This window comes from Microbacterium sp. A94, assembly GCF_051842855.1.
Lineage (GTDB): Bacteria > Actinomycetota > Actinomycetes > Actinomycetales > Microbacteriaceae > Microbacterium.
In genome coordinates this window covers 282,018-510,339 of record NZ_JBPXMU010000001.1, presented here as the reverse complement: position 1 = coordinate 510,339, position 228,322 = coordinate 282,018, and the positions used below count along the sequence as shown (strand labels likewise).

General features: G+C 63.8%; 217 protein-coding genes, 8 tRNA genes, 1 other RNA gene and 2 pseudogenes (2 of these 228 only partly in view). 93 read left to right on the top strand and 135 right to left on the bottom strand.

From position 1 onward, the window contains the following. From carA to ACSU1L_RS02480, 21 genes and pseudogenes are all read right to left on the bottom strand, one after another. A protein-coding gene (gene carA / locus ACSU1L_RS02580) for a glutamine-hydrolyzing carbamoyl-phosphate synthase small subunit (RefSeq protein WP_439254620.1) crosses the window boundary here: on the bottom strand, nt 1-775 show its 5' portion. 368 nt of this gene lie to the left of the window's left edge; 775 of the gene's 1,143 nt are visible here — the first part of the coding sequence; its start codon is at nt 773-775; its stop codon lies beyond the left edge, outside the window. After that, entirely contained in the window at nt 772-1,281 is a 510-nt protein-coding gene (locus tag ACSU1L_RS02575) for a PH-like domain-containing protein (RefSeq protein WP_438254544.1), read from the bottom strand. The genes carA and ACSU1L_RS02575 overlap by 4 nt, the downstream gene beginning before the upstream one ends. Continuing rightward, entirely contained in the window at nt 1,278-2,582 is a 1,305-nt protein-coding gene (locus ACSU1L_RS02570; protein ID WP_438254543.1) for a dihydroorotase, read from the bottom strand. The genes ACSU1L_RS02575 and ACSU1L_RS02570 overlap by 4 nt, the downstream gene beginning before the upstream one ends. Then, entirely contained in the window at nt 2,582-3,544 is a 963-nt protein-coding gene (locus tag ACSU1L_RS02565) for an aspartate carbamoyltransferase catalytic subunit (protein ID WP_438254542.1), read from the bottom strand. The genes ACSU1L_RS02570 and ACSU1L_RS02565 overlap by 1 nt, the downstream gene beginning before the upstream one ends. After that, the gene (pyrR, locus tag ACSU1L_RS02560) at nt 3,541-4,071 is read right to left on the bottom strand and encodes a bifunctional pyr operon transcriptional regulator/uracil phosphoribosyltransferase PyrR (RefSeq protein ID WP_438254541.1); all 531 of its coding nucleotides are present in this window, start codon (nt 4,069-4,071) and stop codon (nt 3,541-3,543) included. The genes ACSU1L_RS02565 and pyrR overlap by 4 nt, the downstream gene beginning before the upstream one ends. A 236-nt stretch (nt 4,072-4,307) precedes the next feature. After that, nucleotides 4,308-5,876, bottom strand: coding sequence for a Rieske 2Fe-2S domain-containing protein (locus tag ACSU1L_RS02555; protein ID WP_439254619.1), 1,569 nt, complete (start codon nt 5,874-5,876; stop codon nt 4,308-4,310). A gap of 86 nt (nt 5,877-5,962) precedes the next feature. Next, a complete protein-coding gene (locus ACSU1L_RS02550; protein WP_439254618.1) occupies nt 5,963-9,223 on the bottom strand; it encodes a DEAD/DEAH box helicase in 3,261 nt (1,086 codons plus the stop codon). Nucleotides 9,224-9,309: 86 nt separating this feature from the next. Next, entirely contained in the window at nt 9,310-9,720 is a 411-nt protein-coding gene (gene nusB / locus ACSU1L_RS02545; protein ID WP_438254538.1) for a transcription antitermination factor NusB, read from the bottom strand. Nucleotides 9,721-9,723: 3 nt separating this feature from the next. Further along, the gene (gene efp, locus ACSU1L_RS02540) at nt 9,724-10,284 is read right to left on the bottom strand and encodes an elongation factor P (RefSeq protein ID WP_438254537.1); all 561 of its coding nucleotides are present in this window, start codon (nt 10,282-10,284) and stop codon (nt 9,724-9,726) included. A gap of 92 nt (nt 10,285-10,376) precedes the next feature. Beyond that, nucleotides 10,377-10,841, bottom strand: coding sequence for a type II 3-dehydroquinate dehydratase (locus ACSU1L_RS02535; protein ID WP_439255035.1), 465 nt, complete (start codon nt 10,839-10,841; stop codon nt 10,377-10,379). Nucleotides 10,842-10,880: 39 nt separating this feature from the next. After that, a pseudogene (locus ACSU1L_RS02530) lies at nt 10,881-11,351 on the bottom strand (GNAT family N-acetyltransferase); the annotation flags it as partial. Then, entirely contained in the window at nt 11,348-12,436 is a 1,089-nt protein-coding gene (aroB, locus tag ACSU1L_RS02525; protein ID WP_439254617.1) for a 3-dehydroquinate synthase, read from the bottom strand. The pseudogene ACSU1L_RS02530 and the gene aroB, both read right to left, overlap by 4 nt. Beyond that, entirely contained in the window at nt 12,433-12,951 is a 519-nt protein-coding gene (locus ACSU1L_RS02520) for a shikimate kinase (protein WP_438254535.1), read from the bottom strand. The genes aroB and ACSU1L_RS02520 overlap by 4 nt, the downstream gene beginning before the upstream one ends. Beyond that, a complete protein-coding gene (aroC, locus tag ACSU1L_RS02515) occupies nt 12,938-14,167 on the bottom strand; it encodes a chorismate synthase (protein ID WP_438254533.1) in 1,230 nt (409 codons plus the stop codon). Before aroC ends, ACSU1L_RS02520 begins: the two co-directional genes overlap by 14 nt. Before the next feature lie 64 nt (nt 14,168-14,231). Continuing rightward, a complete protein-coding gene (locus ACSU1L_RS02510) occupies nt 14,232-15,044 on the bottom strand; it encodes a shikimate dehydrogenase family protein (RefSeq protein ID WP_439254615.1) in 813 nt (270 codons plus the stop codon). Between the two features lie 7 nt (nt 15,045-15,051). Continuing rightward, on the bottom strand, nt 15,052-16,422 hold the full coding sequence (gene mltG / locus ACSU1L_RS02505; RefSeq protein ID WP_439254613.1) for an endolytic transglycosylase MltG: 1,371 nt from the start codon (nt 16,420-16,422) through the stop codon (nt 15,052-15,054). Nucleotides 16,423-16,424: 2 nt separating this feature from the next. Further along, complete coding sequence (ruvX, locus tag ACSU1L_RS02500) at nt 16,425-16,901, bottom strand: Holliday junction resolvase RuvX (RefSeq protein ID WP_438254530.1); 477 nt, start codon at nt 16,899-16,901, stop codon at nt 16,425-16,427. Next, nucleotides 16,898-19,558 (bottom strand): alanine--tRNA ligase, encoded by a 2,661-nt coding sequence (alaS, locus tag ACSU1L_RS02495; protein ID WP_438254529.1) that lies wholly within the window; start codon nt 19,556-19,558, stop codon nt 16,898-16,900. The genes ruvX and alaS overlap by 4 nt, the downstream gene beginning before the upstream one ends. A 67-nt stretch (nt 19,559-19,625) precedes the next feature. Further along, nucleotides 19,626-19,814 carry a hypothetical protein gene (locus ACSU1L_RS02490; protein WP_438254527.1) on the bottom strand — a complete coding sequence of 63 codons (189 nt, stop codon included), beginning with the start codon at nt 19,812-19,814 and terminating at the stop codon, nt 19,626-19,628. A gap of 118 nt (nt 19,815-19,932) precedes the next feature. Beyond that, nucleotides 19,933-20,562 carry a 30S ribosomal protein S4 gene (rpsD, locus tag ACSU1L_RS02485; RefSeq protein ID WP_438254526.1) on the bottom strand — a complete coding sequence of 210 codons (630 nt, stop codon included), beginning with the start codon at nt 20,560-20,562 and terminating at the stop codon, nt 19,933-19,935. Between the two features lie 161 nt (nt 20,563-20,723). Further along, complete coding sequence (locus tag ACSU1L_RS02480; RefSeq protein WP_438254525.1) at nt 20,724-22,052, bottom strand: replication-associated recombination protein A; 1,329 nt, start codon at nt 22,050-22,052, stop codon at nt 20,724-20,726. 97 nt (nt 22,053-22,149) lie between these two features. On the opposite strand from ACSU1L_RS02480, the gene ACSU1L_RS02475 reads away from it, so the two are divergent. The 3 genes from ACSU1L_RS02475 (at nt 22,150) to ACSU1L_RS02465 (ending at nt 24,545) form a co-directional block, all read left to right on the top strand. Further along, a complete protein-coding gene (locus ACSU1L_RS02475; protein WP_439254608.1) occupies nt 22,150-22,437 on the top strand; it encodes a hypothetical protein in 288 nt (95 codons plus the stop codon). Nucleotides 22,438-22,551: 114 nt separating this feature from the next. Beyond that, nucleotides 22,552-23,916 (top strand): DUF349 domain-containing protein, encoded by a 1,365-nt coding sequence (locus tag ACSU1L_RS02470; protein WP_439254606.1) that lies wholly within the window; start codon nt 22,552-22,554, stop codon nt 23,914-23,916. Nucleotides 23,917-23,966: 50 nt separating this feature from the next. Next, the gene (locus tag ACSU1L_RS02465; RefSeq protein ID WP_439254604.1) at nt 23,967-24,545 is read left to right on the top strand and encodes a hypothetical protein; all 579 of its coding nucleotides are present in this window, start codon (nt 23,967-23,969) and stop codon (nt 24,543-24,545) included. Here the strand turns inward: ACSU1L_RS02465 and ACSU1L_RS02460 are convergent. The 11 genes from ACSU1L_RS02460 to pdxS form a co-directional block, all read right to left on the bottom strand. Beyond that, a complete protein-coding gene (locus tag ACSU1L_RS02460) occupies nt 24,515-26,764 on the bottom strand; it encodes a RelA/SpoT family protein (protein ID WP_439254602.1) in 2,250 nt (749 codons plus the stop codon). The two genes, ACSU1L_RS02465 and ACSU1L_RS02460, sit on opposite strands and share 31 nt — an antisense overlap. Before the next feature lie 70 nt (nt 26,765-26,834). Further along, nucleotides 26,835-27,824 carry a protein translocase subunit SecF gene (gene secF, locus ACSU1L_RS02455; RefSeq protein WP_438254518.1) on the bottom strand — a complete coding sequence of 330 codons (990 nt, stop codon included), beginning with the start codon at nt 27,822-27,824 and terminating at the stop codon, nt 26,835-26,837. Further along, nucleotides 27,824-29,554, bottom strand: a complete 1,731-nt coding sequence (gene secD / locus ACSU1L_RS02450; protein WP_438254517.1) for a protein translocase subunit SecD — start codon at nt 29,552-29,554, stop codon at nt 27,824-27,826. Before secD ends, secF begins: the two co-directional genes overlap by 1 nt. Before the next feature lie 43 nt (nt 29,555-29,597). Then, on the bottom strand, nt 29,598-29,999 hold the full coding sequence (locus tag ACSU1L_RS02445; protein WP_439254599.1) for a preprotein translocase subunit YajC: 402 nt from the start codon (nt 29,997-29,999) through the stop codon (nt 29,598-29,600). A 71-nt stretch (nt 30,000-30,070) separates the two neighbouring features. Continuing rightward, nucleotides 30,071-31,114: a Holliday junction branch migration DNA helicase RuvB gene (gene ruvB, locus ACSU1L_RS02440; protein WP_438254514.1), complete on the bottom strand. Its 1,044-nt coding sequence runs from the start codon at nt 31,112-31,114 to the stop codon at nt 30,071-30,073. Next, nucleotides 31,107-31,727, bottom strand: coding sequence for a Holliday junction branch migration protein RuvA (ruvA, locus tag ACSU1L_RS02435; RefSeq protein WP_438254512.1), 621 nt, complete (start codon nt 31,725-31,727; stop codon nt 31,107-31,109). The genes ruvB and ruvA overlap by 8 nt, the downstream gene beginning before the upstream one ends. A 9-nt stretch (nt 31,728-31,736) precedes the next feature. Beyond that, the gene (gene ruvC, locus ACSU1L_RS02430) at nt 31,737-32,318 is read right to left on the bottom strand and encodes a crossover junction endodeoxyribonuclease RuvC (protein WP_438254511.1); all 582 of its coding nucleotides are present in this window, start codon (nt 32,316-32,318) and stop codon (nt 31,737-31,739) included. A 57-nt stretch (nt 32,319-32,375) separates the two neighbouring features. Next, on the bottom strand, nt 32,376-33,143 hold the full coding sequence (locus ACSU1L_RS02425; protein ID WP_438254509.1) for a YebC/PmpR family DNA-binding transcriptional regulator: 768 nt from the start codon (nt 33,141-33,143) through the stop codon (nt 32,376-32,378). Nucleotides 33,144-33,264: 121 nt separating this feature from the next. After that, nucleotides 33,265-34,140: a DUF402 domain-containing protein gene (locus ACSU1L_RS02420; protein WP_439254596.1), complete on the bottom strand. Its 876-nt coding sequence runs from the start codon at nt 34,138-34,140 to the stop codon at nt 33,265-33,267. Between the two features lie 9 nt (nt 34,141-34,149). Beyond that, a complete protein-coding gene (pdxT, locus tag ACSU1L_RS02415) occupies nt 34,150-34,767 on the bottom strand; it encodes a pyridoxal 5'-phosphate synthase glutaminase subunit PdxT (RefSeq protein WP_439254594.1) in 618 nt (205 codons plus the stop codon). Further along, complete coding sequence (gene pdxS / locus ACSU1L_RS02410) at nt 34,757-35,656, bottom strand: pyridoxal 5'-phosphate synthase lyase subunit PdxS (RefSeq protein ID WP_439254592.1); 900 nt, start codon at nt 35,654-35,656, stop codon at nt 34,757-34,759. Before pdxS ends, pdxT begins: the two co-directional genes overlap by 11 nt. A gap of 96 nt (nt 35,657-35,752) precedes the next feature. Between pdxS and ACSU1L_RS02405 the strand changes: the two genes are divergently transcribed. After that, nucleotides 35,753-37,060, top strand: a complete 1,308-nt coding sequence (locus ACSU1L_RS02405; RefSeq protein WP_438254501.1) for an aminotransferase class I/II-fold pyridoxal phosphate-dependent enzyme — start codon at nt 35,753-35,755, stop codon at nt 37,058-37,060. Between the two features lie 40 nt (nt 37,061-37,100). Continuing rightward, on the top strand, nt 37,101-37,952 hold the full coding sequence (pdxY, locus tag ACSU1L_RS02400) for a pyridoxal kinase PdxY (protein WP_439254589.1): 852 nt from the start codon (nt 37,101-37,103) through the stop codon (nt 37,950-37,952). On the opposite strand, the gene ACSU1L_RS02395 is transcribed toward pdxY, so the two are convergent. From ACSU1L_RS02395 to ACSU1L_RS02380, 4 genes are all read right to left on the bottom strand, one after another. Beyond that, nucleotides 37,940-38,494, bottom strand: a complete 555-nt coding sequence (locus ACSU1L_RS02395; RefSeq protein ID WP_438254498.1) for an HIT family protein — start codon at nt 38,492-38,494, stop codon at nt 37,940-37,942. The genes pdxY and ACSU1L_RS02395 overlap by 13 nt on opposite strands. Beyond that, nucleotides 38,491-40,428: a threonine--tRNA ligase gene (gene thrS / locus ACSU1L_RS02390; RefSeq protein ID WP_438254854.1), complete on the bottom strand. Its 1,938-nt coding sequence runs from the start codon at nt 40,426-40,428 to the stop codon at nt 38,491-38,493. Before thrS ends, ACSU1L_RS02395 begins: the two co-directional genes overlap by 4 nt. A 122-nt stretch (nt 40,429-40,550) precedes the next feature. Next, nucleotides 40,551-41,654: an FUSC family protein gene (locus ACSU1L_RS02385; protein WP_439254587.1), complete on the bottom strand. Its 1,104-nt coding sequence runs from the start codon at nt 41,652-41,654 to the stop codon at nt 40,551-40,553. A gap of 119 nt (nt 41,655-41,773) precedes the next feature. Further along, nucleotides 41,774-43,213, bottom strand: coding sequence for a cell wall-binding repeat-containing protein (locus ACSU1L_RS02380; RefSeq protein ID WP_439254585.1), 1,440 nt, complete (start codon nt 43,211-43,213; stop codon nt 41,774-41,776). Between the two features lie 458 nt (nt 43,214-43,671). On the opposite strand from ACSU1L_RS02380, the gene ACSU1L_RS02375 reads away from it, so the two are divergent. Beyond that, the gene (locus ACSU1L_RS02375) at nt 43,672-44,502 is read left to right on the top strand and encodes a TspO/MBR family protein (protein WP_439254583.1); all 831 of its coding nucleotides are present in this window, start codon (nt 43,672-43,674) and stop codon (nt 44,500-44,502) included. Nucleotides 44,503-44,567: 65 nt separating this feature from the next. Here the strand turns inward: ACSU1L_RS02375 and ACSU1L_RS02370 are convergent, their stop codons facing one another. The 9 genes from ACSU1L_RS02370 to idi are packed head-to-tail and all read right to left on the bottom strand — an operon-like array spanning nt 44,568 to nt 52,084. After that, nucleotides 44,568-45,065: a pyrimidine dimer DNA glycosylase/endonuclease V gene (locus ACSU1L_RS02370; RefSeq protein ID WP_439254581.1), complete on the bottom strand. Its 498-nt coding sequence runs from the start codon at nt 45,063-45,065 to the stop codon at nt 44,568-44,570. Continuing rightward, a complete protein-coding gene (locus ACSU1L_RS02365; RefSeq protein ID WP_439254579.1) occupies nt 45,062-46,534 on the bottom strand; it encodes an SDR family oxidoreductase in 1,473 nt (490 codons plus the stop codon). Before ACSU1L_RS02365 ends, ACSU1L_RS02370 begins: the two co-directional genes overlap by 4 nt. After that, nucleotides 46,531-47,421: a prenyltransferase gene (locus ACSU1L_RS02360; protein ID WP_439254577.1), complete on the bottom strand. Its 891-nt coding sequence runs from the start codon at nt 47,419-47,421 to the stop codon at nt 46,531-46,533. Before ACSU1L_RS02360 ends, ACSU1L_RS02365 begins: the two co-directional genes overlap by 4 nt. Next, nucleotides 47,414-47,749, bottom strand: a complete 336-nt coding sequence (locus tag ACSU1L_RS02355) for a lycopene cyclase domain-containing protein (RefSeq protein ID WP_439254575.1) — start codon at nt 47,747-47,749, stop codon at nt 47,414-47,416. The genes ACSU1L_RS02360 and ACSU1L_RS02355 overlap by 8 nt, the downstream gene beginning before the upstream one ends. Then, the gene (locus tag ACSU1L_RS02350; RefSeq protein ID WP_439254573.1) at nt 47,746-48,069 is read right to left on the bottom strand and encodes a lycopene cyclase domain-containing protein; all 324 of its coding nucleotides are present in this window, start codon (nt 48,067-48,069) and stop codon (nt 47,746-47,748) included. Before ACSU1L_RS02350 ends, ACSU1L_RS02355 begins: the two co-directional genes overlap by 4 nt. Next, nucleotides 48,066-49,625, bottom strand: a complete 1,560-nt coding sequence (gene crtI, locus ACSU1L_RS02345; protein WP_439254572.1) for a phytoene desaturase family protein — start codon at nt 49,623-49,625, stop codon at nt 48,066-48,068. The genes ACSU1L_RS02350 and crtI overlap by 4 nt, the downstream gene beginning before the upstream one ends. Beyond that, complete coding sequence (locus tag ACSU1L_RS02340; RefSeq protein ID WP_439254570.1) at nt 49,622-50,488, bottom strand: phytoene/squalene synthase family protein; 867 nt, start codon at nt 50,486-50,488, stop codon at nt 49,622-49,624. Before ACSU1L_RS02340 ends, crtI begins: the two co-directional genes overlap by 4 nt. Next, the gene (locus tag ACSU1L_RS02335; RefSeq protein WP_439254568.1) at nt 50,485-51,549 is read right to left on the bottom strand and encodes a polyprenyl synthetase family protein; all 1,065 of its coding nucleotides are present in this window, start codon (nt 51,547-51,549) and stop codon (nt 50,485-50,487) included. Before ACSU1L_RS02335 ends, ACSU1L_RS02340 begins: the two co-directional genes overlap by 4 nt. After that, on the bottom strand, nt 51,542-52,084 hold the full coding sequence (gene idi / locus ACSU1L_RS02330) for an isopentenyl-diphosphate Delta-isomerase (RefSeq protein WP_439255034.1): 543 nt from the start codon (nt 52,082-52,084) through the stop codon (nt 51,542-51,544). Before idi ends, ACSU1L_RS02335 begins: the two co-directional genes overlap by 8 nt. 72 nt (nt 52,085-52,156) lie before the next feature. On the opposite strand from idi, the gene ACSU1L_RS02325 reads away from it, so the two are divergent. After that, nucleotides 52,157-52,726, top strand: coding sequence for a MarR family winged helix-turn-helix transcriptional regulator (locus ACSU1L_RS02325; protein WP_439254566.1), 570 nt, complete (start codon nt 52,157-52,159; stop codon nt 52,724-52,726). Nucleotides 52,727-52,743: 17 nt separating this feature from the next. On the opposite strand, the gene ACSU1L_RS02320 is transcribed toward ACSU1L_RS02325, so the two are convergent. The 3 genes from ACSU1L_RS02320 to ACSU1L_RS02310 are packed head-to-tail and all read right to left on the bottom strand — an operon-like array spanning nt 52,744 to nt 54,540. Next, the gene (locus ACSU1L_RS02320) at nt 52,744-53,334 is read right to left on the bottom strand and encodes a DUF2238 domain-containing protein (protein WP_439254564.1); all 591 of its coding nucleotides are present in this window, start codon (nt 53,332-53,334) and stop codon (nt 52,744-52,746) included. Beyond that, nucleotides 53,331-54,098, bottom strand: coding sequence for a glycosyltransferase family 2 protein (locus ACSU1L_RS02315; protein ID WP_439254563.1), 768 nt, complete (start codon nt 54,096-54,098; stop codon nt 53,331-53,333). The genes ACSU1L_RS02320 and ACSU1L_RS02315 overlap by 4 nt, the downstream gene beginning before the upstream one ends. Continuing rightward, a complete protein-coding gene (locus tag ACSU1L_RS02310) occupies nt 54,085-54,540 on the bottom strand; it encodes an SRPBCC family protein (RefSeq protein ID WP_439254561.1) in 456 nt (151 codons plus the stop codon). Before ACSU1L_RS02310 ends, ACSU1L_RS02315 begins: the two co-directional genes overlap by 14 nt. A gap of 517 nt (nt 54,541-55,057) precedes the next feature. Here ACSU1L_RS02310 and ACSU1L_RS02305 point away from each other — a divergent pair. Continuing rightward, nucleotides 55,058-55,564, top strand: coding sequence for a hypothetical protein (locus tag ACSU1L_RS02305; RefSeq protein WP_439254560.1), 507 nt, complete (start codon nt 55,058-55,060; stop codon nt 55,562-55,564). Between the two features lie 63 nt (nt 55,565-55,627). Here ACSU1L_RS02305 and ACSU1L_RS02300 read toward each other — a convergent pair whose 3' ends face one another. The 4 genes from ACSU1L_RS02300 to ACSU1L_RS02285 all read right to left on the bottom strand — a co-directional run bounded on the left by ACSU1L_RS02300 (nt 55,628) and on the right by ACSU1L_RS02285 (nt 65,413). Then, nucleotides 55,628-57,595: a hypothetical protein gene (locus ACSU1L_RS02300; protein WP_439254559.1), complete on the bottom strand. Its 1,968-nt coding sequence runs from the start codon at nt 57,593-57,595 to the stop codon at nt 55,628-55,630. Continuing rightward, complete coding sequence (locus ACSU1L_RS02295) at nt 57,534-59,672, bottom strand: RCC1 domain-containing protein (RefSeq protein ID WP_439255033.1); 2,139 nt, start codon at nt 59,670-59,672, stop codon at nt 57,534-57,536. Before ACSU1L_RS02295 ends, ACSU1L_RS02300 begins: the two co-directional genes overlap by 62 nt. Nucleotides 59,673-59,783: 111 nt before the next feature. After that, a complete protein-coding gene (locus ACSU1L_RS02290) occupies nt 59,784-64,076 on the bottom strand; it encodes an RCC1 domain-containing protein (RefSeq protein WP_439254557.1) in 4,293 nt (1,430 codons plus the stop codon). A 131-nt stretch (nt 64,077-64,207) separates the two neighbouring features. Next, nucleotides 64,208-65,413: a glycosyltransferase gene (locus ACSU1L_RS02285; RefSeq protein ID WP_439254556.1), complete on the bottom strand. Its 1,206-nt coding sequence runs from the start codon at nt 65,411-65,413 to the stop codon at nt 64,208-64,210. A gap of 220 nt (nt 65,414-65,633) precedes the next feature. On the opposite strand from ACSU1L_RS02285, the gene ACSU1L_RS02280 reads away from it, so the two are divergent. Then, nucleotides 65,634-66,239 carry a TetR family transcriptional regulator gene (locus ACSU1L_RS02280; protein ID WP_439254554.1) on the top strand — a complete coding sequence of 202 codons (606 nt, stop codon included), beginning with the start codon at nt 65,634-65,636 and terminating at the stop codon, nt 66,237-66,239. Nucleotides 66,240-66,497: 258 nt separating this feature from the next. Here the strand turns inward: ACSU1L_RS02280 and ACSU1L_RS02275 are convergent. From ACSU1L_RS02275 to ACSU1L_RS02265, 3 genes are all read right to left on the bottom strand, one after another. Beyond that, nucleotides 66,498-66,569 (bottom strand) — tRNA-Val (locus ACSU1L_RS02275). A gap of 27 nt (nt 66,570-66,596) precedes the next feature. Beyond that, nucleotides 66,597-66,667, bottom strand: a tRNA-Cys gene (locus tag ACSU1L_RS02270). 50 nt (nt 66,668-66,717) lie between these two features. Continuing rightward, nucleotides 66,718-66,789 (bottom strand) — tRNA-Gly (locus ACSU1L_RS02265). A 149-nt stretch (nt 66,790-66,938) separates the two neighbouring features. On the opposite strand from ACSU1L_RS02265, the gene ACSU1L_RS02260 reads away from it, so the two are divergent. After that, nucleotides 66,939-67,014 (top strand) — tRNA-Val (locus ACSU1L_RS02260). A 133-nt stretch (nt 67,015-67,147) separates the two neighbouring features. Here ACSU1L_RS02260 and ACSU1L_RS02255 read toward each other — a convergent pair. Then, nucleotides 67,148-67,864, bottom strand: coding sequence for a DUF4386 domain-containing protein (locus tag ACSU1L_RS02255; protein WP_438254469.1), 717 nt, complete (start codon nt 67,862-67,864; stop codon nt 67,148-67,150). A gap of 75 nt (nt 67,865-67,939) precedes the next feature. Between ACSU1L_RS02255 and ACSU1L_RS02250 the strand changes: the two genes are divergently transcribed. Next, on the top strand, nt 67,940-68,620 hold the full coding sequence (locus ACSU1L_RS02250; RefSeq protein WP_439254552.1) for a TetR/AcrR family transcriptional regulator: 681 nt from the start codon (nt 67,940-67,942) through the stop codon (nt 68,618-68,620). Nucleotides 68,621-68,760: 140 nt separating this feature from the next. Then, nucleotides 68,761-69,915, top strand: coding sequence for a DUF1611 domain-containing protein (locus ACSU1L_RS02245; RefSeq protein WP_439254551.1), 1,155 nt, complete (start codon nt 68,761-68,763; stop codon nt 69,913-69,915). A gap of 16 nt (nt 69,916-69,931) precedes the next feature. Here the strand turns inward: ACSU1L_RS02245 and ACSU1L_RS02240 are convergent, their stop codons facing one another. The 3 genes from ACSU1L_RS02240 to zapE all read right to left on the bottom strand — a co-directional run bounded on the left by ACSU1L_RS02240 (nt 69,932) and on the right by zapE (nt 72,947). Further along, nucleotides 69,932-70,507, bottom strand: a complete 576-nt coding sequence (locus ACSU1L_RS02240; protein WP_439254550.1) for a type II toxin-antitoxin system PemK/MazF family toxin — start codon at nt 70,505-70,507, stop codon at nt 69,932-69,934. A gap of 30 nt (nt 70,508-70,537) precedes the next feature. Then, nucleotides 70,538-71,779 carry an ammonium transporter gene (locus ACSU1L_RS02235; protein ID WP_438254463.1) on the bottom strand — a complete coding sequence of 414 codons (1,242 nt, stop codon included), beginning with the start codon at nt 71,777-71,779 and terminating at the stop codon, nt 70,538-70,540. A gap of 115 nt (nt 71,780-71,894) precedes the next feature. After that, complete coding sequence (zapE, locus tag ACSU1L_RS02230; protein WP_439254549.1) at nt 71,895-72,947, bottom strand: cell division protein ZapE; 1,053 nt, start codon at nt 72,945-72,947, stop codon at nt 71,895-71,897. Nucleotides 72,948-73,078: 131 nt separating this feature from the next. Here zapE and ACSU1L_RS02225 point away from each other — a divergent pair, with 131 nt between their 5' ends. Both ACSU1L_RS02225 and ACSU1L_RS02220 read left to right on the top strand, forming a co-directional pair. Then, nucleotides 73,079-73,975, top strand: a complete 897-nt coding sequence (locus ACSU1L_RS02225; protein ID WP_438254459.1) for a sulfurtransferase — start codon at nt 73,079-73,081, stop codon at nt 73,973-73,975. Nucleotides 73,976-73,994: 19 nt separating this feature from the next. Beyond that, entirely contained in the window at nt 73,995-74,426 is a 432-nt protein-coding gene (locus ACSU1L_RS02220; RefSeq protein ID WP_438254457.1) for a SufE family protein, read from the top strand. Here ACSU1L_RS02220 and ACSU1L_RS02215 read toward each other — a convergent pair. Beyond that, nucleotides 74,410-75,564 carry an alpha/beta hydrolase family protein gene (locus tag ACSU1L_RS02215; RefSeq protein WP_438254456.1) on the bottom strand — a complete coding sequence of 385 codons (1,155 nt, stop codon included), beginning with the start codon at nt 75,562-75,564 and terminating at the stop codon, nt 74,410-74,412. The two genes, ACSU1L_RS02220 and ACSU1L_RS02215, sit on opposite strands and share 17 nt — an antisense overlap. Before the next feature lie 25 nt (nt 75,565-75,589). Between ACSU1L_RS02215 and ACSU1L_RS02210 the strand changes: the two genes are divergently transcribed. The 6 genes from ACSU1L_RS02210 (at nt 75,590) to ACSU1L_RS02185 (ending at nt 82,059) form a co-directional block, all read left to right on the top strand. Further along, nucleotides 75,590-76,171: a DUF3000 domain-containing protein gene (locus ACSU1L_RS02210; protein ID WP_438254455.1), complete on the top strand. Its 582-nt coding sequence runs from the start codon at nt 75,590-75,592 to the stop codon at nt 76,169-76,171. Then, nucleotides 76,164-77,357 (top strand): ribonuclease D, encoded by a 1,194-nt coding sequence (locus ACSU1L_RS02205; RefSeq protein WP_438254454.1) that lies wholly within the window; start codon nt 76,164-76,166, stop codon nt 77,355-77,357. The genes ACSU1L_RS02210 and ACSU1L_RS02205 overlap by 8 nt, the downstream gene beginning before the upstream one ends. Nucleotides 77,358-77,429: 72 nt before the next feature. Next, nucleotides 77,430-78,635, top strand: a complete 1,206-nt coding sequence (locus ACSU1L_RS02200; protein WP_439254546.1) for a thiolase family protein — start codon at nt 77,430-77,432, stop codon at nt 78,633-78,635. Nucleotides 78,636-78,643: 8 nt separating this feature from the next. Continuing rightward, nucleotides 78,644-80,785 carry a 3-hydroxyacyl-CoA dehydrogenase NAD-binding domain-containing protein gene (locus tag ACSU1L_RS02195; protein ID WP_438254851.1) on the top strand — a complete coding sequence of 714 codons (2,142 nt, stop codon included), beginning with the start codon at nt 78,644-78,646 and terminating at the stop codon, nt 80,783-80,785. A gap of 72 nt (nt 80,786-80,857) precedes the next feature. Beyond that, nucleotides 80,858-81,535, top strand: a complete 678-nt coding sequence (locus ACSU1L_RS02190) for a TetR/AcrR family transcriptional regulator (RefSeq protein WP_439254544.1) — start codon at nt 80,858-80,860, stop codon at nt 81,533-81,535. Further along, a complete protein-coding gene (locus tag ACSU1L_RS02185; RefSeq protein ID WP_438254451.1) occupies nt 81,532-82,059 on the top strand; it encodes a hypothetical protein in 528 nt (175 codons plus the stop codon). The genes ACSU1L_RS02190 and ACSU1L_RS02185 overlap by 4 nt, the downstream gene beginning before the upstream one ends. 3 nt (nt 82,060-82,062) lie before the next feature. On the opposite strand, the gene dxs is transcribed toward ACSU1L_RS02185, so the two are convergent. The 5 genes from dxs to dut all read right to left on the bottom strand — a co-directional run bounded on the left by dxs (nt 82,063) and on the right by dut (nt 88,917). Continuing rightward, nucleotides 82,063-84,003: a 1-deoxy-D-xylulose-5-phosphate synthase gene (gene dxs / locus ACSU1L_RS02180; RefSeq protein ID WP_439254542.1), complete on the bottom strand. Its 1,941-nt coding sequence runs from the start codon at nt 84,001-84,003 to the stop codon at nt 82,063-82,065. 169 nt (nt 84,004-84,172) lie between these two features. Next, nucleotides 84,173-87,004, bottom strand: coding sequence for an aconitate hydratase (locus ACSU1L_RS02175; protein WP_438254448.1), 2,832 nt, complete (start codon nt 87,002-87,004; stop codon nt 84,173-84,175). A gap of 150 nt (nt 87,005-87,154) precedes the next feature. Continuing rightward, the gene (locus ACSU1L_RS02170; RefSeq protein WP_439254541.1) at nt 87,155-87,898 is read right to left on the bottom strand and encodes a DUF3159 domain-containing protein; all 744 of its coding nucleotides are present in this window, start codon (nt 87,896-87,898) and stop codon (nt 87,155-87,157) included. Continuing rightward, nucleotides 87,895-88,485 (bottom strand): DUF3710 domain-containing protein, encoded by a 591-nt coding sequence (locus tag ACSU1L_RS02165; RefSeq protein WP_438254445.1) that lies wholly within the window; start codon nt 88,483-88,485, stop codon nt 87,895-87,897. The genes ACSU1L_RS02170 and ACSU1L_RS02165 overlap by 4 nt, the downstream gene beginning before the upstream one ends. A gap of 15 nt (nt 88,486-88,500) precedes the next feature. After that, nucleotides 88,501-88,917 (bottom strand): dUTP diphosphatase, encoded by a 417-nt coding sequence (gene dut / locus ACSU1L_RS02160; protein WP_438254850.1) that lies wholly within the window; start codon nt 88,915-88,917, stop codon nt 88,501-88,503. Nucleotides 88,918-88,980: 63 nt separating this feature from the next. Here dut and ACSU1L_RS02155 point away from each other — a divergent pair, with 63 nt between their 5' ends. Further along, nucleotides 88,981-89,448, top strand: coding sequence for a DUF3093 domain-containing protein (locus ACSU1L_RS02155; protein ID WP_438254444.1), 468 nt, complete (start codon nt 88,981-88,983; stop codon nt 89,446-89,448). A gap of 117 nt (nt 89,449-89,565) precedes the next feature. Here the strand turns inward: ACSU1L_RS02155 and ACSU1L_RS02150 are convergent, their stop codons facing one another. Next, nucleotides 89,566-89,859 (bottom strand): DUF4193 domain-containing protein, encoded by a 294-nt coding sequence (locus ACSU1L_RS02150; RefSeq protein WP_438254848.1) that lies wholly within the window; start codon nt 89,857-89,859, stop codon nt 89,566-89,568. Nucleotides 89,860-90,058: 199 nt separating this feature from the next. On the opposite strand from ACSU1L_RS02150, the gene sepH reads away from it, so the two are divergent. Then, complete coding sequence (gene sepH, locus ACSU1L_RS02145; protein WP_438254443.1) at nt 90,059-91,123, top strand: septation protein SepH; 1,065 nt, start codon at nt 90,059-90,061, stop codon at nt 91,121-91,123. 6 nt (nt 91,124-91,129) lie between these two features. On the opposite strand, the gene ACSU1L_RS02140 is transcribed toward sepH, so the two are convergent. Next, complete coding sequence (locus ACSU1L_RS02140; RefSeq protein WP_439254539.1) at nt 91,130-92,263, bottom strand: alkaline phosphatase family protein; 1,134 nt, start codon at nt 92,261-92,263, stop codon at nt 91,130-91,132. A 44-nt stretch (nt 92,264-92,307) separates the two neighbouring features. Here ACSU1L_RS02140 and ACSU1L_RS02135 point away from each other — a divergent pair, with 44 nt between their 5' ends. After that, nucleotides 92,308-94,752: a DNA gyrase/topoisomerase IV subunit A gene (locus ACSU1L_RS02135; RefSeq protein ID WP_439254538.1), complete on the top strand. Its 2,445-nt coding sequence runs from the start codon at nt 92,308-92,310 to the stop codon at nt 94,750-94,752. 2 nt (nt 94,753-94,754) lie between these two features. On the opposite strand, the gene ACSU1L_RS02130 is transcribed toward ACSU1L_RS02135, so the two are convergent. Beyond that, nucleotides 94,755-96,833, bottom strand: coding sequence for a DNA gyrase/topoisomerase IV subunit B (locus ACSU1L_RS02130; RefSeq protein ID WP_439254537.1), 2,079 nt, complete (start codon nt 96,831-96,833; stop codon nt 94,755-94,757). Nucleotides 96,834-97,012: 179 nt separating this feature from the next. Here ACSU1L_RS02130 and ACSU1L_RS02125 point away from each other — a divergent pair, with 179 nt between their 5' ends. Continuing rightward, nucleotides 97,013-97,231, top strand: a complete 219-nt coding sequence (locus ACSU1L_RS02125; protein WP_438254438.1) for a DUF7455 domain-containing protein — start codon at nt 97,013-97,015, stop codon at nt 97,229-97,231. Nucleotides 97,232-97,236: 5 nt separating this feature from the next. Here ACSU1L_RS02125 and ACSU1L_RS02120 read toward each other — a convergent pair whose 3' ends face one another. Beyond that, the gene (locus tag ACSU1L_RS02120) at nt 97,237-98,277 is read right to left on the bottom strand and encodes an alanine racemase (protein WP_439254536.1); all 1,041 of its coding nucleotides are present in this window, start codon (nt 98,275-98,277) and stop codon (nt 97,237-97,239) included. Beyond that, nucleotides 98,277-98,978: an alanine racemase gene (locus ACSU1L_RS02115; protein WP_439254535.1), complete on the bottom strand. Its 702-nt coding sequence runs from the start codon at nt 98,976-98,978 to the stop codon at nt 98,277-98,279. The genes ACSU1L_RS02120 and ACSU1L_RS02115 overlap by 1 nt, the downstream gene beginning before the upstream one ends. Before the next feature lie 78 nt (nt 98,979-99,056). Between ACSU1L_RS02115 and ACSU1L_RS02110 the strand changes: the two genes are divergently transcribed. Continuing rightward, the gene (locus ACSU1L_RS02110; RefSeq protein ID WP_439254534.1) at nt 99,057-100,073 is read left to right on the top strand and encodes a sugar-transfer associated ATP-grasp domain-containing protein; all 1,017 of its coding nucleotides are present in this window, start codon (nt 99,057-99,059) and stop codon (nt 100,071-100,073) included. A gap of 70 nt (nt 100,074-100,143) precedes the next feature. Here the strand turns inward: ACSU1L_RS02110 and ACSU1L_RS02105 are convergent, their stop codons facing one another. The 3 genes from ACSU1L_RS02105 to ACSU1L_RS02095 all read right to left on the bottom strand — a co-directional run bounded on the left by ACSU1L_RS02105 (nt 100,144) and on the right by ACSU1L_RS02095 (nt 103,240). Continuing rightward, complete coding sequence (locus ACSU1L_RS02105) at nt 100,144-100,839, bottom strand: coenzyme F420-0:L-glutamate ligase (RefSeq protein ID WP_439254532.1); 696 nt, start codon at nt 100,837-100,839, stop codon at nt 100,144-100,146. Then, nucleotides 100,836-102,137: an RNA polymerase sigma factor gene (locus ACSU1L_RS02100; protein ID WP_438254432.1), complete on the bottom strand. Its 1,302-nt coding sequence runs from the start codon at nt 102,135-102,137 to the stop codon at nt 100,836-100,838. Before ACSU1L_RS02100 ends, ACSU1L_RS02105 begins: the two co-directional genes overlap by 4 nt. A 158-nt stretch (nt 102,138-102,295) precedes the next feature. Further along, entirely contained in the window at nt 102,296-103,240 is a 945-nt protein-coding gene (locus tag ACSU1L_RS02095; protein WP_438254430.1) for a proteasome assembly chaperone family protein, read from the bottom strand. 98 nt (nt 103,241-103,338) lie between these two features. Here ACSU1L_RS02095 and ACSU1L_RS02090 point away from each other — a divergent pair, with 98 nt between their 5' ends. The 3 genes from ACSU1L_RS02090 to sucB all read left to right on the top strand — a co-directional run bounded on the left by ACSU1L_RS02090 (nt 103,339) and on the right by sucB (nt 107,974). Then, nucleotides 103,339-104,814, top strand: a complete 1,476-nt coding sequence (locus tag ACSU1L_RS02090; RefSeq protein ID WP_438254428.1) for a leucyl aminopeptidase — start codon at nt 103,339-103,341, stop codon at nt 104,812-104,814. Beyond that, complete coding sequence (lpdA, locus tag ACSU1L_RS02085) at nt 104,814-106,187, top strand: dihydrolipoyl dehydrogenase (protein WP_438254427.1); 1,374 nt, start codon at nt 104,814-104,816, stop codon at nt 106,185-106,187. The genes ACSU1L_RS02090 and lpdA overlap by 1 nt, the downstream gene beginning before the upstream one ends. A gap of 65 nt (nt 106,188-106,252) precedes the next feature. After that, on the top strand, nt 106,253-107,974 hold the full coding sequence (gene sucB, locus ACSU1L_RS02080; protein WP_439254530.1) for a 2-oxoglutarate dehydrogenase, E2 component, dihydrolipoamide succinyltransferase: 1,722 nt from the start codon (nt 106,253-106,255) through the stop codon (nt 107,972-107,974). A 13-nt stretch (nt 107,975-107,987) separates the two neighbouring features. Here the strand turns inward: sucB and ACSU1L_RS02075 are convergent, their stop codons facing one another. Beyond that, complete coding sequence (locus ACSU1L_RS02075; protein ID WP_439254529.1) at nt 107,988-109,394, bottom strand: hypothetical protein; 1,407 nt, start codon at nt 109,392-109,394, stop codon at nt 107,988-107,990. 203 nt (nt 109,395-109,597) lie between these two features. Here ACSU1L_RS02075 and ACSU1L_RS02070 point away from each other — a divergent pair, with 203 nt between their 5' ends. Further along, the gene (locus ACSU1L_RS02070; RefSeq protein WP_438254424.1) at nt 109,598-110,308 is read left to right on the top strand and encodes a DUF4191 family protein; all 711 of its coding nucleotides are present in this window, start codon (nt 109,598-109,600) and stop codon (nt 110,306-110,308) included. Between the two features lie 69 nt (nt 110,309-110,377). On the opposite strand, the gene ACSU1L_RS02065 is transcribed toward ACSU1L_RS02070, so the two are convergent. After that, a complete protein-coding gene (locus ACSU1L_RS02065) occupies nt 110,378-111,562 on the bottom strand; it encodes a RimK family alpha-L-glutamate ligase (RefSeq protein ID WP_438254422.1) in 1,185 nt (394 codons plus the stop codon). Nucleotides 111,563-111,579: 17 nt separating this feature from the next. On the opposite strand from ACSU1L_RS02065, the gene ACSU1L_RS02060 reads away from it, so the two are divergent. After that, the gene (locus tag ACSU1L_RS02060) at nt 111,580-112,068 is read left to right on the top strand and encodes an ATP-dependent zinc protease family protein (protein ID WP_438254421.1); all 489 of its coding nucleotides are present in this window, start codon (nt 111,580-111,582) and stop codon (nt 112,066-112,068) included. Nucleotide 112,069: 1 nt separating this feature from the next. Here the strand turns inward: ACSU1L_RS02060 and ACSU1L_RS02055 are convergent, their stop codons facing one another. Beyond that, complete coding sequence (locus ACSU1L_RS02055; RefSeq protein ID WP_438254420.1) at nt 112,070-112,465, bottom strand: RDD family protein; 396 nt, start codon at nt 112,463-112,465, stop codon at nt 112,070-112,072. A 123-nt stretch (nt 112,466-112,588) separates the two neighbouring features. On the opposite strand from ACSU1L_RS02055, the gene glnA (ACSU1L_RS02050) reads away from it, so the two are divergent. Beyond that, nucleotides 112,589-114,013 (top strand): type I glutamate--ammonia ligase, encoded by a 1,425-nt coding sequence (gene glnA, locus ACSU1L_RS02050; protein WP_438254419.1) that lies wholly within the window; start codon nt 112,589-112,591, stop codon nt 114,011-114,013. 45 nt (nt 114,014-114,058) lie between these two features. Here the strand turns inward: glnA (ACSU1L_RS02050) and ACSU1L_RS02045 are convergent, their stop codons facing one another. From ACSU1L_RS02045 to ACSU1L_RS02030, 4 genes are read right to left on the bottom strand one after another with little or no spacing between them, the layout of a single operon-like run. Then, nucleotides 114,059-114,991 (bottom strand): diacylglycerol/lipid kinase family protein, encoded by a 933-nt coding sequence (locus ACSU1L_RS02045; RefSeq protein WP_438254417.1) that lies wholly within the window; start codon nt 114,989-114,991, stop codon nt 114,059-114,061. 36 nt (nt 114,992-115,027) lie between these two features. Further along, nucleotides 115,028-118,003 (bottom strand): bifunctional [glutamine synthetase] adenylyltransferase/[glutamine synthetase]-adenylyl-L-tyrosine phosphorylase, encoded by a 2,976-nt coding sequence (locus ACSU1L_RS02040; protein WP_439254527.1) that lies wholly within the window; start codon nt 118,001-118,003, stop codon nt 115,028-115,030. Between the two features lie 6 nt (nt 118,004-118,009). Next, nucleotides 118,010-119,347, bottom strand: a complete 1,338-nt coding sequence (gene glnA, locus ACSU1L_RS02035) for a type I glutamate--ammonia ligase (protein WP_438254414.1) — start codon at nt 119,345-119,347, stop codon at nt 118,010-118,012. 14 nt (nt 119,348-119,361) lie between these two features. Further along, on the bottom strand, nt 119,362-119,577 hold the full coding sequence (locus ACSU1L_RS02030) for an SPOR domain-containing protein (protein ID WP_439254526.1): 216 nt from the start codon (nt 119,575-119,577) through the stop codon (nt 119,362-119,364). 93 nt (nt 119,578-119,670) lie between these two features. On the opposite strand from ACSU1L_RS02030, the gene ppgK reads away from it, so the two are divergent. Further along, nucleotides 119,671-120,417, top strand: coding sequence for a polyphosphate--glucose phosphotransferase (gene ppgK / locus ACSU1L_RS02025; RefSeq protein WP_438254411.1), 747 nt, complete (start codon nt 119,671-119,673; stop codon nt 120,415-120,417). Between the two features lie 72 nt (nt 120,418-120,489). On the opposite strand, the gene rnpB is transcribed toward ppgK, so the two are convergent. The 4 genes from rnpB to ACSU1L_RS02005 all read right to left on the bottom strand — a co-directional run bounded on the left by rnpB (nt 120,490) and on the right by ACSU1L_RS02005 (nt 123,769). Next, nucleotides 120,490-120,877: RNase P RNA component class A (gene rnpB, locus ACSU1L_RS02020), an RNA gene on the bottom strand. Between the two features lie 14 nt (nt 120,878-120,891). Continuing rightward, on the bottom strand, nt 120,892-122,613 hold the full coding sequence (locus ACSU1L_RS02015; RefSeq protein ID WP_439254525.1) for a bifunctional 3'-5' exonuclease/DNA polymerase: 1,722 nt from the start codon (nt 122,611-122,613) through the stop codon (nt 120,892-120,894). Nucleotides 122,614-122,617: 4 nt separating this feature from the next. Then, the gene (locus tag ACSU1L_RS02010; RefSeq protein WP_438254409.1) at nt 122,618-123,349 is read right to left on the bottom strand and encodes a zinc ribbon domain-containing protein; all 732 of its coding nucleotides are present in this window, start codon (nt 123,347-123,349) and stop codon (nt 122,618-122,620) included. A gap of 45 nt (nt 123,350-123,394) precedes the next feature. Then, nucleotides 123,395-123,769, bottom strand: a complete 375-nt coding sequence (locus ACSU1L_RS02005; RefSeq protein ID WP_438254407.1) for a YchJ family protein — start codon at nt 123,767-123,769, stop codon at nt 123,395-123,397. Nucleotides 123,770-123,831: 62 nt separating this feature from the next. Between ACSU1L_RS02005 and ACSU1L_RS02000 the strand changes: the two genes are divergently transcribed. Beyond that, a complete protein-coding gene (locus tag ACSU1L_RS02000; RefSeq protein WP_438254406.1) occupies nt 123,832-124,671 on the top strand; it encodes an aldo/keto reductase in 840 nt (279 codons plus the stop codon). A 68-nt stretch (nt 124,672-124,739) separates the two neighbouring features. Beyond that, on the top strand, nt 124,740-125,768 hold the full coding sequence (locus ACSU1L_RS01995; RefSeq protein WP_439255032.1) for an NADPH:quinone reductase: 1,029 nt from the start codon (nt 124,740-124,742) through the stop codon (nt 125,766-125,768). A 15-nt stretch (nt 125,769-125,783) separates the two neighbouring features. On the opposite strand, the gene ACSU1L_RS01990 is transcribed toward ACSU1L_RS01995, so the two are convergent. After that, nucleotides 125,784-126,371 carry an SRPBCC domain-containing protein gene (locus tag ACSU1L_RS01990; RefSeq protein ID WP_439254523.1) on the bottom strand — a complete coding sequence of 196 codons (588 nt, stop codon included), beginning with the start codon at nt 126,369-126,371 and terminating at the stop codon, nt 125,784-125,786. Between the two features lie 92 nt (nt 126,372-126,463). On the opposite strand from ACSU1L_RS01990, the gene ACSU1L_RS01985 reads away from it, so the two are divergent. Then, nucleotides 126,464-126,835, top strand: a complete 372-nt coding sequence (locus tag ACSU1L_RS01985) for a DUF4267 domain-containing protein (RefSeq protein WP_439254522.1) — start codon at nt 126,464-126,466, stop codon at nt 126,833-126,835. Between the two features lie 60 nt (nt 126,836-126,895). On the opposite strand, the gene ACSU1L_RS01980 is transcribed toward ACSU1L_RS01985, so the two are convergent. Then, nucleotides 126,896-127,090, bottom strand: a complete 195-nt coding sequence (locus ACSU1L_RS01980) for a hypothetical protein (protein ID WP_439254521.1) — start codon at nt 127,088-127,090, stop codon at nt 126,896-126,898. 151 nt (nt 127,091-127,241) lie between these two features. Further along, nucleotides 127,242-127,586 (bottom strand): alkyl sulfatase C-terminal domain-containing protein, encoded by a 345-nt coding sequence (locus ACSU1L_RS01975; protein WP_439254520.1) that lies wholly within the window; start codon nt 127,584-127,586, stop codon nt 127,242-127,244. On the opposite strand from ACSU1L_RS01975, the gene ACSU1L_RS01970 reads away from it, so the two are divergent. Beyond that, complete coding sequence (locus ACSU1L_RS01970; protein ID WP_439254518.1) at nt 127,579-127,926, top strand: ABC transporter permease subunit; 348 nt, start codon at nt 127,579-127,581, stop codon at nt 127,924-127,926. The two genes, ACSU1L_RS01975 and ACSU1L_RS01970, sit on opposite strands and share 8 nt — an antisense overlap. Here the strand turns inward: ACSU1L_RS01970 and ACSU1L_RS01965 are convergent. Together ACSU1L_RS01965 and ACSU1L_RS01960 are read right to left on the bottom strand one after the other, a co-directional pair. Next, nucleotides 127,917-129,464, bottom strand: coding sequence for an Ig-like domain-containing protein (locus ACSU1L_RS01965; protein ID WP_439254516.1), 1,548 nt, complete (start codon nt 129,462-129,464; stop codon nt 127,917-127,919). The two genes, ACSU1L_RS01970 and ACSU1L_RS01965, sit on opposite strands and share 10 nt — an antisense overlap. A gap of 225 nt (nt 129,465-129,689) precedes the next feature. Then, nucleotides 129,690-129,762, bottom strand: a tRNA-Val gene (locus tag ACSU1L_RS01960). 153 nt (nt 129,763-129,915) lie between these two features. Between ACSU1L_RS01960 and aceE the strand changes: the two genes are divergently transcribed. The 6 genes from aceE to ACSU1L_RS01930 all read left to right on the top strand — a co-directional run bounded on the left by aceE (nt 129,916) and on the right by ACSU1L_RS01930 (nt 137,533). Then, nucleotides 129,916-132,642, top strand: a complete 2,727-nt coding sequence (gene aceE, locus ACSU1L_RS01955) for a pyruvate dehydrogenase (acetyl-transferring), homodimeric type (RefSeq protein ID WP_439254514.1) — start codon at nt 129,916-129,918, stop codon at nt 132,640-132,642. A 31-nt stretch (nt 132,643-132,673) separates the two neighbouring features. Then, nucleotides 132,674-133,867, top strand: coding sequence for a PucR family transcriptional regulator (locus tag ACSU1L_RS01950; RefSeq protein ID WP_438254845.1), 1,194 nt, complete (start codon nt 132,674-132,676; stop codon nt 133,865-133,867). Nucleotides 133,868-133,963: 96 nt separating this feature from the next. Beyond that, complete coding sequence (locus ACSU1L_RS01945; protein WP_439254513.1) at nt 133,964-134,884, top strand: ACP S-malonyltransferase; 921 nt, start codon at nt 133,964-133,966, stop codon at nt 134,882-134,884. After that, a complete protein-coding gene (locus ACSU1L_RS01940) occupies nt 134,881-135,882 on the top strand; it encodes a beta-ketoacyl-ACP synthase III (RefSeq protein ID WP_438254386.1) in 1,002 nt (333 codons plus the stop codon). Before ACSU1L_RS01945 ends, ACSU1L_RS01940 begins: the two co-directional genes overlap by 4 nt. 68 nt (nt 135,883-135,950) lie before the next feature. Beyond that, nucleotides 135,951-136,199 (top strand): acyl carrier protein, encoded by a 249-nt coding sequence (locus tag ACSU1L_RS01935; protein WP_147038765.1) that lies wholly within the window; start codon nt 135,951-135,953, stop codon nt 136,197-136,199. Nucleotides 136,200-136,291: 92 nt separating this feature from the next. After that, the gene (locus ACSU1L_RS01930; protein ID WP_439254512.1) at nt 136,292-137,533 is read left to right on the top strand and encodes a beta-ketoacyl-[acyl-carrier-protein] synthase family protein; all 1,242 of its coding nucleotides are present in this window, start codon (nt 136,292-136,294) and stop codon (nt 137,531-137,533) included. Between the two features lie 163 nt (nt 137,534-137,696). On the opposite strand, the gene ACSU1L_RS01925 is transcribed toward ACSU1L_RS01930, so the two are convergent. After that, nucleotides 137,697-138,200, bottom strand: a complete 504-nt coding sequence (locus tag ACSU1L_RS01925; RefSeq protein ID WP_439254510.1) for a DUF3145 domain-containing protein — start codon at nt 138,198-138,200, stop codon at nt 137,697-137,699. A gap of 171 nt (nt 138,201-138,371) precedes the next feature. Then, nucleotides 138,372-139,145, bottom strand: a complete 774-nt coding sequence (locus tag ACSU1L_RS01920; RefSeq protein ID WP_438254843.1) for a hypothetical protein — start codon at nt 139,143-139,145, stop codon at nt 138,372-138,374. A gap of 174 nt (nt 139,146-139,319) precedes the next feature. Here ACSU1L_RS01920 and ACSU1L_RS01915 point away from each other — a divergent pair, with 174 nt between their 5' ends. The 4 genes from ACSU1L_RS01915 to ACSU1L_RS01900 all read left to right on the top strand — a co-directional run bounded on the left by ACSU1L_RS01915 (nt 139,320) and on the right by ACSU1L_RS01900 (nt 142,841). Then, nucleotides 139,320-141,314, top strand: a complete 1,995-nt coding sequence (locus ACSU1L_RS01915) for a DUF262 domain-containing protein (protein ID WP_439254509.1) — start codon at nt 139,320-139,322, stop codon at nt 141,312-141,314. Beyond that, complete coding sequence (locus tag ACSU1L_RS01910; protein WP_439254507.1) at nt 141,314-141,613, top strand: hypothetical protein; 300 nt, start codon at nt 141,314-141,316, stop codon at nt 141,611-141,613. Before ACSU1L_RS01915 ends, ACSU1L_RS01910 begins: the two co-directional genes overlap by 1 nt. Before the next feature lie 107 nt (nt 141,614-141,720). Continuing rightward, nucleotides 141,721-142,152 (top strand): family 1 glycosylhydrolase, encoded by a 432-nt coding sequence (locus ACSU1L_RS01905; RefSeq protein WP_439254506.1) that lies wholly within the window; start codon nt 141,721-141,723, stop codon nt 142,150-142,152. A gap of 137 nt (nt 142,153-142,289) precedes the next feature. Beyond that, nucleotides 142,290-142,841 (top strand): TetR/AcrR family transcriptional regulator, encoded by a 552-nt coding sequence (locus tag ACSU1L_RS01900; protein ID WP_439254504.1) that lies wholly within the window; start codon nt 142,290-142,292, stop codon nt 142,839-142,841. A gap of 6 nt (nt 142,842-142,847) precedes the next feature. Here ACSU1L_RS01900 and ACSU1L_RS01895 read toward each other — a convergent pair whose 3' ends face one another. Beyond that, nucleotides 142,848-144,452 carry a GMC family oxidoreductase gene (locus tag ACSU1L_RS01895; protein WP_439254503.1) on the bottom strand — a complete coding sequence of 535 codons (1,605 nt, stop codon included), beginning with the start codon at nt 144,450-144,452 and terminating at the stop codon, nt 142,848-142,850. A gap of 161 nt (nt 144,453-144,613) precedes the next feature. Here ACSU1L_RS01895 and ACSU1L_RS01890 point away from each other — a divergent pair, with 161 nt between their 5' ends. Continuing rightward, nucleotides 144,614-144,787 (top strand): SDR family NAD(P)-dependent oxidoreductase, encoded by a 174-nt coding sequence (locus ACSU1L_RS01890; protein ID WP_439254502.1) that lies wholly within the window; start codon nt 144,614-144,616, stop codon nt 144,785-144,787. A gap of 1 nt (nt 144,788) precedes the next feature. Further along, nucleotides 144,789-145,607, top strand: a pseudogene (locus tag ACSU1L_RS01885) (SDR family oxidoreductase); the annotation flags it as partial. A gap of 275 nt (nt 145,608-145,882) precedes the next feature. On the opposite strand, the gene ACSU1L_RS01880 reads toward ACSU1L_RS01885, so the two are convergent. Together ACSU1L_RS01880 and ACSU1L_RS01875 are read right to left on the bottom strand one after the other, a co-directional pair. Continuing rightward, a complete protein-coding gene (locus ACSU1L_RS01880; protein WP_439254501.1) occupies nt 145,883-146,668 on the bottom strand; it encodes an SDR family NAD(P)-dependent oxidoreductase in 786 nt (261 codons plus the stop codon). Between the two features lie 38 nt (nt 146,669-146,706). After that, on the bottom strand, nt 146,707-147,168 hold the full coding sequence (locus ACSU1L_RS01875; RefSeq protein ID WP_439254500.1) for a MarR family winged helix-turn-helix transcriptional regulator: 462 nt from the start codon (nt 147,166-147,168) through the stop codon (nt 146,707-146,709). A gap of 108 nt (nt 147,169-147,276) precedes the next feature. On the opposite strand from ACSU1L_RS01875, the gene ACSU1L_RS01870 reads away from it, so the two are divergent. Beyond that, complete coding sequence (locus ACSU1L_RS01870; protein ID WP_439254499.1) at nt 147,277-148,350, top strand: MsnO8 family LLM class oxidoreductase; 1,074 nt, start codon at nt 147,277-147,279, stop codon at nt 148,348-148,350. Then, on the top strand, nt 148,347-148,784 hold the full coding sequence (locus ACSU1L_RS01865) for a nuclear transport factor 2 family protein (RefSeq protein WP_439254498.1): 438 nt from the start codon (nt 148,347-148,349) through the stop codon (nt 148,782-148,784). The genes ACSU1L_RS01870 and ACSU1L_RS01865 overlap by 4 nt, the downstream gene beginning before the upstream one ends. A 211-nt stretch (nt 148,785-148,995) precedes the next feature. On the opposite strand, the gene ACSU1L_RS01860 is transcribed toward ACSU1L_RS01865, so the two are convergent. Further along, nucleotides 148,996-150,447, bottom strand: coding sequence for an MFS transporter (locus ACSU1L_RS01860; protein WP_439254497.1), 1,452 nt, complete (start codon nt 150,445-150,447; stop codon nt 148,996-148,998). An 82-nt stretch (nt 150,448-150,529) separates the two neighbouring features. Between ACSU1L_RS01860 and ACSU1L_RS01855 the strand changes: the two genes are divergently transcribed. Both ACSU1L_RS01855 and ACSU1L_RS01850 read left to right on the top strand, forming a co-directional pair. Further along, complete coding sequence (locus ACSU1L_RS01855) at nt 150,530-151,120, top strand: TetR family transcriptional regulator (RefSeq protein ID WP_439254496.1); 591 nt, start codon at nt 150,530-150,532, stop codon at nt 151,118-151,120. Between the two features lie 89 nt (nt 151,121-151,209). Beyond that, the gene (locus ACSU1L_RS01850; protein WP_439254495.1) at nt 151,210-151,452 is read left to right on the top strand and encodes a transposase; all 243 of its coding nucleotides are present in this window, start codon (nt 151,210-151,212) and stop codon (nt 151,450-151,452) included. 322 nt (nt 151,453-151,774) lie between these two features. On the opposite strand, the gene ACSU1L_RS01845 is transcribed toward ACSU1L_RS01850, so the two are convergent. After that, nucleotides 151,775-151,981 carry a DUF3263 domain-containing protein gene (locus tag ACSU1L_RS01845; RefSeq protein ID WP_439254493.1) on the bottom strand — a complete coding sequence of 69 codons (207 nt, stop codon included), beginning with the start codon at nt 151,979-151,981 and terminating at the stop codon, nt 151,775-151,777. Nucleotides 151,982-152,160: 179 nt separating this feature from the next. Between ACSU1L_RS01845 and ACSU1L_RS01840 the strand changes: the two genes are divergently transcribed. The 6 genes from ACSU1L_RS01840 to ACSU1L_RS01815 all read left to right on the top strand — a co-directional run bounded on the left by ACSU1L_RS01840 (nt 152,161) and on the right by ACSU1L_RS01815 (nt 156,235). Then, nucleotides 152,161-152,799, top strand: a complete 639-nt coding sequence (locus tag ACSU1L_RS01840; RefSeq protein WP_439254492.1) for a hypothetical protein — start codon at nt 152,161-152,163, stop codon at nt 152,797-152,799. Then, nucleotides 152,789-153,232, top strand: a complete 444-nt coding sequence (locus ACSU1L_RS01835) for a hypothetical protein (protein WP_439254491.1) — start codon at nt 152,789-152,791, stop codon at nt 153,230-153,232. The genes ACSU1L_RS01840 and ACSU1L_RS01835 overlap by 11 nt, the downstream gene beginning before the upstream one ends. A 371-nt stretch (nt 153,233-153,603) precedes the next feature. After that, nucleotides 153,604-153,822: a hypothetical protein gene (locus ACSU1L_RS01830; RefSeq protein ID WP_439254490.1), complete on the top strand. Its 219-nt coding sequence runs from the start codon at nt 153,604-153,606 to the stop codon at nt 153,820-153,822. 454 nt (nt 153,823-154,276) lie between these two features. After that, nucleotides 154,277-155,152 carry a DUF4190 domain-containing protein gene (locus tag ACSU1L_RS01825; protein ID WP_439254489.1) on the top strand — a complete coding sequence of 292 codons (876 nt, stop codon included), beginning with the start codon at nt 154,277-154,279 and terminating at the stop codon, nt 155,150-155,152. A 63-nt stretch (nt 155,153-155,215) separates the two neighbouring features. Then, complete coding sequence (locus ACSU1L_RS01820) at nt 155,216-155,512, top strand: HNH endonuclease (RefSeq protein ID WP_439254488.1); 297 nt, start codon at nt 155,216-155,218, stop codon at nt 155,510-155,512. Between the two features lie 330 nt (nt 155,513-155,842). Then, entirely contained in the window at nt 155,843-156,235 is a 393-nt protein-coding gene (locus tag ACSU1L_RS01815; protein WP_439254487.1) for a hypothetical protein, read from the top strand. Here the strand turns inward: ACSU1L_RS01815 and ACSU1L_RS01810 are convergent. Beyond that, the gene (locus ACSU1L_RS01810) at nt 156,224-156,799 is read right to left on the bottom strand and encodes a hypothetical protein (protein WP_439254486.1); all 576 of its coding nucleotides are present in this window, start codon (nt 156,797-156,799) and stop codon (nt 156,224-156,226) included. The genes ACSU1L_RS01815 and ACSU1L_RS01810 overlap by 12 nt on opposite strands. A gap of 27 nt (nt 156,800-156,826) precedes the next feature. Between ACSU1L_RS01810 and ACSU1L_RS01805 the strand changes: the two genes are divergently transcribed. From ACSU1L_RS01805 to ACSU1L_RS01795, 3 genes are read left to right on the top strand one after another with little or no spacing between them, the layout of a single operon-like run. After that, nucleotides 156,827-157,042, top strand: a complete 216-nt coding sequence (locus tag ACSU1L_RS01805; RefSeq protein WP_439254485.1) for a hypothetical protein — start codon at nt 156,827-156,829, stop codon at nt 157,040-157,042. Continuing rightward, complete coding sequence (locus ACSU1L_RS01800; protein WP_439254484.1) at nt 157,039-157,497, top strand: ImmA/IrrE family metallo-endopeptidase; 459 nt, start codon at nt 157,039-157,041, stop codon at nt 157,495-157,497. Before ACSU1L_RS01805 ends, ACSU1L_RS01800 begins: the two co-directional genes overlap by 4 nt. Next, on the top strand, nt 157,497-158,684 hold the full coding sequence (locus ACSU1L_RS01795) for a tyrosine-type recombinase/integrase (protein WP_439254483.1): 1,188 nt from the start codon (nt 157,497-157,499) through the stop codon (nt 158,682-158,684). The genes ACSU1L_RS01800 and ACSU1L_RS01795 overlap by 1 nt, the downstream gene beginning before the upstream one ends. A gap of 50 nt (nt 158,685-158,734) precedes the next feature. Here ACSU1L_RS01795 and ACSU1L_RS01790 read toward each other — a convergent pair. Both ACSU1L_RS01790 and ACSU1L_RS01785 read right to left on the bottom strand, forming a co-directional pair. Further along, nucleotides 158,735-158,809, bottom strand: a tRNA-Ile gene (locus ACSU1L_RS01790). Nucleotides 158,810-158,855: 46 nt separating this feature from the next. Next, a complete protein-coding gene (locus tag ACSU1L_RS01785; protein WP_438254378.1) occupies nt 158,856-159,392 on the bottom strand; it encodes a gamma carbonic anhydrase family protein in 537 nt (178 codons plus the stop codon). Between the two features lie 141 nt (nt 159,393-159,533). Here ACSU1L_RS01785 and ACSU1L_RS01780 point away from each other — a divergent pair, with 141 nt between their 5' ends. Beyond that, nucleotides 159,534-160,016 (top strand): Dps family protein, encoded by a 483-nt coding sequence (locus tag ACSU1L_RS01780; RefSeq protein ID WP_439254480.1) that lies wholly within the window; start codon nt 159,534-159,536, stop codon nt 160,014-160,016. Between the two features lie 40 nt (nt 160,017-160,056). Here ACSU1L_RS01780 and ACSU1L_RS01775 read toward each other — a convergent pair whose 3' ends face one another. The 6 genes from ACSU1L_RS01775 to ACSU1L_RS01750 all read right to left on the bottom strand — a co-directional run bounded on the left by ACSU1L_RS01775 (nt 160,057) and on the right by ACSU1L_RS01750 (nt 167,096). Continuing rightward, nucleotides 160,057-162,174, bottom strand: coding sequence for an acyltransferase family protein (locus ACSU1L_RS01775; protein ID WP_439254479.1), 2,118 nt, complete (start codon nt 162,172-162,174; stop codon nt 160,057-160,059). A 65-nt stretch (nt 162,175-162,239) separates the two neighbouring features. Next, complete coding sequence (locus tag ACSU1L_RS01770) at nt 162,240-163,709, bottom strand: amidohydrolase (RefSeq protein ID WP_439254476.1); 1,470 nt, start codon at nt 163,707-163,709, stop codon at nt 162,240-162,242. Beyond that, the gene (locus tag ACSU1L_RS01765; RefSeq protein WP_439254474.1) at nt 163,706-164,350 is read right to left on the bottom strand and encodes an FMN-binding negative transcriptional regulator; all 645 of its coding nucleotides are present in this window, start codon (nt 164,348-164,350) and stop codon (nt 163,706-163,708) included. Before ACSU1L_RS01765 ends, ACSU1L_RS01770 begins: the two co-directional genes overlap by 4 nt. A gap of 27 nt (nt 164,351-164,377) precedes the next feature. Continuing rightward, on the bottom strand, nt 164,378-165,388 hold the full coding sequence (locus tag ACSU1L_RS01760; RefSeq protein WP_439254471.1) for an Fpg/Nei family DNA glycosylase: 1,011 nt from the start codon (nt 165,386-165,388) through the stop codon (nt 164,378-164,380). Nucleotide 165,389: 1 nt separating this feature from the next. Beyond that, on the bottom strand, nt 165,390-165,875 hold the full coding sequence (locus ACSU1L_RS01755; protein WP_439254469.1) for a ribose-5-phosphate isomerase: 486 nt from the start codon (nt 165,873-165,875) through the stop codon (nt 165,390-165,392). Between the two features lie 36 nt (nt 165,876-165,911). Beyond that, a complete protein-coding gene (locus ACSU1L_RS01750; protein WP_439254467.1) occupies nt 165,912-167,096 on the bottom strand; it encodes a ferrochelatase in 1,185 nt (394 codons plus the stop codon). Nucleotides 167,097-167,219: 123 nt separating this feature from the next. Between ACSU1L_RS01750 and pepN the strand changes: the two genes are divergently transcribed. The 4 genes from pepN (at nt 167,220) to ACSU1L_RS01730 (ending at nt 173,038) form a co-directional block, all read left to right on the top strand. Continuing rightward, nucleotides 167,220-169,784: an aminopeptidase N gene (gene pepN, locus ACSU1L_RS01745; protein WP_439254465.1), complete on the top strand. Its 2,565-nt coding sequence runs from the start codon at nt 167,220-167,222 to the stop codon at nt 169,782-169,784. Nucleotides 169,785-169,860: 76 nt separating this feature from the next. Next, nucleotides 169,861-170,934 carry a mechanosensitive ion channel family protein gene (locus tag ACSU1L_RS01740; protein WP_439254462.1) on the top strand — a complete coding sequence of 358 codons (1,074 nt, stop codon included), beginning with the start codon at nt 169,861-169,863 and terminating at the stop codon, nt 170,932-170,934. Then, complete coding sequence (locus ACSU1L_RS01735) at nt 170,931-171,383, top strand: globin (RefSeq protein ID WP_438254363.1); 453 nt, start codon at nt 170,931-170,933, stop codon at nt 171,381-171,383. Before ACSU1L_RS01740 ends, ACSU1L_RS01735 begins: the two co-directional genes overlap by 4 nt. Next, nucleotides 171,380-173,038, top strand: coding sequence for an FAD-binding dehydrogenase (locus tag ACSU1L_RS01730; protein WP_439254460.1), 1,659 nt, complete (start codon nt 171,380-171,382; stop codon nt 173,036-173,038). The genes ACSU1L_RS01735 and ACSU1L_RS01730 overlap by 4 nt, the downstream gene beginning before the upstream one ends. Nucleotides 173,039-173,044: 6 nt before the next feature. Here the strand turns inward: ACSU1L_RS01730 and ACSU1L_RS01725 are convergent, their stop codons facing one another. Continuing rightward, nucleotides 173,045-173,713, bottom strand: coding sequence for a hypothetical protein (locus ACSU1L_RS01725; protein WP_439254458.1), 669 nt, complete (start codon nt 173,711-173,713; stop codon nt 173,045-173,047). A gap of 48 nt (nt 173,714-173,761) precedes the next feature. Here ACSU1L_RS01725 and ACSU1L_RS01720 point away from each other — a divergent pair, with 48 nt between their 5' ends. Further along, the gene (locus tag ACSU1L_RS01720) at nt 173,762-174,649 is read left to right on the top strand and encodes an acyl-CoA thioesterase (RefSeq protein WP_438254360.1); all 888 of its coding nucleotides are present in this window, start codon (nt 173,762-173,764) and stop codon (nt 174,647-174,649) included. A 5-nt stretch (nt 174,650-174,654) separates the two neighbouring features. On the opposite strand, the gene ACSU1L_RS01715 is transcribed toward ACSU1L_RS01720, so the two are convergent. The 4 genes from ACSU1L_RS01715 to ACSU1L_RS01700 form a co-directional block, all read right to left on the bottom strand. Next, complete coding sequence (locus ACSU1L_RS01715) at nt 174,655-175,161, bottom strand: acyl-CoA thioesterase (RefSeq protein WP_439254456.1); 507 nt, start codon at nt 175,159-175,161, stop codon at nt 174,655-174,657. Continuing rightward, nucleotides 175,154-176,833 carry an energy-dependent translational throttle protein EttA gene (ettA, locus tag ACSU1L_RS01710; RefSeq protein WP_438254357.1) on the bottom strand — a complete coding sequence of 560 codons (1,680 nt, stop codon included), beginning with the start codon at nt 176,831-176,833 and terminating at the stop codon, nt 175,154-175,156. The genes ACSU1L_RS01715 and ettA overlap by 8 nt, the downstream gene beginning before the upstream one ends. Nucleotides 176,834-176,987: 154 nt before the next feature. Continuing rightward, nucleotides 176,988-177,488, bottom strand: coding sequence for a DUF6993 domain-containing protein (locus tag ACSU1L_RS01705; protein ID WP_439254454.1), 501 nt, complete (start codon nt 177,486-177,488; stop codon nt 176,988-176,990). A 68-nt stretch (nt 177,489-177,556) separates the two neighbouring features. Then, nucleotides 177,557-178,069 carry a single-stranded DNA-binding protein gene (locus ACSU1L_RS01700; RefSeq protein ID WP_438254355.1) on the bottom strand — a complete coding sequence of 171 codons (513 nt, stop codon included), beginning with the start codon at nt 178,067-178,069 and terminating at the stop codon, nt 177,557-177,559. A gap of 192 nt (nt 178,070-178,261) precedes the next feature. Here ACSU1L_RS01700 and ACSU1L_RS01695 point away from each other — a divergent pair, with 192 nt between their 5' ends. From ACSU1L_RS01695 to ACSU1L_RS01665, 7 genes are all read left to right on the top strand, one after another. Beyond that, nucleotides 178,262-178,531, top strand: coding sequence for a hypothetical protein (locus ACSU1L_RS01695; RefSeq protein ID WP_438254354.1), 270 nt, complete (start codon nt 178,262-178,264; stop codon nt 178,529-178,531). Between the two features lie 73 nt (nt 178,532-178,604). Next, nucleotides 178,605-178,679: transfer RNA gene (locus tag ACSU1L_RS01690), tRNA-Arg, on the top strand. Nucleotides 178,680-178,716: 37 nt separating this feature from the next. Further along, nucleotides 178,717-179,343 (top strand): oligoribonuclease, encoded by a 627-nt coding sequence (gene orn / locus ACSU1L_RS01685; RefSeq protein WP_439254452.1) that lies wholly within the window; start codon nt 178,717-178,719, stop codon nt 179,341-179,343. Nucleotides 179,344-179,379: 36 nt separating this feature from the next. Next, nucleotides 179,380-179,455 (top strand) — tRNA-His (locus ACSU1L_RS01680). Between the two features lie 75 nt (nt 179,456-179,530). Next, nucleotides 179,531-179,878 carry a metallopeptidase family protein gene (locus tag ACSU1L_RS01675; RefSeq protein WP_438254351.1) on the top strand — a complete coding sequence of 116 codons (348 nt, stop codon included), beginning with the start codon at nt 179,531-179,533 and terminating at the stop codon, nt 179,876-179,878. Beyond that, the gene (clpS, locus tag ACSU1L_RS01670; RefSeq protein ID WP_438254350.1) at nt 179,875-180,171 is read left to right on the top strand and encodes an ATP-dependent Clp protease adapter ClpS; all 297 of its coding nucleotides are present in this window, start codon (nt 179,875-179,877) and stop codon (nt 180,169-180,171) included. The genes ACSU1L_RS01675 and clpS overlap by 4 nt, the downstream gene beginning before the upstream one ends. After that, nucleotides 180,168-180,677 carry a DUF2017 family protein gene (locus tag ACSU1L_RS01665; protein ID WP_439254450.1) on the top strand — a complete coding sequence of 170 codons (510 nt, stop codon included), beginning with the start codon at nt 180,168-180,170 and terminating at the stop codon, nt 180,675-180,677. Before clpS ends, ACSU1L_RS01665 begins: the two co-directional genes overlap by 4 nt. Here the strand turns inward: ACSU1L_RS01665 and ACSU1L_RS01660 are convergent. Genes ACSU1L_RS01660 through gatC form a run of 6 tightly spaced genes read right to left on the bottom strand, consistent with a single transcriptional unit; the run spans nt 180,674 to nt 186,264 of the window. Further along, the gene (locus ACSU1L_RS01660) at nt 180,674-181,255 is read right to left on the bottom strand and encodes a hypothetical protein (protein WP_439254448.1); all 582 of its coding nucleotides are present in this window, start codon (nt 181,253-181,255) and stop codon (nt 180,674-180,676) included. The genes ACSU1L_RS01665 and ACSU1L_RS01660 overlap by 4 nt on opposite strands. Further along, nucleotides 181,239-181,574, bottom strand: a complete 336-nt coding sequence (locus ACSU1L_RS01655; RefSeq protein WP_438254345.1) for a hypothetical protein — start codon at nt 181,572-181,574, stop codon at nt 181,239-181,241. The genes ACSU1L_RS01660 and ACSU1L_RS01655 overlap by 17 nt, the downstream gene beginning before the upstream one ends. 51 nt (nt 181,575-181,625) lie before the next feature. After that, nucleotides 181,626-182,882 (bottom strand): DNA polymerase IV, encoded by a 1,257-nt coding sequence (gene dinB, locus ACSU1L_RS01650; protein WP_438254344.1) that lies wholly within the window; start codon nt 182,880-182,882, stop codon nt 181,626-181,628. Between the two features lie 39 nt (nt 182,883-182,921). Then, complete coding sequence (gene gatB, locus ACSU1L_RS01645; RefSeq protein WP_439254445.1) at nt 182,922-184,451, bottom strand: Asp-tRNA(Asn)/Glu-tRNA(Gln) amidotransferase subunit GatB; 1,530 nt, start codon at nt 184,449-184,451, stop codon at nt 182,922-182,924. Further along, nucleotides 184,451-185,968, bottom strand: a complete 1,518-nt coding sequence (gene gatA / locus ACSU1L_RS01640; protein WP_439254443.1) for an Asp-tRNA(Asn)/Glu-tRNA(Gln) amidotransferase subunit GatA — start codon at nt 185,966-185,968, stop codon at nt 184,451-184,453. Before gatA ends, gatB begins: the two co-directional genes overlap by 1 nt. Beyond that, on the bottom strand, nt 185,965-186,264 hold the full coding sequence (gene gatC / locus ACSU1L_RS01635) for an Asp-tRNA(Asn)/Glu-tRNA(Gln) amidotransferase subunit GatC (protein ID WP_438254341.1): 300 nt from the start codon (nt 186,262-186,264) through the stop codon (nt 185,965-185,967). Before gatC ends, gatA begins: the two co-directional genes overlap by 4 nt. 61 nt (nt 186,265-186,325) lie before the next feature. Between gatC and ACSU1L_RS01630 the strand changes: the two genes are divergently transcribed. Together ACSU1L_RS01630 and ACSU1L_RS01625 are read left to right on the top strand one after the other, a co-directional pair. Next, nucleotides 186,326-188,026 carry a long-chain-fatty-acid--CoA ligase gene (locus tag ACSU1L_RS01630; RefSeq protein ID WP_439254440.1) on the top strand — a complete coding sequence of 567 codons (1,701 nt, stop codon included), beginning with the start codon at nt 186,326-186,328 and terminating at the stop codon, nt 188,024-188,026. A 54-nt stretch (nt 188,027-188,080) separates the two neighbouring features. Next, nucleotides 188,081-189,919 (top strand): DEAD/DEAH box helicase, encoded by a 1,839-nt coding sequence (locus ACSU1L_RS01625; RefSeq protein ID WP_439254438.1) that lies wholly within the window; start codon nt 188,081-188,083, stop codon nt 189,917-189,919. Between the two features lie 108 nt (nt 189,920-190,027). Here the strand turns inward: ACSU1L_RS01625 and ligA are convergent, their stop codons facing one another. The 3 genes from ligA to ACSU1L_RS01610 are packed head-to-tail and all read right to left on the bottom strand — an operon-like array spanning nt 190,028 to nt 194,676. After that, the gene (gene ligA, locus ACSU1L_RS01620; RefSeq protein WP_439254436.1) at nt 190,028-192,346 is read right to left on the bottom strand and encodes an NAD-dependent DNA ligase LigA; all 2,319 of its coding nucleotides are present in this window, start codon (nt 192,344-192,346) and stop codon (nt 190,028-190,030) included. Between the two features lie 47 nt (nt 192,347-192,393). Then, nucleotides 192,394-193,491, bottom strand: a complete 1,098-nt coding sequence (gene mnmA, locus ACSU1L_RS01615) for a tRNA 2-thiouridine(34) synthase MnmA (RefSeq protein WP_438254334.1) — start codon at nt 193,489-193,491, stop codon at nt 192,394-192,396. 9 nt (nt 193,492-193,500) lie between these two features. Further along, the gene (locus ACSU1L_RS01610; RefSeq protein WP_439254433.1) at nt 193,501-194,676 is read right to left on the bottom strand and encodes a cysteine desulfurase family protein; all 1,176 of its coding nucleotides are present in this window, start codon (nt 194,674-194,676) and stop codon (nt 193,501-193,503) included. A gap of 68 nt (nt 194,677-194,744) precedes the next feature. On the opposite strand from ACSU1L_RS01610, the gene glgX reads away from it, so the two are divergent. From glgX to glgB, 3 genes are all read left to right on the top strand, one after another. Continuing rightward, nucleotides 194,745-196,823: a glycogen debranching protein GlgX gene (gene glgX, locus ACSU1L_RS01605; protein ID WP_439254431.1), complete on the top strand. Its 2,079-nt coding sequence runs from the start codon at nt 194,745-194,747 to the stop codon at nt 196,821-196,823. A 169-nt stretch (nt 196,824-196,992) separates the two neighbouring features. Beyond that, nucleotides 196,993-198,951: a maltotransferase domain-containing protein gene (locus ACSU1L_RS01600; protein WP_438254841.1), complete on the top strand. Its 1,959-nt coding sequence runs from the start codon at nt 196,993-196,995 to the stop codon at nt 198,949-198,951. After that, nucleotides 198,948-201,125 carry a 1,4-alpha-glucan branching protein GlgB gene (gene glgB / locus ACSU1L_RS01595; RefSeq protein ID WP_438254330.1) on the top strand — a complete coding sequence of 726 codons (2,178 nt, stop codon included), beginning with the start codon at nt 198,948-198,950 and terminating at the stop codon, nt 201,123-201,125. Before ACSU1L_RS01600 ends, glgB begins: the two co-directional genes overlap by 4 nt. Nucleotides 201,126-201,137: 12 nt before the next feature. Here the strand turns inward: glgB and ACSU1L_RS01590 are convergent, their stop codons facing one another. Further along, on the bottom strand, nt 201,138-202,079 hold the full coding sequence (locus ACSU1L_RS01590) for a tetratricopeptide repeat protein (protein WP_439254428.1): 942 nt from the start codon (nt 202,077-202,079) through the stop codon (nt 201,138-201,140). Next, on the bottom strand, nt 202,076-203,953 hold the full coding sequence (locus tag ACSU1L_RS01585; protein ID WP_439254426.1) for a glycosyl transferase: 1,878 nt from the start codon (nt 203,951-203,953) through the stop codon (nt 202,076-202,078). Before ACSU1L_RS01585 ends, ACSU1L_RS01590 begins: the two co-directional genes overlap by 4 nt. Nucleotides 203,954-204,127: 174 nt before the next feature. Here ACSU1L_RS01585 and ACSU1L_RS01580 point away from each other — a divergent pair, with 174 nt between their 5' ends. After that, nucleotides 204,128-205,180, top strand: a complete 1,053-nt coding sequence (locus ACSU1L_RS01580; RefSeq protein ID WP_439254424.1) for an AI-2E family transporter — start codon at nt 204,128-204,130, stop codon at nt 205,178-205,180. A gap of 36 nt (nt 205,181-205,216) precedes the next feature. Here the strand turns inward: ACSU1L_RS01580 and ACSU1L_RS01575 are convergent, their stop codons facing one another. From ACSU1L_RS01575 to rpsB, 8 genes are all read right to left on the bottom strand, one after another. Further along, nucleotides 205,217-205,504, bottom strand: coding sequence for a hypothetical protein (locus tag ACSU1L_RS01575; protein WP_438254324.1), 288 nt, complete (start codon nt 205,502-205,504; stop codon nt 205,217-205,219). A gap of 9 nt (nt 205,505-205,513) precedes the next feature. After that, nucleotides 205,514-206,194 carry a transglycosylase SLT domain-containing protein gene (locus ACSU1L_RS01570; RefSeq protein WP_438254323.1) on the bottom strand — a complete coding sequence of 227 codons (681 nt, stop codon included), beginning with the start codon at nt 206,192-206,194 and terminating at the stop codon, nt 205,514-205,516. Between the two features lie 46 nt (nt 206,195-206,240). Continuing rightward, the gene (locus ACSU1L_RS01565; protein WP_438254321.1) at nt 206,241-206,807 is read right to left on the bottom strand and encodes a DivIVA domain-containing protein; all 567 of its coding nucleotides are present in this window, start codon (nt 206,805-206,807) and stop codon (nt 206,241-206,243) included. 23 nt (nt 206,808-206,830) lie between these two features. Next, nucleotides 206,831-207,868, bottom strand: coding sequence for a phosphatidate cytidylyltransferase (locus ACSU1L_RS01560; RefSeq protein WP_438254319.1), 1,038 nt, complete (start codon nt 207,866-207,868; stop codon nt 206,831-206,833). 6 nt (nt 207,869-207,874) lie between these two features. Then, nucleotides 207,875-208,429, bottom strand: coding sequence for a ribosome recycling factor (gene frr, locus ACSU1L_RS01555; RefSeq protein WP_439254421.1), 555 nt, complete (start codon nt 208,427-208,429; stop codon nt 207,875-207,877). Nucleotides 208,430-208,499: 70 nt separating this feature from the next. Further along, complete coding sequence (pyrH, locus tag ACSU1L_RS01550; protein WP_438254316.1) at nt 208,500-209,216, bottom strand: UMP kinase; 717 nt, start codon at nt 209,214-209,216, stop codon at nt 208,500-208,502. 94 nt (nt 209,217-209,310) lie between these two features. Next, the gene (gene tsf / locus ACSU1L_RS01545; RefSeq protein ID WP_438254315.1) at nt 209,311-210,138 is read right to left on the bottom strand and encodes a translation elongation factor Ts; all 828 of its coding nucleotides are present in this window, start codon (nt 210,136-210,138) and stop codon (nt 209,311-209,313) included. A gap of 41 nt (nt 210,139-210,179) precedes the next feature. Further along, a complete protein-coding gene (gene rpsB / locus ACSU1L_RS01540; protein ID WP_439254418.1) occupies nt 210,180-211,079 on the bottom strand; it encodes a 30S ribosomal protein S2 in 900 nt (299 codons plus the stop codon). 332 nt (nt 211,080-211,411) lie between these two features. Here rpsB and ACSU1L_RS01535 point away from each other — a divergent pair, with 332 nt between their 5' ends. Next, nucleotides 211,412-211,885, top strand: coding sequence for a murein hydrolase activator EnvC family protein (locus tag ACSU1L_RS01535; protein WP_439254416.1), 474 nt, complete (start codon nt 211,412-211,414; stop codon nt 211,883-211,885). Between the two features lie 7 nt (nt 211,886-211,892). Here the strand turns inward: ACSU1L_RS01535 and ACSU1L_RS01530 are convergent, their stop codons facing one another. Further along, nucleotides 211,893-212,795, bottom strand: a complete 903-nt coding sequence (locus tag ACSU1L_RS01530) for a tyrosine recombinase XerC (protein WP_439254414.1) — start codon at nt 212,793-212,795, stop codon at nt 211,893-211,895. Nucleotides 212,796-212,933: 138 nt separating this feature from the next. Here ACSU1L_RS01530 and ACSU1L_RS01525 point away from each other — a divergent pair, with 138 nt between their 5' ends. After that, nucleotides 212,934-213,458: a hypothetical protein gene (locus ACSU1L_RS01525; protein WP_439254412.1), complete on the top strand. Its 525-nt coding sequence runs from the start codon at nt 212,934-212,936 to the stop codon at nt 213,456-213,458. A gap of 77 nt (nt 213,459-213,535) precedes the next feature. Here ACSU1L_RS01525 and ACSU1L_RS01520 read toward each other — a convergent pair whose 3' ends face one another. Continuing rightward, nucleotides 213,536-214,645: a phosphotransferase gene (locus ACSU1L_RS01520; RefSeq protein WP_439254410.1), complete on the bottom strand. Its 1,110-nt coding sequence runs from the start codon at nt 214,643-214,645 to the stop codon at nt 213,536-213,538. Between the two features lie 89 nt (nt 214,646-214,734). On the opposite strand from ACSU1L_RS01520, the gene ACSU1L_RS01515 reads away from it, so the two are divergent. Further along, nucleotides 214,735-216,297, top strand: coding sequence for a sensor histidine kinase (locus ACSU1L_RS01515; protein ID WP_439254408.1), 1,563 nt, complete (start codon nt 214,735-214,737; stop codon nt 216,295-216,297). A 3-nt stretch (nt 216,298-216,300) separates the two neighbouring features. Continuing rightward, nucleotides 216,301-216,957, top strand: coding sequence for a response regulator transcription factor (locus ACSU1L_RS01510; protein WP_438254303.1), 657 nt, complete (start codon nt 216,301-216,303; stop codon nt 216,955-216,957). A gap of 13 nt (nt 216,958-216,970) precedes the next feature. On the opposite strand, the gene dprA is transcribed toward ACSU1L_RS01510, so the two are convergent. Both dprA and ACSU1L_RS01500 read right to left on the bottom strand, forming a co-directional pair. After that, nucleotides 216,971-218,122: a DNA-processing protein DprA gene (dprA, locus tag ACSU1L_RS01505; protein ID WP_439254406.1), complete on the bottom strand. Its 1,152-nt coding sequence runs from the start codon at nt 218,120-218,122 to the stop codon at nt 216,971-216,973. Beyond that, nucleotides 218,119-219,408, bottom strand: a complete 1,290-nt coding sequence (locus ACSU1L_RS01500) for a YifB family Mg chelatase-like AAA ATPase (RefSeq protein ID WP_439254404.1) — start codon at nt 219,406-219,408, stop codon at nt 218,119-218,121. Before ACSU1L_RS01500 ends, dprA begins: the two co-directional genes overlap by 4 nt. A 14-nt stretch (nt 219,409-219,422) precedes the next feature. Here ACSU1L_RS01500 and ACSU1L_RS01495 point away from each other — a divergent pair, with 14 nt between their 5' ends. The 4 genes from ACSU1L_RS01495 (at nt 219,423) to ACSU1L_RS01480 (ending at nt 223,113) form a co-directional block, all read left to right on the top strand. Then, the gene (locus tag ACSU1L_RS01495; protein ID WP_439254402.1) at nt 219,423-220,871 is read left to right on the top strand and encodes a recombinase family protein; all 1,449 of its coding nucleotides are present in this window, start codon (nt 219,423-219,425) and stop codon (nt 220,869-220,871) included. A 25-nt stretch (nt 220,872-220,896) separates the two neighbouring features. Next, entirely contained in the window at nt 220,897-221,334 is a 438-nt protein-coding gene (locus ACSU1L_RS01490; protein WP_439254400.1) for a DUF732 domain-containing protein, read from the top strand. 313 nt (nt 221,335-221,647) lie between these two features. Continuing rightward, nucleotides 221,648-221,845, top strand: coding sequence for a hypothetical protein (locus ACSU1L_RS01485; RefSeq protein ID WP_439254398.1), 198 nt, complete (start codon nt 221,648-221,650; stop codon nt 221,843-221,845). Continuing rightward, nucleotides 221,842-223,113 carry a hypothetical protein gene (locus ACSU1L_RS01480; protein ID WP_439254396.1) on the top strand — a complete coding sequence of 424 codons (1,272 nt, stop codon included), beginning with the start codon at nt 221,842-221,844 and terminating at the stop codon, nt 223,111-223,113. The genes ACSU1L_RS01485 and ACSU1L_RS01480 overlap by 4 nt, the downstream gene beginning before the upstream one ends. Nucleotides 223,114-224,098: 985 nt before the next feature. Here the strand turns inward: ACSU1L_RS01480 and ACSU1L_RS01475 are convergent. After that, on the bottom strand, nt 224,099-224,491 hold the full coding sequence (locus ACSU1L_RS01475; RefSeq protein WP_439254395.1) for a hypothetical protein: 393 nt from the start codon (nt 224,489-224,491) through the stop codon (nt 224,099-224,101). A 102-nt stretch (nt 224,492-224,593) separates the two neighbouring features. Here ACSU1L_RS01475 and ACSU1L_RS01470 point away from each other — a divergent pair, with 102 nt between their 5' ends. The 4 genes from ACSU1L_RS01470 to ACSU1L_RS01455 all read left to right on the top strand — a co-directional run bounded on the left by ACSU1L_RS01470 (nt 224,594) and on the right by ACSU1L_RS01455 (nt 226,489). Next, the gene (locus ACSU1L_RS01470; RefSeq protein WP_439254394.1) at nt 224,594-224,776 is read left to right on the top strand and encodes a hypothetical protein; all 183 of its coding nucleotides are present in this window, start codon (nt 224,594-224,596) and stop codon (nt 224,774-224,776) included. Nucleotides 224,777-225,086: 310 nt separating this feature from the next. Further along, nucleotides 225,087-225,560: a hypothetical protein gene (locus ACSU1L_RS01465; protein ID WP_439254392.1), complete on the top strand. Its 474-nt coding sequence runs from the start codon at nt 225,087-225,089 to the stop codon at nt 225,558-225,560. Nucleotides 225,561-225,864: 304 nt separating this feature from the next. Next, nucleotides 225,865-226,137 (top strand): HNH endonuclease, encoded by a 273-nt coding sequence (locus tag ACSU1L_RS01460; RefSeq protein WP_439254390.1) that lies wholly within the window; start codon nt 225,865-225,867, stop codon nt 226,135-226,137. A gap of 94 nt (nt 226,138-226,231) precedes the next feature. Then, nucleotides 226,232-226,489 carry a hypothetical protein gene (locus ACSU1L_RS01455; RefSeq protein ID WP_439254389.1) on the top strand — a complete coding sequence of 86 codons (258 nt, stop codon included), beginning with the start codon at nt 226,232-226,234 and terminating at the stop codon, nt 226,487-226,489. A gap of 14 nt (nt 226,490-226,503) precedes the next feature. Here the strand turns inward: ACSU1L_RS01455 and ACSU1L_RS01450 are convergent, their stop codons facing one another. After that, nucleotides 226,504-226,902, bottom strand: coding sequence for a hypothetical protein (locus tag ACSU1L_RS01450; RefSeq protein ID WP_439254387.1), 399 nt, complete (start codon nt 226,900-226,902; stop codon nt 226,504-226,506). Between ACSU1L_RS01450 and ACSU1L_RS01445 the strand changes: the two genes are divergently transcribed. Then, nucleotides 226,901-228,322, top strand: partial view of a hypothetical protein gene (locus ACSU1L_RS01445; protein ID WP_439254385.1) — the 5' portion only. It continues 45 nt past the right edge of the window; the window shows 1,422 of its 1,467 coding nt (coding positions 1-1,422); the start codon lies at nt 226,901-226,903; the stop codon falls past the right edge of the window. The two genes, ACSU1L_RS01450 and ACSU1L_RS01445, sit on opposite strands and share 2 nt — an antisense overlap.

The window sequence follows — 228,322 nt, the reverse complement described above, 5'->3', positions numbered from 1 at the left end:
AGATGCCGAAGAACGGCAGGCCCTCGTCGAGTACCTCGCGCAGCAGCGCGACGTGGCCGTCGGATGCAGCCGGGTCGCCCGGGCCGTTGGAGTAGAACACTGCTACCGGGTCGATCGCACGGATATCCTCGATCGTCGAGGTCTGCGGCAGCACGTGCACCTCGAAGCCGCGAGCAGCGAGGTTGTCGATCGTCGCCTGCTTGACACCGAGATCGAGCACGGCGAGATTGCCCAGGCGCTCCCCCACCGCGGTCGTCACGGTGACGACATCGACAGAGACTTCGGCCGACAGGTTACGCCCGCTCATCTGCGGAGCCTGCTGCACCATGCGCAGCTGCTCATCGGGATCGAGCGCGGCATCCGCACCCGAGAAGATGCCTCCGCGCATGGATCCCGCCGAGCGGATGCGGCGGGTGATCGAGCGCGTGTCGATACCGCTGATGCCGACGATGCCGTCGTTGATGAGGCCCGCGTCGAGCGATGACTCGGCGCGCCAGTTGGACACGACACGCGAAGGGTCGCGGACGATGTAGCCGGCGACCCAGATGCGGTGAGACTCGGAGTCTTCCTCGTTCATCCCGGTGATGCCGATGTGCGGTGCTGTCTGCAGGACGATCTGGCCGGCATAGGACGGGTCGGTCAGTGTCTCCTGGTAGCCGCTCATACCGGTGGCGAAGACGACCTCGCCGAGCGTGGTGCCGCGTGCGCCGTAGGCGCGGCCCGTGTGACGGGTTCCGTCCTCCAGGACAAGGACGGCGGGTTCAGGCAATGTCATGACGTAGCTCCTGAGTTGTGAGCAGGGGTGAGCCGCTGCAGATCTGAGATGAGGTTTTCGGGGGCGCCGCTGGTGGCGCGCAGATACGAGTCGACGATCGTGTTGTCGTCGAGCTTCCAGGCCAATCGCACGAGACCGCCCGGTTCGACCACCCGGTCGATCGTGACGGAGGCGCGGTCCACCGCGACGAGTGACGCAGAAGCGATGAACACGGTGGGCGAGCCGTCGAGACAGAGGGCTGCCCCGCGGTCGGTGACTGCTACTTCTCCCCTGGCGCGGTATGCCAGCGGCGAGATCGCCAGGCGCTCCAGTGGCTCGTCGTGCCGCGTTGTGGAGACGTAGAGAACTTCGTGGCGGGAGCGGACCTCGGCATGCTCGGGCACTCCTAACGGAGCCGAGAATTGCGAGTCGCGTCGCAATCGTCGTCGCCACGCGAAGAGCATGGCAAGAAGAATCAGCAGTGCGACCGCGATCGTGATCGCGATGGCAATATCGCGGGTACTCACGCGCCCAACTCCTCTACAACGATGCCCGATGCGAGTGTGACCAGGCCGTGGTGCACGGTGTACTCCACGCGACCGGGAAGCTCACGCCCGAGGTACGGCGAGTTCTCGCTGCGACCGTGCAAGTCGGCTGCGGTGAATGTGCCGGCGATGCTGGGATCGTACAGCGTGATCTGAGCCGGCCGGCCGGTCTCAAGCGGAGTGCCATGGCCCTCCAGCATCCCGATTCGTGCCGGAGCCGCGCTCATCACCCTGGCGACATCCGCCCAGCCGATCAGCCCGGTCTGCACCATCGACTGATGCACGACACGCAGTGCGCTTTCGAGGCCCACCATGCCGTTGGCGGCCGCCTGCCATTCGCAGGCCTTGCTCTCACTCGGGTGCGGGGCATGATCGGTGGCGACGATGTCGATCGTGCCGTCGGCGAGACCCTCACGCACAGCGAGAACATCTTCCTCGCGGCGCAGCGGAGGATTCACCTTGTACCGCGGGTCGTAGCCGCGCACCAGCTCTTCGGTCAGCAGCAGGTGGTGCGGCGTGACTTCAGCTGTGACGTTGATGCCGCGCTTCTTGGCCCAACGGATGATGTCGACCGAACCTGCGGTGGACAGATGGCACACGTGCAGGCGCGAACCCACGTGTTCGGCCAGCAGCACGTCGCGCGCGATGATCGACTCTTCGGCGACGGCGGGCCAGCCGGCCAGGCCCAGTTCGGCAGAGACAGCACCCTCGTTCATCTGGGCGCCTTCGGTCAGGCGAGGATCCTGTGCGTGCTGGGCGATGACGCCGCCGAAGGACTTCACATACTCGAGTGCGCGGCGCATGATCAGGGGGTCGAAGACGCAGAAGCCGTCATCGCTGAATACCCGAACCTTCGCCCGGGAGGATGCCATCGCGCCGAGCTCGGCGAGGCGTTCGCCCTTCTGGCCGACGGTGACAGCACCGATCGGCTGGACCGTGGCGTAGCCGGCAGCTTCGCCAAGGGCGAGTTCCTGCTCTACCACTCCCGCGGAATCGGCGACGGGCATCGTGTTCGGCATCGCGAAGACCGCGGTAAAGCCGCCTGCTGCCGCGGCTCTCGTGCCGGTCAGGATCGTTTCGGATGCTTCATACCCGGGCTCGCGCAGGTGGGTGTGCAGATCCACGAGGCCGGGGAGGGCAACGAGCCCCGCCGCATCGATGATGCGCGCGCCGGAACGGCTGAGGCCGGTTCCGATCTCGGCGATCATGCCATCCTCGACAACGATGTCCGCGCTGTCGGTTCCGAGCAACTGGGCGCCCGTGATTACGAGGGTCTCAGTCATCAGTTTTCCCCTCGTTCGTCGTTTCGTTCTCCGGCAAGAAGCAGGTACAGCACCGCCATGCGCACAGACACCCCGTTGGTGACCTGTTCCAGCACCGTGGAGCGCGGAGAGTCAGCGGCTGCGGAGGAGATCTCCAGGCCGCGATTCATGGGTCCCGGGTGCATAACAATGCTATCTCCCGGAAGTGATGCTGCGCGCACAGCGTCCAGGCCCCAACGCTGGGAATATTCCCGCTCACTGGGGAAATATGCGGCGCCCATGCGTTCCAGTTGGATGCGCAGCATCATGACCGCATCCGGTCCCTCGCGTAGGGCCTCATCGAAGTCGTAGAGAACGCGAACCGGCCATTGCGAGACGTTCTGCGGCAGCAGCGTCGGCGGCGAAACGAGAGTCACCTCAGCGCCGAGGGCTGCCAGCAGCCACACGTTCGAACGCGCGACTCGGGAGTGCAGCACATCACCGACGATCACGACGGTGACCCCGGCGAGGTCTCGTCCCCGGCTATCGGCGCCGAAGCGTCGCTTGCGAATGGTGAAGGCATCCAGCAGGGCCTGGGTGGGATGCTCGTGCGTGCCGTCACCGGCGTTGACGACGCCGGCGGAAATCCACCCGCTGGTGGCGAGTGTGCGCGGCGCGCCAGATGCCGGATGCCGGATGACCACGGCATCCGCGCCCATCGCCTGGAGGGTCTGCGCCGTGTCCTTTAGGCTTTCGCCCTTGGAGACGCTGGAGCCCTTGGCCACGAAGTTAATCACGTCGGCCGACAGCCGTTTAGCGGCCGCCTCGAACGAGATGCGCGTGCGCGTGGAGTCTTCGAAGAACAGGTTGACCACGGTCTTGCCGCGAAGGGTGGGGAGTTTCTTCACCTCCCGCGACTGCGTGTCGGACATGTCTTCCGCGACATCGAGGATCCGCAGGGCTGTCTCGCGATCGAGCGTCTTTGTATCGAGCAGGTGCCTCATGATTCGATCGTCACCTCGTCGGCGCCGTCGTACTCGTGCAGGCGCACGTTTACGCGCTCGGTGCGTGCGGACGGGATGTTCTTGCCGACGAAGTCCGGTCGGATCGGGAGTTCGCGGTGCCCACGGTCGACGAGGATCGCGAGGCGGACGACGGATGGGCGTCCGATCGACTGGATCGCGTCGAGCGCGGCGCGGATGCTGCGCCCGGAAAAGAGCACGTCATCAACGAGCACGACCGTCTTACCGCCGATGCCGCCGGCGGGGATCTCGGTCGGTCGCGGCGACCGCGTCGGATGCTTGGCCAGATCGTCGCGGAACAGCGTGACATCCAGCGAGCCGACCGGCACCTCAGTCTGTGCGATATCGCTGATCAGAGCGCCGAGGCGCTGTGCGAGGGCGACGCCTCGAGTAGGAATGCCCAGCAGCACCAGATCGGCTGCTCCCCGGTTGGATTCGAGGATCTCATGGGCAATACGGGTCAGAGCCCGGGAAATATCGGCTTCATGCAGCACAGTGCGCGTGCTCATTTACCGCTCCCTTCTCCGCCTCTCTGGACGGTGTTAAAGGTTGCTTACCCTCTGATTCTACAGGTGCCCACGAGCGTCGCCGGTCGCACCGCCGGACCGTGTCACAGTACGTGCGACTTCGGCCGGGGTCTTCCCACACTAAGTGAGACGCACCGCCGCACGTGTCACAGTACGTGCGGATATCGAGCCGGAGACCCGCACGTACTGAGACACGCGAGCAGATGGCATCGGATGAATCAGGACGACGGAGGCTGCGCCGCGTCGGCGGACTTCGTCGCACGGATCTCGTGGCCGGTGGTGCTGAGGCACTTACCGGTCTTCAGATCCCACTTCCAGTCGTGCATGCTGCAGGTGAGCACGCCGTCCTCATCGACCTTGCCTGTCTTGGTGAGATCTGCGCGCAGGTGCGGGCAACGGCGCTGCACGGTCCAGTCGCCGATCTCGGCATCCTCGGTCTGGTCGGTCTGCTCGGAGTACCAGTTCTCCACGTACTCGATGCGGTCCACCGATAGGCACTTGAGGAACGTGGTGAGGAACTCGTTGAACTTCCCGCTGCGGCCGACCGAGAACTGCATGGAGAGGAAGATCGAGTTCGACCAGTCGATCTCGTGGTCGGCGATGTTGGTCGACACCAGGTCGGCGGGAATCGTGTACCAGTAGATGCACTCCTCCCCCGCGTACTCGCGAACCTTCGCTTTGGGGAAGTCGACCACCATGTCGAGCTCACCGATCCGGAACCGCACATTTCCTCCGACACCGAGCCGGATGGTGCGCGACTTCTTCAGCAGCGGCTCCCACCACGCCTTGATCGCGGCGAGCATCTCGTCGGGCGGAAGAACCTCGGCGCGGGACGCTTCCTCGTCACGGATCTCCTGCTGCCGGCTCGCGCGCTGAGACTCGAGGTAGTCCCACTTTTCATCGAAGATGTGCGCGATCTCGTCATCCGTGTAGAGCGACTGCGACATGGTGAGGGCGCTGCCCTGCAATTCGACGACAGTTCCGGGCACGAAAAGCTGCCCGTTGTACTGGGGAGCGAGCTCCTTCATATGCGCGATGAACTGCTTCTGATCAGTGAAGATCGAGTCGTCGTCCTTGCCGAAGCCGTTGTACTTGAATAGGTCATCTCGCAGGAACATCGGTGGCCCCGCCATCGGGAACACGTGCGGCGCATCGACCTTCTCGATATAGAACATCGCCCGCTTGTTCTGCGCGTCGCGCTTGAGACGAGCAAAGTTCTGCTTGGCGTCCTGCGGCAGGTCGTACACCATCGGCCACCAGATAGCGCCTGAGGTCTGCGTGAAATAGGCGTCGGGTTTGCCGAAGCTCAGCAGCGTCTCCAGGTCAAGGGGATGCGAGTCGTTCTGATTCAGGATCGACGCGGTGCCATCGTCGACACTCAGCGACGAGTCGCCGATCGGGCCGTCGCTGGGCGCACGCAGCGGTGTAATCATGATCTTCAGATCGCCACGCTCGATGACTTCGCCGGCGGGAGCATACGTGATGTTGTGGTAGCCGAGCGCTCGGATGTCCTGCTCGAGGTCATCGATCGGGTACTCCGGCAAGAGCACCTCGATGTCCTTGCGGATATACCGCTCCAACAGCGCCGGATCGAAGTGATCACGGTGGCGGTGCGAGATGTAGAGGAAGTCCGCTTCGCGGCCCAGTCGTTCCCACTCCAGGCCACGGTTGTCAGGGAACGGGAACCACGAACCGTAGAAGGATGGGCCGAGCACCGGGTCGCAGATGATGTTTCCGCCGACCGTCTCGATGAACATCCCGGCGTGGCCGAGTCCCGTGATCCGCATTGCTTTTCCTCCCGCTGTGCAAGCCTCGATTCTACCCGGGGACGCCCGGGCATCCGCCGCGATGGGCCGGAGAAACTCCCGGTGGCTCAGTCCTCGAAGAGTCCGCGGATGTCGTCAGCGGTCAGCGCCTGGGAGAACAACGCCTCGTCGTCCATCACGGCTGTGAACAGACGCGCCTTGCGCTGCTGCAGCGCCAGCACCTTCTCCTCGATGGTGCCCGCAGAGATCATCCGATAGACGAACACCTGTTTGTCCTGGCCGATGCGATGAGCACGGTCGACGGCCTGCGACTCGGCCGCTGGGTTCCACCACGGGTCGAGCATGAAGACGTAGTCGGCCTCGGTCAGAGTGAGCCCGAACCCACCGGATTTCAGGCTGATCAGGAACACCGGCTGCTCACCTGTGCGGAACTCCTGAATGACGCTCTGCCGGTTTCGTGTGGAGCCGTCCAGATATACGTACGGGATCCCCGCTCGATCCAAACGAGCCGCGGCCATTTGCAGGAACGAGGTGAACTGGCTGAAGACGAGCGCGCGGTGATGTTCGGTCTGCAACTCGATGACTCGCTCGACCAGAGCGTCCAGCTTGCGCGAACCGATCTTCGCATCGGATTCGTCCACCAGCCCCGGCGCAAGGCTCAGCATCCGCAGCATCGTCAACGAGCGGAAAACGATGAACCGGTTGCGATCGAGATCCTTCAGCAGCCCGAGCACTTTCTGGCGTTCACGCTGCAGCACGGTGTCGTACAGTGCGCGATGCGCCGGGCTCAGCTCGACATGCAACAGCTGTTCCTGCTTCTCCGGAAGATCGGTCGCGACGAGTTCCTTGGTGCGGCGCAGCATCAGCGGACGGATTCGGCGGCGTAGCCGTTCCAGACGCCGCTGGCGATACTCACTGCCTTCCTCGTTCTCCGGCACCTTTCCCTTCTCGATCGGCTGGATGTAGTCCTGCCGAAACTTCCGGGCTGAGGGGAAGAGTCCGGGAGCTGCGAGTTTCAGCAACGCCCAGATATCGCTGAGGCTGTTCTCCATGGGCGTGCCCGTCACAGCGAATGTCACATCGGCGCGCAGCGAGGCCACAGCACGATGTTGTTTCGTCGACGCGTTCTTCACGAACTGCGCCTCATCGAGGATGAGACCTGCCCACTCGATCGATTCGTACTCATCGGCGTCCAGCCTGGCCAATGTGTACGAAGTGACGATGAGATCGGCATCCTTCGCGGTCTCTGCGATCGAGGAGACCCGTCTGCCACTCGTGCCGTCGATGATCTGAACGCGTAGCCCCGGGGCGAATCGCGTCGCTTCGTCCTGCCAGGTCGACAGCACGGACGTCGGAGCGATGACGAGGAACGGTCGCGTTTCGCCCGATTCGCGCGCATGCAGGATGAGCGTCAGCAGCTGCAGGGTCTTTCCGAGACCCATGTCATCGGCGAGGATGCCGCCCAGGCGATGTCCCCAGAGAAAGGCGAGCCAGTCGAACCCTGCCTTCTGATAGGGACGCAACGCGGCGTTCAGCCCCTGAGGCAGCTCGGCCGTTGGCACTCCGCTCGCAGCCCGAAGTCCGTTAGCGGTGGCGCGCCAGCTCGTCGCAGGTAGCGCTTCGTCGGCAAGATCCTCGAACTCTTCCCAGAGATCGGTTTGGTATCTGCTGATGCGCGGAGCGGTTTCCCATTCCGACAGTTCGGTGGCCTCGTCGATGAGTTCACGCAGTGTATCCAGTGCCGGATGTGCCAGCGAGAAGTAGCTGCCGTCGACAAGAAGCAGCTTCGTCCGGCGCATGCTCAGCGCGCGAAACAGCGGAGTGAAGGGGATGGTCCGCCCATCGATCTTGACCAGGACACCGAGATCGAACCAGTCCGAGTCAGCGCTCTCAACCGTGGAAACGGTGATCTCCGGCACTCCGCTGAGCTCCTGATAGGACTTGCGCTTTCCTGATACGACGACCGTGATGCCCTGCTTCTCGAGCGCCGGGACGATATGAGTAACGAACTCGGCCGCCTCGACATCTTCGAACGCGCCGCTGTCTGCGAAGCGCAGGCCTGTTGCCTCGCTCCACTGTGCCTCGAGGGTTGGGCGTTGCTGTGCCTCGGCGTCTTCGTCGCGAACCGCATCCGTGGTGGCGGTGAACGGGAAGCGTCCGAACCCTCGATAGGTCCAGTCGAATCGATAGCGGACCGTGTCTCCGGGGTGGTGGGAGATCGTGAGTGTCGGTATCGGCTGCGGGATCGTCGGCAGTTCGATTTTTCCGACAGCCTGCACGTGGACCCGGCGCGCCAGCACCGGGTAGGCGTCACGGAGGAACACTGCTTCTTCTTCAGCAGGGACGGACAGCGGCTCGCCCGCGTCGAGCAGTGCACGCACCGGAGCGCTCAGCGGCACTTCGGCCAGTGTTACGGCGACTCTGGCCCCGATCGACGTGACCGCGAATATCCCGGAATGACCGATCGGATGAATACGACTTTCATCCATGCTCCGACCGTCGAGAGTGACTTCGGCACTCACCGACAGATCGCCGTCTTCGGCCCGCACGACCTGAGCGGTGACCGAGCCTTCCTCGGCCATCGCGAAAGTGAAGCTCTTCTGCGTGGAGACGAGCGGGATACCCAGTGCCGCTCCGGCGCGCAGGTGCGCCCAGAGCAGGTTCGATTCGACGTGGTCCAGCACGAGCCAATCACCCGCAGTGCCCGATAGCAGCGAATCACGCGAGATGCTGAGCAAGTCTGCGAACCACCGCACGCGATCCTTACCGAACTGCGTACCTGAGCGCCGCACGGAGTCCCATGACACCGTCCCATGGATCCATGAGCCTGTTGTCTCGCTGCGCATGAGCGGTCGGATGCCGACGAGAAGTTCTCCCTCGCCGCGCGCGACATCTCGTGCTGTGGCGGGTCGCATCGGCCGCCGCGCCCACTGATGGACGCCCTGCGCGGAACGGTGTCGAAGTTCGATACCCAACGCCAGAGCGGTGGGCGTCTTTCCCGATGTCGAGCCCTCGAGCAGAGTGCGCCATCCTGGGCGTGCCGGCTCCGCTGCTGCCACGGATTCGTCCGCGACATCATCGCGTTCTGCGTTGCTTGTGAGCACAACCGCGACGACATGCTTGCAGGTGCGCGGAACCGGGCACGAGCAGGTGGCTACCGTGATCTGCGCGGTTCCCGGCTTCATTCGCACGACGCAGCGGTAGAGCGCGTTACCCGATCCGCGGACGCTGGCGGTCAAAGTATCCGAATCTGCGCTCCAACGCAGTTCGGAGACCATCCCCTCGAGGAAGTACGCACGGCCACGCTCATAGCTTCCACGGTCGATCATCCGCGAAAGATCGGATTCATCAATGTACGGAGCAGACATGATGGCATCCTCTCCGTGACGGCAGACAGCGCGGTGACATCGACAAGGCCGATATCACCGCGAAGTCGCGATGGCGATGGTGAGGCTCAGCTCGAGCGAGCAACCCGAGCGAGAACGCCGTGCACGAAGGCACCGGAATCGTCCGTGGAGAACTCTTTGGCAAGCTCCACTGCCTCATCGATAGCAACGGCCGTCGGGACCTCATCGTTGTAGACGATCTCCCACACGCCGATGCGCAGCAGAGCGCGGTCAACGGCCGGCATCCGCTCAATTTTCCAATCACGACTGTGCGTGATGATGTTCTCGTCGATCTCATCGCGGTGATCGGAGATTCCGTCGACGATTTCGCGGGCATAGAGCCAGGAGGCCTCTCGTGCAGGCTCGCTGGCAGCACGTTTTGCTTCTGCCGCCAGCGTCACGGCGAGGTCATCGCCGCGTACGTCTGACGAGAAGAGAATGTCGAGTGCGCGCTTGCGCGCCTTCGTCCGAGCGCTCACGCCTTACTTCTCGCGACCGAGGTACTCACCCGTGCGGGTGTCGACCTTGATCTTCGTGCCGGTCTCGACGAACAGCGGAACCTGCATCTCGTAACCGGTCTCGACGGTGGCGGGCTTGGTGCCGGCCGAGGAGCGGTCGCCCTGCAGACCAGGCTCCGAGTAGGTCACCTCGAGGATGACGGATGTCGGAAGGTCGAGGTACAGCGGGTTGCCGTTGTTCAGCGCGATCGTGACCTGCTGGTTCTCGAGCAGGAAGTTCTTCGCGTCGCCGACGGTGGCAGCGCCGACCGTGATCTGGTCGTAGTCGGTCGTGTCCATGAACACGAAGCCGTCGCCGTCTGCGTACAGGTAGGTGAAGTCACGACGATCGACGTTCTCGATGTCGATCTTCGCGCCCGCGTTGTAGGTGCGGTCGACGGTCTTGCCGGAGACGACGTTCTTCAGCTTGGTACGCACGAACGCGCCACCCTTGCCAGGCTTGACGTGCTGGAACTCGATGACGTTCCAGAGCTGTCCGTCGATGCTGAGGACGACGCCGTTCTTGATGTCTGCGGTGGATGCCATGCGTTCAGAGTTCCGTTTCGTTTATTGGGAAGGACCGCTCACTGCCCTTCGACAGGCTCAGGGACCGAGTTAGTGGGGGCCGACAGTCGATTCTACGCGATGAGCGCCGTGAGCTGACGAACTGCGCTCGCGTAGCCGTCGACGCCCTCGCCAATGACCCGCACCGCCGCCACATCGTGGAGGTAGGAGAAGCGTCGAAATTCCTCTCGGGCGTTCACGTCGGAGATGTGAATCTCAGCGAAAGGCAGCGAGACCCCGGTGAGGGCATCGCGCAGCGCAACCGAGGTGTGGGTCAGCCCGCCCGGGTTGATCACGATTCCTAGGCAGTCTTCCCGTGCTGCGTGAATCGCATCGATCAGCACGCCCTCATGATTGCTCTGGATGCTGCGCACCTGGAAGCCCGCCTGTGCTGCAGCGTCAGCGGTGATCTGCTCGACGTCGGTCAGCGTGGCGGTACCGTAGATCTCGGGCTGACGAGTGCCGAGCAGATTGAGGTTCGGGCCGTTCACGAGCAGGATGCGGCGATGCGGTGTGGCTACAGCCAGGTCTTGCGCCATCTCCAGCTCTGCTCCGATCGTCCCGGTGAACTGGAGCCCGGTCGGGGTGAAACCGGCGCGCTGGTACGCGCCCTGTGCCCGCGCGTTGTCGGCGTGCACGTCAAGCGTGAGAGCTGCATCGCCCAGCGAACGCGCCCATCCGGCGGCCGCCGCGAACAGGGCATCGACAACACCCTGGCCGCGGTGGGATGGGCGCACGAATACACCGACCACATCCCCACGTGCGGCAGTGAGGGTCCGGCCATGGTGATCGGTTTCCCCGGCTTCACGCCGCAGCACCGTTGCGGACCCGACCCAGACATCACCGTCGACGGCGACAAACTGCGCCACGGCATCGCCGCTGGCGGCATTCGCAGCGCGTTCCTGCCAGAACTCGTCGGACTGCGCCGTGGCGTTGTCGACGGTGTCGAGAAACGCGATCGGCGCTGCCTCGTCCGCGAGTGCCTCCAGTCGGCTGGCCCGCACCTGGCGCCAGTCATCAGCGCGAACACGCCGAACTTCGACGCTCACGCCCCGACCTCCTGGTAGGCGGCGAACAGCAGGGTTTCATCCGGAGCTTGCAGCACGGTGGGCTTGGCGATCTCGTCGAGCACGATGAAGCGCAGCATCCCGCCCCGGCTCTTCTTGTCCCGCTGCATGCTGGCCAGCAGAGTCTGCCAGGCTCCGGCGCGATAGCTGGTCGGCAGTCCGAGGGACTCGAGCACGCTGCGATGCCGGTCCGCGGATGCGTCACTGAGTCGACCGGCAAGACGCGAGATCTCGGCGGCGAACAGCATGCCGACCGAGATCGCAGCGCCATGACGCCAGCGGTACCGTTCAGCGTGCTCGATCGCATGCCCGAGCGTGTGCCCGTAATTGAGGATCTCGCGCTGACCGGCCTCGCGGAAGTCTTCCGAGACGACCTGGGCTTTCATACCGATGGCGAGTTCCACAGCACGGCGGAACTCTGCGGTTGTCGGGTCGACAGCGCGGGTGGGATCTGCCTCGATGATGTCGAGAATCTCCGGAGCCCAGATGAATCCGGCCTTGACCACCTCGGCGAAGCCTGCGGTTGCCTCGTGGGCGCTCAGGCTGGCGAGCTCATCCAGATCTCCGATCACCGCCTGCGGCGGCCAGAAGGCGCCGACCAGGTTCTTGCCCTCGGCGGTGTTGACGCCGGTCTTTCCGCCGACGGCGGCATCGACCAGGCCGAGCACGGTGGTCGGAACCTGGATGACCTGCACACCGCGCAGCCAGGTGGCGGCGACGAACCCGGCGACATCGGTCACAGAACCACCGCCGTAGCCGATCACCGCGTCCGTGCGCGTGAAGTCCGCCTGTCCCATAACCTGCCAGCAGAAGGCTGCGACCTCGATGCGTTTGCCCTGCTCAGCATCCGGAATCTCGGCGAGCAGAACTTCCCGCGGCCCGTCCGTCGTGTCGGCGAGCAGGCGATCGCGCAGCTCGGCGGCACGCACCGCCAGCGTCGGCGGGTGCACCACAAGAATCTTGCGCACAGCCGGGTCGAGGGCGGCAGAGACCTGGTCGAGGATGCCACGGCCGACGGTGATGTCGTACGTTGCCTGTCCGGTCACGCTGATCGTGGTGGTACTCATCTCAGGTTCTTCCTCCAGGCTGCGATCTCGTCGGCGATGCGCTGCATCGGTCGACGTGACGTGTCGAATGTTTCGGTCGCGACCTCGTCGTACCAGCCGCGACGCTGCTCGTAGATGCTTTTCCACCGCTCAAGCGGGTCTTCATCTCCCGCGAGCATCGGGCGCCCACCGGATCGGATGCGTGCTGCGACTGCTTCCGGTGTGACAGCGAGGAACGCAACCGGATGCTCATGCAGCAGTTTCCGGGTGTCCGCCGAAGTGACGGCGCCTCCACCCAGGGAGATCACTCCCCCGTGTTTCAGCGCTGCGGCCACAGCGGCGCACTCCAACGCGCGAAAGCGCTGTTCGCCGTGCGCAGCGAAGATGTCTGGGATCGGTCCGTGCTCAGCAACGATGTATTTGTCGGTGTCGGTGAAGCCGACGCCGAGCGTCTTGGCCACACGGCGACCCACGCTCGTCTTTCCCGCGCCCATCGGGCCGACGAGCACGAGAGTCAACTGCTCAGGACTGCTCATCGTGGGCGATCAGCGCGGCCTCGGAAGCGGGAGCCGTGCGCAGTTCCGCCGGAATCGCTTCGAGATAGCTGTTGAGGTTGCGAAGCGTCTCGCGGATGCTGTCGCCGCCGAACTTCTCCAGCACGGAGTTCGCCAGTTCCACTGCCACCATCGCCTCGGCCACAACGCCGGCTGCGGGCACCGCGCTGATATCTGAACGCTGATGGTGCGCAGTTGCGGTGTCACCGGTGGCGACGTCGATAGTGCGCAGGGAGCGCGGCACTGTCGCGATCGGCTTCATACCTGCGCGAACACGCAGCACGGTGCCGGTGGACATGCCGCCCTCGGTACCGCCAGCACGATCGGAAGCGCGCGTGATGCCGCGTTCTGCGGCGAAAAGCTCATCGTGTGCGGCCGAGCCACGGCGGCGGGTGGTCTCGAAGCCGTCGCCGATCTCCACGGCCTTGATCGCCTGGATGCTCATCACAGCCTGCGCGAGACGGCCATCCAGACGACGGTCCCAGTGCACGTGGGAGCCGAGGCCTGGCGGAAGCCCGTAAGCGAGCACCTCGACGATGCCGCCGAGGGTATCGCCGTGCTTGCGCGCATCATCGATCTCAGCAACCATGCGTGCGGAGGTTTCCGCGTCGAAGCACCGCAGCGGATCGGCGTCGAGCGCATCGACATCGTCCGGCGTCGGGAGCACCGCACCGTCAGGGGCCTGGACCGGACCGATCGACAGCGTGTGACTGACGAGGCGGATGCCCAGCTCGCTCAGGAACGAACGCGCGACGGCCCCCAGCGCGACACGCGCCGCGGTTTCACGCGCGCTGGCACGCTCCAGGATCGGACGCGCCTCATCGAAGTCGTACTTCTGCATTCCGACCAGGTCGGCGTGGCCCGGTCGCGGACGGGTCAGCGGAGCGGAGCGGCCGCGGGACTTGTCGGTGAGCTCCACCGGCTCCGGACTCATCACCTCTACCCACTTCGGCCATTCGGTGTTGCCGATGCGCAGGGCGATCGGGCTTCCCAGGCTCTTACCGTGGCGGACGCCACCGGAGATGCTCAGTTCGTCCTGCTCGAATTTCATGCGCGAGCCGCGACCATAGCCGAGCTTTCGGCGTGCGAGATCGGCCTGAATGGCCTCGGAGGAGATCGGGACGCCGGAGGGCAGCCCTTCCATGACGGCAATGAGTTCGGGACCGTGCGATTCGCCGGCCGTGAGCACGCGGAGCATGCCTCTAGTTTGGCATGTGTTTGGTCTCAGCCCGGCCGCGTGACGCCCCGGCGAAAGCGCCCGGTCAGATCAGTGCCGCGCGCATCGCAGCGACCACTGCTGCCTCATCGACGAGCTCGGCACTCGGATCGCCTGCGACGAAGATGCGCACCTGACGTACAGCCTGATGCAGAAGCATCTCCAGCCCCGAGATCACCGTCGGCGCAGCCCATCGCGCTGCCAGCGCCGACGGCCAGGGCGCATAGGCCGCGTCCAGAAGTGCGCCGCCGGTTTCTGCGAACTTCGCCGCAACCCCGTCATCGAGAACAGTGCCGCTCGGAAGCGTCGCCACCGTCGCACTCACCGGCGCGGCATCGGCAGCGAAGTCTCTGACCACCACGGTGGTGCCCAGGCTGCTTCCCAGCGCGACCAGCCCAGCGGCGCGCTCAGGCCGGCGCGCGCGTACGTCGATCTGCTCGGCGCCGAGCTCGGCAAGAGCCACCAGAGCCGAGGAGGCCGTTGCACCGGCGCCCAGCACACGCCCGCTGGGGCAGGAGCGGATGCCGTTCTCAGCGAAAGCATCGACGATTCCCCCGACATCGGTGTTGAATCCCGCGACGGTGTCACCGAGGAGCAGTGTGTTCACCGCTCCCGTCAACTCCGCGTGGCGATCCCGCACGGATGCGACCGCATAGGCCTGCTCCTTCAGCGGCATGGTCACCGACAGGCCGCGCCATGTGCCATCGAGTTCCTCGAACGCCTCGATGAAGCCGTGGGCATCCACCCGCTGTCGGCCATACGCCCAGTCCAGCCCGAGTGCACGATAGGCAGCGCTGTGCAGGAGCGGAGATTTGCTGTGAGCGATCGGATCGCCCCAGACCGCGAGGCGACGAGACATCATTCGTTCAACACCCCTGATCGGGGTTGGCGTCGCACCACTGACCCCACTGCTCGATCGCCGCCTGATGCTCCTCGTACGTCGTGGAGAACACCGTCTCGCCCGTCGCCATGTTGATCGTCACGAAGTAGAACCAGGGGCCATCGACCGGATGCATCGCGGCCTCGATTGCTGCGCTGCTGGGGCTGGCGATCGGACCGATCGGGAGTCCTGTGTGAACGTATGTGTTCCACGGGTTGTCGTCGTACTGCGCCTCTTCAGAAGTGCTGACAACGCCGGCATGCAATTCGCCGTAGCCGTACTGCGATGTGGAATCCATCTGCAGCATCATCCCGTCATCGAGACGATTCTGAATGACGCGAGATACCTTCGCGAAGTCGTCGAGGCGACCTTCACGCTGAATTATGGATGCGATCGTCAATACCCGATTCTCGTCCCCCGCCGGAACTCCCGCCTCGGCCAGGGACTCACGCGTGCGATCCACCATCCGCTGGATGACCTGCTGAGCAGTCACATCGGGGTCAAACGTATAGACAGCCGGGAACAGCCAGCCCTCGAGGCTGTCTGCATCCACACCGTACGCCCGTGGATCGGCCACCGCAGCCTTCATCTCCTCCAACGGAATGCCGAGGCTCTCACTGATCGCGATCAACGAAGGCTCGACGGTGCCGCCTTCGGCGATTCCGACCGAATTCTCCACCTTGTTGGCGGGATTGTTGAGAGCTTCGAGAGCGGCCTCCGCCGTCATCTTCTGCTGAAGCGTGTAGATGCCCGGATAGATCGTGAAATCGATGTTCTCCTTGACGAGATAGTCATAGAAGACATCTTCAGTCTTGGTGACTCCGGCTTCGTACAGAGCTGTGGAGACCGGGCTTCCGGTATCACCGGCGAAGACTGTCACCGTTGTCTCGCCTGTTGCCAGGCCCGGCTCCCAGTCCGCCGGCTCTCCCCAGCCCATCACCTCGTTGATCCTGTCGCCGTAGTTGTTCATCGCCCAGAAACCGCCGTAGACGGCGCCGCCGATAAGGACGAGCAGAACCAGCAGCGCGATCAGACATCCCTTGCGGCGTCGTTTCTTCGGCGCGGCGTGGTGTGCTTCTTCATGCTCAGGCTGAAACAGGTCATCGAGAGTCGGCTGCTGCGCGGGTGCGGGTGCGGCGACAGTCGGGGCGGTGCCTTCGCGGGCAGCGCCGTGACTTTCTGGCAACGCAGCTGCTGCGGCAGTCGGCGCTACGCCTTCTCGACGCGCCCGTCGTGATCCGGGCGTCGGCGGGGCAAAATCAGACGCGGGTGCGCGATGCGCCGGCGCCGGCAGGTTTTCGAACAGTGCGTCGGAAACTGAATGCGAATCGTGGTCGGGGGTCTCACGTTCGGGCATGCTCAGGCGGGCTCCTCATCAAGCGGCACAGCGACACCGGCCGGGATACCGGTGCTCTTCTCCGTGTCGATCGCGTGCTGCAGCAGAACCACCGCCGCGACCTGATCGACAATGCTACGAGAGTTTCGCTGATTTCGCCCAGAAGACCGTAAAGCCGAGTGTGCGGTGACGGTGCTCAGCCGTTCATCCATCATGCGTACGGGCACACCGGTCAGCCGCTGCAACGCGGCGGCGAACTCACGGGCATCCGTGGTTGACGGGGTATCAGCACCCTGCATGTTCACTGGCAGCCCGACGACGAACTCCATCGGCCCGTACTCCCCCGCAAGCTCTGCGATGCGGGTGAGAGAGGTGTCCGATCGTGGCACAGTTTCAACCGGGACGGCCAACATGCCGTCCGGGTCGCATCGCGCCACGCCGACGCGGGCTTTGCCCACATCGATGCCAAGCCGCACACCGCGGCGGAAGCCGCCGCTCACGCGCTACGAAGCTCCGCGACCACCGCGTCCAGCGCTGCGTCGAGTGCCGAGGCATCCGTTCCACCGCCCTGGGCCACGTCATCGCGTCCGCCGCCGCCACCACCGAGCACACCCGCCGCACGCTTCGCCAGCGCACCGGCCTTCGCGCCCGCCGAGCGTGCGGAGTCGTTCGTCGCGACTACGACCACCGGGCGTCCGCCAGCAATGCCGCCCAGGGCGACCACTGCAGCAGTCGATCCGAGGCGCTCGCGCACCGAGAGCGCCAGGCCTCGGACATCGTCCGCTGAGCCCACTTCGCCGACAGACACCGCAGCGACCCGGTAGGCGCCAACCTGCTGCGCAGCCTCCGCAATCGCGGGGACACGCCCTTCGCGTTCCTTCGCTTCGAACTGTGCGATGCGCTTCTCAGCGGCCTTCAGATTCGCGGCGATCTCCGCGATCCGATCCGGCAGCTGCTCACGGGGGGTCTTGAGCGCCGTCGTCAGCTGCGAGACGATGGCACGCTCGGCGGCGAGCTCGCGGAACGCGTCCTGACCGACCAGCGCCTCGATACGGCGGTTGGATGCCCCGACCGATGCTTCACCGACCACGCTGACCAGACCGATCTCCGAGCTGGAATTCACGTGCGTCCCCGCGCACAGTTCCCGTGACCAGGGACCGCCGATGTCGACCATGCGCACGACATCTCCGTATTTCTCACCAAACAGAGCCATTGCTCCGGCTTCTTTGGCCTCGTCAAGAGAAACGATTCGCGTGGTGACCTCAAGAGCGTCCTGAACCGCGCGGTTCGTGATGTCTTCGATCTCGGTGCGTGTCTCGGCAGACAGCGCCTGTGACCACGAGAAGTCGAAGCGCATGTAACCGGCGCGGTTGAGGGAGCCCGCCTGGGTGGCGCCCGAGCCGAGCGTGTCGCGCAGGGCTGCGTGGACCAGGTGCGTTGCCGAGTGCGCCTGCCGAGCTGCGCGACGGTTCGCGGCATCCACCTGCGTCGTGGCTCGATCATCGACCGCGACGGTTCCGCTGGTGACGTGCACCGTGTGGCTGATGAGGCCGGCAACCGGCTTCTGCACGTCGAGAACGTCGAGTTCGAAACCGGCGCCGACGATGCTGCCCTTGTCGGAGACCTGTCCCCCGGACTCCGCGTACAGGGTGGTCTCCGCGAGGATGATCTCGGCAACCTGCCCCTCCGTGGCGAAGGTTGCGGGCTGACCGTCCACAAGAATGCCGAGCACACGAGAGTCGATGTTCAGATCCGAGTACCCGGCGAACCCGGTCTCACCCAGGGCACGGAACTCGCGGTACACCGAAACGTCGGCGAGTTGGCGCTTGCGACTCTTCGCATCCGCCTTCGCCCGGGTGCGCTGCTCCAGCATCAGCGAGTCGAACGACTCGCGGTCGACACTGAGTCCCGCTTCTTCGGCGATCTCCAGGGTGAGGTCAATCGGGAAGCCGTAGGTGTCGTGCAACAGGAAGGCCTCGGGGCCGGCCAGAGTCTTCTTCTCAGCCTGCTTCGTCGCATCCAGTGCGAGATCGAGGATCGTCGAGCCCTGTGCCAGCGTACGAAGGAAGGTGACCTCTTCCGCGTTCGCGAGACCGGACAGACGATCCCACTCCGTCTCCAACACCGGGTACGACGCCTTCATCGCATCGCGCGAAGCGGCGAACAGCTCGGGGAAGATCGGAGCGTCAACGCCGAGCAGCCGCATCGAGCGAACGGTGCGGCGCATCAAACGACGGAGGATATACCCGCGGCCGTCATTCGCGGGCTTCACTCCATCAGAGAGCAGCATCAGCGAAGAGCGCACGTGATCGGCAACGATGCGGAAACGGACGTCATCGGTGTGATCGACGCCGTACTTGCGTCCGGAGATCTCCATCGCGCGGTCCAGAACCGGACGCACCTGATCGGTTTCGTACATGTTCTCGGCACCCTGCTTGAACATCGCAACGCGCTCAAGCCCCATGCCGGTGTCGATGTTGCGCTTGGGCAGCGACCCGGCGATGTCGAAGTCGACCTTCGTGCGCACATCCGAAAGCAGATCCTGCATGAACACGAGATTCCAGATCTCGGTGAAGCGGTTGTCATCCACGATCGGACCACCGTCGCGGCCGTACGCCGGACCACGGTCGATGTAAATCTCTGAGCAGGGGCCACCGGGTCCTGGCTGACCGGTGTGCCAGTAGTTGTCCTCGCGCCCCATCCGCTGGATGCGCTCGGCGGGGAGGCCAGCGATCTTCTGCCAGAGCAGCGCTGCTTCGTCATCTGTCTCGTAGACGGTGACCCAGATGTCCTTCTCCGCGAAGCCGAGTCCGCCATCGGCCTCGGACGTTGTGAGCAGCTCCCACGCGTAGGAGATCGCGCCTTCCTTGAAGTAATCGCCGAAAGACCAGTTGCCCAGCATCTGGAAGAACGTTCCATGACGAGCCGTCTTGCCGACCTCTTCGATGTCGTTGGTGCGGATGCACTTCTGCACATCGGCCGCTCTCAGGAACGGAGCAGGTACGACGCCAGTCAGGTACGGCACGAACGGGACCATTCCGGCGATGGTGAACATCACCGTCGGGTCGTCGCTCACCAGCGACGCGGAGGGAACGATCGTGTGGTCGTTCTTTTCGAAGAAATTCAGGTAGCGCTGCGCGATGTCCGCGGTTTTCATAGGGGTACGGCTGTCCTTGTGTGAGACGAATAATCGCAGCACAGAGTGCTGCGACCGGCGCGGATGATCAGTTGTCGGCGGAATCGACCAGTCGAGCCTGCTGCTCGCGGTACGAATCGCTGAGGATCGCGGTGAACTCGCTGATGCGCGCGTCAACATCGGCCAGAAGGACGTGTCCGCGCGGATCTTTGTTCATGAAGTGGGCAGCTACGAACCCGCCGATCACACCGATCAGGAACCACGACAGCTTCTTCATGTGTTCTTCCTCGCCCTCAGCCCGCAAAACGCGGTGCCTCCATCGTATGCGGAAACGACAAGAGGCGTCGGGAATCCCGACGCCTCTTGGTTTGACCAGTCAGGGACCAGTCAGTGAATCAGCGAGCTGCGTAGTACTCGACGACGAGCTGCACTTCACAGGTCACGGGGACCTCAGCGCGCTTCGGACGACGAACCAGGCGAGCCTGAAGCTTGTCGAGCTCGACCTCAAGGTAACCAGGAACGGGAGGCAGGACCTCGGCGTGGCCGCCGGCTGCTGCGACCTGGAAGGGCTCGGTGCCCTCGCTCTTGGCCTTGACGTGGATGAGTTGACCCGGCTTCACGCGGAACGACGGGCGGTCGACGAGCTGGCCGTCGACGAGGATGTGACGGTGCACAACCATCTGGCGAGCCTGTGCGGTGGTGCGGGCGAAGCCCGAACGCAGCACGAGAGCGTCAAGACGCATCTCGAGGAGCTCGACAAGGTTCTCACCGGTCAGGCCATCAACGCGACGAGCCTCGTTGAACGCGATGCGCAGCTGCTTCTCGCGGATACCGTACTGCTCGCGAAGACGCTGCTTCTCACGCAGACGAACGGCGTAGTCACTGTCGGTCTTGCGCTTGGTGCGGCCGTGCTCACCGGGAGCGTAGGGACGCTTCTCGAGGTAACGGGCAGCCTTCGGCGTCAGCGGGATGCCGAGGGCACGGGACAGGCGGACCTTGCGGCGGTCCTGGGACTTCGTAACCACGAAGTATTCCTTCCGATGACGTGGACGTGACTTTCACATCTCACGGACGTATCTTCTGCGTTCTGCCTTCGTGCGCACGTCGGGGCGCAGAAAAGGTGGGTGTGAACGAAGAGATGCCCGAAAACACGGTTTCGAGCCGATTCAGCTTAGCAGACGGCTTCTCAGCGATCGCCGAGGATGCGCCGGATGCGTTCAAGCCGCGATGAGATGTCGCGCTCGGCACCGAGAGGCTTCGGTTGGTAATACTGACGTCCGTCAAGTTCATCAGGCAGATATTGCTGAGGCACGATACCGAACTCGTTGTCGTGCGGGTAGCGATACCCCTTGCCGTGGCCGAGTCGCTTGGCCCCGGCGTAGTGGGCGTCTCGCAGGTGAGCGGGGACACGCCCGAAGTTACCGGCGCGCACATCGGCGATCGCGGCGTTGATACCGGCGTATGCCGCGTTCGATTTCGCAGTGGTCGCCAGGTAGACGGTTGCCTCCGCCAGTGGGATCCGCCCCTCGGGCATCCCGATGAACGCGACAGCGTCGGCAGCAGCGTTGGCGATCACCAGCCCCTGCGGGTCGGCGAGTCCGATATCTTCTGCTGCCGAGATCACCAGCCGGCGGGCAATGAAACGCGGGTCCTCCCCCGCCTCGATCATGCGGGCGAGATAGTGCAGCGCAGCATCCGGATCTGAGCCGCGAATCGACTTGATGAACGCACTGATCACGTCATAGTGCTCGTCACCCTGACGGTCATATCTCAACAGTGCACGATCAACCGCCTGCGCCACGTCTTCGTCGGTGATCTCGGGGACGGAAGCGTCTTCGGCTGTCGACAGCGCGACGGCTGCGGCAGCTTCTAATCCGGTCAGCGCTCGTCTGGCGTCACCAGAGGCCAGACGTATCAGTGCGCGCCGCGCGTCGTCGCCCGCGGTGACGGTGCCGTTGAGCCCGCGGGCATCCGAGAGTGCTCTATCGATGAGCACCCCGATGTCTTCGTCGGTCAGCGGTTGCAGCGTCAGCAGCAATGACCGGGACAACAGCGGTGAGATCACGGAGAACGACGGGTTCTCGGTGGTGGCGGCGATCAGGAGAACCCAGCCATTCTCGACGCCGGGCAGCAGTGCATCCTGCTGAGCCTTGGTGAAGCGGTGGATCTCGTCGAGGAACAGGATCGTGGTCTGACCATAGAGATCGCGCTGAGTGATCGCCTCCTGCATCACCTCTCGGACGTCTTTGACGCCGGCAGTGATCGCCGAAAGTTCCACGAACCGCCGGCGGGACGAACGCGCGATCGCTTGCGCGACGGTGGTTTTCCCGGTGCCTGGTGGCCCCCACAGGATGATCGATACAGCCCCGGGAGCGGATGCTTCGGGGTCAGCGAGCGCCACGATCGGCGAGCCGGCCCGCAGAAGATGCTGCTGACCGGCCACCTCGTCGAGGGAGACCGGACGCATCCGCACGGCAAGGGGCGTCTGTCCCGAGAGTAGTGGCGCGGATGTCATGCCTCCAGGCTAATGCGCCCCTCTGACTCCGGCGCACCGTGGCAATCGCGGTAGGCTCACAGCGGTGCCCAGGCGAGGCGCCACAGGGAGGAAAACGATGGCCGGCCGCGGATCCAAGAACGCCCAGCGCTCACGCGCCGAGACCGAGCGTGCGCGCCTGTATGCCGCTCGCACTACGTGGTATGACGGGCAGATCACCCGCCGTATCCGCGACAACACCATCGCAGGCGTCGCCGGTGGGCTCATCATCGTGGCGGCCATTGCCAGCCAGTCCGTGCATGCTGCTGTGACTGCTCCCGAGCCGGATCCGACGGAGACATCTTCGCCGACACCACTGGAGAATCCCTTCTCCGACCTGTTCTTCACCGAAGTACCTGCCGAATAGTCGCAGGTCCGTGACCTCCCGGACGGAACGGTGCCATCAAGACCGCCGCTGCGCGTACTAGGCTGATCAACGTCCCTTCCCCCTCACGCGGGCTGACCGCGCAAGGAGCACATCGTGTCTGCCACCGAACCTTCGAAGCCGACTCCACCGGTCCCCACACCGCCGCGCGTTCCGACGCCGCCGCGCATGCCGGCACCGGCAGCCGCCGCGCCCGCCGCACCTGTGGTTCCCGTGGCGCCCGTCGCCTCTGCTGACTCTGCGAACTTCGGCCGCGTCGCCGAAGACGGCACCGTTGAGGTATGTGAAGGTGATGAATGGCGCGTCGTCGGGCAGTACCCGGACGGCACGAGTGATGAAGCACTCGCCTACTACGTGCGCAAGTTCGACGATCTGGCATTCAAGGTGCACACGCTCGAACAGCGTCACCAGGCCGGCGGGGCCTCCGCGAGCGATCTGACCACACAGGCGAAGCGTCTGGTGGACGACGTCACCGGGGCCGCTGCCGTCGGCGACCTGGCGTCGCTGCGGGAGCGTCTCGACACGCTCACCGGCACGCTGGCTGAGGCCAGCGAGGCCGAGGCCCAGCAGGCGAAGGCTCTTGTCGACGCCGCAATCGCCGAGCGAACCCTGCTCGTCGACGCCATCGAGCAGATCGCAGCCCGCGACCTCTCGAAGGTGCAGTGGAAGCAGGTCACCGCCGAAGTGACCGCGCTCTTCGATACCTGGCAGGCGCAGCAGCAGAGCGGACCGCGCCTTCCGAAGGGCATCTCGCAGCAGCTGTGGAAGCGATTCCGCGATGCACGCTCCGTCGTTGACAAGAGCCGTCGCAGTTTCTACGCAGAGCTCGATGAGACCCACAAGCATGCTCGCAGCGAGAAGAATCAGCTGATCGAGCGTGCGGAAGCCCTCGCGCCGAAGGGCGTCGACGGCATCCCCGCGTATCGCAATCTTCTCGACGAGTGGAAGGCGTCCGGCCGCGCCGGCCGAAAGGCCGATGACGCGCTGTGGGCGCGTTTCAAGGCCGCAGGCGACGCACTGTATGCGGCTCGTGCCGAGCAGTCGGCCGCGGAAGAAGCCGAGTCCGCGCCGAAGATCGAGGCCAAGAACGCCCTGCTGGATGAAGCGAAGGCTGTCGCTGATGAGTCGAACATCAAGCAGGCTCGTGCGCTGCTGACACGCATTCAGCGCCAGTGGGACGAGATCGGGCGCGTCTTCCCTCGCGAGAAGGAGCGTGCACTCGATGACAAGCTCCGCACCGTCGAGCAGTCGTTGAAGTCACGCGAAGAGGTCGACTGGAAGCGCAACAACCCGGAGACCAAGGCGCGCGCCAACGACATGAGCCAGCAGCTGCTGGACACCATCACCAAGCTGGAGGCAGAGCGCGACGCCGCCGAGAACGCTGGAGATGCAAAGGCGCTCAAGGAAGCCACCGAAGCACTCGAAGCACGTAAGGCGTGGTTGAGCGCTCTCGAAGGCTGATCTTATCCACAGCTGCCCCGGGAACGGCGTCAGCACGGCACACTGAAAGTGTGAACCCGCTGCTGCTGTATCGACCCGGGGCATTGCTGTCCCAGCCGGAACTGTGCTCTGCGCGCCTGGATGGTCTGCTGTTCGAGATCGACGATGCCTATATGCCCGCCGACATCCCGGAGGATGCGGATGCTCGCGTCACGGCGCTGGCACCGATCCTCTCCCCCGGTTATGCGGCCAGCGGCACGACCGCAGCCTGGCTCCAGGGCATCGGCAGTCGCGCTCCGCTTCGCCACCATATTCAGCGCACGTCGATGCGTCGTCACCGGGTAGCGCCGCACCGAGATGTGGTCGTACACCAGGTGCAACTTCCTGAGGAGGACGTGCAGCTGATCTCGTCGACACTGGTGACAACGCCGCTGCGGACGCTGACGGACCTCGCGATCCGCGCAGAGAAAGACACCGAGAGCCGCGCCTGGCTGCTTCTGGTGGCGCAACAGCAACCGCAACTCGTAGCCGTCGCCATCGACTGCCTCGAGACGCGTTCGAGAGTACCCGGCAAACGTTCGGCCCTGCGACGGCTGAACGACCTCCTGGAGTCAGCGCATCAGGACGTGGTGACGCGGTACACGTCGTAAACCGCGTCGATGCGACGCACGGCGTTGAGTACACGATCCAAGTGCACGGAGTCGCCCATCTCGAATACGAAACGGCTGATCGCCAAGCGACTGTCGTTCGTGTTCACGGTCGCAGACAGGATGTTCACATGGTGCTCGCTGAGCACCCGGGTGACGTCGGAGAGCAGTGCAGCCCGATCCAGCGCTTCGACCTGGATCTGAACGCGGAACACGCTCTTGGTCGTCGGTGCCCAGGAGACCTCGACGAAACGTTCCTGCTCGGCACCGAGGGCTTTCACGTTGGCACAGTCAACGCGATGAACCGAGACACCACTGCCACGTGTCACGAAGCCGACGATCTCGTCACCGGGAACCGGCGTGCAGCACTTGGCGAGCTTCACGAGAATGTCGTCCGCGCCGCGGACGAGGATGCCGGAATCGCCCGCGCGCGGTTCGCGCAGGTGCGGACGGCCCGGAATCGTGATCGCCCCGGTACCGGTGTCGTTCGCCGCGGTGAGGGCAGTAACCTTCTCCAGCACGGACTGCGTGGAGACGTGGCCCTCACCGACGGCGGCGTACAGCGCGTCGACGTCTTCGTAATGCAGCTGCTGAGCGACCTGGGCGAACGAGTCCTGACCCATCAGCCGTTGCAGCGGCAGGTTCTGCCGGCGCATCGACCGTGCGATGGATTCCTTGCCCTGCTCAATGGCTTCTTCGCGACGTTCCTTCGTGAACCAGCCGCGAATCTTGTTGCGGGCACGGGTGCTCTTGACGAAGCTCAGCCAGTCCTGGCTCGGACTGGCGTCCGGGTTCTTCGAGGTGAACACTTCGATGACGTCGCCGCTTTTGACCTCGGTCTCCAGCGGGACGAGCCGGCCGTTGACCTTCGCACCCATTGTGCGGTGGCCGATCTCGGTGTGCACGGCGTAGGCGAAGTCGACCGGTGTCGCGCCGGCGGGCAGCCCGATCACCCGCCCCTTCGGCGTGAACACGTAAACTTCCTTCGCACCGATTTCGAAGCGCAGCGAGTCGAGGAACTCGCTCGGATCCGCGGTTTCTGCTTGCCAGTCCGAGATGTGCGCAAGCCAGGTCATATCGGTGTCGGTCGGCACGGTACCGGGCTTGCCACCGGCCATCCGCTCTTTGTACATCCAGTGTGCGGCAACACCGAATTCCGCTTGCTGGTGCATCTCGTGCGTGCGGATCTGAATCTCCACCGTACGGCCGCTCGGGCCGATCACCGTGGTGTGCAGTGACTGGTAGAGATTGAACTTCGGCGTCGCGATGTAGTCCTTGAACCGGCCGGGCAGCGGCGTCCAGCGTGCGTGAATAGCACCGAGAACCGCGTAGCAGTCACGCACGGAGCCTACGAGCACCCGGATCCCGATGAGGTCGTAGATGTCATCGAACTCCCGTCCGCGCACAACCATCTTCTGGTACACCGAGTACAGCTGCTTCGGTCGTCCGCCCACTTTGCCGCGGATACGGAGGTCGTGCAGGTCCTCATTGATCGATTCGATGACCTGCTTCAGATACTTCTCCCGCTGCGGGGTGCGCTGCGCGATAAGACTGTTGATCTCGACATAGATCTTGGGGTGCAAAACAGCGAACGAGAGGTCTTCGAGCTCGGACTTTATCGTCTGGATACCGAGGCGGTTAGCAAGGGGCGCGTAGATCTCCAGCGTCTCTCTGGCCTTCTTCTCCGCCTTCTCGGGTGGAACGAAGCCCCAGGTACGTGCGTTGTGGAGCCGGTCGGCGAGTTTGATGAGCAGAACACGCAGGTCTTTCGACATTGCGACGATCATCTTGCGGACTGTTTCGGCCTGCGCGCTTTCGCCGTACTTGACCTTGTCGAGCTTGGTGACGCCATCCACGAGCATGGCGACTTCGTCACCGAAGGTCTCCGTCAGTTCAGACAGCGCATACCCGGTGTCTTCGACGGTGTCATGAAGCAGCGCTGCCGCAATGGCTCGTGGCCCCAGCCCCATCTCGGCCAGGATCTGGGCGACGGCGAGCGGGTGGGTGATGTATGGCTCACCGCTTTGCCGCTTCTGACCCTCGTGCTTTTGCTTCGCGACGTTGTAGGCCTGCGTGATGATCGCCAGGTCACCCTTAGGGTGGCTGGCCCGAACCGTGCGGATCAGGTTGTCGAGATCGTTGACCCGGGGCGCACGCGAGAAGATTCGGGGCACGAGTCTTCTCAAACTCGATCCCTGCGTCGACGCGTTCGCCTCCGCCATCACTTCACCTCCGGGTCAGAACATCTTACGCGTGTGCCAGCACATCGGCTTCGCTCGAACGATTACGCGTTCAGGCGTCAGCGGCGGCCCGTTCACGCAGCTCGAGCACGCGCTTGTCGCGCTCGATGATGTCCGGTTCTTTCTCCCGGAACAGCGAGTACAGCGGTGCTGCAACGAACAGCGTGGAGTACGTCGCGACGATGATGCCCACGAAGATCGACAGCGAAATATCGGTCAGCGTCTCCGCCCCGAGCCAGAACGCTCCGATGAACAGAATCGCGCCGACGGGGAGCGCTGCGACGATCGAAGTGTTGATCGAGCGCACCAGCGTCTGGTTCACCGCGAGGTTCACCGATTCTCCGAAGGTGCGTGAGGAGTTTTCGCCGTCCTCCGTGGTGTTTTCTCGAATCTTGTCGAACACCACCGTCGTGTCATACAACGAGTACGCCAGGATCGTGAGGAACCCGATGACGGCCGCGGGCGAGATCTCGAACCCGGCCAGTGCATAGATGCCCACGGTGATCACGAGCACATCGAGCAGACCAATGATGGCAGCGGCCGACATCTTCCACGTGCGGAAGTACACCGCGAGAATCAGGAACGTCAGAATCAGGAACACCACCAGGCCCCAGAGCGACTGTCGTGTGACGTTCTCCCCCCACTGCGGGCCGATGAACGATGTGTTCACCTCGTCAGCATCCACCTGATACTGGTCAGCCAGCGCCTGCGCCACGGCGAGAGTCTCGCTCTGCGTCATCTGATCCGTCTGCACGCGCACGTCGCTCTCACCGACGATGGCGACCTTGACGGCGGCATTCGGCACGACAGACTGCACGGCGTCGGATGCCTTGGCCTGATCAGTCGACTCGGGCGCGACGACCGTGAACTGCGACCCGCCAGTGAACTCGATCGAGAACTGCACAGGGCGCAGCAACGGCACAAGGGCGGATGCCACGATCAGTGCGATCGCGATGATGAACCACAGACGGCGCTTGCCGACGAACGGGAAAGAGGTCTTTCCCGTGTACAGGTTGTTGCCGAATTCATTCATGGAGGCCATCAGCGCTCTCCCTCGCTTCCGGCGTTGGTATGACTGTTTCCGATGAGGGCTTCGGCACGTTTGCGCTCCGCAATGGTCTGCCGGCGCTCAGCCTCGTTTCGAGAACGGTTGATCTTTCCTGCTCGTCCACCGCGCACAGGCTCGACAGTCCGATACTGCGAGCGGGCGTGGTAAACCGCCCCCAGCGCGTCGGGGTCAAGGCCGGAGAGCTTGTGCCCGCCTCCGAAGAACTTGGTGCGCGCCAGGATCTGCATCACCGGGTGCGTGAAGATGACGAAGATGAAGATGTCGATGATCGTCGTGAGTCCCAGGGTGAAGGCAAAGCCCTTCACCGTGGAGTCAGCCAGGATGTACAGCACGACTGCGGCCAGGATGTTGATCGACTTGGAGATGTAAATCGTGCGCTTGGCGCGTCCCCAGCCGTCCTCCACCGCATTCGTGATGGATTTGCCGTCGCGCAGCTCATCTCGTATTCGTTCGAAGTAGACGATGAACGAGTCGGCGACGAAACCGATCGACACGATCAGACCTGCCACGCCGGCCAGCGACAGGCGGAAGCCGAGGCGCCAGGCCAGGATGCAGACGATGATGTAGGTCAACACGCCCATGACCGCGATCGATGCAATGATCACCGCGCCGAGTGCTCGGTAACTGAGCAACGAGTACACAGCCACCAGCGCAAGACCGATGAGTCCGGCGATGAGACCGATCATGAGCTGCTGCGAACCCAGCGTCGCCGAAACACTCGACGCACTCTCGGTGGTGAAGCTCAGCGGCAGCGCACCGTACTTCAGCTGATCCGCGAGAGCTTCAGCGCTCTCCTGCGTGAACGAGCCGGAGATGCTGGGCTTGCCGTCGAGGATCACACCGTTCATCTGCGGAGCGGAGATGACCTTGCCATCGAGAACGAAGGCGAACTGGTCGCGCGGGGTGAGGCCGGCGAGCTGGTTCTGGTAGAGGCGCTGGCTGATCTCGCCGAAGGTCTTGGCACCCTGCGAATCGAGGGTGAGGTTGACCGTCCATGCACCGTTGCGCTGGTCGCGACCGCTGGTGGCATCATCGATCGCATCGCCGGTGAGCTCGGTCGGTCCGAGGATGTACTTGGCCTGACCGAGGTCGTCACAGGTGATCAGGGGCTGGTCCGCGGGTGTATCGGCAGACTCGTTGTCGGGGTTCGCGCAGTCGTAGGCGAGGAACTCGGCTTGGAGCTTCTCCGTCACCCAGGCCATATCGCTGCCGTCGGTCGGCTCCGGCGTGGGGATCGCGTTCGCAGTCGGGTCCGGGGCCGGGTACGGCGTTGCGTTGCCGTCTTCTCCGACGAACTCGGTCGCTGGGCTTCCGAAGAAGATCACGGAGCGGAACTCGAGCTGCGCGCTCGCTTCGATACGCGCGCGCGTCTCCTCATCAGCGACACCGGGGATCTGCACAACAATGTTGCGTCCGCCCTCGGTCGTGATGTCGGCCTCTGTCACACCAGACGCGTTGACGCGTTGGCGGATGATCGCCGCAGCCTGATCGAGCTGCTCCTGCGTGGGATTGGCACCGTCCTCAGTGACGGCACTCAGGACTATCTGTGTGCCGCCCTGAAGATCAAGCGCGAGCTCAGGTGTCCACGAGCTCTTTTCAAAGCCATAGACACCGATTGCGTTCACGCCGAACAGCGCAGCAGTCACGATCAGAAGGCTGAGCAGAACCTTCCAGGCATGACGGACGGGAGAAGACGAAGCCACGTATGTTCAGCTTTCTACGATGCCGGTCAGGCGGTCGGACGAATTACTTGCTGTCGGAGTCCCGATCCAGACGGGCGCGGGTCTCCTCAGGAGTCTCGGCGGCAAGATCTGCCTCGGATGCAATGGCCTCATCTTCAACCTCAACGAGGTCTTCGCCTTCGAGGTCGTCGACCACGTTCGGCTCGACGATGCGCAGGATCGCCTGGCTGTGTACCTCGATGACCGTTCCCGGGGCAATCTCGACGAGAGCCGGCGAGTCCAGGTCCTCAGGGTCGTACGCGACGATGGTTCCGTAGAGACCACCCTGCATCAGCACCTTGACCCCGGGAACCGTCTTCGTGGCCTTCTCTTCCTGTTCGGCCTTCATCTGCTTCTGGCGCTTGCGCGTGTTGAGGAACATGAAGACGAGCAGGACGGCTAGTACGCCGAAGAGGATGATTTCCATCAGGCAGGGCCTTTCAAAGTGCGCACGCCAACGGTGGACGCGCAGAGAGTTCGGGGGGAAGTCTCCAGCGATTATAGGTCATTGAGCAATGTCGCCGTTTCCGGATGCTGCAGGCCGAGGTGCTGGTATGCCTCAGGTGTCGCAACGCGTCCGCGTGGCGTTCGACCGAGGAATCCGATTCGGACGAGATAGGGCTCGACCACGCTCTCAACGGTCTCCGCCTCTTCACCGACGGCCACGGCGAGCGTGCTCAGTCCTACCGGACCACCGCGGAAGCGCCGCACGAGCATGTCGAGAACAGCACGGTCGAGGCGGTCGAGACCGATCGGGTCGACGTCGTAGAGTTCCAACGCCGCGTTGACGTCCGAAATCGATGCTGATCCGTGATCTCCGTGCACAAGGGCGTAGTCGCGGACCCGGCGCAGAAGCCTGTTCGCGATTCGCGGGGTACCTCGGGATCGGCGAGCGATCTCATTCAGCGCGTCGTCAGGCAGCCCGACACCGAGAACGCTCGACGAGCGCGCGATCACCTTCTCGAGGTCACCGTCGTCATAGAACTCCAGATGACCGGTGAAGCCGAAGCGGTCGCGTAAAGGATTCGGCAGCAGACCAGAGCGTGTCGTGGCGCCGACGAGCGTGAAGGGCGCAAGATCCAGCGGGATGCTGGTAGCGCCCGCGCCCTTTCCGACCATGATGTCGATGCGGAAGTCTTCCATCGCGAGGTAGAGCATCTCTTCCGCCGAGCGCGCCATCCGGTGGATCTCGTCGATGAACAACACCTCCCCGGGAATGAGGCTGGACAGCAGCGCCGCGAGGTCGCCGGCGTGCTGGATCGCGGGGCCGCTGGAAAGGCGGAGCGGACGTTCACTCTCGTACGCGACAATCATCGCGAGGGTCGTCTTACCCAACCCGGGAGGGCCGGCGAGCAGAATGTGATCGGGTGGCCGGTTCTGGATGCGTGCCGCGTCTAGAAGCAGTTGCAGTTGTCCGCGCACCTTCGGCTGCCCGACGAACTCGCCGAGGCTCTCCGGCCGCAGCGCACCTTCGATGGCGAGCTCTGTTTCGTCGATCGGCTCGGCCGCATCGCGACCCTCAGAGAAGTTCTCCTCAGCCACGTGCTGCTCCCGCCTTGGCCGGCCCAAGCGCAGCAAGTGCCTGGCGCAGCAGCAGTGAGACAGAGCCGCGGTCAGACTCGCTGGCAGCGGCAGCTGCGGCCTCGGCAGCCTCAGCCGCGACCTTCTCAGACCAGCCGAGACCCACCAGCGCGATGGTCACCTGGGCCGTGATGTCCACAGCACCAGGGGCGGTGGACGCGGCAGCAGGAGACGGCGGCTGCAGCTTTCCGGCAAGCTGCACGACGATCAACTTCGCCGTCTTCGGTCCGATACCGGAGACACGTCGGAACGGTGCGTCATCGTCGTCGATGACTGCCGTAGCGATCTGATCGACGCTGAGGTGTCCGAGCACACCCAACGCAGATTTCGGACCGACACCGGTGACACTGAGCAATTGTCCGAAGACCTCCAGCTCCGTCGGCTCGGCAAAGCCGAACAGCGTGAGAGCGTCTTCGCGCACGATGAGGCTCGTGTGCAACCGCAGCTGAGCGCCAGTGCGCGCGGTGTGAGCGACGTCTCCGGGCACGAACACGAAGAATCCGACCCCGCCAACTTCGATGACGACATGGTCCGCACCGGTGGCCAGCACGGTTCCGTGCAGAGAGGAGATCATCTCCCCAGCCTACGAGCCGGATCGTATGTATGTTCGAGCGACACGCTCAGCATCGGCCCAGGCCTGCTGGGCCGGGGTCAGCGCACCAGCTGCCGCTGCAACACCGCCTCGCCGCCACGCATGACACAGGGCGATGGCGAGGGCATCGGCCGCGTCCGCGGGTTGCGGTGGGGCATCCAGCCGCAGGATACGGGCGATCATCGCCTGTACCTGCTTCTTATCGGCCGATCCGTACCCGGTGACTGCCGCTTTTACCTCACTCGGGGTGTGGGTCGCCGCGGGCAAGCCCGCCTCTGCGGCGATCAGCAGGGCCACCCCGCTGGCCTGCGCCGTGCCCATCACCGTGTGGCTGTTGTGCTGTGCGAACACCCGCTCGACGGCTACGGCATCCGGCTGATGTTCGTTGAGAACCTCTCGGATGCCGGCGGCAACTCCGGCCAGTCGTTCGCCGATCGGAGCATCCGGCGCCGTTCGTATCACCCCGACATGCACGAGGGTTCCTCGGCGTGCGCGGTCCACGTCGACGACGCCGATGCCGCACCGGGTCAGTCCCGGGTCGATACCGAGCACGCGCAAAGAAGAAGCCGTCACTCCCCCAGGCTAGGTGCCAGAGGAGCGACGGCTTCAGCGGCGCGCTGTGAAGGCAGGTCAGTCCTCGTCGCTGTCTTCCTCGAGTTCGGCCTGCACTTCAGCGGTGAGGTCGAAGTTGCTGTACACGTTCTGCACGTCTTCGCTGTCTTCGAGTGCATCGATGAGGCGGAAGATCTTGCGAGCGGTCGCAGCATCGATCTCGACCTTGAGGTTCGGGATGAACTCCACATCAGCCGAGTCGTAGTCGATACCGGCTTCCTGCAAGGCGGTGCGCACGGAGACCAGATCCGTTGCCTCGGTGATGACGCCGAAGCCGTCGCCGTGCGGCTCGATCTCTTCAGCACCGGCTTCCAGGACCGCTTCCATCACGGCATCTTCGGTCGTGTCTTCCGCACCGACAACGATGAGGCCCTTGCGGGTGAAATTGTAGGCGACGCTGCCCGGATCGGCGAGGGTGCCACCGTTGCGGGTGAGCGCCGTACGCACCTCAGCGGCTGCACGATTCTTGTTATCGGTCAGACACTCGATCATGAGTGCGACGCCGTTGGGACCGTAGCCTTCGTACATGATCGAGGTGTATTCGATCGCTTCGCCACCGATACCGGCGCCGCGTTTGACGGCACGGTCGATGTTGTCCTTCGGGACCGACATCTTCTTCGCTTTGAGCACCGCGTCATAGAGCGTCGGGTTGCCAGCCAGATCGGCACCACCGAGCTTGGCCGCAACTTCGATGTTCTTGATGAGCTTTGCCCACGACTTCGCACGACGGGAGTCGATGACAGCCTTCTTGTGCTTCGTAGTTGCCCATTTAGAGTGCCCGGCCATGTTTCTCCGCTCTTCGTTTCGCTCTGCTGACGTCGCAGCGCATGGTCCATTCTAAAGAATCTGGTCGTGACGTGTGGGAACGCCCCCGCCGAGACGGTCCGCGGGACCGTCTGCCAGTTGTTCAGCCCTCCAGGCTCGACCGCCCTGATCGTCGGCGTGCGGAGTCGATGACGGAGCTGTCCGGCAGTGGCACCGGCAGATCCCATGCGGCATCTGGCATCCATTCATCCCACTGCTCATCGAGCGGCCAACCGCCTGTGGCGATGAATTCCGCGCCGGCGTGATCAGCCAGTACGCGCACGGCTTCGGCCTGTTCTGCCGTGAAGCGTCCCTGCGCGACCGCTGCTTCCAGTTCGTCGGCATCCTTCAGCCAGACATCCTGCGCTCCCGGGTGCTCGGCATCGATCCAGATGTCCAGCACGAGGTCGCGCGAGAAGATTCCGCCGGCTTCACCGGCGACGCGGCGGTGGGGCAGCTCCACGTTCACGTAGGCGCCGTCGGGCGTACCGTCCGGGCGACGGAAGAACCAGATCGACCAGGGGCGACCGGCAGGAGCCACTCGAACGATGCCGGGGCCCGTCCACGTCGACTCCTGCATCTTCCAGGGAACGCTGAAGCGTTCATCCAGCGACACCTCGCGCGGGCGCCGGCCATCGGCAGGAACTGATTCCAGACGTGCCGATCCGGAGGGGATCCAGATCACCAGACCCTGGGCATCATCACGGACCACCCGTGCCCCTTCGATATGGCGCGAGTACCGCCAGAGAATCGCTTCTCCCGGTGTGAAGCGCGGGGCATCCTCGTCGGATGAGGGCACCGCGCTGCGCAGGAGCGGGTCGACGTACTCGTCGCGGCCGGAATCATCGAGGAGGGAGATCGCTTGATCCAGCGTCATGGTTCCCGCAGAGATCGGGAGCCACCCGCTGCCGATCCGGCCGATGAGTTCGGCGTTTCCACCACTCGCGCTGACAGCTGTGGATCCGATCGGCAATCGCATCCCGCCACGCTATCGTGTGACGGAGTGGTGAACGGCAGCAACCCTCAGCAGCCGTTCGTGGAACCGGTACTCCCCCGTGAGCTCCGGGTGAAAGCTCAGCCCGACGAGATGGCCCTGCCCGACCGCGACGACGCGACCATCCGGCAGCGAGGCCAGCACCGTGGCGCTCGTGCCGACGGACTCCACGACAGGACCGCGGATGAAGGTCGCCCGCACCGGCGGAGCCCCGAGCACGGCGACATCAAGTTCGGCTTCGAATGACTCGAGCTGTCGACCGAACGCATTGCGCCGGACGACCACGTCCAACCCGCCGAAGCTCTGCTGACCGTTGATTCCGTCGCGCACACAGTCGGCGAGCATGATCAGCCCGGCGCAGGTGCCGAGTACGGGCATCCCCCCGGCGATCGCATCCCGCATCGGCTGCTGCAATCCGAACTGCCGCGACAGCTTGTCAATGACAGTGGATTCGCCGCCGGGAATCACGAGGCCGCTCACCGTCGCGAGCTCCTCGGGGCGGCGCACGCGGATGACGTCCGCCCCGAGTCCGTGCAGCACGCGTTCGTGCTCGCGCACATCGCCCTGCAGCGCGAGAACGCCGATCCGTGGAGCGTCGGCGTTACCAGCCACGCTCGGAGAGCCGGTGCGGCGCGGGCAGATCCGAGACGTTGATACCCACCATCGCCTCGCCGAGTCCGCGTGACACCTCTGCGACCACCTTCGCGTCGTCATAGAAGGTCGTCGCCTTCACAATTGCCGCCGCACGCTCGGCGGGGTTACCCGATTTGAAGATGCCCGAGCCGACGAAGACGCCATCAGCGCCGAGTTGCATCATCATCGCGGCGTCGGCGGGGGTTGCGACTCCCCCGGCGACGAAGAGCACGACCGGGAGCTTGCCCGTCTCAGCGATCTCGGCGACGAGCTCGTACGGTGCCTGCAGTTCTTTGGCCGCGACGAACAGCTCGTCCTTGGTCATAGATCGCAGCACGTTTATCTCGGAGCGGATCTTACGAATGTGCCTCGTCGCCTCAGAGACATCGCCGGTGCCCGCTTCCCCCTTGGAGCGGATCATGGCGGCACCCTCGTTGATGCGGCGCAGGGCCTCACCGAGGTTCGTGGCGCCGCAGACGAAGGGCACGGTGAAGCCGAACTTGTCGATGTGATTGACGTAGTCGGCAGGCGAAAGCACCTCCGATTCGTCGATGTAATCGACGCCGAGCTCCTGCAGCACCTGAGCCTCAACGAAGTGACCGATGCGTGCCTTGGCCATAACCGGGATCGAGACGGTGTCGATGATGCTGTCGATCATGTCCGGGTCGCTCATGCGCGAAACTCCGCCCTGCGCGCGGATGTCTGCCGGAACACGCTCGAGCGCCATGACGGCGACAGCGCCGGCATCCTCCGCGATCTTTGCCTGCTCCGCAGTGACAACGTCCATGATGACGCCGCCCTTGAGCATCTCAGCGAGTCCGCGCTTGACGCGGGATGATCCGGTGGTGGAATTCTGGTCTGCAGCCATGAGCTGCTCCTTTCAATCATCCAAACAGAGTCATTGATCTATGCCAAAAGATAGCACCAGTTCGAGACCGCCTAGACTCATATGTCGAGAGGTGACATGAGCGACCAGATCACGGGTACGACGGCAGCCGATATCGCCTCGAGCGTGCGTGAACTGCGACAGCGCGGTGTCCTGACCCCGGGCGCGGTTCTTCCGCCGGTGCGCGAGCTCGCTGCACGCCTCGGCGTCAACCGCAACACAGCTGTGTCCGCGTACCGGCAACTCGCCCAAGCCGGTCTGGTCATCAGTCGCGGGCGTGCCGGAACGATGCTCGTCGAGCACAGCGCTGTCGCGCAGGAAGGGTATGCCGCCGACACTGTCCTGCGCGATGTCGGCACCGGAAATCCTGACCCCCGACTGATCCCGGACCCGTCCCCCGTCCTGGCGAGCGTGACCGGCCGGCCGGTGCTGTACGGGGAGCCGGTCATCGACACTGCGCTTGACGCCTGGGCGCGGGATTGGGTCTCTCCCGACCTGCACTCGTCTGACTTTCAGATCACGATCACCAGTGGCGCAGTGGATGCCGTCGAGCGATTGCTCGCGCAGGCGTTGATGCGCGACGATGCCGTCGCTCTGGAGGATCCCTGCTTTCTTGCCAGCATCCATACCGTTCGTCTGGGTGGCTATCGTGCGGTCCCTGTCCCGGTCGATGACGAGGGCATGACCGTCGAGGGACTGCAGGCGGCGCTGGATGCCGGTGTGCGCGCAGTCATTTGCACACCGCGCGCGCAGAACCCGACCGGTGCGAGCCTCTCGCAAGCACGTGCTGCGGCGCTACGGGAACTGATGGCGGAGCATCCCTACGTTCTGATCATCGAAGACGACCACTTCTCGATGCTGTCATCACGACCATACGAATCTCTGATCGGCCCCGAGCACAAGCGGTTCGCCCTGCTGCGCTCGGTGTCGAAGTTCCTGGGTCCCGACATGTGCCTGGCCGTGGCTGCCACCGACCGGGAAACAGCCGGCCAACTCGCGATGCGGCTGAGCCCCGGAACCACCTGGGTGAGTCACCTGCTGCAGCGTCTGACGCTCGGCCTGCTCAGCAATGAACAGGTGCGAGAGTCGATCCGCGCCTCCGGAGCGCACTACGTCGAGCGAAATACGGCCTTTGCCGGGCGGCTGCGCGATCACGGCATCGGCACCCACTACTCCGACGGTATGAACCTCTGGGTCGAGTTGCCCCAGCCAGCCCAGATTGTGTCAGAACGGTTGATGCGACGAGGGTGGCTGGTGAGGACCGGCGACGGCTTCTCGCTCATCGACACGGACAGGCCTTCCCATCACCTGCGCCTCACCGTGCATGACCTTTCCCCCACCGATGCTGAGCAACTCGTCGCAGATATCGCCGCGGCTATCGACTGATGTGCGCGAAGCACGCGGCCGGCAGTGAGAAGATTCAAGGATGAAGATCCTCTCGATCCAGTCAGCTGTCGCCTACGGCCACGTCGGCAACTCGGCCGCGGTGTTCCCCCTGCAGCGCATCGGCGTCGATGTCCTCCCGGTCAACACTGTGAACTTCTCGAACCACACCGGCTATGGCGCCTGGCGTGGTCCACTGATCGCTCCCAGCGACGTCGCAGACGTGATCACCGGCATCGAAGAGCGCGGGGTCTTCCCCGAGGTCAACGCGATTCTTTCCGGTTACCAGGGCGGCGAGGGCATCGGCGACGTGATCATCGATGCCGTCGCGCGAGTCAAGGCGGCGAACCCGGCCGCGCTGTACGCGTGCGATCCGGTCATGGGCAATGCCAAGTCCGGATGCTTCGTCGCACCGGCTATCCCTGAGCTTCTGCGCGAGCGGGTGGTTCCCGTCGCTGACATCATCACGCCGAATCAGTTCGAGTTGGGATTCCTCACCCGAACTGAGCCGGACACACTGGAGTCGACGCTCGATTCCGTTGATCTGGCACGTGCCATGGGCCCGTCGATCGTTCTGGTCACCAGTGTGGAGCGTCCTGACCGTGAAGAGGGCACCATCGAAATGCTCGCCGCCGACGATGCCGGCGCCTGGATCGTGCAGACCCCGTTCCTGCCGATGAAGGCCAACGGGTCCGGAGATGTCACCGCGGCGCTCTTCACCGCGCACTACGTTTCGACCCGGAGCGCTCAGGTGGCGTTGGAGCGCACCGCGTCAAGCGTGTTCGATCTGCTGCAGCTGACGCTGGATTCCGACGCCCGCGAGCTGAAGCTCATCGAGGCGCAGGAGTACTACGCGCACCCGAAGATGCAGTTCGCTGCGCGTCAGGTCCGCTGACCGCTCGACCACGCCGCGGCCACCGCTTCGCGCACCTCGCCGAGCAGTTGCGGCAGCGCCTTCGTCTTGGCGATGATCGGGAAGAAGTTCGCATCCGACGTCCACCTCGGCACGATGTGCTGATGAAGGTGGGCGTCGACGCCTGCCCCCGCCACCGCACCCTGGTTCATGCCCAGGTTGAAGCCGTCGCAGTTCGAGACTTGGCGCAGCACACGCATGCCGATCTGGCTGAGCTCGCCGATTTCAGCGACCTCTTCTGCCGTGGCCTGATCGTAGGTGGCGATGTGCCGATACGGGCAGACCAGCAGGTGGCCGGAATTGTACGGAAAGAGATTCAGCAGCACGTAGGCAGTCTTCCCGCGGGCGACGATCAGACGCTCGGCATCGGGATGCTTCGGCGCCTCGCAGAACGGGCACTCTTCGCGCAGCGGCTCAGGCCCCGCCTGGATGTATGCCATCCGGTGCGGGGTCCACAGCCGCTGAAACTCGTCGGGGACGCCGGCGAGGTGTGCGGCATCCTCGACGGCATCCCTATCGATCATGCGAGGTCTTCCGCCGTGTGCACAAGCGCATGCGATGCGATGGCCGCACGGATGCGGGCGACAGCATCCGCAATCGGCACACCGTTTTCCTGCGTGCCGTCGCGGAAGCGGAACGAGACGGTACCGGCATCCCGATCCTGCTCACCGGCGATGAGCATCAGCGGGACCTTGGCCGTGGTGTGGTTGCGAATCTTCTTCTGCATCCGGTCATCGGAGTGATCCACTTCCGCACGCACATCTTGTTGGCGCAGCTGGGCGATCACGCCGTCGAGGTATTCCGAATACTGCTCTGCTACCGGCACACCAACAACCTGCATCGGGGCCAGCCATACCGGGAAGTCGCCGGCGTAGTGCTCGAGGAGGATCGCGAAGAAGCGCTCAACGGACCCGAGCAGTGCACGGTGAATCATCACCGGACGATGCTTCTGGCCGTCGGAGCCGGTGTATTCGAGTTCGAAGCGTTCAGGCTGGTTGAAGTCGAGCTGAATGGTCGACATCTGCCAGGTGCGTCCGATCGCGTCACGCGCCTGCACCGAGATCTTCGGGCCGTAGAACGCGGCGCCTCCGGGATCGGCGACGAGCTCCAGACCGGATGCCACGGCGACCTGACGCAGTGACTCGATCGCAGTTGTCCACTGCTCCGGCTCGCCCAGGAACTTCGGGTTGCCCTCCTCGTTGGTCGACAGCTCGAGGTAGAAGTCATTCAGACCGTAATCGCGGAGCAGATCAAGCACGAGATTGAGGTTCGTCGTGAGCTCTTCTTGCACCTGGTCCTGGGCGACGTAGATGTGCGCGTCATCCTGGGTGAGACCGCGCACACGGGTGAGGCCCGACAGTGTGCCGCTCTTCTCATAGCGGTATACGGTTCCGAACTCGGCCAATCGCAGCGGCAGCTCACGGTATGAACGTCCGCGCGAGCGATAGATGAGGTTGTGGAACGGGCAGTTCATCGGCTTCAGGTAATAGTCCTGGCCCTGCCTCGTGACGTTGCCGTCCTCGTCCGTAATCTCGTCGAGGTGCATCGGAGGGAACATGCCGTCCGAGTAGGTCTGCAGGTGCCCAGAAGTCTGGAACAGATCCTTCTTGGTGATGTGCGGACTGTTGACTACGTCGTAGCCGTTGCGCAGCAGATGCCTGCGCAGGTTCTCTTCGATCTCGTAGCGGATGATTCCGCCCTTGGGATGGAAGACCGCGAGTCCCGAGCCGATCTCGTCCGGGAAGGAGAACAGATCCATCTCGACGCCGAGCTTGCGGTGATCGCGGCGCTCGGCCTCGGCGAGACGGTCCTTGTAGGCCTTCAGTTCATCCTTGCTCGGCCAGGCCGTTCCGTAGATGCGCTGCAGCTGCGGATTCTTCTCGCTACCGCGCCAGTATGCGGCAGCGATGCGGGTGAGGTCCCAACCATTGCCGATCATGCGCGTGCTCGGCAGGTGCGGGCCCCGGCAGAGGTCCTTCCAGACCACCTCGCCGTCCTTGGAAACGTTGTCGTAGATGGTCAGCTCGCCCGCGCCGATCTCCGCAGACGCGCCCTCAGCGGCATTCGCCCCGGAACCGGGGCCACCGGCGAGTTCGATGAGCTCGAGCTTGAACGGTTCGTCCGCCAGCTCGGCGCGTGCTTCTGCCTCGGTGACGACACGACGGGTGAAGCGCTGTCCCTCGCGGATGATGCGCTGCATCTCCTTCGAGATGGCCTTGATGTCTTCGGGAGTGAAGGGCGTTTCGACGCCGAAGTCGTAGTAGAAGCCGTCGGTGACGGGCGGGCCGATGCCGAGGTTCGCCTGCGGGTTGATCCGCTGCACAGCTTGGGCGAGCACGTGAGCTGCAGAGTGCCGCAGGATCGCGAGCCCATCCTCACTATCGATCGTGACCGGCTCGACAACATCGGCATCCGTCACGGTAGCCGCGAGATCCTTCAGCTCGCCGTCGACGCGCATGGCAACGACGGAACGGTCAGAGAACAGGGCGAAGCCGTCTTTCGGCTGGGCATTTTCAGGCACAGATCACTCCACTAGGTCTTCGTCCAGATTACTCGCCCGAGGGATGCTTCGACGCACGTTCAGCGGGTTCCGATGGCGAACGCCCTGCAGGCGTCGACGATGCGCCTCGCACACACGATGGCGGCGTACGCATACGCGGGCGAATAGTCAGGCTTCGTCGCGGAATTCGGATGCCGGTTCAACTGCGCGACCGACTCGTCCAGCGTCTGCATTGCTCGCGAAACCTTGGTCTCGGCTTCACCATCGCCGGGGGAAGCCGCCACGAGGTCACGACAGGCACGAACGGATTCCGCAAGCGACATCCGGATAGATAGATCAGGAAGCGCACCATCTTCCTCAGCACGAAGCACCACATCGCCGAGTTCGACGGCTGCCTGCGTGGTCATCCCGACTGCGTGCATTCGACTGCTGATGAGGTCTCGATCGTCGCGACGCCGTCGCACCCGCGGGTTGCCTCTGCTGCTCTCCTGCGCTTGTCCAACGTCATCCGCGACTCCCGCGCGCAGCGACATCAAGCCCTCGGTGGCCCTGTCGATCTCGTCCGCGCTGACGCGATCGCGCTGCAATGCATCCGCGATGTCATCCAGCGCCGTGGCCGTCGCATCACGCAAAGCCGATAGGCGTGCAGCGGCACGTCGAAGATGAAGCGGAGGGAACACAAGAAGGTTCGTCAGAACTCCGACGATGATGCCGAAGGCCATCGTCAGCAGATAAGACACGGAGAACTCATCGGCTGCGGTGCCACCCAGCAGGAGGACGAACAGTCCGGCGATGGCTACCCAGTCGCTGCCGGCACCGAGAACCCTGATTCCTCCGATGATGATCCCGGCCGCGATGACAACGGCGACGGCGACGACGGCGGGAGCGCCCAGGAGCACGATTCCCAATCCTCCGAGTCCGAGCGCGATGCCGATCGCGAGTCCCGCCAGCGACTGCACCCCCGCCCGCGCGGACCCTGCCAACGTCGGATACATGCTGACGAGAACGCCGAGAGGCGCGTAATGCGAGTACTCGCCATCCGCGAACGGCACGTATCGGGCGAGATACCACGCGGCTGCGGCAGCGACCGCTGCTTTGGCAGCCAGCAGCAGTCGATCAGCTCGCGTAATGCTTCTGCCGACCTCGACGAGAGCGTGCCGTCGTTGATGAGCAGCGGACGTCACTGCCACTGCGCGTTGGGGTCAGACATCTGATTCTCCGATCTGTGTGCAGAATCAGATCATCGCCCCTGTCGCCGAATGCGACTGCCCCATTGACACCGCGCCCGATGAGGGTTCGCGGGTCAGCAGCTGGCGAGGTGTCGTTCAATCGCGTTCGTGAGAACACCTGAACCGCCCAACAGCACGACCTGACGGGTTGTACTGCTCTTCAGATAGGCAGATGTTCCTGCGGGCAAGCATGTCGTCCGCGACAGCAGCAGCGGTGATTTCGTCTTGCCGGCCAGTGGCGCAGCGGCCAGAGCATCCGCGAAGTTGGAGCCGGTTGCGATGAAGGCTTTCTCCTGTGCGCCGGGGAAAACCTTCTTCGCGATCGCCTCGGCGGTGGCGTACCGATCCTGACCGCCCAGACGAGTGACGCTGAATCCCTTTGACCTGAGACTCTGCTCGAAGCTGCTCGGAATGACACCCGTGCTGCCGACGAGGGTGATCTGCTTCACGCCCTTCTTCTGCAACAGCGACAACAGCTGAGCGTCAGGTTTAGCGCCCCGAACGGGGATGACGGTCGCGCCCTGTTTGATCGCGGCCGGGGCAGCTGCGAGGGCATCCGGATAGTTGGATCCCACCGCGAGGTAGGCGTGCTCAAGCTTGCCCTGCCAGAGCTTCTCCACCGCCATCATGCTCGTCGCATAGCGGTCGGCGCCTGCCATACGGATGTATTCGGTGTTCGGCAGATACCGACGAAGCTGGTTGACGACGTTCTCGCTGACAGCCCCTGTACCGCCCATGATGATGATGCGCTTCGGGCTGCGCTTCCAGATGGAGTGGATGAGGTTGTCCGTGAGCCCCTGTGACGGTGTGATGACCACAGGGTCGCCGCTTCGTCCAGCGATGGCTGCTGCCGACAGAGCGTCGGCGAATACCTGACCGGATGCAACATACAACGTGTCGCTCTTGGGGAACTGCGAGAGGATGCGGCGCGCCGTTTCATAGCGATCAGCGCCCCACAATCGTGAGACCTTCACCGTCGACGGCGTCACAACGACGTCGTCGATTCCCGAATCGGGTGATGACGAGTACCCGCCGAAGTTCTGGGTGAAGTAGGCCGTGCCTCGTGTCGCGCTGTAGGCGATGCCGATGCCGATATGGGTGGCGTTGGCGTTCATGATGTTGCGGTAGTGACCGGGAGAACGCAGCCACGCATCGACGACATCGGTGTAGTTGTAGCCGGCGGCCACATTCTCCGCCAGCCAGAACCAGCCTGCCGGTGACCCGGAGGCGTAGTTCGGGTTGTGATACATCCGATCGGCTCGGGCCTGCTGTTGTGACCAGCCTTGCGCCAAGTCGGTCAGGCCGCTGGACTGCTTCAGCGCGGGGAGGCCCTTGCTTGCGCGCGCAGCATTGGTCTCGTTGAAAATCAGCTGGCGCGCTTGCTGAACGCTGAGCACCTCGTTGTATGCGACGTTCGGTGAATCTGCGTTGGTGTCAGCGGCGTTGGCGGGAACGGCCGTTGTGAGGCCGAGCAGCGCAGCAACGGCTGCAGCGAGGACGATCTTGAATCGCATGGTGTGTCTTTCTGATCAGCCCCCGCCGATACCCATCCGGGCATAAAAAAACCCGGCGCAACCGGGGTTCTCTGTGCGCGATACTGGGATCGAAGGTGTGTGAGCACCATGACATCCTGACCGTTCACGGTCACGATGTCCGACTTTGTCCCAGATTCACGACAGTTCCCGGTCGTGTAATTGTGTCATTTCGAGACACCGGCGTCCAATCGTCGCCGCCCGCTAGTTTGCGTTGGTGCGCGGAATATCTCGACGTTCTTACAGCTCGTGACCAAGCTGGCAGCTGAGCTCAAAGTGTCCGTGAGTGAGTACCGTGCAGCAGTCCCGGCGGATCTCCGGAGCCCTTGCGTGTGGAGCTGCAAAAACATGCGTTCCGGGACCAGCTCCTGCTGGTTGAATTTGGAGGTCTACGCCCAAATCCTCTGTCCTCGTCGGCATCGCTCGCGTAGGGTGCGAGCATGACCGGTTCACCTCAGGCCTCTGACCGCGTGAGACAAGTGGTCGTCTTCGTTCTTGCGCTCGTGGCGATCGCTGGTGCCTTCTTCGGTTCCGGCGCGCTCGGCGGTACACCGATTCAAGACGCGGCCGGCGGCGCGCTTGCATCTGATTCGACGCTGATCGCGCCGGCGGGTCCCGCGTTCAGCATATGGTCGGTGATCTACCTCGGACTGTTCGCGTACTCCGTATGGCAGTTGTTCCCCAGCCAGGCGGCGCGAGCGGTGCACCGTCGCGTCGGGTACCTCATCGCTCTGTCTATGCTGCTCAACGCCGCATGGATCGGAGTCGTACAGCTCAACCAGGTCGGATTGTCCGTGCTCGTCATTTTCGTCCTTCTCACCGTTCTCGGCGTCACGTTCAGTCTGTTGTTGCGCACGCCCCGGAATGCTGATTCGAAGGCGGCAGTCGTCGTCGAGTCCATCGTTCTTGACGGGACGGTCGGGTTGTATTTGGGGTGGGTGACGATAGCGACTGCTGCGAACGTGGCTGCGTGGCTGACTGCCCTTGGGTTCCGTGGCTTCGGTATCGCCCCCGACGCCTGGGGCGTGGGCGTCGTAATCGTTGCTGCGCTATGTGGCGTCGCGACGGCGATCTCGGGGCGTGGACGCTTGACCCCGGCGATTGCTCTGGCTTGGGGGCTGTGCTGGCTTGCTGTCGCCAGAATCACTGATGAACCGGCGTCTCAACTGGTCGGGATCGCGGCTGTGGTTGCGGCGTGTGTCGTTATGATCGCAGCGGTTGTGTACCGCTTCGTCGCTCAGCGCGCTGATAGCCACTCTGCCGTGGCTTAAGCCAAGGTCTCCACCCGACACTCGCGCTGTCAGCAGCCGGCTACGGTCTCGATCGTGTGCGGTGCTCATCGTGATGAATCCTCCGGCCCACTGGTACTTCTCTGTTCCGGGGTCTGCTTTGCCGCAGGGGGCGGGGAGACCTTCTCCCAGTCGGCGATCGGCCCGTCGATCATCACGAAGCTCGGATGCGGGTCGGGGAAGACCAGAGCCTGCCAGCGCGCCCAGACGTCCGGACTGCGAAGTTGCAGCTTGCTGCGAAGGTGCGCCCACTCGTAGGCGAGCTGACCGTCATTGAGTGGCAGTCGTACCGCAAACCCGGTGGCGCGGACCTTCTCTCTCGCGAAGTGATACCCGCGCGCATCTGCCTCGTCGACAATTGCGCTGAGATAGTCCCCGATCGCGGCTCGGGGGTCGTCCATCTGCTGGAACCGTCGCAGCTGGGGATGGTGGGAGTATCCCCTGCCGGGTTCAGTGATTACTGCTTGGGCGAGGAGCCCCTCGCGCCAGCATGCCGTGAGGGCCTGGCGGTCGAAGTAGCGAGGATGCATCGACCACAGTCTCATTGCGCCTTCTCCGTCGAGCGCTCGGCTTCGCGAAGGATGCTGGCGGCCATGCCGGGGAAGATGATGCCGTGGAACGGCAGCAGAACTGCCCAGTACAACCGCCCGGACAGCCCCTTCGGGAAATAAACCGCACGCTGGCGGTAGCGGCTTCCCGTCTCGGTCGGCTCGACGCTCAGCTCGAGCCACGCGCGGCCTGGCAGCCGCATCTCGGCTCGCAGCCGCAGCATGCGTCCGCGTTCGATGGATTCCACGCGCCACACGTCGATGACGTCGCCGCTGTTCACCCGGGATGGGTGTCGTCGTCCGCGACTCATCCCGACGCCGCCGACCAGTCGATCGATCCACCCGCGCGCGGCCCATGCCAGCGGGAAGGAATGCCAACCTTTCTCTCCGCCGATCGCTTCGATCACGTCCCATACGGCGTCGGTGGATGCTGTGCTCTCCCGCTCGCGCAGATCGGTGAAGACGGTGTGACCTGACCACTCCGGGTCGCTTGGGAGCGGATCGCTGGGCGCGCCGGCCACCGTGGCACTCTGCCAGCTCGTCTCGACCTGTCCTTCAGCTTCACGCGTGAGCGCCAGACGCACAGCCGTGCGATACGGCAGTAGGCCTTCCGCCAGCGGCGGGATGTATCCGTCGATGTCATGCTCACCGACGATGCAGTCGTTCTGGAGGGACGCGATGATCGGCACCGCGAGTTGGCTTGGAACTGGGCTGACGAGGCTCACCCATTGTGACGCGAGCCACGGCGTGAGCACGGGAAGTGCGGCAATGTGTCGTTGCGGAAGCCCGGCCTCGAGGGCGTATCCGTTCATCATCTGTCCGTAGCGCAGGATGTCCAGACCACCGATATCGAAAGTGCGATTGAGTTCTTCCTCTACCGTCACGACGTGCACGAGATAGCGCAGCACATCGCGAATGGCGATGGGTTGCACGTGGTTGCGTACCCAGCGCGGCGCGGGCATGTACGGCAGCACCTCGGTGAGGTGGCGGATCATCTCAAATGACGCCGAGCCGGACCCGATCACGATGCCCGCCTGGAACACGATGGCCGGCACAGGACAGTCCATGAAAACCTGTCCGACAGCGGCGCGCGAAGCCAGATGCTCCGACAGCTCGGCGCCCTCCGGATGCAGTCCGCCGAGGTAGACGATGCGTCCCACTTTCGCTGCTTCGGCTGATTGGGCGAAGGTGCGCGCTGCTTCCTCCTCGGAACGCATGAAATCACGACCTGCGCTCATCGAGTGCACCAAATAGAACGCGACATTCACGCCGTTCATCGCACGGCGGGTTGCGACAGCATCCGAAAGATCGCCCTTGAAGACGCGCACACGGTCCCGCCAGGGCACATCGTTGAGTTTCCACGGAGAGCGGACGTACACGCTCACCTCGTGCCCTGCCTCGAGCAGCTGGGGCACGAGTCGACCGCCGATGTAGCCCGTCGCGCCGGTCACGAGCACGTGTGTCATGAGAAAAGCCCTTCCGTCGCACAGAGGATCAGCAGCAAGGTGACGACGAAACCCACCGCATAGTTGATCGCCAGGAACCGACGCCACGCGCGGTTGGCGGTTCCCGAGTGTGCGTCGTCGACGCTCAGATATGGGGCGACGATGATGATGTACGGCAGCGCGGCGATCGCTGCGAGATTCGCGGGCCACGGCGTGAAGAGCATGAGGATGCCGGCCACAGCCCAAAGCGCGACCGCGATCCTCACCGTCGCCGCAGCGCCGAAGACCGTGGCGATCGATCCGATACCCGCATCCCGGTCGGGAACGATGTCCTGCACGGCACCGAACGCGTGACTCGCCATGCCCCAGCAGAAGAACGCGACCATCGTCAAGACGATCGCCGGGGTGATAGTCGTTCCCGCGAGAGCGAGCGCGTAGAGCGCTGGCGTGACGAAATGCGTGCTCGAGGTCATCGAGTCGAGTACCGGGATCTCTTTGAAACGCAGTCCACGCACGGAGTATGCGAGCACCGCAAACAGGCTCACAGCGAGGACGGCCCATGAAATCGGTCGCTGCGCACCGAGGACGACGAGCGCGACCACGAACGGCACCGCCAGCACCGCGGCCGACACGAGCGTCGCTCGGTGCAGCCGAAGCGGGAGCTTTGCCCCCTCCGCACCTCCCTTACGGGGGTTGGCGAGGTCGGACTCGTAGTCGAACACATCGTTCACACCATACATCGCCAGGTTGTATGGCACGAGGAAGAACATCGTCCCGACCACCAACGCGAGATCAATGCGCCCCGTCGTCAGTATGTAGACCGCGGTGAACGGATAGGCGGTGTTGATCCAGCTCAGCGGCCGCGATGCGACGAAAAGGGTGCCGATCAGCGACGTGCGCTCAGCCATCGCGGTGTCCTTTCGTCTCGCGGGGTTCGTTCAGCAGTTGCCAGACACCAGAGAGCAGCAGCGCACCGGCGAGGGGGTACAGGAAGTCCTCCACCGGCATGAGTCCGAGCCGGAGGCCGGAGATCTGCTCGGTGCCGTAGTCGAAGAACCCGGCCGCCATCATCACGTTGTCAAACACTGCCGTGAGAGTGACCAAGGCCACCGTCGCCGCCGCCCATGATGAGAAGTAGCGTCGTGCGGCGCCACGCCGACGTGCATGGACGGCGCCGATGGCGAAGACGATGAGGCCGACGCTGAGGAAGGGCAGTGACATGAGCAGGTATGTCATTGTGGGTTCGCCTTCTCCCGCCAGCGTTGCCAACCGCTCAGAAGAATGAGCGTGAGGTAGGTGAGGAAGACCAGGAAGAGCAACTCCTCGATGGGGAACTCCGGCGCGAGCAAAATGCCGGTGGCCCACCGCGAGTCGAGGTGCCGGAATACTCCGAGGCCGATGCCCACCGCATCCCAAGCGGCGAAGAACACGACACCGACGATGAGGGCGACCACGCTCGCCACCGCCCGGCGTCGAAAGACCAACACGAAGCGCATGTCGAGCAGCACGAGACATGCGGTGCTGACGAGCAGGCATGCCGCGTAGACGCCACTCATTTCTCCTCCAGGGGTCCGGGCGAGTGGTCTCCGCGCACGTGTTTCAGGACCAGCTCCGCGCTGATGAGGCACATGGGCAGGCCGACGCCCGGCACCGAGGTCGCTCCGGCGTAGAAGAGGCCTTTGACGCGGCGGGATTTCGTGACCCCACGGAAGAAGGCGCTCTGGCGCAGTGTGTGTGCGGGGCCGAGCGCGCTGCCGCGGAAGGTGTTGAACTGCGTGGCGAAGTCCGCTGGCCCCACGGTGCGTCGCACGACGATGCGGGAGGCGAGATCGGGGATGTCCGCCCAGGCGGCGATCTGTTCGATCGCGCTGTCCGCGACGGCGTTCACGAGCTCATCGCCCGACCTGTTGAGCCCGCCGTGGCCGATGTTCGTATCGGGTGGGAGCGGAACGAGCACGAACAGGTTTTCATGGCCGGCTGGCGCGACGTCGTCATCGGTCGCGCTCGGCTTGCAGACGTAGAGCGATGGCCGCTCCGGGATGCGCGTCGGAGACCCGAAGATCGCGTCGAAATTCTCGTGCCAATCGTCCGAGAAGAGCAGCGTGTGGTGCAGCAATTGGGGCAGCTCACCCTGCACGCCGAGCATGATGAGCACGGCGCTCGGCCCTGAGATCTGCTTGTCCCACCGCTTCGGCGCATATGAACGATCGGACATCTCGAGCAGCTTTGTCTCGGTGTGGTGCTCGTCGATCGCGGAGACGACAATGTCGGCATCGAGTACGACCGCCTCACCGTCGCGGTAGTACTCGACCGAGCGCACCGCGCCGTTCTCGCTCGAGATGGCGATGACATCGCTGTCGGTGAGAAGTTCGACGTTGTTCTCTCGTGCGACGTCGACGAGCGAGGTCACGAACTTCCGGAAGCCGCCGACGGGATACTTCACGCCGTCCACTAGATCCATGTGGCTCATCAGATGGTAGAGCGCCGGTGCCTCGAACGGCGACGTGCCGAGGAAGACCGCGGGGTAGCCGAGGACCTGACGGAGACGATTGTCGGCGAAACGGCGGGCGACGAACGTCCAAAGCGACCGCGTCAGCAAGGGGAGAACTGCAGGGACGGAGGCGAGAACCCGCAACGACGCGAAGTCGCGCCAGGACGAGAACGGGTTGTAGAGGAAGGAGCTCACTGCCGCGCGATACGTCTTGGTCGAGGATCGGAGATAGGTGCGGGCTCGGTCGCCGGACCCGCTCTCGCGCGCTTCGAACGCTTCAGCGACGGCATCCGCACCGGAACTCACATCAATCGGATTCTCGGGTGTCTTCCCTACTGGCTCGCCATAGACCCGGTATCCGGGTTGCAACGGCACCAAGTCGAGCTGTTCGGCGGTCGTCGTGCCCATCATCCGGTAGAAGTGATCGAAGACCTCGGGCATCAGATACCAGGAAGGCCCGGTGTCGAAGGTGAACCCGTCCTGCTCCCAAGACCCTGCCCTGCCGCCAAGCTCTCTGTTCTTCTCGAGAACGGTCACCCGATGGCCGTCGCGAGCGAGCAGACAGGCGGTTGCAAGCCCACTGACACCTCCGCCAATCACGACAACACGCGACGCCTTCACCGGGCCACCTTCATCCCCAGCGCGTGGGCGAGGATCCGTGCCTTGACGGGATTCGGAACTCGAACGCGGGTGTGTGTCAGCACAGAGACCGGTGTTGCTTCGATGCGATCCGTCAGTTCACCAAACATCGCCCGCGCGGCCCATACGGCTGCGCGGCATCCCGGAGCAAGAAGTGGAATCGATTGGTCCGAGACCCGCAGGTCTTCCCGAATGGATGCGACGATGTCGGCCTTCGAGCGCTCCGTCAGTGTCTTCTCCGTCCCCGGGAAATAGGCGCGGCCGAGGTCATCATGATCATCGGCGAAATCTCGAAGGAAGTTCACCTTCTGAAACGCCGCTCCGAGGCGCCGGGCACCATCGTTCAATCGCTCACGCTCGCCGTCCTCGCGAACCACTCCGGATTCGAAGACGGCCAAGCACATGAGCCCGATCACTTCGGCCGAGCCGTAGATGTAGTCATTCAGCTCTCCTTCGTCGAACGACGTGACCTCAAGATCTCGTCTCATCGACGCGAAGAACGGTCGGCATAACGCCATTCCGATTCCGTGTTCGCGCCCCGTCAACGCGAACGCGTGCACGACCAGGTTCGTGCTGAATCCCAGCCGCAGGGCTCGCTCTGTCTCTGCTTCGAGCTCGTCGAGCAGCACTCCTCGTGTTGCTCTGTCGATCCCGGCACGCTCGGCGGGTCCGTCGACCAGCTCGTCTGCGATGCGTACGAGTGCGTAGATACGGGCGATGTGGTCTCGCACGTGAACGTCGAGCAGGCGGCTGGACCACCCGAATGATGTCGAGTACCGACGGATGACGACGGCTGCACTTGCTTTCGCTGTCGCGTTGTAAAGATCAAGGCCAGCGATGTTCATGAGATTCGCGAGTTGCAGGCGGTGGTCAAAGTGGTCAACTGCTCTCGCAGCGCTGTGGGCAGAGCTGCTTCTTGGATCAGCTGGTTGACGTTCGCGCAGCGTTCGGCGATGAGTGATTCCACGAACACGAGTGCTCCCGATTCCTCGATGACGCATCGCAGGAGGTGACCGTCAGCGATGCTGAGCGCATCATCTCCGAAGAGGGACTCGACCTCATTCCAGCCGGGGTCAGAGCGGGCGTAGGCGATCAGGAGGGTCTCCTTTCCTTCGCGCAGGTCGCTGAGTACGGACTTTCCCGTGTCTCGCTCATCGCCGAACAAGCCGAGAACATCATCTCGCAGCTGGTAGATGACGCCGATCTGGCGAGCGATGACCGTCAGTTCTTCTATCAGACTCGTCGTGGCACCGGCAAGAACTGCGGCGAGAACGAGAGGAGCTTGAAAGGAGTAGGCGGCCGTCTTCTGGTCGATCATCGCGAGGACATCCTGCGAGTCCGCCGGCTCGAGATGCATGCTCAGCCACACGTCGTAGTGCTCCCCGGCCGCACTCTCAAAAACGGTTGCATCAAAGATGTCGAGAACCGCCTGCCGTTGGTCTTCCGGGATCTCGAGGCGCGCAAGGAGGGAATGAGCCAGGGTGAGCATGAGATCGCCCGCAAGAAGCGATGATGCCTCGCCCCACGCGTGCGCGTCGCGTCTGGCTGTGCCACGCGACATCGCCTCCGAAGCGAACCGCCCGGAGATGTTCATCTCACCGCGACGCATCAGGTCTTTGTCGATCACATCGTCGTGAATCACGAGTGCGATGTGAAGGAGTTCCACCGCGCACGCGGCATCGACGGCCACGCGCTCGTCGAGGCCGCCAAGAGCCTGATACGCGTCCATCAGCACCCGTGGGCGGATCTTCTTTCCGCCTCTCGCCATCCGCTCCAACGCTTCCCACAGCTGTGTGTACGGAACGGAGAAAGAAAGCGAACGCTCCCGCCGTTGCGCGAGTACTTCCATCAGCCTCGTGTCGAACGTGAGCGCGACCTCGTCGAGCCGTGAAGCCGAGTCAGACATCTCTACTCGATTCGACGTCGGCACCTGAGAAATGCGAGACAAGGCCGGGAAGATGCTCGATGAGCCACGGACTGAAAGCCCAAGGCGCAGCCTTCGTCGCCGTCGACAGTGCTGACACGCTGGTCCACTGGATCTCGGCAACCTCAGCCGGATTCGGAGCCAGTGACGAGACGGCCTTAGCGATGAAGACTGGGCAATCCTCGTTCTCTTCGATTCCTGAAGCGTCACGCGCGACGTATCCGAAATCGGGAAGCGCGCAGACGATGCTGTCGACAGTGAGCCCAAGTTCGAAAGCCGCCCGACGGCGCACCGCATCCTCGAAGGTCTCGCCCGGCCCCGGGTGGCCGCAAAACGCATTCGTCCACACTCCGGGCCATGTCCTCTTGCCCAGCGCGCGCCTGGTCACGAGAAGTCGGCCCTCGGCATCGATGACGTGGCAGGAGAACGCAAGATGTCGAGGTGTGGAGACGCCGTGAACGCTCTCTTTGCTTTGCACGCCCACCGGGGAACCCTCGTTGTCGACGAGAACAACCATCTCCACTGCGTTACCTCATTTCGTTAGCTTGGCGAGAGTTCAACGTAGCATAAGAAAGAGTATGCTGTCATCGTGTCCGAATCAGAACGAAGAGCCCCGTCGAGTACAGACCTGCGCTATTTCGCCAATGATTCCGACCTCATCGATCGCGCTGGACTGCCCGATGCGGACGTGGACCAATGCGTTCGTGTGATGGAAGCGCTGCGTGCGTGGCAAGAGGCAGCGCGAACACTCTCCGAAGCATCCAAGCGCTATATGAAGCTCAACGAGAGCGATATGCGTGCTATTCGCATGCTCATACGCGCCCAGCAGCAGCAACAGATCGTGACGCCGAAAGACATTTCCCGAGAGGTCGGGATCTCCAGTGCATCGACAACAAAGCTCGTCGACCGCCTCCTTGCCGGTGGTCACGTCGTCCGTGTGCCACATCCGAGCGACCGCAGAACGACCTGTATCGAAGTCACCGCGCACACAAGACTTGCCGCTCACGAGACCATTGGCCGCCAGCACGCCCGAAGATTCACCGCGGCCGCGTCTATGAGCCGGGAAGATCGCGACGCAGTGATCCGCTTTCTCGGAGCGCTGGTCGATGCGGACACGCCACAGGGTGTTCTCGACGAGTTCTCGAGCACAGCCGAGTAACAAGATAAAGCTTGCACTCACGGCGCCGGCCCAACAGCTGCGCTCCGAAGGAGCGGCGCGAACGCAACAGCAATGCCAGCGCATGCGGCACCAAGGCCTCCGACCGCCATGTCTGCGATCGTGTCGTCGTATCCCACGAAAATCTCATCGCTGATGTAGGTGTAACCGAGCCATTCGATCATCTCCCAGAAGGCGCTCAGCGCCAGCCCCAACATTGTGGTGATCAGTACGGTGGCGAGCACTGCCGATCTGGGATCCGGCACCGCGATCGTCTCAGTGCGACGCAGAAGCAGATACGCCACCATTGCTAATGCCGCGGTACATGCGAAATGCACGATCAGATCCCACCCCACGATGCGGGCGTATAGGTCGAAGACATTGCTCCATGCGGCGACGAGCAGCGTTGCGCCGAAAGTGATGTCCACCCAGGCGCGGACTCCGAGGAAACGTGGGATGAGCAGCCCTGGCAGGGCGAGGGCGAGAACCCCCGCGTCCGTCAGGTCGAACCAGACTGCTGTGATGATCACGCTGAGCGCGCCCAGCCCTCGAACGACATCCGCGCACGCCTCGGCGACGGTCTGGGGTCGACGAAGGAAGTTCTCGATCATGGTCTCTGAGTCGCTAACCGGTACCACCTCAACGGTGGGAAATCGTGCGGCCAATGCACCAGCACAGTCCGGAAGCCGCGGTACAGGCGGCGACGGAACGAGGTCACGCTGCGGAATGGTCGCATGGAGATACCCATCAGCTCGCCATCCAAACGGCCGACTCGATAATGTTCTCCGAGATGAAATGACAGGTCGAGGTCGTCGTGCAGCTCCGGATCATGGCGGTGCATCCCCGAGCGGATCTCCTGCCAGGCTTCTCGCCGCATGGCGAAGTTCGAGCCGAACACCGGACGATGCCCCAAAGCCGGCGCTGCAGCGAGGACGTAAGCGAGCAGGTACATTTGCGACAACGTCACACGCAGCAGGGGCGGTCCGTCGATGAAGTACGCGCCTCCGGTGAAAGCCGCCACATCAGAGTGATCTGCGAACGCGGCCTCGACATGCTCAACCCACGACGCCGGTGGTACACAGTCGGCGTCGAGCCGGAGAATCAGGTCCCCGGACGATAGATCATATCCGCGCGAACTCGCCGCGGGGATGCCCGGTTCCGAGCACTCAATCACCGTCGCTCCCGCCGCGACCGCCACCTTCGCCGACGCGTCCGACGATGCGTTGTTCACCACGATGATCTCGTCAGCGAGTCGCGTTTGTAACCGAAGCGCGGACAAGCACCTTGCCAGCACGGCGGCGTCGTCTTTGACAGGGATGACCACCGTGATTTGGACTCGCTTTGGCGACTCTATTTGCGCGTCAGGCGTCAACATCCCGTCGCCATGCGCCCGTCTCCCGACCCCGGCTTTCGATGAATTTCTTGAAGTTGTCCAGGTCTTTCTTCACGGCGTGCGAGCCGACACCAATCAGAGAGCCAACCTTCTCAAGCAGACCCTCCGGCTCCCAGTCAAGCTGCACAGTCACGCGTGTCGATGAGTCGGTGAGCTTGTGGAACGTAACCGCCCCCGCATGATGCGTCTCTCCGCCAGTGCTGACCCAAGCGACCCGCTCATCCGGATGCTGTTCGGTGATCTCCGCATCGAACTCTCGTTCGGTACCGCCGACGTTCACCTTCCACCGCGTATGCGTATCGTCGATCTGCGTCAGGGCGACGACTTCGTCGAGAAACTCCGGGAAGCTCTCGAACTGCGTCCACTGGTTGTAGGCGACACCGACAGGGACGTCGACGTCGATGGTCTCGATGATCTGCACCATGGCCAGCTCCTCGCTGATCGATTGAATGTGACTTCCATTCAGTACAGATTCTGGAGATCACCACAGGGGGTTGACCGTTCTAGCGCGACATGCAATCGAAAGTGGCCCGGTGATCTTCCCGCATCTACCCACTGCTCCGGGGTCGACAGCGACTTACACCAGGCCAAATTGTCCTGGAAAAGTCGAGCAACTGAGCCGCGCGAACGCCCAAGCGCAGTGCTTAACTACGGCCAAGCTCCCCGAAGCCGATCATGAAGCGTCCTGAAACGACAAAAAACCCCTACCAACAGACATGTGCTGTTGATGGAGGTTCCTCGACGTTCACCATTGTTCTTGTCGGTTACTTGTCGTCTGTGCGCGATACTGGGATCGAAGGTGTGTGAGCACCATGACATCCTGACCGTTCACGGTCACGATGTCCGACTTTGTCCCAGATTCACGACAGTTCCCGGTCGTGTAATTGACCCATTTCGAGACACCGGCGTCCAATCGTCACCACCCATTAGTTTGCGTTGGTGTGCAGAATCTCGACGTTCATCTATACGGAGCGTTCTACTGTTTACTGGATGAGTTCGCGGTCCTGCAGGAAAACGATGCCGCGGAAGTGTCCGGTGCCTCCATATCGGTGCTCTGGTCCGACTCTGACCCGCAGTCGTGCCCCGCTCCCGCCAGCGTTAGGACAGCACCCTCGGAGGTCACTTCTGCGGCCTGCGACGATATTTCCGGCGAGGAACGCATCGCTCGCCATGCACATCTACTCACCGGCATTGACTGGGCGCTCGACAGCGAGCAAAACGACGAAGACGACGCTGAGTCGCTGAGCCCCGAAAAGCGCGCTGCTCAAGTGCGCGCGAACGACCTCATCAAAGGTTCTCTCTGGCATGCGAGCAACACCATCATTGACAGGCTACTCAGCGACATCTATGAACTCGATAATGCAGACGACGAGTTAAGCAACGAGGACACTCTCATGCTCTCCGACCTTCCTCCTCGATTCGCCAAGGCATACCGGCCGTTGGCGTGATGGTTCCTGCGCAGTGCAACTGGCGCATTCGACCCAACAATTTGGGGCGAATGCGCCACACACCTACGCTTGTTTGCGCCGCGAGGTGAGCACCAGTCCAACTCCGACTAGCGCAAGGAGAACTGCTGCCGCGATAGACGTCGCAGGATCACTGCCCGTGCGTGCTAGATCCGTTTCACCCACAGGATCAGTGACCGGCGGTGCCACCGGCACAGCAGCCACCGTCAGTGTTGCCGCAGCACTCGTCACCGAACCAACACTGTTTTCAGCAGTCACCCGATACAGGGTTCCAGACAATGCTTCCGTCGCGGTAACGGTCAGGGCCTTTCCGTCATCACTGACTGTGCCGTCCGTTGCAGCGACCGCGCTCCAGGTGCTTCCGTCATCGGTGCTGAACTCCCACAACAAGCTCGGTTCCGGAGTGCCCGTCGTCTCGACCGTAAACGTGGCAGCATCTCCCGCGGTGACCGCCTGGTCTTCAGGGTCAGTAACCGTCGGTGCCACCGGCGCTGCAGTCACCGTCAGCGTCGCCGCAGCACTCGTCACCACACCAACCGTGTTTTCGGCTGTTGCCCGATACTGGAAGCCAGACAATGCCTCGGTCGTCGTAACAGTCAGGGTCTTTCCGTCACTACTGACCGTGCCATCCGCTGCACCAACCGCACTCCAGGTAGCGCCGTCATCGGCGCTGAACTCCCACGACACACCGGGTTCCGGGGTGCCCGTCGTCTCGACCGTAAACGTGGCCGCATCTCCCGCGGTGACCGCCTGGTCTTCAGGGTCAGTAACCGTCGGTGCCACCGGCGCTGCAGTCACCGTCAGCGTCGCCGCAGCACTCGTCACCACACCAACCGTGTTTTCGGCTGTTGCCCGATACTGGAAGCCAGACAATGCCTCGGTCGCGGTAACGGTCAGGGTCTTTCCGTCACTACTGACCGTGCCATCCGCTGCACCAACCGCACTCCAGGCACTTCCGTCATCGGCGCTGAACTCCCACAACAAGCTAGGTTCCGGGGTGCCCGTCGTGTCGACTGTAAACGTGGCAGGATCTCCCGCGGTCACCACCTGATCCACAGGGTCAGTGACTGTCGGAGCTACCGGCACTGCAGACACCGTCAGCGTCGCCGCTTCACTCGTCACCGCATCAACACTGTTTTCGGCTGTCACCCGATACTGGAAGCCCGACAATGCCTCGGTCGCGGTAACGGTCAGGGTCTTTCCGTCACTACTGACCGTGCCATCTGCTGCCCCAACCGCGCTCCAGGTGCTTCCGTCGTCGGCGCTGAACTCCCACGTCACACCGGGTTCCGGGGTTCCCCTCGTCTCGACCGTAAACATGGCCGCATCCCCCGCCGTCACCGCCTGGTCTTCAGGATCAGTCACCGTCGGAGCCACCGGCACAGCAGTCACCGTCAGCGTCGCCGCATTACTCGTCACCGCATCAACACTGTTCTCGGCAGTCACCCGATACAGCGCTCCCGACAATGCCTCGGTCGCGGTAACGGTCAGGGTTTTCCCGTCATCACTGACCGTGCCATCCGTTGCACCAACCGCACCCCAGGTACTTCCGTCGTCGGTGCTGAACTCCCACAACAAGCTCGGTTCCGGGGTGCCCGTCGTCTCGACCGTAAAGGTGGCCGCGTCCCCCGCGGTCACCGACTGGTCTTCAGGGTCAGAAACCGTCGGTGCCACCGGCACCGCAGTCACCGTCAATGTCGCCGGAGCACTGGTCACCGCACCAACCGTGTTTTCAGCTGTCGCCCGATACTGGAAGCCAGACAATGCCTCCGTCGCGGCAACAGTCAACGTCTTCCCGTCACCACTGACCGTGCCATCCGCTGCACCCACCGCACCCCAGGTGCCGCCGTCATCGGTGCTGAACTCCCACAACAAGCTCGGCTCCGGGGTTCCCGTCGTCTCGACCGTAAACATGGCAGCATCCCCCGCGGTCACCACCTGGTCTTCAGGGTCAGAAACCGTCGGTGCCACCGGCACCGCAGTCACCGTCAATGTCGCCGGAGCACTGGTCACCGNGGTCTTCAGGGTCAGAAACCGTCGGTGCCACCGGCACCGCAGTCACCGTCAATGTCGCCGGAGCACTGGTCACCGCATCAACCGTGTTTTCAGCTGTCGCCCGATACTGGAAGCCAGACAATGCCTCGGTCGCGGCAACAGTCAACGTCTTTCCGTCATCACTGACCGTGCCATCCGCTGCACCCACCGCACTCCAGGTGTTTCCGTCGTCGGTGCTGTACTCCCACAACAAGCTCGGCTCCGGAGTGCCCGTCGTCTCGACCGTAAACATGGCCGCGTCCCCCGCGGTCACCACCTGGTCTTCAGGATCAGTAACCGTCGGAGCCACCGGCACCGCAGTCACCGTCAACGTCGCGGGAGCACTGGTCACCGCATCAACACTGTTCTCGACTGTCACCCGATACTGGAAGCCAGACAATGCCTCGGTCGCAGCAACGGTCAGGGTCTTCCCGTCACCACTGACCGTGCCATCTGCTGCACCAACCACAGTCCAGGTGACGCCGTCGTCGGCGCTGAACTCCCACAACAAGCTAGGTTCCGGGGTTCCCGTCGTCTCGACCGTAAACCTGGCAGCATCCCCCGCGGTCACCACCTGGTCTTCAGGGTCAGTAACCGTCGGTGCCACATCGGGAGCGATATAGGTGAACGCGTCCGCATACGTGATGTCTGGTTGCGCCACACCGTTCAGCTCCCAAGACACAACAACATCAACTGGGCCAGCATCGTGAGGCGGAGTGGTCGCCGTCCATGACCCGTCGTCGTTATCCACGAGGTCGATCGCACCGCCCCCACCAAACCAAACACCCGTTACTGTCGCATCCGTAAGGACCAGGGTCGGCACGTAACGGTCCACGTCTGTACCGTCACCCAACCGCCCGTCGCGGTAAGCTGACCCGGAATTGCCGTTGACTCCCCAGGCATACGCGGTACCGTCTTCAGTAAGCGCGACCGAATGTGCATCGCCTGCACTCACCTGCGTAAAGGTCACCTCAGCAGGCATCCGTACCCGCACCGGCCTCCACACACCATCCGAGGGTCCGCCGATACCCAGCGCCCCGGCCCGGTTGCCTCCCCAGGCATACGCGGCACCGTCTTCAGTAACCGCAACCGTAAAACGATTGCCTGCACTCACCTGCGTAAAAGTCACCCCATCAGGCATCTCCACCCGCACCGGCGCGTCACGCAGCTTGTCTGTGCCGTCCCCCAGCTCCCCGGCGATGTTGTATCCCCAGGCATACGCGGGACCGTCTTCAGTAAGCGCGACCGAATGCCACCTGCCTGCACTCACCTGCGTAAAGGACAGCCCAGCAGGCATCCGCACCCGCACCGGCGCCGACACCCACCTGCTCGCGGTTGTGCCGATACCCAACTGCCCGTCCTTGTTATATCCCCAGCCATACGCGGCACCGTCTTCATCAAGCGCGACCGAATGCCAATTGCCTGCACTCACCTGCGTAAAAGACATCCCAAAAGGCACCTGCACCGGCACGTTACTGCCCGTGGTTGTACCGATACCCAGCTGCCCGTACTCGTTGTCTCCCCAGGCATACGCGGTGCCGTCTTCAGCAACCGCGACAGAATGCCGACCGCCTGCACTCACCTGCGTAATAGACACCCCATCAGGCATCTCCACCCGCACCGGCACGTAACTCCGCCTGTTTGTGCCGTCCCCCAGCTGCCCGAGGTCGTTGTCTCCCCAGGCATACGCGGTGCCGTCTTCAGCAACCGCGACCGAATGTGCATAGCCTGCACTCACCTGCGTAAATTTCACCCCAGCGGGCATCTCCACCCGCACCGGCACCCTGCTGATCACGCCTGTGCCGGCACCCATCTGCCCGAAGCCGTTGCCTCCCCAGGCATACGCGGCACCGTCTGCAGCAAGCGCGACCGAATGTGAATCGCCTGCACTCACCTGCGTAAAAGTCCCCCCAGCAGGTCGTTCAATCGTGACTTCGGTACCCCCTGTCACAGGTCCGTTCTCCGGATCCGGGGCCGCGTTCGCTGCGGCCCCCACCCCGACGAGCCCCACTGCCACACTCACAGCGAGTAGTCCCCGCAACACGTTACGCAACATCACTCAACAACCTTTTGTCGTTCTATCCGTATGGCGGCTCGGCCTCGAGCCAGAAAATAGCGCGTGACAGCACGCATTCGTCCCGATACTTCGAACGAATGCGCCACACACCTACGCGTGCTTGCGCCGCGAGGCAAGTAGAAGACCAGCTCCAATTAACGCAAAGAGAACTGCTGCCGCGATAGCCGGTACAGGATCACTGCCCGTGCGTGCTAGATCCGTTTCACCCACAGGGTCAGTCACCGGCGGAGCCACCGGATCAGTGACCGGCGGAATCACCGGCGCTGCAGACACCGTCAGCGTTGCCACAGCACTCGTCACCGCACCAACACTGTTCTCAGCAGTCACCCGATACAGCACTCCCGACAATGCCTCGGTCGCTGCAACGGTCAGGGTCTTCCCGTCACTACGGACCGTGCCATCCGCTGCACCAACCGCACTCCAGGTGACGCCGTCGTCGGTGCTGAACTCCCACAACAAGCTCGGCACCGGAGTGCCCGTCGCCTCAACCGTAAACATGGCCGCATCCCCCGCGGTGACCGCCTGGTCTTCAGGGTCAGAAACCGTCGGTGCCACCGGCACAGCAGTCACCGTCAGCGTCGCCGGAGCACTGGTCACCGCATCAACACTGTTTTCGGCAGTCACCCGATACAGCACTCCCGACAATGCCTCGGTCGCGGTAACGGTCAGGGTCTTCCCGTCATCACGGACCGTGCCATCCGCTGCACCAACCGGACCCCAGGTGACGCCGTCGTCGGTGCTGAACTCCCACAACAAGCTCGGCACCGGAGTGCCCGTCGCCTCGACCGTAAACATGGCCTCATCCCCCGCGGTCACCACCTGGTCTGCAGGATCAGAAACCGTCGGTGCCACCGGCGCTGCGGTCACCGTCAGCGTTGCTGGAGCACTGGTCACCGCATCAACCGTGTTTTCGGCTGTCGCCCGATACTGGAAGCCAGACAATGCCTCGGTCGCGGCAATAGTCAACGTCTTTCCGTCATCACTGACCGTGCCGTCCGCTGCACCCACCGCACTCCAGGTGCCGCCGTCGTCGGTGCTGAACTCCCACAACAAGCTCGGCACCGGGGTGCCCGTCGCCTCGACCGTAAACCTGGCCGCATCCCCCGCGGTTACCTCCTGGTCTTCAGGGTCAGTGACCGTCGGTGCCACCGGCGCTGCGGTCACCGTCAGCGTCGCCGCATTACTGGTCACCGCATCAACACTGTTCTCAGCAGTCACCCGATACCGGAAGCCAGACAATGCCTCGCTCGCGGCAACAGTCAACGTCTTCCCGTCATCACGGACCGTGCCATCCGCTGCACCCACCACACCCCAGGTGACGCCGTCGTCGGTGCTGAACTCCCACAACAAGCTCGGCACCGGAGTGCCCGTCGCCTCAACCGTAAACATGGCCGCATCCCCCGCGGTCACCACCTGGTCTGCAGGATCAGAAACCGTCGGCGCCACCGGCGCTGCAGTCACCGTCAGCGTCGCCGCTTCACTCGTCACCGCATCAACACTGTTTTCGGCAGTCACCCGATACAGGAAGCCAGACGATGCCTCCGTCGCCGCAACAGTCAACGTCTTCCCGTCATCACGGACCGTGCCATCCGCTGCACCCACCGGACCCCAGGTGCTTGCGTTGTCGGTGCTGAACTCCCACGACAAGCTCGGTTCCGGGGTTCCCGTCGTCTCGACCGTAAACGTGGCAGCATCTCCCGCCGTCACCGACTGGTCTGCAGGATCAGTAACCGTCGGCGCTACCGGCGCAGCAGTCACCGTCAGCGTCGCCGGAGCACTGGTCACCGCATCAACACTGTTTTCGACTGTCACCCGATACTGGAAGCCAGACAATGCCTCGGTCGTCGTAACGGTGAGGGTCTTTCCGTCACTACTGACTGTGCCATCCGCTGCACCCACCTCGCTCCAGGTGGCGCCGTCGTCGGCGCTGAGCTCCCACGTCACACCGGGTTCCGGGGTTCCCGTCGTGTCGACTGTAAACGTGGCAGGATCTCCCGCGGTCACCACCTGATCCACAGGGTCAGTGACTGTCGGAGCTACCGGCACTGCAGACACCGTCAGCGTTGCTGCATTACTCGTCACCACACCAACCGTGTTTTCGGCTATCGCCCGATACAGGGTTCCCGACAATGCCTCGGTTGCGGTAACGGTCAGGTTCTTTCGGTCACCACTGACCGTGCCATCTGCTGCAGTGACCGCGCTCCAGGTACCTCCGTCATCGGTGCTGAGCTCCCACAACAAGCTAGGTTCCGGGGTGCCCGTCGTGTCGACTGTAAACGTGGCAGGATCTCCCGCGGTCACCACCTGATCCACAGGGTCAGTGACTGTCGGAGCTACCGGCGCTGCGGTCACCGTCAAAGTCGCCGCAGCACTCGTCACCGTACCAACCGTGTTTTCGGCTGTCGCCCGATACAGGAAGCCAGACAATGCCTCTGTCGCGGTAACAGTCAGGGTTTTCCCGTCGCCACTGACCGTGCCATCGGCTGCCCCAACCACAGTCCAGGTACCTCCGTCGTCGGTGCTGAGCTCCCACGTCACACCGGGTTCCGGGGTGCCCGTCGTGTCGACCGTAAACGTGGCAGGATCTCCCGCGGTCACCACCTGATCCACAGGGTCAGTGACTGTTGGTGCTACCGGCGCTGCGGTCACCGTCAGCGTTGCTGCATTACTGGACGCTGCGCCAACCGTGTTTTCGGCTGTCGCCCGATACAGGGTTCCAGACAATGCCTCGGTCGCGGTAACAGTCAGGGTCTTTCCGTCACCACTGACCGTGCCATCGGCTGCCCCAACCACAGTCCAGGTGGCGCCGTCATCGGTGCTGAACTCCCACGTCACACCGGGTTCCGGGGTTCCCGTCGTGTCGACTGTAAACGTGGCAGGATCTCCTGCGGTGACCGCCTGATCCACAGGGTCAGTGACTGTCGGTGCCACGTCGGGAACGACATAAGTGAACGCGTCCGCATACGTGATGTCTGGTTGGGCCATATCGTTCAGCGCCCACGACACAACGACATCGACTGGGCCAGCAGTGTGAGGCGGAGTGGTGGCCGTCCACGACCCGTCGTCGTTATCCACGAGATTGGTTGCACTCTTTCCGCCAAACGAAACACCCGTTACTGTCACGCGTTTCAGGACCGGGGTCGGCACGTTCCTCGACGCCTCGGTACCGTCACCCACCTGCCCGTAGAAGTTTGCTCCCCATGCGTACGCGGTGCCGTCTTCAGTAAGCGCGGCCGAATGTGAATTGCCTGCACTCACCTGCGTGAAGGTCACATCAGCAGGCATCTGCACCCGCACCGGCGCGCGACTGCCCACAAAACTACGGTTGCCCAGCTGCCCGTTGGCGTTGAGTCCCCAGGCATACGCGGTACCGTCTGCAGTAAGCGCGACCGAATGTGAATGTCCTGCACTTACCTGCGTAACAGTCACCTCAGCAGGAATCTGCACCAGCCCCGGCACACTAGGGTTCCTGGTTGTGTCGGTACCTAGCTGCCCTTCGTTGTTGACTCCCCAGGCATACGTGGCACCGCCTACAGCAACCGCGACCGAATGAAAACCGCCTGCACTTACCTGCGTAACGGTCACTTTAGCGGGCATCTGCACCTGCACCGGCACCGGCACCCTACGGCTACTGGCACCGTTACCCAGCTGCCCGTATTCGTTGTTTCCCCAGGCATACGCGGTGCCGTCTACATCAACCGCGACCGAATGTGCAGTGCCTGCACTCACCTGCGCAACAGTCACCTCATCAGGAATCTGCACCTGCACCGGCACACTACTGTTCGTGGTTGCGTCGTTACCCAGCTGCCCGTCTGCGTTGAGTCCCCAGGCATACGCGGTGCCGTCTTCATCAACCGCGACCGAGTGTCTATTACCTGCACTCACCTGTGTAAATCTCACCCCATCAGGAATCTGCACCAGCACCGGCACACTACTTTCCGTGTGTTGGTCGTTACCCAGCTGGCTGCGGTCGTTGGATCCCCAGGCATACGCGGTGCCGTCTGCAGTTAGCGCGACCGTATGTGAGCCGCCTGCACTCACCTGCGTAAAGGTCACCTCAGCAGGCATCTCTACCTGCACCGGAACACTACTGTTCGTGGTTGCGTCGTTACCCAGCTGCCCGTAGTTGTTTCTTCCCCAGGCATACGCGGTGCCGTCTTCAGCAAGCGCGACCGAATGATAAATACCCACACTCACCTGTGTGAAGGTCACCCCAGGAGGTGGCTCAATCGTGACCTCGGTACCCCCTGTCAGAGGTCCGCTCGTCGGGGCCAGCATCGCACTCGTCAGATCTGGTGCCGCGTTCGCTGTGGCCCCCACCCCGACAAGCCCCACCGCCACACTCACAGCGAGCACTCCCCGCAACACATTACGCAACATCATTCAACAACTCTCCATCGTTCTATCCGTATGGCGGCTCGGCCTCGAGCCAGAAAATAATGTGTGACAGCACGCACGCTTCGGCAGGGCAGGCGGTACGCCCCGACCCGCCACGAAACCACGCCCACGCACGCTCACCCCTGCATCGCCTTTGGCGCCAGCGTTTCGAGCACTGTTTCCAGGCCTGTGAGCCCGGTCGACGCTTCGATTTCCGCGCCAATCTTCCGGGTGCGTTCGGCGTAGCCTGGGTCTGCGAGCACCCGCCGCACCGCCGAACCCACCTGTTCGGGCGTTGGCCGGTTCGTGCGCAGACGCACCCCAGTACCCGTCCACTGCACACGGGCAGCGACCTCGGCCTTGTCTTCGGTCGCACCCGCAACGACGAGTGGCACCCCATGCTCGAGCGCGTAATGCACTCCGCCGTACCCGCCGTTACTCACATACACGTCCGTAAGAGGCAGGAGCCTGTCGTGTGGCAGGTACTCGGCCACTCGCACGTTCGCAGGTAGTGGCGATGGGAGGGTCGAAAGTGGCCGCCCACCCGTGCTGACGACCACGAGAACATCATCGTCAGCGAGCGCAGTCATAGTGGGGGTGATGAGTTCGTCGTAGTCAGTGTTCGCGATCGTGCCCTGACTCACGTGCACCACAGGCCGCGACCCATCAAGCTCAGACCACCACTCCGGCAACACACCATCACTCTTCGTGGCACGAGACAGGGGGCCCACGAAGTGCACGGTCTCTGGCAGGTCGCTTCGTTCGTACTCAAAACCCGGAACAGTGAACTGCACAATCGCATCAGCCCGCGAAGCGCCCGACATAAAGAACCCGTCAGGTTCTTTCCCCGTCGCCTCCAACAAGATCTGCTCGGCCTGTTTCTGCACCCCACCAAAGATGACTTTCTTCGTGAGCACATCAAGCACAGCATTACGCACCCGCCCCAGCGCGCCAGGCCTCGGAAGAATCCCCAAACCAAACGGGGCCGTGTCTTTACTTCCCACACCCAGCGGAATGATTCCGAGATTCACAATCGCAGGCCGCTCTGCACGGGGCCTCGAGAGCAACCCCACAGCCCCAATAAACATGCTCTCAACGAGGATCGCATCGACCGGCTCCTGCGCGATCGCGTCATCGACTGCGCGAATCTGCATCGGCGCGGGTTTCAAGAAAATATTGCTCACGTCCCAGCGAATCCCCGCCACCCCGGTCTTCCCGACCCGGCCAGGGAACGCGACATTCATATCTGTGTCGTCGTAGTCCGCCCCTGTTGGGAGCGCCAGAAACTCAGCCCCGGTGCTCCGCACCCGGTCAGCGTAACGCTGCCCAGTCAAGAAACGCACCCGATGACCTTGCTGCACGAGATAACGCGAAACCGCAAGCAACGGTGTCACGTGACCATGAACAGGAGTACTGCAGATCAGGAACGAGCTCATGCACGACTTTCGCTAGAGGGCAGACCACGGTAATCTTTCTAATGAAATTAGTATTCACTGCACCTGGAGGCAAGTCAATATGCCTGGTCAGGAACCACGCCCGCGCACCCGCCGATATCAATCCGAGGTGCGCACAAACCAAGCCGCCGCAACACGGTCCCGAATCTTGGATGCCGCAGCCACCCTGTTCTCCGTCGCCGGCTACACCGGCACCTCACTCGCCGACATCGCGCACGCAGCGGGCGTCTCCGTCGAAACAGTGAAGCTCGGCGGACCCAAACACCGCCTCCTGCTTGACGCATTCACACACAGCTTTGCCGGCAGCGACGACATTGCATCGCTCGCCAGTCACGGCCCAGTCGCCGAGATTACCGCTGAAATCGACAACACCCGCTACCTCGCAGGCATCGCGCACTTTGTAGCGGAATCGAACCGACGCAGCAGCATCCTCTGGACGGCACTCCTGTCAGCAGCCAGATCCGACGCTCTCCTCCGCAAAGAACTCGACGGGCTGCAACAACGCCGCCGCGCAGACATGCTCGTACTCGTTGACGAACTCCGCCGCCGCGGACTCGCGGAAACTGACCGGCCACGAGAAGCGGTCGCGGATAGCATCTCATTCATCCTGTCGCCCGAAGGATACAACCAGCTCGTACACGGCTCGGGCTGGAGCCAACCCGACTACGAAACCTGGCTCGCACGCACCGTACTCCACGTCTGCGCCCGAGACTGACCACCACAGCCACCGGCCGGAACCGATACCCAGCAGATGTCCAGGCATCCGAGTGCGTCGCGCCGCAGACTCCTGCCTCGAGACTGATGAAAGCCCCACAGCAACGACTCACCCCGCGATACTGGGGCGGCGCAAGACTAAAACCAACAGCAATCATGAAACTGCCTGAAACGGCGAAAAACCCCGACCAACAGACAATAGCTGTTCATCAGGGTTCCTTGACGTTCACCCGCGATAGTGTCGGTTACTTGTCGTTTGTGCGCGATACTGGGATCGAACCAGTGACCTCTTCCGTGTCAGGGAAGCGCGCTACCGCTGCGCCAATCGCGCCTATACAGGCTATTCAGTTGTGCCGTGAGGTGGCGACGGGATTCGAACCCGTGTAAACGGCTTTGCAGGCCGGTGCCTAGCCGCTCGGCCACGCCACCGTGAGGTGGATTCCCACATGTATATTTCTCCGAGGAGATTTGTACATTCGAGCGGATGACGAGATTCGAACTCGCGACCCTCACCTTGGCAAGGTGATGCGCTACCACTGCGCTACATCCGCGTTGTGTTCCGGCTGACCGGGCACTTGTAAAACAATAGCCGAGGATTCGCGAGGTGTAAAACTCGACACGGATCTCGCGCGTGTCTCGCGTTCTGGTCAGATCCGCTCCTCTGGTTCCGGTAGTATCGATTTTCGACCACACAGGTTATGGGCGATTGGCGCAGTTGGTAGCGCGCTTCCTTCACACGGAAGAGGTCATCGGTTCGAGTCCGGTATCGCCCACCACATAAGAAACCTCGTCAGGGCCGAAACTCTGGCTACTGGCAAGCAATTGTCTGTGTACGCGCGCACGATACCCGCATGTCTTCGCGCACGCGGTCAGGGCTCGTAACCCAGCGCCGCGGCATTGACCTGCGGGTCAAAGGCCGCCTCCTTGTTCGACGCGGGGACGGGGAGCATTGGGACCGTCTGTCACCCTCGCCGGAGTCCGGAACCCCTTGAGCACGAGCCACAAGCCAAGTCCGATCTCCCAGGCCGCGATCGGGAGTGCCGCAAGACCAGCGAAGAGCGAGACTTGGTCGAAAACTCCGAACACTGTTCCGAGAAAAGATGCGGTGAGTAGCCCAGCGCCAATAAACCCGATAACCGGCAGAAGGCGCGGCACGAGGCGCGACCGATAGAGCACACTGCCGAGCAGAAGGGCGTTGGCTGCAGGGATAAGACCCGGCCCCAGGAGGAACGACCAGTCGTGAACGGAGACGAGCGCGGCATCCACGATGCCCAGCGCGCTCGAATCTGGCGTAATTCGATGGATTGTGATGAGTGAAAGCATCCCGATTATGCCGATGAGGATGATCACGCCCTCGGTAATGCGCGCGGCGACGAAGCCCAGCGACGCCGCTTCACCGTACCGACGGATGACCGGGTAGAGCACGACCGCCGTGCCAATGCAGGCTACGACGAGCACGATCTCGAGCAGCACCGACCACAGCATCGCAATTTCACCGCCAGCGGCGGCAAGGACGCCTGGATCGGTGAGCGTGGGTTCCTTCAGCGCGAGCGCAGGAATTGAGACGACGACCGTGAGCAGATACAGGGTGCCGGCAGTCAGGGCAACGCGCCGTGAGTTAGACATGGGTTCCTCTCGAATCGCGGCGAGTGTACGGCGTACACCTCGCTCGCGAATGAGCATAGGTGTACCCTGTACACCATGTCAATGCAGCGCGAAGCGGTTACCCGAGATCGCACGCTTCGCGAAGCGGTGACCCTCGCCGATGCTGAGGGCATCGATGCCGTGAGCATGCGCGGCCTCGCCGCCCGATTCGGCGTCGTACCGATGGCCCTGTACAAGCATGTCTCGAGCAAGGAAGACCTACTCAGCGGCATGATCGATGTGCTCATAGCCGAGTACGAAACGCCCACACCAGGCGGCGGCTGGAAGCAGGAGGTACGCCGCCGCATACTTTCCGCGCGCACAGTCTTGCTACGCCACCCGTGGGCCAGACGCGTCTTCGAGACCCGAACCAAGCGGACGCACGCGGTACTCGCCTACATGGACTCGCTCTCCGGCAGTTTCATACGCGGCGGCTTCTCACCCAACCTCACCCACCACGTCATGCACGCACTCGGCCACCGCATCTGGGGTTTCAGCCCCGAAGCCTTCGAAGACCCGAATGCGTTCCCCCTACCCGACGACCCGGAAGAGCGCGCGGCACTCGTGCAGCACGTTGGCCGCGCCTACCCGAACATCCTCGCGATTGCTCTCGCCACCTCAGGCGGCGATCTCGACGGCCCGGGGTGCGACGAAGACTTCGAGTTTGAGTTCGCGCTCGACTTACTCCTCGACGCCTTCGAGCGTCTCCACGAGACAGGTATCACGTTCCCCGGCTGACCTGCAGATTTCACTGCTACGGTGACAAGCGTCGGCATCTTGCCGACAGCAGGGAAGACTTCTTGTCGACCAACGGGCCGCAGTCAGCCATTTCGTTCTCCGTCGCCTCCTCTGGATGAGCCCAAGGAGACCCGATTTTCGTGTACCCGTTTAGCCATTCCGTCGATACACAAGCAGATCGCACGTCAGGTGCCGTCCCAACACTTCCGGTCGGTTCGTCCGCGATCGTTTACTGCGAGGGTCAATTCGGCGAGCAGGACGGTAAGACGGCCAACGGTCTCGTCCGCCACTCCGAGAAGTACGAGATCCTCAGTGTGATCGATAGTCGCCATGCGGGAGCAGATTCCGGCGCCTACCTCGATGGCACAGCCAACGGAATCCCGATCCTGTCCAGCCTTCCGGAGGCCATGGCACACGCCGGTCACACTCCGGACTACCTGATCTGCGGAGTCGCACCCGCCAACGGGCTCCTCTCCCCCGCCCAGCGCGTGGTGCTCTTGGATGGCATCGCCCACGGCATGCACATCATCAACGGACTTCACGAGTTCCTCAACGACGATGCTGAGTTCGTCGCGGCTGCGCTCGTGTCCGGCGTCACCATCACTGACGTGCGCCGCCCGAAGGACAAGAAGGACCTGCACCTGTTCTCCGGGCGCATCTTCGACGTCACCTGCCCACGGATCGCCATCCTCGGCACCGATGGCGCCATCGGAAAACGCACGACAGCGACCCTGCTCGTCAAGGCACTTCAGGACCACGGCATCCGCGCGGTCATGGTCGGCACCGGTCAGACCACGATCATCCAGGGCGGCCGTTACGGTGTCGCACTCGACGCTCTCGTCCCGCAGTTCTGCTCCGGGGAGGTCGAGAACCAGGTCGTCCGCGCCTTCGAGGGCGAAGATCCCGACATCATCATCGTGGAGGGCCAGGGCGCCCTCAGCCACCCTGCCTACCTGACCTCAGCGCACATCCTGCGTGGTAGCCGCCCTGCAGGGGTGATCGTTCAGCATGCGCCGGGCCGGCAGGTGCTCGGCGACTTCCCGATGATGCCCATGCCCGATATCGCCAGCGAAGTCGCCCTCATCGAAGCGTTCGCTGACACCCGGGTGATCGGCGTAACCGTCAACCACGAGAATCTCACCGACGCCCAGATCACCGCGGCGATCGATGAGATCGAACTGGACCTCACAGTGCCGGCAACCGACCCGCTGACTCGGCCGCTGAGTCTCCTGGTCGACATGGTGCTGCAAGCCTTCCCTGAGCTTTCCCGGGCGCTCCCCGTTCAGCGCGTGTGAGGCACGCGGGAATCGCTCAACCGCCGTGGGCCCAGCCGTAACGCGCGATCAGCGCCGCCGCCACTCTGTCGTACCTTCTTCGATCGAGAACGGCGGCTTCACGCCGCATTCCGTCCTCGTGCACGCTGTACAGCTGCTCGATATCGACCCAGGACTCACGACCCTGCGAGTCCCAGCCTCCGCTTCCGATCGACAGATAGTCACGATCGTGCTCGTGCGCCTTGCTCGTCATCCGCACGGCGTAGACGCGATCAGGTGAGACTCGGCCGATCACGAGAACCGGACGGTCCTTTCCACGCCCGTCGTTTTCCTCATACGGCACCCAAGTCCAGATCACCTCGCCAGCGTCCGGTGCGCCGTCGCGCTTCGGAGAATAATCGACTCGCAGGTGCGGGGCGCTGTCCGGATCAATTCGGATCGTCTCCGTACCGTGTTCGCGCCCATACTCGGACCGCGACGACGGCGGCGTCGGGCTTGCGGTCGATCCACGGCTCTGTCCCGATCCTCGCTTCGAGGACCGGGACAGAACGGATGCCAGTGACTTGAGGGCCAGATCCGCAATCTGACCGAGAAAGCTGCGGGAAGAACTCACCCAGCCACCCTATCGATCACCCGAAGATCGTCATCTGGCGTCGACGAGCGCGTAGCCCTCCTCACCGTGCACGACCGAGTCGACCCCGGCGATCTCGTCTTCATTCGTGATTCGGAAACCGATCGTCTTCTGGATCACCGTTCCGATGATGAACGCCACGACGAAGGAGTAGATCAATACGCCCAGCGCCGCGATCACCTGCACAGCCAGCAGCCGGCCATCACCACCCACGAACAGTCCCTGCTCAGTGGCGAACAGCCCCAGGTACACGGTGCCGAGCAGACCGCCGACCAGGTGGATGCCAACCACGTCCAAGGAGTCGTCGAACCCGAAGCGGAACTTCATTTCCACTGCCAGCGCACAGGCGATTCCCGACAGCGCTCCCAGCAGCAGCGACCACCCCGGAGTCAGATTCGCGCACGCCGGGGTGATGGCGACCAGACCCGCAACAGCGCCGGATGCCGCGCCCACAGACGTGGCCTTGCCGTCTTTGATCCGTTCGATGAGAATCCAACCAAGAATTGCCGCGGCAGTAGCCCCCATGGTGTTCAGGCCGATGAGGCCGACTCCACCCATGTCTTCAGCGGTCCACTCGGCGCCGGCGTTGAAACCGAACCAGCCGAACCACAGCAGTGCAGCCCCCAGCAGTGTGAGCGGCACGTTGTGGGGCTTGAGGATGCCCTTCTGAAAACCGATCCGTTTGCCGAGAACGAGCGCCAGAGCCAGAGCTGCCGCGCCGGCATTGATGTGCACGGCGGTTCCACCGGCGTAGTCGATGACCTCGATACCGCTGTCCGCGCCGAAGAGCGTTGCGCCGAGCTCCATCACCCAGCCGCCGCCCCATACCCACGCTGCGATGGGAAAGTATCCGACCGTGGCAAAGATGCCGGCGAAGATCAGCCAGCTTCCGAACTTCGCACGGTCGGCGATGGCGCCGGATATCAGTGCCACCGTGATGATCGCGAATGTGGCGCCGTAGGCAACGCTGAGCAGCGCGACGTTTGATCCTTCGCCTGCCGACAGCGACGCCAGACCGAAGTCGGCGAACGGGTTACCGGCGAACTGGCCCGGGCTGTCGACGGCACTCATCGAATAGCCGAACAGAATCCACAGGACTGCGACGAGCCCGATCGAGCCGAAGCTCATCATCATCATGCTGACGACGCTCTTCGCTTTGACGAGACCGCCATAGAAGAACGCGACCCCTGGGGTCATCAGCAGAACCAGTGCCGTGGCGGTTATCCCCCACGAGATATTGCCGGGAGCATCCATTGGGAAACCTCACATCCGAAGTAATTGAGACTTCAGTGTGACGAGACCCCGTTTCCGCAAGATACGTCGAGTGTTTCTCCGCGGTTACAGCTGAGATGCCCGTGTAACCATCGCGTTACACGGAGCTGACTTCACGCGCAGAATGCGTCAGCGCGTTGAGTCGAGAAATCGCACGGAGATACTTCTTGCGATATCCACCGCCGAGCATCTCCTCGGAGAACACCTGATCCAGACTCAGACCTGTGGCAACCACCGGAATCTGGGCGTCGTAGACCCGGTCGATGAACGCCACGAAACGCAACGCCTCAGACTGATCGGTCAGCACGCGCACATCGCGGATGCCGACAACGGAGAGGTCATCGATCACGCGGATGTAGCGCGAGGGATGCACCTTGGCGAGGTGGCGGATGACGTCGTCAAAAAGATCATCGGATGCTACGCCTGCAGCCGCTTCGGCAGTGATCCGCTGCTCGTAGTCCTGCACCGTGAATGTCACAGCGTTCCCGTCCAGCGCGCGCTGGCGGAAATCGACGCCGTCGATGCGGATCGTCTCGAAGCTGCTGGACATCGCATGAATCTCGCGGAGAAAGTCCTGTGCGGCGAAGCGTCCTTCTCCCAGCGCATTGGGCGGCGTGTTCGAGGTCGCCGCCAGCCGGGTGCCGGTGGGCACCAGTTCGCCCAGCAGCCGGGTCATCACCATCGTGTCGCCGGGATCGTCGAGTTCGAACTCGTCGATGCAGATCAGGTCGGCGCCGCGCAGCAGGTCGACCGTGTTCTTGTAGCCCAACGCACCGACCAGGGCGGTGTATTCGATGAACGAGCCGAAGTACTTTCTGCGTGCAGGAAGCGCATGGTAGATCGATGCCAGCAGATGGGTCTTGCCGACACCGAAGCCGCCGTCCAGGTACACGCCCGGTTTTAGTTGCGGTTCCTTCTTCGCGCGGCTGAAGAGCCCGCCGCGTTTGACCGGCGCACCACGCCCGGCAAATCGTTCCAGTAGAGCCTTGGCTTCGGCCTGAGACGGATATGCGGCATCCGATCGGTAGCTCTCGAAAGTCGCGTTGTCGAACTGCGGAGGCGGTACCAGGCTTGCCAGCATCTCCGGGCCGCTGACCTGTGGCTGGCGGTCGGTGAGGTGCACGGCGTGCGGAACGGAAGTGGCGGGCATGGGTTTCCTGTGTCGAAGTCTGACAGAACGCGTCCAGAGCAGACTAAAGCGATCTATCGTCGAAGGGGACGGCTCAACACTACGCCGTCATCACGTGAACCCTGCCCTGCATATCCATCGAGGAGCGCCCTGTGACCATCGAGTTCGATTCTTCATCCGCGAAGTTCGCCGAGTACTCCGAACCTGGCCGACTCGTCAGCACCGAGTGGCTGGCTGCGAATCTGGGTACCCCCGGCCTCGTCGTCGTGGAGTCCGACGAAGACGTGCTGCTGTATGAGACCGGTCATATCCCGGGCGCCGTGAAAGTTGACTGGCACACCGAGTTGAACGACCCTGTCGTGCGTGACTACGTCGACGGTGAAGGCTTTGCGCAGCTGCTCAGCCGCAAGGGGATCTCACGCGATGACACGATCGTGATCTACGGCGACAAGAACAACTGGTGGGCGGCGTACGCGCTCTGGGTCTTCTCGCTGTTCGGGCACGAAGATGTACGACTACTCGATGGGGGACGCGACAAGTGGATCGCCGAGGGCCGCGAACTCACCACGGACAAGACAGCGCGTCCCACGACCGACTACCCGGTCATCGAACGCGACGACTCGGCGCTGCGCGCTTACAAGGATGAGGTCGTCGCGTTCATCGGCAACGGCCCCCTCATCGACGTACGCTCGCCCGAGGAGTACAGCGGTGAGCGCACGACCATGCCCGCATACCCCGAGGAGGGCGCACTTCGCGCCGGCCACATCCCGACGGCGCAGAGCGTGCCCTGGGCTCGCGCTGTCGCCGAGGACGGCGGGTTCAAGACACGTGCCGAGCTCGACGCCATCTATCTCGATGGCGCAGGCCTCCAGGTCGGCGATGATGTGATCGCGTACTGCCGCATCGGAGAGCGCTCCAGCCACAGCTGGTTCGTGTTGAACCACCTGCTTGGCTTCACAAACGTGCGCAACTACGACGGCTCGTGGACAGAATGGGGCAGCGCCGTGCGCGTGCCGATCGTGACCGGAAGCGAGCCCGGGTCCCTCTGAACGTGGCAGAATCACAGGGATGACTGACACTCCGGCCCCTGACACTCTCGCCGAGATTCGCGGCGAATTCCTCGAGCTCGCAGAGTCCGAGCGCCTCGAGCTGCTGCTCGAGTTCGCGAACGAGCTTCCCGATGTCCCCGCAGCTCTGCGGGAGCATCCGGAGATGTACGAGCGCGTCGCCGAGTGCCAGTCCCCTGTGTTCATCAACGTCGAGATCGTCGACGACATCGTGACGATGCATGCGACCGCGCCGCCCGAGGCGCCGACGACTCGCGGATTCGCCAGCATCCTGGCTCAGGGCATCACCGGACTGACCGCCGACGCAGTCCTTGCGATCCCCAACGACTACCCGCAGACGATCGGTCTGACCAGGGCGGTGTCCCCCCTGCGCATCGGCGGAATGACCGGGATGCTGATGCGCGTGAAGCGGCAGGTCACTGAGAAGCGGTGAAGTGGTTCGCGCTCATCCACTCGGTGATCGCAGTCGTCCAGCTGATCTGATCGTAATTCCACAGCTTGGTGTGTCGTGCGACGGCGAACGGCGGCATTGTGACGATGTCCGGGCGGGCTTCAGCCAGAGCGCGTGATGCATCGATCGGGACGAAACCGTCGTCCTCGCTGTGCAGCACCAGAATCGGCACATTCAGTTCATCCGCTCGAGCGACCATATCGAGCCGATCGAAGGCGATCGGCTCGTCCGCACCGCTGAGGCGCGCGGTCACCGGCGAAGACAGGGCGTTCATCGCCAACGTCGGCAGCGGATCGCGATAGCCAGACTCGCGTGCTTGAAATCGCAGCACCGTGCGCCAGTCGACAACTGGTGACTCCAGCACAACACCGACAATCTGCTCACGGTGCGCAGATGACATGAGTGTCTGCAATGCGATCGCGCCGCCCATCGACCATCCCACCAGGATGATCCGCTGGGCGCCGTGACGCAGCGCATAACCGATCGCCGCATCCACATCACGCCATTCGGATGCTCCGAGCGAATAAGCGCCACCGCGACTGCGCGGCGCCTCACCGTCATTTCGATACGAGACGACAAGATTCGGCAATCCCATCGAGTGAAACACCGGCACCGCGCGCAGGCACTCCGCCCGCGTCACACCGCGCCCGTGAATCTGGACGACCCAGGTGTCCGATTGGGCGGGGAACAGCCAGGCCGGGCAGGGCCCCGCGGGTGTCCCGATGAGCACCGACTCCCACGGCAGATGCAACTCTCCTGGCGTCGAGTAATACCAGCCGCTGAACGCGGCAGCACGATCGATGCGTGCGCCGGTATCGACCTGCGTCAGCAGTTTTCTGCGCACGCGTTTCGTGTCAGAGCTGAGCACGGCGCCGAGCTTCACATATCCGGTGGTCCCGGTCGTGAACAGACCGTACCGGCCCGGGAGCTCCGTGTCTGCGGTGCGGCTCAGTTCGATCGTCTGCGCGCCGGTATCAACGGCGAGGATCTCGACATCTGCGGCGCGAGCAGCCGGCGTCACGACCTTTCGAGCGATCGCGAACACGAAAAACAGCACTGCAGCACCGAGGGCGACAATCGCGGGTACCACCAGTGCAACGGCGTGCCTGAGACTCTTCATCGCTTCCTGACTCTAGCCTGTTGCCGTGACCGCACATCCCGATGACGGAGCGCAATTCGAACGTGCCGCAGCTGAGCTGCGCGACACGGTGTTCCGCGATGACATCGTGGTGCGGGAGATTCCTTCCCCGCAGGGGCTTGCGCCATACTCAATCGCGCTCGCTGCAGACGTGCGCCCCGATGACACCGGCGACTCGCTCTACGGCACCGGACGCTTCATCCTGTTGTACGACCCCGACGAGCCGAATGCCTGGGATGGTGCCTGGCGTGTGATCACGTTCGCACAGGCTCCGCTCGAACCCGAGATCGGCACTGACCCGCTGCTGGCCGATGTCACGTGGTCGTGGCTGGTCGATGCCCTGGAATCGCACAGCGCTGATTACCATTCCGCGTCCGGAACGTCGACGAAGACCCTGTCGAAGGGGTTCGGCGGTCTGGCTGCGGAAGGCGACGGAGCGCAGATCGAACTACGCTCGTCTTGGACGCCGGAGGAACCATTCCGGCCGCACGTAGAGGCATGGGCCGAACTGGTCGGCATGCTCGCCGGGCTTCCTCCCGGTTCTGAGAACATCGCCGTGTTCGGCGCACGAAAGGCAGGTCGTGACTGAGTACTCCGTCATCGACGATCCGATCGAATTCGAGGCGGCATGCGCGCTGCTCTCCGACGGCACCGGCCCCGTTGCCGTCGACGTCGAGCGAGCCTCCGGATTCCGCTATTCGCAACGCGCCTATCTCGTTCAGGTGTTTCGGCGCGATGCCGGCGTGTTCCTGTTCGACCCGCCAGCAGTCGGTGACTTCAGCGCACTGCAGCAGGCGATCGGCGACATCGAATGGGTCTTCCACGCCGCCAGCCAAGATCTCCCCTCGCTGCGCGAGCTCGCCTTGGAACCGGCGACCATCTTCGACACCGAGTTGGCTGCTCGCCTGCTCGGACACGATCATGTCGGCCTCGCCGCCGTTGTCGAGGACACCCTCGGAATCACGCTGAAGAAGGAGCATTCCGCCGCAGACTGGTCGACGAGACCGCTGCCGGACAGCTGGCTCGACTACGCAGCTCTCGATGTTCTTCATCTGGTCGATGTCCGCGACGCGATCGCAGCCGAACTCGACGAGCAGCAGAAGACCGAGTTCGCCCGCCAAGAGTTCGCGGCAACCCTCGCGCAGCCGCCTCGTCCGCCACGAGAGGACCCATGGCGCCGTCTGAGCGGCTTGCACCAGGTCAAGGGTGCACGCGGCCTTGCCATCGCCCGCTCCCTGTGGGAGTCCCGCGAGGAGTACGCCCAACAACAGGACACCGCCCCGGGCCGCCTCGTACCGGATCGTTCCTTGGTCGCGGCTGTCCTGGCGAACCCGCAGAGCAAACAGGCGCTCGCGAGTGTGCAGAACTTCACCGGACGGGCCAGCCGCTCACAGCTGGACCGGTGGTGGCAGGCGATCGTGCGCGGGCGTGAGACCGAACTGCTTCCGCGGTTGCGAGTGAGTACCGATGCGCTTCCGCCGGCACGGGCGTGGGTTGATCGCAACCCCGAAGCCGATAGCCGGCTGAAGCACGCGCGGCCCGCTGTAGAGGCACTCGCCGAGGAACTCGCGATGCCCACCGAGAATCTTCTCAAGCCCGACACGCTGCGGCGTCTAGCCTGGACACCGCCAGAGCCGACCGCAGAAGCCGTCGCTGATTCGCTGGCGAAGCTCGGTGCCCGGCCCTGGCAGATTGATCAGACTGCACAGAAGATTGCGGATGCCTTTGTAGAAGCTACGCAATTGCCAGAACCGGCCGTCGCCCCTGAGTCGTAGGTTCAACCCAACCGATTCCCGCGGGCCCATGCTGGCTCCTAGGCTGAGATGAAACCCAACCTTGGAGGCAGAGTGGCCGAGATCTCGGACGTCTTCTTCGTCGATGGCATGCGCACCCCGTTCGGGCGCGCTGGCGAAAAAGGCATGTACTGGAACACCCGCGCAGACGACCTCGCCGTGAAGGCGACGATCGGGCTCATGGAGCGCAACGCCGACGTTCCGGCAGAGCGCATCGACGATGTGGCCATCGCCGCGACATCACAGACCGGCGACCAGGGGCTCACGCTCGGTCGCTCCGTGGCAATTCTTGCGGGTCTGCCCAACACCGTGCCTGGCCTTGCCGTTGAGCGCATGTGCGCCGGCGCCATGACCAGTGTCACGACCATGGCCGGCTCGATCGGCATCGGCATGTACGACTTCGCGATCGCCGGCGGCGTCGAGCACATGGGGCACCACCCCATCGGCGCCAACGCCGACCCGAACCCGCGTTTCGTCGCGGAGAAGATGGTCGACCCGGGTGCGCTGAACATGGGCGTGACCGCGGAGCGCATCTTCGATCGCTTCCCGCACCTGACCAAGGAGCGCTCTGACCGGTTCGGGATGCTGAGCCAGCACAAGGTGCAGGCCGCATATGACGCCGGGAAGATCCAGCCGGATCTCGTACCGGTTGCTATCAAGGGCGCCGACGGCGCTTGGGGGTTGGCCAGCGAGGACGAGGGCCGTCGCCCGCAGACCACGATGGATGATCTCGCGGCTCTCAAGACTCCTTTCCGGCCGCATGGTCGAGTGACCGCCGGCACCTCTTCGCCGCTAACTGATGGAGCGACGATGTCGCTACTGGCCGGTGGCGGCGCAGTGAAGGAATTCGGTCTGAAGCCGAAGATGAAGATGGTGTCGTTCGCATTCGCCGGCGTGCAGCCGGAGATCATGGGCATCGGCCCGATCCCCTCGACGGAGAAGGCGTTGAAGAAGGCCGGACTCACGATCGCCGACATCGGTCTGTTCGAACTGAACGAAGCATTTGCCATCCAGGTCATCTCGCTGCTCGACCACTTCGGCATCGCGGATGACGACCCCCGTGTGAACCAGTGGGGCGGGGCTATCGCGCTCGGTCACCCCCTCGCAGCATCCGGTGTGCGACTGATGATCCAACTCGCCGCGCAGTTCGCCGAACGTCCGGACGTGCGTTACGGCCTCACCGCCATGTGCGTCGGCCTGGGCCAGGGCGGCAGCGTCATCTGGGAGAACCCGTACTACGACGGCAAGAAGCGAAAGTGAGTACGAACATGACCGACTACGACAAGATCGATTTCTCTCCCATTCTCGCCCTCGCCGGCGACGAGGTCATCACGCATTCGCCGGTCAGCGACATTCGCCTCGCCTCCGGCAAGGTGATGGCGTTGATCACCCTCGACAACGGCCGCGATCACACCAGGCCGAATACGCTCGGACCGGCAACCCTCACCGAACTGGGTGAAACACTCGCCGGGCTCAAAGCGCGCGCAGCGGCTGGCGAGATCCATGCTGTCGGCATCACCGGCAAGCAGTACATCCTCGCTGCCGGTGCAGATCTCTCGGATATCTCGAAGGTCACATCCACCGATGACGCGCGCTTGATCGCGCAGCTCGGCCACAAGGTCATCGGCTCGCTCAGCGAACTCGGTGTTCCCTCGTTCGCCTTCGTCAACGGGCTCGCGCTGGGTGGTGGGCTCGAGATCGCGCTGAACTCGACGTACCGCACGGTGGATGCTTCGGCCGCAGCGGTCGCGCTGCCAGAGGTATTCCTCGGCATCATTCCCGGTTGGGGCGGTGCCTACCTGCTTCCGAACCTCATCGGCATCGAGAACGCCCTTGAGGTCGTGATCTCGAATCCGCTCAAGCAAAACCGGATGCTCAAGCCGCAGCAGGCATTCGACCTCGGGATTATGGATGCCATCTTCCCGGCCGCTAACTACCTCGAGAACTCGCTCGCCTGGGCGGATGAGGTACTCAGCGGCAAGAAGGTGGAGCGCAAGAATGAGCCGGGCAAGCTCGAGCGCCTGACGAAGTGGCCAATTGCCATCAAGATGGCACGCGGGATGCTGGAATCGAAGATCGGCACGATGCCGCGCTCGCCCTATGTCGCGCTCGACCTGCTCGACAAGGCGAAGAGCGGTACCAAAGCCGAAGGCTTCGCGCGCGAAGATGAGGCGCTTGCCGATCTCGTCTCCGGCGACCAGTTCGCGGCATCCATGTATGCGTTCGATCTCGTGCAGAAGCGTGCGAAACGTCCGGTTGGAGCGCCGGACAAGGCTCTCGCCAAGAAGGTTACGAAGGTCGGCATCATCGGCGCTGGTCTCATGGCCAGCCAGTTCGCGCTGCTTTTCGTTCGCAGGCTGCAGGTGCCGGTGCTGATCACCGACATCGACCAGGCACGTGTCGACAAGGGCCTGGCATACATCAATGAGGAAATCGGCAAACTTGAGGCCAAGGGCCGGCTCGACTCCGACAGTGCGAACAAACTGCGCGGTCTGATTCATGGCACAGTCGACAAGAGCGAGTATGCGGACTGCGACTTCGTCATCGAGGCGGTGTTCGAAGAGGTCGGCGTGAAGCAGCAGGTGTTTGGCGACATCGAGAAGATCATCGCCGATGACGCGATCCTGGCGACGAACACTTCGTCGCTGTCGGTCGAGGAGATCGGAGCCAAACTCGCCCACCCGGAGCGGTTGGTTGGATTCCACTTCTTCAACCCGGTCGCGGTCATGCCGCTCATCGAGATCGTGAAGACGCCGGGCACCGATGAGCAGACGCTGGCGACAGCCTTCGTCGTGGCGAAGGGACTCGGCAAGAGCGCCGTGCTCACCGCCGATGCTCCGGGCTTCGTCGTGAACCGGCTCCTGGCGAAGGTCATGGGCGAGGCGGCACGGGCAGTCTACGAGGGAACACCGATCGCCGACGTCGAGAAGGCCTTCGGACCGCTCGGTCTTCCCATGGGCCCATTCCAACTCATCGACCTCGTCGGTTGGAAGGTCGCAGCCCACGTGCAGGACACGATGGTCCGGCACTTCCCCGATCGGTTCTACGCCAACGACAACTTCCACGCTCTGGCAGAGCTTGACAAGGTCGTGGAGAAGGACAAGGGCGGGCGTGTCACCGGCTGGACCAAGGCGGCGGAGAAGGCACTCAAGGGCGCTGTGGGTTCGGCCCCGGCATCGGCCGAGACGATCCTCACCCGCGTGCAGGACGGCCTCGCGCAGGAGATCAAACTCATGCTCGATGAGGGCGTCGTGCCCGAGGTCGAGGACATCGACCTCTGCCTGATCCTGGGCGCCGGTTGGCCCTTCATCGATGGCGGTGCTTCGCCGTACCTGGACCGAGAGGGCGCATCGGAGCGGGTGTTCGGCGGCACCTTCCATAACCCGCCGATCCGCGGGATCGGGAGCTGAGCTAGTACTCGTCAGCAGGAAAGAGGGGGCGCATCTTCGGATGCGCCCCTTCTTTCCTGCTATGTTTTGAACATGTTCGAAAAAGACGAGGGCCCCGTCAAAAAGAGCGAACGCACCCGGGTGAAGATCCGGGATGCTGCAATCACTTCGTTCATCAAGAACGGCTACGCCGACACGACGATGCGCGCGATTGCTGAGGCAGCAGGCGTCTCTGTCGGCAACGCGTACTACTACTTCCCGTCCAAAACCCATCTGGTGCAGGAGCTCTACGTCCGCGTCCAGCGAGAACATGCCGCTCTCGCGCTTCCTCAGCTCGAAGGGGTTCCTGGGCTCGTCGACCGCCTGCGGATCGTGTTCGAGACGGGCCTTCGCGCAGTGCTCCCCTACCAGCACGTCGCGCCGGGATTCCTGACTGCGATGATCCCTCCGGACTCTCCGCTCAACCCGCTTGCCGATGAGTCCGGGCCCGCGCGCGAGATGACGCTGAATCTGTTTCGGTCGGCCGTCTCCGGCGCGCAGCATCGACTGCCGGAAGAGATCGCAGGGCGGATGCCGGAGGCCCTGTTCGTTGCCTATCTTGCGCTCGTACTGCGGTGGACGTACGACAGCACCCCTGGGCAGCGCAGCACGAGGCGTCTGCTCGATAGCGGGCTGCGGACTCTGGCGCTCGCGCTTCCGTTCGCCAGAGTCCCAGGAATCCGCAAGGCGACGAGCGAGCTGCTGACCCTGATCGGCGAGGTGCGAACATGACCGAAGTCTCCCCACGGACCGTTGAAGAGCCGATGGCGTTCACGGACGGGGAGTTTCGTCAGGGCGCGTTCGCCGCATGGATCTCGTTCATGCTTCTGCTCGTCTCGATGCTCATCGTGACGGCGGTGCTGAACTCCGGCCTCCCGTGGGGCCCGCCTCTGGCGATGATCACGCTGTACTTGATGTTCGGGGTCCCGGTCGGTGGCGCGGTATCAGCCGTCGTCACGCTCATCGCGGCGCCCATCCTGCGACTGATCGCGCGACGTCTGGCACGAAGCCCACGAATCATCGTGCACGTCGCCGTGTACACGGCCTTCGGTGTGCTGCTGGGCTTTGTCGTCCTCAGCGCAGGTGTGCTCATTACCCGCGGTAGCTTCGCCTACGTCTTCTCGACGTGGTTCCCCGCGATGGTGGCCACAATGTGCGCCCTCAGTGTTGTGTCAGGCTGGGCCTGGACAGCAAGGCGTCACAAGCGCGTCCCCCGTCACCGCGCGCCCGCTGCACGCCACGACGCAGCTGTCTAGGACTCAGCGCCGTTCGTGCAGCGGAAGATCGATCGCGCCGGTCTCGCCGGCGTTTCGCGCCATGGGGATACGCGTTCCCAAGACTTGCGCGACGATATCCTGAGCGATCTTCGAAGCCGTGAGACCGGCGTCTGCGAGGATCTCCTCGCGTGACGCGTGGTCGAGGAACTCATCAGGCAGCCCCAGCTCGTCAACAGCGGTGTCAATACCCGCTTCACGCAGAACCTGGCGGACCCTGGTGCCGATGCCGCCGACACGGATGCCGTCCTCCAGGGTGATCACCAGCCGGTGCTGGGCTGCGAGTTCGATCACCGAGGGCTGCACGGGGATAGCCCAGCGCGGATCGATCACCGTCGCACCGATCCCCTGCGCTCGCAGCCGCGCGGAAACATCCATGGCTAGCGCAGCGAATGGCCCGATGCCGACAAGCAGCACGTCCTCGCCCTCACCACGGCTGAGCACATCGACGCCGTCGGCGAGCCGCTCCAACGCAGGCAATTCGGGCACCACAGCCCCCTTGGGGAATCGAATGACCGTCGGGGCATCATTGACGGCGACAGCCTCTTCCAACGCTTCACGCAGCCGCACAGCGTCTCTGGGGGCAGCAATCCGGATGTGTGGCACGATCTGCAGCATTGCGAGGTCCCACATGCCGTGATGGCTCGGGCCGTCCGGTCCCGTGATTCCGGCGCGATCGAGCACGAAGGTCACTCCGGCCCGGTGCAGGCCGACATCCATGAGCACCTGATCGAACGCGCGCCCCATGAAGGTCGCGTACATAGCGACTACCGGATGCAGGCCGCCATAGGCGAGGCCCGCTGCCGCTGTCACCGCGTGCTGCTCAGCGATCCCCACGTCATACACACGGTCGGGAAAGCGCTCGGCGAATGCGGCAAGGCCGGTCGGACGCAACATCGCGGCGGTCATCGCGATCACTTGCGGATCGCGTTCACCGACTTTGACGAGGGCATCGGAGAAGACATCCGTCCAGCCCTGACCACTCGAGGAGAGTGTCTCCCCCGTCGCCGGATCGATGCGCCCAACGGCGTGGAACTGATCTGCTTCGTCGTCACGCGCCGGCTGATAGCCCCGGCCCTTCTCCGTGATGACGTGCACGATCACCGGCGCGCCGTAAGACTTCGCCTGCTCCATGGTCTCGATCAGCGCGGGAAGGTCGTGCCCGTCGACGGGTCCGAGGTACTTAATGTCGAGGTTCGAATACAGGGCCGCGTTGTTGGTGAACCGTGAAAGAAAGCCATGCGTGCCACCGCGAACGCCGCGGAAGAGCGCACGTCCAACAGGGCCGAAGGCGCGGAACAATCGATCTGATTTGCGGTGCAGATTGCGGTAGGTGGCCGCCGTGCGCACGCGGTTGAGATATCGGGACATACCGCCGATGGTCGGCGCATAGGATCGGCCGTTGTCGTTGACGACGATGACGAGGTTGCGGTCGTTATCGTCGGAGATGTTGTTGAGCGCTTCCCAGGTCATACCGCCGGTGAGTGCGCCGTCGCCGACGATCGCCACCACATGGCGATCTGCACGACCTGTGGCTGTCAGCGCCCGTGAGATGCCATCCGCCCAGCTGAGTGAACTGGAAGCGTGAGAGGACTCGACCACATCATGCGCGCTCTCGCTGCGCTGCGGGTAACCGGCCAAGCCGCCGCGAACACGCAGATTCGAGAAGTCTTGGCGGCCGGTGAGAATCTTGTGCACGTAGGACTGATGCCCGGTATCGAAGACGAAGGGGTCATCCGGTGAAGAAAAGACCCGATGCAGCGCGATCGTCAGTTCCACCACGCCGAGGTTCGGCCCGAGATGGCCGCCGGTGCGCGAAACGTTGTCGACCAGGAATGTGCGAATCTCTGCGGCCAGATCATCGAGCTGATCGAGAGACAATCCATCTAGATCCCGGGGTCCTGAGATGCTCGGAAGAATGGGCATCTGCACCTCCTCATCGACTCCGCGCGACGCTCCTGAGCGAGCGAACACTCCAACGGGAATCTTACCGCGCTCGGCAGAGAATCTTCGGTGAACAGGCACCCCCACGTTCCTGCCGAGTACGCGAAAGGGGCCCGGATCATACGATCCGAGCCCCTTCGACAAACGCTGATCAGACCAGCGAACGCAGCACGTACTGCAGAATTCCACCGTTGCGGTAGTAGTCCGCCTCACCGGGGGTGTCGATGCGAACGACCGCGTCGAATTCCACCGGCTGCTTACCCTCAGGCGAGTGCTCGCTCGGCGTAGCCGTGACCCGCACCGTCTTCGGCGTGGTGCCGTTGTTGAGCTCTTCCAGGCCCGTGATCGAGACGATCTCGGTGCCGTCGAGACCCAGCGACTCCCAGCTCTCGCCAGCGGGGAACTGCAGCGGGACGACGCCCATGCCGATCAGGTTCGAGCGGTGAATGCGCTCGAAGCTCTCGGTGATGACGGCCTTGACACCCAGCAGACTGGTGCCCTTCGCAGCCCAGTCGCGCGACGATCCCGAACCGTATTCCTTGCCACCGAAGATCACCAGCGGGGTGCCGGCGTCCTGGTAGTTCTGGCTGGCGTCGTAGATGAACGACTGCGGTGCGTCAGCCTGGGTGAAGTCGCGAGTGAAGCCACCCTCGATCTCGTTGCCGTCGTTGACGGCACGAACCAGCTGGTTCTTCAGGCGGATGTTCGCGAACGTGCCGCGGATCATCACTTCGTGGTTGCCACGGCGTGAACCGAAGGAGTTGAAGTCCTTCTGCCGGACTCCGTGCTCCTCGAGGTACTTCGCAGCCGGGGTGCCGATCTTGATGTTTCCGGCCGGGCTGATGTGGTCAGTCGTGACCGAGTCACCCAGGGTTGCCATGACACGCGCACCGGTAATGTCTGACACGGGGGTCAGCTCCATCGTCATGCCCTCGAAGTATGGAGGACGACGCACGTAGGTCGACTTGTCGTCCCACTCGAAGATGGGGCCGGTCGGGGTGGGCAGGCTCGTCCAGCGCTCGTCACCGTCGAAGACCGTGGCGTACTGCTTGATGAACTGCTCACGCGAGATCGATGAGTCGATGACTTCCTGGATCTCTGCCGGGGTCGGCCAGATGTCCTTGAGGAAGACGTCGTTGCCCTCGGTGTCTGTGCCGAGTGCGTCGTTCTCGAAGTCGAAGTGCATCGATCCCGCCAGTGCGTAGGCGACTACCAGCGGCGGCGAAGCCAGGTAGTTCATCTTCACATCGGGGCTGATACGACCCTCGAAGTTGCGGTTACCGGAGAGCACTGCGGTGACGGCGAGGTCGTGATCGTTGATCGCGGCCGAAACCTCTTCGATGAGCGGACCAGAGTTACCGATGCAGATGGTGCAGCCGTAGCCGACCGTGTAGAACCCGAGGCCTTCCAGATCCTTATCGAGGCCGGACTTCTCGTAGTAGTCGGTGACGACCTTCGACCCCGGGCCGAGCGTGGTCTTGACCCACGGCTTCTGCTTCAGACCCTTCTCGCGCGCCTTACGGGCGAGAAGTCCTGCGGCCATCATGACCGACGGGTTCGAGGTGTTGGTGCACGAGGTGATCGCGGCCAGGGTGACAGCACCGTGGTCGAGAATGTAGCTCTCGCCATCAGGCGTGGTCACCGGAACAGGCTTGGACGAGCCGTTGACGCCGCTGGAGATGTGCACCGGACGCGTGTCGTGGTCTTCCTCACCGGGCACGGGGCCCGGGTCGGAGGCCGGGAAGGAGTGCTTCGATTCCAGGTCGACCAGCGAGTCCGATGTGCTCGGCTGCGCGTAGTCGACGATGTCCTTCTCGAACTGCGACTTCGCCTCTGACAGCAGGATCCGGTCTTGCGGACGCTTGGGACCTGCGATCGACGGCACTACGGTGCTGAGGTCGAGCTCCATGTACTCGCTGAAGGAGGGCTCCTTCGAGGCGTCGTGCCACAGGCCCTGCTCCTTGGCATAGGCCTCGACGAGAGCGATCGCCTGCTCGTCGCGACCGGTGAGACGCAGGTAGTCGGTGGTGACAGCATCGATCGGGAACATCGCCGCGGTCGAACCGAACTCCGGGCTCATGTTTCCAATGGTGGCGCGGTTGGCGAGCGGCACGGAAGCCACACCGGCACCGTAGAACTCGACGAACTTGCCGACCACGCCGTGCTTGCGCAGCATGTCAGTGATCGTCAGCACCACGTCGGTCGCGGTGACGCCGGCGGGAATCTCACCGGTGAGCTTGAAGCCCACGACACGAGGGATCAGCATCGACACGGGCTGGCCGAGCATCGCGGCCTCGGCCTCAATGCCACCGACGCCCCAACCGAGCACACCCAGGCCGTTGACCATGGTGGTGTGCGAGTCGGTTCCGACACAGGTGTCGGGGTAAGCCTGGAGCACGCCGCCGTTGGTGCGGTCATAGATGACCTTGGCGAGGTGCTCGATGTTCACCTGGTGCACGATTCCGGTTCCCGGGGGGACGACCTTGAAGTCGTTGAACGCGGTCTGACCCCAACGCAGGAACTGGTAACGCTCACCGTTGCGCTCGTATTCGATCTCGACGTTGCGCTCAAGAGCATTCTCGGAGCCGAACAGGTCGGCGATCACCGAGTGGTCGATCACCATTTCAGCAGGCGACAAGGGGTTGATCTTGTTCGGGTCGCCACCGAGTGCGGTGACGGCCTCGCGCATGGTCGCAAGATCGACGATGCAGGGCACGCCGGTGAAGTCCTGCATGACCACGCGGGCCGGCGAGAACTGGATCTCGGTGTTGGGCTCGGCCGCGGCATCCCACGATCCCAGAGCCTCGATCTGAGCCTTCGTGACATTCGCGCCGTCCTCGGTGCGAAGCAGGTTCTCGAGGAGTACCTTCAGGCTGAACGGGAGCTTGTCAAAGCCCGGAACCGTGTCAACGCGGAAGATCTCATAGTCGGTACTGCCGACCGTCAGGGTGCTTTTAGCACCGAAGCTGTTAACCGTGGACACGAATCCGTCTCCTTCTCATCTGTGGGAGCGACAGGCGATTCAATCTTGCTCGCCTGGGGAGCTGGCTGCCAGCAAGGCACACCTAACAGTGTCCTCTGGATTGGCACCCAGCGAAAGTCTTAAATTTATCTTGACGTCAAGATAAATCTATCATGCACCGGCGGACGCGTCACTGCGCGACGCGCTCGGATGCAGTGCCCGGACAACCAACCAGGTCACCGCGATCATCGGTGCGAACAGCGGCAAACCCATCACGATCTTGAACGTCCCCAGGGCCGTGACGTCGCCGGCGAAGTACAGCGGAAGCTGCACAGCGAGGCGAGCGGCGAAGAGTCCTGCCCAGGCGATGGCGAGCCAGAAATACGCACGACGCATCCGTTTGCTCTGCCGCCACGCGGTGCCCTCCCCCAGGAGGAATCCAGCCGCGAGTCCGATCAGCGACCAGCCGACCAGCGCCGAGATGAGAAGCGCCGAGCCATAGGCGGCGTTCGTGAAGAAACCGAGGACGAAATTGTTTTCGCCGCGTCCGGTGAAAAGTGCGAGCGCGGCGGCCGCACCTGCCGCGACCAGCCCACCGATCGCGGCTGACGGCGGCGACTTCTGCAACAGTCGAACGATCGTGAATACGGCCGCAAGACCGACCGAAACTCCCAGCGAGAGCAGAAGCGGGTCCGGCTTCACCGTGAACAGCACCACGAAGGCAAGGCTCGGAAGAACCGATTCCAGGATGCCGCGCCATCCACCCATCGCGGACCACACGACTTTCTGCGTGCTCGCCCCTTCGGCCGGGTCTATTCCGGCCCGACGCGCAACACCACCTAGTGCAGCCCCGAGTATGTCTGAGGCACTCTGCTCAGCAGGCTCGTGGTCGTCGTTGCGCTCTTGTTCGCTCACGCCGACCCAGGAGTGGCCGGCATCTTCAGCGGGATGAGATCCCGCGGAGGCATCGGAGTTCCGCCGCGCACGACGACGATCGAGCGGAAGAGATCCTCGACCTTCTCGGAGGCTTCCGGATCGGAAGCTGCCGCACCGCTGATGACGCCGCGCAAGAACCAGCGCGGTCCGTCGACACCGATGAAGCGCGCCAGACGCAGGGCTGAGCCTTCAGCCGCGGGCCCCGGGACCTCGGCGAGCAACTCTTGGCCAAGCGGGCCCTCGCGCTCTTCGACACGACCGCCCTGCTGACGCACCTGATCGACGAGCTGCATGCGTGTCTCGTGCCAGAGCCCCAGCGTGCGCGGGGCGGCGAACGGCTGCACCTGCAGAGACGAGCCTTCGTAGTCGAGCCCCACCGCGACGATGCGCTTGGACTGCTCTTCCACCTCGAGTCGGAGGTTGAGCCCTTCGCGCGGCAGGATCTTGATGCCGCCCAGATCGATGTAGGGGCGAATCGGGTTCGCCTCGCTCTCATCGAACGGACCATCGCTGGCTCGGTTCGCGGGAGCCGACTTGGACGTCGGCTGGGTGATCTCTTCAGTCATCTCTGTCGTTCCTGCCTATTCGACTGCCTGTGTAGTCGCGGTGTAGCCTGTCGAGCCGAATCCGGCGGCACCGCGTGCACTGTCGGGGAGTTCCGCAACCGGAATGAATTTCGCGCGGGTCACCGGCATGATGATCAATTGCGCGATCCGGTCGCCGACCGCCACATCGTACGCGCTGGAGCTGTCGGTGTTCAGCAGACTCACTTTGATCTCGCCGCGATAACCCGAATCAACCGTTCCAGGCGAGTTCACGATCGTGATGCCGTGTTTAGCGGCAAGACCGCTGCGGGGGACGACGAAAGCGGCGTGCCCCTCGGGCAGCGCGATGCTCACACCGGTGGGAACGAGCGCACGCTCTCCGGGAGCGAGATGGACGGCCTCAGCTGCCACCAGATCGGCACCGGCATCGCCGGGATGGGCGTAATGCGGCATGACAGACGCGATAATGGGAAGATCAATGGAATCGCTCACCCCCTGAGGCTAATGCAGAACCCCATGACTGACACACGTGCTCGCTACCGCGAGCGTCTTTCGCCGAGCCTGTGGCTCGTCGTCACGGCCGCTGTTGCCGCTCCCATGGTGACATTCACGCTCACGCCGTTGGGCTCGCTGATCGCTCTTATCATCGGGATCGCTGCCGCGGTAGTGCTGATCGCAGCACTCATTCTCGGGTCGCCGGTCATCCGCGTCGATGGCACCGTCCTGCGCGCCGGTCGCGCACACATCGACGCACGCTGGCTGGGCTCCGTCGTCGAGCTCACCGGCGATGAAGCGCGAGCTGCGCGTGGCACGGCGCTCCCGGCACGGGGTTGGCACCTGATCCGCAGCGGGATCGATTCCGTCGTGGTCGTGGAGAACACCGACCCGAACGATCCGGCGCCGAGCTGGACGATCTCGACGCGCACTCCCGATCGCCTGGCTGCGGCTATCCGCGGAGCTCAGACGGCGGCATCCGACGACTGAGCAGTCCCGGCGGATACACCGACGGCAGCACGAAGGCGCCGGCACGAAGACGCCTCCGGATACGACAACGCGCCCCAAGCCATGCGGCCGGGGCGCGTGAACGTGGAGCGACTGCTATCAGGCAGCGCACTCCTTGCAGATCAGACCCTCTGCACCCTCATGGTCAAGCTGCGAGCGGTGCTTCACGAGGAAGCAGCTCATGCAGGTGAACTCGTCCTGCTGCGCGGGTAGCACAACGACGTCGAGTTCGAGGTCAGAAAGGTCGGCACCGGGGAGGTCGAAACTCGACGGATTGTCAGAGTCTTCGTCACCGGTGGTCCCGGACAGTTTGTCCGGCACACGCTCCTTCAAGGCTTCGATCGACTCGGAGTCGTCTTCGCTCTTTCGGGGGGCGTCGTAGTCGGTTGCCATGCGGTAGATCTCCACTTTCATGGTGCTAGTGGGCGGTGTGCCATCGGGTAAGCGGCGGGCATAGTTTGCACGACCCGGAAGCAATTTGCAAATGCGCCCGCGCACAACACATCAAACTGACGGCGCGCCCAGGGTATTCCCGCCTCCCGCGCCACACGCATGACACCATTGGAGAACACCCATTCAGAGGGGCATTCGCATGGAAAACGTCACGATCGTCGGTACCGAAGACGACCTGCTGATCCTCGCCACCGGTTCGGGCGAACGATTCGCCCTCGCCATCGACGATGTACTGCAGCGCGAGATCCGTCGCGCCCGTCGGCGGGGCGCCGAGGAGACCTCACGGGTCACCGTAAGCCCGCGCGAGATCCAGACCCACATCCGTTCCGGTCTGTCCGCGACGGAGGTGGCAGAGCTTCTCGGCATCGGACTCGACGATGTCTCCCGCTTCGAAGGACCGGTTCTCGCGGAACGCGAGCACATCATCGGGCAGGCCCTCGCCGTCCCCGTACTCATTGGCAGCGAGGTCGAACCAGATGCGCAGCCCACTTTCGGAGTCGCCATCCGCGGCAAGCTCGCTGAGTTGGAAGCATCCGATGAGCGCTGGGCAAGCTGGAAAGACGAGTCCGGATGGATCGTCAAGCTGGAGTTCCTCGCGAACGAGGTGAGCCACGACGCTCGCTGGAGCTTCGACCCGCGACGCAGTTCTCTCTCGCCGCTGAACTCTGATGCCACGCAGCTCTCTCGACAGGGTTCGCTTCCCGACGGGCTGATCCCCCGCCTCCGCGCGGTCGAGAGCGAGCGTGTCGAGTCGCCGTACAAGGACGACAGCCGCTTCGACTCCGGCGCATTCGGGCCACGTCTTCTGCCGAAGCCCGATGCCGAGCCCGACGAGCCCGTGGCGCCTGAGCGGTCGAACAGCGCGGCGCAGCAAGCCGCGATCAAACGGGCACCCGATCAGTCCACGACCAGCGCTGAAACCGCTGACCTGCTCGAGGCGCTTCGTCGCCGGCGCGGCCAGCGCGAGAGCGCGCCTCTGATCGATGACGACGGCGAGGTGATCGCACCTTCGAAGAGTTCCGAACCAATCGCACTCTTCGATGCTCTCGCACCTGAGGCTGCCGCCGATCCTGATCCAGAACCGGAACCCGCACCGGCACCTGCTCCTCAGGAACGCTCCGCAGACACCCCCGCTCGGCGAAAGCGTCGCAATGCGATGCCGTCCTGGGACGAGATCGTCTTCGGCGCCCGCACCGACGACTGATCCAGATCAGCGAGCGGCGGCGAAAGCACCGCGCTTGACGTAGGGAACCAGGCGTTCCTCCGGCGTCAGCGCGCCATGCTGTCCGATCATTGTGCGTGCACGCTGATCCGCGGCCGTTCCGTCGTAGAAGGCGCGGTTTCCGCGGGCGATCACCAGGATGTCCCCGATCCGTGCTGATGCCGCCTCGCCGACCGTCGGACCGAACAACCCCGCGGCCTTTGCCTCAGCGCGGCTGAACACGTCAGCAGTGCCTTCGCAGAGTTGCCTCCAGCAGTCCACGACAGCGGCGGGATCAGCATCCGCTTCCAGGTACACGTGCAACATGCGCGGCTCGCCGCCGATATGACGAATGCCCTCGAACCGCGGATCACCGTCATCCAGCACGATCTGCCGGTGTGCGGGTACATCAATCATCCCGTGATCTGCCGTGATCAGCACCCCTACGTGACGAGGCGCGGCCAGGGCGAGTGCCGCATCGATCTCTTCCAGCGCCGCAATCCACTGGGCCGAGTCGACGCCATAGCGGTGGCCCGCTTTGTCGACCTCCGGCAGATAGCAGTAGACGAGCGTTCCCGGCGTGTCGGCGGCGAGCTGATACGCGACGGCCACGCGCTCGGCGGGGGTTTTCGCCGCGACGAACGTGGCTCCACGCAGTGTTGCTCTTGTGAATCCACTGTTCGCGTAGGCTCCAACGCCGACGGCATAACTGGGGTGGCCGCTCGCTGCAGCCTGCTCGAAGACCGTCGGCGTTGGCTGCCAATGCAGCGGATCGATTCCGTCGCTTTCCCAGCCGGAGAGCTGATTGACCAGCACGTCGCGGGAGCGGTCCAGCACCTGGTATCCGACCAGACCGTGCACTCCGGGGTCGACACCGGTCAGCAGACTGGTCAAGGCCGCAGCCGTCGTGGTGGGAAATACGGAATACGCCACGTCTTTCTTGCCAAGCCCTGCGGTCAGGTGCCGGGCATGCCCGGCGTGTGCGCGCAGCTGGATCGCGCCGAGTCCGTCAATGACGACGACCACAACGGAGCGCGCTGCCGGCAACGCGCCCTCCGCGCCGCGCAGCGACGCGAGCAGGTCGCCCGCCACCCCGCTCAGAATCCGAGCTGTGGGGGGCGTGGTCGGTAGAATGGGAGGCATCCGAGCCAGTCTTTCACAGGCCCAGCATCGTCCCCAGGAAGTTCATGCCCCGCACCGAATCTGCCGAGCCCGTCGAGGAGCGCATCCAGGACATCAATCTGTCCGATGAGATGCAGGGATCTTTTCTCGAGTACGCCTACTCGGTCATCTACTCCCGCGCGCTTCCGGACGCTCGCGATGGGCTCAAGCCCGTGCAACGGCGCATCCTCTACCAGATGGCAGAGATGGGGCTCCGACCCGACCGCGGCCATGTGAAGAGTGCCCGCGTCGTCGGCGAGGTCATGGGAAAGTTGCACCCGCACGGCGATTCAGCGATCTATGACGCTCTCGTGCGCCTGTCGCAGGACTTCGCGCTGCGCGTGCCGTTGGTCGACGGACACGGAAACTTCGGTTCACTCGATGATGGCCCCGCAGCATCCCGTTACACCGAGGCGCGTCTCGCCCCCTCTTCTCTCGCGCTGACCGAGAATCTCGACGAAGATGTCGTCGATTTCGTGCCCAACTACGATGGCCAGTTCCAGCAGCCAGCTGTGCTTCCCGCCGCGTTCCCCAATCTGCTCGTCAACGGTGCCAGTGGCATCGCAGTCGGCATGGCGACGAACATGGCCCCACACAACCTCAACGAGGTCGTGGCGGCAGCGGCCCATCTTCTCGAACATCCGGATGCCACTCTCGACGAGCTCATGGAATTCGTGCCCGGCCCTGATTTCCCCTGCGGAGCCATCATCATGGGGCTCGATGGCATCAAGGACGCGTACACGAACGGCCGCGGCGCGTTCAAGGTGCGCGGCAAGGTGTCGATCGAGCCGATCGGACCGCGCCGCACCGGAATCATCGTCACCGAACTGCCCTATATGGTGGGCCCGGAGCGACTGATCGAGAAGATCCGCGATGCCGTGCAGGCCAAGAAGCTGCAGGGCATCAGCGATGTCAACGACCTCACCGACCGCCAACACGGTCTGCGCGTCGCGATCGGCATCAAGACCGGTTTCGATCCGAACGCGGTGCTTGAGCAGCTCTACCGGCTGACGCCGTTGGAAGACTCCTTCAACATCAACAATGTCGCCCTCGTCGAGGGCCAGCCCCGCACGCTCGGCCTCAAGGAGATGCTCAGCGTCTACGTCGGGCACCGGCTCGAGGTGGTGACTCGTCGGAGTCGATACCGTTTGGCACGCCGACAAGAGCGGCTGCACCTGGTTGAGGGTCTGCTCATCGCGATTCTCGACATCGACGAGGTCATCCAGGTCATTCGTTCGTCCGATGACTCTGAGCAGGCCCGTGCACGCCTTCGATCAGTGTTCGATCTCTCCGAGGCACAGGCCGAGTACATTCTCGAGCTGCGCCTGCGTCGGCTGACGAAATTCTCCCGTGTCGAGCTCGAGGCCGAGCGCGATGCACTGCAGGCGGAGATCGCCCAGCTTCAAGAACTGCTGAGCAGCCCGGCGCTGTTGCGTGCTCAGGTCGCGAAAGAATTGGATGCCGCAGCCGAGGCCTACGGCACTCCGCGCCGCACCCTGCTCATGAACGCGAAGCCCGCCGCGCCTCGTCGCGCGAAGGCAGGTGAAGCAGATCTGCAGATCGCGGATGCTCCCACGATCATCGCCCTGTCGACCACCGGACGTGCCGTCCGGGTGGATCTCGCTGAGGGCCAGGAGCTGAGCCGTCCCGCACGGCGCAGTAAACACGATGCGATCCTCTCGACGGTGTCGGGAACGGTTCGTGGCGAGGCAGGTGCGATCACAAGCACCGGACGTCTGCTGCGCTTCTCTCCCGTGGATCTTCCGTCTGTCCCCGGGACTTCTGTCCAGCTGGCTGCTGGCACTCCCCTCCGCGACTACCTCGGAATCACATCACGCTCAGAGAAGGTCGTTGCACTCATCGACCTCACCACCGAGACTCCCGTCGCGCTCGGCACGGCGCAGGGAACGGTGAAGAGAATCGTCCCCGCGTCGCTGGCCGTCCGGCAAGAACTGGAAGTCATCGGGCTCAAGTCCGGTGACACGCTTGTCGGCGCGGTGTCTGCCCCAGAAGACACGAGTGTCGTGTTCTTGACCACGGATGCTCGACTTCTGCACTTCCCAGCATCCACTGTGCGGCCACAGGGGGCACCAGCATCCGGTATGGCCGGCATCAAGCTCGCCGCCGGTGCTTCCGTCCTGTTCTTCGGCGTCACCACTGATCTGGATGACATCACCGTCGCAACCGTCTCGGGGGCTGAGGGTGTGATCCCCGGCACGGATCCGGGACGCGCCAAGGTCTCGTCCTTCGCGGAGTTCCCGGCGAAGGGCCGCGCGACCGGAGGCGTTCGTGCGCACTCGTTCTTGAAGGGCGAGGATCGGCTGACGGTCGCCTGGGTCGGTGCGGCACCCGCATACGCGGTCGGCACCGACGGCGCCGTGCGCAAGCTGCCGGAGACGCTGTCGAAGCGTGATGCCTCCGGTCAGCCGATCGACGGTGTAATCGGCTCGATCGGCCGCCCGATCATCTGACCTCAGGCGTCGATTGCCTCGCGCGACAGCTGATCTGATGAGTCGATGATGAATTCCCGACGCGGAGCAACTTCGTTGCCCATCAGCAGTTCGAATACTCGGCCTGCTGCCTCAGCATCCTCCATGCGCACCCGACGAAGCAGCCGTCCAGACTTGTCCATCGTGGTGGTTGCCAGCTGATCGGCATCCATCTCGCCGAGACCCTTATACCGCTGGATCGGCTCGTGCCAGCGCTTGTTCGTCTTGCGAAGCTTCGCCAGCAGCGTGTGCAGCTCCTGCTCTGAGTATGTGTAGATAGTCTCGTTCGGCTTGGAGCCCGGGTTCATTACGATCACGCGGTGCAGCGGCGGCACCGCAGCAAAAACGCGACCCGCTTCGATCAGCGGCCGCATGTAGCGGAAGAACAGCGTCAGCAGCAGCGTGCGAATGTGCGCGCCGTCAACGTCGGCGTCGCTCATCAGAATCACCTTGCCGTACCGCGCCGAATCAATATCGAACGAGCGTCCGGAACCCGCACCGATCACCTGGATGATGGCCGCGCATTCCGCGTTGTTGAGCATGTCCGCGATCGAGGCGCGTTGGACGTTCAGAATCTTGCCGCGGATCGGCAGCAGCGCCTGGATCTCGCTGTCGCGGGCGCGTCGGGCGGTCCCCAGCGCCGAGTCCCCCTCGACGATGAACAGTTCGCTGCGATCCAGATCCTTGGAACGGCAGTCGACGAGTTTGGCCGGCAGCGAAGACGACTCTAGGGCGTTCTTTCGACGCTGGGTCTCTTTGTGAGCGCGCGCAGATACGCGCGCCTTCATCTCGGAGACGACCTTGTCCAGCAGTTGGCTCGCCTGGTTCTTATCGTCGCGTTTGGTCGAGCTGAAGCGCGCGCCCAGCTCTTTGCGCAGCACCTGAGCGACGACCTGCCGCACGGCCGGCGTACCCAGGACTTCCTTCGTCTGCCCCTCGAACTGCGGTTCGGGCACCTCGACAGTCAGCACAGCCGTCAGCCCGGCCTGCACATCGTCCTTCTCGACCTTGTCGTTGCCGACCTTCAGCCGTCGCGAATTCTGCTCGATCTGCGCCCGCAGCACCTTCAGGAGTTCCTGCTCGAATCCCTGCTGGTGCGTACCGCCCTTCGGCGTTGCGATGATGTTGACGAACGATCGCGTTGTCGTCTCATAGCCGGTGCCCCAGCGCATCGCGATGTCGACGCGGCAGACACGCTCCACCTCGGTGGAGGCCATTGTGCCGTTCGCCTGCAACACGGGAACCGTCTCTGTGAACGTCCCCTCACCCTGGATTCGCCAGGTGTCGGTGATCGGGGCATCCGTTGCCAGATAGTCGACGAACTCGGAGATTCCGCCCTCGTACTTGTGCGAGGTGACATTGTTCTCTTCGCCGCGCGCGTCGCGGATGACCAGTTCCAGGCCGGGAACGAGGAATGCCGTCTGGCGTGCCCGCGTTTCCAGCTCTTCCAGTTGGAAAGCCGCGTCCTTCGTGAAGATCTGTCGGTCGGCCCAGTACCGCACCCGCGTGCCGGTCACCCCGCGTTTCGTCTTGCCGACGACGCGCAGCTCGCTGCTCTTCTGGAACGGCGTGAAAGGGGCATCCGGTCGCTTCTCACCCGAGTCCGCGAAGACACCGGGCTCACCACGGTGGAACGACATCGCGTAGGTTTTGCCGCCGCGATCGACCTCGACATCGAGGCGCTCGGAGAGCGCGTTGACGACGGATGCTCCGACACCGTGCAGTCCGCCGGAAGCTGCGTACGAGCCACCGCCGAACTTTCCTCCGGCGTGGAGCTTTGTGAACACCACTTCGACGCCCGTGAGACCGGTGCGCGGTTCGACATCGACGGGGATGCCTCGCCCCTGGTCGTGAACCTCCACGCTGCCATCGGCGTGCAGAACGATCTCGATCTGATTGCCGTTCCCGCCGACCGCCTCGTCCACCGCGTTGTCGATGATCTCCCAGAGGCAGTGCATCAGCCCGGGAGACCCGTTCGATCCGATGTACATGCCGGGGCGCTTCCGGACTGCTTCGAGCCCTTCAAGCACCTGAAGATGATGGGCGGAATACTCGGCGGTCACAATCCCCCATTCTATTCTTCTGCCCCAGCGCAGCCGCGCAGACACTCCTACTCGTCGCAGGTGCGCGCGGTGCAGGTACGCCCGGAGCGAAACACGCCGTCTTCCGGGCATGACTACGAGGTGTTCGTGGTTGTATTGAGCACATTCCACCTGAAGCCGACACCCGAGGAGGCACCGAGATGAACGCTACAACCGAACGTGAGACCTCCACTGTCGAGTATCGTCTGAGCGCCGCAGATCGTTGCGACTCATGCGGAGCTCAGGCGTATATCGCCGCAGAGGTCAGTGGCTCCGAGTTGCTCTTCTGCGCCCACCATGGTCGCAAGTACGAAGAGAAGCTCCGCAGCGTGGCTACCACATGGCATGACGAGACAGCACGCCTCGTCGACGCCGTCTAAGCCACTCAGTCTTCAATCACCCGTCGCACCCCTGGGGTGAGGCGGGTGATTATTTCTTCCCCGACGGTGTCGATCCGCTCGGCGAGTGTCGTTGCTGAGGACTCCCCGCTGTCCCCCGGCCCGAGAATCCACACGTCGTCTCCGAGAGCGGCTCCCGGCCACAGTGCTACCTGAGAGGTGGTCTCGTCGACGCGACGCAGTTCGCGTGCTCCCCCGGCGGTGCCCACGGTGATCCCAGCTAGCGTGGACGGCAACCCGTGGAAGGCTCCGATGCCGACGAGCGCGTGGTCGTCGCGGATCTCCAGAACCGGTGCGCTCAGCGCGCTGATGGGGCGAATGCCATCGAGATCGGGACCGTCCGCGGATCGGATGCCGAAGCAGAAAGCGCCCACGCGCGACAACGATCCGCGCAATGCCGGACGCCACCACGACGCCGCAGAAGCAGTGAGGTGCAAGACCTCGGGATTCGAGCCGCTCGCGCGAAGCACGTCAACCGCATCGAGAAAAACCGACTGGGCGTCATCGTCTTCCGCATCGCTAGCTTCAGCAAGGTGGCTCCAGACGCCCACCACGGCCACTCGGCCCGCGATTTCAGCCGTACGCGCGAGGGCCACCGCCTCGGGCCAGTCCTCCGAGCGAATGCCGTTGCGATGCAGTCCGGTATCGATCTTCAGGTGTACGCGCGCGCAGATGCCGAGCCGCTCGGCGGCCTCGATCACCAGCCGCAGGTACTCGAGCGTCCCGACGCCGAGGTCGATCTCTGCCCGCAGCGCTGCTTCGACTTCGCCTGCCACAGACGTCGCCCAGGCGAATACTCGTCCTGCTCGCCCTGCGAGGCGCGTACGGATACGAAGCCCGGTACGCACGTCGTAGGAGCCGTACCAGCGGACGTCCGCGCTGGCGGCAGCATCCACCGCCCAATCGATACCGTGCCCGTAGGCGTCGTCCTTCATCACCAGCATCAGTGCCGAGGGCGCGATGCGCGCGCGGACCACATCGATGTTGTGCAGAAACTGCGCGTGTGAAATGTGCAGCGTTGGGCGCATCAGGCTTCCTCTTCCCGTACGGCGTGGCTGGCCGCGACCGTGAGCAGCCCTGCCGCTGACATGCCAGTCACTGCGGCCCACTGACTCAGTTGATGCGCCGCCGGGCCGCTGCCTCCGAAGTAGGTCACATCGGAGCCGGCCGCAGCGTCTGAATCGCCTAGGTCTACAACGCAGACATCCATCGCAACACGGCCGATGATCGGGCACAGCTCGCCGTTGATCTCGACCTGGGCATGGTTTCCCAGTGCACGGACGATTCCCTGCGCGTAGCCCCCGGTCACCAGGGCGACCGTGCGAACGGAGGGCGCACGGTAGGTGTAGCCGTAGGAAACGGCATCGCCTGCGTGCAGAATTTTCGTTGAGAGGATGCTCCCGAGTAGGCGCAGTGGGGGCGTGCGGGTTGCTTGCTCGCCATCACGGATGCCGTAGAGCACGCCCGGGTCGATATCGGCAGTGCCGGATGCTGCTGCGCTGATGCCTTCGCCGGCCAGCAGCGCGACCTCCGTTGCGGAATCCACAACGACCCTGCGTGCGCCAGCAACTGTCACCGCTCGCGCGACCCGGAGTGTGCCATGGCCGTAGGCGTCGCCGCGAAGGTCTGCCACAGACCCACCGGCTGCGACGGCAGCCACCGCGGCCTCAGCCAATGCGGAGCGCGAAATCAGAACACGTGTCGCTGAGCTGGAAGTCGTCTCACTCACACCCTCCACACTAGCTTCGCTCACCGTCTTCTCCGGTGCGCCACCGTAGACTGGGGTATCCCCAACCCTCGGAGTTCCATGTCACGCCTTTCTCTCGCGACCCGCATCAGCTACGTGATCGAACGTGCCCGACGCATTGACGTCGGCGCGGTCTTCGAGCGTGCCAGGGAGGCGTCGAAGCAGCACGGCAAGGCGGTCCCGCGGATCGTCGTCGACATGCTGTGGTCGGCGGGTCGGCACAACGTCGGCTTCCAGGATTACATCGACTATGACTTCGCCATGCTCAATCGCGCCGAGCGTGCGACGTTCATGACGCATCCGGTGTCGAACGAGCTGTCGCAGAAGTACGACCACCCCGATTATCGTTGGATTTTCCAGGACAAGGTCGAATTCGACAAGCAGTTCTCTCAGTACCTGCACCGCGACTGGATGATCGTCGAGGAGGGCAACTCCGACGCTGTGCGCGAGTTCGCTCAGCGTCTGGGAACGATCGTCACCAAGGAACCCGTCGGACAGGCTGGCACCGGCGTGCACCGCTACTACGCGGCGGATGTCGAGGACTGGGACGAGTTCCACCGCGGACTTCTCTCGCGCGGAGAACTGCTGATCGAAGAGGTCATCCGTCAGCACGAAGATCTCGCCGCTGTTTGCCCCGGCACCGTCAACACCACGCGTATCACGGCTTTCTTCGATGGCGAGAAGGCCCACATCCTCGCGATGGCGCAGAAATTCGGCCGCGGCGAGGTCAGCGACCAGATGACTTTCGGCGGTTTCTACACGATGCTCGACGAGAACGGCCACGCAGTGAGCGCGGGCTACGACTCGCACGGCCACGTGCACGAGGTGCATCCGGACTCCGGGTTCCGTATCGCCGATTTCCAACTGCCACATATGGACAAGGTGCGCGAGTTCATCGATGAGGTGGCCCGCGTCGTCCCGCAGATTCAGTACGTCGGTTGGGATATTGTCGTCTCCCCCGATGGCCCCGTCCTTGTCGAGGGCAACTGGGGCTGCGGTGTCTATGAGAACAAGCCGAGCGTCAGCGGCATCCGCACCGGTCACAAACCGCGCTACCAGCAGGTCATCGGGTTCTAAGCGAAGCCGTCGCCCAACGGAAAAGAGGCCCGGATGCGAGCATCCGGGCCTCTTTTCACGTGTCTGTTGGTCAGACCTCGCGGACGATGCCGAGCGGGGTGGACTGGTGTCCTTGCCCGAGCGGGTTGTCGCCGAGGACCTGAAGGAGGCGCTGCTCACCAGCCTTGTCGAGGGTTGACCCGAGGATGTTGCCACCGAGATCGTTGATATCGACGACGGCGACCTCAGCGGTCCCGCCGATCAGCTGCTTCAGATGCGCGGACACTCCGGCCGGATCTGTCGGTCCGAGCACGACCGCCTCGTTATAGGGCGGGATGGTGTTCTTCGTCGGTCCGTCGATCGCGCGGGCCTTGTCACCGGCAATGCGGTAGAAGTCACCCTTCCGTCCGAACGCCTTGGTCACGGCTGCGACCGCGGAGGCGAACAGGATGCGCGGCGTGCCGCACTCTCGCAGCGCCATTTCCATCGTCTCGGGCATGCCGAGACCGATGCCGTACGGCGTGCGTGTGACGTACTTCGACAGGAACAGCGCGAGCTTGCGCGGTTTGATCTCGTCGAGGCGGAAAGAGCGTCCCTGAGTGATCGCGACGATCTTCTCCGTGACGAACAGCAGATCTCCGGGTTCGACAGCTGCTGACGCGTACTCGGTGATGATCGCATCGAGATCATCACCGGGCATGACGACACGGGTACGCAGCGGGATGCGCGCGTACTGCTTGCCGTCGACGCTCGTTTCGAGCGCCTTACCGTCGTTCGCCTGACTCATTCGAGGTAGTCGCGCAGCGACTGCGAGCGGCTCGGGTGGCGCAGCTTCGCCATCGTCTTCGACTCGATCTGGCGGATCCGCTCACGCGTCACGCCGAAGGTGTCACCGATCTGGTCGAGCGTCTTGGGCTGACCGTCGCCGAGGCCGAAGCGCATGCGAATCACGCCGGCCTCACGCTCGGAGAGCGAATCCAGAAGCTGCTCGAGCTGGCGCTGCAGCATGGTGAAGCCAACCGCGTCGGCAGGAACGACAGCCTCGGTGTCCTCAATGAGGTCACCGAACTCACTGTCGCCATCTTCGCCGAGCGGGGTGTGCAGCGAAATCGGTTCGCGACCGTACTTCTGCACCTCCACGACCTTCTCCGGAGTCATGTCGAGCTCGCGGCTGAGCTCTTCCGGCGTGGGCTCGCGGCCCAGGTCCTGCAGCATCTGGCGCTGCACACGAGCGAGCTTGTTGATGACCTCGACCATGTGCACCGGGATGCGGATGGTACGGGCCTGATCGGCCATCGCACGGGTGATCGCCTGACGAATCCACCACGTGGCATAGGTCGAGAACTTGAAGCCCTTGGTGTAGTCGAATTTCTCGACCGCACGGATCAGACCCAGGTTTCCTTCCTGAATGAGATCGAGGAACTGCATGCCGCGGCCGGTGTAGCGCTTAGCCAGGGAGACGACCAGACGGAGGTTGGCGCCGAGCAGGTGGCTCTTTGCGCGCTGTCCGTCGCGGGCGACCCATTGGAGGTCGAGGCCGAGCTGGCCGGTCTTCTCAGCCGGCGTCATATCCGACAGTTTCTCTTCGGCGAACAGGCCGGCTTCGATACGCATCGCAAGCTCCACCTCTTCGGCGGCGTTCAGCAGTGCGACCTTACCGATCTGCTTCAGGTAGTCCTTGACCGGGTCGGCAGTAGCACCGGTGATCTGCGTCGAGTAAACCGGAACATCGTCCTCGTCCTTCGAGGACAGCACGATAGCGCCGGTGGGAAGCGGCTCGGTGAACGCAGGCTTCTTGTTGTCTTCGTCATCGACCTCGTCGACAACTTCTGGCTCGGCCTGCGCTTCGTCGACCGGGTCAGCAGCCTTCTTGCGCTTGACCGGCGCCTTCTTCGCAGGGGCCTTCTTCGCGGGAGCCTTCTCAGCAGCCACCTTCTCAGCAGCCACCTTCTTGGCGGGAGCCTTCTTGGCAGCCGGCTTCTTCGCCGCTGGCGCGGTCTCTTCGGGTTCGACGACGTTGACGTCGACGTCAGCAGCTTCGGTCATCTTGGTCGTCCGGGAGTTCTTGGTCGCGGCAGGAGTCACGTTTCGCCTTTCACGGGGTAGCAATTCCTACCCCGGGACATTTCGGACACTAGTAAGACCCTTGTCAAGCCGTCTGCCTGACGGCGGACGATTGACAACGGGTCAGATAACCAGTATCGCATATGATCAGCGATCCGGATGCATCGGGATCGAGGAAGTCAGGATCGTGAGCGCTTGTCGTCATCTCCGGGAGGACGAGTGGCCAGATACCGCTCGAGTTCGGCTGCGAGTTCATCCGCGCTGGGCAGGTCCCGCTCGTCGAACCCGCCCTCATCGAAGTGGTCGGCGCCATCAGGATTGCGGCCGGCCATGTACGCGTCGTAGCGGCTCTCCAGTGTCTGCACCATCTGGCGCAGCTCGTCGTTGGTCTCAACTTGGTCGTTCACTTTGCCGAGGTACTCCTGGCGGCTTTCCCGAAGATCGTCGAGTCCCAGCACGATGCCCGTTGAACTCATCACGCGGTCGGCGGCAGCAATGACCGCGTCCGGGTTCTCCGTGTCTGCGAGGTAATGCGGAACCAACAGCACAAATCCGACGACACGATCCCCGCGCTGGGCAAACCGGTACTCGAGCAGGTGCCCGGCGGTCGCCGGGAGCTGCGTGCGCGGCCGCCACACCGACAGGCTCGCCGTGAGTTCCTTGCGGTTTCCGCTGACGGTCGTGCTGATCGGTCGAGTGTGCGGGACGGGCATCGCGATGGAATGCACCCAGCTCACCCCGGAGACGCCGAACTCTTCTGCCAGGTCGAGCACCACCTGGGTGAAGGCGTTCCAGGAGAAATCCGGTTCGTATCCGGCGAGCAGGAGGAACTGCTGACCCAGGGTGTCATGCGCCAACGACAGCTCCAGTCGGGCGGGCCGGAACTCGGAGAGGTGATCCTGCTCGAAGACGAAGATCGGACGACGAGCCCGATAGTCGAGAAGCACGTCGTTATCGAACACGACGATCGGTTGCGGATCGGTGACGTCGCGCAGATGGTCAATCAGTCCGGAGACCGCGCTGCCTGCATCGGTGAACCCCGTGAGCAGGATCACGAGTGGGAGTCCCTGCGTAACAGCGGGGGCGTTCGAGACGCGTTCGTAAAGCTCTCCGGAGACGGGCATGCTCCCATGCTACGAGCAGGCGGAGACAGCGGGGCTGTGTCTAGCTCACAGCGAACAGAACTGGAGGAGGTGGGTGCACACGCGCTTAGGATGGAGGCATGTCGCTTCCTGCGCTCTCGCACACAACAGATCCATTCCCCGGGAGTGCTGCCGACGCAGCAGCGCTCATCGTTCCGGACACCACCGCGTTCCCCGAGGCTCTGGACGCCTTCCCCGGCCTTGCCGATCTTCTCGCCAGCATCGGGTTCACCGGTGCTGCGTCCGCATTCGCCCGTGTGTATCTGCCGGAGGTGACCACGCTCCCCTTCGCCGTCGTCGGTGCCGGGTCCGCCGCAGATGCGGCATCCGTGCGCGATGCCGCCGGAGTGGCACTGCGTTCATTGACCGGGTTCGATAGCGTGTCGCTCGCTCTCGCCGGGTCGCTGGCTGAGCATTCCGCGGCTGCTGCCGAGGGCGCCGTCTTCGGCGGTTACCGATTCGACGCTTACCAGGCAAAGCCGGGCAAGACCCGCGCAGCTGCGGTCAGCGTGCACAGCTCCACGCTCTCCGACGCCGACATCGCTCGCGCTCAGACGCTCGGTGATGCTCTCGCGCTCGTCAAGGACCTGGTCACCGTCCCGGCCGAATGGCAGAGTCCCGCCGATCTCGCGCAGAGCGCCGTCGACGCTGTCGCCGGCCTTGATGTCACGGTCACGGTTCTCGACGAGTCCGACCTCGCAGAACAGGGCTTCGGCGGTGTCCTCGGAGTCGCACAGGGCTCCGATCGCCCGCCTCGCGTGGTCCGCCTGGATTACGCCCCGGCTGACGCGGGTCGCCACATCGCACTGGTCGGCAAGGGAATCACGTTCGACACCGGCGGCCTCTCGCTCAAGCCGGCCGCCAGCATGGTGGGGATGAAGTTCGACATGGCCGGTGCCGCCACCGTGCTCGCCACCATTCGCGCCATCGCCGCGTTGAAGATTCCGGTGCGGGTCACCGCGTGGATGTGCATCACGGACAACATGCCGTCCGGTAAGGCCACGCGCCCCGGCGATGTTCTGCGGATGCTCGACGGTACAACCGTCGAGGTGCTGAACACCGACGCTGAAGGCCGTCTCGTTCTCGCCGATGGCCTGGTGGCCGCGAGCCGCGAGAATCCCGATGTGATCTTCGATGTCGCAACGCTCACCGGCGCGATCCTCGTCGCGCTCGGACACCGTCACACCGGTGTCATGGGCGACGATGACGCCGTCGCCGATTACCTCGCCGCTGCTGAGTCAGTCGGTGAGCTGGCCTGGGCACTGCCGCTACCGGCGTACATGGAGGATTCACTCGACTCCCCCATCGCCGACATGATCAACGCGAACATGAGCGATCGCGCTGGTGGTTCAATGTTCGCGGGGCTCTTCCTGCAGCGTTTCATCGGCCGCACCAGTGAGGCTGGGGATGCTCCGCGCATTCCGTGGGTGCACCTCGATGTCGCAGGTTCCGCCGAGCACGCCAGTGCACCGTTCGGGTTCACCGACAAGGGCGCAACGGGTGCCACCGTTCGCTCGCTCGTCGCGTACGCAGAGGCTGCAGCCAAGGAGGCATGATGACCACGCACACCTTCGACATCGTCGTCCTCGGTGGTGGCAGCGGCGGATACGCCGCTGCCCTGCGGGCTGCAGAGCTCGGCAAGAGCGTCGCTCTCATTGAGAAGGACAAGGTGGGTGGTACCTGCCTTCATCGTGGATGCATCCCGACGAAGGCGCTGCTGCACGCAGCCGAGGTCGCCGATCACGTGCGCGATGCCGCATCCGTCGGTGTCAGCGCCACTTTCGAGGGCGTCGATGCCGGCGGTGTGCGCACCTACCGCGAGAATATCGTCGCGAAGAAGTTCAAGGGGCTGGAGGGCTTGATCAAGGCTCGCGGCATCACCACGGTCGCCGGCACCGGTCGTCTCAACGAGGACCGCACGGTCAGCGTTGGTGATGATGTGTATGCGGGCACGGATGTCGTACTCGCCACCGGGTCTTACAGCCGCTCGTTGCCCGGCCTGAAGATCGGTGGACGCATCCTGACCAGCGAGCAGGCGCTGGAGCTGGAAGTCATTCCCCAGCAGGTTCTTGTGCTCGGTGGCGGTGTCATCGGTGTCGAGTTCGCCAGTGTGTGGCGATCCTTCGGCGCGGAAGTCACCATTATCGAGGCGCTGCCTCATCTCGTACCCAACGAGGACATCGCGTTGAGCAAGGGGTTGGAACGGGCGTTCCGTCGTCGCGGGATCAAGTACTCACTGGGTACGCGGTTCCAGACGGCAACGCAGGATGACTCCAGCGTGACCGTCACGCTCGAAGACGGAAAGACCTTCACCGGCGACTATCTGCTGGTCGCGGTTGGACGTGGCCCCGCCACAGCCGACCTCGGTTTCGAAGCGGCCGGCATCACGCTCGACCGCGGCTTCGTTACGACTGACCAGGAGCTGCGCACCAACGTGCCTGGCGTTTGGGCGGTCGGTGACATCGTGCCCGGACTTCAACTCGCGCACCGCGGTTTCCTGCAGGGCATCGCCGTCGCGGAGCGAATCGCGGGGCTCACGCCCGCGCCAATTCCGGAGTCGCAGATCCCGAAGATCACCTACTGCAACCCGGAGGTCGCTTCGGTCGGAGTGACTGAGGAAGCCGCCATTGGCGAGCATGGCGCGGACGCGGTCGTATCCTATGAGTACAACCTCGCAGGTAACGGCAAGAGCGAGATCATCGGCACGAGCGGCCTCGTCAAGGTCGTACGACTGAAGGACGGGCCTATCGTAGGTATGCACCTTCTCGGCGATCGGGTCGGAGAACTCATCACTGAGGGTCAACTCGCCGTCGCTTGGGAGGCACACCCCGAAGACATTGCCCCGCTCATTCATGCGCACCCCACGCAGAGCGAGGCCCTGGGCGAAGCGTTCCTCGCGCTCGCCGGAAAACCATTGCACGCTCTCTGAACACCAATCGGTGTCAGGGTCACTAAGCTGAATACGTCACAAACATTCTTGAAGGAGACTCCGTCATGAGCACATCCGTGGTCCTCCCCGCTCTCGGTGAGAGCGTCACAGAGGGTACGGTCACCCGCTGGCTGAAGCAGGTGGGAGACACCGTTCAGGCGGACGAAGGCCTGCTCGAGATCTCGACCGACAAGGTCGATACCGAGATCCCCTCGCCTGTCTCCGGCGTGATCGAAGAGATTATGGTCGCCGAAGACGAGACCGTCGAGGTCGGCGCTGTTCTCGCCAAGATCGGTGACGGCAGCTCGGCAGCACCGGCTGAGGCCGCACCGGCTGAAGCACCTGCTGAAGCCGCACCGGCCGAGGCTGCACCGGCTGAGGCTGCACCGGCTGAGGCTGCTCCGGCGGCTCCGGCGGCTGCGGCTCCGGCCGCTGAGGCTGCCCCCGCTGGCGACGCCACCGACGTAGTTCTCCCCGAGCTCGGCGAGAGCGTCACTGAGGGCACCGTCACGCGCTGGCTGAAGCAGGTCGGTGATGACGTCGCGGTGGACGAACCGCTGCTCGAGATCTCGACCGACAAGGTCGACACCGAGATCCCGTCGCCGGTGGCCGGCGTCCTGCAGGAGATCCTCGCTGCTGAAGACGAGACGATCGCCGTCGGCAGCGTGCTCGCACGTGTCGGCTCCGGCGCGGCAGCTGCTGCTCCGGCGCCCGCCGCCGAAGCGCCCGCTGCCGCGGCACCGGCCACACCGGCACCGGCACCTGCTGCTCCCGCGCCTGCCGCTGCCGCTCCTGCGCCTGCTGCTCCGGCGCCCGCCGCAGCTCCTGCTGCACCCGCCGCACCTGCCGCTGCACCCGTTCCCGCCGCCGCACCTGCTGCTGACAACGAGCAGATCAAGTACGTCACCCCGCTGGTTCGTCGTCTGGCGACTCAGCAGGGCGTCGACCTGGCAACCGTGACCGGCTCTGGAGTGGGTGGACGCATCCGCAAGGAAGACGTCCTCCAGGCTGCAGCATCGCAGAGCGCCGCTCCCGCTGCGGCCCCGGCGCCTGCGCCGCTTGAGGTCTCGCCGCTGCGTGGCACGACCCAGCCGATGTCGCGCCTGCGCAAGGTTCTCGCCAAGCGCGCGGTCGAGTCGATGCAGCAGACGGCCCAGCTCACCACAGTGGTCGAGGTCGACGTCACCAACCTCGCCAACTACCGCGAGAGCGTCAAGGCTGAGTTCCTCAAGAAGACGGGCGACAAACTCTCCTTCCTGCCGTTCTTCGCTCTGGCAGCTTCCGAGGCTCTGCAGGCCTTCCCGATCGTGAACTCGACTGTCGAGGGCGAGAACATCGTCTACCCGGCAACAGAGAACCTCTCGATCGCGGTCGACACCGAACGTGGCCTGCTCACACCGGTGCTGCGCGACGCTGCGACGAAGAACATCGCGGAGATCGCTCACGAGATCGCCGACCTTGCTGCTCGCACCCGCGACAACAAGCTGAAGCCCGATGAGCTGTCCGGTGGCACGTTCACGCTGACCAACACGGGCTCACGTGGCGCGCTGTTCGACACGCCAGTCGTGTTCCTGCCGCAGTCTGCGATTCTCGGAACCGGCACGGTCGTCAAGCGTCCCGGCCTGGTGAAGGTCGACGGCGCTGAGGCGATCGCGATTCGCTCGTACGTGTACCTCGCGTTGTCCTACGATCACCGCATCGTTGACGGCGCGGACGCTGCTCGCTTCCTCGGAGCGGTCAAGGCACGTCTCGAGGCTGCGAACTTCGCGGGAGACCTCGGAGCCTAAGCACGAGTAGTACCTACGCTGGCTGGTGCGCGACGTCATATACGTCGCGCACCAGCCAGCTTTCGTTTCTGCGTTCAAGCACCAGCATCTGCTCCAGCTGGTCTCCCTCCTCCACCGGTGTGAGCCTGACCACGGCAACGTCCCCGTAGTCGTCGACCAGCGCGGCTGTGCTCGCAGTTGACCCCAGGCTCGCGATGCCGTCGGTCGGCACCATTGTTCCCTCAACTGTCGCCGACGGGCAGCTGTCCGCTGCGGCATCCACGCATTCGCGGATCTCATCGAGCAGAGCCGGTACGGCGGCAACAGCCCCGGCATCGTTCGGCGGCTTCTCGGAATTCGGGGGCGCCTCAGCTGGCGGCGCCTCAGTCGGGGGCCCCTCAGCCGGCGGCGCCGTTTCGGCCTCCGGAGGAGACGCTTCGCTCGACGCTGGCGATTCCCCCGCTGCAGGCGGTGTACTCGTGGCGATCGGCACCATCGCATTCGCATCGTCCGGTTTCTCGCCGCTCGGCCACATCAATCCCACAGCCAGCACCATTGCCGCCAGCGAGCCCGCCAGAATGAGCGGACGTTTGCGTGACTTCGTCGGGGCCTGTCTCGGATCGGCTGCAGTCACAGCGCCCACCCTGGCGCCCTTCACCCCGTCATCCGCGGGACCGAATCGCTCGATAGCGGCATGGACCTGCTGGCCTATCGTGCGCACCACAGCACTGACGACCCCGCGCGGACGATCTTCCGATCGCGCACGGCGTGTTTCACTTCTCGGGTGCCGGCTACCGGGGTGTTCCACGGGAACCCTCGGCAGGCGGCGCACGCCGACGTCCACCACACGCTCCGGTGCGAATACATCCAGGCGCAGTGCGCGGGGTGCTGCCATCGCGAACAGCTGCTCCTCCCAGCGGTGGTCGTCGTCGATGTGATGGCGAGGTTGGCGCAGTGAGGTGGCTATCTCTTCGAGAACGCGCGTGGTGGCCCGATCTGCGCTGTGCTCAGCCACCCGGTCTGTCAGCGCTGCCGAGGCCGCGCGAGCCACTCCCCCGGCTCCGAGCACGAACAGCGGGCGCCCGTCACCGGTCAGCCACCATTCTCCGGTCGCATCGGCCGCCGCGTTTCCCAGTTCACGCATTCCACGAAGCAGACTCACGACGAGCGTTCCCAATTCGCCCGCCGTGAGCGGAGCCTCAGCCACCATCCTGCGGCCCAGAAATGCCTCGACACGCTGCGTGCACCACGGCAGTAGCGCATCATGACCGTTGATGCGGCGCCGAACATCGATCACCCCACAGACGTGTTCAGCGTCTGAGAATGCCCATCCGTCCCAGTCGGTGAGCACCTCAGCATCCACGCAGACCGCCACCCCGTCATCCCCAGTGACGAGCTGCCCGGCGAATGGACCCTCTTTTCCGTCGACAACACGAATCACTCGATGCACCCCAGGCACTAACGAGGAACGATCTGCAACGGCATCCGGTTCGGTCATCACTTCATCACAGCGCATAGCTCCTGCCGGCAACGCGGGAAAGGCCCGATTGTGGATAGGTCCGCCGCCCGGCCGAATGTGAGTAACCAGTGCGCCTGGCGCGAACGCGCATGAAGCAGGCCTGCAGACTCGGTAGTCTTGTACCCATGGCTAAGCGCGCTCCAGAACCCGACAAGCGTCCGGGGTTCTTCTCCCAGATCAAGTCCCTCTTCCGGTTCACGCGTGAGGTGTACCCCTGGTTGCCCTGGGCGCAGATCGCGATCCTGGTCGGCGGCGTGCTGCTCGGTCTCGTCATCGGCTACCTCATCCCGCCGTTCCAGGTGTGGACGCTGGTGCTGTGGGGCGTCACCGGTCTCATGGTTGGTGTCCTGGGATCCCTCTTCCTGATGACTCGTCTGTCAACGAAGGCAATGTACGTGAAGATCGACGGGATGCCCGGCGCCACCGGCCATGTCATGAGCTCAAGCCTCGGGCGTGCCTGGCAGGCGTCCGACACCCCTGTAGGCATCAACCCGAAGACGCAGGAGGCCGTGTACCGAGCGATCGGACGCGGCGGCATTGTCGTTGTCGGTGAAGGCGCACGTGGCCGACTCACCCGCCTCGTCAACGAAGAGCGCACCAAGGCCCAACGGGTTGCTAATGGCGTCCCGGTTCACGTGTTCTACGTCGGACATGGTGAGGACGAGGTGGCGATCGCGGACCTTGCCAAGACCATCAAGAAGCTGCCCAAGGCGATTGACAAGACGACCCTCGCCGCAGTCATCCGCCGCATCGACTCGGTCTCACAGTCGCTCTCCTCGCTGCCGATCCCCAAGGGCATCGACCCGACGAAGGTTCGCGCGCAGCGTCCGCGCTGACCTATCGCTTCGACTCACTGAAGCTCGCTCAGTACGAGCGGGCTCAGTACGAGCGACCTCAGGGACCGATCAGCTCAGCGGCTGCTTCGGCAGGCGGCGTACCTTCGCACGGCGACGGCGACGCTCCGGAATCATTCCGCGCATCTCCTCGAGCTTCCCAAAGCACAGCAGGCGGTCATCCGCCTCCAGAACGACGTGCTTACGTGGGTTCGGGATCACGCTGACACCCCGGTGCAGCGTCAGCACGGTGATGTCACGCTCCCACAGCCCGGATTCGCCGAGCGTGCGGCCGACCAACTCGGCGGCGTTGTGCACGAGCAGCTCCGCGACGCCGTATCCGGTGGAAACGGTCAGCCGCTGGCGCACATCGATCTCCGGGAACGCCACCTGGGCGGCGATGTAGTCGATGATGGCACCGGCGACGTCGAGCTTGGTCGCCTGCTCGATTCCTTGCAGTCCTGGTGAGGAGTTGACCTCCATCACCAGCGGGCCCTCGTCGCCCTCGAGCATGTCGACGCCAGCGACGCGCAGCCCCATGATCTGCGCAGAACGCACCGCCGCCTGCTCGTAGACCGGGTCCAGCTCAACCGGTTCGACGCTGCCGCCGCGATGCACGTTTGAGCGGAACTCATCGCCAGCCGCGACGCGACGCATCGCAGCGACCACTCGGTCGCCGACCACGAGCGCGCGAATATCACGGCCACGGCTCTCGGCGATGAACTTCTGGATCAGAACGTTCTGCTTGGTCGAGTGCAGCGTTTCGATGATCGCCTCGGCCACCTTGACCTGTGGTGCGAGGATCACACCGATGCCCTGGGTGCCCTCGAGCAGCTTGATCACGACCGGCGCGCCACCGACGCGCTCGATGGCAGGGCGGACGTCAGCACGGTTGCGCACGAACGCTGTCGGCGGCATCGCGATGTTGTGGCGCGACAGAATCTGATTCGCGCGCAGCTTGTCGCGGGCGCTGGAGATGCCGTTGGCGGTATTGGGCGTGTAGACGTCCATCTGTTCGAATTGGCGCACCACCGCGGTGCCGAAGTACGTGATCGAACTGCCGATGCGCGGCAGGATCGCGTCATAGTCGCTGAGCTGCTTTCCGCGAAAATGCAGGTCGGGTTCGTCGGCGGTCAGATCGATGGCGAACTTCAGCGTGTTCAGCACTTTGACGTTGTGACCGCGCTGCAGGGCTGCGGCGCGCAGACGCTGCGTCGAGTATGCCTGCGGTGCGCGAGAAAGTACGGCCAGCTTCACGAAATTTTCCTGCCAAGATGTATCAAGTGGATAGGTCTTCTCATTCAAACACGCTCACGGGATGGCGTGAATGGGTGAGCCTGCCCGATGCCGGAGTCGATTGGATCAAGGCGAAGGTCGATACCGGCGCGCGAACATCGTCATTGCACGCCTTCGATATCGAAGAGTTCCAGCGTGAGGGTGAGGACTGGGTCCGTTTCCGCGTCAATCCCTGGCAGGACTCCGACGCGGATGCCACGTTCGTGGAGTCGCCGCTGCATGACCGCCGCGAAGTACGCAGTTCATCCGGACACACTGAACTGCGGCTCGTCGTGCTGCTCGCCATTCGCCTGGTGGATCGGCTTGTCGTTTCTGAGGTGACGCTGAGCAAGCGCGATGCGATGGGGTTTCGGATGCTGATCGGACGCGAGGCGCTGCGACGGGGCTTCATCGTTGATCCCGCTCGGTCGTTCTTAGGCGGTCGCGCTCCACGCGAAGCACGGCGTCGCAACCGCGGACGCGAGTAGCTCACACGCGAATCAGTACTGTTCCCACGGCCTTGTCATGCAGTCCGCGCTGGTCAGGGTCCCAGATCACCGCGGGAATGATGATGACAAGAAGCAGTGTGCGCACAATCGGACGCCACAGCCCCACCCAGGATCCGTTCAACATCACCAGGCGCAAGCCGACGATGCGGTGCCCCGGGCTCCCGCCGATCGTCGGGATGAAGGCGATCTGCACCACAGCGAAGATCAACAGCGTCGCAATCGAGTCATAGTCGAAGAACGCGACGGAGATGATCACCGCGGCAGCCCAATCGATAGCCAGTGCAGCCAGTCGGCGGCCGACACGACCGATGCTTCCGCTGCCGGTTTTCGGGAGGCCAAGACGCTCACCGGGGTACAAGATCTGAGCGTCACTCACGGATCCAGTCTACCGATGGTCTGTAACATGGCGGAAACAAAGAAGACACGGCCGAGTAATGGCTGGCCCGTAATCTTCATGAAGGTCTGAAGACCGCAAACCCGAATCATCCAGGAGTGATACATGTTCACCGATTCGTCCGAAGTGCTGAGCTACATCAAGGAGCATGACGTCAAGTTCCTTGACATCCGGTTCACCGATCTGCCCGGCGTGCAGCAGCACTTCAACATCCCCGCGTCGACCGTTGACGAGGCGTTCTTCACTGAAGGACAGCTCTTCGACGGCTCCTCGATCCGGGGTTTCGCCAGCATCCACGAATCTGACATGCAGCTCATCCCTGACGTGACCACCGCGTACCTGGACCAGTTCCGCGAAGCCAAGACGCTCGTGATGCTGTTCGACATCTACAACCCGCGCACCGGCGAGATCTATGCAAAAGATCCGCGCCAGGTCGCTAAGAAGGCCGAAAAGTACCTCGCATCCACCGGGATCGCCGACACCGCATTCTTCGCCCCCGAGGCCGAGTTCTACATCTTCGACGATGTCCGCTACTCGGTGACCTCGAACCACAGCTCGTACAGCGTCGACTCCGAAGAGGGCGCCTGGAACACCGACCGCGAAGAGGTCGGCGGCAACCTGGGCAACAAGACGCCGTACAAGGGCGGATACTTCCCCGTAGCTCCGGTGGACAAGACGGCTGATCTGCGCGATGAGATGACCCTCAACCTCATCGAGGCCGGGTTCGCCCTGGAGCGTTCACACCATGAGGTCGGCACCGGCGGTCAGCAGGAGATCAACTACCGTTTCGACACGATGGTCCACGCCGCCGATGACATCTTGAAGTTCAAGTACATCATCAAGAACACTGCCGAGCAGTGGGGCAAGACGGTGACGTTCATGCCCAAGCCGCTGTACGGCGACAACGGCTCCGGCATGCACACGCACCAGTCACTGTGGAGCGACGGCAAGCCGCTGTTCTACGATGAGGCAGGCTACGGCCAACTCAGCGATATCGCCCGCTGGTATATCGGCGGACTGCTCAAGCACGCCAACGCCGTGCTCGCGTTCACGAACCCGTCGCTGAACAGCTACCACCGTCTGGTGAAGGGCTTCGAGGCACCCGTCAACCTGGCTTACTCCGCCGGTAACCGCTCGGCTGCGATCCGCATCCCGCTGACCGGTTCGAACCCCAAGGCCAAGCGCATCGAGTTCCGGGTTCCGGATGCTTCGAGCAACCCGTATCTCGCCTTCGCAGCTCAGCTCATGGCTGGCCTCGACGGCATCAAGAACCGTATCGAGCCGCTCGCGCCGATCGACAAGGACCTGTACGAGCTGCCGCCCGAGGAAGCCAAGAACATCCCGCAGGTGCCCAACTCACTGCTTGACTCGCTCAACGACCTGCGCGCCGACCACCAGTTCCTGCTCGAGGGCGGCGTCTTCACCGAGGAGCTCATCGAGACCTGGATCTCCTACAAGATGGAGAATGAGATCCTGCCGATCGCACAGCGGCCGCACCCGTTCGAGTTCGAGCTGTACTACGGCGTCTGATTCAACGTGACCTTATGAAGGCCCGTCATCTCAGGTGGCGGGCCTTCAGCGCACCTTCAGTGCACCCGCTTGCACTCGCACTTCGAAGGCCGCGACCTCGCCGACCTCCTCGCCATCGATCTCGAAGGCAAGTGGTGTCTCGAGCTCGATCTTCACGCTCACAACTGTCAGATGCCGCGTCGACTCGGTGCTCACGGCACTCTCCTCACCCTTGAAGAGCCGTCGGATGCCGTTGTCCCAGATGAACGAGCGGGCCGTGTCGAGCCACTGCAGTGCCCCGTCTGCGCTCACGAGGAGCAGATCCAGCTGTCCGTCGTCGATCTTCGCGTCCGGCAGCAACCGGATACCGCCCTGCACCATTCCGCAGTTGCCGATCAGCAGAGTGTGGCCCCTGAGCTCCTGAGGCTCTCCCCCATCGATCTGCATTGTGATGCCGGTCATTTCGGTGCCGGCCATCGCCCGCCCCATCGCTTCGACGTACGCCAACCACCCGGCACGATCCTTCAGATCATCGTCAGTCTCCACCAGCATCTGCGCGTCTATTCCGAAGCCCACCATTACGGCGAAGGCTCGTTCTTCGTCGTTGAAGGCGACCCATCCAAGGTCGATCTGACGCGTTTCACCCGCGCTAATGCGCTCGAGTGCAGCAGGAATGTCGTCGAGTGGAATCTCAAGGTTTCGCGCCAACAGATTTCCGGTTCCTTGTGGCACGATGCCCAACGCCACGTCTGTTCCCGCAAGAGCCTCAGCTACCGCTCGAACAGTGCCATCGCCTCCGACGGCAACAACGGTCGTGCAACCGGCCTGCACGGCCTCCTGAGCCATACCCAGCCCCGGGTCGTCCTCGCTGGTCTGCCACCACTGAACCGTGATCTCATCGCCGTCAGCATCCTTCAGCTGTTGCTCGACGGCGGAGCGCAATTCGTCCTCGTCGATCTTCGAAGGATTCCAGATGATGCCGAGCTTCGTAGCTGTCATGTGCTCAGCCTGAGCCAGCGACGCTGAGATCGCAACTCATCCGTAGAAGAGGTGCTCGAACACGCGGCGTGCGCGGCGAGTGGCACCGAAATAGTCCTCTTCCACGGCGCTCGCCGAGCGGTCGGGGTATCCGAGCAGCCGGCCGATCGCATCGAGCTCGCTGCGATCCGAGGGCAGCATGTCGCTCGTCTTTCCCGTCAACAGCGTGATTGCGCTGCGCAGGCGGCTCGACAGCAGCCAGGCTTCACGGAGGAGCTCGGCATCATCAGCGGAGATGAGTCCGTTTTCCACACAGGTCGAAAGCGCGTCGAGAGTCGAGGTCGTGCGCAGTTCGGCCAGCGCATGCGCGTGCTGCAGTTGCAACAGCTGCACCAGCCACTCCACATCGCTGAGGGTGCCAGGGCCGAGCTTGAGATGCCGTCGCGGGTCGGCACCCCGCGGCAGCCGCTCCCCCTCGATACGCGCCTTGATGCGTTTGATGTCACGCAGCCCCTGCTGGTCGACATCCTCGGGGTACCGCACGGCATCTGCCATCACCGTGAATCTCTCGATCAGCGCGGTGCTGCCGGCGACCCCCCGAGCTCGCAGCAGCGCTTGCGCCTCCCACGAGACCGACCAGCGCTGGTAGTACGCGGCATAGGCCGCCAGCGAACGCACCAGCGGCCCCTGCCGTCCTTCGGGCCGCAGATCGGCGTCGAGATCGAGCGGAGCACGATGGTCGGTGAGATGCTCGCGCAGCCCGGATACCAGCTTTGTCGCCAGAATCTGCGCCCGTTCCGGATCGACACCGTGCGCGTCGTATACGTAGAGGACGTCAGCATCCGACCCGAAACCGAGCTCAGCACCACCGAAGCGCCCCATCCCGATGACCGCGAACTCCAAGGCGTCGTCCTCAGCAGGCACGACTTCCCGACGCACTGCCCGCAGACCCGCCTGAATCGTGGCGTCGGTGATCGCCGTGAGAGCGGTGGCGACCTCCTCGATCGTGATGGTGCCCAGCACCGCGCCCATCGCTGTGCGCAGCAGCTCACGTCTTCGAAGAGCGCGCACAGCCTTCAGCGCCGATGCCACCGAAGAGTGACGGGTCTGAATGGCGCGGGCTTCCTCGTAGAGCTTCGATTCACCGCGCGGGCGCAATCGCTCGTTGCTGTCGAGCCATGCCACGGACTCGGGAATCCACTCCATCAGCTCGCCGATGTAACGAGATGACGACAGCAGACGCGTCAACCTCTCGGCTGCACCGGAGGAGTCGCGCAGCACACGCAGGAACCAGGAGCTGTCCCCCAGTCGCTCGCTGATGCGACGAAATGCGACCAGCGCGTAGTCCGGGTCGCTCCCCTCGGCGAACCAGCTGACCATCACCGGCATCAGATGCCGCTGAATCGTCACCTTGCGGCTGATCCCCGTGGTCAGCGCACCGATGTGGCCCAGCGCCCCGGCAGGGTCTCGGAATCCGATCGCCGCGAGTCGGTCGTGCGCACGCTCTGTGGCGAGTGTGCGCTGATCTTCCGGCAGCTCGGCGACAGCACTCAGCAGCGGCCGATAGAACAGGCGCGTATGAATCTCCCGCACCTCGCGGCGCACGCTCTCCCACATCGCCCACACACCAGGACCATCTTCGGCAAGCCCGGTGGCCCGGGCGAGCACGCGCAGCCCATCACCAGTGCGCGGCATCAGATGCGTGCGAGAGAGCTCTCGCAGTTGCAGACGGTGCTCGAGCAGGCGCAGCATCCGATAGTCCGCGGCAAAAATCGCGGCGTCCTCTCGCCCGATGTATCCGCCCGCGACGAGGGCGTCCAGGCTCTCCAGGGTGCCCTGGGTTCGGATGCTCGGATCGGTGAGGCCGTGCACCAATTGCAGCAGCTGAACCGTGAATTCGATGTCCCGCAGTCCACCGGCACCGAGTTTGATCTGGTAACCGGCATCCTCCGGGTCGATGTGCTCGGTGACCCGCTCGCGCATGCGCTGCACACTATCGACGAAGTTCTCACGCGCGGCGCTCGACCAGATTTTCGGCTGCACGGCCTCGATATACGCTTCGCCCAGTTCGGAATCGCCTGCGAGCGGCCTGGCTTTCAGGAGCGCTTGGAACTCCCAGCTCTTCGCCCAGCGGTCGTAATACGCCAGGTGCGACGCGAGCGAACGCACCAGCGCCCCCTGTTTGCCCTCCGGGCGCAGGTTCGCGTCGACCTCCCACAGAGGAGGCTCGATCTCGGCCGACGACAGCGCGCGCATCGTCTCCCGAGCGAGTTTCGTGGCGATATCTATCGCTCGTCCTTCGTCAAGACGATCCTCATCAGCACTGGCCCCGACGAAGATGACGTCGACGTCGCTCACATAATTGAGCTCGCGAGCTCCCGCTTTACCCATGCCGATGATCGACAGCTGTGTCAGGGCGACTTCCTCGCGCGAGACCACCTCGGCCACGCGTGTTCTGGCGATCGCCAACGCCGCTTCCAGAGCCGCACCTGCGGCGTCGGCCAAAGATGCCGAAACTGCGGCGATTCTGGATGCCGGCTCCGGGGTCGACAGATCGATGGCCGCGATCTCGGCGATGCACCGGCGGTAGGCCACCCGCAGCGAACACCATGCGAACTCGTCACCGCTTGCGGCAAAACCATCGTGCGCGCCGACGGCCGCGAGCATGCGCTCCGTCAGCGTCACCGCGTTCGGGACGAGCGGGCCCGCCTCGAGCAGCACTGCGAGCTGCTCTGGGTGCCGGTGGAAGAAGTCGCCCAGCCCGACGGAGGCACCGAATACGCGCCAAGCCAGACTGCGCGCCGTCTCGTCACGCAAGATCGCTGCCAGTACGGTGGGGTCGCGCCGCGCGACATGCAGCATTCCGGCTGCGGCAGCATCCGGGTCGGCAGCGTCCGCGCCCCGCACCAGTTCGTCTCGATCGAGGTCGACCAAAGCCGACAGCTCATCCAGCGCGGAGGCGGCCGCTCTCAGCTCGGTGAACCCCAGACGGGCAAGGCCGGAGAGGGTGAACGTCGAACCTGATCTGGCCATCGGCGCTCAGAGGAGCTCGAGGTTGCTCTTCAGCTCGAACGGGGTGACCTGCCCCCGGTAGGCTTCCCATTCCTTGCGCTTGTTGAGCAGCACATAGTTGAAGACCTGTTCGCCCAGTGTCTCGGCGACCAGCTCGGAGTCTTCCATGTACTCGAGCGCCTGATCCAAGCTGGTGGGCAACGAGCGGTAGCCCAGTGCGCGCCGTTCAGCGGCGCTCAACGCCCATACGTTGTTCTCCGCTTCGGGTGGCAGGTCGTACTCTTCCTCGATGCCCTTGAGTCCGGCCGCGAGAAGCAGCGCATAGGCCAGGTACGGGTTCGCTGCCGGGTCAAGGCCCCGGTGCTCAACCCGCGAGGACTGGCTCTTGTGCGGCTTGTACATCGGCACGCGCACCAGTGCAGACCGGTTGGTGTGCCCCCAGGTGACGAAGCTCGGGGCTTCGTCGCCGCCCCACAGCCGCTTGTACGAGTTCACGAATTGATTAGTGACGGCCGCGACCTCGTTGGCGTGCTTCAGCAGCCCTGCGATGAAGTGCCGGCCCGTCTTTGAAAGCTGGTACTCCGCACCCTCTTCCCAGAACGCGTTCTGGTCACCCTCGAACAGCGACATGTGCGTGTGCATTCCGCTACCGGGCTGATCGCTCATCGGCTTCGGCATGAACGTCGCGTAGACGCCCTGCTCGATCGCAACCTCTTTGATCACCGTGCGGAACGTCATGACGTTGTCAGCGGTGGTCAGCGCATCCGCATACCGCAGATCGATCTCGTTCTGGCCCGGGCCACCTTCGTGGTGGCTGTATTCGACGGAGATGCCGAGGTCTTCCAGCATCCGCACCGAACGACGACGGAAATCATGTGCAGTGCCACCGGGGACGTTATCGAAATATCCGGCTGAGTCGACGGGAACAGGGCCATCCGGACCGATCTCGGACGATTTGAGCAGATAGAACTCGATCTCCGGATGCGTGTAGAAAGTGAATCCGGCATCCGCGGCCTTCGCGAGGGAGCGCTTGAGCACCTGACGCGGATCCGCGACCGCCGGTTGGCCGTCGGGAGTGGTCAGATCGCAGAACATGCGTGCGGTGGGATCGACGTCACCACGCCAGGGCAGCGTCTGGAACGTCGTCGGATCAGGCTGCGCGAGCAGATCCGACTCAAAGGTTCTCGTCAAGCCCTCGATTGCGGAGCCATCGAAACCGATGCCCTCAGCAAATGCGCCTTCGACCTCAGCGGGAGCGATTGCCACCGATTTGAGCGTGCCGATCACATCTGTGAACCAGAGTCGGACGAACTTGACGCCACGCTCTTCGATCGTGCGCAGGACGAAATCCCGCTGCTTGTCCATGCCCATATGGTGTCCTAGTTCCCCTCAGCTTCGGAGTTATCGGTCCAGGCGTCTTCTTCTGCGTCTTCGGCAGCCCAGGCCTCAGAGCGCTCACGCAGCGTCTGCAATGCGTTCGCCGCCTGCTCCTGGGTATCGAAGGGACCGACCCGGTCGACGGCGGGCGAAACGTACCCGAGTTCGACTTCACCGGACTTGATGTTGTACCAGTACTTGTCTTCACCGTTAGACATGTGCGCATCCTTACCGTCTGACATGGCCGCATCCCTCTGTAAGGGTCTGTCATGATCCTACTGTCGCGGACCAGTCTCGCTAGGCTAGTGGGCATGGCAAAAGCGATCGGCGTCGACATCGGCGGCACAGGCATCAAAGCAGGCATTGTTGATCTGGAGCACGGAACGATGGCATCCGACCGCGTCCGCGTCCCAACGCCCGAGGGCGCTTCTCCGCAGGACGTCCTCACGGCAGTGCAGACCGTGTTGGAGAAGCTCGATGTGCAGGATTCGACCTTGCCTCTCGGGGTGGCTTTCCCCGCCATCGTCAAGCGCGGAAAGACGCTGTCCGCGGCGAACGTCTCACCAGAATGGGTGGGATTCGAGGCGGAGCAGTTCTTCCGTGACGGTCTGCAGCGCAACATCGTCTTCGTGAACGACGCCGATGCCGCCGGAGTCGCCGAAGCACGCCATGGTGCTGCCAGGGATGTCCGCGGCCTCACGCTGCTGACCACCCTCGGCACCGGGATCGGTTCAGCATTCCTCTACGACGGTGTTCTTGTACCGAACACAGAACTCGGGCACCTGAACTTCCGCGAGCACGAGTCTGTGGAGCGGTGGGCCGCAACATCCGCACGCGAACGCGAAGGCCTCACCTGGGCCGAGTGGGCCGAGCGCCTGCAGGCGTTCTACTCGCACATCGAGTTCCTCTTCAGCCCTGACCTGTTCGTGGTCGGCGGCGGCGTGTCCAAGAACGCCGCAGATTTCCTCCCCCTGCTCGAACTCAACACCCCGATCGTCCCGGCGATCCACCGCAACAACTCGGGCATCATCGGCGCCGCGTCGCTTTCCAACGACTGATCCGCACGAGCTTCTATACATCGCACGAACAGCAAGAGCCCGGCAACTGCCGGGCTCTTGTGTCGTACAGGGCGAATGGGCCGGCCTGTACGCCGGGTTCTGTTCCGGGGCCCCTCTCGAGGTTCCCTTCGACGGCCATCTCTCTACGTGACACGTTGCCGTGCCGCTCTAGCGGTCTACCCGAGGACTCAGCGGGCCGCGTCAACATCCTCTGTATGACCTTGCTCCGGACGAGGTTTACCTGGCGGGTCATGTCACCATGACCCCCGGTGGTCTCTTACACCACCCTTTCACCCTTACCATCCGAGCCCTTCGACAAGCTTAGGGAACGGATGGCGGTCTGCTCTCTGTGGCACTGTCTCGCGGATTACTCCTGGTGGGTGTTACCCACCGTCCTGCCCTGTGGAGCCCGGACGTTCCTCGGTGCGGTTTCCCGCAACGCGGCCGTCCAGCCGACCCATTCGCGTGCCCAGTCTACTTCTCCGCCGTCTGCACGATCTGCAGGTCGAGCGGAACATCGATCGGAAACGTCCCGAACAGACGTCGGGTGGCAATCGCCGCTGCTTCGCATACCGCGGCGGCCGCGGCATCTGCCTGTTCCTCTGGCACGTGCAGGATCACCTCGTCGTGCAGAAAGAAGGCCAGATGTGCACTTCGTGCGAACGGGCCGGATGCTGGGGCTTCCACCTGCGCGTCCGGGAGTTGCCGCAGACGGTGCCGGATCTCAGCAAGCCAGATCAGCGACCACTCGGCCGCGGTTCCCTGCACGATGAAGTTACGCGTGAACCGTCCGCGTTCACGCGCACTCTGTCGGGCGCGTTTGACCTCGCCCGGGTCAACATCCGCATCGGATGCTGCGCTCTGCAGCGCCTGCCAACGTTCATCGGGCGGCGGCGAGGATCGCCCGAGCTTGGTCGAGACGACTCCCCCGTTCTCGCCGGTGCGCGCCGCTTCATCGACACGACGCATCGCGCGGGGATAGACCCTGCGCAAGCGCGGCACCAGGCGTCCGCTGTCTCCTGTGGTCGCGCCGTACATTGCACCGAGCACCGCGTACTTGGCTTCTTCACGCGTGGCTACCGCACCGGACGCGACGACTCCCTCGTACAGATCACGCCCGCGAGCAGCCTCAGCCATCGCCTTGTCCTCAGCGAGCGCTGCGAGCATCCGGGGCTCGAGCTGCGCGACATCGGCGACGACCAGAATCCATCCCGGGTCAGCGCGCACGGCAGGGCGGAGAACCCGCGGCAGCTGAAGCGCCCCGCCGCCGGCCGATGCCCAGCGTCCGGTGACGACGCCGCCAGGAATGTAGACCGGGCGAAAGCGTCCGTCGTGCACCCACTCGGAAAGCCATGCCCAACCGTTCGCGCTCAGCAGCCGTGCAAGCTTTTTGTACGCCAGCAGCGGCTCAATCACCGGGTGCGAGATCTCGCTGAGTTCCCATTGACTGGTGGATTCGACGTTGACGCCGACGCGGTGCAGCGCGCGCAGCAGTTTGGTGTGGCTGTCGAGATGGAGTTGCGGATCTCCCAGGTGGAAGCGCACAGTATCGGCGAACTGAGCCATCCGTGCCGGCATCCCCCCGCCTGCAGGTCGCTGTCCGAGGGCATCCACGAGAATGCGGTCGTGCGTTTCGACATCCCACGGCAACCCGCCGGCGCGCATTTCTTCGGCGAGGAGGCCCCCGGCCGACTCTGCTGCGCACAGCAGAGCGAGCCGCCCGGTGCGATCAGCTTCGATGACGCGACGCTGCTCGAGGTATTGCGCAAGCAGATCGGCCACCGGATCGGCGGCGGTGTGATCGACGACTTCGAACAGGGCGGGCGCGCCGTCCTCCGGAGCGCGGGGAATCCATTCGGATGAAGGAGCGAGTGGCCGGGCGACCGCATCGGTGTCGCGCAGGATCGCATGACACAGCAGCAGGTCATGTGTGCGCACGAGGAGCACCGACGCTGCCAGCAGCCGCGGATAGATCTCGCGGGCGCTGCGGATCACCCACCGCGGAGAGCGCTCGGTTTCGGTTTCTCGCACCCATGTGATGAACGCGGCACCACGCAGCACGGTGCGCTCGTGTTCAGCGTCGCCGGCGTCGAGCTCGACCGCAGTAACTTCGCCAGCGCCGGTATCGGCCAGCAGGATTCTGGTGCCCGAGGCGGAGGCCGTCGGCGCCGTCACCGTCGGGGACGGTGCCGACATGGTGTCACAGGCCCGATTCTTCGGTGCGCACGAGGATTCCGCCACACTCCGGGCAGGAGAGCACAGCATCGGGTGCAGCTTGGCGAATCTGGCTGAGGCTCGTCCCGGGGAGCATCATGCGGCATCCCTCGCAGGTGCCGCGACGCAGCAGACCAACGGCGATTCCCCGTGTTGCACGACGTGTGTAGTCGGCGAGGAGATCGGCGGGAATGGCGGCGGTGATGGCTTCACGGTCGCGGTTCAGGTGATCGAGTTCTGTGGTCGCCGCTGCCACGGCAGCTTTTGCCTGCGTTGTGAGCTCGGTGCCCTCAGCAGTCGTCACGTCGATCAGCGCCTGCTGCGCGGCAACGGCAGCCTCGGCCGCTTCAACCCGCGACATGACCTCGAGCTCCATGTCTTCCAGATCACTGACGCGCTTGGCAAGGCTGGCGAGTTCGCTCTCGAGAGCCTGAGCATCTTTCGCATTGGTGGAGGTCGCCAGCCGGTCCGCATCCCGGGTCCGACGCTGCTCGACGAGCTGCACGTCTGATTCGAGACGCTTGAGTTCTGTGCGCGCGTCGTCACGAGCACCGGCCAACGCCGTCAGCTCACGAAGCTGCTCCTGGCGCTGTGTTGCCAGCTCGTTGATACGCGGCCCTTGGACCGGGGTCGTCCGCGCGCGCTCGACTTTCTGGATGCGACGATCTAGGTCGGCGACGTCGAGAAGGATGCGCTGGTGCTCAGGACTGGCGTTCACATGTCCAACCTACCCGCGGCAGCTGACATCCGCAGATCGGCTCGTTCAGCCGGGCGTGCCATCGAGGTACGTCCAGACGCGATTCTCGCGCACGAATCGGCTCCGCTCCCGCATCGAGGCATGCACGCCGTCTTCACGGTAGAACGCTTCGAACTCGACGACCGCCGCCGTATCGAACGGCCCGCCGGCTTCCGTGGCGATGATGTCGAGTCTCGTCCACCGAATTTGCGGGTCCAGTTCCAGGTCGTTCGGTCTGGTGGATGGATGCCACGACCGCAGCAGGTACGCGGCATCCCCCATCGCGAACGCAGTGAATCGCGATCGCATCAACCGCTCCGCGGTCGGCGCAGCGATAGCGTCCGACAGGATCGGACCGCAGCACGACTCATAAATGTCGCCGGATAAGCAGGGGCAGCGCATGGTTCAATCATGCCGCGTATGGGCCGCCCCGCTACGCTGAATCACGACCGAAGGAGATCTCGATGACCGCTCTTCCCATCCGTACGGCGCACAACGGCTTCACGCTGCCCGCACTCGGGCTCGGAACTTATCGCTTGAACGGTGAGGAGGGCGCCGCCGCGATTGCCGCGGGCATCGATGCCGGATATCGGCTGGTGGACTCCGCCTTCAATTATGAGAACGAGGGTGCGGTCGGTCGCGGCGTGGCCGCTGCTATCACCGAGCGCTCAGAGATCATCGTCACGACCAAGATTCCCGGTCGCCATCACCCACTCGAGAAGGCTCGGACGAGCATCGAGGAAAGCCGATTCCGACTCGGTCTGGATGTGACCGATCTGCACCTCATTCATTGGCCGAATCCGACCCAAGACGAGTACGTGCAGGCGTGGACAGCGCTCGTCGACGCCCAGCAGCGCGGCATCGTGCGACAGATCGGTGTGTCGAACTTTCTGCCCGAGCACCTGGAGCGTCTCGAGCGTGAGACCGGTGTGCTGCCCGTCGTGAATCAGATCGAACTGCACCCGTACTTCCCGCAGGAGGAGCAGCTCGCATTCCACCGCGAGCACGGGATCATCACCGAAGCCTGGAGCCCGATCGGGCGTGCCCGTGATCTGATTGAAGAGCCGGTGGTCGTCGAGGTCGCCCAGGCGCACGGCATCACGCCGGTGCAGACAGTGCTGGCCTGGCATGTAGCTCGGGAGACTGTTGCAATCCCGAAGGCGTCGTCGCTGGAGCACCAGCAGGCCAATCTTGCGGCAGCATCCGTCGTTCTCGCCGATGACGAGGTTGCCGCGATTACGGCCCTCGGTCGTGTTGATGGCCGACTGTTCAATGCGGATCCGCGTACGCACGAAGAGTCCTAGCAGCTCTCGACCCGGGAGACTGGTGCCCAGACCGGAATATCCGGCTGCGTCGCCTGCTTGCATTGAGTATGAGAGCAATCGTGTACACAGGCAAGGGCGGCTCCGACGCGCTCACGTTGGTCGAGCGCGACGAAGAACAGCCGGGCACCGGTGAGGTGCGCATCCGCGTCCACGTATCGGGCGTGAATCCCACCGATTGGAAGGCTCGAGCGTCCTCGGGAACACCAATGCCGTTCGAGCAGATCGTGCCGAACCAGGATGGTGCCGGCATCGTGGATGCCGTCGGTGACGGCGTCGGTGACCTGCAGGTCGGAGATCGTGTGTGGGTGTACCTTGCAGCTCACGAACGTCCGACCGGGACCGCCCAGGACGTCACGGTCGTTCCCGCGTCTCGCGCTGTCCGACTTCCGGACGGGGTCGGATTCGACGTCGCTGCGAGCCTCGGCGTACCGGCGATGACTGCGCATCGCGCGCTGACCGTGCACGAGCATGGCCCATCCCGGCTCTCCCCCGGCGCGCTCGCCGATCGGACGGTTCTCGTTCAAGGTGGGGCGGGCGCTGTAGGGCATGCGTCCATCCAGCTCGCCGTCTGGGCAGGCGCAAAGGTTCTCACGACCGTCAGCAGCGACCAGAAGGAGGAGCTCGCCCGCGCGGCCGGCGCCCACCACGTATTCCGCTATCCCGATGACCGGTTGGCTGAACGAATTCTCGAGGTCGCCCCGTCGGGCGTCGACCACATCGTTGAGGTATCACCAGCCATGAACGCCGCCGTGGATGTCGCTGTGCTGGCCAACCACGGTTCGATCGCGTTCTACGCCAACGACAAGGGCGAAACGATCACGGTCCCCATCGTCGCCAGCTTCGCAAAGAACGCCCGCTGGCAGGGATTGCTGCTGTACACGATCGGCGAGGATGCTCTCGCCAGCGCGGTCGAAGACATCACAGCTGCGTTGGAAGCAAACGCGCTTCCCGTTGGTGCTGAGGCCGGGCTTCCGCTCACCTGGTTTTCGCTAGAAGAGACCGCCGCCGCTCACGACGCGGTGCAACAGGGAACGATCGGCAAAGTCCTCATTCGCGTCACGGAGGACGACGCCTGAGCGCAGTCGTGCACGTCAACCATCGAGGCTTTGTCGGGTACCCTCGCGGCGGCGGGATGCCATCATCGGAGACCCGGTGACGCAGCCCAGCTGTTCACCGGACAGGTGTCGTCCGAAGTTTGTGAGCGCTTCGTCCCAGCCGTCGTACACGAAGCCATCGCCGGGCTTCCCTTCGTACCCGCGCAAATGGAACACCAGCTCACTGCGGTTGAGACCCTGCGAAGTAAAGGTGAGGGTGATGACCGGTGCTGTCTCGACGGGCGCGCTTGGTTCGCCCCAGGTGAAGACGAGGCGGTGATTCGGTTCGACCTCGAGGAAAACGCCGCCGGTGGGGAACTTCTCACCGGTCTCGTCATTGGTCATCGTGTACGCGTAGCGGCCACCGACGCGGACGTCGAACGAGACCGAGTCGGTGCTGACGCCGAACGGGCGCAGCCACTGGGCCAGCTCGGACTCCTCCGTCCAGGCGCGCCATACGAGTTCACGCGAGACGTCAAAAGTGCCGGTAATGGAGAGTGTTCGCCACTGCGCCTGCACGGTGCGGGTAACGAGACCCGCGCGTTCGAGCACCTTGAGGTGCTGGGAGATCGCGGGTGCACTCATATCGAATGGCGCCGCAACCTCGCCGACTGTGGCGGGACCATGGGGCCGCGCGGACCAGCCTTCTATCGACGCTAGGGCTACTATCAACGATTATGGAGACCCTGGGACTCGTGATTGCCGCACTTGCTGGCCTAGCGATCGCTGCCATTGGCGTTCTCTACCTCATGCGGCCACGCATGATGGCAACAGTTTTCGGGCTACCCGCACTGCCGCACGAGGATGCCACACCGTGGCTCCGCATCAAAGGCATTCGTGACCTCACAACCGGCGTCGTAGCTGGTGTCCTCATTCTGCTGGCACCCTCTACCGTGATCGGATGGACCCTGCTCGCATTCGCAATCATCCCAGCCGGGGACGCCGTGACCATACTGGCCGCACGCGGTGACGTCAAGGCCGCATGGCGTATACACGGAACGACAGCAGCGGTCATGATCGTCGGCGCGATCCTTCTGCTTAGCGCATGACTTCGCCTGCACGAAGCGCCAGCGGCAAACAGTCGCTTTCTCGACCCCACCAGAATGCTCTCACCCCTCACGCATCCCATATTTGAGATGCGTGACCGCCGGCCCCTCAACGACCCGAATAATCTCCATTGCGATGGGCTCGTCATCGAGGCCTGAGAACAGTCGGCGTCCCCTGCCAAGGATCACCGGAACGAGGTGCGGACGCTCGCCCCACAGCGCCTCGGCGTGGTCGTAGCTGTCACGACCCATGATCATCGCGCCGGTGCGCTCGAACTCGGGACAGGATCTCGTCGGCTGTGAACTGTGCCCGATCCGCAACGTCGTGAGCGAACCATTTGTGCAGCCGACCGCCGCCGCGCCCCATCGGGAGCCCGGGATTTGCACCGATACCTGCGTATACATCTAATTACTCGACCGCGGCCGCGTCACCCTTGACGTTTGCCGCACCTGTGTCCACGGCCTCTGCAAGCGTTCTCCCGTCGTAGAGCAGCGAGGCGAGTGTCTTGGGGTCCGTTGCAATAGTCGCGTCCGCTGATGTCGCCGATACCGGTTCTACGCGCAAGGATCCGTTGTCTACCTGCGCATGGAAACGGCGCTCCTCGAGCAGCATCTCTATGCTCAGCCGAACACCTGACGCCGCCTCCGGCCGGAACATCGTGCGCTGCGAGAGGATGACCGAACTCACGCTCAACCCCCGCTCGCGGTCGAAGAAGGGCGATCGGGCGCCCCAAGCACCCAGCTGGATGATCACAGGCTCCAGCTCTGCACCCCAAGGCATCGCACCGTCTGGGTACACACCAGAGCAGACCATCGTGTACGCGGTGATCGTGTGCTTCCTCGCACCGTTCCTCCGGGTCATCCCCGTCATGACCGCGTCGATCACCGCCTCCTCCAGCCTTGTCGGCGAGAAGGAGCGCCGCACCATCGAGGGCCTGCTCTACACGCCGCTGACGAACCGGAAACTCGTGCTCGCTAAAGTGCTCGGCTCGGTGATCAAACGTACGAGATTATCGCGTACGAGCCGGGTACTTGCGGCCCAAACACCCGCTCACCAAGCACCCGCTGATCCGGCTCCGGTTCCCTACGCCTGACGTGTGCGCCGCGCTCGTTGCCTAGCGACCAGCAGTATCGCGCCCGCCGCAATCGTCAGCCCTCCGCTGAGGAGCCCAAGCTGCCCAAGCGGCAGCTCTGTCCCGGTAGCCGCAAGTTGCTTGGCAGAGGTGTCATTCTTCGCAGGCTCCGGCTTGACGACCGGGGTCACCGGCGCAGGCGCAGGTGCCGGATCGGGTGTTGGTGCCGGCATAGGTGCAGGTGCCGGATCGGGCGTTGGTACCGGCTCAGGTGTTGGTACCGGATCGGGTGTTGGTACCGGCTCAGGTGTTGGTACCGGATCGGGTGTTGGTACCGGCACAGGCGCCGGTGCCGGCTCAGGTGTTGGTACCGGCACAGGCGCCGGTGCCGGCTCAGGTGTTGGTACCGGCACAGGCGCCGGTGCCGGCTCAGGAGTTGGTGCCGGCTCAGGTGTTGGTGTCGGTGTCGGCTCGGGTGTCGGCTCAGGATCCGGCACCGCGGTCACCGTCACTGTCAGCGCAACGAGCGACGTCGATGCCGCGTTGTTGAGATCTCCGCCGTAGGCTGCGGTGATCGAGTGAGTACCGACCGCGAGCGAGGAGGTGGCGAGGATCGCGCTCGCCGTTGTCGCCGACGCGCCGGCAGTTGCGCTTGCGCTACCCAGCGAGGTGCCATCGGCGAAGAACTCGACGGTGCCGGTGGGCATCGCCCCCGTTACCTCGGCATTGAAGGAAACCTCAGTGCCGGCTTCCACAGACGCGTTGGCTGCAGTCACGACCGTCGTGGTCGCCGCTACTGGTGGTTCTACTTCGACAGTCACCGGCGCTGATATCGATGGTAAAACCCAAGTGTTGCCCGCATAGTGGGCGGTGATCTGGTGGGATCCGCTGGTCAACGCCACGTTAGGGAGGGCAGCCTGGCCCGTCGCGGCCACCGGAACCTCCCCGAGGCTGGTAGCACCATCGAAGAATTCGACATTGCCCGCGAAGTTCGCCGTAAACCCCGGGCGTGCAACCGTTGCAGTCAGGTCAACAGGGTTTCCAGCAGTGACCGTGCCACTGCTGGCGGTGAGCACGGTGGTGGCACCTAAGAGGGTCGTGGCGGTGCCAAAAATTCCGGGGCCCGAGGCGCGGTAGCTAACAGTGCCCGCTTGGCCCCCGAACCCAGCGAGCACCATCGTGTACTCCACTTCAGCTTCGAGATTCACCTGCCCGAAGTCGTCCACCTCAGCAACACAGTTACTGAGGTCATTTCGGTCGAAGGCTCCTTCAAATATCATGAATCGCCCATCCGCCGGACTTTTTAAGTCACGGAAGGTGTACAGACCGGTCGCGCTCACGACGGCCACCGAGGTGATCGCACGACGTCCACCGCCATGCCAAGCCGCCTCCGTTGAGCAGTCGGCGCCACTGGGCCAGGCGACGGTGCTCGGGTCTTCGTTAGTGACGGTGTATTTGAATTGGTAAGAGATGGGATCCGCGTAGGCGGGAGTGCTGATGAACAGGGCACCAGCGGCGAGTGCAACGACGACACTCGCGCTCAACAATGATCGACGCATAAGGCACGATCTTATTGTGCGTTGGGGGTGCATATTTCAACAACGCGTAACGGTGTCCGTCAGGCCATCCCGATCGAAGATACGGTGGAAGGCGAACCCGGTGAATCGTTCGAATCGCTTCTTGATCCGAACCTCCACGCCGCAGCACTGGCCTACGAGGCCAGGCTGCGCGCAGGAGAGGATGTCAAACCTGCGGATCTCGCAAGTTTGACATCGAACATTGTGTGGGCCCGGCCGGGATCGAACCGACGACATCCACGGTGTAAACGTGGCGCTCTACCAGCTGAGCTACAGGCCCTGGTGTCTCCATCATATCCGTCTGAAAGATGTGCGCCGACACCGATGAAGGGGGCTAGGCTGAATGAGGCGCGCGTTGTGCCGAGCCGACAAGGCTCCCCGCGTTGCTTCCCGTTTCCTTGGCAAGACCTGCCAGCTTGACGAAAGGCTCCACGTGACCGTTCACGACCAGGATCCGTACTCCCAAGGCCCCCTTGACAGCGATCCGGAGGAAACCGGCGAGTGGAATCAGTCCCTCGACGAGCTCGTTGATGTAAAGGGTCCCGGCCGCGGCCGCGAGATCATGCTCAGCATGCTCAAGCGCTCCAAGGAGCTGCACCTAAACGTCCCGATGGTTCCGACCACGGACTACATCAACACCATCGCTTCAGAGAATGAACCCGACTTCCCGGGTGACGAAGAACTCGAGCGCCGCTACCGCCACTGGATCCGGTGGAACGCCGCCGTCACGGTGCACCGCGCACAGCGCCCCGGCATCGGTGTCGGTGGCCACATCTCGACCTATGCTTCAGCAGCTTCGCTGTACGAGGTCGGTCACAACCACTTCTTCCGTGGGCAGGATCACTCCTCCGGCGGAGACCAGATCTTCTACCAGGGACACGCCTCCCCCGGCATGTACGCCCGTAGTTTCCTTGAGGGTCGCCTCAGCGAACAGCAGCTCGATGCGTTCCGCCAGGAGAAGTCCGGCGCCCCGAACGGCATCCCCTCCTACCCGCACCCGCGCATGATGCCGGAGTTCTGGCAGTTCCCCACGGTCTCGATGGGACTCGGCCCGATCAACGCCATCTACCAGGCGATGGCGAACAAGTACCTCGAGAACCGCGGCATCAAGGACGTCGGGGACTCGCACGTCTGGGCATTCCTCGGCGATGGCGAGATGGATGAGGTCGAATCTCGCGGCCAGCTCCAGGTCGCAGCGAACGAGGGCCTCGACAACCTCACCTTCGTGATCAACTGCAACCTGCAGCGCCTTGATGGTCCGGTGCGCGGTAACGGCAAGATCATCCAGGAACTGGAGTCGTATTTCCGCGGCGCCGGCTGGAACGTCATCAAGGTCGTCTGGGGTCGCGAATGGGATGACCTCCTCGACCGCGACACCGACGGCGCACTGCTGAACCTCATGAACGTCACCCCCGACGGTGACTACCAGACCTACAAGGCCGAGAGCGGCGCATTCGTGCGCGAGAACTTCTTCGGCCGCGATGAGCGTGCCGCAGCTCTGGTCAAGGACTACACCGACGACCAGATCTGGAAGCTGCGCCGCGGCGGACACGACTACCGCAAGGTATATGCCGCTTACAAGGCCGCGATGGAGCACAAGGGCCAGCCGACCGTCATCCTCGCGAAGACGGTCAAGGGCTACGGCCTCGGCCCGCACTTCGAGGGTCGTAACGCGACGCACCAGATGAAGAAGATGACGCTGGAAGACTTGAAGCTCTTCCGCGACACCATGCAGATTCCGATCACGGATGCTCAGCTCGAAGAAGACCCGTACCGTCCCCCCTACTACCACCCGGGCGCCCAGGACGAGACGATCCAGTACATGCTGGACCGCCGCGGCGACCTCGGCGGTTTCCTCCCCGAGCGGCGCAGCACGCATGTCGATCTGACTCTGCCCGAGGACAAGGATTACGCCTTCCCCAAGAAGGGCTCGGGCAACCAGGAAGTCGCCACGACCATGGCGTTCGTCCGCATGCTCAAGGACCTCATGCGGGTGAAGGGCTTCGGCGAGCGGATCGTTCCGATCATTCCGGACGAGGCCCGCACCTTCGGTATGGACGCGTACTTCCCGACGGCGAAGATCTACAACCCGAACGGACAGAACTACACTGCCGTTGACCGCGAGCTGCTCCTGGCCTACAAGGAGAGCCCGCAGGGTCAGATCATGCACGTCGGCATCAACGAAGCCGGCGCCACCGCAGCGTTCACCGCAACCGGTACGTCCTACTCGACACACGGCGAGCCGCTGATTCCGATCTACATCTTCTACTCGATGTTCGGCTACCAGCGCACCGGCGACGCCTTCTGGGCTGCTGCTGACCAGATGACTCGTGGCTTCGTCATCGGTGCAACCGCAGGTCGCACAACGCTGACCGGTGAGGGCACCCAGCACGCTGACGGCCACTCGCCGCTGCTGGCCTCCACCAACCCGTCGACGCTGACCTATGATCCGGCCTACGGCTACGAGGTTTCACACATCGTCCAGGCCGGCATCGAGCGCATGTACGGCGGCGAGCACCCCGACCCGAACGTCATGTACTACCTCACGGTCTACAACGAGCCGCTGAAGCAGCCCGCTGAGCCGGAGAACGTCGACGTCGAGGGCATCCTCAAGGGCATCCACCGTGTCGCCGAAGGTGACGGCGACGGACCCCGCGTGCAGCTGCTCGCATCCGGCGTCGGTGTGCCGTGGGCTCTCGAAGCTCAGGGACTGCTCAAGCAGGACTGGGGCATTGTCGCCGATGTCTGGTCGGTCACCAGCTGGAACGAGCTGCGTCGCGACGGACTCGCCGCCGACGAGCACAACTTCCTGCACCCCGAGGCAGACCCCCAGGTGGCCTACCTCACGCAGAAGCTGCAGCACGCGGAAGGCCCGTTCATCGCAACGAGCGACTTCATGCACGCGGTTCAGGATCAGATCCGTCAGTGGATTCCCGGCAGCTACTACACGCTGGGTGCAGACGGGTTCGGTTTCGCTGACACCCGCGCGGCTGCCCGTCGCTTCTTCAAGATCGACGGCCCCTCGATGGTGGTTCGCGCTTTGCAGAGCCTCGCGGACAAGGGTCAGATCGACCGTTCGCTGATCGCACAGGCGATCACGAAGTACGACCTGCACAACGTCAACGCCGGCACGAGCGGAAACGCCGGCGGAGATAGCTGAGCCGGGTGTGACCGGATCGTCTCCCACGTCGATGGACAAGGCCGCGACGCTCGCCTGGCTCCGCCGGATCTCCGGTGATTTGGCCACAGCGACCATCCAGCGCCTTGAAGACACGCTGCCCTGGTACGCCGATATGCCACCGGCCCGCCGCTCTGCGGTCGGGCTGGTGGCCCAGGCAGGCATCACGTCGTTCATCCAGTGGTTCGACGATCCGACATCCACCCCCTGGATCGCAGCTGACATCTTCGCTGCAGCTCCCCGCGAGTTGCTGCGCAGCGTCAGCCTCACCCAGACGCTGCAGCTGATCCGCGTCACGGTGGAGATCACCGAGGAACGCATCGCCGGCAAGGGTGAGATGCTGCGCGAGGGAATCCTGCTGTACTCCCGCGACGTCGCTTTCGCCGCAGCCGATGTGTACGCACGCGCGGCTGAGGCTCGCGGCCTGTGGGATGCACGGCTCGAAGCCCTCGTCGTCGACTCGATCCTCACCGGCGAAGCCGACGAAGAGCTCCCCAGCCGAATCGCCGCCCTCGGCTGGCACGGTCACGGTGAGGTCTGCGTTCTCGTCGGTGCAACTCCCCCGCAGTTCGACGTGGATTACGTTCGACGCACGGCGCGCAAGCTTTCCGTCGACGTGCTCATCGGTGTGCAGGGTTCGCGCCTCGTGCTTGTGCTCGGCCGTGCGCGTGTCGCGGGCCGGGAAGAAGAAGACGACGATCTTTCCTTCGCGGAGATCGCAACGCGCCTGGAGCCGACGTTTGGGAACGGTTACGTCGTTCTCGGCCCGCCCGTGGCAGCCCTCGTGGATGCTGGTCAGAGCGCCCGCGCGGCCCTTGCCGGCTTCGCCGTCGCTCGCGCCTGGCGCACCGCTCCGCGCCCGGTAGAAGCGGATGATCTGCTTCCCGAACGTGCGTTGGCTGGTGATCCGCTTGCGAAGCAGACGCTCATCGAGCGGATCTATCGCCCCCTGCAGGCGCACTCCACCGATCTGGTCACGACGCTGTGGAGCTATCTCGACAACGGCCGCTCGCTCGAAGCCACGGCGCGCGAGTTGTTTATCCACCCCAACACTGTCCGGTACCGCCTCAAGCGCGTCAGCGAGGTCATCGGTTGGGATGCTACCGGCCCTCGTGAGGCCCTGATCCTGCAGACGGCGCTGATTCTTGGCTCGATCGGTACGGCGGAATCGGTGCGCCGCCGCTCCGCTCCCCGGCGCGCACGGTAACAGCCCTTCAACGAGTATTCGACACACACAAACGATTCGCACAATCTTGTGATGGATCATCCACCGTTTTTGCCTGATCGTTGGCAGACTGGGTGAGTGATTGTCGTCGCTTGCCCCGGACAGGGCTCCCAGACCCCCGGTTTCCTCGCCCCCTGGCTCGAGCTGGACGGCGTCGCCGACAGCCTCGCCGCCTACTCGGAGGCCGCTGAAGTCGACCTGATCCGCCACGGCACAGAATCGGACGCCGACACGATCCGCGACACGCGCATTGCGCAGCCACTGATCGTCGCTGCCTCACTGATCGCCGCACAGGCTCTCGTCGGGCGCGCGGGGCGCACCCCGGACGGCGTGGCGGGCCACTCGGTCGGAGAGCTTGCCGCTCTGGTCGGCTCGGCAGTCATCTCCGCAGAACACGCTATGCGTCTGGTCGGGGTGCGCGGGCGCGCGATGGCGGATGCCGCGGCACAGACTCCGACCGGCATGAGCGCGGTCATCGGCGGCGATGAGCAGACAGTGCTCGCGCGCCTCACTGAACTCGGCCTGTCGCCGGCGAACTACAACGGTGGCGGTCAGATCGTCGTGGCAGGAAGTCTGCCTGCACTCGCCGAACTCGCTGAGACACCGGTCAAGGGCACCCGCGTGATCCCGCTCCAGGTCGCCGGTGCCTTCCACACCGATTACATGACCCCGGCCGTTGCGGCGCTGCGCTCCGCCGTCTCAGAAGTCGTTCCGAGTGACCCGCAGATCAAGCTGTGGACGAACCGCGACGGGTCGATCGTCACCTCGGGCGCAAGCGCACTCGAACTCATCGTCAACCAGGTGTCCTCGCCGGTGCGCTGGGATCTGTGCATGTCGTCGTTTGCCGACAACGGCATCACCGGGCTGATCGAGCTGGCTCCGGCCGGCGCCCTCACCGGACTCGCCAAGCGCGGGCTGCGCGGCACGCCCACCGTCGCTGTCAAGACCCCCGAAGACCTCGACGCAGCAGCTGAGCTGCTGAATGGAGCAGCCGCATGACCGTCACGCTGAAGCAGACGACAGGCCCGCAGTACACCCGCATCCTCGCTTACGGTGCGGCGCGGGGTGAGAACGCGGTGCCGAACGAAGACCTGATCGGGCCGATCGACTCCAGCGATGAATGGATCCGTCAACGTACGGGCATCATCACCCGCGCACGAGCGGTACCGGAAACCGACGCGATCGACCTCGCAACCACCGCTGCCAAGGAGGCCATCGAGCGCTCGGGCATCGATCCGGCGAAGATCGACCTCGTCATCGTGGCGACGATCAGCAACCCGAAGCAGACGCCTTCGGCCGCAGCGATCGTCGCTGACCGTGTCGGGGCGAACCCTGCCGCGGCGTATGACTCCAACGCCGCCTGCGCCGGCTACGCGTACGGCATCGCTCAGGCGGATGCACTGATCCGCGCGGGAGCCGCGCACTACGCGCTCGTGATCGGCACGGAGAAGCTCTCCGACGTCGTCGACCCCGCTGACCGCAGCATCTCGTTCCTGCTCGGCGATGGTGCTGGTGCGGCCGTTGTCGGCCCCAGTGACACGCCCGGAATCGCGCCCGTCGTGTGGGGTTCCGACGGCTCGAAGTCTGACGCGGTCGGCATGAACCACACGCTCACCGCGTTCCGCGATGGTCAGGCTCCCTGGCCGACGCTGCGCCAAGAAGGTCCCACCGTCTTCCGCTGGGCGGTGTGGGACATGGCGAAGGTCGCCCGGAAGGCACTTGAGGCCGCTGGCATCGAGGCATCCGACCTCGCCGCCTTTATTCCGCACCAGGCCAACATGCGCATCATCGACGAATTCGCAAAGCAGCTCAAGCTGCCCGAGACCACGGTTATCGCCCGCGATATCGAGACCACCGGCAACACATCGGCCGCGTCCATCCCGCTGGCCAGCCACCGTCTGATGAGTGAGCATCCGGAACTTTCCGGCGGCCTCGCACTGCAGATCGGCTTCGGCGCGGGCCTAGTTTTTGCCGCACAGGTCGTCGTCCTCCCCTGATCCGCCTCATCCGTTGCCTAAACTATTCAACGGTTCCGATTACAACCCGCAAGAAAGAGGAAAACCACATGGCTTTCACCAACGATGAGGTTCTCGCAGGCCTCGCCGAGCTCGTCACCGATGAGACCGGCATCGATAGCTCCGAGGTCGCACTCGAGAAGTCCTTCACGGACGACCTCGACATCGACTCGATTTCGATGATGACGATCGTCGTCAACGCCGAGGAGAAGTTCGGTGTCACCATCCCCGACGACGAGGTCAAGAACCTCAAGACCGTCGCTGACGCCGTCAACTTCATCGTCGCCGGCCAGGAGTAATACCTGATGGATGCCACACCCGCTGTCCGCGGGGCGTGGCATCCTCTGCCTTCCCACACTCGAGTACTCCGTCCGACAAGGAACCTCACGCAATGACCAAGCGCATCGTCGTCACCGGTATCGGCGCCAGCTCCGCCATCGGCGGCACGGCCCCCGAGAACTGGACCAATCTGCTTGCTGGAATGGCCGGTGGACGGACCCTCGAGCATGACTGGGTCGCCGAGTACGACCTGCCCGTCACCTTCGCCGCTGAGGCGATGGTGCGACCAGAGACCGTACTCGCTCGCCCGATGGCTAAGCGCCTTGATCCGTCATCGCAGTTCGCACTGGTCGCCGCGATGGAGGCTTGGGAAGACGCCGGCACGCCGGATGTTGACCCGGAGCGCCTGGGCGTCGACTTCGCCACCGGCATCGGCGGCATCTGGACCCTTTTGGACGCCTGGGACACCCTGCGCGAGAAGGGTCCGCGTCGGGTCATGCCCATGACCGTTCCGATGCTGATGCCGAATGCGGCCGCTGGCAACCTGTCACTGCACTTCCAGGCACGGGCGTTCGCTCGCACCGGAGCCTCCGCCTGCGCATCCAGCACAGAATCACTGGTGAACGCCTACGAGCATCTGCAGGCCGGTTACGCCGACATCGTGATCGCCGGTGGCACGGAATCTGCCGTGCATCCGATCACCATCGCTTCGTTCTCCTCAATGCAGGCGCTCTCGCGCCGCAACGATGACCCCGCCGGCGCATCGCGCCCCTACTCCATCGACCGCGATGGTTTCGTCATGGGCGAGGGAGCCGGTGTGCTGATCCTCGAAACCGAGGAGCATGCCAAGGCACGCGGCGCCAAGATCTACGCCGAGATCGTCGGCGGCGGTGTCACCGCTGATTCGTACCACATCACCGCGAACGACCCCGAGGGACGCGGTGCGGAACGCGCTGTGCGCCAGGCGCTCGAGATGGCCGGTCGCACGCCGGATCAGATCACCCACATCAACGCGCACGCGACGTCAACGCCGGTCGGCGACCCGAACGAGTACACCGCCCTGCGAAGCGTCATGGGCGATCGAGTCCATGACGTTCCCGTTTCAGCGACCAAGGCATCCACAGGCCACCTCCTCGGCGGCACCGGTGCGCTTGAGGCGATCTTCACCGTTCTCGCCATCCGGGACCGTCTGGCGCCCCCGACCATCAACATCACCACGCAGGATCCTGCGATCCCGCTGCTGGTCTCCGGCGACGCCCAGCCGCTGGGCGATGGCCCGCAGCTCGCGATCAGCAACTCCTTCGGCTTCGGCGGACACAATGCCGTCGCAGCGTTCGCCGACTACGACGGCTGACCGGTAGCGCCTGAGCACATGATGAAGGCCTCGACCCCGATTCTTTCGGGGCGAGGCCTTCATCGTGCGGGGCGGGATTCGATTTCTCAGCTTCCGGGATCGCTCACCGGTTTCCGATACTGACGCCTCCCGGCACCCGGGTCATTGTGGTCGTCGAGCCCGCTCAGCCGACCTTGTGCAGCCAGACGACGCTCGCGTCATCGCTGGCGTGCCGGAACGGTTCGAGTTCTTCATCCCAAGCCGAACCCAAGGCAACGTCGAGTTCGCGCTGCAGCTCGACAGCGCTGCCTGCCGCGATCTCCATCGCGTAGCGGATGCGGTCCTCACCGACGACGATGTTGCCGGCGGTGTCGGTCTGGGCGTAATGGATGCCGAGATCAGGGGTGTGCAGCCAGCGGCCGCCCTCGCTGCGGGGCGTCGGGTCTTCACTGACCTCGAACCGCAGGTGCTCCCACCCGCGAATGGCTGTCGCGAGAGCCGCACCCGTGCCGGCCGGACCATCCCAATAGAACTCGGCGCGGCGGGCGCCCTCGAGGACTGGCTGATCAGCCCAGTCAAAGTTGACTGCACGACCGATAGCGCGTCCCACCGCCCATTCCAGGTGCGGGCAGAGCGCGCGAGGTGCAGAGTGGATGTACACCACTCCGCGTGCGTATGCCGTCGCCATGATCTCTCCGTTTCATCAGGTGCGTCTTCCCCAACGACCTGAACCAACGAAGCGTGGCGCGTGTATGCGGTTATATGGCGATTATCGCCCAGTCTGTGTGAAATCACAAGCGTGTGATTACACGGGAAGCCCCAGTCATGAGACCAGGGCTTCCCGATGTCAAGCTGAGGGTCAGGCCTCGCTCATGGCGAGCTTGGCCTGCTGCCCCTTGGCTGCGTAATAGGCAGCACGTGCGGCATCCCGGCGGGCCTGTTCTGCGTAGCCCTGCTCGAGCACATCCTGCGCGACCTCGACCTGCTCGTGCTGGTCGGTGCCGTTGTACTTCTCGATGTATGCGTCCAGCTCGGGGCCCGACGTCCACGACGTGATCAGGCAGTAACGCGGCTGGTCACCGTTGTGCGTCGTAGCGTGCCACAGGCGCTGGGTGTCGACGATCAGCTGCGCGCCGGCGGGAAGCGCGATGCGGTACTCGATGCTCGGGTCGGTGCGGTTCTCACGCAGGACGAAGTAGCTGTCCTTGTCGTCGGTGAGGTTGAAGAACCCGCGAACCACCCAGCCGGTACCGTCGGGGTTGAGACGATTGTTGTCGTCCTGGTGAAGGTTGTAGAGGCATTCGCCATAGGGCGTCGGCTGCAGCTCGATCACGCGGCAACGACCGACGTTCGCGCCCGGTTCCTGAGCACGTGCGGTCAGGGTCGGCGCAATCGCGGTCTGCGAGTCGATCCACACCCCGTCCTTGTCAGTGCGCGGCGGCTTGTGGTTCCAAAAGCCGTTGCACTCGATCTCGCCCTTGGCGCTCGCGAGCGGCGCGAAGCGCGTGTCTCCCGAAGACTTCCAGTCGTTGTACTCGATATCGAGCCACTCCTTCGGGTCCATCTCCTTGTCGTACTTGTCAAGAATGACGAAACCCTTGTCTTCGAGGGCTGCGGATTTGATGTATCCCATGATCTGAGTCATGTCCTTTCATCTGGGGCCAGCACGTTTTAACAGGCCCTGATAAGGCAAGCCTAACAGCGCACCCTGAACACCTTCGAGAGCGCGGCCGGGAAAAATCCGAGGCCGCTAGACTCGATGACGGCGGATGGCACTCCGCCGATGTGAGGAGCACGAGCGAACAATATGGCCACCGCCACCAATGTCGAAGCGACCGCCGTCAACACGATCGAGTGGCTATCCGCCCCCGACACGACCATCGTCGTCCCCGTCTATCAGCGGCAGTACCGCTGGGACATCGGTGGATGCGAACGCCTCCTCGCCGATGTGCGCGCCGTGGCCGGCGAAGACAGCGCACATCGCCACTTCATCGGCTCGATCCTGTCTGCCCAGGACTCCTCCGACACCGATCTCATCCTCATCGACGGCCAGCAGCGCATCACCACACTGATGCTCTTGGTTGCTGCGCTCCATCACGCGGTGCGCGAGACCGATCCGATCATGGCCGCTGAGCTCGAGCGCGTGCTGATCCGCCCCGACGACCCGACTCGCACCAAGTTGCGCCCGCACGACGCCTGGGCCGAGCTCTACGAGTCTGTGGTGCTCGACCGGCGTGACGACAGCGAGCGCGAGTCGCGGTTCGACGACAACTATGCGTTCTTCCGCAGCCAGGTGCACGCTGATGAGGCATCGCGCATCTGGTGCGGGCTACAGAAACTAGAACACGTCTCAATCACGCTCGGGGCATCCGCCAACGCCCAGCAGATCTTCGAGAGCCTGAACTCCACCGGCGAGCCCCTGCGCGATCACGAGCTCATTCACAACTACATCCTGATGGGCCTGACCCACACCGAGCAGTTGGATGTCGAAGAGCGCTTCTGGCTGCCCATCGAGCGCCATACGGGCGAGACGATCGGTGCTTTCTGGCGGCACTACCTGGTGATGACGACAGGTCGCGAAGTCGCGGCCGCCGGTGAGCATGGCGTGTACAGCGCGTTTCGCCAGTCCTTCCCGCGGGTCGATGTGGAGCATCTGCAGGCTGATGCCGAGATCTGGCGCCACTATGCCGAGATCTACGGCATCCTTCTCGATCCGTCTCAAGAAACGGACCCGGTGCTTCGCCAGCAGCTCGAGTACATCAACACCTTCGGCAAACAGGCTTACCCGCTCGCGTTGAGCGCATACAGCGATCGCGTACGCGGGCTGATTTCTCGTGATGAGCTCGTGGAGACGCTGGAGTGGATCCAGGCACTGTATCTGCGTCGAGCTCTCGTCAATCTGCCGACGGAGCGCCTCATCGCACGCCTGTGCCGTGCTCGTTCGGAAGGGCGCGAGGCGCTGATGCGCGCGCTGGCACGCATCACTCCGTCGGACGAACGCGTCGCGGCGGTACTGAAGTACGTAGAACTCCCGCACGCCGCGTACGTACTCGGTCGAATCGAACGCGTCCCCGACACCTCTGCGTTCGACATCGAGCACATTGTTCCCCTTGCACCGGGAGACACCTGGTCCGGCGATGGAGTTCGCCCGTGGAGCGAGTACACCGACGACGAGCAGAACAGCCATCGTGCGTTGGCACCGACCCTGGGAAACCTGACGCTACTCGAGCAGCCCCTGACTGAACGTGTGTTCGGAGCGTCGTATCCCGACAAGCAGAGCACCTACGCTCGCAGCAAGGTTTCAGAAACCCGCGACCTCGCGCAGACGCCGGCGTGGACTACGTCGGCGATTTCTCAGCGCACGATCGCGCTGACCGCACAGCTGCTGCAGATCTGGGCCCGCCCCGGGCTGCCTGAGATCGACGATGACGGGTTGACCCCGGTTCTGGATGCCGTGCGCCGCCGCGGCTGGCCCGCAGGCTGGGATCGCGAGTTCGATTACATCGAGTATCGCGGCGAGCACTGGGAGATCAAAGACGTTCGTGCGCTGTTCAACCGCGTCTTCCGTCGCGCCTGGACCGACGACCGCGCGGCTGCGATCAGGTACTGTGCTGCGCACGGTGGACCGATCTACAATGAAATGGCATGGAAAGGCCAGTGGGACGCACTGGACGACGAGAACTTTCTGTACATGGGATGGGACTCGAACTACATGATGAACGCCGTGCAGGGCGTGTTGGAAGAGTCGGGCATCGCCGCCGAGGTGTTCGTGAAGTACTCGTATATCGGCAACGTGATGTGATGCGACAGGAAGCACCCACCAGAGTTCCGGCACTGCCCGATCTCACTGCCGACCCCTTCGACCAAGCATTCGCCGACATCTCGATCGGGTGGGATGACGACGCGCCGCAGATCTGCGAGTGCGACCACGGCGACGAAGCGGCCTATGCCCCGTGCGGTCGCCGAGCCAAATGGCGCGTGACGATCGACTGCACCTGCGGCGAGGATCACCCTCGCACGATCGAATTGCTGTGCACGAAGTGCTTGCGAACCGCGCGTAAAGACCTCGGCAACGAGGCCATTACCGCGCGTCCGCTATAGCTGGCGCTGCAGTTGCGCGAGATTGACCGTCGTAAACAGGTTGTCAAGGGTCGGTCGCGGACGTTCAGGTGGTCGTAGCATCGGCGTGTGAGGCGACCGCTCCAGGCATGGAGCTGAGTAGCGACGCATTCGACAGCTATCATCGCTTCCGCGAGGACATGGAATTGATGGCCGACAACGGTCTCAGCGCGTACCGGTTCGGAATCGATTGGTCTCGAATTGAACCGCGCCCTGGTCAGTTCTCCCGAGCCGAACTCGCGCACTACCGGCGGATGATCGACACAGCCCTCGAGCTGGGCCTGACGCCGGTGATCACGCTGCATCACTTCACCGCTCCCGCGTGGTTCGCCGACGAGGGAGGCCGGTTCGGAGACAGGCCAATCGAACCGTTCGCGGCCTACGCCACTGACAAGTTGGCTCCGCCCCTTTCAGCTGGGCGAGTTGCCAATAGCCGGACGCCCGCATCCTTGCACGCTCGAATGCCTCCGGATCTACCTACGCTCAGGCCAAGGCTGCTTCGGAGTTGGCGAAAGGCATGATGACGGTGACACGGATCTACGCGCGGTCGTAGCGAGGTATTCCCAGACCCGCCTGATCGTGGGCCTTTCAGCGGCCGGGCCAAGTAAAGCGAGGCTGCCCGGCCACGGGACGGTGTCGGAAGTGGCACGATAGCAGGATGGGAGCGAAGGTGTCACGCGGTGATCGACGGTCGACGATTCTTCGCTCAGTGATCGACGAGATCGTCGCTTCTGAGGCCCCGGACGTAGCCATGGCGCGCGTAGTGGCCAGCAGCGGTGCGGCGCTGAAAACGATCTACCGCTACTTTGGCTCGAAGGATGTTCTGCTCGCAGAGGCCCTGCGTGAGTGGTACCGCGGAGTGATCATCGAGGCGACATCCCCACAAAACACTGGATCGGGAACTATCGCTACGATCACTCTCTACCTCGAGGGCACCCTCCGCGCATTTGCCCAGGATTTGGGGATGACGCGACTCTTGGTGCACAACTTCACCAGCACCGATCCCGCTGTGACTGCCACGCTCGCAGGCATGCAGGAAGACGCAAACCAAGCACTCATCGGTCATCTCGGTTCAGATTCAGAACCGGAGTTGGTGCTCGCACACTCCCTCACCACCTACGGAGCTTCCCGTCTAGCAATGGGCGCAGGAAGCTTCGACCAGGTGCTGAACGATGCGATGTCAGCGCTCGCGCTGATAGGCGAGCGCTGACATCGTTCAGCCTTCGTGGATGAATCCCCCGGCGATCCATCCGAGTGCCATGACCGGCGCGGCAGTGTTTCCCGAGACTTGAAACGGGAGGACGGATGCATCGACCACCCGCAGCCCCTGCACTCCGCGCACACGCAACCGCGAATCGACGACATCGTCGTCGTTTCGCCCCATGGCCGCCGAACCCACTGCGTGGTAGATCGTCGTACCGTAGTGGCGGGCGTACTCGATGGCCGTCTCGGGCTCGGATGAGACGGCATCCGTTGGGAAGTCTTCACCTGCGATGATGTCGGCCAGCGGCGCTTGGGCAAGCAATTCTCGCGAGCGTCCCAGACCGCGTGAGGACGCGCGCTGATCCAGCTCCGTCTCGAAGTATCGCGGCTCGATGAGCGGCAGGTCCGATTGTTCGGTGCCAGTGAGGTGGAGCGAGCTTTGAGTCTCGGGCCGGATTTGGTACATGCCGACCAGCATTCCCGGATGATCGGCGAGGGTCATCGACGTAGCGGTCGGGTCAACCGCGAAGGGCGTGATCGAGCCCATCATGTCGGGCCGGTCGAGCCCGGGTTCCGATTTGACGTAAAACGTAAAATCGTATCCGGCGGTAGCGATCGGGCCGCGGCGGGTCAGGAGGTAGAGCGCACCCTGCGCCCCCTGCTTGACCAGGTTGTTGAGCTCGAGCGTCGCCCCGAGGTTCTTGGTGAGGCGGGCTTGAACGCTGGCTGGCCCGTGTTGCTCAATGATGCGTTCACCCAACTGCGGGGCTTCCACGAGCACCTCGACGCCGGCGGCACGCAGCACGTTGGGTTTGCCGACGCCGGAGCGTTCGAGCAGGAGCGTGGACTCGATCGTGCCGCCGGCGACAATCACTTCGCGTCGGGCGCGAAACTCGACAGGCTGGCCCTTGCGAGTGCCCTGCACGCCCGTCGCCCGCCCATCCTGAATGACAACACGGCTGACCCAGGTACGTGTTTCGAAGTCAACGTTGGATCGGCGCAGCGCCGGCCGCAGATACGCACTCCAGGGACTGGTACGCTGTCCGCGCTTGACTGTTGATGGGGTGTATCCGATTCGCTCGGTGTCTGCGGAGTTGACATCAGCCATTTTCTCTAGGCCCAGGGATTGCCCCGCCGCGAAGATCCGATCGGCAAGTTCGCCTGTCGCGCCGCCTGCTGAGATACCGAGGCGACCGCCCACGCCCCGGTACTTACCCTCGCCGAGGTCGTGGTCCTCCATTGCGCGGTATGCGGAAAGGAACCCGTTCCAGTTCCACACCGAATCGCCCGCGTGCTCGGCGAGGTTGTCGTAGTCAGTCTGGAAGCCGCGGTTCCACATCATCCCGTTGACGGTCGTCGAGCCGCCCGCGACTTTGCCTCGCGTCCATGTCTCGACGTTCTGCGTGCCTGCGATAGGGGCGGTCTGATAGTTGTAGGTGTAGCGGTTGCCTTTCAGCGTGAAGAAGAAGCCCTTCGGCACACTGTGAATAGGGTTTCCCGCACCCGGCCCGTTCTCGAGCACCAGCACCGACACGCTCGGGTCGTTCGAGAGGCGGTATGCGAGTGTGGATCCGGCTGCACCGGCACCGACGATGATGTAGTCGTAGTTGCGAGACATTGATGAGCTCAACTCCTCCGGTGGCGGCACCGAAACCGAGGGTCTTCCTTGACCAACATTGGTAGAATAACATTCTACCAAGTGTGCGTCCATGCGACTCATGGTGAGCAGGCTTTTCCATTCAGGCTGCAATTCAGAAAGACGATAGCAAGGGAGCTCATATGCTTAGATTTGATGACCGTGTCGCGATTGTCACCGGTGCCGCGAAGGGTCTGGGAAGAGAATATTGTCGCCTACTGGGATCCCGTGGCGCGCGAGTAGTTATCAACTGCCTGCCCCACGAAGCTGATGAGGCCGAGGCCCTTCTAGAGGAGGTGCGCTCCTCGGGGGGGTGACGCCATTGTGGCTGCCGGTGACATCGGTGCCGTTGGAGTTCCTGAATCACTTGTGGAGGTGGCGCTGAAGACGTGGGGGCGTATCGACATTGCCGTTAGCAACGCTGGGAACGTGCCACAGACTTCGCTCGCAAGCGCAGATCCAACGCGCACTTTGGAGCCATGGCTGGACGTGCACGTCCGGTCTGTGCTTCGACTGAACGCAGCAGTGTGGCCCCACATGGCCGAGCGTGGCTACGGCCGTCTGCTGGCTACGAGTTCAGCAGCTGCCACCGGCTATATCGAGCTGCCGGACGGTTACGTGGTCGACTATGCGCTTGCGAAGTCGAGCCTCTTCGGCGCGGTACGACAGACCGCTGCGGAGGGAAGGGAGTACGGCATCACAAGCAACATGGTGATGCCACATGCCTACACCACGATGGTGCGGGAGGCGATTGCGGGAACCGAGCAGGGGAACTGGATGGAAGCGAATCTACGGCCCGAACTCGTAGTAGCGGCTGTCGCACCCCTACTGCATGAGGATTGTCCCACCACCGGCGAGGCGATCACGGCGGGCGGTGGCCGTGCCGCACGCATCTTCTTCGCGGCCACCCGAGGCATTTTCGACCGTCAACTCTCCCCCGAGACCGCACTGGATCGCTGGGGCGAGATCATGGGAAGCACGGGCGAAGGCGGTCTGCTTACCGATGTCTTCGAACAGACACAGCCTCGTGAGGACGCTGTCATGAGTAAAGCTCTCTCAGCCGGAGAGATCCCGTCGCTCGAAGAAATCACGCAGCTTCCGTTGAAGGGCGGAGCCAAGTCGATGAAGGCAAAATAGGACACTCCCAGCTAGGCGAACACATCAGCTCAGGGGCCTTTCAATCGCATGATTGAGAGGCCCTGAGTGTGTGGTTGCCCGATCGACAGCATGAACTCAGCGTTGGGAGCTGTTCCTCATGACACGTTGACCACCCGCTCCCCCACTTAGCCTCCGTGGTCGGCACGGCTACGGAGACTGTGCTGTAACGGCTTGGGTGGGTTAGGCCGAATCTGGGCCGTCGATATCGCGGACGGTCAGGAACTGTGATTGAGATAGCTCGCCTGCGCGGTGGATCAGTCTGCCAAAGCCAGAACGCTGGCCACGTGCGGGCCCTGCGCCCCCATGCCACCGTCGATGCGCCACACCTGGCCATTGATGAACTGCGACTCGTCCGACGCGAGGAATACAGCGGCGTGGGCGATGTCGTCGGCTGCGCCCGGACGGGTCGCCAGCACGCTTCTTTGGATCGCGTCGATCAGTTCCTGCGGCATGGCCTTGAGGCCGTCGTGCAGCATCAGGCCCGGGGAAAGCACATTCGCCCTGATGCCCTGCTTACCGTGCTGGGTTGCGACGTACTGCGTGAAGTTGCCGAGCGCCGCTTTGGAGGCCCCGTAGGCGGGTCTGGAAACGTCACCGAAGAGCCCTGCGCCTGACCCGATGTTGATGATCGATCCGGTGCGCGCCTCCAACATGCCAGGCAGCACCGCCTGAATCAGCTTCACCGGCGCATAGAGGTTGACGTCCATGACCTGGCGCCATAGATCAATCTCGGCATCCAAGACCGCGACGTCCGACGGTGGCGCGAAGGCGGCATTGTTGACCAGGACATCGGCGCCTCCGAACTGCTCGCGCGCGGCCTCTGCAAGATGGTGCGGCGTCTGATCAGCAGCCAAGTCGGCGGCGACGCAGTGAACTTCGTCCTTCAGGTGCCCGAACAGCGCGTTCAGATGCTCGGGATCGCGGTCAGTGGCGACCACGTGCGCGCCTTGGGCCACGAATCGGGCGACAATAGCACGCCCGATCCCGCCTGCCGCGCCCGTCACAATAGCGGTCTTCGTCTGCAGACGCAGTGTCGTCATTGGTTCCACCTTTCGACATATTTCACTTGATTGTGAGGTCACGGGCGCACCGGCCGGACAGCGTCGTGGGACAGATGGATCGCGATGCTCCGTAGCACGTCTGTAGCGTTTGACACCGTGGCCGGATCGGTGCCGCCGAGGGCTTGCGAGAGGATCTCGCGTCGCGCGGCATGGATACTCTCCAAGGCTTGCGCCCCTTTGCCGGTGATGCTGATGAGGAACGCGCGTGCATCCGTGGGTACCCGTTCACGCCGAACCAGGTCGTCGCTCTCCAACCGCTTCAAGCGTGGAGTGATCGACGAGACATCCACGCCGTGACAGGCAGCGATATCAGAGACCCGTAGCGCACCGTAGGCGTCAAGATACTCCAGCAGCGCCCAGGATGCCGGGGGCAGATCGTAGCCGCAGCGCTCGGCAACCTCGCCGTAGGTCGCACGATCGGTCAGCGACCGCAGCACCGCAGCCAGTGAACGTTCCAGGTCATCGAGAACCTCATCCATGTTCGCCACAGTAATGTTCGAGTCGAGCGAAAACAAGTTGGGTCAAGCTAACTATATTCTGTATCGTGGATTACGCCCCATTTCCCCGATGTCGAGGAGCGTCTGTTCATGAAGCTGTCCATTGTTGATCTCGGGACGGTGGCGCCCGACACCACCGAGAAGGACGCTCTGGCCGATGCGCTGGAGACCACACGCCATGCTGAGCAGCGGGGTTTCCACCGCATCTGGTTCGCCGAACATCATCTGAGTCGCTCGGGCGCCTCGCACCACCCCGAGCTCCTGATCGCGGCCGCCGCGATGGTTACCTCCGAGATCCGATTGGGTTCGGGGGCGGTACTGATGAATCACTACAGCCCGTTCAAGGTAGCCGAGATGTTCAAGCAGCTTGAGGCGATGGCTCCGGGCAGGATCGACCTGGGCATGGGCCGCGCCACCGCGGGACCCGTGCTCGATCTGGCGCTTCAGCAGAACAGACAAAACCCTGTGCATGCCAACCATCAGCAGCAGGTGCTGGAGACCTTGAGTTGGCTCTACGAGGCATTTCCTGACGACCACCCGTTCACCGGCCACCCATTGATGACGACTGTGCCCGAGGTGCCGCAGACCTGGCTACTGGGCTCCAGTCCGAACGGTTCGAACCTCGCCGCCGGCCTCGGTATCGGCTACACGTTTGCCGGGTTCATCAACCCTCTGGGCGCCGCTGCGGCGCTGCGCCACTACCGGGAGAACTTCGCCCCTCAAGGTTTCGGGCTTGACTCCCCGCGGGCGATCCTGGCGGTCAACGTCGCAGTTGGCGACACTACCGCCGACGGCCTGCACCTGGCCAATTCGCCGAAGGGCTTCTACTCCAGGCTCAGTCGTGCTGGCCGTGCCGCCGGATCGGTCGTAGTACCTGCCCCCGATGAAGCCGCGCGCGAGATGACACAGGCCGAGAAGGACCAGCCAACGACCATCGTCGACGGCCAGTGGCCCAGGTTCGTGGCCGGCGGACCCGATGATGTGCGCGCCACCTTGGAGCAAATGATCGCCGAAAGCGGTGCAGATGAGCTTATGATCCAAAACCTCATCGCCGACCCCGCTGCCCGACGCCATTCCCACGAACTCCTCGCCCAGGCATTCGGCCTCACACCGCGGTCCGTACCGCGCGTGGAAACGCTGAACTCAGTGGAGACAGCGCGGTGAAGTTCGCAGACTACTACGAGATCATGCAGACCATCGCCCGCTACGGACATGCCCTCGACGCTGGCACGGCGCCATTTGACCAGATCTTCACGGACAACGTCGAGCTCGACCTCACCCACGCGGGTCCACCCGGCCAGCCGGGACCTGTCATCAAGGGTCGGCAACACGTTCTCGAAGCCATGACCGGGTCGGCCGACGATCCGCACACCTACCGCTCAGTTCTCACACGCCCCGCACTCTCCCACCACACTACCAACAGCGAGATCGTCGCTGACCGTGGTGATGAGGTCGAGGTCCGCAGCAAGTTCCTCCGCCTCGGGAACAGTCAACCCGGCCCCATGCCCATACTGATCGGCCAATACCTCGACACGCTCATACGCACCATTGATGGGTGGCGCATCAGCCGACGCGAAGTCATCTCTCACGGGCCATGAGAGCCCAGCAATGAAAATACGGTGAGTGGCTCAGATACCCGGCACGACTGCGGCATACACGGCCACGACAAAGCAGCAGCCCAAGCGAACACCTTCCTGAGCGGATGGACACTAGAGAAAGAAACGCCAGAAAAGACGCCTCGCCGCAGCGGTCCCGCCTGATGGCGGATCAGCCAAAGAACCGCTATCCCGACCGCCACTAGTTGGAGCCTTAGATGATGCCGTCCGGAATCGAAACGTGCTCCTTCGTGTACTCCTTGGGTTTCGGGATGAATGCCGCGATCAGGGCGCAGAGGAGGGCTGCCACCAGCCCGAGCAATAGCGACATTTGGAACCCGTCAGGGCTGGGTATGGACGCCCCGTCCGACTGTACTGAGGACTGGGCGAGGATTGCGGCGATCACGGCGGCCGCGACGCTCGTGCCCAGGGAGCGCATCAGGGTGTTCAGGCCGTTGGCAGAGCCGGTCTCGTTCGCCGGGACTGCCCGCATGATCAGCGTGGGCATCGCGGCGTAGCCGAGACCGATTCCGACGCCGATCACGGTGTTGATGACAAGTACATGCCAGACCTCAAGGTTGATGAACCCAGCAGCGAGATAGGTGACGGCGATGATCCCGGCTCCCGCCACGAGCAGAGGCTTGGGACCAAACTGTCGCTCGAGGCGCCCGGCCACGGGGGACATCGCCAACATTGCGAGGCCGGAAGGCATCAGCACGAAGCTTGCGTGCAGGAGCGTGAGACCGAGTCCGGAGCCGGTCTCTCTTGGCAGCTGCAGTAGCTGCGGGAAGACAATGCTGGAAGCGAAGAGAGCGAATCCCATGGCAATCGAAGCGAGGTTGGTCATGAGCACCGCCCCGCGAGCGCTAACGCGAATGTCGACGAGTGGATTGTCGCGGCGCAGCTCGTACCAGCCCCAGAGCAGCAGCACGACAACGCCACCGACAAGCAGGCCGAGTGTCTGCAGGGAGTCCCAGCCCCATTCATTGCCCTTGGAGACCGCGAGCAGTACGCCGCCGAGTCCGAGCGCCAGTCCCACGGCTCCGATGAAGTCGAATCGGCCGCCGGAGCGAAGGGCGCTCACCGGGATCACCAGAAGGAAGAGCACGAAGCTCAGCGTGCCGATGCCGGCCGCGACCCAGAACAGGAGGTGCCAGTCGTAGTTCTCCGCGACGAAGGCGCTGAGCGGCAGGCCGAGAGCTCCGCCGACGCCCAGCGTGGCGCTGACGAGCGCGATCGCCGATCCGAGTCGCTTGGGCGGCAGCACATCGCGCAGAATGGCGATGCCGAGCGGGATAACACCAGTACCCATGCCTTGCAGCCCGCGCCCGACAATCATCGGGCCAACGGTCGTCGAAAGAGCGGCAAGCACAGAACCGGCGACGAGGAGCGCCAACAAAACGAGTGCGATCCGACGCTTGCCAAACATATCGCCGAGCTTTCCCGCGATCGGGGTGAAGATGGCGCCCACTAGCAGCGTGATGGTGATCACCCAGGCGGTATCTTCCCTGCTCGCGTTCAGCAGCGTTGGCAACTCCGACTGGATTGGCAACAGGATCGTTTGCATGAACGATCCGCCCATGCCCGCAAAAGCGAGAACGCCAATGACGACGCCGGGCTTTGGGGAGCGACTCAGCCGTCGTCGTTTGCGGTCAGATTCGCCCATCAGCAGCGTCCGGTGTGAAAAATTGAAATGCTGATACTCAGTCTCATAACAGATACAGCATATCAAGCCGTAGACTGTGGCTGTGACTAAGACAGTACGTGAGCGCTCAAGGGATCTGATGCGCGCCGAGCTTGCGGAGGCCGTCTACGACTATTTCGCCGCGCACGGCTTTGACGAGGTCACTGTTGACGAGGTCGCGCACAACGTTGGTATTTCGCGGGCTACGTTCTTTCGCTACTTCGGTTCAAAGGAAGAGGCGGTCATCGTGGCCGTGCACTCATCGCCGATCGACTTTGCTGGCACTCTCCAATCACTTGAGCGGCAGGGCAAAGAGAGCATCTGGTCGCTACTGCGTCGCATGTTCGCACCGTCTGTTGCCGATGTCGAGAGTCGCCCAGAGGCCCTACGAGCGAGACTTCGGATGATCAACAGCACACCCACGCTGAAGGCTCGACTCGCGGAGCGGCGAACCTCTCAGATCGCTGTTGTTGCCGAGGTGCTCGAGGGGGCGGCGCCAGATGCGCTCGCCGCCCGCGCGTTGGCGGCCACGGCATTTGCGCTCTTCGACGTCGCCTGGCTTGCATGGGCGGCATCCGAGGATCGCACCTTTAGAACAATCCTTGACGACCTTTTCGAACGATTCGCACCCGCTGCAGAAGCCACGCTCGGCTGAGCGTCGCGCCCTCGCCGCTCAGACAATGACGCGATTCAGCTTGGCCGTGACCCCGTTCGGCGGACACTCTCTAATGGAGGATGTTCCCTATGCGAAACCAGCTCAAGGCATACACGCCTGAGTACAAAGACGAGGCTGTGAGGCTGGTGATCAATACCGGCCGGCCGGTTGCGACCGTCGCCCGTGAGCTCGGCATCGTTGAGCAGACTCTCGGTAACTGGGTCAAGGCCTACACGACCCGGCACGAGGTCGGAGACGGGGCCTTGTCCGAGACGGAACGGGCCGAGCTAGTCCGGCTGCGGAAGGAAGTCGGTGACGATAAAGGCCGATGAATGGACCATAAGTGAACCAAGGACCGTTGATCAGGCTGTTGGGGTGAAGCATGTGATGCCGTCACTTCGGCGCAATCAAGCAGCCAGATCGGGTGTCAGGAGTAGGGCGGGTGGGACTTGAACTCTCTTTAGGGTCGGGGCCTGGCGCTACTCCCGCGTGATTACGGGCACCGACACCCACCGTCAACCACCGTCAACCACCGTCAACCACCGTCAACCACCGTCAACCACCGAAAACTACCCTCGGATACCGCAACCTGTGGGTGAAATGTGGGTGCTCACGCGTCCCATTCCCCAATGTCAAAGTCGTCAGATTTGCGCTTCATGCCGCTCTCCTCATCGATCGTTCTCGCACCCTCCGCGCCGTGATTGGATGCGTTGCCATCCCCTCGATGCTCACCGCTGCTCTGCCGAGTAGTTGGTAGTACCGTGCTGGTGCCACGCCGAAATCACGACGGATCGTGAGCTCCTTCGTGCCGTCGTGACGCGGCCAGACGGATTCGAAGGCCAGCAGGTCGACAGCCTTCACCAGTCCTCTTTGCGAACAGCGCTATTCACATGCCGCTTGAATCCGGCGCGCGCCGCTGTCGGTGTTATCGGCACTGGTCGGGCTTGCTGTGGTCGGAAGACGAAGAACACGGACGAGTGGCAGCGCGTCACGTGTGACGACTGTCATGCCGCTCGACGTGCTGATGAGGGGAAGGCCTGATGCTCACAGACACGGAGATCACCGAAGCGGAAACCCGCAGGTGGGTCGAACGCTACGAGCAACACCTCGACCAGCTGCCCGTTCTCCTCGAGCACCTCCGCGACCGGGCTAACACGTTGAAGGCCGGGAGCATGAACGAACGCGTTTCCGGTGGCGGGGGAGAAGCACCACTCCCGTTCCGTGAGGATCCGGTCGACGATTGCGACGACTTGCGGGCGGCGCTCGTCGAGTATGTCGGTGAGGTGGCGGAGCGGTTGCAGGATGCGGCACCGGACGCCGCAGGAGCATCATGGGCGACCTCAGGTCGGGTTCGGGGTATTCCTGCCTGGATGAAACCCGACGACGCGTACAAGGCCGGATTCGCGTTGATCGCCTGGATGATCGACCGAGCCCGCAGGATCCACGCGCTCACACTGGACGACTCCGAGGGGCACCTGTTCGGGCTGATCCGGAAGCTGTCGAAACGATACGTCGACGCACCACCGATCGAACGGCCTGCGCACCGGAGAACATGCAGCGTCTGCGGCGAGCGCGCGGTGATCGTCGCATGGTTGCTCGGGGATACGGGTGAGGCCGAATGCAGGGTGTGCGGTGCGACGTACGCACCCGAGGGAATGGGAGAGAACGATGGTCGATGACAGTGTGATCGAGGAAGCGGCGCAGGAGATATCCGTAGCCAAGATGCACGGCGAGTGGACGGATGCCGCTCATGCCGCGTTCGCCGTGTTCGAGAAGGCGTACGCCCCGACCGACAACGAGCAGGAAGCCGCCGCCGAGCGGATCATCGGCCGCCACCTGTCCCGGCTTTCAAAGCGCGAGGGCTGGTCCGAGGATGACACGGCGATCGGTGGTCAGGCAGCGAACATAGTGCGGCAGCTCACCGAGGCCGGGTTGTTCCATCGCTGTGAGGTGCCGGAGCCGCAGGGCGAACCGTCCGACGCGCAGGTGCGCGCGGCGATAGACGCATGGCATCGCACCGAAGGAGCCGGCCACGCGGACTGGTACCAGAATCCGATCAACCGCGACCGGATGCGCGCCGCTCTGCGTGCGGCAGGAGAGGTGAAGCGATGAGCATGCTCTCGAAGCAGGACCATGAGCTGCTCAATACCGTCCCCCAGGAAGGGCCAGAGTTACTTGATGAAGATCCAATACACGCCGAGGGCGATGGCGCCAATCGCGAGAACAACGACACACGCCCACAACTGAGCAGCCTGCTTCCGCGCCCGATTGCGATCTCTTACCTCGACGGGGCAGGCGGTGCCTGGGCGGTGCTTGGTAGTCGGGCACCTGTCGTTGTACTGGCACATGGTGCCTCCTCTCTGGCGGCGTTCAGGACGCGCACCACCCCTGACCGTAGTGGACATGGGAACCCGTGGCGCAGGGGCACGACGGTGCGCAGATGCTCGCGGTAAAGCAGGAAGGGGAAACGATGGCATGGCAGGATGAGCAGCATGGAGCTGATCGCGATCGCCGCCGGCACGCTGGTGCTCGTCGTGGCCCTCGTCCTCTGGGCATTCATGGCGATCGCGAAGCGCATGCCGGACAACCGACCGCGGCGAGCGACCAAATGGGAACGGGCACGCAATCAGGCCGAGGTCGATGCGTGGTTCGGACGCACCAAGGGCGAAGACCACGTGAAGCGGATGCGCGGCGAGGTCTGACTCAATACGTCGGGGCTCCCGATGGCTGAGTACCTCACCCACCGGGAAGCAGCAGCCCGCACCCGCCGCAGCATCCGCAGCATCAACCGGTGGAGACGCGGCGGCATGCCAATGGAATGGGACAAACGAGACGGGCAACGAGTCCGCGTCGTCCGTCTCGACATCCTCCTCGCCTGGTGGAGAGAACGCCTCAACTCCGACCCAGCCCACCAATACCGACTACGCAGAATGCGCACAGAACAAGAAACACGACACGCCGAATGATCAATGTTTGGCACAGAGTGGTGTCATACCGCATTGTAAGAGTCAGCAGGAATGTTGGAACGGCCCCAGAGATTAGATCTCGGGGCCGTTCGTCGTTTCCTGCCTCATCCCATCCCCGGGCGGTCGGATCCCCAACCGGCCGCCCAATGGTGAAGCACATTCCGCCGCATGCATCTGCCATAATCCGCATATGACCACTAATCCACCCCCGCTGGGCGGACACCCGAACTTCTCGGCACAACCGCCGTTGCCACCGCAGCCGGTGTACCCGCCTCAGTACCAGAACACCATGCCACCGGCACCCAAGAAGCAGGGGAAGGCAGTCGCCGCATTGGTCATCGGCATCGTCGCCTTCATCACCGGGTGGATGCCCGTCGTCGGAATCATTCTCGGCGTGATCGCAATCTCACTTGCAATCAGCGCACTCCGTCGAAAGCAATCCAAGGGCCTCAGCATCACAGGTCTCGCTCTCGGCGCCATCGCACTCATACTCTCCATCGGAATGACCATCTCGCTGACGGCCCACTTGGTCAACGCCTTTGAGAACCGCAGCGGATCAACATCCACGGTCACCGAGTCCAGTGAATCTTCGGGCTCCACGGATACGAAGACGGAGACCTCGACGGAGACCGAACCCGACCCGGCGCCTGAGGAGCCAGTACAGGTCGAGCAGCCTGTCGCCCCGGATCTGAGCTCCTTCGTGGAGATCGACGATCGTTCGTTCGCACTCATCGCCAAGGACCCGGATGCGCATGTCGGGACGAACCTCATCCTTTATGGATCGATCATGCAGTTCGATTCAGCGACGGGCCGGTGCGCAATGCTCGTCTCCACCGCGGCGACGCTGAAGGAAATGTCCTACGAGTACGAGCAGAACACGATGGCCGTATCTGGCGACCGCAATCAGAACTGCCCGGTCTTCGATCCTCTTGTCGAAGACGACCATGTGAAGCTCTGGGCAACCGTCGTGCAGAGCTACAGCTACGAGACTCAGATCGGTGGGAACACCACGGTGCCGATGATTGAAGTCTGGCAAGCAGAGCTGCTCCCAGCAACCGAGTACTGACCGATCATTCATGCTCAAGAGCCTCGCCTTCGGGTGGGGCTCTTGGCATCTCAGGAGGTCGACATGGCCTCCTCGATCCGCGACGGCAAAGGCCACCGTGCCTACCGGCGCAAGCTAGCAGCACTCAAGCGCCGCACCGCACGCGAGAAGCTGCCCTGCGGGTACGGATCCGACTATGGATGTGGCCAGCCCATCGACACGACCATCCCCGCCGGTAAGAAGATGTCCTTCACCGCAGACCACCCCGACGCACTCGCGAACGGTGGACACCTCGTGAAGCAAGACCTCGTACCCATGCACCTCGGCTGCAACAGCCGCAAGGGTGACGCCGCAGAGATAGAGATCTGGGAGGCATCATGACTCGTCATCGACGCACCGACCCAGCATGCGAGAGGCACCAACCACCCCGCACATGGTGGCAACGCATCCTCTACGACCGTGCACGCGGCCGAGCCTGCCGCCAGTGCCACCCGCAGGGCCCCTGACGCTCGCAGACGCACGCGCACGCACTGAAAGGCACTCGCGCTCACCTATGCCGAGACAAGCCCTCACCGGGCCGTCCAGCACCCCGGGGGCACCCCTCGACCAACGATCTGCTGCCAGTCTCCCGCTCGGCCCTGGCAGTTTTCTCCCCGCGTCTATTCGCGTTCTGACGCTGTTTCCGCGCTGACGCTGTTTCGGAGGTGCTGCATGGCTCGTCCGAAGGCTCCGTGTGGGACGTATCCGGCGTATCGGCGTCATCTGCGCGCCAAGGAACGGGTGGATGACGCGTGCCGTGAGGCGCAGCGGAACCATGACGCTGGACGATCGACGTCGGCACCCGCGCGGCAGAAGCGTGTGATCGAGAAGACGCCGAGTATTGCACCCGTTGTGGTGCCGCCGGCCGCGCAGACCGATGACGGGAATGTGTCTCGCGTCGAAGTTTTGCAGGAGCTTCTGCAGGAGTCGCGCGAGCTCGTGAAAGAGCTACGCCGGACGGATCCGGCTCGGGTGTACCTGCAGATGCGTGAGCAACGCGAGATCCTTCGTGAGCTTTCCGAGCTACAGGGAAACGGGCAAGAGCCGACCAGGCTACTTTGCTGAGAGCACATCAACACGGCGCTCTGCCCACCATTCCTCACTCTTGGACTCGGTGGACGCGTCTTCCCAGGCATGGCCAATGACGCCCTTGAGGCGAGAGCAGACCGATTCGTCCCAGAGTCCTCGAGTCTGTTTGTCGCGGAGAATCTCGAAGGCTTCTCGCGTGAGTCTGAGTCCCCTGGAGTCCTGTGATTTGGAACCCAAATCGAAGAGTGCCTGCTTCTCGGCATCGATGAATGCCAAATGCTCCGGTGAATGCCACATATCCCGGCCTTGGCCCGGCAACGAGACGAGGTTGAAGAAAGCATCCAGCACGCCAAAGCAGGCTGCGCGCCGACGGGCACGGTCGGGCTCAGACACCAAGTACGCGTTGATTCCTGAGAGCGCGGACGCAGCGATTCGATGCGCCTCGACAGCGTCCCGTGAAGCGGCAAGAGCCGCTTCCTCTGCCTTCTCGGCTCGCCCTTGCGCTGTGATCGAGTCCGCGCGCGATGTCCAGGCGATGACGGTCGTCCCGATCGCGGCTGCCGCCGAGACGAACGAGATCCAGAGTGCAGCAGATTCCATGCCCCGCACTCTATCGGGGGTGACCGCGTGAGCGTCGATACAGTCCATGCCCCGAATATCCTCGAAGTCGCACGCCGCCTCGACATCGCGGACGCCGGCTCGATCTACGACAAGCCCGTCAGCGAAGCCGTCACCGACGCGACCATCCACCAGTTCCCCACTCGCAATGTCCCCGGCTCAGATGAGGATGACCTCGACGCCGTCGCGCGTCCTCGCGAAACGGAACCCACGGACGAACAATGACACCCATCGATGCGCAGCTGCTCGACTTCGCCGAAGCTCTCGGCGTGAGGATCGACTATCGCCGACTCCGCGAGGATCGCGATGGTCAGTACATCCACACACGGAAAGTCATCCACCTCCGCCCAGGTATGCACGCCAGGCACCACAGGAGCGTCCTCGCGCACGAACTCGGCCATGCCGTGTTCGGGGACATCCCGACGAAGTTCGGGCCCGTAAACGCGAAGCAGGAGCGCCGTGCTGAGGAATGGGCTGCGCTCCGCCTGATCGATCACACCGACTACCAGCACCTTGAAGCCGCATACGACGGACGCCCCGCAGGTATCGCGCTCGAGCTCGGAGTGATGACTAGCATCGTCACCGCGTACCAGGCCCGGCTGCAGCGCATCGGAGACGTCACTTACATCGGTGCACGCATGGGTGCCGGACAGTGGGCGCACCGCGTCGAGGTCGCCTGATGGCTGGGACGATCAAGGCGTACGAGACGGGCGCCGGTAAGCGGTACATGGTCCGCTACCGGAAGCCGGATAAGTCGTCGACCGACAAACGTGGGTTCAGGACGAAGAAGGAAGCCGAGCTGTTCCTCGCCTCTGTGACCGTGTCGAAGGCAAAGGGCGAGTACGTCGACCCCGCCGCCGGCAGAGCCACGATCGGCATTCTCGGGCCGCTCTGGTTGGAGAAGAAGAGCACGCTCAAGCCATCCGCCTATCGCCCACTCGAGATCGCCTGGCGGGTCTACGTGCTCCCGAAGTGGGGTCGGCACTCCGTCGCGAGCATCGAGGTCGCGGAGGTCGAAGCGTGGATCTCGCAGCTCATCAAGGGCACCGCACCGCGGGACAGGCAACTCGGGCGCACCAAGAAGGTGCCCGCGCAAAAGCAGCTCAGCGCGACCAGTGTGCTCCGCGCAGTCGGAGTACTTGCGGGGATCCTCGATGACGCGCAGCGCGCCGGCCGCATCCTGAAGAACCCCGCACGGGGAAATGAGAACCTTCCCCGGAAGTCGTCGAACAAGACGCGACGTTACCTCAGCGATGACGAGGTGATGCGGCTCGCGTCCGCGATCGCCGACCCCGTGCGCTCCGTCCTCGTCCTCACCCTCGCGTACACCGGCCTGCGATGGTCCGAGGCGATCGGGCTGCGCGTCCGCGACGTGAACCCACTACGCCGGCGCCTGCACGTGCGCCGCGTCCAAGTTGAACTCGACGGGATGTTCCACGAAGGGGAGCCGAAGAACTGGGAGCGGCGCACCGTCCCATTCCCGGAGTTCCTGCGCCCCGCGCTCGAACAGCTGTGCGAGGGCCTCGGACCCAACGACCATGTATTCGTCGACGATCTGGGCAACCACCTCCGGCAGCCGAACATCGCCAAGAGTTGGTTCCTCGCAGGTCAGGCCCGTGCCGGTATCGAACGCCTCACCCCGCATGACCTGCGTCACACTGCCGCGAGTCTCGCGATCAGTGAAGGCGCGAACCCGAAGGCAGTGCAGGCGATGCTCGGCCACAAGTCCGCCGCGATGACCCTCGACGTGTACGCGGACCTATTCCCCGACGACCTCGACGACGTCGCTGTGCGCCTGGATGCGCGCGCCACTGCTGCGACAGATGTGGGTGAAATGTGGGTGAACGTGGGAATCCGCACCGCCTGACGGACAAAAAAATAACCCCTGATCAGGCATGGGCCTGTCAGGGGCTTTCGTAGGGCGGGTGGGACTTGAACCCACGAATCGTCGGGTTATGAGCCCGCTGCCTTAACCAGCTTGGCCACCGCCCCGTAAGAGTCCCAGCTTATCGGAGCGAAGCGTTCGTGCCGCGCACGTTCACACCGCTTTTGCCGACTGATGCGTTCCGAGATGCTGACGATAGATCATGGCGTTCTGGATGAGTCCCGCTCGTTCCTCGTCGCTGAGCTCGCGGCGCACCTTCGCGGGTACTCCGGCAACCAGTGATCCGTCGGGAATCTCTGTCCCGCCGAGGATCACCGCTCCCCCGGCGATCAAACATCCCTTGCCGATGACCGCTCCGCTGAGAATCACCGCGCCCATCCCCACCAGCGATCCGTCGCCGATCGTGCAACCGTGCACGACCGCGTTGTGCCCGATCGATACGTTCTCACCGATCTGAACGGGATGCCCGCTGTCGACGTGAACGGACACATTATCTTGCACGTTGCTTCCCCGACCTAGCGTGATGGCCGCGGAATCCGCTCGAAGCACCGCGTTGTACCAGACGCTGGCACCAGACTCGACGGTGACTGCGCCGATGATGCGTGCACCGTCTGCGATGAACGTGTCATCGGCGATGCTCGGAGTCTTATCCGGGAGGGCGAGGACAGATGCTGACGAGGAGATACTCATGAGGCGAGACTACCCTTACTTCCGCGTGAATCCGCGTCTTTTCGGCCCGATAAGCCGAGCCTCAGCTTGCTTGCGGAATCTTCCAGGCTGAGTAGCGTTATATCCATCAGGTAACAAAGATGCCGTTCTGGAGGAAGAATTATGAGCAAGACAACCACTGTTTCCACCACTGCCAGCGACCCGACGGTTGCTGCCGCCGCGGCTCAGTTCCTGTCTCCCGTCGTTCTCGGGTTGCAGGCCCTCACCATCAACACGAAGCAGGCGCACTGGCACGTCCGTGGCGCGAACTTCGTCGGGGTGCACGAATTGTTCGACACGATTGTCGCGCACGCCGGTGACTTCGCCGACAGCGCTGCAGAACGCATCGTTGCGCTGGGACTGCCGATCGACGCTCGCCTGAGCGCCGTCGCTGACAAGGGGTCGTCGAACGTTCCGGCCGGCTTCGCCCAGTCGGACGCTCTCATCCGCGATGTGATCGCAGACATCGACGCGATCCTCGTCGACACGAAGGCTGCGGTCGAGGGCCTGGACGAGGTCGACCTCACCAGTCAGGATGTCGCGATCGAGATCCTGCGTGGCCTCGAGAAGGACCGCTGGTTCCTCGTCGCTCACATCGCCGAGTAACACCTCCCGGCTCAGAAACCCCAGCGATGGCGGTTGCGGATCACTCCACCGCAGCCGCCATCGCTTCTTTCAATGCCTGGGTGTACTGCGGCGCAAGTGTGTCGGCGAAGGTCACCGTCAGGTGATCCTGGTCACGGTAGACGTTCGCACCGTTGACGACGGGATAGCACAGGTCGTCGTCGCAGAACACATCGGTGAAGTCCAAAAGCGTCACTCCCGCCATGTCCGCTGCTGCGGCACGCAGAGGATCCTCATCGACGAGTACGTCTGAGCGCACACCCACGCACTCGGCGAGATCTCTGATCCGCAGGCACTTGTTCGGGTCTGTTTCCCACACCGGGTTGTCGATGACGGTGACCACAGGAATTCCACGATCGGTCATCGTCGACCACGCCTCTTGGTACCCAGCCGCCGCCGCGTCGTCTACCGAGTCATAGCCGTCTGCCGAGAAGGGGGTGTTCGAGATCGCCGCGGTGAACACCGCATCGAAGTCGCGCTCCTCGAGCTCGGCTTCAATGCCATCACGCCACTCTGAACATGCCGAACCGAACGCTCCGCCCGTCGACAGCGGAGTCGTGTTCCAGGGGCAGGCGCCCTTGAAGAACGTCGTCAGATGCCATCCTTCACGCTCGGCCATCGCTTGGAACGTGGTCAGAAGCTGGAAGGCATGGCTATCGCCGACGAGTGCGATCTGCGCAGCATCCGGTTCATCCGACCCGAACTCGCACGACACGGGTCTCATATCGTTCAACTGCACGAAGCACTGCTGTTCGGTGGGGCGATCCGCCCCCGCAAATCCGGGTGCCGGGAGGACGACGTCGAGTTCCGTGTCAACGCACCCGGGATCCAGCGCACCGGCAGCGCCGAAGCATGCCGGAGGGTTCTCTCGCACGTCTTGGATGGCCTGCACACCCTGCTGGTATGCGGGGGCATTGGCAGCCCAGCCGCCAGCAGCTGTTCCGGCGACAAGGATCATGGCCACCAGAGCAGCCCACAGAGTGACCCGGGGGCGGCGCGCGGTCAGCGGCTTCCACGAGCGCATCGGATCTTCCACAAAACGTTTGGTGAGCCACGCGAGCACGAAACAGATGCCCAGCAGAGCAACGCGGTGGTAGATGGTCAGACCCCAGAACGGCAACGATGGCGCAATCACGATCAGCGGCCAGTGCCACAGGTACAGGCTGTACGAGATATCACCGGTGAAGCGCATCGGGCGAACCGCGAGCAGGCGGGTCGGATACCACCAGCGGTCGGTGTTCGATGCGGCGATGATCGCACCCGCTCCGAGGGTCGGCAGCAGCGCCATGTATCCCGGGAACGGTGTCTGCCCGTCAAAGCGGAGCGCGGTGTACAAGAGCGCCAGGATGCCGCCCCAGCCGAGCACGAAGCTCAGCACCGGATGCTGAACGCGCAGCATCGGCACCAGCGCGATCAACGCGCCGACGCCGAACTGCCACATCCGAGTGAAAGTGACGAAATATGCGGGTGCGGGGTCGGTGATCGTGAACACGATGCAGAAGATGAGGGACGCAACGGAGACGACGGCGATGGCGATAGTGACCGCACGAAGCCGCGCACCCGAGAACCACTTGACCGCGACCCACGCGGCCAGAAGCATCAGAAGCGGCCACAGCACGTAGAACTGCTCTTCGAGCGACAGCGACCAGTAGTGCTGCACCGTAGTCGGTTCGCCGGTCAGCGCCAGATAGTCGGCGGAGTTGAACGCCAGGAACCAGTTCTCCACGTAGAACGTCGAGGCGATGATCTCTTTGAGCTCGGCGGGGAGCGCAGAGGTGGGAGTCAGATACGGGACCGATACGACGATCGCGCAGAACAGTAGGACAAGCAGCGATGCCGGCAGCAGCCGACGTGCTCGCCGTGCCCAGAACTGGCCCAGTTTCACGGTTCCCGTGGAGGTGAGCTCCCTGACCAGGTGCGCGGTGATCAAGAACCCGGAGATCACGAAGAACACGTCGACACCGACGTAACCGCCACTGAGGCGTCCTGGCCAGAAGTGGTAGAGCACGACAAAGAGGACGGCGATCGCTCGCAGCCCCTGGACGTGCGGAATGAACCGCGTGCGATTCTCGTGCTCGGGAGACTTGTCGCGCCTGCGCTGAGAGCGGGTGGTCGAGGAGAAAGGCGCGGCGGAGTTCACCCTCCAACGCTAGCGTGAACACCTCAGAACCCCCGCAACTGCGGCGGGCGCTTTGCCGATCGCGTTCAGCTCAGGTGCGTGATGCGTCCGGCGAGCAGCGTAGCCTGCACAGGCATGGCACGCAGCGTCGATGCCGATGCCGTGTGCGGATCCGCACCGCACAGCACAAGATCTGCGGTGTCCCCTGGCCTCGTTGACGAGCGAACGCTTGCGGCAAGGGCCTCACTGCGGGTCAGTTGCTCCTCCGGATGCCACGCATCGCGGTCATCATCCGTCCGCGCCACTGCCGCGGCAATGGTTGCCCACGGATCCAGCGGCGCCACCGGAGCATCTGAGCCCAGTCGCAACTCGACCCCCGCGCGAAGGAGCGTGGCCATCGGGTAGCCCACGGCCGTTTGATGAGCCCAATACCCTTCCACCAGGTCACGATCATCAATTGCGTGCTGCGGTTGCACACTGGCGGCCAGCCCCAGTCGGGCGATTCGCGAGATGTCGGCGTGTCGCACCAGTTGCGCATGCTCGATCGTTCCGGTGGCTCCGGAGGCGGCTACCGCGTCCAACGCCGATGCCACGGCGCGGTCGCCGATGGCGTGTACGGAGACTTCGAGTCCCGCCCCGGTCGCACGGGTCAGCAGCTCGATGAGATCAACGGGTGAGACGTTCATCACCCCGAAGTCGGTTTGGTCGTCGGGATAGGGATGCGAGCACGCCGCAGTCCGGGTCCCCAGCGATCCATCCGAGATGATCTTCAGCGGCCCCATGCGCACAAGATCAGCGATGCTATCCCCGGTACGCAGACCAGCAGAGATCGCGCGGTCGAGGTCGGAGATGTACACGGCGAACTCAACCCGTTGCGCGGCGAATCCACCCGCTGCTCGACGGTCCCAGGCTTGGAGGTTCCAGGCCATATCGAAGTCCACTATCCCGGTCACGCCGCGCGCCGCGGCAGCATCTCCGGCACGTGTGACGGCCAGATCTCCGTGAGCCGGGTCCACCGCGTTCAACCGCCGCGAGATCAGGAATGCGTCGTCCTCTCGCAGCATTCCGTCGGACGTGCGAAAGCCTTCGCGCTCCAGGGCTGCGGTGTTTAACCAGACGCTGTGCACATCCGCGTTGATCAAATAGGTCGGCACGCTCCCCGTGGCAGCATCCAGAACCGCAATCGAGGGGGCATCCGGCCAGAAGGCGTCACGAAAACCTGTGCCCACTCGCCTTCCGTCTGTCAGCACCGCCACATTCGACATTCGGGCTGCGGCTTCAGCAGCCGATGTCGTATCGCCGAGGTGCTCCCGCTCGGCAGTGAGCGCCCACTGCGTGGTGTGCACGTGATGGTCCCACAGCCCCGGCACCACCCAGGCGCCCTGCCCTTCGAGAACAGCGCCGGCTGAACGAAGGGCGCCAGTCGGGGCGATGTCCACGATTCGGTCGCCGTCCAGGTGAATGTCCACCGGCTCGGCGTCGACCAGATACTCGCGTCCGGGTCCCGCTACGCGCACTTCCCGAATCATCGAGACGTGTTCGCCGACCGCGCTCATGCGCTTCGTCCCGGTCGCGCATCCTGCGCCCGGCGCATCTCCGCGGCAAGCGCCGGGTTGGCATAAGCGCCGTTGCTCTGAAGTTCGGCGATGATGTTCTCCACCGTGGCGGCATCCTTGTTCTGGCTGAGTTTCCGTTTGGCTACGACGTGTGTCGGCGTCAGGCGGAAGCCGACTGTTCCGGCCGCGAGCCGATGGACGAACGCTTCATCATTGGGGCGCTCCCACATGAGCCGCGGCTCCGGCAGCTGGCCTTCGAACCGCTCGACGAGGCGATCCAGCACCCGCAGGTTCTCCTCGTCGCTGAGGATCTCCGGAATGCCGGAAATGTGAACCGCGGTGTAGTTCCACGTGGGCACCGCTTTGGTGTCTGCGTCATACCAGCCGGGTGAGATGTACCCGTTCGGCCCCTGGAAGATCACGAGCATCTCGTGCTGGCCGAGTTCGTGGATGAGGTCGTCCGGCTTTCCCACATGCGCAACGATCGTGAGGTCATCACGATCATCATCCAGCATGACTGCGTAGTGCGAAGCGACCTGGCCGTCTGCGGTTGCCGTGACGATAGTGGCCCAGGGATTGTGCTCGATGACACGGCGCATCTCGGCGACGTCTGCCAGTGTGAAACTCGGGTTCTGACGCATTCCCTCAGCCTAAGTCTGATCCCACGGTCAGGCCTGGCATTTCGGGCACCAGTAGAGCTTGCGTGCACCGAGCTCCTCGAGCACGATCTGCGTGCCGCACGTACGGCACGGCAGACCGGCACGGTGATAGACCCAGTGACGGTCATCACGACTTGCCATAGCTGCGCGGTAGTCGTCGGCTGAGAGGTCGTCCATCGTCATCATCTGACCGGTCTCGACTCCGATCGGCAGAAGCCGGGCCCAGTCGTGCCAGAGCTCCCGGACGATCTCCACAGGTACAGCTTTTCCGGGTGTGTGCGGGTTCAGCCGCGCCCGATAGAGCATCTCCGCGCGGTAAACGTTCCCGATTCCGCTGACGACGGACTGATCCATCAGCAGCAACGCGATCGCGGTGCCCTTCTTGCCGACTGTGTGCACGAATCGTGCTTCGTTCTGGGCAGGGTCCCCGACCAGCGGATCCGGGCCGAGCTTGGCGACGGATGCGAGCATCTCATCGGGCGTCTGCAGCACGCAGGCGGTGGGGCCGCGCAGGTCCGCCGCGGTGATGTCGGTCATCAGACGCAAGCGCACCTGCCCGACGACCGGCGGCGGCCACGGCATGTCGTCATCCGCCAGCCCCTTGGTCTGCTCTGACATGCGCACATGCACGCGCGTACGCCGAGGCGCCCCGATCGAAGACAGCGAGTTCTCACCGGCATCGTCGAGGATCGGCGTCTCGGCTCCCGCATCCAGATCAGTGCCGCGCTGATTCGTCTGCCCCATCCGTCCGTTCGCGGATGCGATCGTCGGGTCGAGCAGGACCTCCCCGGCGAAGTCCCACGCGCCGTACAGTCCCAGATGCACTCGAAGCCAGATATCGCCCTCGGTCTCGAGGAACATCTGCTTGCCGACGGCTTTCACGCTCACGGCCTGGCGCCCGTCGAGCACCGATGCCCCCTCGACGAATCGGCCCTGCGGACTCGACGCCTGCAGCGTCTTGCCTACGAAGTTCCGATCGAACTGCCGAGCAATTCGGTGAACGGAGTGTCCCTCAGGCATCTCAGGCGCGCGGGTCCGGCAGCAGCGACCCATCGCGTTCGAAGTCCGCGATCTGAGCGATACGGCGCACGTGACGCTCTTCGTCCGAGAACGGTGTCGAGATGAAACGCTCGATGAACGAGACAACTTCTTCGAAGGTGTGCTGGCGCGCGCCGATGGAGATCACGTTGGCGTCGTTGTGCTGGCGTGCGAGTTCGGCCGTGGAGAGGTTCCAGACCAGCGCAGCGCGAACGCCCTGCACCTTGTTGGCAGCGATCTGCTCGCCGTTGCCCGAGCCGCCGAATACGATTCCGAGCGCTTCGACTCCAGCGGACTGGTCGGCCACGACGGCACGAGCGGCTCGGATGCAGAAGGCCGGGTAGTCGTCGAGCGCGTCATACTCGACGGGACCGTGATCGATGACTTCGTGTCCGAGCGTTCGCAAATGCTGCTGAAGCTGTGTGGAGAATTCCAGTCCCGCGTGGTCTGTGGCGATGTGGATGCGCATGCTCACCATCCTAGAAGTGTCTGAGTCAGCGGTTGGTCAGGGGGCGATTCCGCCAGCGGCCGGTTTGAATCCGGCTCGGATGTTCTCACAGCATCCAGGACGGCAGATATCGAATGCGGGACCCAGCGCTGTGACGTGAGCGCGATCGGATGCTGCCCGGCCTTCGAGTCGCTCCTGAATGAGGTCAACGATCCCGGAGACGAACGCGGGCGAAATCCCCGGTGTCGGAGTGCGCACAAACTGCAAGCCGGCTTCCTGGGCAGCTTCCGCAGCTTCCGTGTCCAGATCCCAGAGCACTTCCATGTGATCGCTCATGAACCCAACCGGAACCACGACCACAGCTTCGATGCCGCGCGCAGGCAGCTCACCGATGACATCGCACACGTCCGGTTCCAACCAGGGCTGTGAAGCCGGGCCTGATCGTGACTGGTAGACGAGTTCCCAGGTGGTGCTGACGGCTTCGGGCACGAGCTGACGAACCTTATCCATCACCCAGGCCGCGACCGCCTGGTGCTGCGCGGCATAAGCACCGCCGTCACCCCAGTCGATGTCGCGCGGTCCGGAGCGCTCGGCATCGTCCATAGGAACACTGTGCGTGGAGAACAGCACGTGGATGCCGTCAGCTCGAACCCCGTCCGAAACGAACTGTGCGACTGCCGCGTGTACGCCATCGATGAAGGCTTGGACGAACCCGGGGTGGTCGTAGAACGGACGGATCTTGTCGATTGTCACGCGGTCATCAAGACCGGTCTGGGTCAGCACCCGGGCGAAGTCCTCGCGGTACTGACGACAGCTCGAGAACGAACTGTAGGCGCTCGTCGCAAAGGCAAGAAGCGTCGTGTCCCCCGCACGCTCGGCGTCCGTGACGGCATCTTCCAGGTACGGTGCCCAGTTGCGGTTGCCCCAGTACACGGGCAACTCAATGCTCCGTGCAGCCAGCTCGTGCTCGAGAGCCGCTTTCAGGGCTCGGTTCTGCGCGTTGATGGGGCTGATGCCGCCGAAGTGGCGATAGTGATGCGAGACGTCTTCCAGGCGTTCGTCGGGGATTCCCCTCCCCCGAGTCACATTGCGCAGAAACGGGATCACATCGTCCTGTCCCTCAGGCCCGCCGAAGCCCGCGAGGAGCACGGCGTCATAAGCCACCGGCGTTTCAATGAATTCGGCACCGGCCGCGGCGGCTTCGGAAGCGAAGGGAACGACATTCTCATCAGACACAGTCACATGCTCATCTTTCCACTGCTTGCATAAGGATCTGCCTAGTCCTGGCGTAGGCTGTCATGGTTGCCGTCGGCGCCACGCGCATCGATTGCAGGCGACACCCCCGAACCCCTGGGAGAAACAGCTGTGCCTGGAGAGAACCTCACCCGAATCGAAGCGCAGGAGCGTCGTGCTCTCGTCGACACACAGTCGTACGAGATCTCGCTCGATCTGACGAAGGGCGCCGAACTCTTCGGCTCCCGCAGCGTCGTGCGCTTCACCGCGAAGCCGGGAAGCTTCACGTTCATCGACCTCATCGCACACGAGGTGCGCGAGATCTCGCTCAATGGCGAGCAGCTGTCACCGAGCGAGGTCTTCGCCGATTCCCGCATCGCGCTGACCAACCTCCAGGAGCAGAACGTCCTCGTCGTCGACGCGGACTGCTCTTACACGAACACCGGAGAGGGGCTGCACCGCTTCGTCGATCCCGTCGACGACGAGGTCTACCTCTACTCGCAGTTCGAGGTGCCCGACTCCCGTCGTGTGTTCGCCGTCTTCGAACAGCCTGATCTGAAGGCCACCTTCCAGTTCACCGTGACCGCCCCGGATAACTGGAAGGTCATCTCCAACTCCCCCACACCCGAGCCGATCAACCATGACGCCAGCAGCACAGCGACATGGGGCTTCGAGCCGACGCCGCGCATCTCCTCCTACATCACCGCACTCGTGGCGGGGCCGTACGAATCGACATTCTCCGAGCTCACCAGCTCTGACGGCCGGATTATCCCGCTCGGTGTCTACGGACGCAAGAGCCTGTGGCAGCACATCGACGCCGATTACCTCTTCGACAAGACCCGCGAAGGGTTCGCCTACTTCGAATCGAAATTCGGCGTGCCGTACCCGTTCGAGAAGTACGACCAGCTGTTCGTTCCGGAATTCAACGCCGGCGCGATGGAGAACGCGGGAGCGGTCACCTTCACGGAGACTTACGTCTTCCGCAGCAAGGTGACGGATGCTGTCAAGGAACGCCGCGTCGTCACGATCCTGCACGAACTCGCGCACATGTGGTTCGGTGACCTCGTCACCATGAGGTGGTGGAACGACCTGTGGCTGAACGAGTCGTTCGCCGAGTGGGCTTCGACTATCGCCACCGCCGAGGCCACGGAGTGGACCGAGGCCTGGACGACGTTCAATGCCATGGAGAAGACCTGGGCCTACCGCCAGGACCAGCTTCCCTCCACACATCCGATCGTCGCCGAGATCAACGACCTCGAAGATGTCCAGGTCAACTTCGACGGCATCACCTATGCGAAGGGCGGCTCGGTCCTCAAGCAGCTCGCCGCCTGGGTCGGGATCGATGCTTTCTTCGCCGGCGTCGGCCAGTACTTCCAGAAGCACGCCTGGGGCAACACCGAGGTCAGCGATCTGCTCACCGAGCTCGAGGCCACCAGTGGGCGCGATCTCAGCACATGGGCGAGCAAATGGCTGGAGACCGCGGGCGTCAACACGCTCTCCCCTGTCATCGCCGAAGACTCTTCAGGCAAGATCACCCGTTTCGCCGTCACGCAGACGGCTCCCGCTGATTACCCGACAATCCGCCCGCACCGCTTGGGCGTCGGTCTCTACAACCTTGTCGATGGAGCGCTCGCCCGCACGCACTACGTCGAAATCGACGTCGACGGCGACCGCACCGAAGTTCCGGAGCTGCAGGGTCACGACCGCCCAGACCTGGTACTGCTCAACGACAACGACCTCGCATACGCGAAGATCCGTCTGGACGAGCGGTCACTGGCCACCGCCATCGCGCACCTCGGCGCCATCTCCGATCCGCTGGCGCGTTCGATCGTCTGGGGCGCAGCCTGGGACCAGACCCGCGACGCCGAGAGCGCAGCATCCGATTACATCGATCTGGTGCTCGGGAACATCGGCAGCGAGACCGAATCGACGACCGTTCGCACCACCCTCGCCCAGCTGCGCACGGCAGCGGCGCTTTATGTGGCGCCCGGTGAACAGCAGGCTGCCCGGCTGAAGGTTGCCGAAGGTCTGTGGGAGCTCGCGCAGAGCGCGCCGGCCGGTAGCGACAGCCAGTTGCAGTTCGTCACCGCATTCGCGGGCGCGATCGTCAACTCCGAGCATGCCGGCATCGTCGGTCGCCTGCGCTCCGGAGAAGACACCCTCCCCGGCCTCGAGATCGACGCTGACCTCTCGTGGCAGCTGCTGATCGGCCTCGCCTCGATCGGCGCGACGGATGCGGCATCCATCGATGCCGCCCTCGCAGCGGACAACACCTCGAAGGGTGCCGAGTTCGCAGCTCTGGCACACGCCGCTCTTCCCACCGTGACGGATAAGCGCATCGCGTGGAAGCGACTGGTCGAGAACTCGGATGCCCCGAACACGATCGTGCGCGCAGGCTCCCAGGGCTTCGTCCACCCGAACAGCGTCGAGGTGCTCGGCGAGTTCGTACAGAGCTACTTCGACATGCTGCTGCCGGTGTGGGAGTCGCGCACCTACCAGATTGCGAACTACCTCATCGTCGGGCTATACCCGACGCCGCTTGCCAACGCTGAGCTTCGCGAAGCGACCCGCACGTGGCTGAGCGACAACGCTGATGCTGCGCCGGCGCTGCGCCGCCTCGTCAGCGAGGGGCTAGCCGACGTGGAACGCGCCCTGGCCGCACAGGCTCGCGACGCGGAGGACGACTCTGAGGACTGATCCTCAGCTTCTGCGTCGGGCCCCTGCCACCAAGCTCATCCAGCTGGTGCAGGGGCCCGATCGCTAGTATCGAGGGGTGCTCTCCCTTCCGCATTTCCAAGATGTCGAACCGGTGGATCAAGCCGACTGGACGGGTTTTTTAGAGACCCTCGCCCGCGGTGGCCGCGCCGCGCTGAACGTCGCGATCATCATCGCCGTCGCCCTGGTTGTCACGTTCGTGCTGCGCATCGTCATCCGGCGCGTCGTGCAACGCATCGTCAACAGCGCAAAGTCCAAAGCGAACGTGGACGATACTCAAGCTCTGGAGCAGTCCCCGCTGGCAGATATGCGGCTGATTCAGCGAACTCGCACGCTCGGATCGATTCTGCAGAACATCATCAACGTGGTGGTTCTGGTGATCGCGCTGCTGCTGATCGTGTGGACGCTCTCGCCTTCGCTGTTGAGTTCGCTCACGCTGCTGACCGCCGCGGTCGGCGCGGGACTCGGCTTCGGCGCCCAAAACATCGTCAAAGACGTTCTCAACGGCCTGTTCATCGTCGCCGAGGACCAGATCGGAATCGGCGACGTCGTGGATGTGGGTCTCGCCAGCGGCATGGTCGAGTATGTGAGCGTGCGTGTGACCCAGCTACGGGATGTGAACGGCACGCTCTGGTACGTGCGCAACGGTGAGATCCTCCGGATCGGAAACATGTCGCAGGGATGGGCGCGCACGATCATCGACCTGGGCGTGCCCGTCGATGCCGATGTGGCCGAGGTCGAGCGCGCGCTGCTCGCGGCGGCCGAACAGCTGGCGAAGGAACCCAAGTGGCGTACGCGCATCATCGAACGTCCAGAGGTGTGGGGCCTGGAGTCGATCTCCGGCGATGCTCTGGTTATTCGCGTTGTGCTCAAGACACGCGCGAATGCAAAGGATGACGTGGCCCGCGAACTGCGCATGCGACTCAAAGCAGCCGTTGAGGGGCTGGATCTGACCATTCCCCGTATGGAGTCCGTCATCCCCACCGGGCCCGAGGGTGCCCGTCGTGTGCGCGGCGCGAACCCACCGCTGACGCGCCCTAATCCGGTCACGGGCGTGCCGCCGGTGATCCGCGGGATTTGGCGCAAAAAGAACACCCAGGCACACGACGACGAAGCCAAGGACAGCGAATGACTTTCTATGATGAGGTCGGCGGTTACGCGACGTTCGAGAAGATCGTAAACATCTTCTACCGCGAGGTCGCGCTCGACCCGGTCCTGAAGCCGATGTATCCGGAAGAGGATCTCGGCCCCGCAGAAGAGCGCTTCGCGCTGTTCCTTGCGCAGTACTGGGGCGGCCCGTCGACATACAGTGAGCGCCGCGGGCATCCGCGCCTGCGTATGCGGCACAACCCCTTCCACGTCAATCCGGATGCCCGTGACCGCTGGCTGCGCTGCATGCGCACCTCGCTCGACGAAGTCCAATTGTCCGCACTGCACGACGCGACGCTGTGGGACTACCTCGAACGCGCCGCTTACGCCATGGTGAACACCATGGAACCCACGAGTATCGGCCCCGATGCCGCCGGCCGGCCCACGCTCGAGACCCGCACGACCAGTCAGGATTCAACGGAGAACGCATGACGACCCCACCCCTGTCCGCCGACGTCCTAGTGATCGGATGGGGGTTGGCCGGTCTCGTGGCCGCCGCCGAGGCGACAGCCGCCGGTAAACGAGTGATCCTGCTCGACCAGGAGCCCCGATCGAACCTGGGCGGTCAGGCATGGTGGTCATTCGGCGGATTGTTTTTCGTCGATTCACCGGAGCAGCGACGCCTCGGAATCAAAGACTCGCTCGAACTCGCCACCCAGGACTGGTTCGGCAACGCCGGTTTCGACCGCGACGAGGACCACTGGCCGCGTCGATGGGCTGAAGCGTATCTGCAGTTCGCCGCGGGTGAGAAACGTGCCTGGTTGCGTGAGCGCGGCGTCGGCTTCTTCCCCGTGGTCGGGTGGGCTGAGCGCGGCGGCTACGGCGCGATCGGTCCGGGAAACTCGGTGCCGCGTTTCCACATCACCTGGGGTACCGGCCCGGGCATCGTCGCACCGTTCGCCGATGCCGTTCACCGTGCGGAGGATGCCGGAACCCTCACTGTGCTCCCCCGCCATCGCGTCACTGAGCTGCTGAGCGCCGATGGCGCTGTCATCGGCGCACGGGGCCACCGTCTCGTCGATTCCACGAGTGCCCGCGGCCTCAGCACATCACGCGAGGTCGCCGGTGATTTCGAGATCTCCGCGGGTGCGACCATCGTCGCCTCCGGCGGCATCGGCGGAAATCACGACCTGGTGCGCGCTGCGTGGCCGAAGCGGCTGGGCACAGCTCCTGAGCACATGGTGACGGGAGTGCCGGCCTATGTGGACGGGTCGATGCATGCCGTATCTGCAGCAGCCGGTGCGCACCTCATCAACGGCGACCGCATGTGGCATTACGTCGAGGGAATCAGCAATTGGGATCCGGTGTGGCCTTCGCACGGCATCCGAATCCTGCCCGGGCCGTCATCCCTGTGGCTGGATGCCACGGGACAACGTCTACCCGTCCCGCTCTTCCCCGGCTTCGACACACTGGGAACTCTCCAGTACCTGCGCCAGACCGGGCACGACCATTCCTGGTTCGTCACGTCGCGACAGATCGTCGAGAAGGAGTTCGCGCTTTCTGGCAGCGAGCAGAACCCCGATCTCACCGGCAAGGATGTCGGGCTGCTGCTGAAGTCTCGTCTGGCGAAGGGCCCGACCGGTCCCGTGCAGGCATTCCTCGACGAGGGCGCGGACTTCATCGTCGAGAACGACCTGGAGAGCCTGCTGGAGCAGATGCGCCTGCACGACGGCGGCGAAGCGCTCGACATCGATACTGTTCGCCGTGAAGTCATCGCTCGTGACCGCGAGATCGAGAACGACTTCAGCAAGGATGCGCAGATCGGGATGCTGCGCTCCATGCGCGGCTACCGCGGCGACAGACTCATCCGCACAGCGTCGCCGCATCGACTGCAGGACCCGGCGGCCGGCCCGATGATCGCGGTGAAGCTGCACGTTCTGACGCGGAAGTCGCTCGGCGGCATCGAGACCGACCTCGATGGACGCGCGCTGGACTCTTCGGGCAACGCCATCACCGGGCTGTTCGCTGCGGGTGAGGCCAGCGGGTTCGGCGGCGGCGGCGTGCACGGGTACCGCGCACTGGAAGGCACCTTCTTGGGTGGATGCCTGTTCTCCGGACGTCAGGCGGGACGAGCGGCTGCGCAGTAGGACCCGCTACGCTGCACCTACGCCCGTTCCGCGAACGGCGGTGAGTCCGGTGACCATCGGACCGCGCGAGAGCACGTGCCCGCGCGCGAAGCCCAACCGCGTCCAGCGCCCGGATGCTGTCACGGTGACGTTCTCCTCGCCGGAGATGAACCCGAAGGCGTGTGCGGCGAATGCCACGCCTCGCGGGAGACCGGCGAGGTCCTCGTCCGGCTCACCCCAGATGGCGGCCCGGAGCGCTCGGACCGCCTCTTCGCCAGCGCCCGGTGTCGCCCCGCGCGCCACGGCCGAGATTCCCCATTGGGCTCGGTTGGCAATCACCGACGATTCCAGGCTTCCGGTGCGCTCCCACCCTCCACGTGGCGGCGCGACTCCCGCCCAGGCCGGAGAACGTCCGGTGTCGGGTAGTTTCAGCATCCGCTCGTCTTCATCTGCGGTGAGTTCGTCCACGACGATGTCGCACTCCAACGCCGGATCGGCGCGGACGATCCGCATGGCGAGAACCGTCGGGGTCTGGTCGAACAGCCCCTGGGGCGCCAGCGCAGCAGCGGTCACGGCCAGGATGCCATCCGCGCCCTGCAGCCGTACCCCGTCCTCGGAGACCAATCCTGCTCGGCCGAAAAAGGTGAGGACGTCACGAGCGGTGTCGGAGTCTGCGAGAACAAGGCGATGGTGCACGCGTTCTAAACTATCAAGGAGGCGATCGACGGTCGCGGGAGGAGCGCCATGAACGCAGACGCACAGGCTCAAGCATCCGTTGACACCCTGCTGGACGTGCTGGATCTCGATGAGAGCCAAGCGCGGACCACCGAAGACATCTTCACCGGCAGTTCGCACAGTATGCCCACCGGGCGCATCTACGGCGGGCAGGTGCTCGGCCAATGCCTGATCGCCGCTGAGCGGACGATGCCAGAGGATCGCGCCGTGCACTCGATGCACGGGTATTTTCTCCGCCCGGGCGATTCCACCCAGGGCGTGACGATCGCCGTCGATCGCATCCACGATGGTCGGTCGTTTTCGACCAGACGGGCGCAGGCGTACCAGAACGGCGTTCCGATCTTCTCAATGATCGCTTCGTTCCAGGACGAGGCTCCCGGGCTCGAACATTCCACGCCGATGCCAGTCGGCATCCCGCAGCCCGAGCAGATCCCGCCCGATGAAGATCTGGCACCGGACAACAAGCCGGTCATGCGGCAGCTGCTGATGGAGCGTCCCGTTGAAGTGCGTCATATCGACCCGCCGATTTATCTCGCCGTCGACGGCGAGCAGGCCGCGCGGCAGGCCGTGTGGATGCGTCTGCGGGCGCCGATGCCGGATGACCAGCGTCTGCACCGCGCTGCGCTGGCCTACCTCAGCGATATGACGATCCAGGAGTCGATCCTGCGCGCGCACGGTGTGTCCTGGGTGACGCCGGGGCTGAAGGTGGCGAGTCTGGACCACGCCATGTGGTGGCACCGTCCCGCGCGCGTCGATGAGTGGCTGCTGTACGTGCAGGAGTCACCCAATGCTCGCGGCGGTCGTGGTCTGGCTACCGGCCGTGTCTACACGCGCGAAGGCGTGCTGGTCGCCAGTGTCTCGCAGGAGATCATGATCCGCGTCCCTGCGGACCGCTGACGCTCTCAGCGATGCGCGTACTGGACAGGGTCGCCGATATACGGCGCCCAGGCTTCGCGCATCTGCGAGGTGATTCGCGTCGGACGACCTGATTCGGCGTTCACCAGCACCAGCACCGCCGTCGAGCGGGCGTAGAGCACTCGGGTCTCGCTTGCGGGGTCGTTGAAGACCTCATAGCAGACATCGACGCTGGAGCCACCGATCTTGCCGAACCACAACTGCACTTCGAGCGGGCGGCGCTGGTACGGAACGGGCGCGAGGTACTCGATCTCCTGCCGTGCGATGAGTGAGAGCATGCCGGATTCGATTCCGGTCTCCAGGATCGCCGTCGGCGGTGCCTGTTCTCCCGGTCCGGGCGCCCAGAATGCACGCACACGCGCTTCTTCGAGCAACTTCAGCATGGAGGTGTTGTTGACGTGGTTGTACGCGTCAAGATCTCCCCAGCGCAGCTGGATCGGAACGGAGATACGGGAGGCGGGCGTTGTGCCCGCCTCCCGATCTGCTTCAGTCACGCGTGAGCTTGCGGTGCGTCGAACGGTGCGGGTTCGCCGCATCCTGGCCGAGGCGCTCGATCTTGTTCTGCTCGTACGCTTCGAAGTTGCCCTCGAACCAGTGCCACTGGGCCGGGTTCTCATCGGTGCCCTCGTAGGCGAGGATGTGTGTGGCGATGCGGTCGAGGAACCACCGGTCGTGAGTGATGACCACGGCGCAGCCGGGGAACTCCAGCAGGGCATTCTCGAGCGAGCTCAGCGTCTCGACGTCGAGGTCGTTAGTCGGCTCGTCGAGAAGCAGAAGGTTGCCGCCCTCCTTGAGCGTCAGGGCGAGGTTCAAGCGGTTGCGCTCACCACCGGAGAGTACCCCGGCCTTCTTCTGCTGGTCGGGCCCCTTGAAACCGAACTTCGACACATAAGCGCGCGAGGGAATCTCGATCTTGCCGACCATCATGATGTCGAGGCCGTCAGAGACGACCTCCCACAACGTCTTGTCCGGGTCGATGTTCGAGCGGGACTGGTCGACATAGCTGATCTTGACCGTCTCACCGATCTTGAGTTCGCCGCTGTCGATCGACTCAAGACCGACGATCGACTTGAACAACGTGGTCTTACCGACGCCGTTCGCACCGATGATGCCGACAATGCCGTTGGGCGGCAGGCTGAAGCTCAGGCCGTCGATGAGCGTGCGGTCGCCGAAGCCCTTCTTGAGGTTCTTCGCTTCGATCACGACGCTGCCCAGACGTGGGCCGGCGGGGATCTGAATCTCCTCGAAGTCGAGCTTCCGAGTCCGCTCCGCCTCCGTTGCCATCTCTTCGTAGCGAGCCAGACGCGCCTTCGACTTGGTCTGGCGTCCCTTGGCGCTGGAGCGCACCCACTCGAGTTCGTCCTTGAGGCGCTTCGCGAGCTTCTGGTCCTTCTTGCCCTGGATGTCGAGGCGCTCGGCCTTCTTCTCCAGATACGTCGAGTAGTTGCCCTCGTAGCCGATCAGGCGTCCGCGGTCGACTTCGGCGATCCACTCTGCGACGTTGTCGAGGAAGTACCGGTCGTGGGTGATCGCGATGACTGCACCCTTGTAGGACTTCAGGTGCTGCTCGAGCCAGAGAACGCTTTCGGCATCGAGGTGGTTAGTCGGCTCATCCAACAGCAACAGATCAGGCTTCTGGAGCAGCAGCTTCGCCAGTGCGACGCGGCGCTTCTCACCACCGGACAGCGGGGCGATCGCAGCGTCTCCGGGCGGGGTGCGCAGCGCATCCATGGCCTGCTCGAGCTGCGAGTCGAGATCCCAGCCGTCAGCGGCGTCGATCTCTTCCTGCAGCACACCCATCTCAGCCAGCAGCGTGTCGAAATCAGCATCCGGATCGGCCATCAGCGCCGAGATCTCGTTGAAGCGATCGAGCTTCGCCTTGATAGCGACGCCGTCCTGGATGTTCTCCAGGACAGTCTTCGATTCGTCGAGCTCGGGCTCCTGCAACAGAATGCCGACAGTGAACCCCGGGGAGAGCTTGGCTTCACCGTTTGACGGGATGTCGAGGCCTGCCATGATCTTGAGGATCGTCGACTTACCGGCACCGTTCGGGCCGACCATACCGATCTTCGCTCCGGGAAGGAACGACATCGTCACGTCATCCAGGATGAGCTTCTCGCCCACTGCCTTCCGCGCACGCACCATCGAGTAGATGTACTCTGCCATACCGTTTCAACGCCCTATCTCGTCGTACATGATCCGTTGTCGCACCGTCGTGACGGCACACAAAGTCTTGTACCAGCTTACCCGGGATCCGTCACCGTCACTGAGGGTCTGCCCGATACTCGGCGGGTTCGACGAGGGAGCTGAGCGCTACCAATCACCAATCGATCGGACGCGTATTCCCGATCAGGCAGCGCCCCTCGGCAAGCTGATCCATGATCATCGTGACGGGGGCACCGGTTGACGGTCCCACCTGTCCGACCAGGCAGAGGTCTTCGCCCCAGCGGACGGAGAACTGGATGCTTTCGGCAGGATTTCCCACAGTGGTGCCGTCTTCGGTGACCTGCATGCCGGCGCGATCGAATCCTGCGGCCACGAGCGCGTCGATGTACGCCCGCCCGGAGACGTTCTCCGGAGAAGCTCCGACCTGTTCGACGATCTTCGTGAAGACCGGAAGGTTGTCTTCAGCGGTTCCGTCGGGGTGAAAACTCGGCTCGGGCGCGGGAGTGGTCGTCGGGGCACTGCTCACCGCTGGCTCCCCTGACGGTTCTGGATCGGCAGTGGGCTGGGGAGTGCACGCTGTCAGCGCGAGACCGATGATTACCGTCGATGCAGCCAGGGCGAGCAGCGAGCGCAGGGAATGAAGTCGACGGGGCACGCTCCGATCCTACGCGCGCACCCCGTCTCGCGCTCTCAGGCCCCGCCACGCGTAGAGCATGACTGGGCTCAGTTCGCTGACCAGTTCGTCGAGGGCACGAGTTCCGCTTCTTCCAGCTCAAGATCCTCCTCACTATCGTCGGGTGCGTGCACTGCAGGGGCAGTGCTCTGATCGGCGCTGATCTCGGCGCTCGCATCAGATAGCGGCTGCGGCGCAGCCGACGCGCTGTTCGCCTTCACATACGCGCTCGCCCCCCACCGCAGGTCGTGACCGATGGCCTCGGCCTCGATATCAGCGCTCATTCCCTTGCGACCGCCGCTCTCCCACTCACGCAGCTTGAGTTTGCCGGTGACGATCACTCCGTCCCCCTGGCGCAGCGACGCCTTCGCATGATCGGCGAGCTGGCGGAACGCCGACACGTTGTACCAGTTGGTGCCGGTCTCCACCCACGCCTGCACCTTCGAGTCGTACCGGCGCTGCGGACTCGCGACGCGGAAGTTCACAACAGGGACCCCGGTCGTGGTCGCGCTCCGGTTCGGATCAGCACCTACTCGTCCCAGGATCGTCACGGTGTCGTTCATAGCTGTCTCCTTTGTGTTCCCGGGGCGTACCCGGATCACAACAGCGTGCCGGTGTTACGGCCAGCACGCAGGCCGATACCCACGTTCGGTGGACAACTCGTGCAATACGCAGGTCAGTGCAGGAAAGGATTCCATCGAACGCGGGATGAATGTCGGTGGTCGCTCATATGTTCGAGTCGAAAGGAGATTCCGATGTCCACCACTCAACTCCAGCATTTGCCCGAGGTTCCGTACTCCTCCCCTGCTCTCTCCTCGACGCGTGAGCACCTGGTACGCGCATCCGATCATCTCTGGCGCGTCGAAGACGCCGCCGGACGCATCCTCGGCCACCTGCGAATCATCGCCGACCCGCTGGGCCTCCGGTACCGCGCCGAACGCCTGCACCTGGCATCGGGTGCTTTCCGGCTGGTCGGTGACTTCTGGCGTCCCGACGATGCGGTGCAAGCCCTACGAAACGGGTAGCGCGGTCTGCGAGGACAGCGCGAGCGCCGATGATTGCAGCCGAGCGGGAAAACATCGCTAATCTAGATGTCGACCCCCAGTAGCTCAGCGGAAGAGCATCGATCTTCTAAGTCGCCGGTCGCACGTTCGAATCGTGCCTGGGGGACCACAGCGTTCAGTGTCCGTGCTCTCGATAGAATCGAGTCATGGTATCTGCGTCCGAAAATGACCGTCTTGTCTGGATCGACTGCGAAATGACAGGTCTCGACCTCGCGGTGGATGAACTCGTCGAGATCGCCGTCGTCATCACAGACTTCGAGCTGCGCCCCATTGATCCGGGGTTCCAGGTGGTCATTAAGCCCAATGACTCCGCTCTGGCGAATATGAACGACTTCGTCACGCAAATGCACACGTCGTCCGGGCTCATCGAGGAAATTCCGCAGGGCATCTCACTGGCAGATGCTGAGGCGCAGACGCTGGCATATATCAAGAGATTTGTCCCGCTGGAGCGCAAGGCGCCGCTCGCAGGAAACACGATCGGCACCGATCGCATGTTCCTGGCGAAGTACATGCCGCAGATCGATCAGTGGCTGCACTACCGCAATGTCGACGTCTCCAGCATCAAAGAATTGTCCCGGCGCTGGTACCCACGAGTCTTCTTCCAGGCCCCCGCCAAAAACGGCGGACACCGCGCACTCGCCGACATCCTGGAGTCGATTCGAGAGCTTCGTTACTACCGCGAAGCCGTGTTCGTCGCCGAGCCAGGCCCGACCAGCGATGAGGCACGAGACATCGCCGCGCGCACCGTTTCGTCATTCAGCCCAGAGGTGTAATACACTCTTCTAGTTGCCTGTTTCGGCGGGCACATGGTGGCTATAGCTCAGTTGGTAGAGCACCGCGTTGTGGTCGCGGGGGTCGCGGGTTCAAGCCCCGTTAGCCACCCCACAGGAAGGCCCGAGTTGAACACTCGGGCCTTCTGCATTCTCCCGACCATGGCTCAGCGCAATAGGCTGGATGGTGATGGAGATGGATGCCCCAGCTTTCGAACGGCTCGTCATCGACGAGCTCGATCAGCTGCCCGATGAGATGGTTGACGGACTCGACAACGTCATCTTCGTCGTTGAGGACCGCCCGGAAGACGGCAGCCTCGACCTCCTGGGCGTCTACGATGGGCTCGCGCTCACCGAACGCGGCCAGTACGGCATGGGTGAACTCCCCGACCGCATCGTCGTATTCCGCGAACCGCATCTCGCTCAGTGCGACACCGAAGAAGAGCTGCGCGACGAAGTCCACACCACTCTCGTCCACGAGATCGCACACTTCTACGGCATCAATGACGCCCAACTGCACGAGCTGGGATGGGCATGACAATCCCCGCGGTGCTCCCCGAACTCGACGACCTCACCGATCTGCACGCCGTTCCCGCGCAGCCGTGGCAAGTCGTGGTCTGGAATGACCCGGTCAACCTCATGAACTATGTCGTGCGCGTATTCCGCTCGTACTTCGGATACTCCGTCGAACACGCGACTCAGCTCATGCTCGCCGTCCACCACGATGGACACGCGATCGTTGCCACCGGACCCCGCGAGACGATGGAGGTTCATGCCCAAGCCATGCACGACTACGGCTTGTGGGCCACGGTGAGATTGGCCCCGCAGTGAACGGACGCAGCATCCGCCTACCGCTGGCGACCATCGAGTGCTTGCACCTCAGCGGACTCATCGACGAGTTCACCAGTGTTCTGGCGATGTCCGCCGACACATCCGACCCTGGCATCGATCGACTCACTCCCGATGTCTACCCGGAGGATGCCGCAGCCTCGGCCGAGTTCCGATCAGCAACCCGCGATGACCTGATCGATCGTCGTGTCCAGGACGCCACGCGTGTGCAACACGCTCTCGCCCCTTTCGTCACCGCTGATTCCGAGACGCTCACCGAAGAACAAGCGCTCACACCCCGAGACATCACTATCCCGCCGGAAGACCTTGACGCGTGGCTGCGCACACTCACCGCGATCCGCCTGGTGATCGCGTCACGGTTGGACATCACCACCGACGATGAACAGCGCGATCCGGACGACCCGCGCTTCGGCGTCTACGACTGGCTCGCCTACCGTCTCGACACCCTGCTCACGCTGGCCGACGACGTGGACGAGACGGCGTTCTAAGGAATCGTGACGGTCAGCGTCGCGAGCTCGTGCGGATCGTGACGGCGAATGTGACTGTCCTCCTGTGCGGCCCACCGGTCCCAGTGCGGTCGGAAGGTGTCACCATCGCGCTCGAGCGCGCGTCGTTTACGCGCAGGCTCCGGTGACTGCACCCATACGCGCACATCAGCCAGTCGAGCCGTAGCCGGGTTGAGCGCGCCGCAACCCTCGAGTATGACACCGAGCGCGGGCGTCACTGCGCTCGCTTCCGCTTCCATCTCCAGCTCCCAATCCCAGCGCCGCCAGGTGCTGAGCAACCCGCGGGCGTGCGGCCGAAGAATATCGTGCAGTGCACGCTCCACACCCGCGTCCATCCCGTCCCAGCCTGGGTAGAGCGAGTCCAGCGCAATGAGTTGCGGTCGTCCTGCCAGCGGCCAGTTCGCCGCGACCAGACGCGCGAGCGTGGACTTCCCGGCGCCGGCCCGACCATCGATCAACACGACCGGGTTGGATGCGGCCACATCGACGATCGCATCCAGGATGCTGGCAGCTCCACGCTGCAGTGCGAGCGTGACTGGGTCGCTACTTCTTGAGTGCACGGATCACGCGCGTGAGAGCACGACCTGCCACGCAGACGAACGGGATCGCTACCGCAAGCAGCGTGACCAGATTCGGCTCGAAACGCAGTCCTTCCTCGCGTCGGACATATACGCCAAGCGGAATGGACACACCTCCGCCGCTCCCACCCTCGCCGCTGCCGCCGCCCTCGCCGCCGGTTCCCGTTCCTCCAGCGAATCCCGACATGGTCAGAGCGACAGGGGTAATGCTCACCCCATCGACATCCTGCGGCTCACCGTAGGCGCTCTTCACGCCGAATGCGGCTACTTGTTCTCCGAGTTCTACTGCGATGTTAGGCATGAGGCAACGCTATCGCGGAACGTCCATCTGCGCAGATGAATCTGACCGTTGTCAGTCGAGTCCGTGCGCCTGGGGGTGCTGCGGTGCACCGCGTCCGGCACCTCGACCCAGGTGACGCGCCCGACTGATCGTCGTGTTCCCGAAACGAGCACGCGCATCATCCAGTGCGCCCTCGACCTTGCGCCAATGCTCATCGTCGTCCCACAGCGCGAAGGCTGCTCCCCCAGCCGGGCGCAACTTCTCCGCGCGAACGCCCACGAGTCGGACTGGATCACGCCGGTCGATCGACTCGTACAGCGTCTGCGCCGCTTCTCCGATCCGCTGACCGACAGATGTCGGCTCGGACAACGTTTGGGATCGGCTCAGCGTGGAGAAGTCATCGAAGCGGATCTTGATTGCAACAGTCCCACACTCCCAATCCGCCCGGCGAAGGCGAACAGCGACCCGATCCGCAAGCCGTAACAACTCGGCGCGCAGGAACTCACGGTCGGAGACGTCGACGTCGAAGGTCTCTTCATGTCCGATGCTCTTCTCGACGCGCTCCACCTCAACTGCGCGAGCATCCTCACCCCGGGACAGCTGGGCGATTCGAGCGCCCAACGCGGGCCCCACGGCCCGATCGAGCATGTCCTGCGGGGATTGGCGGATGTCACCGATAGTTCGGATGCCGCGTCCCTCCAGCGTCTCAGCCGCCTTCGGCCCGACACCCCACATCGCGCGCACCGACAGCGGTTCCAGGAAGTCAGCAGTATCCGCAGCCGCGACAATGAGGAGCCCATTGGGTTTCGATATCGTCGAGGCAATCTTGGCGACGTGTTTGGTGGCGGCGACGCCCACGCTGCAGGTGATCCCGACCTCTGCATGAATCCGCTTCCGCACGAGATGAGCGATCTCGCCCGGACTCCCCCAGAGCCGCCGCACCCCCTGAACATCCAGGAATGCCTCATCCACCGAGAGCGGTTCGACCAGCGGAGTGATCGACTCGAACACCGCCATCACCTGCCGGGAGATCTCCTGGTAGCGCTCGAAGTGCGGCATGACGATCCGAGCCGTCGGGCACAGTCGCATTGCCTGTCCCACCGGCATCGCCGCGCGCACACCGTACCGGCGAGCTTCATACGATGCGCTGGAGACGACCGAGCGTCCGTCCGGCGCACCGATGATCAGAGGAAGTCCCGCCAGCGATGGATCATCGAGCACTTCGACGGCCGCATAGAACGCGTCCATGTCAACGTGGAGGATCCGGGTGCCGGTGTCATCCGCCCCGTCAGGAGAGACGAGTCTGCCTCGCCCGTCGCCTCGTCCCATGCATCCATTCTCGCCGATGCGTGCGACATTCTCAGACGACTACCCCGCAGCACGCTCCAGGATCAGCTCACGCACGCGGGCGGCGTCTGCCTGTCCCTTCATCGCCTTCATCACAGCACCGATCACGGCACCAGCAGCCTGCACCTTGCCGTCCTTGATCTTGGCAAGCACGTCGGGCTGGGCAGCGAAAGCGTCATCGATAGCAGCGATCAGCGCGCCATCGTCTGAGACGACAGCAAGACCGCGCGCATCGACGACCTCTTGCGGAGTTCCCTCACCGGCGACAACACCTTCGAGCACCTGACGCGCAAGCTTGTCGGTGAGGGTTCCCTCATCCACGAGCTTCTGCAGCGCGGCGACGTTCTCCGGGCTGATGAGATCTGCGGCGACCTTGTCCTGGGTGTTCGCCAGACGAGAGATCTCGCCGGTCCACCACTTGCGCGCAGCGGCAGGAGCCGCACCCGCAGCGATCGTCGCCTCGACCTCATCGATCAGACCGCTGTTGCGCACATCTTGGAACTCCAGATCCGTGAAGCTCCACTCTGCCTTCAACCGGCGGCGTCGCGTGACGGGCTGCTCGGGAAGCTCTGCCCGCAACTTTTCGATGAGTTCGATCGCAGGCTGCACGGGCAGCAGGTCGGGCTCCGGGAAGTACCGGTAGTCATCAGCATCCGACTTCGGACGGCCCGGCGAAGTCGTACCGGTGTCCTCGTGCCAGTGCCGGGTCTCCTGCGTGATGGTGCCGCCATCTGCGAGGATCTGCGCCTGACGCTGGATCTCGTGGCGAACAGCACGCTCCACCGAACGCATGGAGTTGACGTTCTTCGTCTCCGTGCGCGTCCCCAACGGTGCTGGTTCTGCACCCTCGGCGACACGCGGACGCAGCGAGACGTTCGCATCGCAGCGCAGGTTGCCGCGCTCGAGACGCGCTTCGGAAATGCCGAGGCTGCGCACGATGTCACGGATCGTGGCGACGTACGCCTTCGCGATCTCGGGAGCACGGTGCTCCGCGCCGTAGATGATGTTCGTGACGATCTCGACCAACGGGACACCGGCACGGTTGTAATCGACGAGCGAGTACTCAGCACCCTGGATGCGCCCGGTGGCACCGCCCATGTGGGTGAGCTTTCCGGCATCCTCTTCCATGTGCGCGCGCTCGATCGGAATCGTGACGAGTGTGCCGTCCTCCAACTCGACCACGACGGATCCCTCGTAGGCGATCGGCTCGTCGTACTGCGAGATCTGGTAGTTCTTACCCAGGTCGGGGTAGAAGTAGTTCTTTCGAGCGAAACGACTGGATGCTGCGATCGAGCAGTTCAGCGCGAGTCCGAGACTGATCGACGATTCGATGGCGGTCGCGTTCACGACCGGCAGCGCACCGGGAAGACCCAGATCCACAGCAGCGATGAGCGTGTTCGGCTCCGCGGCGTGGTATTTCTCGTTCGCCGGGTTCGGGGCATCCGAGAACATCTTCGTATTGGTGTTCAACTCGACGTGCACCTCGAAACCGAGCACCGGCTCGAACATCTCGAGAGCCTTGTCGAAGTCCATAAGCTTTGCCGCGGTCATCAGCGGTTCCCTCCTGCGAGCTGGGGTGCCCGCGTGAGCAGTGGTGCTCCCCACGAGTCGACGAGTGCGGTCTCCAGAGCCGCGCCGACGCGATACAACCGGGCATCCTCGTAAGCGGGGGCCAGGAACTGGATGCCGACGGGCAGACCGTCGTCGTCAGCAAGCCCGGACGGGATCGAGATCCCGGGGACGCCAGCAAGGTTCGCCGGGATCGTCGTCAGATCGTTCAAGTACATCTGCAGCGGGTCGCCGATGCGCTCGCCGATCTTGAACGCCGTGGTCGGAGCGGTCGGGGTCGCAATCACGTCGACCTCGGCGAACGCTTTGTCGAAGTCCCGCTGGATGAGCGTGCGCACCTTCTGCGCGCTGCCGTAGTAGGCGTCGTAATATCCGGCCGAGAGCGCATACGTTCCGAGGATGATGCGGCGTTTGACCTCGTCCCCGAAGCCAGCTTCACGCGTCGCCGACATCACGTCTTCAACGGTGGCGGCACCTTCGGGTATGACGCGCATGCCGAAGCGCACGGAGTCGAACTTCGCCAAGTTGCTGGATGCCTCGGCCGGCAGAATCAGGTAGTAGGCGGCCACGCCGTACTCGAAGTGCGGGGTCGAGATTTCGATGATCTCCGCGCCGTTCGCCTCGAGGATGTCGAGAGAAGCGCGGAAGGATGCCGCAACACCAGGCTGGAAGCCCGAGTCCGGCAGCTCCTTGATGACGCCGACCTTCAGACCTTTCAGCACGTCTCCGCGGGCGCCCTCACGGGCAGCTTCTGCGAACGACGGCCACGCGTCGGTCAGCGAGGTGGAATCCTTGGGGTCGTGCCCGCCGATGATGTCGTGCAGCAGCCCGGAGTCGAGCACTGTTCGCGTGACAGGACCGACCTGATCGAGGCTCGATGCCAGCGCGATCGCACCGTAGCGGCTGACGCCGCCGTAGGTCGGCTTGAGGCCGACCGTCCCGGTCACGTGGGCGGGCTGACGAATCGATCCGCCGGTGTCCGAGCCGAGCGCGAGCGGCGCCTCGAACGCTGCCACTGCGGCGGCCGAGCCACCGCCGGAACCACCAGGGATCCGGTCGAGATCCCAGGGGTTGCGCGTGGGGCCGTACGCGGAGTGTTCGGTGGAGGAGCCCATGGCGAACTCGTCCATGTTGGTCTTGCCCAGCGGAACGAGACCAGCAGCGCGCGAACGGGCGACCACGGTCGCGTCGTACGGCGACATATAGCCCTCGAGGATCTTCGAACCGCTCGTGGTGGGCTGATCGGTGGTGACCAGGACGTCCTTGATCGCGAGCGGAACGCCGGCCAGAGAGCCCAGCTCCTCCCCCGCGGCGCGCCGTGCGTCAACGGCGTCGGCAGCAGCCAGTGCGCCCTCGTTCACGTGCAGGAATGCGTGGACGTCGCCGTCAACGGCGGCGATCCGGTCGAGGTGCGCCTGAGTGGCCTCGCGGCTGGAGACTTCACCGCTGGTCAATTTGGCGGCAAGCTCTGCGGCGGTGAGGCGGATGATGTCGCTCACTGTTCTTCTCCCAGGATCGCGGTTACGCGGAAGCGGCCGTCGGCGGCATCCGGGGCGTTCTGCAGCACCTGCTCATGCGTGAGCGTCTCGCCGACCACGTCGGGACGGAAGACGTTCGCGAGCGGGATCGGGTGGCTGGTGGCCGGGACGTCCGGCGTCGCCACCTCCGACACCTTTGCGATGTTGTCGACGATGGCGTCGAGTTCACCGGTCAGGCGAGTCACCTCGTCGTCGTTCAGCTGGATGCGCGCAAGCACGCCGAGATGGCGCACAAGATCAGGGGTGATTTCAGACACCACTCCAGTCTAAGGCGCACACCGCGTGAGACCTGCCGCGTGTGCCCATAGGCTGATATTCATGCCGATCTTCGATCCCCCTCGTCCGTGGACCTCGTCTTATGCTCCCGGTGTCCCATCCGATCTCGGCGAGATTAACGGTTCCCTCCTCGACATCGTGGAGGCATCCGCTCGCGACTACCCGGATGCTGTCGCGTTGGAGTTCTTCGGCCAGGAGACGACCTACCGGCAGTTGCAGGAGTCGATCGAACGTGCCGCGGCTGGTCTGCACCAGTGCGGCGTGCGCGCGGGAGACCCGGTCGCAATCATTCTGCCCAACTGCCCGCAGCACATCATCGCGTTCTACGCGGTGCTGCGCCTGGGCGCGGTCGTCGTCGAACACAACCCGCTCTACACACCGCGGGAGCTGCGCAAGCAGTTCTCCGACCACGGGGCCACACATGCGATCGTCTGGAGCAAAGTCGCCCCGACGGTGCAGGAGTTCCCCGCGGACCTCACCGTGAACACGCTGATCTCGGTCGACATCACCCATGCGATGCCAGCACTCATGAGAATCGCACTCCGTCTGCCGGTCCCCTCGTTGCGAGCTAAGCGCGCTCAGCTCACCTCTCCTGTGCATGGCGTACTCAAATGGGAGCAGATCCTTGCCCATGAGCCGATCGCGTCCTCGCATCCGCGTCCGGGCGTCAGTGAGCTCGCAATCATCCAATACACCAGCGGCACCACCGGTGACCCGAAGGGCGCCTCGCTGACGCACCGCAATCTGCTCGCCAATGCCATGCAGGCCGGCGCGTGGATTCCCGAGGTGCAACGTGGCGCAGGAACAGTGTTCTACGCGGTCCTGCCCATGTTCCACGCCTATGGGCTGACGCTGTGTCTGACGTTTGCGATGTCGATGGCCGCGCGTCTGGTGTTGTTCCCCAAGTTCGATCCGGACATGGTGCTCGACGTCACACGCAAGCGGCCGGCCACGGTGCTGCCGCTGGTACCGCCGATCGCAGAGCGCCTCCTCATTCGAGCCCGTGAACGCGGGATTTCCCTGGCGGGGACCGGTATCGGCGTATCCGGAGCCATGGCACTGGACGCGAAACTCGTCGAGCCGTGGGAGGCTGCGACCGGCGGCTACCTCGTCGAGGGCTACGGTCTTTCCGAATGCTCACCGGTGTTGATGGTGAACCCCGTGGCGCCGAACCGGGTGGCCGGAAGCATCGGACTGCCGATTCCTGGCACCGAGGTGCGTGTCGCAGATCAAGACGACCTCAATCGCGACGTCGCCGTGGGCGCGCCGGGCGAGCTGCTCGTGCGGGGTCCCCAGGTGTTCTCCGGCTACTACGGGCGCCCGGAAGCGACAGCCGCGGTCTTCCACGACGGCTGGTTCCGCACCGGAGATGTGGTCACGATGGATGAGAAGGGCTTCCTCCGTGTCGTTGACCGCATCAAAGAGCTCATCATCACCGGTGGATTCAACGTCTCACCGACCGAAGTGGAGATCGCACTGCGACAGCACCCCGCCATCGCCGATGCGGCCGTCGTCGGACTCCCCAGCGGTCACAGCGGAGAAGAGGTCGTCGCTGCCGTGGTCATGGATGCCGGAGTGGAACTCGATGAGCAGGACGTCCGTGATTTCGTGCGAGGCATCCTGACCCCCTACAAGGTGCCCAGACGATTGTTCGTCACCGACGAACTTCCCACGTCGATGATCGGTAAGGTCCTGCGACGTCAGGTGCGTGAACAGTTGATCGAATCGACCAAGGATCAGTAGCGCGTCGGCCGCGTCATCAGGCACCTTCTCAGGTGAAGGCGCTATTCTCGGGAAGTGACTGCTGACGAAGATCTGACACCCGACGCCCCCGCCGCTCCCGGATTCGAGGAGCTCGGTATTACCGGGCCGGTGTTAAAAGCCATCCGCGACCTCGGCTATGAGACTCCCTCGCCGATCCAGGCCGCGACTATCCCGACTCTCCTGAACGGCCGCGATGTGGTCGGCATGGCCCAGACCGGAACCGGCAAGACCGCGGCATTCGCTCTCCCTGTGCTTGAGCGCCTCGATGCCTCGCAGAAGACCCCGCAGGCACTCGTGCTCGCACCGACCCGCGAGCTCGCGCTGCAGGTGTGTGAAGCGTTCGAGTCATACTCCGCGAAGATGAAGGGCGTTCACGTCCTTCCCGTGTACGGCGGTCAGGGTTACGGCGTTCAGCTGTCGGCGCTGCGCCGTGGCGTGCACGTCGTCGTCGGCACGCCCGGTCGCATCATGGACCACCTCGCTAAGGGCACCCTCGACCTGTCTGAGCTGAAGTACCTCGTCCTTGATGAGGCCGACGAGATGCTGAAGATGGGCTTCGCAGAAGACGTCGAGCAGATTCTTTCGCAGACTCCCGTCGAGAAGCAGGTCGCGCTCTTCTCAGCGACGATGCCGCCGCAGATCCGTCGTCTTGCGCAGAAGTACCTGCGCGATGCCGAAGAGATCACGGTCAAGTCCAAGACCGCGACTGCCACGAACATCACGCAGCGCTACCTCATCGTCTCTTACCAGCAGAAGGTCGATGCGCTCACCCGAATCCTCGAGGTCGAGAACTTCGACGGCATGATCGTCTTCGTCCGCACGAAGAACGAAACCGAGACTCTGGCTGAGAAGCTCCGTGCTCGCGGGTACTCCGCAGCGGCGATCAACGGTGACGTTGCTCAGGTTCAGCGCGAGCGCAGTGTCAACCAGCTGAAGGATGGCAAGCTCGACATCCTCGTCGCTACCGATGTTGCCGCGCGTGGACTTGATGTCGAGCGCATCAGCCACGTCGTGAACTACGACATCCCGACCGACACCGAATCCTACGTGCACCGTATCGGCCGTACCGGTCGTGCGGGTCGCTCCGGTGATGCGATCAGCTTCATCACGCCGCGCGAGCGCTACCTGCTCAAGAGCATCGAGAAGGCCACCCGTCAGGCGCCGACGCAGATGACTCTGCCGAGCACCGAAGACGTCAACACGACGCGCCTCGCACGCTTCGACGATGGCATCACCGCTGCTCTCGCCGAGACCGCGCGCATCGCCGCTTTCCGCGACATCGTGGCCCACTATGTGCGCAACCACGATGTGCCTGAGGCTGATGTTGCCGCAGCACTTGCTGTTGTTGCTCAGGGCGCGACCCCGCTGCTGCTGGACCCCGCGAACGACCCGCTGACGGCAGCCGTCGAACGCGACAACCGTCCGCGTGTCGACCGTGACCGCAACGATCGTCCGGCTCGCGAACCACGTGAGCGTCGCGGCCGCGGAGACTACTCCGCTTACCGCATCGAGGTCGGCCGTCGTCACCGCGTCGAGCCGCGTCAGATCGTCGGTGCGCTGGCGAACGAGGGTGGCCTCGGACGCGATGACTTCGGCGCCATCAACATCAAGCCGGACTTCTCCATCGTCGAGCTGCCCTCGAACATGAACCCGTCCGTGCTCGACAAGCTCAAGGACACCCGGATCTCCGGTCGTCTCATCGAGATCAAGCCCGACCGCGGCCCCCGTGGTGGCAGCTCCCGCGATGGTGGATCCCGCGATGGTGGCTACGCCTCACGTCGTGAGGGTGGCTACGGCGACCGCCGCGGGTCTGACCGCAACGAGGGCGGATCCGACCGCGCGCCGTTCCGGAAGCCGCGTCACAAGGACTGATTCCGCTCGAGAAACACTTTGCTGCATGAGACAGGGCCTAACAAGGCCTGTCTCATGCAGCAAAGTGTTTTTGGCGCCAGGGGTTCAAGGCGCCCCTGGCTAATCCGCTCAGCCGCCCAATGCGGCCGGGCCCTCCGTGACGAGAACATGGAACTGCGCAGCATCCAGAATGCGGATGCCGAGATCCTCTGCCTTCGCGAGCTTGGAGCCCGCTCCGGGCCCGGCCGCCACGAAATCAGTCTTCTTCGAGACGCTGGATGCCGCCTTGCCGCCGGCCCGGATGATTGCTTCCTGGGCGCCATCGCGGGTGTATCCGTCGAGAGATCCGGTCGCCACGATCGTGAGCCCGTCGAGCACTCCCCCTTCGGCGATCGCTGCACCAGGACCGGGATGCCCCGGCGTTACCCACTGCACACCGGCCTCAGCCCACTTCTCCACGATCTCGACGTGCCAGTCGACCTCGAACCAGTCCAGCAGTGAGTCGGCGATGATTCCGCCGACGCCCTCGACAGCGGCGAGTTCTTCACGGGATGCCGCGCGAATCGCCTCGAGCGACCCGAACCACTGTGCCAGGGCTCGGGCAGCGACCGGTCCCACGTGGCGAATGTTCAGCGCGACCAGCAGTCGCCAGAGCTCCTTGGTCTTCGCCTTCTCGAGTTCGGCGAGCAGCGTGTGCGCCTGTGAGGAGGGCTGAGCACCGGTCAGACCGGACTTCTTCTCAGCCGACGTCGCATTCCGCCGGAAGGGCGAGCGGGTCTTCACGATCCCGTCGTCGTCTTGCTTCGGCAAACCCGTTTCCGCATCACGGACGACAACAGAGATCGGCACGAGATCTTCCAACGCGAGAGAGAACAACCCCGCCTCTGTGTCCAGCGGGGCGACCGCAGGTGCTTCGGCCTGGGTGAGCGCCGCAGCAGTGACTTCACCGAGCGCTTCGATGTCGAGCGCGCCGCGCGAGCCGATGTGATCCACCCGTCCGCGCACCTGCGCAGGACACGACCGCGCGTTCGGGCAACGCAGATCGATATCGCCCTCTTTCATCGCGCGAAGCGGCGTGCCGCACTCGGGGCAGCCTTCCGGCATGACGAACTCGCGTTCCGTTCCATCGCGCTTCTCGACGACCGGCCCCAGCACCTCGGGGATGACATCGCCCGCCTTTCGCAGCACAACGGTATCGCCGATGAGAACGCCCTTGGCCTTGACGACATCCTTGTTGTGCAGCGTTGCCTGCCGCACCACAGACCCCGCCACATGTGCGGGCGCCATGACGGCGAATGGGGTGGCCCGACCGGTGCGTCCGACCGAGACGACGATGTCGAGCAGGGTCGTCTGGACTTCTTCCGGGGGGTACTTGTACGCGATCGCCCAGCGCGGCGCGCGCGAAGTCGTTCCCAGCTCATCATGCAGCGCCAGCTCATCGACCTTGACGACGATTCCGTCGAGTTCGTGCTCGATATCGTGCCGGTGCTCACCGAAGTACGCTACGAAGGCGGCGACCTCATCGATCCCGTGATGCACCTGGGTGTGCGGGCTCATCGGCAGTCCCCAGGTGGCGAGCAGGTCATAGACCTCACTCTGCGATGCGACCGGAGGGTCGGGCCACGCCCCGATGCCGTGCACGTACAGCGACAACGAATCTACTCGCAGCAGACCCGCCTCGAGCTCGAGCCCGTCCTTCTTGTCGATCTGCTGCCGTAGTCCACCGCTGGCGGCATTGCGCGGATTGGCGAACGACGGGAAGCGGCGTGCGGCGGCTGCTCGCGCCTTCTCTTCATCGAAGGGGCGCTTCGCGCCACTGCGGGCCTCCCAGCGCGCCGCATTGTCGGCGTACGCACGCTCACGAAACGATGCCTGAGCGGCGTTCAGCCGCTCGAAGGCCGCCACCGGGATAAAGACTTCACCACGGACCTCGACGATCGGCGGATGCCCCTCGCCGCTCAGCCGCTCGGGGATATCAGCCAGCCGCAGCGCATTCTCCGTGACGATCTCGCCGACCCTGCCATCGCCACGCGTCGCAGCGGAGGTCAGCACACCGTTCTCATAGCGCAGGTTGATCGCGAGGCCATCGATCTTCAACTCGGTGAGCCAGGCGACTTCGCGGCCGGAAGCCGCCGTGGTCTTCGCAGCCCAGTCACGCAGCTCCTCAAGGGAGAACACGTTGTCCAGGCTCAGCATCCGCTCCGCGTGCTCGATCGTCGCGAGGCCGGTCGATTCAGCGGCACCGACCATCTGCGTCGGCGAGTCCTGCCCCTGCAGCTCGGGATGAAGCCGTTCCAGCTCTTCGAGCCGGTGCATCCACCCGTCGTAGGTGGCATCGTCCACTACTGAGGTGTCGCGGCCGTAGTAGGCGTCTTTGGCATCGAGGATGCGGGTGGTCAGTTCCTCGGCCTCGACACGGGCGGCTTCCAACGAGATGTTCTCAGGCACCTGGCAATTCTACGAGCGACCGCCGACATCGCGGGGAGCCCCGACTCTTACGCGTCGACCGGAACCGCCGAAACCGTGTGATCAATCGTGAACTGTCCCAGCACGCGCGTGCCGACATAGAGCACAGCAGTCTGGCCTGGCGCGACGCCATCCAGCGGTATCTCCGGAATCACCTGCACCCCGTCATCCGAAACCGTCGCATGTGCGGGAACCGGCTCGGAATGCGCGCGAATCTGCACGTGGCAGTCGAATTCCGACGATACCGGTGCGGCCCCGGCCCACGAGAACCGAGCTCCCGAGATCTCACCGATAGCGAGCGCTTCCTTCGGACCGACGACCACCGTGTTCGAGACCGGGCGAACCTCCAGCACGAACCGGGGCTTGCCATCAGCTGCCGGCACGCCGAGCTTCAACCCGCGACGCTGCCCGACGGTGAAGGCGTGGGCACCGTCATGCGAGCCCACCACCGCTCCGGTGCGGTCGAGGATCTCGCCCTGCTCAGCGCCAACCTTCTCCGCGAGCCAGCCACGGGTGTCTCCGTCAGGAATAAAGCAGATGTCGTGACTGTCGGGCTTCTGCGCGACGCTCAGTCCGCGCTCGGCGGCTTCTGCCCGCACCAGAGCCTTTGACGGCGTCTCACCGAGCGGGAAATACGTGTGCGCGAGCTGCTCAGCAGTGAGGACCCCCAGCACATAGGACTGGTCCTTGGCGTTGTCCGATGCGCGGTGCAGCTCCAAACCGCCTTCGCCGTCGACCAGCGTGGCGTAGTGCCCGGTGCACACAGCATCGAAGCCCAATTCCAACGCCCGCTCGAGAAGGGCGGCGAACTTGATCTTCTCATTGCAGCGCATGCACGGGTTCGGTGTACGGCCGGCCTGATACTCGCTGATGAAGTCGTCGATCACGTCGTCACGGAAACGCTCGGAGAAGTCCCAGACATAGAACGGGATGCCGAGCATGTCAGACGCGCGACGCGCATCCATCGCATCCTCGATCGTGCAGCAACCGCGGCTGCCGGTGCGCAGGGTGCCACCGGCGCGCGACAGCGCCAGATGCACGCCGGTCACATCGTGTCCTGCTTCCACGGCCCTCGCGGCCGCAACAGCAGAATCGACACCGCCGCTCATTGCTGCCAGAATACGCATTCGTCCAGTCTAAATGCGTTCAGCTGTGCGTGCTCCGGATGCTCTCAGATACGCGTCCGCGATCGTGGCCAGCACCGCATCCACATCAGCATCCGTCGAGGTTCGCCCCAGCGTGAAGCGGAGCACGCTGCGGGCTTCCTTCTCACTCCGCCCCATCGCCATGACGACGTGCGATGGCTCAGCGACGCCTGCCTGGCAGGCAGATCCCGTGGATGCCGCGACACCGGCGACGTCGAGCAGGAAGAGCAGGCTCTCACCCACGGCATCTGGGAACAGCACATGCGCATTGTTCGGCAGACGGTCGACGGGATCCCCGAGCAGTTCGGCTTCGGGAACGGCACTGCGGATGCCCTCAACCAGGCGATCTCGCAGCACGCGAAGCCGTGCTGCCTCAGTTTTACGCTCAGCCTCGGCGCGTTCCAGGGCGACAGCGAAGGCGGCGGCACCGGCGACATCCTGGGTGCCCGCCCGCAGCCCGCGCTGCTGGGCGCCGCCGTGCAGCAGCGGTGCCATCCGTGCCGTGCGTCCCACGACGAGCGCGCCGATGCCTACGGGCGCTCCGATCTTGTGCCCGGCGACACTCATCGCCACCAGGCCGGCTCCTGCCGGGGCATCCGAACGCAGATCACGGAACGACACCGGCACGTGTCCCACCGCCGCAACCGCATCAAGATGCAGCGGCACGCGAGCGAGTGCGGCGACAGCGCTCAGCGATCCGGCGTCATTGAGCGTGCCTACCTCGTTGTTGGCGATCAGAGCCGTCGCCAGCGCGGCGCCGGGGAGGGCTGCCTCGAAAGCTGACACACCGATGCGACCCTGTTCGTCCAGTGCGACGGCACGTGCTCCTGCGCCATCGGCAACGAGCGCGGCAACCGTGTCCATCGTGGCGTGATGCTCTCCATCAGGAAACACGATCGTCTCTGCCCCTGCTTCACGCGACACCCACAGTCCCCGCAGCGCCGTGTTGATGGATTCGGTTCCCCCCGAGGTCAGCACCACCTCGATCGGATCGCATCCGAGTACCGCCGCGATCCGCTCACGCGATTCTTCCAGGAGACGACGAGCGTCTTGCCCGGCACCGTGCGTCGATGATGCGTTGCCGACCACCTCGGTCGCCGCCAGCCACGCATCACGTGCTTCTGGCCGCAGTGGAGTGGTCGCCGCGTGGTCGAGATAGAACCGCATCCCTTAACTCTCCCGCATTTCTCGCGGCTTTGGGCGTCGACACTGATGATCCCGCCTAATGTGTACTCATGCCAGCGACCCCTCACTTCACCGCACCCGGTGGCGCGATCCTCGACAACCTGGGCGTGAGCCTGCACGACGGCACCGCGACTCTCCGAGTCTGGTCGCAGCACGCCTCAGCTGTCGAACTGGTCATCTTCGATGAGACCGATCTGGATTGGGTCACCGACAGCGTCGATCTCGACCGTGACGACGACGGCGTGTGGCAGGTCACCTCTGAACTTCTGCAACCAGGAACCCGCTATGCGATTCGTGTGGACGGGCCCCACGGTGCGGGTAACACGTTCAATCCGGAGACGCTGCTTCTGGATCCGTACGCGCGCGGTCTCGCGCAGGGCGACGGCTACGAGGAATGGCGTTCGGTCGTCATCGCCGACGGATTCGACTGGGGAGAATCGCACAAGCCCCGGATCCCTTTGCACAAGACGGTGATCTACGAAGGGCATGTGAAGGGAATGACCAAGCGTCACCCCGACGTTCCCCCCGCACTGCACGGCACCTACGCCGGGCTGGCGCATCCCACGATGATCGAGCATTTCCGATCTCTCGGAATCACCTCCATCGAGCTGCTGCCCGTGCACGCCTTCGTCCCCGAGCCTCGTCTGCTGGAACGCGGCCTCACCAACTATTGGGGTTACAACACGCTGAACTTCTTCACACCCCACGCCGCATATGCCACCGAGGAGTCACGCAAACAGGGGCCCGAAGCGGTCCTGACCGAATTCAAGGGCATGGTCCGGCTCCTGCACGAAGCAGGCCTCGAGGTCATCCTCGATGTCGTCTACAACCACACCTCAGAAGAGGGCATCGGCGGCCCCCGCTCCAGCCTGCGGGGCATCGACAACGCCAGCTACTACCGACAGCAGGCCGATGGCGTGTACATCGACACCACCGGATGCGGGAATACCCTGAACACGGCGGCCGACGCCGGCGCCAGACTCGTACTCGATTCCCTGCGCTATTGGGCGCAGGAGATGCAAATCGACGGCTTCCGCTTTGACCTCGCCGCAGCTCTCGGCCGTGACGAGAAGCATGAGTACAACCGGGATCATCCGCTGCTGGCTGCTATCCGCACCGATCCGGCGCTGCAAGACGTGAAACTCATCGCCGAGCCATGGGATGTCGGAATGGGCGGTTGGCAAACCGGTAATTTCGCGCCGGGCTGGCACGAGTGGAACGACCGGTACCGAGACCGCGTGCGCAATTTCTGGTTGAGCGACATCGACTATGCGCGCCGAGCATCGGCCCCGGTCGGAATCGGCGGATTCGCGACGCGGCTGGCTGGTTCATCGAACACCTTCACCGCGGACCGCGGCCCGCTGGCGAGCATCAACTTCATCACGGCGCATGACGGATTCACCCTGCGCGACCTCGTCTCGTACGACGTGAAGCACAACGAAGCCAACGGTGAGAACAACCGTGACGGCGCAGATATGAACCGTGCCTTCAACCACGGGGTCGAGGGGCCCACCGATGATCCCAACGTTCGTGCGGTTCGCCGCAAAGCCATGCGCAACCTGTTGGGCACGCTGCTGCTCTCCGCGGGCATCCCGATGCTCACCGCGGGCGACGAGACCGGTCGCACTCAGCGCGGCAACAACAACGCCTACGCACACGACTCCGACCTCACCTGGCTCAGCTGGGACCACGAGCCGTGGCAGTTGGAGCTGCGCGAGCACGTTGCGACGCTGATCCAGTTGCGCCAGGAAAACGCCGCGTTGCGTCCGAGCCGATATGCGCGCCTCGGCGAGCACACTCCGCACGCTTCCGTCATGGACTGGTTCAATCAGTGCGGCGAGACGATGGAGGAACAGCAGTGGACCGACCCCGGAAACCGGACTCTGCAGTATGTTGCAGCATCCACTCCCCTCGCCGATGAACCGGTCAATCGGATCCTGCTCATCGTCCACGGCACGGAGAGTCCGGTCGAGGTCACACTGCCCGTGGATATCGAGAATGCGACCCGTTTCGTGTCGCTGTGGTCAAGCGCAGATGACAGGCCGAGTGGGGGGAAAGAAGAGTTCGCCCCGGGTGATGTCGTTTTGACCGCGGCCACATCGATGCGGTTGTTCCGCATCGAGCAATGAGAGCACTACTCGCTTCCGATCAAGGCTGTTCTGAACAACGCCGGCGCGGTAGATTCAGGGTGTGGCTGCACGTTCTAGCATTCGTCCCACGGGGCTTCTCAGCCCCGCACAGATTCCGTTGCGGCCACGCGCCGTCGACCAGGCCGAGACGCGAACCGGGCGCATACCGCTGGCCGATCCACAACCGTCGGTACCGGGCGGATTCGCCGCCAAAGCTTTCTCCTCGGAGGTCGTACCCTTCGGCGTTGTCGCGTTCCGTGAGGGACACGACATCATCGGAGTGCATCTGCGGCTCGTATCTCCCACCGGCGACGAGAGTCTGCACCGGCTGAAGCCGCTCGCTGACGGAACCGATCGCTGGCAGTGCGAGATCGCGCTGCACACCCAGGGCGTCTGGCAGTACAGTTTTGAAGCCTTCGCCGATGATTTTGCGACCTGGGCACACGCAGCCACGGTGAAAATCGCCGTCGGCCTCGATGTTGCGGTCATGACAGCACTCGGTCGAGAACTGCTCACGCGCGCCGCAGCGGATAAGACGCGCCCTGCCGCGGAACGCACGAGCCTCGCGGCTCTGGCGAAAGATCTCGACGAGACGGATGCCGTCGCAGCCCTCGCTGTCGCCACCGACGCCGACCTCGCCGGTGTGTTCGCCGCTCGCCCGCTCACCTCGCTGTCATCAGCGACAGCACAGCACACGATTCTCGTCGAGCGCGAGAGGGCCGGTGTCGGCGCCTGGTACGAGTTCTTCCCGCGCTCAGAGGGCGCGAGGCGATCAAGTGACGGCACGATCATCAGCGGCACTTTCCGTACCGCAGCGAGGCGTCTGCCCGCCGTCGCGGAAATGGGCTTCGATGTGCTGTATCTGCCGCCGATTCATCCGATCGGCCGCACGCACCGCAAGGGAAAGAACAACACGCTGGATGCGGGCCCCGAGGACCCCGGCTCACCCTGGGCCATCGGCGCTGCCGAAGGCGGTCACGACGCCGTGCATCCAGACCTCGGCACTCTGGCCGACTTCCGTTTCTTCGTGCGCGAGGCAGCGAAAGTCGGAGTCGAGGTCGCGCTCGATCTGGCGCTGCAGGCATCCCCCGACCATCCCTGGGTCACATCCCACCCGGAGTGGTTCACGACTCTTCCAGACGGTACGATCGCCTACGCCGAGAACCCGCCCAAGAAGTATCAGGACATCTATCCGCTGAACTTCGATGGCGACCCAGTCGGTCTCCGGGAAGAAGTGCTGCGCATCGTGAAGCACTGGATCGGCCAGGGCATCCGCATCTTCCGCGTCGATAACCCGCACACCAAGCCGCTCCAGTTCTGGGAATGGCTCATCGCTGAGGTCACCGCAGCTGATCCCGACGTAATCTTCCTCGCCGAAGCATTCACGCGTCCCGCTCCCCTGCGCGGACTCGCCGCTGTCGGCTTCCAACAGAGCTATACCTACTTCACCTGGCGCAATACGAAGCGCGAGCTGGAGCAGTTCCTCACCGGACTCGCCACCGACACGGCCGATTACCTGCGCCCGAACCTGTTCGTGAATACCCCGGACATTCTGACGGAGTACCTGCAGTACGGCGGGCGCGCGGCGTACCGTGTCCGGGCCGCGATCGCGGCGACAGCGGCCCCGACCTACGGGGTTTACGCGGGCTACGAGCTTTACGAGAACGTGGCGCGTCCGGGTTCCGAAGAGAATATCGACAACGAGAAGTATGAGTACAAGGTTCGTGATTTCGCTGCAGCTGAAGCCACCGGCGCCTCACTTGCTCCCTACCTTGCCCGTTTGAATGAGATTCGCCGCGCGCATCCCTCGCTTCGCCAGTTGCGCAATCTGTCGGTGCACTGGAGCGACGACGACGCGATCCTGGTCTACTCCAAGCACCTCGATGGCGCCTTCACTGCCAACGGCAAGCCAGACAGCATCATCGTCGTCATCAATGTCGATCCGCACTCCGTCCGCGAGAGCACCGTTCACCTCGATACCCGTATCTGGGCAGTGGAGCCAGGCGATCCGTACCTGGTCGAGGACCTCGTGACCGGGTCCGTGTGGACCTGGACGGATCACAACTTCGTTCGACTCGATGCATTCACCGAGCCGGTGCACATCCTGAGGGTGAAGGAGCGATCATGACCGACATCGACAACGGTGTTTCCACTGCAGAGTGGGAGGCTGTGGCAACGGGATCTCATCATTCGCCGCATGACATCCTCGGCACTCACCCGACCACGGATGCCGACGGCCACGCACGGAGCATCATCCGGGTTCTGCGACCGTTTGCCGACGAAGTCATCGTCATCCTCGCGGACCGCACGCGGGTGTCTCTCACCCATGCCGCACACGGCATATGGGAGGGCGAGCATGCCGGAGGCGCAGTTCCCTACCGCGTCGCCACTGTTTACGGCGACGATGATGAGATCATCGCCGGCGACCCGTACCGCCATCTCCCCACCATCGGCGAACTCGACCTTCATCTGATCGGAGAGGGACGTCACGAACGGTTGTGGGAGGTGCTCGGGGCTAACGCCCACCCGCTCGACGGCGACATCGGGTTCTCTTTCGCCGTGTGGGCACCCAATGCCCGAGCCGTCCGCGTGGTCGGCGACTTCAACCAGTGGGACGGCGCCGGTCACGCCATGCGCTCGATGGGTCGCAGCGGTGTCTGGGAGCTCTTCATCCCCGATATCACGCCCGGCGCGCACTACAAGTTCGAGATCCTCACCCCCGATGGGCGATGGATTCTCAAGGCTGATCCCCTGGCTCGACGCACCCAGACCCCTCCAGAGACAGCGTCCGTGGTCCCCTTCTCCGCGTACTCGTGGAAGGACGGCGCGTGGATGACCCGCCGCGCCGCCACACACGCCGTCGCGCAGCCGATGTCGATCTACGAGGTGCATCTGGGCTCGTGGCGCGAGGGACTCGGCTACCGAGAGGTCGCCGACCCGCTCATCGCCCACGTCACGGAGACAGGCTTCACTCATGTGGAGTTCATGCCGCTCGCCGAGCATCCTTTCGGCGGCTCCTGGGGCTATCAAGTCAGCGGCTATTACGCACCTACGGCCAGGTTCGGCGACCCCGACGGGTTGCGCTATCTGATCGATCGTCTGCATCAGGCGGGGATCGGCGTGATCCTGGACTGGGTACCTGGGCACTTCCCCAAGGACGACTTCGCACTGGCTCGATTCGACGGGATGCCCTTGTACGAGCATCCGGACCCGCGCCGTGGTGAGCATCAGGACTGGGGCACGCTGATCTTCGACTACGGGCGTCCAGAAGTTCGTAATTTCCTCGTTGCAAATGCCCTGTACTGGTTCGATCAGTTCCACATCGATGGATTGCGGGTGGATGCTGTGGCGTCCATGCTCTACCTCGACTACTCCCGTGAGGACGGCGAGTGGGAACCCAACATGCACGGCGGACGCGAGAACCTCGAAGCGATCCGTTTTCTGCAGGAGGTCAACACCACCGCTTACCGCGCTCACCCCGGGATCGTCATGATTGCGGAGGAATCGACCAGCTTCCCCGGAGTCACCGCCCGCACCGACCGCGCCGGCCTCGGTTTCGGCTTCAAATGGAACATGGGATGGATGAACGACTCGCTGCAATACATGGCACGCGATCCGCTCTACCGCGCCCACCATGAGGGTGAGATGACGTTCTCCTTCGTCTACGCCTTCGGCGAGAATTATCTGCTGCCCATCAGCCACGACGAGGTCGTGCACGGCAAAGGAAGTCTGCTGTCGAAGATGCCCGGTGACCATGGCCAGAAACTCGCGAATGTGCGCGCCTATCTGGCGTATATGTGGGGCCACCCCGGCAAGAATCTGCTGTTCATGGGCCAAGAATTCGGCCAGATCGCAGAATGGTCGGAGAGCCGCGAGCTGGACTGGTGGTTACTCGATCAGCCCGCGCATGCGCAGTTGCAGCGATTCGTCGGCGCCATGAACACGGTGTACCGCAGCAATGCGCCGCTGTGGGAGCGCGACGGCGAAGCCGTGCACTTCCAGCGTCTGGGCGCTCCGTCCTGGGACCCCAACGTCATCGCATTCGAACGGCGCGACAGACACGGAGGTCGCGTCGTCGTGGTCAGCAACTTCGCCGGTACTGAGCGCGCCAACCTCAAGCTCGATCTGCCGGTCGCCGGGTTGTGGGACGAGATCTTGAACACGGATGCCGTCGAGTACGGCGGAACCGGCATCGGGAACTACGGCCGGGTCGCCGCGCATCCCGAGGCCGACCACGACACCCCGATGACGAGGATCACCGTGCCGGCGCTGTCAACGCTCTGGCTGCGCCACCGTCATTAAAAACAGCAGCGACTAGAACAGCAGTGACGACAGGCGCGTGCGCGCGGCGATGACCCGGGCGTCGTCTGCGCCGATGAGTCCGAACAGCTCGACCAGGCGTTCGCGAACGGGCGTCCGCTCGTCGCTCGGCAACTGCGCGAACAGGTCGAGCAGCCGCTCGAAAGCGTCTTCGACGTGACCACCGGAGATGTCGAGGTCGGCCACCAGCATCTGCGCGGAGATGTCCTTCGGCACAGCCGCTGCGGTTGCCCGCGCTTGCTGAAGGTCGACTCCCTGCACGCGGTCAAGCAGCCGCACCTGGCCGAGGCCGGCACGGGCGTCTTCATCGCGCGGGTTCTCGGCCAGCGCCTTCTCGTACGCCGTGATCGCAGTGGCGAAGTCGCCTTCTTCAATCGCGGCGAATGCCTCGGCGTGCAGCGGAGGCAACGGCACTTCCTGCTGCTCTTCTTCTTCAGCAGGCTCAGCAGCATCTGATGCCAACGATCCCGTCACGCCATTCTGCGCTGCCAGCTGCAGCAACTGGTCGAAGACCTGGCGCACCTGCTCTTCAGGAACGGCTCCGGTGAACATCGGGACCGGCTGTCCTGCGATCAGCGCCACTACCATCGGGATCGATTGAGCCTTGAAGCTCTGGGCCAGTTGCGGGTTCGCATCAACGTCGACCTTCGCCAGCACGACGCGTCCGGCGAGTTCGAGGACGACCTTCTCCAGAATCGGGCTGAGCTGCTTGCACGGGCCGCACCACTCGGCCCAGAGGTCGACGACGACCGGTACGGTGCGCGACAGCTCGAGGATCTGCCCGAAAGTGGCGTCGGTGACATCGACGATGAATCCACTGGGTGCTACAGCGTCGCCGCCCGCTGATGCGGCTGGCGTTGCGGGAGCTGCGGGTCGATTGCGCAGCGTCGAAAGGTCTACGGCGCCGCGAAGAGCTGCGGCAGAGATGTCGCTCACTTGATCACTTCCACGTTGAGGATGTCCTGATCGACGGCGAGCAGGCGGACCTGTGCCGTCGATCCCTGGCTGGGTACCGAGAAGAACAGTTGCAGACCATAGGTGGTCACAACGCCCTTCGAAGCCTCTTCCACGCCGGTGAGCGTCTTGGCCTCGGCGTTGTCTCCGAATCGGATCACCGCGTCATCGGAGGTCGGTGCGATGGTTTCGCTGTCGACGAGCGAAACCGCGACAATAGCCCCGCTGTCGAGCGTTGCGAGTGCTGTCGGTTCGGCGGAGCTGGGTGTGATGTCGAAGGCCGTGCTGGAGGTCTCTGCAGCACCGTTGTCCACGAGCGATTGCACGACAGCATCACGGCTGGCCTTGATCGATTCCGCGAGAGTGATCGCCACCGGATCGAACAGCTCGTAGCTTTCGCTCGATTCACCCGCATCCACCACATCGGCGAACGCCGCGGCGACTTCGTCCGGAGTCAGCGCGAGGAAGGCTGCGGCATTGTCGGTGATGAGGCTCGTCCCCAACCACGCCGGAGCCAGCTGCGGCACCTCTGCCGAAGCCTGCATCTCTGCGATGTTGGTGACCTTGTAGTTGGCCCACGGGTCGTTCTGGGTCATGGTGAGAACGACCGGGGGCAAAGTTTCGTCCGTCTTGCTCTTGCTGAGCGCCAGCACCGTACGCGGCCAGGTGTCTGTGGCCTGCGGCAACAGCACTTCGATGGTGTCGGTGGGGATGATTGCTGGCAACGGGCGATCGGTCAGAGTCCCGCGCAGCGTGTAGTCGGTGCGACGGGCATCGAGCGGTGCTCCGTCCAGACGCGTTGCAGCCAGATCGATGTCGAGCGCGGTGTCAGCCTCGCTGAGTGTCGTCGAAATCTCCTGCAGGATGCGGGAGGCCTGTGCCTCGGTGACAGCCGGGGGCTTCTGGTTCTCCGGTGTCACCACAGTCGGCGACGGCGTCGGAGAGGGAGTCGCCGAGTCGAACTGCGGCCAGGAATCACCGGAGCAGCCAGCGAACAACAGCGCTGCCACGCCGAGAGCTGGCAGTGCCAGCAGACGTCGCCGAGGGGTGATGGCCCGACGTTCGCTCTTGGGCGCAGCCTCGTCTGTCGGAGTCGGATCTGCCGGGGTGGAGTCCGTCGGGTCGGCCGCTGCCGGTTCGAGTTGCGCACGCGGCTCAGGACGATCAAGCGCGAAATTGATCGGTTCGGTCGGCGGCAGCGGTCCGGGGCCCTTACGCCGAGGGCCGCGCCCGCGACGCTGGTGGCGGATCGCCAGCACATACATGACCAGCCCGAACAGCAGCACGGCACCGCCAGCGGCGATCAGCGGACCAACCGAGGGCGTGGAGGTGTCCAGCGGCCAGGAGATGACGATGTCCTGCGGTGCGTCCGCGGTTCCGTCCCGCGCGATCAACACGCTCATGCCTTCCGGGAGCTGCATATCGGTGATCAGCTGATCCGGCTCGCTGAAGGAGTCCAACCACAGGTCCGAGCCGACAGGGCTGCGCCCGGGCTCCTCAGCGCCCTCGGCGCCCTCATCGGGAGCCTCTACGACAGGTTCGATGAGTGTTGTCGTCGTCGTGCCGTCCTCAGCGGGGACAACCGAGTTGTAGGTCGCATCCGACAGCCATGCTTCGAGATCTGCCGTGCGCCCGTAGGCTGCGAAAATTTCCCCCTCGCCACGAACGAGCAGGGTCTGCTGACCCGGATGCTCGCGTAGCACCGCGCCATCGACGAGCAGATAAGGTGCCGGTTCTTCGATACTGAGCTCAGCCTGCTGCGCGGAAGGGCCCATGAAAATGGTTCGCTGAGCTATGCCCGCTCCGATCAGAAGCGTGGCCAAGACGAAGGCCACGACGGCCCAGACGAAACGCACGAAAAGACTCCTTACGTGACCAAGGCGCCTCGCCCCAGTCACCACTCGACATTTCAGACTATCGAAACTGGCTGTGTGTTGACCACGAGGCGGTGAAGCGGCGATTGATCGGCACGTCGTGAAATCTCTCACCCAGCGCGGACTAGCCTGAGATCAGTCTGACGAGGAGCACGCATGAAGGTCCATAATCCGTTTCGCACCGCACTGGTGGCCACGCTGGGCGTGGGCCTCGGCATTCTGCTAATCGGCAGCGTCGAATCACTGTCCACGGTGCTGCTGTACGTCGGCACGGCGCTGTTCATCAGTCTGGGACTCGACCCGGTCATCTCTTTCTTGGAGCGTCGCAAGCTCCCGCGCTGGCTGGCGGTTGTGATCACTATCTTCGGCGTGCTGGGAATCTTCGCCGGAATCGTGCTGATCGTTCTGCCCATCATCGTCGACCAGGTGTCCCAGCTGGTGCGGCAGATCACGCGGCTCGTGCAGAGCAGCAATAACCTCTGGGAGGACCTGCGCGAGTGGCTGGGCGCGGTCTTTCCTGCGCTCGACGTCGATCGAGTGCTCAATGAGGCGCAGAACTGGTTGCTCGAGAACATGGGCGACATCACCAGCAGCGTGATCGCGGCGAGTGTGAACATCGTCACCGGCCTGTTCGGCGCGTTCATCGTACTGATCCTTACGATCTACCTGACCGCTTCGACTCCGTCGCTGAAGCGCTCGGTGTACCAGCTGGTGCCAGCATCCAAGCGTGCGCGGTTCGTCGACCTCGGTGAGCAGATCACAGATTCGGTGGGCTACTACGTCATGGGCCAGGTGACGCTCGGCGTCATCAACGGCATCCTGAGCGCCATCTACCTCAACATCATCGGCGCACCGTTCGCTGCTGTGCTCGCAGTCATCGCGTTCTTCGCGTCATTGATCCCGCTGGTGGGGACGCTCACCGGGTCGACGATCATCGTCTTGGTCTGCTTGCTTCCCGGCCTCGGATCCCCGGGCGTCGCGCTGGCCGCCGCGATCTATTACCTGATCTACATGCAGATCGAGGCGTACCTGATCTCGCCGCGGATCATGAGTCGCGCCGTTTCTGTTCCCGGCGCTGTCGTTGTCGTCGCTGCCCTCGCCGGCGGTTCGCTCCTCGGCCTGCTCGGTGCGCTCATCGCGATCCCGGTCGCGGCCAGCATCCTCATCATCTACCGCCAGGTGCTCATCCCCCGGATGAACGAGCGTTGACGCCAGCCTGGTCACGGCCTCGCGTAGCGGACTGACTCAGGCAACCTGCCAGCAGTGCGTGTGCCAATGCCGTCTGGCGGCCAGATCCGCTGCATCACCGAGTACACCGTCGGCACGCCAGACAACCTGGTGTGCCGTTCCCGGCAGAATCGCGCCGCCGCAGCCGGGGCAGATGTACTGCTTCTGCGCCTTCAGCGCCGATACCGGCTGCACAGTCCATTCGCGACCCTGGCGGCTCTCACTGCGTTTCCACCCGGCGAGCAGACGGTCGAAGGAGTCGTCAGAGTGCGAGCGCTCCTGGCGCCGTCGATGGGATCGTGCCATATCGGAGCATTACCACCAGTGGTTGTTGATCCAGAAGTTGTAGGCGCCTGCCCAGCTGCCGTACCGCCCGGTCGCGTAGCCGTTCGCCCAGCGAAGATTGTCGACCGGGTTGTAACCGTTGCCCGGCACCTTGCTGCACGGCAGAGCCTGCACAAGACCACAGGCTCCGGAAGACCTGTTGGTCGCGTTCGGGTTCCAACCGCTCTCGCGTCCGACGATGTAGTCGACGTAGCCCCAATCACCGGATGCGAGGCCAGCAGCAGCCATCCATTCGGCGGGTGCGCCGCCACCGGTGTAATAGAGCGGTCCCCCGCCGCCACCGCCACCGCCGGCAGAGGCCGGCGCTGGCACCGGTTCCGGAGTGGGGGTCGGTGTGACGTAGACCTCGAACGCACCACGCTGCACGGGCGAAATCGTCGCCCCCTCCGCCGTGATGGTGAGATTCTGGGTGTCGCGCGCCGCCAGAGAGAAAGATGTTTCGACTTCAACCGCCGGCGGATCGGCCAGGGCCATACCCGTCGGCGCGACGATCGCAGCGGTGAATCCAACCACGGCGAAAGCCGCCAACACACCACTGACACCACGGCGTTGGGTCCAGCGGCGTCGCGGGCGGACGGCTGATTTTCGGGATGCCGCAGCGACCGTCGTGCTGCGCACGCCGACGTGGTCGATCTCAGTACCGGAAGTCACAATGCCTCCAGTGTATCCAGGCGCGCCTGAGTCCACCATGAGTGCCTCACCGCACAGCGAGAATCACGTCGATGGTTGCGTCCAGAAGGGCATCGACCTGCTCCTCGCGGTAGCCGCGCCGCTGCATCCGGAATGCTGCCGAACGCAGCTGCTCAGCAGAAAGTGCATCGCCGTCGCGCAGATAGCGCACGATGCGTTCTGCGACATGATCGACCTCATCGATGCGGTAGCCGAACGAGAGCAGGCCGGTGCGGGCGAACTTGCGCCGACGATCACGAGACAGATGATCGAGAACGATCTGCGCCTCGCCGCGTGCTGCGACGACCCACGCTTCAGGGCCGTCCTCGCGCACCACACGTTCGCGTTCCCGCGCGGCGAAAGCGTCCTCAACGCGTCCCAGCGCGGCATCCACCTCGCTCACAGCGTACCCGCCCTTCACCAGCGGGAAAGACGCGATGCGAATCTCAGCCGCGGTGAGCTGGTCTTGATCCTGCTCAAAGCTGTCGCGCGCTGCGGCGAGAAACGTATCCACGGCGGTGCGGTGGTACCCGCGTTCACGCCCCTGGGTGACGCGGAAGGCCGATTGCGTCTCGGCCTGGTCGTACTCAGTCAATTCATTCACCGTATTCACACTCATCACGCCATCGCCCAGGGCGAAAGCAGGAAGTACAAGCTCAGCGCGGGGATCGTCGACGGCAGCACGCTGTCGAGTCGGTCCAGCATCCCGCCGTGACCTGGTAGCCAGGAGCTCATGTCTTTGATTCCGAGATCCCGCTTGATCATGGATTCGCCGAGGTCGCCGAGCGTGGCCGACAGCAAAATAGCGACGCCGAAGATAGCCCCGGCCCACCAGGGCATCTCCAGCAGGAAGATCGCCAGCAGGACACCGGCCGCGATTGCAGCGATCACAGCTCCGGCGAAACCTTCCCAGGTCTTCTTCGGGCTGATTCGCGGAGCCATCGGATGCTTGCCGAAGGCCACTCCAGCCGCATAAGCACCGGTGTCGGCTGAGACGGCGATGGCGACGAATCCGAGCACCCACCACTGCCCACCCTCTTGTGCCAGCAAGAGCAGTGCGATGCCGGCGAGGAAGGGTACGTAGATCTGCACGAAACCGCCGATTGCAGCATCCTTGAGAACGTCTCCGTACGTGCGACCGTCCTTCGCGATCATCTGCGCCAGCAGGCGCCATACGATCACGAAGGCGACCGCGGAGATCAGTGCGACCCAGATCAGCCACGGCGGAGCGAAGAACCCAGCCAGCGCGAGCGCGGTGCCAGCGATGAGCTGGGCTGCGACGTCGATGCGCCGTCCAGATGCACGCAACGCTCTCGTTAGTTCCAGGATGCCGAGAATAACGATGGCCAGCGCGATCGGAACGAAGAGCTCTTTGATGAACGCGAGCGATCCCAGCAGCACGGCGCCGAACCCCAAGCCGACCAGGATCGCCAGAATGAGGTCGCGACCGGTACGAGCCTTGATGCGCTCATTAGCCTGGTCGAGGTGCTCGCGGGCCTGATTGACGTGCGTCTCGAACTCGCCGCGCGCCTGGCGCAGCTGTTCCCGCATCGCCGCGCCCGTTTCAGCAGGCGCGGCGTCCGGGGTCACCACGGAGCGAGTTTCGTCCGACGATATCGGGCGTTGCTCGCTTCCATCTCCAGATGCATCGCTCATTGCGGGCTATACCTCGAGGAGCTCGACTTCTTTGCGCTTGAGTGCCTCATCGATCAAATCGACGTGCTGGCGGGTCAGCTGGTCGAGTTCCTTCTCGCCGCGCACCAGTTCGTCCTCACCGACTTCACCCTTCAGCGCGTCGAGTTCGTCCTTGGACTTGCGGCGGACGCCGCGGAGGTGAACCTTCGCGTCTTCGCCCTTGGTGCGTACGAGCTTGACGTACTCCTTGCGACGCTCCTGAGTGAGCTCGGGCATCGTCACACGGATCGTGTTGCCGTCGTTCGTCGGGTTGACACCGAGGTTGGGCATGTCTCGAATCGCCTGCTCAATAGCCCTGAGTGCAGACTTGTCGTATGGCGTGATGATAATTGAGCGCGCTTCCTGAATTGCCATCGAGGCAAGCTGTGCCATCGGCGTGGGCGAGCCGTAATAATCCACCATCACCTTTTGGAAGAGCTGCGGGTTCGCGCGACCCGTACGAACGGTGGCGAAATCCTCCTTGGCAGCGTCGACCGCGCGTGTCATGCGCGAGGTGGTATCAGCGAGGACATCCGCGATCACGGTGACTCCTATCGTCGGGGGTGTGCATGTAATTCTAGCCAGGTGCGTGGCGTGCACCTGGATACCGCGCTCAGGCGGTGACGAGTGTTCCGATCGGTTCTCCCAGCAGAGCGCGCGTCACGTTGCCGCTGGGCTCCATGCCAAACACCCGCATGTCCATGTTGTTGTCCATGCAGAGGCTGAAGGCGGTGGAGTCGACGACCTTCAGGCCGCGCTGCAGTGCGTCCAGATAGGTGACCGTGTCGATGCGAGTTGCCGAGGAGTCCTTCTTGGGGTCGGCCGTGTAGATGCCATCAACACCGTTTTTGGCCACGAGTACTTCCTGTGCGCCGATCTCCAGTGCACGCTGCGCGGCAACGGTATCGGTCGAGAAGTACGGGAGGCCAGCGCCGGCGCCGAAGACGACAACGCGCCCCTTCTCCATGTGACGCTCGGCACGCAGCGGAATGTAGGGCTCGGCGACCTGTGTCATCGAGATGGCGGACTGCACACGCGTCGGCGCGCCGGCCTGCTCGAGGAAGTCCTGCAGTGCGAGAGCGTTCATCACGGTTCCGAGCATGCCCATGTAGTCGGCACGACCGCGGTCCATGCCGCGCTGGCTGAGCTCTGCGCCGCGGAAGAAGTTTCCGCCGCCGACGACGATGGCGATCTCGACCTCGTCAACGGCAGCCGCGATCTCACGGGCGATCTGGCTGACGACGTCTGGATTCACTCCCAGCTGTCCGCCTCCGAAGGCTTCGCCAGAGAGCTTGAGAAGGACGCGTCGGCGCCTGGTGCGTTCGGTCATGGTGTGTGGATCCTCTCGTCCCGATTCAAGATAGTGCCTTTTGGGCATGAAGAAGGGGTTCGGACCCTTGTGGATCCGAACCCCTTATGCACTGCTACGCGCCAACCTTGAAGCGCGCGAAGTCCGTCACGGTGATACCGGCGTCCTTCGCCACCTGGGCGACAGAGAGCTTGTTGTCCTTGGCGTAGTCCTGCTCAAGCAGGGCAACCTGCTTGATGAACGCAGAGACACGGCCTTCGACGATCTTCGGCAGAGCCGCTTCTGGCTTGCCCTCGTTGCGGGAGATCTCGGTAACGATCTCGCGCTCCTTCTCGACAGCGTCAGACGGAACGTCTTCGCGGCTGAGGTAGGACGGGTTGGCGAACGAGATGTGCTGCGCGATGCTGCGAGCAGTCTCTGCGTCGTCACCCGTGTAAGCGACGACAACGCCGATCTGCGGAGGCAGGTCCTTGCTGGTGCGGTGCAGGTAGACCTCGACGGCGTCGCCGGTCACGGTGCGAACCTGGCGCAGCTCAACCTTCTCGCCGATGATTGCTGCCTCGTCCGAGATCAGCTCTCCGATGTTCTGGTTGCCGGCAGCAGCGACGAGGGCATCCTCAACCGAGTTTGCCTGGGCGGCTGCAACCGCGTCAGCGATCTTGTCAGCGAGTGCGATGAAGCGCTCGTTCTTCGCGACGAAGTCGGTCTCGCAGGCGAGCTCGATCAGCGTCACAGCGCCGTCGGCCTCGCGAGCGACGACGAGTCCCTCACTGGTGGAACGGTCAGCGCGCTTGGCATTGCCCTTCGCACCCTTCAGGCGAAGCAGCTCAACGGCCTTTTCGCGGTCGCCGTTGGCCTCTTCGAGAGCCTTCTTAGTGTCGACCATGCCGGTGCCGAGCTGTTCGCGCAGCGCCTTGATGTCAGCGATGGTGAAGTTGGCCATGTGTGGTGGCTCCTTGCTTCGATATGGGTGTGTACGCGGAATTACTTGGCGTCGGCTTCGGCCGGAGCCTCGGTCGCCTCAGCTGCGGGAGCCTCAGCCTCAACTGCGGGAGCCTCGGTTGCCTCAGCCTCAGCTGCGGGAGCCTCGGTTGCCTCGGCTGCGGGAGCCTCGGTCGCGGGCGCCTCAGCAGGCGTCTCGAGAAGTTCCTTCTCCCACTCGGCCAGCGGCTCAGCGTCGCCCGACTCGGGGTTGTGCTTCTGCTGCAGGCCTTCGGCAGCTGCGTCCGCGATGATGCGGGTCAGCAGCGAGACGGAGCGGATCGCGTCGTCGTTACCGGGGATCGGGTACTGGAAGTCGTCCGGGTCGGCGTTCGTGTCGAGGATGCCGATCACGGGGATGCCGAGCTTCTTGGCCTCGTCGATCGCGAGGTGCTCGCGCTTGGCGTCGATGACCCACAGAGCCGAAGGCGTCTTGGTCAGGTTGCGGATTCCGCCGAGCGACTTGTGCAGCTTGTCGAGCTCGCGCTTCTTGAGCAGAAGCTCCTTCTTGGTGAAGCCACTGTTGGCCGGCACCTCGTAGTCGAGCTCTTCGAGCTCCTTCATACGAGCCAGACGCTTGGAGATCGTCTGGAAGTTGGTGAGGAGGCCACCGAGCCAGCGCTGGTTCACGAAGGGCTGACCAACGCGGGTCGCCTGCTCTGCGAGGACTTCCTGAGCCTGCTTCTTCGTGCCGACGAAGAGGATGGTGCCGCCGCGGGCAACAGTCTCCTTGACGAAGTCGTAGGCGCTGTCGATGTAGCCCAGCGACTGCTGCAGGTCGATGATGTGGATGCCGCTGCGCTCGGTGAGGATGAAGCGCTTGACTTTCGGGTTCCACCGACGGGTCTGGTGTCCGAAGTGAACGCCGCTGTCGAGCAGCTGGCGGATGGTGACCACAGCCATGGTCGTCTCCTGATTCTGGCGCTGGCGCGCCGTTGAGGTTATTTCGCTGATCGGGCGATCAGCATTCCTGGTGCCCGGCCCACGCCCGCCCGTTCCGGAGAACGGGACCTGAGGGATTGGATGCCACGACCGAGATCGCTTTGGGCACGCGTAGTCACCTCGAGATCGAGGTGCGACCTCAAGTGTACAGGATCGCGTCGCATCCACTGCTTCTGCACTGAAGCGGAGTTGACCCGTGTTCTCAACGAAAAGTGGGTAGCAGCTATGGCCCGTGCCGCACGATCGATCAGGATGGCCTGATGCGATCCCTGAGAGTTGGTGCACGCAGGTGCGTGGTCCTCTTGCTGTCCACGTTGCTCGCGGCGATTCCCGCTGTTGCCACGCCGGATTTGCCGCGCACATGGCAGTGGCCGGTTCCGGGCGCACATCACGTCGTCACACCCTTTCAAGCGCCGACGCACGACTACGGCCCCGGTCATCGCGGCATCGATCTCTCGGTCGCCGTCGGCAGCGTCGTTCATGCGCCAGCCGACGGTGTCGTCGCTTTTCGGGGCGTCGTCGTCGACCGGCCGCTGATCACCATCGATCACGGCGACGGGCTCGTCACCACTCTTGAGCCGGTCAGTTCACAGCTCTCAGCAGGAACAGCGATCGCCGCTGGTGACGAGGTGGGCACAGTGGCACATGGCGGCCACACGCCGATCGATCAACTACACCTCGGGGTTCGCCTCAACGACGTCTACATCAATCCGATGCTGCTGTTCAGCGATGTGCCGCGCGCGGTGCTGCTCCCCTGCTGCGCATAACCGGCTCTCAGGCGCGGGGATGGGCGAGCCGGTAGGTCGCTGTCAGTCGTTCCGAAGACACGTGCGTATAGATCTGCGTGGTCCCCAGGCTCGCGTGCCCGAGGATCTCCTGGACGGCGCGCAGGTCTGCTCCCCCATCAAGCAGGTGAGTGGCAGCCGAGTGCCGGAGAGCATGCGGGCCGACGGCATCCGCTCCGATGATCGGCCCCAGGGCGTCCGCGACGATCGTGTAGACCGCCCGCGGCCCGACACGAGCGCCACGTACGCCGAGCATCACCGCCGGAGTCGCCCGTGCACTGCGTGCCAGAAGCACCGGCCGCCCGCGGACGAGATAGGCATTGAGTGCATCGCGGGCGGGGATCCCGAATGGAACAACCCGCTCCTTCGCCCCCTTGCCGAGCACCCGGACAGTCGCGCGGTCCTGATCCACGTCGTCGACGTCGATTCCGCACAGCTCCGATACCCGCATGCCAGAGGCATAGAGCAGCTCGAGGATCGCGTGATCACGCAGGTGAATCGGATCGCCGTCGACGGCGATCTCACGGCGTTCATCCAGCAGTTGCCGCATCCCATCCCGCGATGCGACTACCGGAAGCGAACGCCCGCGTTTCGGCGCCACCAGTCGCAGGCTGGGATCGGTGTTGATCAGCTCTTCCTCATGAGCCCAGGAGAAGAACGAGCGGGCAGAAGCCGCACGGCGCGCGAGTGTGCTGCGTGCGTCGCCGCGCTGGGTGGCACGCCACAGCCAGTCGCGCAAAGACTCCAGGTCAATCTCTCGGAGCACGCCGTCATCGGTCGCTTCGGCGAGGTCCCGCAGATCCGAGCGGTAGGCGCGCACCGTCGCGGGCGACAAACGGCGCACATTCTCAAGATGCGTGGCGTACAACGCAGCCGCAGCGGACAGCTTCATGGTTCCAGCATGCCTATTTCAGCCGGACTGTCTGAATGCCTCGCCGGGCGAAGACAGCGCGAACCCCGAGAATCAGGGAGGGATCCTCGGGGCTCGAACCTGTCCAGTGGGTCAATAGGACCCTGTCCAATAGGTCAGTTGGACCCTGCCGAAGCAACCGACGCTGCGCTGGGGGCGGATGCCGGGCTCGGAGCGGACACCGGGCTCGGTGCAGACACCGGACTCGGAGCTGAGACAGGACTCGGGGCCGAGACGGGGCTCGGGGCAGACACGGGACTCGGTGCAGAAACCGGGCTCGGTGCAGAAACCGGGCTGGGTGCAGAAACCGGGCTGGGCTCAGAAACCTGCGCCGGGGCCGATGCGGCCGACACCGCAGAGACAGCCGACACGGCAGAAGTGACGTTCGCCGCGGAGGGTGCACTGACGACCGTGACGCTGGAGTTCGTCTCCTTCAAGTGCACCGTCTTGCCGCTGAGCACGCCGGAGCTGTCGTTGATGGCACCACCGGGGATGACCGTTCCATCCGTGGTCTGCAAGTTCATCGTGCTAGCCACCGCCGCGGCACCGCCGGCGACGACGCTGAGACCGACGACACCCGCGATTCCCGTGACGATCCACTTCTTGCGTGTATTCATATCTGTTTCCTCTGTCCGTGTGCAGTGACTGTCTCCCTGTTATCGGGATGATTCAATCCTCGTCGCCCTCCCTAAGGTCAATCCAAAGGGCGGATGAGAGCGTTCTTATCTCGCTCCGGTTGACGGCATCCGTCCGTCCAGCACTGCATGAGCCGATGCCCGTAGTTGGTCCGCAGCATCCGCATCTCGTCTGTCGTTCGCCGCGATCAGGTGACCGAGTAGTTGCACACCTGTCAAAGCGCGCACCAACGGGTCATCTCCCCAACGCGCGAGAGCGCCATCGGCCAGGTCCCAGACGCGTGCGCGGTTATGCGCATCGGTCAAGCGTGCGCTCGCGATGGCGTGCGCGGCGAACGCAGCAGCATCCTCCGCCGGATCGGCAATACCCAGGGTGTCGACATCGATCACTGAGCAGATCTGACCCTGATCATCGAGGAAGAGCTGGCCGTAGTGCAGGTCGCCGTGCACGACAGTGCGAGGGCGCCCACCGTCGATGCGTCCGATGAGGGTACGGATGCTGTCGAGGAGGTCCGCGGTACCGTCGACCTCGCGAGACTCGTACCAGCGGATACGTCGCTCAGCCCCAGGGCTCCGCTTGGTCCAGGAAATACTCGAGAACCGCGCCCGCAGCCGATCGGTCTCGTCGAGCAGGGTTTCCGGCTCCCACGCAAAATCGGTCGCCGGCGTTCCCGCCGCCGCCGACATGATCACCATGCCCTCGGCGGACCACCCGTGCACGAACGGGACTCCGATGCCGGCATCGGCCGTGGCCGTGTGCGCCCGCACCAACGATTCCACGCGCGAGGGGCGGACGATTTTGACCCAGACCGACTCGTCCCCGGCAGCCACGCGGAGCACTGCGCGGCGACCCGGTCGATAGGCGATGAACTCCGGGGCACTCGTCGCGGTGAAGCCCAGGCGCTCCAGAAGCGCCGTGGCCGCGTGGTCGAATGAGATGGATGCGAGTGCCGGCAGATGCGGGTCTGCCGGATGCATCCACACGCGCGTATCCTCGCTCGCCCACCCGGTTTCAGCGGCGACGGTAATCTGCGAGGTGTCCACGTAGTACAGCAGATTCTGCGCGCCCAGCACCTCGATGCCCGTGACCGATCCGGCACCCAAGGGCTCTTTCGAGTGCAGAGTCATCGTCGCTGCCGAGACGCCGAGGGCCTCGCTGAGAAGGTCTCGCTCCGAGACTTTGGTGTTGGCACTCACCTGACGATTGCATCATGAGTGGGCGCACAATGGGATGAGATCTCTCTTAGGAAGAGGCTGAGACCCTCCGGACTCGGGATACTTGACACGTGGCAGCAGGAAATAAGGACGACTCCGGTCGCAGGCGTCGTCGTCGATTCGCGGTCTCGGTGCGTACCCGCATCGTCGCAACGATCACCGTCGTAATCACAGTGGGCCTGTTTGCCGTTGGCTTGTCGGTGTATCTCGTCGAGCGTCAGCGGATTCTTGAACAGGTGGATGCGCGGCTGCACGCGAACCTCGAATCCGCGCACTTCATCGTCGAATCGCCAGATCCGGAAGCCGGTCCCTGGGCATCGTCCTCGGACGCACTGGCCGTGGTCGTGCAGCGGATGAGCCCGGATGACAACACCGGCGCCATGGGACTCGTCAACGGCGTGATCACTTTCGTGCCCGGGTTCGATCTGGATCTCGATCTGCAGTATCAGGGGATGTTCGCGGCCCACGTGGATCGGGAACTCGACCCCGGCGAGGCGATCATCGGCACCTACGCTGAGCGGGGTGTGGCGTGGCGCTATCTGGCGACGACTGTCTCCGTCGAGGGATCGTCTGCGCCAGAAGAAGTCGTCTTCGTCATGGTGTACGACCTGCATGCGGAGCTTGCCGAGTTCAACGAACCGGTGCGGATGTTTGTGATCGCGTCTCTCATCGTCATCGTCGTTGTCGCTGCCACCGGCACGATCGTTGCAACGCGTCTGCTGCGTCCGCTACGCCAGATGCGCACCACCGCAGAGCGGATCTCGGCTCAGAATCTCAACGAGCGCCTCGACATCGTGGGAAACGACGATGTGGCCGAGCTTGCCGAGACAATGAACGCGATGCTCGATCGCATCGATGCTGCACTCGACTCGCAGCGACAGCTGCTCAGCGACGTCGGCCACGAGCTCAAGACCCCGATCACGATCGTGCGGGGGAACATCGAGGTCATGAATCCGGACGATCCGACGGATGCTCGGGAGACCCGGGCGCTGGCGATGGATGAGCTGGATCGAATGGCCGATCTCGTGCAGGATCTGGCCGGTGCTGCTGCGTTGCACGGCCCGAAACCGATCGATCCGCATGCGATGGATGTTGCCGAATTGCTGGCGCAGATCGCACGCAAAGCGAGTGGAATCGACGGTGCTGATGTGTCTGTGGCTGACGCAGCCGGAGGCACGGCGATGCTCGATTCGGCCCGGATAACCCAAGCCATGCTGCAACTCGCGCAGAACGTCGTCACACATGCCGACGGACGGATGGAGATCGGCGTTTCCGATGCCGGCGAGCACGTGCAGTTCTGGGTTCGTGATTTCGGCCCGGGCGTTCCTGAGCATGCGAAGAGTCAGATATTCGAGCGCTTTCACCGCGGCTCCAACGCCGCAGACAAGCCCGGGAGCGGCCTGGGGTTGAACATCGTGCAGGTGATTGCGCGCGCGCACGGCGGGACCGTGCGGGTCGAGGATGCTGTCGGCGGTGGTGCCGTGTTCGTTCTGAGCGTTCCCCGAGGCGCGGGTCCAACTGCTGCGCCACCGCCCGACGGCCCAGTGATCCCACCACGACCACCTCTGCCCGGGCCAGACCCCGATCCAGACCCCGACCCCGACCCCGACCCGATGATCGATCGAAGGAAGTAACCTGTGGCATCCATCCTTGTCGCCGATGACGAGCCGCGCATATCCGGCTTCATCGAGAAGGGGCTGCGCGCAGCCGGCTTTGCCACACGCGTCGCAGCGACCGGGCCCGAGGCACTCCACCTTGCGCAGACTGATGAGTTCGATCTGATGGTGCTCGATGTCAATCTGCCGGGATTCGATGGTTTCCAGGTCCTCGAGCAGTTGCGCGGCTCTGGCTCGCGGCTGCCGGTGATCATGCTCACCGCCCGGGTAGAACTGCACGACACGATCGCCGGGCTTGAGGGCGGCGCGGATGACTACCTGGGCAAGCCCTTCCGCTTCGACGAGCTACTCGCGCGCATCCGACTGCGGATGCGACGGGACGAGGCTGGCGCCACGACTGACCTGACGCATGGTGCGTTGCATCTGGACGTGCGCACCCGTCGCGCCCGCGTCGGCGCGGTTGATGTCGAACTCAGCGCGCGCGAGTTCGCCCTGGCCGAGGAACTCGTCCGCAACGCCGGCCAGGTTCTCAGCCGCGAACAGCTGCTCAGCCGGGTATGGGGATACGACTTCGACCCCGGCTCCAACGTGGTCGATGTTTACATCGGCTACCTCCGTCAGAAGCTCGGCACCGGACAGATCCAGACCGTCCGCGGCGTCGGCTACCGGCTGCCATGATCTGCTGCCCCGCTCACATCGGCACGCGCTGCCATCCGGCGTCGGTCCGCTGAGCGATCCCCTCAAGCGCGAGCAGACCGAGGATTGCTGCCACACGGCCCGCGTCGAGACCCGATCGTGCCGCAAGATCCCCGGCACTTCGCGCCGTTCTCGTGCTCAGGGCGTCCAGCAGTCGCACCTGATCCGGGTTAGTACTCTCCGGTGCGGCCGGTGCCGATTCAGTCATCCCGAGCAGCTCACGCACCTCTTGCGCGTTCGTGACGCACTGGGCGTCGTACTCGCGCAGCAACCGATGGCATCCCGCCGACGCTGCCGAAGTCACCGGACCAGGCACCGCCCCCAGAGGTCGCCCCAGCGTCGATGCGTGCCCGGCGGTGTTCAAGGATCCGCTGCGCCATCCCGCCTCGACGACGACGGTGGCCGCCCCCAGCGCGGCGATGAGCCGATTGCGAGCAAGAAATCTCCATTTCGTCGGTGCTGCACCGCAGGGCAGCTCGCTGACGATCGCACCGGCCGCCTGAATTCGTTGAAACAGATCCTGATGCCCGGCGGGATACGCCCGGTCAACGCCGCCGGCGAGAAATGCAACTGTCGCACCGCCGGCGCCCATCGCGGCGCGATGTGCAGCGCCGTCGATCCCATAGGCGCCACCGGAGACCACCAGTGTGCCGGTCGCCGCGAGGTCACCGGCGAGTTCTGCCGCCACGGATTCCCCGTACGCGGTCGCCGCACGTGCGCCGACGATCGCGACCGGATTCGGAGACGAGAGATGGTGGGATGCACCTCGCGCCCACAGCATTGCGGGTGCGTGCTCGCCCAGATCTGCCAAGGCTTGCGGCCACTGAGCGTCACCGGGAAGCAGCAACCGCGCCGCGACCTCGGTGGCGCCTCGCAGCGCCTCCGTCACCGACCGAGGGTGTGCACGCGGCATCCACCGTTTTCGTGCCTCATCGATCGCTTTTTCCGATAGATGCTGCTTCGACAGGGCGAACTGCAGCGCGTCCACTGCGCCCAGCTGCTCGATCAGGGCGCCTGCCACCCCATCGCCGGGTTCAGCGATGATGCTCCAGGCGACCCGCGCCAGCGTTTCGGTCGGGTGAGTGTCCGGGCGTGCGGATTCTGCGGCCCTCCGAGTCTCGGTGTCGCCGAGCAGCGCCTCCATCATGCGATCAGTCCTCTCTTCAGAAACAACGCCCGTCCCAACTCGTCCGGTCCTGGGGTGTCCACCGCCGCAAGGTCCGCCATCGTCCACGCGAGCCGCAAAACACGGTCATAGCCTCGAAGTGTGAGCTGACCACGCTCCAGTGCTCGATCCAGCGGCCCGCGCACACCCGACGGCAGGCGAATCTCCCCCTGCCGTAGCCACGTACCGGCCACTTCGGCATTCATCGTCCAGGGTGTTCCTGCCCAACGATTCGAAGCACGTTTCCTCGCTGCCACCACCAGCTCACGAGCATGTGCTGTCGTCATCGCTGATCGCTCGGTGGAGGTCGCCCGCGACGCGGCCACCCGAGCCACCTGCAGATCGATGTCGATCCGGTCACGCAGCGGGCCGGACAATCGAGCGGAGTAGCGGCGAATCGCGATCGGCGGGCAGATGCACTCTGCACCACGCACGCCGTAGTTTCCGCATGGGCACGGATTCGTCGCCAGGGAGAGCTGGAACCTCGCCGGAAACCGAGCATGAAATCCGGCCCGATCGATGTCGATGCTTCCCGATTCCAACGGTTGTCTCAGGGCATCCAATGCCGCGCGTGAGAACTCGGCGGCCTCGTCCAAGAACAGCACCCCACGATGTGCCCGCACAATCGCTCCCGGGCGCACCGTGCGCGATCCACCGCCGACGAGCGCCGCGACCGAGGCGCTGTGATGGGGTGCTTCCAGTGGCGGCACATCATCGAGCTCGCTCACCATCGCACCCGCGAGCGAGCGGATCGCCGCCACTTCCAGCGCGGCCGATTCTGACAACGGAGGCAGGATGCCGGGCAGACGCCGTGCGAGCATCGTCTTTCCCGCCCCGGGCGGGCCGCTCATGAGAATGTGATGCCCGCCCGCAGCCGCGGCTATCAACGCCTCCACAGCTTCCTCCTGGCCGACAACATCTGCCAGGTCCAAAAGATCTGTCTCACGCGGCACCGCGGCAGTGCCTGCTACGGGTTCAACCTCGGCTACCGCGATGTCAGCTCCGTGCCACATCGCCACCTCTGCCAGTGTGGTGGCCGCTTGCACGCGCATACCCGGCACGAGGTTGGCTTCCGCCTCGTTCGCGTGCGGGACGATCACGCGATCGAACCCGGCGCGCGAAGCGGCGAAGACCGCCGGAAGCACCCCAGGCACCGGGCGCACCCGCCCGTCCAGGCTGAGCTCTCCGATATGCACCGTGCGGGCGATCGATGAGGCGTTCAGCACTCCCCCTGTCGCCACCGCAGAGATGGCGATGCCCAGTTCCAACCTATGATTACGGCATGTCTCGTCGCGCAGCCGTTTACGTCCGTCAGTCCATTAGTAATTCTGAGGGCATCGACCGGCAACTAATCCGTTGTCAAGCGCTCATCGACGCGCGGGGCTGGCAGTTGACGGAAATCTACACCGACAACGACGTGTCAGCCTCGAAGGTGCGCGGCGAAGGCACGGCATGGGCGCGCATGCTGGCTGACGCTCACCGAGGCGCATTCGATGTAGTCGTTGCCGTCGACCTTGACCGCCTATTGCGTCAGGTGCGCGACCTTACGGCGCTCATCGATACGGGCGCAAAGGTGCTGACCGTTGACGGCGAAGTCGATCTCACGACGGCTGACGGCGAATTTCGGGCAACGATGCTCGCGGGCATCGCGAGGTTCGAGGTTCGACGCAAGAGCGAGCGACACCGCCGCGCGAATGACGCACGCGCAGCTAAAGGCTTCCCCAACGGCAGGGCACGCACTTTCGGCTTTGAGGATGGCAACCTACTCCCCTTCGAGCCCGAGGCATCTCTCATACGCACGGGCGTGCAGACGATTCTCGACGGTGGCAGCGTCCGCAGCATCGCGGCAGCATGGAACGTCGCAGGCAGTACTACTGTGCGGGGCAACGTGTGGCGCAATGTCGAAGTTCGCGCAACCCTCATGCGCGAGCGCAATGCGGGCATCCTCATGGTCAAGGGCGTTGAGCAAGAGCAATCGCAGATTCAGCCCATCGTGCCCCGCGAAGAATGGGAGGCGATGCGCGCGATCCTGACCGACCCCAAGCGCCTTATCGCTGGCCGTCCTACCGGTCAGCGGTGGCTGTCTGGCGTGATGGAATGCACATGCGGGGCACCGCTTCACGTTTCGACCTCATGGTCGCAGGGAAAGGGTCAGCCTGGCTATGCGTGCTCAGCCATCAAGCGCGCCGAGACTACCGGCGTTCAGCGGCGTGGGCGTCACGGACAGATCGCGGCTTACTACGTTGAGGATGCGATCCCGGCTCGCGTCATCGGCGCGCTGCTCGCAGACGCCGTACGAGACAAGCACAACGCCGCGCCCGAGTCCGCCGACGTTGTACGCCTTCGTAACGTGCTCTCAGGCATCGAGAACGAACGCCGAGGCGTGCAGGAGATGTACCTCATCCCGGGCGCTGACCGCGCCCACTTGGCCGCACGGATCACGGCACTAGGCGACGAGCACGAGAGTGCATCTGAGGAACTCACCCGGGCGCTCGCGTCGAGGAGTGCATCAGATCTAATCGCGAGCATTCAGGCAGTGTTCGCCGATGTCATGGAGAACGACGACGCCGACCCCGAGCACGACACGATGGATGCGGCATTCGAGGTCTGGGAGTCGTTGCCCCTGGAGGCCAAGCGGAAGGTGACCGCCGCGAAGCTTCGCATCGTCGTGCAGCCTGGCGGTAAAGGCGTAGGCCACGGCATGAAGCGCGTTACAGTCATCCCGCGCTGACGAGCCCTTGCGCTACTCTCTGACCATGAGCCGATTCAAGTACCTGGCAGGGGTAGCGGTGCTCAGCCTTCTCGCTCTAACCGGATGCACCACGAGCAGCGGCGTTGCGCAAACCGGACAAACCCCCCGAGAGAGCGAATACGAAGCTGTCGGGCCGGTCGCGAACGACGACTCGGGGCTGTCTGCGACTGAAGACGACTTCATCGACTTCATCAAAAGGAATGCGCCCGTCGGCTACGCCGTGAGCACGGATCGCGAGGTTATCGCTTACGGCTACGGAATATGCAAGCTTCTCGACGATGGCCTCTCTGTCGTCGAGATAATGGCTCGCACGGTAGAGCTATCCACTGACGACAACGCGGCTCTAGCTGAGATGGCTCAGGTCTCGGTTGCCGGTGCGCCTCAGACACTTTGCCCCGAGCATCTGGAGTCAGTGCAGGCACAGTTCGAAGAGTTCAGCTAGCCCCTCGCTAACGCTGAAACCTACTGGCAAACCTAGGGCTTACTCCGTACCTCCCGAACCCCTCTCTAGTTCGGGGGTTCGGAGGTACGTAGACGCTTTAGCCCCGGAAAATCAAGGAATAACGCGTACCTGAGGGGCAGGTACGAGCCCTCGGCGCAGGTACGCCGTTTGGGGGAAATCCCACAAGGTAAACTTTTGAGTAATCCCAATTTGGGCAGATCAAACCCCAAACCTTAAACACTGTCGCAAGTGCAACGGTACAGGGTCGGATCGAACTTCGCAACATCGGCATTTTGCCGAAGGAAGGCCGACAATGGCTGACAAGATTTCTGATTTCATGCAGGACGGCGACGGAATCGCCTTGCGGTTGAACGACGGCACGACCCCTTTTAAGGCCGTCGTGCGGTTCGTAGACTTCGCGGGCGTCATGACATACGCCGGGGTGAATGGCGAGAGTCCATTCGTTTTCTACCCGTGGTCGGCAATCGACTTCCTGACGGTGTCCAAGTGACCGCCGTCTACGACCACCTCGCCGACGTGCACCTCGTAGCTACGGATGCCGAGCGCGACCGCTGGGCGTACGCGCCCGAGTCCAATGAGCCTCACTCCGTGCGGACAGGCTGGAAGCCCGAGTATGCCCGCGAGCCATACGAGCGCCCCGCTGACGCGCTGGACGGGGCTTGGCAGGCATATCAGGATGCCGCGCGGCTCCACGCTGAGACAGCGGCGGACGCGCTTTGCAAGGCAGGCGATTGTGAGTGCTCACTGCCCGAGTGGCAGGCTCTGGAAGCCGCTATGAATGGCGAGCGGATAGCGGCAACTGTGAAAGCTAATCCGATCTTCGCGGACGTCGGCGCGATCCTGGATGGCACCCTAGAACGCCCGAGGGCGACGGTGGGGCGCATGACGAGCGGCAATCACCTGTTTTACCGTGCCAGCCATAACCAACTGATCGGCGATCCCGAGTCGGCTAAGTCGCTTCTGGCGCTCTCAGTAGCCGCAGACGAGCTATTCAACGGCGGCAGCGTCTTCTGGGTAGACATGGATCACAACGGCGCGGGTTACATCGTCAACCTGTTTCGCGAGTGGGGCGTGCAGCCCGAAGTGCTCCGCGATCCGAGCCGATTCTTACTTCTCGATCCCGAAGACAAAGAGATGCTCAAAGAGGGCATGGACGTTGCCATCAGTGCCGGCTTCACGTTCTCAGTCATCGACTCCATCGGCGAGCTTCTCGGCCTGTACGGAGTGTCAGCGAATGACGATGAGGGTTATACCCCCGTCAACCGTGCGGTAATGGCACGCATGGCCCGCGCTGGCCTGTGCGTCATCTCAATTGACCACATGGCGAAGGGGCATGATTCCCGCGAGTACGGCGCTTCGGGCACCATCGCCAAGAAACGCGCCATTGACGGCGCGATGTATGAAGTGGCCATCGTTGAGCCCTTCGCCCCTGGCAAGGGTGGCCGATCCCGTTTGAAGCTTCGCAAGGATCGCAAGGGCAACATTCGCGAGCACGCAAACGATAAGGGCAAGGCACCACACATCGCGGACTTCGTACTAACCCCGCTCCCCGAGGGCGGCAACGCCTGGAAGTTCTATGCGAAGGAAGCGCCGGTCACACAAGAGACTAAGCAAGAGCAAGACGTCAACCGCGTACTCGCAGATCTGGACGCCATCACGGTAACCGGCGTCAAGGCGCTGCTCGGATGCGCGACCGACTACGCGGCACTCATCGCGAGGCTCGCCAAGGCTCAAGCCACCGACGGCGAGGCGAAGTAATGGGGACGCGGACGCTCTCGGCACGCATTCACTCCGCACGGCAGTTCGCGCGCGGCATACCCGCATGGGCCGCTCACCTCGCAGCACCTATGGCCTCAATCGTCACCGCAGCCACCGCCCTGTTGCACTACGGGTAACTCACCGGACACGCCAACGGCTGAACGTCTTAATCAAGACCCCCGGACTTTACGCGGTTATCGCGGATCAGTTCCCACCCTTGTCGCGCACAGCGCACCAACGGAAAGCGACGCTCTTGAAAGACTCGATCTCTTCCTGCGGGCGCCCAAGACGCTCAGCACTCTTGAATGCGCGCCACCACACACGCCCATACTCAGCGGCCTGAGATTTGGTGGCCGATCCCGACGCGGGCGGGATTGGGTCAAACCCTTCAGGCGGCTTGCGTTTGCGACTGCGACTCGGCAACCCCGCTACCTTCCGTGCCATGTCCAGCCATGACGCCTCATCGTCCGCCGCCTTCACAGATGCCGCCCGAACCTCGGCGTCTGAAACCACTCTCGTTACAGCAACAAGCTCGATACCACGTGGCGGCTTATTTCCAACCTCGACAACAACAGCGTAGGCGGCTCTCTTATCGCCACCCGGGACAACCACTCGCATCCCAACCTCGGGAAACTCACGCAAGTTCCACGCATACGAGTACCCGCCACCCGATGTTGCGGGCCGCGATGATGCGAGATCACGAAACGCGACGGCCACAACTTTGGGTCTTCGTTTGAACCAGGGCGACATGACCACACTCTAGAACACCCAGCCAGGCGCGAGCGAGATCGCGCCAAGAGTCGGCGGGGATGTCATCGTGCTTCACCATCCCGGCAGCGCGGGCCCGTCAAACTCTGGCGGCTTCCGTGCGGGCGGTATGGGTAACCGATAGCCGCATTCCGGGCAGACGAACGCGCCCGGCTCGTCACGCAGCGTGACCCCATCGTTGGGGCATGCCGGTTGAGTTCCGAAGTCATCCATAGCGCTACTCAATCAATCCCTGGCAGTACAACTTCACCTTCGCAAGTTCGCCGTAAATCGTAAGGTTCAGTTGTTCTAGCTCGTCGTCGTCGATCTCTCTGCTGACAATCAGCGGGGTTACGTCCGCCGTCCGCTTGAAAGCCGCCTCAATAGCGTCGATTGATTTATCGACGTCCTCATTCCCGAAATCGATCTCGGCAAAGCCATCGCCTATCTCCCGCGACGTGCGCTCATATAGCTCGGCGTCATCGGGCGATTCAACCAACGCAAGGAGCGCGTCCTGTTTGACCATCAAGCTCGCGACTTTCTCGCATGAGGATTCTTTCGAGCTGGCGCAGCCCGTCAGCATAAGCGCGACACCGAGAGATGCAACGACAAAGGCGAGAGAGCGGCTCATAGGTGGAGCATATCGATCTCGGCAGATAGAGCGATAGACACACCTTGACCGTGCGGAAATACCGCTTCAAAGCGCCCCGCGTCCACAAACTAAACTTGTAGCATGTTTGCTACAATGCACCCCCGCTCGTCATTCACCCCGCCTATCGAAAAGGCGCTCGCGCCCGTCTGGCGCTCTGAATCGACCAACACTGGCGCGGATACCATCGCGTCCTACCGCGAGCAGGTACAGGCTCGCCGAGTCGCTCTCGGGCAGATTCTGAGCATCGAGGGACGCTATGTCTGACCGCCCTATTTGCAAGACGCCCGGTTGCGGTTCTCCGGCGGGACGGCACAGCACAGCACCGAGCGGCAGGACGAACTACCGCACACAGTGTGGCCCGTGTTACCGGCGCGACCTCCGCGAGCGTCGGGGCGGGCTCATCGACAACCCGATCAGCTTCGATTGGTCAGGCGTTACGACCGTCGTCGTCTGCTCAGCGTGCGGGCAGACTTTCGGGCCTTGCCTCAGCGCGCAAGACGCTTACGACCTCGCGGGCGCTCATCTTGCCAACGTGCACGCAGGTATCTCGTACCGTGCCCTGTCCCGTAGCGCAGTGGATGCCGAGCACGCCGAACAGCGCGCAGCCGAGCGGGAAACCAAACGGCAAGAGCGGGAAACCGAACGGCAAGAGCGGGAAACCAAACGGCAAGAGCGGGAAACCGAACGGCAAGAGCGGGAAACCGAACGGCAAGAGCGGGAAGCCGAGCGCAACGATGCAAGGGCACAGCGCGATGCCGTGATTGTGGCGGCAATCAACGCTGGCCGCACCACCCATTCGATCCGCGTTGAGTTCGGCGCAGGCCGCGCGCGCATCGACCGCGTACGTAATACCTATTTCACTGCTGAGCAACTGGAGGCCGCAAGCGCAGCGCATGAGGCTGAGCGGGCACAGCGGGACGCCACAAAGGATGCCGAGATTGCAGCGGCACGCGATGCCGGTACACCCCTCAAGGCCATTCAGCGGGCGTTCAATGTGGGCGCCAAGCGTGCCCGCAATGCAGGTCGCAGCGAAGGGACGCAATCATGACCACTACCCGCCCGCCCCTCTGGCTTGAGGAACCTTCATACTTTGGCGCTGTCGGCGTCTGCACCGCGTGCGGTTATCAGTGTGGCCCGTGGCCCGACCTGGATGACGGCGAGGCACACCTACTCGCACACTGGCGAGCCCATCACGGGCAGACAAACCAAGGCGGGCGCGCGCCGGTTGTCGTTCGCGAGGGCGAACAGGCGCAGTGCCTCTCCCCCGGTTGCACTCGCCCCGCCTATCACCCCAGCACTGGCGAGTGTCGCGCGTGCTACCGACGGCGACGACGTGGCGAAGGGCACGCAGCGTGAGCGTGTACAGCGCCACGGGCACAGCCTGGCGGGCGCAGCGGCTCCGGGTACTGGAGCGCGACGGCTGGCTCTGTACCGCGTGCGGCAAGACGCTCGACGGCGAAGATGCAACGGTCGATCACGTTGAGCCTGTCGCGCTGTCCGAAGGCCGCGACTATCGCGACGACGAACTCGTATCGATGTGCCGAGGGTGCAACTCCCGCAAGGGTGCCCGGTTGCTCATCCGTATGCCGTGGTTCAACCCCCGGTGGCTGGCGAGCCTCGCATGAGCGCCGTCGTTTTTCTGAATGTGCCCCGAGTTCACCCCGCCCCCTCCGCTTCCTCTCACGAACGACCCCGAAATATTCCGATTGGAACCCGACTATGACCGCGAACACCCCAGATACCTTCGCGGGCGCTGTCGAAGCATTCAAGAGTGCTTCGCCTTGGCTCGGCGCTTCCGATATGCCCGCCCTCGTGACGCTCAATAAGCTCGCCGAGCTGCTCGACAACGGCGACTTGACCCCGGCGCTCGTCGCTCAGTTCGGGCTCACGTTCCGCAGCCTTGCCAAGCTCGCCCCGGCGACGGATGATGCGCCCGACCCACTGGAGAAGGCGCTACGCGAGGCGAAGGGCGCGTGACACGTCTAGTCGCGCTACTTCCAATAGGCGTCGCAGTGGTCTACGAAGTCGGCGTTGATCCCGTCCAACGCCTTCGTTGCCTTTCGACTCATGTCGTCATCGCCGTTCCGCAATGCAGATACGACATTGAGCGCTTCCCTTTTCATACCGTCCGCGAACGCTCTGAGTTCGCCGCTCATGGGCGTATCTTTGGCGTCGATTGCGCCGCCGATGCCCTCAAGCGTGCCGTACCAGCTTTCTTCGCCGAAGTCCTTAGCCATGTCGCGATTACCGAGCGCGTTGGCGAACACATGTGCGCCCGTGGACACGCGCGTGCATGCGTGGGCTTCCTGATCGTCGGTCACGCTGGCAGAGCATCCCGCCAAGCTGACCGTCAGCATCAGTGCCGCACCCACCGCGTAAGCATGTCGCATGGTTGAGACACTAGCGCCATTCGAGGACATTGCGCCGTGGCCACCGACGCGGCACACTCCCCCGCTGTCCGCTGGCTTCCGATCACTGTTCGATCCCTATGCCCGCGCGTTCGGCATCATCTGGCGGCAAGCGTTCGGTTACGACCTCGAAGCCTGGCAAATCGAACTCATCCGCGCGATCCTCGAAGTCTTCCCCGATGGGCACCCCCGTGCGGGCGAACTCCGCTGGATGCAAGCTGTCGTCTCGCTGGCGCGGCAGAACGGCAAGACCGAGATAGCGGCAGCGCTGGGCTTGTGGCGACTATTGCACCGTGCGGGCGCGCTCGTCATCGGCATCGCGTCTTCAGCCGAGCAAGCGGGCCTCGTGTACCGCCGCACGATGCGCGCGATTGTGGGTAACCCCTCGCTCGCTCGTCGCTTCGATGGGCTGACGGAGACTCGCGGCATCCGCGCGCTCGACGGCGGGCGTTACGAGCTCAAGGCCGCACGGTCGGCAGCGTTGCAAGGTCTCCCTATTGACCTCGGGCTCGTGGACGAATTGCACCTACTCAAGCGCGAGCTTTGGGGCGATCTTGTCTCGGGCACGGGCGGGCGCGTCGATTGCCTCGTCGTCGGGATCACGACGGCAGGCGATGCCGAGAGTGAGCTACTTATCGACTTGTACAAGCTCGGCGACAAGTCCATCGCGAACGACGGCGAGGGCCGCGTCGGCTTTTGGGTCTGGGAAGCGCCCGAGGCGCGCGTACCCGAGGACGACGAGACACTAGGCCGCTGGCTGGCGATGGCGAACCCGTCGATTGCGAGCGGACGGCGCGACCTTGAAAACCTCATATCTCTCGTACGTAGCAAGCCCGAGCCCGACGCCATTCGCTATCACCTGAACCAATTCTTGGCAGCGTCCCGCGCACCCTTCCTGCCCTTCGACAAGTGGTTCGCAGCCCGCCGACTGGATGGCGAGCCGTTCCCAACCTCGCGCCCTATCTTCACCTTCGACGCAAGCCCGGGCCTCGGCTACGTCGCCGTCACCGCGACCGCACGCGACGAGAACGGCGTACTGCATACCGAGCTTGTCGCTTCGCTTGTGAGCCCCTCGCTCGATGACCTCGTGCGCCTGGCGCTCAAGTTGTCCGCTCATGCCCCGTTGAGGTATGCGCTGGACGGCTACCGGCTCCGGGCGCTCGGCGACGAGCTCAAGCGGCGAGGGCTCCCGGTCTACATCGGCACGGGCAGCGATGCGCTCCAGTCGGCGGCGCTGCTCTATCGGCTCGTCGCGTCCGGCATGCTCAAGCACGCGGGCGACGACTTGCTCAGTCAACAGATGCCACGCGCGATCCGTAAGAACGTCGGCGAGTCTTTCCGCATCTCCCGTGCGGATTCTTCGACCGAGATTGACGCCGTATGTGCAACAGCGCTAGGCGTG

Bases quoted from the DNA above. Each gene is read 5' to 3' on its own strand.
- ACSU1L_RS02570 (WP_438254543.1), bottom strand. From the start codon at position 2,582: ATGACTGAGACCCTCGTAATCACGGGCGCCCAGTTGCTCGGAACCGAC.
- ACSU1L_RS02565 (WP_438254542.1), bottom strand. From the start codon at position 3,544: ATGAGGCACCTGCTCGATACAAAGACGCTCGATCGCGAGACAGCCCTG.
- pyrR (WP_438254541.1), bottom strand. From the start codon at position 4,071: ATGAGCACGCGCACTGTGCTGCATGAAGCCGATATTTCCCGGGCTCTG.
- ACSU1L_RS02555 (WP_439254619.1), bottom strand. From the start codon at position 5,876: ATGCGGATCACGGGACTCGGCCACGCCGGGATGTTCATCGAGACGGTC.
- ACSU1L_RS02550 (WP_439254618.1), bottom strand. From the start codon at position 9,223: ATGTCTGCTCCGTACATTGATGAATCCGATCTTTCGCGGATGATCGAC.
- efp (WP_438254537.1), bottom strand. From the start codon at position 10,284: ATGGCATCCACCGCAGACATCAAGAACGGCGTCGTCCTCAGCATCGAC.
- ACSU1L_RS02535 (WP_439255035.1), bottom strand. From the start codon at position 10,841: ATGGCGCAAGACCTGGCTGTAGCCACACCGCATCGCCGCATCCTGCTC.
- aroB (WP_439254617.1), bottom strand. From the start codon at position 12,436: ATGAGTACCACCACGATCAGCGTGACCGGACAGGCAACGTACGACATC.
- ACSU1L_RS02520 (WP_438254535.1), bottom strand. From the start codon at position 12,951: ATGAGCAGTCCTGAGCAGTTGACTCTCGTGCTCGTCGGCCCGATGGGC.
- aroC (WP_438254533.1), bottom strand. From the start codon at position 14,167: ATGCTCCGCGTGCTCACGGCCGGCGAATCGCACGGTCCCGAACTCATT.
- ACSU1L_RS02510 (WP_439254615.1), bottom strand. From the start codon at position 15,044: ATGTCTCGTCGCCTCGCGGTCTGGGGCGATCCGATCGCTCACAGCAAA.
- mltG (WP_439254613.1), bottom strand. From the start codon at position 16,422: ATGCCCGAACGTGAGACCCCCGACCACGATTCGCATTCAGTTTCCGAC.
- alaS (WP_438254529.1), bottom strand. From the start codon at position 19,558: ATGAAAACCGCGGACATCGCGCAGCGCTACCTGAATTTCTTCGAAAAG.
- ACSU1L_RS02490 (WP_438254527.1), bottom strand. From the start codon at position 19,814: ATGAAGAAGCTGTCGTGGTTCCTGATCGGTGTGATCGGCGGGTTCGTA.
- ACSU1L_RS02480 (WP_438254525.1), bottom strand. From the start codon at position 22,052: ATGACATCCGCGCCACTACTCTCGGGACAGACGCCCCTTGCCGTGCGG.
- ACSU1L_RS02475 (WP_439254608.1), top strand. From the start codon at position 22,150: ATGGCCGGCCGCGGATCCAAGAACGCCCAGCGCTCACGCGCCGAGACC.
- ACSU1L_RS02460 (WP_439254602.1), bottom strand. From the start codon at position 26,764: ATGGCGGAGGCGAACGCGTCGACGCAGGGATCGAGTTTGAGAAGACTC.
- secF (WP_438254518.1), bottom strand. From the start codon at position 27,824: ATGGCCTCCATGAATGAATTCGGCAACAACCTGTACACGGGAAAGACC.
- ACSU1L_RS02445 (WP_439254599.1), bottom strand. From the start codon at position 29,999: ATGGAAATCATCCTCTTCGGCGTACTAGCCGTCCTGCTCGTCTTCATG.
- ruvA (WP_438254512.1), bottom strand. From the start codon at position 31,727: ATGATCTCCTCTCTGCACGGAACCGTGCTGGCCACCGGTGCGGACCAT.
- ACSU1L_RS02425 (WP_438254509.1), bottom strand. From the start codon at position 33,143: ATGGCCGGGCACTCTAAATGGGCAACTACGAAGCACAAGAAGGCTGTC.
- ACSU1L_RS02420 (WP_439254596.1), bottom strand. From the start codon at position 34,140: ATGCGATTGCCGATCGGATCCACAGCTGTCAGCGCGAGTGGTGGAAAC.
- pdxS (WP_439254592.1), bottom strand. From the start codon at position 35,656: ATGGCTGCAGACCAGAATTCCACCACCGGATCATCCCGCGTCAAGCGC.
- ACSU1L_RS02405 (WP_438254501.1), top strand. From the start codon at position 35,753: ATGAGCGACCAGATCACGGGTACGACGGCAGCCGATATCGCCTCGAGC.
- pdxY (WP_439254589.1), top strand. From the start codon at position 37,101: ATGAAGATCCTCTCGATCCAGTCAGCTGTCGCCTACGGCCACGTCGGC.
- ACSU1L_RS02395 (WP_438254498.1), bottom strand. From the start codon at position 38,494: ATGATCGATAGGGATGCCGTCGAGGATGCCGCACACCTCGCCGGCGTC.
- thrS (WP_438254854.1), bottom strand. From the start codon at position 40,428: ATGCGCGTCGACGGCGAGCTGAAGGATCTCGCGGCTACCGTGACGGAT.
- ACSU1L_RS02380 (WP_439254585.1), bottom strand. From the start codon at position 43,213: ATGCGATTCAAGATCGTCCTCGCTGCAGCCGTTGCTGCGCTGCTCGGC.
- ACSU1L_RS02375 (WP_439254583.1), top strand. From the start codon at position 43,672: ATGACCGGTTCACCTCAGGCCTCTGACCGCGTGAGACAAGTGGTCGTC.
- ACSU1L_RS02370 (WP_439254581.1), bottom strand. From the start codon at position 45,065: ATGAGACTGTGGTCGATGCATCCTCGCTACTTCGACCGCCAGGCCCTC.
- ACSU1L_RS02365 (WP_439254579.1), bottom strand. From the start codon at position 46,534: ATGACACACGTGCTCGTGACCGGCGCGACGGGCTACATCGGCGGTCGA.
- ACSU1L_RS02360 (WP_439254577.1), bottom strand. From the start codon at position 47,421: ATGGCTGAGCGCACGTCGCTGATCGGCACCCTTTTCGTCGCATCGCGG.
- ACSU1L_RS02355 (WP_439254575.1), bottom strand. From the start codon at position 47,749: ATGACATACCTGCTCATGTCACTGCCCTTCCTCAGCGTCGGCCTCATC.
- ACSU1L_RS02350 (WP_439254573.1), bottom strand. From the start codon at position 48,069: ATGAGTGGCGTCTACGCGGCATGCCTGCTCGTCAGCACCGCATGTCTC.
- ACSU1L_RS02340 (WP_439254570.1), bottom strand. From the start codon at position 50,488: ATGAACATCGCTGGCCTTGATCTTTACAACGCGACAGCGAAAGCAAGT.
- ACSU1L_RS02335 (WP_439254568.1), bottom strand. From the start codon at position 51,549: ATGTCTGACTCGGCTTCACGGCTCGACGAGGTCGCGCTCACGTTCGAC.
- idi (WP_439255034.1), bottom strand. From the start codon at position 52,084: ATGGTTGTTCTCGTCGACAACGAGGGTTCCCCGGTGGGCGTGCAAAGC.
- ACSU1L_RS02320 (WP_439254564.1), bottom strand. From the start codon at position 53,334: ATGATCGAGAACTTCCTTCGTCGACCCCAGACCGTCGCCGAGGCGTGC.
- ACSU1L_RS02315 (WP_439254563.1), bottom strand. From the start codon at position 54,098: ATGTTGACGCCTGACGCGCAAATAGAGTCGCCAAAGCGAGTCCAAATC.
- ACSU1L_RS02310 (WP_439254561.1), bottom strand. From the start codon at position 54,540: ATGGTGCAGATCATCGAGACCATCGACGTCGACGTCCCTGTCGGTGTC.
- ACSU1L_RS02290 (WP_439254557.1), bottom strand. From the start codon at position 64,076: ATGATGTTGCGTAATGTGTTGCGGGGAGTGCTCGCTGTGAGTGTGGCG.
- ACSU1L_RS02255 (WP_438254469.1), bottom strand. From the start codon at position 67,864: ATGTCTAACTCACGGCGCGTTGCCCTGACTGCCGGCACCCTGTATCTG.
- ACSU1L_RS02250 (WP_439254552.1), top strand. From the start codon at position 67,940: ATGTCAATGCAGCGCGAAGCGGTTACCCGAGATCGCACGCTTCGCGAA.
- ACSU1L_RS02235 (WP_438254463.1), bottom strand. From the start codon at position 71,779: ATGGATGCTCCCGGCAATATCTCGTGGGGGATAACCGCCACGGCACTG.
- zapE (WP_439254549.1), bottom strand. From the start codon at position 72,947: ATGCCCGCCACTTCCGTTCCGCACGCCGTGCACCTCACCGACCGCCAG.
- ACSU1L_RS02220 (WP_438254457.1), top strand. From the start codon at position 73,995: ATGACTGACACTCCGGCCCCTGACACTCTCGCCGAGATTCGCGGCGAA.
- ACSU1L_RS02215 (WP_438254456.1), bottom strand. From the start codon at position 75,564: ATGAAGAGTCTCAGGCACGCCGTTGCACTGGTGGTACCCGCGATTGTC.
- ACSU1L_RS02195 (WP_438254851.1), top strand. From the start codon at position 78,644: ATGACCGACTACGACAAGATCGATTTCTCTCCCATTCTCGCCCTCGCC.
- ACSU1L_RS02190 (WP_439254544.1), top strand. From the start codon at position 80,858: ATGTTCGAAAAAGACGAGGGCCCCGTCAAAAAGAGCGAACGCACCCGG.
- ACSU1L_RS02185 (WP_438254451.1), top strand. From the start codon at position 81,532: ATGACCGAAGTCTCCCCACGGACCGTTGAAGAGCCGATGGCGTTCACG.
- dxs (WP_439254542.1), bottom strand. From the start codon at position 84,003: ATGCCCATTCTTCCGAGCATCTCAGGACCCCGGGATCTAGATGGATTG.
- ACSU1L_RS02165 (WP_438254445.1), bottom strand. From the start codon at position 88,485: ATGACTGAAGAGATCACCCAGCCGACGTCCAAGTCGGCTCCCGCGAAC.
- dut (WP_438254850.1), bottom strand. From the start codon at position 88,917: ATGCCGCATTACGCCCATCCCGGCGATGCCGGTGCCGATCTGGTGGCA.
- ACSU1L_RS02155 (WP_438254444.1), top strand. From the start codon at position 88,981: ATGACTGACACACGTGCTCGCTACCGCGAGCGTCTTTCGCCGAGCCTG.
- ACSU1L_RS02150 (WP_438254848.1), bottom strand. From the start codon at position 89,859: ATGGCAACCGACTACGACGCCCCCCGAAAGAGCGAAGACGACTCCGAG.
- sepH (WP_438254443.1), top strand. From the start codon at position 90,059: ATGGAAAACGTCACGATCGTCGGTACCGAAGACGACCTGCTGATCCTC.
- ACSU1L_RS02140 (WP_439254539.1), bottom strand. From the start codon at position 92,263: ATGCCTCCCATTCTACCGACCACGCCCCCCACAGCTCGGATTCTGAGC.
- ACSU1L_RS02135 (WP_439254538.1), top strand. From the start codon at position 92,308: ATGCCCCGCACCGAATCTGCCGAGCCCGTCGAGGAGCGCATCCAGGAC.
- ACSU1L_RS02125 (WP_438254438.1), top strand. From the start codon at position 97,013: ATGAACGCTACAACCGAACGTGAGACCTCCACTGTCGAGTATCGTCTG.
- ACSU1L_RS02120 (WP_439254536.1), bottom strand. From the start codon at position 98,277: ATGCGCCCAACGCTGCACATTTCACACGCGCAGTTTCTGCACAACATC.
- ACSU1L_RS02110 (WP_439254534.1), top strand. From the start codon at position 99,057: ATGTCACGCCTTTCTCTCGCGACCCGCATCAGCTACGTGATCGAACGT.
- ACSU1L_RS02105 (WP_439254532.1), bottom strand. From the start codon at position 100,839: ATGAGTCAGGCGAACGACGGTAAGGCGCTCGAAACGAGCGTCGACGGC.
- ACSU1L_RS02095 (WP_438254430.1), bottom strand. From the start codon at position 103,240: ATGCCCGTCTCCGGAGAGCTTTACGAACGCGTCTCGAACGCCCCCGCT.
- ACSU1L_RS02090 (WP_438254428.1), top strand. From the start codon at position 103,339: ATGTCGCTTCCTGCGCTCTCGCACACAACAGATCCATTCCCCGGGAGT.
- lpdA (WP_438254427.1), top strand. From the start codon at position 104,814: ATGACCACGCACACCTTCGACATCGTCGTCCTCGGTGGTGGCAGCGGC.
- sucB (WP_439254530.1), top strand. From the start codon at position 106,253: ATGAGCACATCCGTGGTCCTCCCCGCTCTCGGTGAGAGCGTCACAGAG.
- ACSU1L_RS02070 (WP_438254424.1), top strand. From the start codon at position 109,598: ATGGCTAAGCGCGCTCCAGAACCCGACAAGCGTCCGGGGTTCTTCTCC.
- ACSU1L_RS02060 (WP_438254421.1), top strand. From the start codon at position 111,580: ATGTATCAAGTGGATAGGTCTTCTCATTCAAACACGCTCACGGGATGG.
- glnA (WP_438254419.1), top strand. From the start codon at position 112,589: ATGTTCACCGATTCGTCCGAAGTGCTGAGCTACATCAAGGAGCATGAC.
- ACSU1L_RS02045 (WP_438254417.1), bottom strand. From the start codon at position 114,991: ATGACAGCTACGAAGCTCGGCATCATCTGGAATCCTTCGAAGATCGAC.
- ACSU1L_RS02040 (WP_439254527.1), bottom strand. From the start codon at position 118,003: ATGGCCAGATCAGGTTCGACGTTCACCCTCTCCGGCCTTGCCCGTCTG.
- glnA (WP_438254414.1), bottom strand. From the start codon at position 119,347: ATGGACAAGCAGCGGGATTTCGTCCTGCGCACGATCGAAGAGCGTGGC.
- ACSU1L_RS02030 (WP_439254526.1), bottom strand. From the start codon at position 119,577: ATGTCTAACGGTGAAGACAAGTACTGGTACAACATCAAGTCCGGTGAA.
- ppgK (WP_438254411.1), top strand. From the start codon at position 119,671: ATGGCAAAAGCGATCGGCGTCGACATCGGCGGCACAGGCATCAAAGCA.
- ACSU1L_RS02015 (WP_439254525.1), bottom strand. From the start codon at position 122,613: ATGTCGGCACCGTCCCCGACGGTGACGGCGCCGACGGCCTCCGCCTCG.
- ACSU1L_RS02005 (WP_438254407.1), bottom strand. From the start codon at position 123,769: ATGCGCTGCCCCTGCTTATCCGGCGACATTTATGAGTCGTGCTGCGGT.
- ACSU1L_RS02000 (WP_438254406.1), top strand. From the start codon at position 123,832: ATGACCGCTCTTCCCATCCGTACGGCGCACAACGGCTTCACGCTGCCC.
- ACSU1L_RS01995 (WP_439255032.1), top strand. From the start codon at position 124,740: ATGAGAGCAATCGTGTACACAGGCAAGGGCGGCTCCGACGCGCTCACG.
- ACSU1L_RS01990 (WP_439254523.1), bottom strand. From the start codon at position 126,371: ATGAGTGCACCCGCGATCTCCCAGCACCTCAAGGTGCTCGAACGCGCG.
- ACSU1L_RS01985 (WP_439254522.1), top strand. From the start codon at position 126,464: ATGGAGACCCTGGGACTCGTGATTGCCGCACTTGCTGGCCTAGCGATC.
- ACSU1L_RS01980 (WP_439254521.1), bottom strand. From the start codon at position 127,090: ATGATCATGGGTCGTGACAGCTACGACCACGCCGAGGCGCTGTGGGGC.
- ACSU1L_RS01970 (WP_439254518.1), top strand. From the start codon at position 127,579: ATGATCACAGGCTCCAGCTCTGCACCCCAAGGCATCGCACCGTCTGGG.
- ACSU1L_RS01965 (WP_439254516.1), bottom strand. From the start codon at position 129,464: ATGCGTCGATCATTGTTGAGCGCGAGTGTCGTCGTTGCACTCGCCGCT.
- ACSU1L_RS01950 (WP_438254845.1), top strand. From the start codon at position 132,674: ATGGACAAGGCCGCGACGCTCGCCTGGCTCCGCCGGATCTCCGGTGAT.
- ACSU1L_RS01940 (WP_438254386.1), top strand. From the start codon at position 134,881: ATGACCGTCACGCTGAAGCAGACGACAGGCCCGCAGTACACCCGCATC.
- ACSU1L_RS01935 (WP_147038765.1), top strand. From the start codon at position 135,951: ATGGCTTTCACCAACGATGAGGTTCTCGCAGGCCTCGCCGAGCTCGTC.
- ACSU1L_RS01930 (WP_439254512.1), top strand. From the start codon at position 136,292: ATGACCAAGCGCATCGTCGTCACCGGTATCGGCGCCAGCTCCGCCATC.
- ACSU1L_RS01925 (WP_439254510.1), bottom strand. From the start codon at position 138,200: ATGGCGACGGCATACGCACGCGGAGTGGTGTACATCCACTCTGCACCT.
- ACSU1L_RS01920 (WP_438254843.1), bottom strand. From the start codon at position 139,145: ATGGGATACATCAAATCCGCAGCCCTCGAAGACAAGGGTTTCGTCATT.
- ACSU1L_RS01915 (WP_439254509.1), top strand. From the start codon at position 139,320: ATGGCCACCGCCACCAATGTCGAAGCGACCGCCGTCAACACGATCGAG.
- ACSU1L_RS01910 (WP_439254507.1), top strand. From the start codon at position 141,314: ATGCGACAGGAAGCACCCACCAGAGTTCCGGCACTGCCCGATCTCACT.
- ACSU1L_RS01905 (WP_439254506.1), top strand. From the start codon at position 141,721: ATGGAGCTGAGTAGCGACGCATTCGACAGCTATCATCGCTTCCGCGAG.
- ACSU1L_RS01900 (WP_439254504.1), top strand. From the start codon at position 142,290: ATGGGAGCGAAGGTGTCACGCGGTGATCGACGGTCGACGATTCTTCGC.
- ACSU1L_RS01895 (WP_439254503.1), bottom strand. From the start codon at position 144,452: ATGTCTCGCAACTACGACTACATCATCGTCGGTGCCGGTGCAGCCGGA.
- ACSU1L_RS01890 (WP_439254502.1), top strand. From the start codon at position 144,614: ATGCTTAGATTTGATGACCGTGTCGCGATTGTCACCGGTGCCGCGAAG.
- ACSU1L_RS01880 (WP_439254501.1), bottom strand. From the start codon at position 146,668: ATGACGACACTGCGTCTGCAGACGAAGACCGCTATTGTGACGGGCGCG.
- ACSU1L_RS01875 (WP_439254500.1), bottom strand. From the start codon at position 147,168: ATGGATGAGGTTCTCGATGACCTGGAACGTTCACTGGCTGCGGTGCTG.
- ACSU1L_RS01870 (WP_439254499.1), top strand. From the start codon at position 147,277: ATGAAGCTGTCCATTGTTGATCTCGGGACGGTGGCGCCCGACACCACC.
- ACSU1L_RS01860 (WP_439254497.1), bottom strand. From the start codon at position 150,447: ATGGGCGAATCTGACCGCAAACGACGACGGCTGAGTCGCTCCCCAAAG.
- ACSU1L_RS01850 (WP_439254495.1), top strand. From the start codon at position 151,210: ATGCGAAACCAGCTCAAGGCATACACGCCTGAGTACAAAGACGAGGCT.
- ACSU1L_RS01840 (WP_439254492.1), top strand. From the start codon at position 152,161: ATGCTCACAGACACGGAGATCACCGAAGCGGAAACCCGCAGGTGGGTC.
- ACSU1L_RS01835 (WP_439254491.1), top strand. From the start codon at position 152,789: ATGGTCGATGACAGTGTGATCGAGGAAGCGGCGCAGGAGATATCCGTA.
- ACSU1L_RS01830 (WP_439254490.1), top strand. From the start codon at position 153,604: ATGAGCAGCATGGAGCTGATCGCGATCGCCGCCGGCACGCTGGTGCTC.
- ACSU1L_RS01825 (WP_439254489.1), top strand. From the start codon at position 154,277: ATGACCACTAATCCACCCCCGCTGGGCGGACACCCGAACTTCTCGGCA.
- ACSU1L_RS01820 (WP_439254488.1), top strand. From the start codon at position 155,216: ATGGCCTCCTCGATCCGCGACGGCAAAGGCCACCGTGCCTACCGGCGC.
- ACSU1L_RS01815 (WP_439254487.1), top strand. From the start codon at position 155,843: ATGGCTCGTCCGAAGGCTCCGTGTGGGACGTATCCGGCGTATCGGCGT.
- ACSU1L_RS01810 (WP_439254486.1), bottom strand. From the start codon at position 156,799: ATGGAATCTGCTGCACTCTGGATCTCGTTCGTCTCGGCGGCAGCCGCG.
- ACSU1L_RS01800 (WP_439254484.1), top strand. From the start codon at position 157,039: ATGACACCCATCGATGCGCAGCTGCTCGACTTCGCCGAAGCTCTCGGC.
- ACSU1L_RS01795 (WP_439254483.1), top strand. From the start codon at position 157,497: ATGGCTGGGACGATCAAGGCGTACGAGACGGGCGCCGGTAAGCGGTAC.
- ACSU1L_RS01785 (WP_438254378.1), bottom strand. From the start codon at position 159,392: ATGAGTATCTCCTCGTCAGCATCTGTCCTCGCCCTCCCGGATAAGACT.
- ACSU1L_RS01780 (WP_439254480.1), top strand. From the start codon at position 159,534: ATGAGCAAGACAACCACTGTTTCCACCACTGCCAGCGACCCGACGGTT.
- ACSU1L_RS01770 (WP_439254476.1), bottom strand. From the start codon at position 163,709: ATGAGCGCGGTCGGCGAACACGTCTCGATGATTCGGGAAGTGCGCGTA.
- ACSU1L_RS01765 (WP_439254474.1), bottom strand. From the start codon at position 164,350: ATGCGTCAGAACCCGAGTTTCACACTGGCAGACGTCGCCGAGATGCGC.
- ACSU1L_RS01760 (WP_439254471.1), bottom strand. From the start codon at position 165,388: ATGCCTGAGGGACACTCCGTTCACCGAATTGCTCGGCAGTTCGATCGG.
- ACSU1L_RS01755 (WP_439254469.1), bottom strand. From the start codon at position 165,875: ATGCGCATCCACATCGCCACAGACCACGCGGGACTGGAATTCTCCACA.
- ACSU1L_RS01735 (WP_438254363.1), top strand. From the start codon at position 170,931: ATGACTTTCTATGATGAGGTCGGCGGTTACGCGACGTTCGAGAAGATC.
- ACSU1L_RS01730 (WP_439254460.1), top strand. From the start codon at position 171,380: ATGACGACCCCACCCCTGTCCGCCGACGTCCTAGTGATCGGATGGGGG.
- ACSU1L_RS01720 (WP_438254360.1), top strand. From the start codon at position 173,762: ATGAACGCAGACGCACAGGCTCAAGCATCCGTTGACACCCTGCTGGAC.
- ettA (WP_438254357.1), bottom strand. From the start codon at position 176,833: ATGGCAGAGTACATCTACTCGATGGTGCGTGCGCGGAAGGCAGTGGGC.
- ACSU1L_RS01700 (WP_438254355.1), bottom strand. From the start codon at position 178,069: ATGAACGACACCGTGACGATCCTGGGACGAGTAGGTGCTGATCCGAAC.
- ACSU1L_RS01695 (WP_438254354.1), top strand. From the start codon at position 178,262: ATGTCCACCACTCAACTCCAGCATTTGCCCGAGGTTCCGTACTCCTCC.
- orn (WP_439254452.1), top strand. From the start codon at position 178,717: ATGGTATCTGCGTCCGAAAATGACCGTCTTGTCTGGATCGACTGCGAA.
- ACSU1L_RS01675 (WP_438254351.1), top strand. From the start codon at position 179,531: ATGGAGATGGATGCCCCAGCTTTCGAACGGCTCGTCATCGACGAGCTC.
- clpS (WP_438254350.1), top strand. From the start codon at position 179,875: ATGACAATCCCCGCGGTGCTCCCCGAACTCGACGACCTCACCGATCTG.
- ACSU1L_RS01655 (WP_438254345.1), bottom strand. From the start codon at position 181,574: ATGCCTAACATCGCAGTAGAACTCGGAGAACAAGTAGCCGCATTCGGC.
- dinB (WP_438254344.1), bottom strand. From the start codon at position 182,882: ATGGGACGAGGCGACGGGCGAGGCAGACTCGTCTCTCCTGACGGGGCG.
- gatB (WP_439254445.1), bottom strand. From the start codon at position 184,451: ATGACCGCGGCAAAGCTTATGGACTTCGACAAGGCTCTCGAGATGTTC.
- ACSU1L_RS01630 (WP_439254440.1), top strand. From the start codon at position 186,326: ATGCCGATCTTCGATCCCCCTCGTCCGTGGACCTCGTCTTATGCTCCC.
- mnmA (WP_438254334.1), bottom strand. From the start codon at position 193,491: ATGCGTATTCTGGCAGCAATGAGCGGCGGTGTCGATTCTGCTGTTGCG.
- ACSU1L_RS01610 (WP_439254433.1), bottom strand. From the start codon at position 194,676: ATGCGGTTCTATCTCGACCACGCGGCGACCACTCCACTGCGGCCAGAA.
- glgX (WP_439254431.1), top strand. From the start codon at position 194,745: ATGCCAGCGACCCCTCACTTCACCGCACCCGGTGGCGCGATCCTCGAC.
- glgB (WP_438254330.1), top strand. From the start codon at position 198,948: ATGACCGACATCGACAACGGTGTTTCCACTGCAGAGTGGGAGGCTGTG.
- ACSU1L_RS01580 (WP_439254424.1), top strand. From the start codon at position 204,128: ATGAAGGTCCATAATCCGTTTCGCACCGCACTGGTGGCCACGCTGGGC.
- ACSU1L_RS01575 (WP_438254324.1), bottom strand. From the start codon at position 205,504: ATGGCACGATCCCATCGACGGCGCCAGGAGCGCTCGCACTCTGACGAC.
- ACSU1L_RS01560 (WP_438254319.1), bottom strand. From the start codon at position 207,868: ATGAGCGATGCATCTGGAGATGGAAGCGAGCAACGCCCGATATCGTCG.
- pyrH (WP_438254316.1), bottom strand. From the start codon at position 209,216: ATGACCGAACGCACCAGGCGCCGACGCGTCCTTCTCAAGCTCTCTGGC.
- tsf (WP_438254315.1), bottom strand. From the start codon at position 210,138: ATGGCCAACTTCACCATCGCTGACATCAAGGCGCTGCGCGAACAGCTC.
- rpsB (WP_439254418.1), bottom strand. From the start codon at position 211,079: ATGGCTGTGGTCACCATCCGCCAGCTGCTCGACAGCGGCGTTCACTTC.
- ACSU1L_RS01530 (WP_439254414.1), bottom strand. From the start codon at position 212,795: ATGAAGCTGTCCGCTGCGGCTGCGTTGTACGCCACGCATCTTGAGAAT.
- dprA (WP_439254406.1), bottom strand. From the start codon at position 218,122: ATGATGGAGGCGCTGCTCGGCGACACCGAGACTCGGAGGGCCGCAGAA.
- ACSU1L_RS01495 (WP_439254402.1), top strand. From the start codon at position 219,423: ATGTCTCGTCGCGCAGCCGTTTACGTCCGTCAGTCCATTAGTAATTCT.
- ACSU1L_RS01490 (WP_439254400.1), top strand. From the start codon at position 220,897: ATGAGCCGATTCAAGTACCTGGCAGGGGTAGCGGTGCTCAGCCTTCTC.
- ACSU1L_RS01485 (WP_439254398.1), top strand. From the start codon at position 221,648: ATGGCTGACAAGATTTCTGATTTCATGCAGGACGGCGACGGAATCGCC.
- ACSU1L_RS01475 (WP_439254395.1), bottom strand. From the start codon at position 224,491: ATGAGCCGCTCTCTCGCCTTTGTCGTTGCATCTCTCGGTGTCGCGCTT.
- ACSU1L_RS01470 (WP_439254394.1), top strand. From the start codon at position 224,594: ATGTTTGCTACAATGCACCCCCGCTCGTCATTCACCCCGCCTATCGAA.
- ACSU1L_RS01455 (WP_439254389.1), top strand. From the start codon at position 226,232: ATGACCGCGAACACCCCAGATACCTTCGCGGGCGCTGTCGAAGCATTC.
- ACSU1L_RS01450 (WP_439254387.1), bottom strand. From the start codon at position 226,902: ATGCGACATGCTTACGCGGTGGGTGCGGCACTGATGCTGACGGTCAGC.